Here is a 230,686-nt window from a genome sequence, read left to right as displayed (position 1 = left end):
GGCGCTGATTGATCTGCTCCTCCGACAGGTCGGACAGCAGGCCGGCCGCCATGACCATATCGTACAGGCGCTCCATCGGTTCGCGCGGATCGGCCTTTTTGGCTTTGGCATCATTCTTCAGCAGCGTCCAGGTATCCAGTACAAATGAACGGGACTCGATGCCTTCCTTGGCAAAGAAAGCACCCAGCTCTTCCACTTGCTGCGTGAAAGCTTGGCCGAAACGGCCTTCCACATCCCCGCGCAGAAGCGCAATCTCGATCTCGTACATCGGACGCTGGGTTTTTGGATCTTTACCGATCCACGGCGTTTCGAGAATGAACGGTCTGCCCTGGAGTTTTTCGTGATGAACCACTCTCTGAATGGCTTCATACCCGATCCATCCGGTTCCAATCGGCGTATGACGGTCTTTGCCCGCTCCGCGCGGGTTCTTGCTATCGTTCACGTGGACGACCGTTAAACGGTCGAGCCCGATCAGCTTGTCGAACTGCTCCAGCACGCCGTCCAGATCATTCACGATATCATATCCCGCGTCATGAATATGGCAGGTGTCCAGGCAAATGGCTAATCGGTCGTTGTACTTCACCTTATCAATAATGGAAGCAATTTCTTCAAAGCTGCGTCCCATTTCAGTACCTTTGCCGGCCATCGTCTCAAGCGCAATCTTCACTTCGGTCTCATCCGTACCGCCTAGCACTTCATTAAGACCTTCCGCAATTCGGTCGATGCCGTATTCCGCATCCTTGTCGGTATATGCGCCGGGATGGAGAACGATGTTCTTCACGCCGACCGCATGCGTGCGGCGAATCTCCTCCTGCAGAAAGCTCACCGCCAGCTCAAACGTATTCGGCTTGTACGATCCGAGGTTGATAATGTACGGCGCGTGGACCACGATTTCTTCAATCCCGCTTTCCTGCATGGCGGCTTTGCCTTCTTCGATAAACATGGAGTCGATCGGCTTGCGGCGCGTATTTTGCGGCGCACCGGTATATATCATGAACGAGCTTGAGCCGTAAGACGTGGCTTCAGCCGTCGCAGTCAGCAATCCCTTGTCCGAAAACGACACGTGGGAACCAATTTTCAACATGCTGCATCCCCCTTTTTTAACACACAATTACACCTATTTTAGCTTGTATATCGAAATAAATCTAGAAATGCGTTATAATTCTCATGAAAGTGTCATGTGACAATAATCATTGAGGTGATATACAGATGAAGAGCACAGGGGCCGTCATGGGCTATTTGTCGTCCAGTGCGCCGCCGTCATGGTTCATGAACTCCATTGCCTTCTGGGGATGGGTCATGCTCGGGCTGATGGGCATCGGCGGATTTTTCATGTTCCGCAAGTTTCTGAAAGTGCTTCCCAAGGCCGACGGCAAATCGAAGCTCGATTGGCAAAATTACTGGGTAGAGCGAAGCCGCCCGCTCTGGACGGATGAATCCAAAGCATTTCTGGACGAGCTGGTGCAGCCTGTTCCGGGACCGTTCCGGGATATCGCCAAACACTCCATTGCAGCCGAAATCGGCAAAATCGCCGTCGAATCCGGCGCAACCGAAGTCACCCGGGATCACTGCATCAAAGGTTACATCGTGGCTACGCCGAAGCGGGATTACAAATTCCTGATGAACTTCCTCCAGAAGAAGGAAATCGACTACAAGCCTTATCAGCATTTGATCAATAAGTAATGAACACCCTAATACGGAATGGCGGTACTCGTCTTAAATGAACGACCAAGCCGTTTGGTCATTTCCCCCAAGTCCTCTTATAGAGGATTAGGGGGATTCGTTTTTTAAGTCTGCTAAATTGAAGGGATACAAATCAACTTGGCCTGTTGTTTTGCTCTTATATAGGAACAAAAGCGTATTCTCCTCTTGTTTATTGAAGCGAATGATAAGCTCACGGTCCGGTTCATTATTTCTGTCCAAGGCAACTTCCTCGAGGAATTTTTTCTCTGATAGAGGAAGCGATAGCATCTCATGAACATAGGCGGTGATTTCACGCATTCGATGATAGAGTATCAGATGCTGCGTACCATATTCCCGCAAGATCATGTACGAATCCGTAACGTATTCGATCATATAGACCTCGTCTTTTTTTCCAGTAAGCTCCCTTAGATCGAATGAAGCCACCACTTCTCCTTCATGATTCAGAAACTCTGCATGCTTGCCATCCGTGAACAATACTTTTCCTTGCAGATCGTACAGGCTATACGTGTTGGTATCCGGATAATATCCCATGAATCCAAAGTGCGATTCCTTTATGATCTGTCCGTCCTTCACAAAAACCTGGCCGGATCTCTTACCTAATGCGGACATCCCTACTGCTTCATATAGTCGCACGTACGAACTGTTGTCGGACAGTCTTTCCACTTGGAGATGTCTCAGCTCCTCTACCAGGATATCCAATTTTCCAATGAGCGACGGCGTCCTGTTTCCGATGGCTTGATAGAATTCACCATTCTTCCGGTTAAGCCAAAATGTAATGCCCTTATCTGTCCCCATAGCGTAACTGCTGCCAACAGACAACGTCTTCGTATCGGATTTCCACCTCACTTCCTCACTCGCGGTCTCGGCAACAAACCGAAGAGGAATGTACAGCTTTCCGTTGATGATTTCCGCAGAAGTCTGGAGTTTTTTCTTTTCATTGTTCACGTAAGCAGCATCGGATCCTGGCTGCAGGGTCATTTCAAGATTTACGCCATACAGACTCGCCCTTTGCTGTCCTTGATTCCAATGTACCTTCAAACCCAATATATCGCCGACCTCCCGCAGAGGAAGCAATACTCTCCCCTCCTTCATCATTATCGGGTCTTCCAAAGAGAAGGGCGATTTGAATGGCCCATATTCCACGTTTGCTTTTACAAATAAAGTGGCGGCATGGGATGGGCTCGGAAGCAGTAACCATAACACCACAAACAAGGGTGACCATAATAAGGCTTTTTTTATCACATTGATCATTCTCCTTCATCTCCAGAAATTAAATCCTATGTAATAAACCTTTATCTATGGGGGATATATTCAAAAAGTTGAAAGACTCATTTCATTTTCATTTCTTCGACTTCAAATCCTTCATTAAGTGACCGCACCAAATACAATTCATCAAAACCCTCATCATAGTAAGGAGTTTGCAACATCTTCAGTGTACTTTTGATTCCAACCTCAGGAATCTTATCTTTTCCTTGTCTCTGTTCGTTACGTGCATAAGATAAATCATAATTCGGTTCAAAGTAATAACCCACGATCTTATACCTATGTTTTTTACCTAATTCGATATATTTTTTTCGTTCATCCATTGTTGGATTCGTATTATCAATTACAAACGGCAGACTAGTACTGATTGATGCTTCAAGAAAAACATTCTCACGATGCCTTGTCCGCAACATATCAAGGTTTATTCTCATATGAGTTTTGAAAAACTTTTCTTTATAAAATGTTGATTTTCCAGAAGCTTGAATCCCAATGAAAATGACACACTCCATTATTTTTCATCCTTTGATAAATAAACGTACTGATTTATGTACTCTCTATTCTGACTAAAAATCGGTGTATTAAAATCAACATCCCACTTGCTCCGAAGCGCCTCTCCTTTTTTATAGTACTGCTTTGTAATGCACGCTCCGCGTTTTTGCCAAATAGGCAGATCGTTCCAATTTACACCTTTTTCGAGAAATAACTTGTCCTGAAGTTTCTTTCCATCTAATCCCTGTAACTCCTTATGTGGAAAGCTTGCCTGAGCAACCATCGAAATGCTGTTTTTGGTTGCGTCCTGCTGTCTCCAAAGAAAATAGTTCGCTACCTCATCATGAGGCAGTACCCAAGCTCTGCTATCAAATGTGGCGAGCGGCTTGTCGGGAAAGGCTTTTTGTATAACCTCATTGAACTTTGCAGTAGCCATTGAAGCAGACACTGAAACCATTTTTTGTAGATTATTTTCAAACCAAGACTGCGTTGTTAACTTATCATAATTGGTCAGCAGAATAGATATTTCATCACTTTGATGGTAGATCAACTTACAACCCATAATATTTTGCGCTAAGTATTTACACGTCTCCCAAAAAGCCTGAATTAGTACCTCATCAAACGGTTTTATCATTCCACGAGTAAATGTATGGAAATGTGAACCATCTATACGAATAATCACTGGAAGTCTCTGAGGAAGCGTTTGTCTAAAAATGTTTTCGTAACCCTTCATTCGGTTGCCAAAGTCGTCCTTTTTCATGTTTGCTCCTTTTAATGATTGATAAAAGAATTGCAATACTGGATTTAATTTGAGTTATCGTTCACTTGATTTTTTTAATTCCATGCCTCTAGTAAAAAATACAACCCCAATCGCAGCAAAAGTCACGTAATTGCTTATTCTCGTTATGACTGCTTCATCGTCCTCATAATTAATCCAGTACAAGAGGGCAAATGGCGAAATTATCATGAAGGCTTTCATAACTAACGTAAAAACATACTGGATTCTTTGCTTGCGTGAATCCCCTTCTGTAGCAGCTATTTTTAGGCCAACCTTAGATGAGTCATAAATTGTTATAAATAATGCGATGATACTTGTATATGCTGTAATTTTTGCGTCAATCTGAATCCATGGAATAAATGCTACTATTGCAATACCTAGATATATTCCTGCAGCCAAGTAAAAAAAGTTGCTTTTAATTTTCCTATGCAAAATCCTCTTGTCCTCTCATTAAAGTATTATTATCTCGCCTTAAAATTATAGTTAATCGGTACATTTTACCATAATTATCATACCAGATGTTTTTTATAGATCTAGTAAAAATAAAAAACCAAAGGCCCCTCTAAAAATTAGGGTACACCTTTGGTTTTCTGCAATAATCCGAATTCCCTCTAAACTTCATAGAATAATGGCTTCGCAAATCTTACTTCTACTATAATAATCCCGTATTAATATCCCCCCCTGCGCAGGGTAAACGTCCATCCGGCAATAATAAAGGCATCCCCTTCCATCAAAGGGTATTCTTTATAAGGCACCATGGATTCTCCCTTCAACATTGTACCGTTTCTGGAACCCAGATCCTTCAGGACGTATCCACCGCTTTCGCGAGAGAGCTCGACATGTGCCCGTGAAGTTCCCACACCTTCAGCTACAAATTGGGCGACGTCGGGAGAGCGGCCGATGATGAAATGGGGCTGATGCAATTCAATTCGCTTCGGGACGGCTGCATTCGGTTCGGTAAGCTCAAGATAGTCCCTGGCCGAATGGTGTCCGGGCGGACGAACGGCGGTCTCTGGACTTAACAGCACGGTAGCTCCCCCACCACCAGAGGACGAAAGCACCTCCGTCCGTTGGGACAGCTGGGCATAATAATCCCCTTCTTCCCTATAAGAATCTCCTGCCCCGGCGTTAGGAGAACGCGAAAAAGCCTGGTCCCGAAAAGACTGTACGGAAGATCCCGCTGAAGGCTGATCCCGCTCAAGGTTAAATGGAGATTTAGGAACCTGCCATCTCCAATGCTCATTCCCCTCACCAAGCTCTGCTTCTGCCGCTTTCCCTGAGTCCGCTGCCTGTCTTCCCGTAAGAAGACCTGATAAGGGATCTGCCTCAAAACGCGGGACGGACTTCCACTTGGCATGCTCTTGCGGACTCAGCTCTGTGGATTCAAACACGGGCAATGAACCGGACCAATCCTCCGTTCTCCGTGGGAGCAGCCGGAGTTTGCCCGTGTAGCCGAGCCAAGCGATCACGGCAAGCAGAATCGTAATCCCTACCGATAGCCCCAACATCAGCGGACCCGGTTGATTCATGTACAACATTCTCCAAGCTCCCGCTGCGGCGAGCAAACATCCTAGCAAAATATAAGTCCGAACCGGCGAAGACCTGCCATGCTCCGCTTCATCAAGACTTGAATCATCTGTGCCAGATGACCACGCAGGAAGACCTGATGGGGTGCGACCGGCGTGAGAATTACCTTCTTCGTTTCGGCCGCTTTTCCCAAACATCTCGTTGGTACGTTCCGTCAGGCTTCGAATTAAACTCTGTTTATCCGTGTTGCCGTCATTCTCCGTCTGCAATGCCGCACTCCGGCTGTGAGCCGGCTCTGCAAATGAGAAGGCAGTCCTGGAGACGCTGCTGTTTGAGGGATTATCGGTATAGGGCAATCTTTCATTCACATGTGCAGGCACTGCCATCTTCGCTTGCGTTCCTGCTTGATCGCTTTCACCATCTTCTCCTGCAAGCAGTTCAATGACAAGCCGCTTAAGTCCCGGCAAACTGAAGCTCTGTTCACTGCAGAAGGTCATCAATGCTTGTATCCCTCCTCCTTTCAGCTCCGAGACCGATAAGAGAAGCCTTGTCATAAGTTCCTTAAGCGTTACAGGGAGACGGTTACTGCTTGTCTCATTAACGGCAAGGGGAACATAGGTTAAATATAATGTGCCAAGATGCAGGGAGCCTTCAACAAACAGAAAATCCTCATGAAGTATGTAATTCTCGGGTTGAAGCATATACAGCCTGCTGTCCTCCAATGCGGTAGCGATCTGCAGCAGCAGCCCATAGTACTCGGTCAACGTCATGCGCTCGCTCTTCAATGCCTGAGACAGCATCTTTTTGCCGGTGATATCATATTCCAAGGTTACTTTGTAATCGACTTCTTTCATATGCAGCTTCAAAAAGTGCGGGATTCTCGAAGAACGGATCATGCCCAGCTGCACATGATTCAGTTCTGTTGACTGGATCCCTTCATCCCGGTCCAGCACCATGATCGTTCCGCCGTTCTGCATAAAATCCGCCTTTAATCCGAACATAAGCGCCGCCTCCTACATGTGCAGTACTAGATACGTGCTGATCATGCCAGGAAGGACAGCCATCATAAAGGGAAATCGCAAGTGCTCCTCCTGGCTGTTGCACCACGGCAACCAGCTCTTCATGACAAAAACTCCGGCGATACTGCCAACGACATGGCGTATTCGCTTCATCGTCTCCCGCCGCCAGAGCAGAATGAGCAAACCGATGGCACCGGCAAAAAGGACAGAATACATAATGCCCTGCAAGGTAAACCACAAGCCGGTCCAGGCGCCGATCCCACCGAACAGCTTAACGTCGCCCGCTCCTACAGCCCCTATAAAATACATGATCAACAAGATGAGAAACCCTGCTCCAAGACCCTTCAAAGAAAAGAGCAGGCCTTCCCATCCGTCCAGAGCGCCATGAAAGATCGGACCGGACAGCATAGCCGATACGGTTAGAGCATTCGGTATCTTCATGGAACGAAGGTCTGTAATAAAGGCCGCAATCAGATAAACGGCACAAATACCAAAGGCAACGGCCACACCCATCAACCTCCCCTGCGCGACTATTCAAAGGAATAGTCTGAATAGAACTTTAACTATTGACGCACAACGAATTGCTTTTATTGGAAAGACTTTTATTGGATATTACTTTAGAACCCTATATTTCATAACCTTGCTCTTGAACCTCTCATGAGCCCGACCGCGCTACCACCGTAAACGGCACCTCGATCCGCTGCCCGTCGGCCGTCTCAACCACGAACAGCCAAGTCCCCGGCGTTGTATTAAATCCCACGTTCCATTCCCAATCGATATAGCCATTATCATCCGCGGTCTTCCAACCCAAATATTTAGCCGTGCTCTGGCCGCTCTTATAATAGACTGATAATTGAGCGCTGGCCCCTGGCTCTACTTTCACCTTTACCTTAGCCTGCTTGCTTGCGACGGCCGGATTCGGCTTCTCCAACAGCTCAATGGCTCCGTTCTCCGAGCCGTCCCCGTTCCCCGAATCGCCCCCGCCTTCTCCGGTGTCTCCAATCCACAGCCTCTCCTTGGCCTTCGCTTGCAGCACGATGCGTTTGTTCAAGAAAGGAACCCGGATTGGAAGGGCATAATTCACCTCAATGCCAAAATAAGGACTCGTGCCGCTCTTCAAATTGGGTATGTGAACATTCGACACATGGATTCGGTCATAATCCAGAAGGCGGTCAGGCATGAACGGCTTCATCATCGGCTTAACCACGGGGTCGAGTACGGCTTCCACGGTTTGGTTCTTAAGCTGCTGCAGAGGCTCCTCACCTGAAGCGACAGCTTCCGTGATCCACTCCTTAGCAGGAGAAGGAAGCGAGTCGCTATAATTCGAAACCCAATCGGACAGCGACAATTTGGGTATTTCCCAATGGGACGTGCTGGGCGTGCCTTCGCTTGTTCCGTTACCGCCTGCATTCGCCTGCACGGCTAGAGAAACAGGATACATATGGGCCGCTGCGGTTTTGACGGTATCGGAAACGGTGCTTTGGAGCGCCGTCGATATCAACGTCATCTGCACGATATATATGAGAAAAATGACAAAAAACATAAACATCGGCAGCACAAGCGCAGCTTCCACGACCATGCTTCCTTGCTCCGCCGACGCTCTGCTCTTACGCAAAGGCTTTCGTAATACCGATAAACATTTCATTCAAGTAACCCCTAATCCTAATAGGAAAAATCCGCCTTGCGCTTGACCAAGTACCGACTTCCTTGAACTTCATCCCCGTCGCTTCCGAATGCAACGCCGATCGACTTCGTCACTCCCGGAAGAAACCATAAACGCATGGCCGTCCTAACTTCCCCTGAAGCGTAAGTAAATCGCTCCGCAGGATTGATGCCGGTGTTTAATCGTATCAGCGCCAGCATGCGTGATAACTTCTTCTCGTTATTGCTGTGAATAAACAAAAATATTCGTAAATGATCCCTGTAGGTAAGCTCAACGGGTACATACTTGGAAAGCTGAACGCTTCCCTTCTGACACAGCTGGATCATATCCTCGATAGCCTTCTCGATCCCATACAGGATGGCTGCCGCCAAAACCGCCAACGGATTTCCTAATTTGCTGTTGACGACGAATCCTTCCATCGTCCGAATCGCGAGCCTGGAAGCGAAGATTTCTGCATAAGCCGCCGAAATATTCCCGGCGGGGTTGTGGAATCCGTACAGAATATATTCCACTTCCTGATTCCCGATAGCGAACTCCTGCACTATCTCCTCTCCCGTGCTGGACCCGTCAACGATTCCGGATAAGTTCCCGACATCGAAATGCTGATAATAATGAACGGCGTACTCATTCTGAAACAGTTCGTCCCTAACACCGCCAAGCACGTTCCCCATAAATCCAAACATGCCGTCCATGTTATCCATTGCTTGTTTGCCGGCATCATACGGATCGTCGTCCAGCGGCTTTCCCTTACTCATGCTGTCTGCTTCCGCATTAAATTGAAGGCTTTCGTCATAGTACTGCTGGAGTTCACGAAACTCATCCATAATGGCTTGATTCTGCCCATTCAGCCCGTTGATCGCCTCGATGGCTTTGGATGCCTGCTTCAGCTTCTGATTGGCCAGCTTCTCCATCGCCTTCCGTTCCTTATCCGATGTGCGAAACTGCTCCAATGCCGCCTGCTGCCGATCCATGATATTTCCGCTGCCTGATACCCCATAATTAGAAATGTAATTCTGCAATTCGCGGCTAGCTCCGATCACGGCTCCCTTCATCCCCTCCCCGCCCAATGAAGACTGTAGCGCGGCCACAGCTCGGACAACCTGTTGATAACGACGCTCCTGGTTGTCAATTTCTTGCCGAAAGCCGTTTAAGAAGACATCGCCATGAATTAACTTGTCCGCTTGCTTCCGAATGGATTGGATCATCTCCGCTTCCGACCCGGAGGAATCGGCTGACCCCGGCGTTATGTCATTCGTCACTTGGTCATACCCCGCATTAGATGAACGGTTCTCGGATTCCTTGATGACCTGCTTCATCTCCTCGTTCAAACTCCTGGCTTCCTCCCATAATTGCTGCGCGTCCGCTAGGAGCTTGTCATTCTCGCGCTGAAACCGTTCGGCCTCTCTCGATATCTGCGAGCCGATGGAAGACATTCCGCTCCGGTAAGCCATGAGCAGAAGCGTATACTGTTTCTCTTTTGGGGGCCTGTCCGCGTCCTCCTGTTGTTTATCTTTATAATCCTCATACTGCGATGCCCCGTCGGCAGCGGTTTGGATGCTGCCCCCGAGCGAAGTATCGTTGATCGGTTGTCCAGGCGGATCCATGACCAGCTTCGATAGCCGGATCGCATGCTCTCCTGCCTTGCGCTGCTTTGCCAGCATCTCATCCAGCGCCGCTTCCCGCTTGTCATACAGCCTGCGCAGCTTCTTAAGCACATCGACCGTATTGGAAGCTTCCTTCATGGACTGCGATAAAGGTTTGAACTTGCCCACTAATTCCAAAGTGAAATCGATCGGCGCTTTATACTTCATGTCCTCGATGATCTGCCGGTTGAAGATGTCATAAGTGCCCAATGGACGCTGCAATTCAAGCCCCGAGCTATCGAGTTCCATCGCCATTAACCGGAACGCATCGCTGCGGTCTCCCGGGTTCAAGCTGTCATTCAGCACGTTGCCCATAATGAGATCCCCGCTGGTGCCCCCATGGGCATACAGTCCGTATTCCTTCTGCAGCTGCGGATCGTAGGATGACATCACGGAGCGTACGGCTGCTCTTGTCAGCCTCTCGCTTTGCACCTTCATGGCCGCGATACGCGAGAAATCAATGAATATGGCTACAAACATAAATACGGCTGCCAGGGCGATAATCAAAAAAACAGATACAGATCCATCGGACGATCGGCCCACCTCTCTCCTTCTCCAACTAGACCGCGCTTTCCCATGCTTCGTCATGACTATCGCGAACCTCCGAACTTTTGTAGAACTTCCCCTGCGGCTGCCTTATCCGTTCCGTTTCTCCCGCCTTGAAACTTCGATCCGTAATATCGCATCAAATCCACCGTGCGGATAAATTCAACGGGATCAACCACAATCGATTGTGAGTTGACCTCGATCTGGCCGCCATCGTCCAGCATTCGGCTGATTGGCGTCAGAGAGACCTGCTCGTTTAACGACGTCGTTACTTTTCGTATGAGCAGCTGATTCGTATAACGAATCTCTCCAACCATGCTGGAAGGCACGGCCGTGCCGCCCTTGGACATCTTAAGCTCGGGCAATTTCCCTGCGCTCTCAGCCTCCCCTTGCGGCAGTGTAATCGACCTCGTACTGTCTCCCCCCGCCAAACCGAATAAGGTCCCGACAACGTTATCGTCGGTTAACCGCCAATATAACGCATCATGGCGTCCCTGTTCCACGGATCCCGAGGCAGCGATCTTATGGCTGTTGTCCCAGATATACGCGGTCCTTTCGGAAGCCGCCGCCGATGCCTGAACCAGCATGGACTGCTGATAGATATACAAGCATAGGAACAGAAGCAAAACCGTCACCATCAGCACGATGGGAAGAACCAGGGAGGCTTCAACCGTGAAGCTCCCCGTATCGTCCTTCCATCTTTTCTGGAGCCTATTATTCAAGGAACTCTTTGCTCTTGTTGTTCACGTTTTTAAACAAGTTGTTCACCAAGGCCGTAATCTGATCTTTAAATATAAGCGCGATAATCAAAATAACGACGAGGATCAGGATCATCTCAAGCGTTCCGATCCCTTTCTCATCCTTCCAAAAAGCTTTCATACCATTCTTCGCCATGTTTAACATCATATTTCGTACACCGGTCCCTTCTACATGTTCATCATCATAAATGCAGGCGCTCCGAGCAAAACAATCACGATCATGAAGATGACCACCATTGGCAGCACCAGCTTCGAGGAGGCCTGCTCGCCCCTTGTTCTTGCAATGGCCTTGCGCTTCTCCCACAGCACGCGGGACAAATCCCGCAGTGCCAGGACAAAGTCGTTCCCGCCGCGCCGAAAATTAAGCAGGACGGTTGTTGTAAATATCGATACTTCCTGAACGCCGCACCGTTTATTGAACTGCTCGAAGGCTTGCTGGAACGGATGGCCTCCCTCCCATTCAAGCACCATTCTCTTCAGCTCAGCATACAGGGGATGGCTCTCGTCCTTGTTCCGTTCCACGCAATGAATGATCGCCCGCTGCACCGTCTCGCCGGCGCCGACAAGCAGCACAATCTTGTTCAGAAGCTCCGGCAGCTCCATCACGATATCCTGCTCACGCAGCGTGACCTTTTTATGGAGATCCTTCACCAAAGCGACGGGCAGCAATGCCCCCAATCCGAATCCAGCCAGAAGTCCGATTACGCCCCCGGACAGCAACGACCACAAGCAGCCGCCGATCAAAATAAGCCATGTATACGCAAGGGCCTCGGCCATAAATAACAACGTCATTTCCGCGCTGTGCCGCAGACCATGGATCTTCTGAACGGAGCCCTGCATCCGGTAGAATACAATCGGGAAGCGCATCGGAACCTTCCCCCGCTCCAGCAGGAACAACACAGGCGGCGCTAACCGCTGCAGCCTGAGCCCATCCATGGACAATCTGCCAAGACGATGGTATCGTTCGCCGCACGTTCGATTCAGCACCACCCAACCACCCACAAGCAGAACCGTCAGCGCGCCGGACATCCATGTCAGCATCCCCCCCTCACCCTCCTTACACCTTGATATCCATCATTTTGGTGATCCATAAGAAACAGCCTCCTAAAGCCGCAAGTGCAAGAGTAGAGATCATGATCCCCGATCCGCTGTACATGGGCTCCATATAATCGGGGGATGTCATATTCATGAACAGCAGCAGGAGGAACGGGGCGGCAAGAAGCGCCTTGGATTCGAACCGCTTCTGTGCAATCATCACGGATATCTCCTGCTGGATATCCAGCTTCTCCCCGATGACGGAGGAGGTTCTGCGCACGACTTCGACCAAATCGCCGCCTGTGCGTTTGCAAGTCGAGAAGACATCCGCAAAATTCGTTAGATCCTCCATCCCCGCCCTTCTTGCAAAATCCTGCAGTGCCACTTCGATAGGCTCGCCGTACTCCAAACGGGACACAATGACCTTAAGTTCGAAGATCAGATCGCTGCTGCCTCCGGGATCCAGCAGCAGCAAGTCCTGAACGGCATCCCTGAACCCGTTCTCCACGGAGCGGCCGGCCGACAGGGACGAGGACAAGGAATAGAGAGCTTGCTTGAAGTGAAGATTCAGCGTCCTGCGTCTGCGATCCAGCATAAACCGCCGCCATAATTTAGGGATCATCAGCCCTCCCGCTCCCAGCAGCAGCGACAATATCAGATTGTGATAAAACAGATAACCGATGAAGCAAAACAAAAGGCCGCCAAGGATCACACATGCCGTTCTGTGACTCATCGAGAGATGATAGACACTGTAATCCGGAAGGGCGTGGGTTCGGGCCGCGGCTGCATGCTCGGGTTTACCGGCGATTTTGCTCCTCTTGATCACTCGGCCGCCTTGGCCCTCTTTGGACATCCAGGCAGAACTACCGGAGCGTTTCATTTATGTCACCTCCATCATCTTCTGCAGCGGCCAAGCCGTAATCCCGGCCATATGAAGCTTGTCCGCCGATTGAAGCGGATTGCCGCAAGGCTCCAGGCGCCCAATCACCCGGCCGCCCGATTCGCCCGTTTCACGGAACCGGTACAGCGGGTTCAGCACCACCTCGCCGTCGCTCATTCCAATCACTTCGCTAATCTCCGTTACGCGTCGCGATCGATCCCTTAACCGGGATAAATGCACAAATATATCAATCGCCGAGCTAATCTGCTGGCGGACCACGCTGATCGGAAGATCCGCACCGCTCAGTACCATCGTCTCCAAACGGCTGATCATGTCCTGCGTGCTGTTGGCGTGCCCCGTCGACAAACTTCCGTCATGCCCTGTATTCATGGCCTGCAGCATATCCAGCGCCTCGCTGCCCCGCACCTCGCCCACCACGATCCGATTGGGACGCATCCGCAGCGAGGAACGGATCAGATCGCGCATCGCGATCTCCCCCCGGCCTTCCGTGTTGGCATTCCGGGTCTCCAGCGACACGAGGTTCGGGACCGTCACGATTTTCAGCTCCGCCGAGTCCTCGATCGTAATGACACGTTCATCAGGCGGAATATATTGCGACAGCGCATTCAGGAAAGTCGTCTTCCCCGACCCCGTCCCGCCGCCTATAAAAATGTTATACTTGCCCTTGACCAATATCCGAAGCTGCTCTGCCGCCTCCTCCGTCAGCGCTCCCCTTCCAACCAAATCATCCATCGTCATCGGCGATTCCGGAAACTTGCGGATCGTCATGGTCGGCCCTTTCAGCGCGATGGGCGGGAGCACGATATTCACCCGGGAGCCGTCCTTCAATCTCGCGTCAACGATGGGCGTCGATTCATTCACCACCCGGTTTACCGTACCCACAATGCTCTGAATGATATCCTCCAGCCGGCTCTGGGACTCGAATTGGACCGGCAGCTTCTTGACCTCGCCGTCCTGCTCGATGAATATATCCTGGTGGCTGTTTATCATAATTTCCGTAATCCGTGGGTCGTCCACCAGAGGCTGAAGCACATCCAGCCCGCGAAAAGAATCGAATACCCTCCGCACCAGCCTCCGCTTCTCGGCTGCGGTCAGCTCCATGAGCTCGCGTCTTCTCCACACCATTTCCTCGATGCGGGCCATCAATTCCGAATTGTTAACGCTCGCACTCATATCAAGCTCGGACCGAACCTGATCCCGAACCGATTTAAACGGATCCTCCATCATCACTTCCCACCGCCCGCATGAACCGGCATGATACCCGAGCCCTCCAGCAGCTGCTGGCAGAGCTTCAATACCTCCCTTTGATAGATCGGCGAGGACAACAGCAGATCTTCCCGATGGAGCTGCTTCCATGAAGGTATATAAGGCAGCACGCCGTCTATGCTCATATCCTTGCGGGGAAGCCCGTTAACAAGCTGACCCGTGTACCGGTTGACGATGAAGCGGCTCCGTTTCCTCACGCTTCCGAACAGGGCGGGGCTCTTAAGCTCCAATTGATCCAGCCATACGCCGCTCTTATGCATGCTGATCAAATCATCCAACAGCACCCAGATCAGCAGTCCGGCCTGTTCGAGAACCGCCTGCAATCGTTCCCCCGAGTCCCCCTCGGTATCCACCACAATGGCATCGTAATGATGGCATGATATCAGGGAGGTCAACAGCAGGGATGTATCGTCCACGGTCATTTCCGATATTTCCTTAACGTTGAAGCTGGGCTCAAAGGAATCGCACTTCAAGCCATGATGCCTGATGATATAGGGAGCTATCGACAGCTCCGTCTCGGAAGCCGATTCTTGGGAGGCCTTAACGTCATACAGTAATCGCGAAAAGCTCCCCTCCATGCCGACGGATCCGGACGGAAACAACGCACTGCTGTTCACGCTCTCCAAATTGAGATAGAAAACTCTCAAACCGAGCACGCCAAGCTGCTTCGCCATGTTCATGGCGATCGTTGATTTCCCGCTCCCTCCCAGGGAAGAGACGATGCCGATCACCGGTGTTGATCCCGAATTCAATTTCTCCAGCGTTCCCCCGCTTCGCCTGCAACGGGTTACCATGATGTCCAGCAGCTGAGGCAGCGGCTGGTATTTGGGGGTGCTGTCGCAGCCCTCCATAAGAGAAAGCGCTGAATGGCCTTCGCTTAGGAGCATCCATGGAACCGATGCCTCCCTCTGGCTGAGCCAGTTCTCCAGCATATCCGCATCCCCCACGACCAAATTCGGCTTCTCCCCCGAGTCCATATAATGAAGGAATGATTCTACGCGGGTGAATGCGGTCACCTGCAGGGCCGATCCGTAGGAGCTTCCATGCACATAATTCAGCAGCGGTTCGACATACCGGGAATCCTGCACTGCCAGCACTAGTCGGGCCGGTATCATCATGCCAATCCCTCTCTTCTGTAACAACGCAAAAAAAGCACCGTCAAAGCCGCGAAAATCGCGGACAATGAACGGTGCTTCCGTTGTCTGTTATAATTTGACATTAGAATATCACAGTTGCAGGATAACGGCAAGATTTTATTTTTTATGTAGATATAGCCCTTAATCACTATTGTCAAAACAAGGATAAATGTCCTACTATATAGGCTTAGAACGAGTGTTCTCTATATAGAAACTTCTTATATAGAATTAACATATATAAACTCCTAAACCATCTAAACCAATACTTCCAAGCTTGGAGAGTGACACCCATGAACAAACGTATACTAGCCGCTTTTCTAACCGCCCTGCTGTTATTATCCGGCTGCAGCCAGCCGCTGATGTCCCCTGCGACGTCGAACGAAGAAACCGCAGCGTCCCGTACATCCGAAGCCGAGACAGACGCCGGCACAACGAATGCCAAGCAGACGACCTATCCCACCGATGATCTGAACCTGCCGCGGGTTGCCGTGGAATTGGTCAAAGCCGTTGACGGCGACACCATCAGCGTCATGTTCGAGGGCAAAAAAGAGAATGTTCGCATGCTGCTGGTCGACACGCCCGAGACAAGCCATCCGAAACTGGGCGTCCAGCCGTTCGGGCCCGAGGCCAAGGCTTTTACGAAGGAGCTCGTGGAACAAGCCGATCGGCTTGAATTGGAGTTCGATATCGGTCCGAACCGGGATAAATATTCCAGGCTGCTCGCTTACGTGTATGCCGACGGGAAAATGGTCCAGGAATCGCTGCTTGAAGAAGGACTGGCCCGCGTCGCCTACATCTATCCGCCCAACACGCGCTATGTGGACAAATTCGATGATTTGCAGCGGATCAGCCGGGACAAGGGGCTCGGCATATGGAGCGTAGAGAACTACGCCCAGGAAGACGGATTCCATCCCGAGGAACAGGACGATACGAATAAGAGCAACAACCATGACACCACAGCAACCCAAGCGCCTACCGAGAAACCCCAACCGTCCAAGCAAGCCTGCGACATTAAAGGCAACATCAACTCCAAGGGCGAGAAAATCTATCATACGCCCGAATCCCCGTACTATGAGCGCACGAAGCAGGAGCAGTGGTTCTGCAGCGAGGAAGAAGCCGAGCAAGCCGGTTTCCGGGCCCCGCTGAAGTAGCTATAAACCTGTTTGCATATATGAAATGAACGCATTGTTCATCTTATATAAATTTTAGCCGTATTTGAAAAGGAGCCACGAGCCATGGGGAAAAAGAAAACGCCGGCAGCCAAACCCAATGAAAATCAATCAGCAAATCCAAGCTCTGCCGCATTATACAAAACCGTCTGGAGATGGCATTTCTATGCCGGCATCATGTTCGCTCCTTTTCTGATCATCCTGGCTGTAACCGGCTCCGTTTACTTATTTAAGCCTCAGATTGAACAAGCGTTATATCGGGACTTCTACACGGTAACCCCACAATCCGAACGGGTAACGCCCAGCAAGCTGGTCGGACAAGTGAAAGAGCTCTACCCTGACGCTACCATCACGAAATACCGCCCCGGCGAGTCGGATTCCCGCTCCACGGAAATCAGTCTGACCTCGGGCAGCGAATCCATGACCGTCTTCATGGACCCCTATACGGGAGAAAAGATGGGCGAGCTGAAAGACAAAGACCGGATCATGGACAAAATCGAGGAGTTCCACGGCGAGCTGATGGTCGGGACGATCGGGGACCGGATCGTGGAGCTTGCCGCCTGCTGGGCGATCGTGCTCATCATCACCGGTTTGTTTTTATGGTTCCCGAAAAATAAAAACAAAAGCAAAAAGAAAAGAAGCCTCGCAGGGATCCTGTATCCGAGGCTCGGCAAGGGCAAGCAGATTCTTCGCCGGGACCTGCACGCCGTTCCCGCATTCTGGATCGCGGCTGGCATGCTGTTTCTCGTCATGACCGGATTACCCTGGTCAGGCCTGTGGGGCAGCAATTTCCAAACCATGGCAACCAATACCGGTGCCGGCTATCCTCCTTCCATCTGGTCGGGCAGTGCGCCGTCCTCCCATGTGGTACGGACGAAGGAAGTCGCAGAGGTCCCTTGGGCGGCCGAAAATCTGGAGGTTCCCAACTCCACCATCTCCGACTTTATGCCGCTTCCGATTGAAGACGTCATGTACGTAGCCCGAAGCGAGGGGATGCATCCGAGTTACACCATCAGCATCCCGCAGCAAGCGGGCGGCGTGTATACGTTGTCGGCCTATCCGCCGAAAGCGCAGGACGAAGCCACCCTGCATATCGACCAGTACAGCGGCGCGGTGTTGGCGGATTATCGCTATGATCATTACGGATTCGTCGGCAAAGCCGTTGCCCTGGGCATTACGCTGCACAAAGGAACCCAATTCGGCATCGTCAACCAGATTTTCAGTTTGCTGATATGCCTAGGCATCATTCTCATTGCGGTAAGCGGTTTGTACTTGTGGTGGAAACGAAAACCGGATCACGGACTGGGGGCTCCGAAAGCGCCCGAGACGGGCGCCAAGAGCATGAGGCTGTTCCTGCTGGTGCTTATCTCTTTGGGGATTCTGTTCCCGCTTGTGGGCTTGTCTCTCATCATCGTGTGGATCATCGATTCTGTCATCGTGCGGAAGATACTGGCGATCAAGGCTTTCCTGAACGCCTGATTCGCTTAGGACTTAATCAAAAATAAGGGGTGGCGGTTTCATGATCGTAAAAGGCCGTATTATTATAACCGTACTGCTATCGGTTCTGCTGCTGAGCGCTTGTTCGGCCAGTCCCGAGGCAGCCGACCGGTATGTAAAAGAAATTCCGCTGATGGCCGAGGTGAACATTCCGGATGTATTATCCGTCCAACAGCCGGAGACCATCGAGATTATCCTTACCCAAGACGGCAAAAGAGTGCCCGGTGCGGATTTTGTCCACTACGAGCTGTGGAGCCATAACGGTTCCCTGCGGGATCCCATGACGGATGCGGTCGAGGTGGGCGATGGCGTGTATACGGTGACCAAAACCTTCGTAAAAGAGGGGCTGTATTTCATCAAGCTGCACAGCGGCAACAACGGCTCCATCATCATTCCCCAGAAACCGTTCGCCGTCGGCAAACTGTCCGAGGCCGAGCTTGCCTACCTGGAGGCGGGAACTCCGACATTCCAAGAAGGCACGGCAGAGCATCATCATTAAAACAAGCGGAATCAGGATAAAAACCGGCGCCGAATGTCCGGCGTCGGCACCATGCACTCACTGGATTGCCCGAACCACCGGTAACGGTTCTTCGCCACCCAGCGGTACACCAGGTTCCGTAAGAAAGGGGGTATCAGGATCAGGACATACGACAGCGGCCAAGGAAAACGAAGACGCCGCGCAATCCGAAGAGCTCCCGTCGATCTGGTGTAATATCTCCCCTGTTCAATCAGCACCATCGTCTCCGGCGAATCTCCATCGAGCCCTCCCTGCCTCAACAGCTCCTGACCGATCTCGGATTGCAGCGAAGCGAACCGGAAAGCACCCGCGGGATCTCGCTTGATAATGAATTGGGTCAGCCCCTGGCACATATGGCACACGCCATCAATCAGCACAATTGCATATTCCTCATGATTTTCGGTTGCACGATCCTTCATATTTTCTTCGCTCCCTTCACGCCATAAAAAAAGAAAAAACGCAGGAGCCCTCTCCTACGCTTGATCAAGTACGCTTATTGGTTTATTACTCAGCAGCTTTGTTCAGCCACTCGCCGTCTCTCATCTGCTGGTCGAATTCGTTCGAGAATTTCTCCATGCATTTGCATATGAAATCCTTACGACAAACCGGGCAAGGTACTTTCCCAAGTCGGCTAAGCGCAGTCAGTTTCCATTCCGGGAAGCGGTTATAGAATACGCGAATATCCGTTCCGTCAGCCGTGTGGATAATGAATTCGTAAAGCCCTTCCTTTTCATTGCTTCCAGCTGTGGTCACATTTGCAATCTGCGGTCTGTATGGCATGTTCATCACCCGTTTATTTTATTTAAATTCCTTATGACTGGTTTGTACTTTCTGGTACTTAGTCATATTAAAGAATTTTAGGGGTGATGTCAACCGAAGAACACATCCAGGATCGAGCCCAGCTGCCCCCTCTTTTTACCTTCCAATATATCCGGGTTGAAGACTTCCACATATCCGCAGTTCGTGCAGGAAACAAATAGGAAATGATTGTGCTGAATATCAAACATTTTGCTCAAGCCTGCCCCCGACATCGAGACCTCTTTCGTCTGGCAGTGGTTCCCTCCGCATTTGCTGCATACAAACCGTTCCTCTATCATTTGTTCTATTCGCATTCCAAGCGCCCCTTTCAATGCATAGCTTTAACTGAAGTACGGCGTATCATGTAAAAAGTTTCATATCGAGCGTCTTTAGCCGACAAAAAAGGATGACCCCCATTTTAGAGAGCCATCCGAATCCTCTATCGTCAGCTTACGCTTAACTCCACGTCGATGTTGCCCCGGGTTGCTTTGGAATACGGGCAAAACGCGTGCGCTTTCTTCGCGAGATCCTCCGCCTGGCTTCGTTCGATGCCGGGCATTTCGATCTTCAGCTTCACTGCCAGCTTAAAGCCGTCAGCGCCTTCGTCTTTTCCGATCGACACCTGGGAGTGGATCACGACATCCTTCAGCTCGACGCCCTCCTTGCGGGCGATGTTGGCCAGGGCGCTTTCATAGCAGGCGCCATAACCGGCCGCGAACAGCTGCTCCGGATTGGTTCCGGCTCCGCCCGGACCTCCGAGCTCTTTCGGCATGCTTAATTTGTGATTGAGAACGCCATCGGTAGATTCAACGGAGCCTTCCCGCCCTCCGACGACTTTAACATCTGCTGTGTATAATGGTTTCATGCTCGTTCATCTCCTTCATGCCCTATTATGGTCTCTACATGTACTCTTTAAACTTTCAGGGCAATTTGAAACGATAAATAAGGCATTTCACCATAGATGAGCATTATCCCGGCACGCGAAGAACATAACAAAAAAAGCCGCTTATCAAAGGGAATTCCACTTGATAAACAGCTTCTTTATGAAGTATGCGGTAGAGAGGACTCGAACCTCCACGGGTATACACCCACTACCCCCTCAAGATAGCGTGTCTGCCATTCCACCACTACCGCATGTATAAGGGATGTTCTGCAGCGAACATTCCCTATTATACTGCCCTCTTGCTCAAAAGTAAAGCGCCAAAATCTGGGCCTTAGGATCAGGCTTTTGCATCAGTTAGCTCTTATCGCTGCGCTTGTCCTTCCGATAGGCCGAAAACTCGATGTATTCGCGGATAAATTCCTTCTCATGCTCTGCCAGACCGGACATTAAGGCAGGATCCAAAGATTCCGGATCTACTTCATATTCCCCGCGGGCTTCCTTGACACGGTTGGTCGGACTGCCTCTTCCTATAATCAGCCAATCCAGGCTGACGGAAAAAAATGCTGCAATCTCAATCAATTTATTCGTGCTCGGCGTTGTTTTTCCCCTCTTCCAGTCACCAAAATTTCCTGTGCTGATCCCGAGGGTTTCACAAAACGCCTTCTTGGTCATACCCCGGCTTTCTATGAGATGTTCGATTCGTTGGTAAATAGACTGCATCAAACAACCGCCTTCCTATTTCTCTTTAAAAGAAAAATATCTTATGTACGTATTTTTGTCTTGCATAATGACTTAATTACGTGTATAATCTAGATATATTGCCTAAATTATACCATAGTACTCATGGATCGTCGTATCTTTTACTCATGAGTCTATTCCGTACGAGGAGCGAGTAAATTGCCCTACGATACCATGACCACATCCTGGAATAATGCGGTGCACTCCTTGAATAAGGGGCTGATGGTCATTACCCCGGATGGCATCATAGACAAAATCAACGATCCGCTCATTGCCATGGCCGAAAAATACGGTGTCCCTCCTGACTTTAGGTGGCATGGAGCATCTTTTTTCGATATGACTTTCAGGCACTTTGGTTCTGTATTCGATCCATTTTCCCATGAGATGGATTTGCCCTCCGTAAAGGAAGTGATGCTGGGCAAGCTGCCTGATTATTCTTTTGAATATGCCGTGGAATGGAATGACCGGCAGAACTGGGTTCTGTGCGAGGTGCTGCCGCTGATGATGAACAAGGACGGCCGTGTTCACGGAGCCATGATATCGTTCACGGATATTACGAAGTTCAAGCACAAGGAACTGCTGCTGGAACAAGCGCTGGCTCACAGCTTCCCTCTTCCAGGACATATTCCTATCTGTGCCGTATGCAAATATGTTCGACAAGCGGATGAATGGGAGCCTGTGGAGAGCTATTTGGAGAGCCGCCTCCCCATTGAGTTTACCCATGATATTTGTCCGGATTGCATTCGCAGATTATACCCGAAATATTCCTCCATTCTCGATGATCCGGAATTGCCCGATTAACAACCCGTCTGCATACAACACAGAATAAGCAGCTTCGATATCCCGATGATCACTGGATTCGAAGCTGCTTATTTATGCTTGAGGCATTCTTTGGTGGATTACGCGTTCACAAAACGAAGCAGGGGGCTTATGAGGGTCGGCAGTACCGAAACATGCCCTTCACCCTCAATTTCGTCGAACGTCGTCTCCAGCACCTCTTCATGCCCTCTGAGAAAGGCATAGAGTTCCCTGGCATCCTTCACCATGGACGGCTTCTCCTCGGCCCCCACGTACAGGCGGAGCGACTTGCGCTCCCCGCTCTGTCGTAAGCGGTTCTTCCCCTCTTCCCATCGCTGGTACAGCGCGTAGTTCTTCCACCACACCGAGGGACATGCCGCAATATACCGCGAAAAGGCATCCGGTCTGGTGAATAAGGTATACAAGGTGAAAAATCCACCGAGCGAGTGTCCGAACAGCGCCTGCTTCGATCGGTTCACGGCATACCGCCGCTCCACGGCCGGCTTCAGCTGCTGCTCGATGAAGGTAAGGAACGCCTCCACGCCGCCCGTCTCCGGCCAATCCATGCCGTTTGGCCGGACTGGCAGTTCAGCGGGATCGGCATATTCCGTAAAGTTATAGAAGCGTTCGCTGCTTACGATGGGGCTGTCGCTGTCAAAGCCGATGCCGACAATGAGCGCAGAGGGAATGCCCCGAGGCGTACGGGATTGCAGGCGGATGGCTTCGGCCAGCGTGCCGAAGGTGGCATTGGCATCCAGCGAATATAACACGGGATAACCTCCCTCAGGAGGCGGTCCCATCGGCTCGGCGATGAAAATGCGGTATTCGCGGCCCGTCACGTCGGACTGCATGGACCAGGTCAGCGTTCCCGGTACGGAAAACAAAGTGGCCTTTACTTGGTTATCTTGGTTATCTTGGTTATCTTGGTTATCTTGGTTATCTTGGTTATCTTGGTTATCTTGGTTATCTTGGTTATCTTGGTTATTATGCATTTCTTGCTTTTCCTGATAATCCGGATCCTCATGTTGAGCCCGCCCCTTCGCCGATGCTTGCTCCTCTGCTTCCCCGACGAACAGCCACCGCAGCGCATCCGGAAATCTTCTGGACATAAAGATAGGATCATGGGTTCCGTCAGGATCTACCGCCAGCTGCAGCCGCTCAGGGCTCACCCCTTGCTCAAGCCAGAACCGATGGGCCTCCACGTTGTTCACAAACATGTTTTTCTGCGCATTTTGCTTATACGCCCCTTCAAGCTGCCCTACGGACATATACACCCGCTGCTCAGCCGGCCATTTTCCCTGCTGGCGGATGTAGTCCATCACCCCCTCGTACCATAACGAAGCCGACAGCATGCCGATCCGTCCGAAGGTATCGGGACGCCAATATCCCGCGAACATCGAGATCAAACCGCCAAAGGAGCCTCCCATGATGGCCGTATGCTCAGGCGCTGGAAGCGTTCGGTACCGATGGTCTATGTATGCTTTGATGACATCCGCTACCTCATCGACATAAGCTCTCCCCTCCCCGCCGAAAGGAGGGTTGCTCTCCAGCAAAGGCTCAGCCGGCCAAGGCGTATACTCACGATTCCGGTTCGTTGTCGAGATTCCGACCAGGATGACCTCTTCCAGCCGGCCTGTCGCAAACAAATGATTCAAATAGTTCAGGCAGTCCGTGAACATATCTCCTTCATCTTGAACATAGGCAACAGGATAGGAACGGTCATACTCCAGATAGGAAGGAGGCAGATACAGTGTAAGCTCTCTGCCTTCAACTGCCAGCTGCTTGTAACGATTCATGTGATCCTCCCGAAAGCTGCTTTTATTTTCTCATGCGAATTAATAAATAGATAAAATACGGAACCCCGATCACGGATACCACAATGCCTGCAGCCAGCTCGGCCGGAGCGAATATCGTTCTGCCGATGAAGTCGCCTATGACAACAATCGCCATGCCCGCTATGCCGCTGATCGGGATGATATGCCTGTGCCGCAGTCCGACAAGCTGCCTGGCCATATGCGGAGCAATCAGGCCGACAAACCCGATGCTGCCGGATACAGCTACGCTGGCACTTACCAGACCGATGCTGCAGAGAAGCAATCTATTTTTCTCGCGCTCGACGGATACCCCGACGCTCTTCACGCTTTCCTCGCTCAGCTGGAACAAGTCGAGCACTTGAGAGCGAAGCCAGATGACAGGCGGCAAAATAACGAGCCACGGCAGCATGGTCACCACAAACTTCCAGTTGGCGCTATGAAGGCTGCCGGCGAGCCAGGCAACCGCCATCTCATAATCTTTCGGGTTCATTTTTAGCGAAACATACATGGTAACGGCTCCAAAGCCGGATGCGATCGCAATGCCCACAAGTATGAGCCGCTGGGGATCCAGCTTTCCGTTTTCTCTCGCAAACATGTATATGGCCGTGGTCGCTGCCAAACCGCCCGCGATGCCGAACATGGGCATCATCATCACCCCGAGCCAGCCGGTCATCGTGATCTGCCCCTGCAGCAGGAACATAAACAGTACGACCGCCATGCCGGCGCCTGCATTGATGCCGAGGATGCCCGGATCCGCAAGCCCGTTGCGGGTAACCCCTTGGATGACGGCACCGGCCATACCGAGCGCAAACCCGACAAGGGCGCCAAGCACGATTCGTGGGAGCCTGAATTCAAACACGACAAGATCAAAGTCCGCATTGGGCTTCATCCGAAAGAGCGTCTGGATTACTTCCTTGATGGACATGTCAAACGTGCCGTTGGTCAGACTGAAATAAACGGCTGCCAATACGACCGCTATCCCGCCTGCCAGCACCATCGGGAACCGATAAGATGTGTTACGCACGCTGAGCCCCTCCCCTCGTCTTGATCAGATAGAGGAAGAACGGCACGCCGATCAGCGAAGTGATGACACCGACCGGCGTCTCGAAAGGGCTGTTCACGAACCTGGCGAGAATGTCGCACAGCGCCAGGAACATGCCGCCAAGCACGCCCGACACCGGTACGATCCATCGGTAATCGGAGCCCGATAAGTACCGGGCAATATGAGGGACAATCAAGCCTACAAAGGCAACCTTCCCTGCCAGCGCCACCGATACGCCCGTCAAGATCACGACCGCCAGCATCGCAAGGCCTTTCACCAGCCATGTTTTGACGCCAAGCCCCTTGGCCGTCTCGTCCCCGAGGGAGAGCAGCGTGATCGATTTGGACAAAACCACGGCGAGGCACAAACCGACGATCGCAAACGGAATGCTCAGCTTGATCAGCTCGGGATCCATGGCATGCAGCCGGGCATTGTACCAAAAACTGATGCTTTGGGAAATCTGAAAATAAGCTGCCAAAGCTTCGGCCGTTCCGCTAAGAAACGTCCCGATCACGGTTCCGAGTATAGCCAGCCGAACCGGACTGAGCCCCCCTGGAATTAGCCATGCTAATCCGAACACGACGGCTGCACCGATCGCGGAACCAACCAATGAACTGACAATGTACATATTGGAGCTGGCATTCGGAATGAATACCATGAACAAGGTCACCGCGAACACCGAACCGTCCGATACCCCCATAATGGAGGGGGAGGCTAGATAGTTTCTTGTCATCCCCTGCATAAGAGCGCCCGAAACCGCCAGAAAAGCACCGATCAGCATAGCCCCGACGACTCGGGGCAGCCGGGAACTCATAATGATCTGATGGTCGATGCTCTCCGGGTCAAAAGCGAAGATGGAGTCCCAGACGGTATCCATCGAAATATTCTTGGCTCCATACAGGATGGAGGCCGCTATGAGCAATAAGCAGACTGCCGGGGCCATCACAAGGATGACAGCCGGCAGCGATTTTTTGAACCCCATGAACAACACGCCTTATACGTTTATACTGGAATCAATGATATTATTTCGTAAGATTTTCGACGGCAGCTTTCAGAAACTCGATTTTACTGTACGCGGTACCGCCTTGAGCAAGCGGGTCAACCACGTTGACAAAAGCCGTTCCGTTCTTGAACGCGTTCAGGTTTTTCATGATAGGATCATTCTGCAGCTCTTCCAGTGCGTTCGGCGTATCCTTGTTCTCGTCCGGAGAGAACTGGACAAACACGTAATCCGGATTCATCTCAGCCATTTTCTCTTTGGAGACCAGCTCCTGCGCTTGCGCGGCTTCTACCTCAGCCGGTACGGCGATTCCCAGATCCTCGTACAATACCGGATTAAAGAATACCCCAGCCGGGTAAATGTACATCTCCCCCGCACGAACCCTTAGCGCCAAAACCTTCTTGTCCTTCAGGCTGTCTCCGATGGTTGCCTTTGCGGCTTCCAGATCCTCTTTATATTTAGCGATCTCTTGCTCAGCCTGTTCCTGCTTGCCGCTCAACTCGCCCAGCAATCTCAAATTGCTCTCCCAGTTGGTGGATACATGAGAATAAGGTATCGTCGGGGCAATTTTATTCAATTGTTCCACGACCTCCGGCTTGAACTTGGAAGATCCCAAAATCACGTCCGGTTTAAGCGAGAGGATCGTTTCGAAATTCGGCTCGGTTTTCTCGCCTACCGACTGGGCATCCTTCGTAATCGACTCAAACAATGGAGGGAAAGAGCCCGAGAAACTGATCGCTCCGACCGGATTCACTTCCAGCACAATAGAGTCCTCCATGGCTTCGACGGCACCCGTGATAACGATCCGCTCCGTTTTGGCAGGAAGCGTGTATTCCTGATCAAGATATTTCACAACTTTGGTTTCGCCCGCAGCGGGTGTTTCTTCGTTCGAAGCTTTATTCTCCTCAGCGGTGTTCGTGCTTCCTGCATTACTCGTGCTTGCTCCGTCTGTATCTTTAACCTCGTTACCTCCGCCACAAGCAGATAGTACCAAAGCAAATACCAGCAATAACCCCAAGACCATTTTCATCCGTTTCATCTCTCTCCAGTTACCCCTTCCATGATCCATGATCATTTAATAATTGATAATGATTATCATTATTGATCATACTATCGGATTTGCTCTTTTTGCACCATGGACAAATAACCGGATTCCTCATGGACATTTTCCGGAAAACAACCGGATGGCCTCCTCCGCCATCTGCTCCATTGCAATGGGCGAATACTCACGCCAAGGATAAGAGGATATTTGATGGAACGTTCCCTCTCTCACCGCGGAGATGGTCATCCACTCCGGCGTCGCCTGCAGTCTCCTCCAATAGGCAAGCGTTTCGGAATCTTGACGGATCAGAAGAAGCAGATGGTTTGCACGGCTCTCCCTGATCTGCTCCATCGTTAAACACCCCTCATTCAGCTGATCCATAGGCAGGGCCGGCTGAAAACCGAAATCATCGAATAGTATTTCCTTCATGCCCGGATGGCTGTATGCCCGAAGTTCATCCTGATGCAGGCGGGCGGTCAAAAGCGTGCGGGCTTCCCTATTGCTAGATGGGAGCTTCTCCCGGTAAGCCGATATTTTGTGATGAAACGCTTCAATCCACTGCTCTGCTTCAGGCAGCCTGTCCAGCATTTTGGCGAGACTAAGCAAGTTGAACCGCCATCCTTCCTGCTCTCCCGGCATTTCATAGAGAGGGGCGATCTGCCGAAGCTGCTCCTTCTCCCACTCCTCGACCCCCTGCGCGCACACGATGAGCTCCGGACGTGCCGTGGCCAGCTTTTCCAGATTCGCATATTTGTTATGGTTCTGGCGGTATGCATCCAGATGAACCGGAATATCGGGGCCGAGATGGTTATAGTAATGCTGTGACCACTTCGGATGAAGCGGAGCCGCATACGGCGTGAAATCCAGCGGCATGGCGTAACCCAATAGGCTCGTTGAGCCGTACATCGCCAGTTTGTTTTTCCTTGTCTTCATATAGGCGGAGGGCGAGATCCCGAAAGCTTTCTTAAATTTGCGGCTGAAATAAAATTCATCCTTATACCCCACCATATGGGCAACCTCACGCAGCAAGGAATCCGAACCCAGCATCAATTGTTTGGCCTTGTTCAAACGGACGCTCGCCAAATAATCCATCGCGCTGTGCCCATAGGTCTTCTTATATACCTCTACAAAATACTTGGGGCTCAGCTCGGAGAGATTCGCCAGCTGCTCGATCGTTAAATCTTCATCATAATGCTCTTCGATATACTCCTTCACCCGCTCCAGCGCTTGCCGTTTATCATTCTTGGCATATGGGCTGCATTCGGCCATCATCGTGTACAACAGCTCCTGAAAATCCAGCTGAGCCCTCCACTGCTTCATGGGCTCCATGCTGTGAAAATCCTTATACATCGCCCGGCAGACGAGATTCAAGCGGTCCGGGGAGCTGACGACAAAGATGCCGTCATAGGGCATGAATGCGGCGCCGTCCACTTCATGCAACCGACCGCAGCCCGACATCCCTTCATAGAAGCCAAAATGAAGAATCGCCACCGCTGTCTGTTCCTGTTCCTCGGAACTCCAGTACTCGCCGCTCGTAATACCAAAAGTAGATCCAGCCGCGCAAAAATAAACGCACCCCTTATTCATGCGTGTCACTTGCTCTGCCTGCTGCAAACAGGTCTCTCCGCTAAGCGGGACGATCAAGGCCGGCTGCACGGCCAACTGTTGTTCCAAGGACATCCCTTGCCCATGAACAATATCCATATTCCATAAACGGGCCATGAACCCGCTGTATTCTCTTGGCTCTCCCTTGCTGGTATTCATCGATAGGTTTAACATCATTGCAGACCCCAACCTTAAATGAGAATGGTTATCATTATCATATAATTATCATACACCGTATCAAATGTCCAGTACGTTCTTCGTCTTTTCCATAATGCGCCATGATAGTCAGGCTAAAAAAGAAAGCAGCCATGTCTCCCTAAAAGGAGTCATGGCTGCTGCTATTTACAAATGTGTCTGAAGGCGGATCTTTTGAATGAAAGAGTTTCAACCCCCTCCAACGGGAGTCTCTTCTTACATCCGCTGAATTTTCATTAATTTCCCCGTTGGCGCTGCCGGGCTCTAGCCTCGCCGCCTTTGCGGCCCGCTTCTTCACGGCTCATCTTGCCATCCCCGTTGCTGCCGCTGCCGTTTCTGGCTTCGCCGCCCTGCTGTCCAATTTCTTGGTAGAACTCGCGACCATGGGAATCCGAGGTAGCCTCGCCGCCTTTGCGGCCGATTTCCTCATAGAACTCCCTGCCATGGGAGTCGGAAGTCGCTTCGCCGCCCTTCTGGCCAATCTCTTGATAAAACTCCTTATCATGGGAGTTTGACGTGGAGTCTCCGCCTTTTTTGCCGATTTCCTGATAAAATTCTTTGTCATGGGAGCGGGACGTCGCTTCGCCGCCCTTCCGTCCGATCTCTTGGTAAAACTCTTTATCATGGTTGTTCGCTGTTGCTTCTCCACCTAAACGTCCTGCTTCTTCACGGCTCATCTTACCATTATTGTTATTAGCCATTCTGAATCACTCCTTATAGGTTTTTGGAAGTTGTTGCTCGTCCACGATATGATATTAACCTCTTGACCAGAGATGAAACACCGGTTTTGCATAAACGCGCAATGAAAAATATCTAAAATATGGATAATCTCTATGGAAATCCTGATATATAAATAAAAAAGCTCCACGCTATGCGTGAAGCTTCTTCTTCAACCTGGTATGCGGTAGAGAGGACTCGAACCTCCACGGGTATACACCCACTACCCCCTCAAGATAGCGTGTCTGCCATTCCACCACTACCGCATAATATAAGGGATACATCTTTTCGTGCTAAGTAAAAATGGTGAGCCATGAAGGACTCGAACCTTCGACACCCTGATTAAAAGTCAGGTGCTCTACCAACTGAGCTAATGGCTCTCGATGACAATCGTGCGGCTGCCATATAGAAAGTGGTGACCCGTAGGGGATACTCTCACTTCGTTCGAGACTGCGAAGTTTATCCTAACGATGGTTATGCTTCGACGAACCGACGGGGTTCTCATCCCGAAGTTATATAGAAAGTGGTGACCCGTAGGGGATACTCTCACTTCGTTCGAGACTGCGAAGTTTATCCTAACGATGGTTATGCTTCGACGAACCGACGGGGTTCTCATCCCGAAGTTATATAGAAAGTGGTGACCCGTAGGGGATTCGAACCCCTGTTACCTCCGTGAAAGGGAGGTGTCTTAACCCCTTGACCAACGGGCCACTTTAACCACGTCGCCGTGACGACAAGATTGAGTATAGCACAATTTCAAAAATGCTGGCAAGCTTTTTTTTCGCAAATTTTTAAATTTATTTACGGAGCTTATTCGGCCAATAAATCAGCCTAAAAAATCCGGTGTCAACTTCCCTTCTTGAACGCTATTTCCTTCACGCTTCACATGGTATGCATGTGCATTTTCCCTTGAGCTTACGATTCGATGCAACCGTCCGTCCATGAAATGCAATGCAACCCCATCATCAGCAGCATATCCTGCTTTTGCTTCACCTTGAAGCACGAGTTTGTGATAGGCGGGCCTTCTTTTGCTCTCAGCATCATAATGCGGGCAATGACTGCCTTGTAATATACCCAGACCATCAAGTTCGTACAAAGGCCCGTTCAACGGGTCCGTCACCCCTTGCTCAAACCAGCAAATGGAGCCAGCGCTTAACCCGGTTAAAATGACACCCTGTTCATATGCCTCTTTGAGTATCTGATCCAGGCCCCATTCCTTCCACAAGACCAGCATATTCCGGGTATTGCCCCCGCCAACATAAATGATATCCTTCTCGAGTACAAAAGACCGAAGATCGGCAAAGTTCGGCTGGAACAGTGACAGATGACTGGGAATACACGGCAGTGTCCGGAAAGCATGATAGAACCGTTCAACATAACCATCCGCATCTCCGCTTGCCGTCGGAACAAAACACACTTTAGGCAATTCTTTCGATACTTGTGCCAAAACATAGCGATCAAGCAGCAAATTATCAGGTTCCATCGAGAAACCGCCGCCACCCATTGCAATAATCTGTTTCATCGGGCTTTATTCCCCCATTCATGGGATACTCTCCCTTCGGTCGAGACTGCGAAGTATCCTTAACGCTGATTATGCTCCGACGAAACCTATCAGGGTTCTCATCCCTATGCAAAAAAAAGCTCCCGATCACTTGGTGATGGGAGCTTTCTTCGATGTCATGCTAAAGCGAAAGAGAGAGGGATACTCTCCCTTCGGTCGAGACTGCGAAGTATCCCTAACGCTGATTATGCTCCGACGAAACCTATCAGGGTTCTCATCCCTATGCAAAAAAAGCTCCCGATCACTTGGTGATGGGAGCTTTCTTCGATGTCATGCTAAAGCGAAAGAGAGAGGGATACTCTCCCTTCGGTCGAGACTGCGAAGTTTCCCTAACGCTGATTATGCTCCGACGAACCCTATCAGGGTTCTCATCCCTATGCAAAAAAAGCTCCCGATCACTTGGTGATGGGAGCTTTCTTCGATGTAATGCTCAACGGAGAGAGAGGGATTCGAACCCTCGCACCGCTTACGCAGTCTAACCCCTTAGCAGAGGGTCCCCTTATAGCCACTTGGGTATCTCTCCATATGGCTCCCCGAACAGGACTCGAACCTGTGACAACTCGATTAACAGTCGAGTGCTCTACCAACTGAGCTATCAGGGAACGTGAAGTTGAATACTAATAATTTATCATGACTTCTTAGGGGAGTCAAGCTTCAGAAGCGTTAGACGCCCGCCGCACTTTCCGCACCGATACCGGGCCGGATCCATCTTCCGTTTACGCAGGTATTCCGTCCCGCAGTCGCCGCAGCGAAGCATGTATCGGTACGGTTCCGGTTGACGTCGACCCGCCGTCTTGCCCTTCGGCAACGATTTGCAGAAACGGCTTCCTCCAACGGCCTGCAGCAGTTTCTTGAAATCGGCATCGCGATGGCGATATCCCCTGCCCGCAATGTGGAGATGATAATGGCACAGCTCATGCTTGATGATCTTCTCCACCTCTTCCCTGCCGTGCGTGGCCAGCTGATGCGGATTGATCTCGATATGATGGCTTTTCATGAAATAGCGGCCGCCGGTCGAGGACAATCGCCGGTTAAACGTAGCCTGATGCCTGAACGGAACCCGAAAGCTCTCCAGCGAGATTTTCTCGACCCAGACCTGCAGCTCCTCATTACTCATCTCGTTCGTTGTCACCATGTCTGATCCTTCCTTTGCCCTGATAAATGCTACTTGAATTTTAACTTCTCTCTGGGCTACACTGTCAAGTAGAAAGTATGGAGGGAGAACCTGCAATCATGCCGAACATGCGCTACGTTATTTTAAAGGGTCAGGACGAGCTGTTCTTTGTCGAAATGCCCAGTGACTATGCTTACCAGCTCAGTGCCCTGAATTTACGCCTGAACAAGGAAATCGATAAACTCACCGCAGCAGGCAAACCTCAGCTGCCTCTTGCCGTAGCCGAATGCGACCATTTGGATTTGCTGCAGGAATCGCTGAGCATTCAGGGTGGTCTTGAATACATAAATGAGCTTGAGCAGGCCTTTGCTTCCCTGAACGAAAAGGAATATCCGCTCATCTCGCTGCTTACCGAAATTCGGGCCCTTCAAGCTCAGCTCGAGCAATGGTACGAGGAAGAAGCGCAATAATCGAGGTAGACCTGCACGCTTTGGGCATTTTCCCCATATGCTATCCATACAGATGGAAATAGCAAGAGGAGGAGATACCCTTGCCGCAATGGCTCTGCAATCAGTTGACACGCGCTTTCCGCAAGAAGGACAGACGTCAGATCAAGCTGCTGAACGAATGCTGGTACTTTTACCGGAATTCCCCAGGTGAAGAAAATTCGAATGCCCGTTAGGGCCTGCAATCGATCCATAAGGTTGACAATAAGCCGGACGCTCTGTCCGGCTTATTTTTGCATTGTAATAGGTGGACTGCATTCGTCGAATCCGCTCCTATAATTCGCTTCGTCTAGCTGGCCAGGAGCCCTGAAGCTTCCGCATAAAAACGATTTGCCCCGTATGATAGGCGTCATGCATGATTAAGCTGAGTATCCGCTGCGGCGATTCTTCGATCTCGGCTTCCGTCATCGCCTCGAACTTCTGTCTTAACGTTGCATGAACCTCCTGAAGCTGATTCCGGGCCGTATTCCAGGCCTCCTCACTGGTGTCATGGATCAGAAACGTCTCGTCGTTTCCTATCCCTTCATTATGAAGCGGTCTCCCTTCCAATCTGCCGAGCAAACGCTGCTTATAATACAGCAAATGCTGCACGTTCTCCCAAATGGAATTCGCCGCCTCCCCTTCCGGCTTCCACAATGCCTGCTCGAGCGTAACCTCCTTCAGCGCCGGTAGAATCGGAGGATACCAATCCTCCTGATCCATCGCATAATCCCAGTTTTGCAGCAGCAATTCCTTCATGTTCATATCCATCGCCTCCGCTTTGAATGTAACTACCATAAATAAAATAGAGCGTTACATAAAAACTAACACACTTCAGATCCCAATACAAGTAACTAGCAACATATATATTTACTTGTTACAATGATGAGACAAGAAAGGATGAGCTTCATGTTATGGGATGATTTTATAAACAGCGAATGGCATGACTGGAGAGGCAGCGGCCGATCCGAGGACCGGCTCGCCCGGGAGGATTGGCTCACTGAATTTATTAGCGAGCATGAGCTCCACATCGCCGTTCCGCTGACTTCGGATGAACTGGAACTTCTCCGGCAGCTCCGATCCTTCCTGCGATTATGCGTTCAGCGCATCGTTGCAGGTACCCTCCCTTCCCGCCAGCAAGTAGAGGAATTGAACCGCTGGATGGCGACAGGGCCGGTCATTCGGCAGCTCAAGATCGAAGAGGATCAAAAAGGGGTACTTTCTTATATACCGCAAAATCCAGGCCTGCAAGCAGCCGCTGCCGAGATCGCCGGCTCCTTTGCGCAAGCCATCGAGCAAGGCGAGTTGACTCGATTTCGCATCTGCACCAATCCGGATTGTCTCTGGGTGTATTACGATGACACGCGGAACCGCTCCAAACGTTATTGCGATGATAAAATGTGCGGCAATCTGATGAAGGTCAGACGTTTTCGGGCGAAGAAAAAGCAGCAGTCAGAGCCTGAGAAATAGGCCGATCGTTTAAGCTGGCGCAGTATATCGCAACATACATGCTTACGATAAAAACGTCCTGCTTCTAAAGCTGAGTCATGACTAAACCTTCCTCCAGAATAAACTCTATTCGCAGTCGATCCAGCCCATGATGAAAAAAAGAACCCAAAAAAAGAGCCGTTTCTCCCAGAAGGAGAATACGGCTCTTTTTTAGCTTATTTTAGTTCTATCCTTGGTCTTTCGGCTTGCGCATCGTCAATCCGACGCGCCCCTTCTTCAAATCCACGTTCAGCACCCAAACGGTCACGTTATCCCCCACGGAGACGACATCCATCGGATGTTTAACAAATCCATCGCTCAGCTGGGAGATATGCACCAGGCCGTCGCTCTTGATGCCGATATCGACAAAGGCGCCGAAATCGATGACATTGCGTACCGTTCCCTGAAGCTCCATTCCCGGCACAAGATCCTCGATCTTCAGCACGTCCTGGCGGAAAATCGGCAGCGGCAGTTCCTCCCGCGGATCGCGTCCCGGACGCTGCAGGCTGTCCAGAATATCGCGAAGCGTCGGCACGCCCACCTCAAGCTTCACGGCCAGGCTCTCCGGCTGCTGGGCATCCAGCAGCTCAGCCAGCTCCTTGCTTCCCAGCTTGTCCAGGCCAACCTGGAGCTCCTGGAACAAACGGTCAACCACTGCATAGGATTCCGGGTGAATCGGAGTACGATCCAGGATGTTCTCGCCTTCCGAAATCCGCATGAAGCCCACGCACTGCTCATAGGTCTTGGCACCGAGACGCGGAACCTTCTGGAGCTGCTTCCGGCTGACAAACTTCCCGTTCTCTTCCCGGTACTTCACGATATTTTTCGCAATGGTGGCATTGATGCCGGCCACATAAGAGAGCAGCGATGGCGATGCCGTATTCACGTCCACCCCGACATGGTTCACCGCGGACTCCACGACGGCCTTCAAGCTTTCCTCCAGATGCTTCTGGGTAACGTCATGCTGATATTGGCCCACGCCGATCGACTTCGGATCGATCTTCACCAGTTCGGCCAGCGGATCCTGCACGCGGCGCGCAATCGAGGCTGCGCTGCGCTCGGCCACATCCAGATCCGGGAACTCTTCCTGCGCCAGCTTCGAAGCCGAATACACGCTTGCCCCGGCTTCGTTTACGATGAGGTAAGCAAGCTCTGGGTCGGCGAGCTCCGCAATGACTTCTTCCGCTACGAACTGCTCCGTTTCGCGGGATGCCGTACCGTTCCCGATGACAATGAGCTTGATTCCGTATTTCGCAATCAGCTCCTTGAACTTCGCGGCAGCCTCCCGCTTCTTGTTGGCCGGCGGCGTCGGATACGTGACGGCTACCTCGAGCAGCTTGCCCGTGTCATCGACTACAGCAAGCTTACATCCGGTACGGTAAGCCGGATCGACGCCCAGCACGCGGCGCCCCTTCACCGGCGGCTGCAGCAGCAAGCTGCGCAGATTCCCCGCAAAGATGGAGATCGCCTGGTTCTCCCCTTTTTCCGTCAACTCCCCGCGCACCTCGCGCTCTATCGATGGGGCTATGAGACGCTTGTAGGAGTCCTCGATCACCGCCGTCAGAATGTCCGAAACGGCCGACGGCCCTTTAAGCACCTGCTTTCCGATATACCCGTGTATGGATTCGGAAGGAACCTCCAGCCCCACCTTCAATATGTTCTCGCGCTCGCCCCGGTTAATGGCCAGTATCCGATGCGGCGGCATTTTCTTCGCCAATTCCCGGTAATTGTAATAGTTCTCGTACACGGATTCCGCTTCGGTATCCTTTGCCTCCGACGTCAAAATGCCATGATCCAGGCTGAACCGGCGTACCCAGGAACGAACGGCTGCATCATCGGCGATGTTCTCCGCCAATATATCCATCGCGCCTTGGAGGGCCTCTTCCGCCGAAGCCACGCCTTTCTCCTCATCGATATATTTCGCAGCCTCCACCATCGCATCGGCCTGCTTCGGCTGCGACCATATCCACTCCGACAGCGGCTCGAGTCCCTTTTCCTTGGCGACGCTCGCCCGCGTCTTGCGTTTTTGCTTATACGGACGGTAGAGATCTTCTACTTCCTGCAGCTTCACAGCCGCCGTAATCGATGCTTTCAGCTCTTCCGTCAGCTTGCCTTGCTCTTCTATGATGCGGATGACTTCCCGCTTACGGACCTCCAAATTGCGCAAATAGCCTGTCCGCTCTTCGATATCACGCAATTGGTTCTCATCCAGTTCGCCTGTCATTTCTTTACGGTAACGCGCAATAAACGGTATGGTATTGCCCTCATCCAGAAGTTCAACGGTCGTGCGCACCTGTTTCTCGGACAATTGAAGCTCCTTCGCGATCTGCTTCACGATCCGTTTCGATTCTTCCTTGCGAATCTGTTCTTCATTTACTTCCACAACAGCTTCTAATTCAGACAATGATATCCCTCTTTCTTCAATGAAACTATATTTGCTATTATCCCAAACTTAAGCGCTCATTTCCACTACATCGCTCACTTCGCAAGGCTTTAAGCTGCATTTAATGTCAATTTCATCTGATTTTAAGTTTCGGCTTATATTCTGTTACTACGAACATGCTGCTGCCGGATATCCACACTCCATAACGATCGGGAGGTCACCTTCGATGAATGACAAACATGCGATTGCCTGGTCTGTTGTCTGCCTACTGTTCATTGCAGCAGCGGTCACGACGGCATACGTGCTCATACCTACAAACGCGTAATCGATCGTCCCTAAGGGATAAACGCGCCTCGCCGCCACATAAAAACCCTCAAGGAATACTCCTTGAGGGTTTTTTGGCCGTAACCGTTCTATGTGGAACATGCAACGCTTGGATTGAATCAAAAATCAATCAAGCCCAGACTTATTTGCAGGGAATCATCCACCTTGCTCATCATTTCATCATCAAGATGGGTGATTTTGTCGGTTAGCCGCTGCTTATCAATCGTCCGGATCTGCTCTAGCAAAATGACGGAATCCCGGTCAAATCCATGCGACGCCGCGTCGATTTCGACGTGAGTCGGCAGCTTGGCTTTTTGAATCTGTGCCGTAATGGCTGCAACAATCACAGTCGGACTAAACCGGTTGCCGATATCGTTCTGAATGACAAGGACCGGTCTCACGCCGCCTTGCTCAGAACCGACAACAGGTGATAAATCCGCAAAAAATACGTCGCCCCGTTTAACGATCACTGTTTACACCCCGCTTACTAAGCGGTCTAGAGTGTTGTCTGCATCTTCCTCCGCGTGAAACGCCTCAGAAGCCATGGTCAGGTTAATTTTGGCCATTTCCATATAACCCCGCTGCATGGATTCACGAATGTAACGTTTCTTCCGTTCATTCAGGTACAACTTCATGGCCTGCCTAATAAGCTCACTGCGGTTGGAATTTTCCAGCTGAGCGATCCCGTCCACTTCCTGCAAAAGATGATCCGGTAAACTGATCATGATTCGTTTGGTGTTCTGCATATTGGCCACCTTCTATTACACCCCCACAACCTTCTCGCCCTGTGCACCAGTATTACATTATTCAAGGAAAATTATACAAAAGAATATATATGCCGAAGGTATATCAAGTATGCTGCATATCATTATAAACCACAATCGACACTTTCGTACAGACTTAAACGACATATTCCTAATTCGGGAAGATCTGTACGTATTCCTTCTTTCCTGAATAAATAACTTATGGCGACATGCTTTTTTTAAAGGTTGTTCCAGAGCGCGTTTACGGTCTTTACCGGTATATCATCGCGTATATAAAGACGCGGTACCCGGTGGGCAATCATGCAGACGACCTCATAGTGGATCGTCCCCAGCTTGGCTGCCAGCTCATCTGCCGTAATGCATTCGCCAGATTGCTGGCCGATGAGTACAACCTCTTCACCAGCTTTGATTTGTTCCGCCTCCTCGGCGAAAGATTTGAGCGATACCATACATTGGTCCATACAGATATTTCCGACTACAGGGACGCGGCGGCCGCGTATCAGCACTTCCGCTTTACCGCTCAGCATACGAGAGAAGCCATCGGCATAACCGATGGGAAGGGTTCCAATTCGTTCTTCCTGCTCCGTTACATACTTCGTCCCATAGCTGATGCCGGAATGCGGAGGTAAATTTTTGACGTAGACAAGCTTTGTCTTTAGCGTCATGACAGGGCGGAGGCTCACTGTCTTTCGATTCACCTCGTCCGAAGGATATAGTCCGTACAAGCCGATGCCGACACGAACCATATTATAGGATAGCTCAGGTGTATCGATCGCAGCAGCGCTGTTGCCCGTATGTATGATCGGGATATGGTAACCCTTATCCCGAAGAGCGTCCGCAACGCCCTGAAAACGGCGATACTGTCCCAACGTATAGTCTTTGTTCTCTTCATCCGCTCTTGCAAAATGGGTAAACATTCCTTCGACCACAACCTGCGGCAGCGATAACGCTTCTTCTATAAAAGAAATCGCATCTTCGCCGGGAAGCAGGCCCAAACGACCCATTCCGCTGTCAATCTTGATGTGTACCTTAAGCGGCTTCTCCGGCTTGACCGGCAGTGCCTTTATCGCTTGGAGCACTTCCGAACTGAACAGGGTTATGGTTACATCATACTCGTAAGCGATCTCTACAGCTTCCGGTGGGGTATAACCGAGCACCAGGATCGGGCCAGAGATGCCGCCTTGCCGAAGCTCAAGCGCTTCATCAAGGAAAGCCACGCTTAAGTATGCCGCACCCAGTTGCTGAAGTTCGCGTGCCACTTCTACGGCTCCGTGACCATAAGCGTTCGCCTTCACACAAGCAAGCAATTTCATGTGATCCGGCAGTGCCTCACGAAAAGCGTTATAGTTGGCGCGCAGATGGTCCAGGTTGATTTCCGCCAGGGTAGGTCGATATATCGCTTGCAATTCCAGTCACCTTCTTACCATTTTGAAAAAAGCATTATGCTTTACAATAGATTAATGGTAATGTTCCCGGGAGCAACTGTCAATTGAGACAAACTGCTTATTTATGGAGCTCGTGGTTCCATCCGGACGGCGAAACTTGGTGAAACGTCGGAATATCTGCAAAATATCGATGAAGTCCCCTGCCCAAATTCCTTTATTTGGAGAAAATAGGCGAATGGCCTCATTGTCGGAAGATTGCCCTCCTTCAATGCTTGGTATTCGCCTACTTCGTATTATTTACCCGATTCTCCCTGCATGGAAGCAGCGACTTTCTTCATTTCTTCGACTGGCAGATTAGCGCTCGTGATCCGGTATTCCACGCCTTCCGAACTCCAAGTCAGCGTTCTTTGCTGATCGCCGGTGAGCAGGCCGACCGTCGTGAAATCAATATACACCGCTTCGCCCGGAACGAGTGAAACCGCACGATCCGACGGTCTGGATTCCATGATCGTGTATTGGTATACGCCGTCGTACTTCAGAATAACCGCATGGTCCTTGCTCTCCGGAACTTCCATGGTGTCCTTGTTCGTAACCCCTGCAGGCACATATTCCGGATAGATGATGCCGAAGGATCCCATGTCGCCGCCGGCAGCCGTTTCCGTCAAGCCCTCGGTTCCCTGAGCGCCGTTCCCCTCCGTAGTGGAAGCCACCGGTACCCCGTTCTCGTCCACTTCCGCAATCGTCCCCTTCGCATCGTTCATGGCACTCAGATTCTTGTTGGTATCAAACGAATCCTTGGTTAGGTTCGTATCGAATGTAAAGGTATTGAACTTCACTTCAACGACGACATTGGCTTCCGAGTCCGATACTTGTACCTGTTTCGGCGTGTAGTTGTCCTTGGCGAGCCAGATCTTTTGACGAATCAAGGAATGACTGTGGTAGTTGGCGGCTACATCAAACACGTAGCTGTCCTTGTCCTCGGCAAACTGGCGCGTATTGTCGCTCAGAATGCTGCTAAGCAGCGTTTGATACAGATACACCTGCCCCTGATTATCCGGCCAGTCGCTCTTGAAGCGGAAGCTCTTATTTAAGCTTGGCGTCAGTACGAACACGCCGTCATCGTTGCGAAGCACGATTTGCGTAATATCCTTTTGCCCGTTGGTTAAGCTGATCCGATAGTAAGATGGAGATTGGTACCATACCTCAACCTGATACTCCTGCGGCGCCGAACCGGTATGTATGGTCATAACGCCCGCTCCCTGGTAAGCGCCCTTGGCACTTTCCAGCTTATCAGCCACCTTGCCCAGATCCTTCACAACGCTGTCTGCATTTTTCTTCCCGCATCCCGCCAGTATTGTTGTTAAGCATAATACTACCGCGAGCAGCACCCATGAAATCCGGCGCATGTCATCATCCCCTTCAACACTTGTTTTGACTTGATTGATACATGTCTATGAGGGACTTGGTCACATTATGCAGACTAGCCTGACAAGCATGATTACAGCGGACTGCGGCATGGGCTTAAGATCGCTCACGGCGTAAAAAACGAGCCAGGATGAATCCATTCGATCGCCGATTCATCCGGGGCTCGTTATTAAAATGGCGGCATGGGTTTCCCTATCCGAGACTTATTCTTCAACAAGCATCAACCTCATCCAAGTCAGCCATCTTAATGGGCAGCATGCAGCGAGACGGACTTCTCAGGCGTTGCGTTCGTGTAAGGCGCGAACCATTCCTCATCCACTTGGTCAGGTGACGGAAGGCTGCGGGTGGTCGAGTCGAAGACCCAGAAGATCCCTACGCAGAACACGGCGATTCCGCATCCCGCGATAACGGAGGAGCTGGCCGCAACCACGCCAAGGGCACCTCCAATCAGGCTGCCAAGCGGCATGGCAATTCCGCTGAGTCCGCTTGCTGCCGCGAACACCGTGCCCAATCTTTTCTCGGGTATCGCCTTCTGAATGACCGAATTGATGATCACGTTCGTAATGCCTCCCGGAAACCATGCCAGGCCGTACACCAGAACGACAAGCCAGGTCCAAGGGGTGAACACGCTGAGACACCAGGCAGCACCCGACAAACAAAACGCTCCGGCAAAAAGATATCCAAGCGGCAGGCGCTCCAGCTTCAAATACGGAGCCAGGATCGCTCCCAGCAAACTTCCGCAAGCCTGGGCCATGAGCAAGATCCCGTACACGCCGGCTCCGCCGAGGCTGTCGGCGAACGCAGGCATAACCGTGAAGGTAGCGCCGCCTGCGGCATTGATGACGATAATCCCCATCTGTACCCGAGCGAGCGGAGTTGCCAGGATGTAGCGGAGACCTTCTTTCATGTCGGTCCAATAATCGCTGAGAGCCTTTTGCATCGTTTTTGAAGTAACGGACGCTTTCGCCGTTGTTTTATTCTCGTTGTTATCGGAAGTCTTGATGGACTTCTTGATTTTCAATTGCGCAAACAACAAAGCTCCGACGAAAAATCCAATGGAATTCCATAAGTAAAGGGATACTGCGCCCAGCACGACAATCAATACGCCGGATATGGCATTGCAAGCGACATCGATGCCTTGGTAGGCCAGGGAGAACAGCGAGTTGCCTTGCGTCAGCTGCTTCTTTTCGAGAATTTTAGGAAGGGCCGACATTTGGGCCGGATATACCCACATATTCAACGTCGATAGAATCGGTGTAATCGCCAGTACAAGGCCGACCGTCAGAAAGTCGAAATAAAATGCAAGCGGAACGATCAACAGAAGAAGCGCTTGAATGAACTGGGTGTACACCAGAAGCCCCCGTATGGGAACGCGGTCGATCATCGGGCCGGATAACAATTGAATGATCCGGGGGAGAATCGAGAGGAGGCCGGCAAGCCCTGTATACAGCGTCGAACCTCCCAGATCGTATACCAGCCACATGGCCGCTACAGCATACAGGCTGTCACCGATATTCGTAAGGATTCGGCCAATAAACAATAGCAGAAAATTGCGATTCTTTAAAATCTCCACAGAGAAACACTCCCTTATTTTTCAATTTTATCGTTTAGGAGAAGAGGCTGTGAGGCCCCTTCCTATTTGGACGTTTCCGTCGAAACCACATTGATCCCAACGGCATACTCCTTGCTGTCTTCCCCTTTGGTCGCGATGGTCTTATTCACCCATTTTTCGAGCAGTTCCTTGAACTCCGTTGTCATCTCCTCATATTGGTCGGCGTTCAGCTGCAGCCTCAAGCTAATTCGGGTTCGGGTCGCCGCGTCGTAATCTTCGGCAAGAACCGGGTCCATCGTTTGCGTTCCCTTGGTGTTAAACCACTTCGCTTTGGATTTATAATATTTCTCAACGATGCCGCCGACCGTCCGGGTCTCCACCAAATCTATCAGCCCGCCGTCATATAACTTCTGGATATGATAGTGGATGCTTCCCGGCGAATCTCCCAATTCATCCGCGACTTGTTTGGAGGTTTTGGCCGTATCCAGCATGGTTCCGAGAATTTTCACCCTCTGGGCACTGCCTAGCAGCTTCGCTTGTTCCACCGATATTTCAATGCTTTGATTTTGATCTTGATCCATCATGCAGCTCTCCATTCTAATTGAATTATTCATTCTAAACTTGTTATTCATACGATTATTTTCGTTTGATCTAATTTAGTTTATCAATCTAATTTTTTAGATCGGTATGTCACAATAATAAACCACCTATTACCATTTGTAAATAGGCGGTTTATAAATTGTTTATTTTTTTCTACACGGGCTTGACCATATGATGATAAACATGCCCGTTAATTATGATGTCCTTATCCGTTTTATATCCTTTTCGGTCGTACAAGGAATGGGCACGATGATTGTCCGTCACCACGGCGAGGGCAATTTTATGGTACTTAAGCTCCTTCGCCCGGTTCTCCGCATGAAGTATGAGCGCCGAGCCGAGCCCCTTGCCTCCAAACTGCGGGGAAACGGATAACGTATCGATATAGTATTCATCTTCATCCGCTTCTTGATCCAGCGTTACGGTAGGGTCGTTCTTCAGCTTCCGCAGTCGATCCAAGATGGGACGGTCCAATTCGGCCGCTTGATCGCCGCCGTAAGCAACGATGATGCCGGCCACCTCGCCGTCGATCTCCTTCACGGCAGACTGACGGTAACTGAGCCTGCCCTCGTCCGCCCGAAAATATTGCTCCAGCACTTCAAGCGCTTTCTCTTCGCTGTCTTCCCCCGTTAACCGATGAGCTACATCGTGCAGTGCGTCATACAGCAGCCTGGCTGCCGCGCCCGCATCCTGTGGCCTTGCTGATCTGATGGTCATGCTGATTCAACCTCCAATTGCCAATCCATCTTTTAAACATCCCAGTCCTCAACCTCGTAAAACAGCTCCAAGTCGGACGTTGCCGTAAACGAACGCCGTTTCACTTTGGGATCCCCGATCTTCTCATGCAATCCAAACCCTCGCGATACCTTGAACGTAAAAGACAAACCATGCGGTACCATCGCGCTTCCCCTGTAAACGCCCTCTCCGCTGTACGGAATCTCAAATCCGGCATAGATCATGGGAGAAACGGGCGTTGCAGGAGGTACCTTCACCTCAATCGCGACTTTCACGAATTCCGGAAGTTCTTCAACGATCGTAATCTCTTTATCCGCGCTTAAGCTTCCCATTTGCAGCGTAATCCGGGTGCTGCCGGGAGTTCGAGGCTTCAGCGTTCCGTCCGGCAGTATCGTGAGCAATTCCGGAGACTCAACATGATATGTTCCATTCATCAACGTTTGAACAAATCCGCTGTCGTATGTAATGACCGGATTCAGTTGCTTGACGGGCCCGTTTACCCCTGCGACGCCGTCGCCATCCAGCTTGACCGAGACCGGTTCACCAATGTTTCCGAAAAAATACAGCAGCGGTGCGTGCGCTCTGCCTGCCCAGTCGCTTTGGCTGTGAGCTGCTCCCGGATCCAGGAACAGCATGAGATCATCCCCCGGCACAAAACCGTCCTCAACCAAGCGTTCCGCTTCCTCCCGGGCGTATTTTTCCATGAAAACACCTTCCGCACCGCCCATATCCAGCCAAACCCGAAGATTCGGGTGCGTACCGTATCTTTCATAAAAGGGATGTTCCTTCAGTTCGCCCCGTTCATCGAATTGGGCTCTGACAAAATAAGGCGACATGACCGCAATGCTGCCGAACACATCCGGCCTCCGGAAACCGATGTTGTAGGTGACGATTCCGCCCGCGGACGAGCCCATCATAGCCGTATGCTCCGGGCCCCTCAACGTTCGAAAATTCTGGTTGATATAAGGCATCACTTCTTCAATGATAAAGGTTTCGTACCGTTCGCCGGCAAACGGCGGATCGAACACCTGATGCATCCGTGGGTTGTCATGGAAATACTCATTCAGCCTTTGATGGGGAACCGTGGCGATGCCGACGATGATAATTTCCTCCATCCGCCCCTCGGAAACCAGCCGATCCGCGGTGACGTGCATATCCCATGAGCCGCCTCGCTCATCCGCTGAAAATACGTGCTGCCCGTCATGCATATAGAGTACGGCATAATGCTTCTCCGTATTCTCGTGATAACTGGGTGGAAGATATACATACAAACTCCGGGTATTGCTTAAGCTAACCGATGGAAAATCTGCGATCTCTACCATTCTTGAGGACATACTGACCATTCTAACCCCTCCTGATTATTTTTGCACCACATGTGCGGTTAACACGCGGTTTATTCGCTTAAGGCAGCGCCATATAACAAAAAAAGGCACAACCCGATAAAATCAGGTTGTACCTCTTAGGTAAGCATTGCCTTACTTCACATTATACTGGGGAATTTCCCCATATTCAAGATCAGGATTTGCCCTCAGGCGGCTCTTTCGGCACATAGTTGAAGATTTCGCCATCCACGAAAGTATCAATCAATCGTTCCAGCCATTTATAGTAAGCAACAGCCTCACGCATCTTCGCCTGATCCTCTTGCAGCACCGCTACCAGTTCTTCGTCATCCTCATGCGCTTTGCGGAGCTTCTCCGTTTCGTCAAGCGCTTTGCGCAGGACCAGAATGTTGCTCTCCACCGATTTACGCCATTTAATATCGAAAAAATCAAAGAAGGTCTGGTACCAATCGTATTCCACTTCATACAAATCCTTGCGGGAACCCTTCTCCCACACCTTGTTGACCATTTTATAATCGAGCAGCGTCCGCACGCCTGTACTCATGCTCGTTTTGCTCATCTTCATTTCCTGTCCCATTTCATCCAGGTTCATCGGTTTATCTGCAAAATAAAGTAATCCGTATAAATGTCCCGTTGAGTGTGGAATGCCGTACAAGTCCATATTCCGTCCAATATTTTCAATGACACGCTTACGAATCTTCTGCACGGCTGCCTGCCGTTCATCATCTAAATGGTACAAGCCCATGCTTGCAGCCTCCTCTATACTGTAGCCATCCAAGAAGTCATGTCAACATAACAAAACTAGGTGGACTCGAAGTGTAGTGTGAACGATCTCAATGAAATCTAAACAAGCCGAATCCACACACATTCTCTGATCTATTGTAGGGAAAGCTATTTTAAAAGTAAAGAAGATCGCTTTGGAGGATATCGGAGCATATGAGAGCATTTCAAAGGATAACTTTGTACAGTTTTTACTGTACGTACTTTATGTACGGATATAACGTTTGATACTTTACGTATCGGTTGTTACAATGGGTGACATGGGTTTACGAGACGACATCGGCAAAGACTCGGACAAATGGACGCGTCTCTATACAATAAAAGGAGGAGTACTTTTGGCTATTCTGCAAGTTAACAAAGTCAGCAAATTGTTCGGCGCGAACCCGGAACAAGGGCTTCAATTGCTTGAGCAAGGCTGGAGTAAAGCGCGAATTGCAAAAGAGAAAAATATAACGGTTGGCGTTAACCGTGTCAGCTTCGATATTCAGGAAGGCGAGATCTTCGTGATTATGGGGCTATCGGGCAGCGGGAAGTCTACGCTCGTCCGTTTGCTAAATCGGTTGATTGAACCGACATCGGGCGAAATCCTGATACACGGCAAGGACCTGCGAAAGATGAACAAGGAACAGCTGCGGGACGTACGCCGCAAAAAAATCAGCATGGTGTTCCAGAAGTTCGCCTTGTTCCCCCATCGCACGGTTGTGGACAATGTGGAATACGGTCTGGAGATTCAGAAGGTAGACAAGAGCAAACGCCGCGAAGCGGCCATGAAGTCGCTTGAGCTTGTAGGCTTGAAGGGCTGGGAGGAAAAAATGCCCGATCAGCTCAGCGGCGGCATGCAGCAGCGCGTCGGGCTGGCCCGTGCGCTTGCCAACGATCCGGAGATTCTGCTGATGGACGAAGCCTTCAGCGCACTGGATCCGCTCATTCGCAGAGACATGCAGGACGAATTGATCGAGCTTCAGGACAAAATGAAAAAAACCATCGTGTTCATTACCCACGACCTGGACGAAGCTCTTCGGATCGGCGACCGCATTGCCTTGATGAAGGATGGCTCGATCGTGCAGATCGGCACGCCGGAGGAAATCTTGACCCAGCCTGCCAACGACTACGTCGAACGGTTCGTGGAAGACGTGGATCTGTCCAAGGTGCTTACCGCTTCACGGGTTATGCGCCGTCCGGAAACCATCACGATGGATCGCGGGCCTCGGGTTGCGCTGGAGCTTATGCGTGAACGCGGCATCTCGAACCTGTTCGTGATCGACCGTTCGAAGAAGCTGCTCGGCGTCATTACGGCGGAAGATGCATCGGATGCCATGAAGAATAACCGCAAGCTTGCGGATATTCTCATCACGGACGGACCGAGCGTCGGACCCGACACGCTGCTAAATGAATTGTTTGAAATTACGAGCATGTCCAAAGTGCCATTGGCCGTTGTGGATGATACCGGCCGACTGATGGGCGTTATCGTCCGCGGTGCCGTCCTTGGTGCCTTGGCCGGAGAAACCAAGAGCGAGGAGGTGACGCAAGATGCCTAAGATCCCTCTTGCCAGCTGGGTTGATTCCTTGGTCGATTGGATGGGAGACGTGTTCTCCGGATTCTTTGACGCCATCTCTTTCATTATCGAGAACGTTGTGCAGTTGTTTACGGATTTGTTCATGCTGCCTCATCCGTATTTGTTCATCGTCATCCTGGCCGTCATTGCCTACCTGCTGGGCCGTCTGCCGTTAACCTTGTTCACGGCCATCGGTTTCCTGCTGATCGACAACTTGGGCTACTGGTCACAGACGATGAGTACGCTCAGTCTGGTCATCACGGCAGCATTGATCTCCGTCATTCTAGGTGTTCCGCTAGGGATATGGGCGGCCTATAGCAAGTCCGCATCCCGCGTGATCATACCGGTTCTGGACTTTATGCAGACCATGCCGGCATTTGTATACTTGCTGCCTGCCGTCACATTCTTCAGTCTGGGCGTGGTTCCGGGAGTTATCGCTTCGGTTATCTTCGCGATTCCGCCGACGATTCGCCTGACCCGCCTCGGCATTATGCAAGTATCCGGCGAATTGACTGAAGCTGCGGATGCATTCGGTTCGACTTCCGGGCAGAAATTGTTCAAGGTTCAGCTGCCGCTGGCCATGCCAACCTTGATGGCCGGCATTAACCAGACCATCATGCTGTCGTTGTCGATGGTGGTTATCGCTTCGATGATCGGCGCCCAAGGTATCGGTGCCGAGGTATATCGTGCAGTAACGCAGCTGCAAATCGGTAAAGGGTTTGAAGCCGGCTTGGCTGTCGTCATTTTGGCGATTGTCCTCGACCGCTTTACACAAAATATATTTAAATCGAAAAAAAGGGGTGCTTAATTTGAAGAAACAGAAGTTTTGGTTGCTGCTGAGCTTGGCCGCTATTCTGGTCCTGTCCGCTTGCGGTCAGGGCGGAAACGGCGGCGCGAATGGAACGACGGACAACGGGGCTGATGGCGGTTCCACCGCTTCCCTCGGCGATCAAGTCAAACATGAAATCATCGGTATTGATCCTGGCGCGGGTATTATGAAAGCAACGGCTGCTGCGATTGAGGAATATGGATTGACCGACTGGAAACTGATCGAAGGTTCCGGCGCGGCCATGACGGCAACTCTCGATAAAGCCATCAAGAACGAAGATCCGATCATTATTACCGGTTGGACTCCGCACTGGATGTTCGCCAAATACGATCTGAAGTATCTGGAAGATCCGAAGAAAGTCTACGGTGAAGCGGAAGAGATCCACACCGTTGCCCGCCTTGGACTTCAGGAAGATCATCCGGAAGCCTATAAGTTCCTGAGCAATTTCAAGTGGACGTCCGACGATATGGGTCAGATTATGACCGCGATCCAAGAAGGCCAAGACCCTGAGGCTGCTGCTAAAGAATGGGCGGACAGCAACGCTGAGAAAGTCGATGCTTGGCTCGAAGGCGTTCAACCGGTTGACGGCAAAAGCTTCAAATTCAGTTATGTGGCTTGGGATTCCGAAATTGCCAGCACCAACCTGCTGAAAGTGATCATGGAAGAAAAGCTGGGTTACAAAGTTGAGGCCCTTCAAGTAGAAGCAGGCCCTATGTGGACCGGCGTTGCCAACGGCGACGTGGACGCCACCGTGGCTGCTTGGCTGCCGCTGACGCATGCGGACTACTGGGATAAATTCAAGGACCAAGTTGAAGACCTTGGCGCCAACATGGAAGGCGTAAAAACCGGACTGGTGGTTCCGTCTTACGTGGAAGCCAATTCGATTGAGGATTTGAAATAACGATGAAAGCCATCCCATGGTTTGTGGGATGGCTTTCTTATTTGGATGTCAAGATTAGTCGGCCTGGTCTGGGGAGGATGTATCCGTTCCGGTCGCTGTTGAAACCAGGAAAACAGGATGATATTTTTGCGGTATTTTCCCGGTTTCAAAGGCGAACGCCAGGTCTCCTCCACGGATACATCCTCTTTCTTGGGCTCGGCCTCCAATCTTTCCCGCAAAGAGAGCCATCCCATTCTTCAGGGATGGCCTTTGGGGGCTGGGCGGGGAAGGGGCTAAGCTGATCAGTTCCACACGGTCAGCTTAGCCTGATTTATGGCCGGACATGCTGTGAATCCCCCTCGGGACTCACAGGCTTGTCGGCTCGGCTTGTGGCACTGCCACTGGCTCCCACCTAATCTTCCTACACCCGAATAGCCGGACATGCTGCGAATCCCCTCAGGACTCGCAGGCTTGTCGGCTCGGCTTGTGGCACTGCCACTGGCTCCCACCTAATCTTCCTACGCTCGAATGGCCGAACATGCTGTGAATCCCCTCGGGACTCACAGGCTTGCCGGCTCGGCTTGTGGCACTGCCACTGGCTCCCACCTAATCTTCCTACACCCAGATGGGGCCGGACATGCTGCGAATCCCCTTGGGACTCACAGGCTTGCCGGCTCGGCTTCTTCGGCCTTTCGGGGGCTTACAGCCTCCCCGATTCGGCCTCAGACAAAAAAGAGATCATGCCCACAGACATGAGCATGATCTCTTTTTCTACTATATAAGTCTACTCTTTTATCGTAACCGTCACGGGAGAGTATTCCGCAATGACGGTTTGTCCGTGCACGGATACGCTGCCCTCCGGCGTCAGATCTTTTTCGGTCATGATGCCAAGCGCGATGGTGAATTTGTTGAACTTGATCGGGATGTTTTTCTCCCGGCGGATCTCTTCGCCGTTCACGTAGAAGATAGCCTCGTCCTTGGCACGGTTATACGTGATTTTGTACGTGTTGAATTCCCGCGGCGTAAAGTGCGTATCTTCCTCTTTGAAAATGCAGAAGTAACGGGTCTTGTCCGATTCCGGCACCTGCACGCCCGGGAACGGCAGGACCGCATACACGCTGGCGTATTTGTCGTTCGAAGCAAAAAAGTCCAGTGCCGCGCCGGTGCTGAAATCAAGCAGATTCAAAGATACGTAGCCGTCATACAAGTCGCCGGGAACCGTTCCTTGGGTGCGGGCCCGAATTTGCAGCTCGAAGGTCACCTCGCCGGATTCCGGCACGTCCACTTCTTCGTTGGAATAATACATATGCTTGGCGTTATCGAGAATTTGGATCTGATTATTCTGGCGGCTCAGCGGTGCGCGTACGTACAGAATTCCATTGCGGACGATAACGACCGCATTCGGCTCGCGATATTCCCAGAATGAACCGTCCGGCAGCGGGAACCCGCCGATCTTCCAAGTCCCGCTCTCGGACAGGATGGAGTGAAAATCACCAAAAACGCGTTGTTGTTCCATCTATTTCCCCTTCTTCCTTACAAAGTCTGAATGATTCCCTGAATGATCAATGACAGGATCAGCACGCCGCCGCAGCGCATGGTAGTCATCGTTGACGCGCCCATCAGCGGTAAATATGCCTCCGAACGGTTGCTGTCCTTCAGCCTTCCATAGACAAGATACAACGGAATGATCGTAAGCAGCGCAATCAGTGCGTAAGGCGGGAGCGCTCCGGCCAATACGCAGGCTATCAAGGAGAGGCATGCCAGCAGCAGCAGAACTCGTGAGAAGTTCAGCGCTCTCTTTTCGCCCCATACCACGACCAGGGTCTTCTTCCCGGCCTGACGGTCTGCCTGCCAATGCAAAAAGTGATGGTTGAACAAAATCAACGTTGTCAGCAGCCCGATGGGCAGTGACAGCAGCAAGGCCCGAACATCCATATGTGAGGTTTGAACGTAGTATGCGCCCATCACCGGCAAAATACCAAAGGACAGCAAAATCGCAATTTCACTGTAGCCCTTGCCGCGATAACCGAATCGAATCGGCGGTGCGACGTAAAAGTAAGCGATCAACCCGCCGAGTCCGCCAAAGACGAAAGCCCACCAGCCGCTGATCAAGCTGAGGATGATGCCGCTCAGCGCCGCGATCCCGAACAGCGTCCAGGTGACGATCTCGAACTTACGGAGCGACCAGACCCCTTTGGTCAAAAACCCGGAGTTGGTGGAGATTGCATCTACATGCTCCTGCGCTTCTGTGTCCGTTCCGTTCTTATAGTCCCATAAATCGTTCACCATATTGGAGAACAAATGGGCAGCGCCGCTCCCGATCAAGGTCAATAAAAAAAGGCCTATATGAAATGTACCCGTCCATACGTAAGCCCCGAGCGCTCCCAAAGCGACCGGAATCAGCATGACGGGAATCACTTTGATTCGGGAAGCTTTTTTAAACTGTGTAAGGGCATCCACGTTTGATATGCTCCTTTCCCTTCTATGATACAGAATAGAACGCCTGCAAATCGCTTGCAGACGTTTAGCGTTGTGAAACAAAGCACTTGCATAGATAAGAATATCACAATTGTCGAACTTTGTAATCCGTTTGTTATAACTTGGTTTTGCAGCCATTAGACCGACGAACGTTCAATCAGCTCGAAAGCAAGCTCCTTCCGAATCGGCTCCTTCTGCTCCCCTTGAATATGTGCATAGAGTATCCTGAACGCCTCCGTACCCATATCAAACAGGCGGTTATCGATCGTAGTAAGGCCCAGCATTTTGCCGATCGGCTGGTTGTCGAATCCGATGACGGCCAGCTCTTGCGGGATGGACAGCCCCCTTTTCTCCGCTTCATAGATTAACCCGGCGGCCACATGGTCACCCGTCACCAATATGGCGCTGGGACGTTCCTCCATGCCCGACAGCCGATCCATAATCGCTGCACCGTCCTCGAGATCAATACAACCGTCCAGGATCCATTCCTCGCGGTAAGGCTCTCCGATTTCTTGAAGCACTTCTTCATAGGCCGCTTGGCGCGCTCTCGTGCTCGGACTGTCCAGTCTTCCTACGGTGAAGCCGATGCGGCGATGTCCCCGCCTTATCAAATAACGCATGGCACTGCGAAATGCCTCAGCATGGTTTATATATATAGAAGAAAATAAGCGTTCCCCTGCATCCTGACAGCATACAATCGGTCCGTAAGCGCAATAGGCTTCGATCTGTTTCGGCGTCACGGTCGACGATAGAATAATGATGCCGTCAATCTCGCGGTTGCGCAGCATCTCCAGCACTTCCACTTCCTTATCCGGCGCATACCCGGTTTGGCACAGGATGAGGCGATAGCTAGCGGCAAGCGCTTCTTGGCCTGCTCCTTCCATCAGCAAGGAGAAGTAGGCATGATTAATAAACGGAAGCATAATGGCAATATTCATCGTTTTCCCTGTAATCAGATGGACCGCATTCATATTCCTGGCGTATTTCAGCTTCTTCATCGTTTCCAGCACGCGTGCCCGCTTCTCTTCTCTGACATAAGGGTGGTTATTCAGCACCCGGGATACAGTAGATACCGACACGCCTGCAAGCTTGGCTATCTCTTTAATATTGGCCACAATCGATATGCCCCCTTCATCCACTGGTTCATTCCTGATACTATCATGATTGCTTCCTCTATTCAAAATTAAGCCTCCAGCAGTTGAGGTTTCTGCGTTCGTATTGCGCCATATCCATGACTTACTTTTTTTGATACGATTGATGATATCATCCTATGGAGGTATCGGCATGTCGAAACTGTTCAAGACGCTTGGCGCTGTATGGTTCATCGGCGGTTTTATCGGAGGAGTCATCATTCATATCATCATGGAGGGCAATTGGCTGACAGGCATCGCTTGGCTTATTGGCGGCGCAATCTTGGGCGCCTTATTCTATACGGTGGGCGAAATTCATGAAATCGTGTGGGAGAATCATGCCCTGCTTCGGGAAGTGCTTCACCGTCTGCCTCCGGAACCAGGCGACAAAAAGCCGCCGCTTGGAAATTCCCGGGCCAATCTTAGCGCTTTGAAGGATTATAAAATGAACGCTAAAGATGAACAGCGATAAAAAATTTGATCTTGATCTGGTATGCTTTTCATACTTTACACTGTGATTGGGTGGAAACCTTCATTCATTGTCAGCGTGACCGGAAAGGGCGTGATGGCAAGGGCAAGGCTTCTGCCTTTTTGCCATGTTTTGCGAAACCTGCGACTTGTCCATTACGTTATCCTTCTCAAAAGGAGATGATGGATGATGGAGACGTTCGGCAGAGGCTGCCTGTACTTGATCATTGGCACGGTGGTATTGCTGCTGCTTGCCCTGCTATTGGGGACCACGATTACGATCCCATGGTTTATCTTCATTCCGCTTGTCGTTATTGCCTTTGCCGTGGCTGCATCCAAGAGCAAACGCAAGGATGATGATTGATCCGGGCAACAGGCATGCCGCCTGGCGCGAAGAGAATGTCCATTTTATGCGCCGTTTTCGGATTCGCTTGCAGGCCTTGCCGGTTCAGTCCAACGGACAATAGAACACCAAGAAGACTCCCTGACGGGAGTCTTCTGCGTTCCTTAGGATCATAACCATGCTTTTTCCAGCTTACGACTTCATTTCGAAATATTCTTGAATGCCTCTGTCTGCTGCTTGATGCCAACCTCGGTGGCAAAACGCTCGATGCTGGATGCTCCGAAGAATCCTTCCACCCCATGGGTTCTGGACAATACGTACGCCGCGTCCTTAGGCTCCGCAATCGGACCGCCATGGCACAGAATCATAACGTCCGGGTTGACGGCCTTTCCGGCATCGCAGATCGCTTGAATCTTGTCCACGCAGTCGTCGAGCGTCAGCGCCGTTTTTGCGCCTATGGTGCCTTTCGTGGTAAGACCCATATGAGCAACCAGGACATCGGCTCCGGCTTCGGCCATCTTCTTCGCCTGATCGACGTCAAACACATACGGCGTGGTTACCAAATCCAGCTCATGCGCCTTCCGGATCATCTCGACCTCAAGATCATAGCCCATGCCCGTCTCTTCCAGATTCGCCCGGAATACGCCGTCAATCAAGCCCACCGTCGGAAAGTTCTGCACGCCCGCAAACCCTTGCTCCTTCAGCTGCTTCAGAAAAATATCCATGATCCGGAACGGGTCCGTGCCGCAAACTCCCGCCAACACCGGCGTATGCTTCACGACCGGCAGCACCTCATTCCCCATGTCCACCACGATCTGATTGGCATCCCCGTACGCCATCAGTCCAGCGAGAGATCCCCGCCCGGCCATCCGGTAACGGCCCGAGTTATAAATAATGATTAAGTCTACGCCGCCCGCTTCGGCGCTCTTGGCAGAAATCCCTGTTCCTGCTCCAGCTCCCAACAACACCTTACCCGCTGCAACCTCTGATTTTAGTTTCGCTAATACTTCTGCTCTTGTTTGCATGGCCATGATATGTTCCTCCTTCAGTTTGAATGCTTGGCCCTGTGGCTTCCCCTTCTCATTGCCGCTTCATCAATTCCATCAGCTTATCGGCCGCGGCCACCGCAAAAGCTGGATCGTTAATATCGGTATTCATCTCGATCAGCTCAACGGTCTCACGGTCTATCCGTTGTCTTAACGTGTCGAACAGCATCTTATCCTCTTCCGTTCCATGGAATGCTTCGCCTTCCACATCGAGCATCGATACGCCTTTCAGCGGCAGCATCAACACCGTAGGACCTTGCGACGAATTCAGTTTATCCGCAAGGATCCCGCCAAGCTGCCGGTTCTCCTCCACCGTGGTCCGCATCAGCGTAACCGAAGGGTTATGCTTGTACAGGTTTCGTCCCCGGAATGCCTCCGGCACGGTATCATACGGACCGAAGTTGACCATATCGAGCGCCCCGGTCGATACGACCTGCGGCACCTTACAGCGTCCGGCTGCTTCCAGCCGATTCGGCCCTGCCGCCAAAACGCCGCCAACCAGCTCATCGCACCATTCCGTTGTCGTCAAATCCAATACACCGTCAATGAATCCGGCCTCAATGAGGCTTTCCATCGTTCGCCCGCCCGTGCCGGTTGCATGGAACACCAGCACTTCGTACCCATGCGATTCCAGATGCTCTCTGGCATAATCGATGCAGGGGGTCGTTACCCCGAACATCGTCGCTGCAATCAGCGGCTTTTTATCCATCGGCGCAGCCGATTCGAACTTAACCATGCCGGCTATCGCGTGTGCCGCGTTCGTGAATATTTTGGTGGAAAACGAGTTCAGGCCGGATACATCCACGATGGACGGAAACATGATAATGTCGCTTGTCCCTACATAAGGCGCCGTATTGCCGGAAGCGACGGTGGAGACCATCAATTTTGGTACGCCGATCGGCAATGCTCGCATGCCGGCGGTGACGATGGAAGTTCCCCCCGTACCGCCGAATGACAGTATGGCGTCGAATTTGCCCTCTGCATACAGCTTCGGCACGATTTGTTCCATCCCTTGAGCCAATACTGCAGTCCCTGCCGACCGGTCCTTCCGGGCCGCGATTTCGCGCAGATCCGCATCTGCCGCCCCTGCAACCTCGATATTGGTTACATCCGGCGCGAACATCGGCTCAAACACGCCGCTATGAATCGTAAACGTTTGTAACCCCAAGCTCTCGATCACCGATTTAACGTATAAAAACTCAGCACCCTTCGTATCAAACGTCCCCGCAATGGCTATGGTTTTCACCGTGAAGACCTCCCCATGTCTCTTCTCAGGATCGCTTGCCCCGTTCTGACTGACAGGTCCGGCATGTGATCCCTGTAAGACCATAATACAGCGCTTTCAAATAAAAAGGATCGTATCCATGTACGATCTTTATGTATATTTGTCTTTCATATGCTGACGATAGGCTTGGGGAGACATGCCTGCGTATTTTTTGAAGGTCTTGCTGAAATGAACATAGTCCGGGTAACCGACCAGCTCCGCTATTCTACCCAGGGACAGCTTGCTGTGCTTCATGATATCCTGCGCCTTGTGAATACGGTATTTGGCTATATATTCGGGAAAGCTGCACCCCACTTCCCTGTTAAAAAGCGCGCTAAGATGCGTTCTTGAAACGTGGATCCGTTCGGCCAGCTCCGTCATTGAAATCGGGTTTGCATAATGCTCGGCTACGTATTCTTTCACAAAGGCAACATAATCCATCGGTTCATCCAGCTGCGTCAGCTTGTCCATCAGCTGCCGGTCCTGCTCCAGATGGCCCGTTGCCTTAAAACGATGCGTCGCCTCCACGATGGCTTCTTCCGTCGGCGTTCGCTCAAAGCTCGAGCCGCCCACGTACCCCATGGCGGACGTGTTGTCGTACATGTACTGGACATCGATGGGCGTATGGACCGGACCGCCATATACGAGCTTGATCGGCTGCTTGCCCGAGTCGTCACAGACGGCAAAAATTTCTCTGGCGATTTCGGCGCCCTTCTCCAGCGACCATGCTTTCGAGGTCCCCATCATCCCGCCTGCCGTAACGCCCAGATGGGCGCAGATGATATCCGCTCCCGCATCCAGCATCCATGTCGTCTGCTCCGGATTGAATACGAAGGCCATCGTAAACATATCGCGCTCATGAGCAATCCGGATGGCTTCCACCTCCTGCAGATACGTGATGCCTTCTTCCTCCAAGGCTTCGCGGAACAGTCCGTCAATCATTCCCACCGTCGGGTAGTTGATGATGCCGGCAAAACCGCTTCCGCGAATGGCATCCAAGTATCCCGGCAGCTGAACGGTTGGATCCGTTCCGCATAAACCGAATATCACCGGTGCGTCGCGGACCACGGAAAGAATTTCGCGCGAGCCGAAATCCATCACCATTTCATTGCAGTTCGCATAGGGCATGAAGCCAGCCAAGGAGCCCAGCCCCATCTGCCGAAAACGGCCCGAATTCAAGGCCAGTATCAGATCGGCGCCGCCTTTGACCGCATATTTTGCCGATATTCCTGCTCCTGCCGCTACCCCGATCAATCGCTCCTGGGTCTGTAACCCCCTATGTAATCGATCCAATACCTGTTCTCTGGTCGTTATCAAAGTTATTGGTCCCCTTATCTTCAATCTGACCGTCATATCTCATCGTTTCCTTATATCGCTATACCTATTATAAATGAAAATCAATAGAGGCGATTCGTGTAACTGTCCTGCATTCCCCGGGCAACGGATTCCTCCGTCACGTGAGCTTGATTCACATGATCCGCGATGATCTTGGACGGATTCGGCATCTGTTCGCTGGGTATCCAGGAATCGGGATCCCATGCTTGCGAACGCATGAAAGCTTTTGCACAGTGCATATAGCATTCCTCGACCGAGACCGCAATGCCAAGCCATGGGCGTTTGCCTTGTACGCTAAGCCGATCCAGGATTTCTTCGTCCCTTACCAAGACGGCGCTGCCGTTGATTCGCAAGGTCTCCTTCAAACCCGGTATGACAAACACGATCCCGACTCTCGGGTTGGACAGGATATTCCGCAGCGAATCAAACCGTCGATTGCCCGGACGCTCCGGAATGACCAAGCAGGACTCCTCGATCACATGCACGAATCCCGCCGCATCTCCTCGGGGCGAAACGTCGCAGGCTCCGGATGCGTCGGAAGTAGCCATAAACAACAAGGGGCTCTTCGAAATAAAGTCTTTGCAATGTTGGTCCAATCGATGAATGGTTTTATGTTTGACCACGTGATTGGAATCGCCGAACAAGTTTCGAAGCTCCTCCTCCGATGAAACGACCGATTGAAACGGAATTTTTGACATCACAACCACCCTCCTATTAACTTCATCTTATACCTTTCTTATATCCGATACTACGCAATGATCGCCTTTCTTCCTTTCCACAGTATGAAAAAAAGCTCCTCACAAGTTCAAGGAACCTTATGAGAAGCCTTCCCTCATTCTTATAAGAAGACAAACAGCAAAATGCCGACAACAAAGCAATAATAAGCGAAATATTTCAGATTCCCGCGCGCCATGATATTCATGAACCATTTCATCGCAAAATAGGTGCAGATGAGCGTCGCGATAAATGCGATCAAATAGGGAATGAACAGCGGAGCAAAATCGGAATCCGATGCCATATCCGACACGCCTAGCACCATGCCGCCGAGGCTTATCGGAATGTACAGCATAAAGGAAAACCGCAGGGCCGTCTCCTGCTTCATCCCCACGGCGATCGACGTAATGACGGTCGAGCCGGACCGGCTGATCCCCGGAATCAGCGCCACCGCCTGTGCCAAGCCTACGATAAGCGCGTCCTTGAACGACAAGTCATTATCCAGCTTGCGGCCGCGAAGGTTCCGAATCAGCCAGAGGGCCACTCCCGTAAATAGCAGCGCGATGCCTACCGTGCGAACCGAAGCGAATATTTCCTCAATCTGGTCTTTGAACAACAGTCCGATGATGACAGCCGGAATCGTACCCACAATAATATACAGAATGAACATGAAGTCGGATTTAAACTCCGGTCGTCGTGTCCGAACATAACTTAGGCCGTTCACAATCAATCTCTGCAAATCCTTGCGAAAGATGAACACGATCGCAATCAATGAGGCCGTATTGGTCAGTATTTCGAACGACAGCCCGTTCTGCTCCATGCCCATCAGCCTTTGGGCGACAATCAAATGACCGCTGGAGGATACCGGAATCGGCTCCGTAACCCCCTGCACAATTCCCAGCAGCAGATACTTCAACCACAAGATGAAATCTTCCATTACTCTCCTACTTTCTTTGCAACATGGGTATAGCTTATAAAAATACTAGTCTATCATATCTCATAAAAACAGGAAGAATCAAACCACGAGCAGAGTCATCGTTGGTGCATGGAGCTGCCGAAAAGACGATAACCTCCCGTTGTTCCATTGCGCAAAAAAGATATGTAAACAAGAGAAGCCCCTCTAACCACGGAATTAGAGGGGCTCCTAATCTATTGTTAAGAGGTGATTCCATCATAAGATGCGTAGCTTAATGGAACCTTAAAGCTTCATTAGGGGGACATAAAAAGTGATGTACCTAACTTTTTGTCCTTGGGCTGTCTGGACGGCACGGCAATGTTATATGCAAAGTAGTCTTACCTTTTGAGATTCTTAATAAGCAAGATCAAAAGAAAAAGCACCTTTAAGGTGCTTTTTCTCTATTCTTTATATATGACCAAAATATCGTATGTTCCGTCTGCCGATGAAAGCTTAATATCCTTCACATCGTCAGGATGAATGTTATACAGGAATTCATTCACCTGATCCTGCAAATCGTCCAGATTGGAATCGCTAAAGAGCTCGACCTTCAATGTTTTTAGCATATAAGCACCCCCTAATTTCAAACTTCGACATAAAACGGGAGTTCCCTGCTGGAATCGAGTAAACGACACGTTTCATCTATACCTTACACTGGCCTTTTATCTGTTTTCCACACGCACTGCTAAATAACACCCCAAATTATGGTATATTGGTGGAGTTGTTGTTCGATTTTCAGAAATGATTATTAAAAATGTTATGGTGGTGGACGCATTATGCCAGTTAAACATAAACGAATCATCAGGCTTGCTGCCAAACTGATATTACTTTCGGCCGTTCTCTTCTACGCCTTCATCTATGTGATGGAACGCCCTGGCGGATTAACGGATCGGCGCATGTCGCGAGCGCTGGGGCAGGACAATATCCTTCATATCCCGCTCGGGAAGACTCCGGATACCGCGGTTGAACAGTTTAGAGGCCCATCCTCCATGCATGTCATTCACCGTGAACCCGTGAGCGGAGGCACTCTTTTATTTATGAAACGACCTTACCAAGCGGGTAGCCATAATTTGCAAGTAGAATATGTACGAAAAACTCGGATCGGTTGGAAATGGGCTTGGGGCGGCGGATATGGAATCGGCGAATCTTCACAATCCATAGCAGCGTTAAATTACATGGGCATGCCTGAATTAGACCATCTCTCTACCCCATTTCCCATGGTGTTCGGGGATATTCTGGATCCCTCGATAAAAAAAGTAAGCGTCAAAATCAAGGGCAAAGGTAGTTATAACGCTAAGCTGACTGCTGCGGAAGCCGGAAGAATGATCTGGTTCGTATTTCTGCCGTCGCCCGCTTCCACACCTTTTGATATCGAAGGTATGGATGGTGAGGGGAATCTCATCGCCCGCAAAACAATAACCGATCCGCGCGACAGCGGCTCGGTCCATTTCGAAATGGATCGACATTAATCCGGTGAAATAGCGGATAAAAGGAAAATTAGCACAGTCTCACTACTCGGAAGGCAGAAGTACACTCGTTTGGTAAAGAATCGTTAAAGATTATTTGGGGCAAGATAATTTTGGTACCTGCCCATGCATTTCAGACGAACAGAGAAAGGAGGTCCTTAACATGAAGAAAATCTGCATGTCTTTTCTAGCGGCTATGAGCATTGCTTGCATGTTGGTTGTCCCTGTTTCCGCTGAAAACAACAACAGGAATGCAAATGACATGAACACAAACAACGTTAACGCTAGAAGTTATAACACCAACGCAGCCACCAATGATAACGATACAGACTGGGGTTGGCTTGGATTAATTGGTCTTGCCGGTCTTGCTGGGTTAAGACGCCGTACCCCGGAGCGCCATTAATTTTTGCGATAAGCTTAGGGAACAGAAGTAAAATCCTGCTCACATAAGAGCAGGATTTTTTCTTTTCAGGTACCTTTAATTTGTAACTTTAGATCTCCATTCTTCATGTCTTACTTCACTTTACCGGAACTTCCATTTTGTTACTCCGTATGAATCCTCAAGGGGTTGATTTCAATGTTATGGATGTTATTTGGCGTCGTTATCATTCTAAATTGCCGTTATACCTTCATGAATCCGGATTCGGATTGGATACGATGGAACAAAAGGTTGCCGGAAGACTACGAGCAGGACGATCATGATTTGTTAAAAACCCAGGTCGGTGCGGCAATAGGCGGATTTATTGGCGGCGTATTGGTCTTAATCGGGTTAGCGACGCTTGTTCGACCTTGCGGTACCCCTATGTCATGGGGGGCACTTTTCGGGTTTGCTGTGATCCTCATAGGTATAGGGCTCCTTGCCAGAAGGTATCCGACATTCGGCTGGAGCAGGGATGAAGGCTGGCAAGTCAAAGGAGATTCGGAACGAAGCGATACTTACATGGATTTAGTAAAATTCGGCGGATTGGTTTCCATATGCCTCGGATCCGCTTTTTTTGTACTTGGCCTAATCATCTTATTGGTTTGACATGTGGACTGAGGAGAAATCATGTGGTCACTAACAAGAAGGCTCCCACTCGGCAGCCCTCTTATAAAGCTGTATTCATAATTTATATAAACAAAAAGGTACAGTGGGCGAAACTATTATTTACCCTTGTTCATCACCTGTGTTCCCGCTATAACGATGAGCATGTGGGATCCTGCCATCTACGGTGGTATAACCTTCAAAATAATGGTAGTGCCCACCGCCTGCCAATGGAATGGCGGGCCCGGTTGTTCCTCTAATCAAGTGCTTGTGCTGGTCATTAAATGATGTTTGGGCATGGTAATTATGGACGTGCGGCACGCCGCTTGGAGCTGGTTCAGTTATACCCACGTAATGATGGAAATGTCCAACGTCAAAAGAGGTATCTCCTTGAAAGGGATGGACATGAACATTAACCGGTCTTCCATCCCAAGATGTTAGAAAGAGTTGGTGGGAATGACTGGAGTCAGGGTTATCGGAATGAACAACAAAGCCCGTTATTTGTATTTCCATCCAATAGTGCCTCCCTTATATTAATGCATGATTTCTTTCTTGTTCACCTTCACGCCAGATAATGACCGATCGAACATGTCTAGGATAAATAAGAATCGCTCAGCTTCACGGAAAACATGATCTGCTAATAAAGGATGAATGATGCTTTTGATTCGGCACTCTTCAATTAAGTCGCGCGCAGTTTTCTTAAAATCGCGCAATGATTTGACTGAAACTCGGTTTTCATCAACAAATTGACTTAGTAATGGATGGGTTTGCGATTCTGGACGCATGGAACTTAGGTCAATGGCTTGAAACATCAACGTATCAAAGTCTTGGCTAAACTCCCTTGCTTGTTCCACTAATTTTCGCTCCGATGGATCAAGCAGATGACCTATAAATTTTGCATGGTCAGCCATGATTTTTAGGAAAAAGACATTTTCATCGATAATCGCATCGGGTAATGGCTCAAGTCTCCCGTTATTGAGTTCCTCTAACCGATTTCTAAAGTAATTTGCTTCTCGGCTAACATGATCTACAAGCAACGGGAAATTTGTCCCCCCAGGGAGCTGGCACCTAAGTATAAGTCCAAGTACCTTCCTCTTAAATGCCCAAATGTGTGCAGCGGCATTGTGAACTTCTGAATTAAACTGTCGAATTGTTTGTGGATCGGTATCTGCTTGATATGCATGTGATCTTCTTTCAATATCCTCAAAGATGGCATGAAATTGATTAGCCTCATTGATTAACTGCGTATCTTCACATCTAAATCCTAATCGAAGAAAAAAGGAATGTTCTTTCATAATGCGTGACCAAAAACGTATTTCGTCTAATGACCTGACTACAAAAGGATCCGACAACCCTACCCCACCTTTCGGCACACGAAATAAGACAACCATTTATTGTAGCTCGATACAATGTATATGGGGATAGCATGTTTCAATATGCTATGTTAGAAAATTATGTAGAAAAAACAATTAGGCTTTAAAACGTATAGGATATTCCTAGTTGGCTTAATAGTATGGGCTGTTAGTCTTGCAGCTACATTTCTAGGCGTAATGGAAATTGCAACTGCCGCGTGTTCAATGTATTGTAGTAAATTTTACCTACCTCTGATATACTGACATTATTACTATTGTCATGGGTGCGTGATCAATCAGATGTGGAATAAAGAACTAAAAATAGCCATTCGAGAGAAGCAAAGCGTAACCGTATACCTTACCAATGGCGAAGTATTACAAGGCATACCGGATTCTTGTACAGATCGCTTAAAGATGCGGAGTGTTTATGGGCCAGTCTGGGTGCCATTAGATGAAGTAAAGCATGTGAGTCGATTAATACGGCTAAACATAAAAAAAGAACCTACTGGCATTAGCTAGTAGGCTTTTTTGCTATCTAAAAATGAAATGTACCTGGGTACCGTCCGGGTATCCCTCCAAATAGTTACCTACCCAGCTGCCTGCTCCTCGATTGTCAGATGGATCTATGTATTCGACACTTGCACCGTCTCCTCCTTCGGCACACATGGCCATCGGCCACTCATCCCGATCATACCCTTTTTTCGTAGGGATTCCCTTTAGGGAAGAACTCCTGTTATCCTCTGCACCTGTTCGATCAATGGTACAAACATCGGAATGGCCGGATTCAATGGCCTTTTTTATGTGATCCGCCGTCTCAGGATATTTATCCGCTGGAAACTCTAATTCGACAACGGTACCCCGTATTGGTGGGTATACATCACCGTCATCTAACTCCGGAAAATAATTAAGGACCAACCAAACCAATAACAAAGATAAGACCACTGTTCCAAATTTCAAGAATAACTTTTTCATACAAATTGCTCCCCCATTCAAACAAAAAAATCCCTGCGAGCATAGGTCAGCAGGAATTTTCTTACCGATGCCTTCAGTTTACTTTTTTAGTATAGGCAAGTTGGCATATATTTGTAAATCACGAAGAGGAGAGCCTCAGAGCCTGTCAAGAGTGGAGTGATATATACATATGAAGCAAAGATGTTCTTGGATTGAGGCAGATCCCCCTAACCTAACCTTTGAGAGATAATATTTGATCAGTTCGTTTTTATGTACAATGGACTTAATTGAAAACGGGGACGGGAGTTCCGCCCCTTTTTACCGAAAGGTGCTAATCGAATCAAGTTAGAAAAAGTGAGTGGTGAAGCTCTGTTAATTGCTCATTATTTTAATACTTATATGGATCGCCCAATTTATTTAGGTCAAGTGTCACTATTCATTCGTACACATAATATGCACTATCTCATGATGAAAGGGAGAAGACCAAAATGAATCAACAAAGCCATAGCATTCAAGGTAATCAACAAAGGGAACCACAGCCTTATCATTACGGCCATGAGCATGACCATCACCCACATTTTCATCCATATAGCCACCCGTCAGGGCATCATATGATCCATCATCACCACCATCATCATCACCACTTTCACCACCACTACCAAATGAGGAGAGACGAAGATTAATCATAGAATAAGATAACAATAAGGCGAGAAGAGTTACGCCCTCATGCTGCCGAGCGTGTCATTCTCGCCTTTATCTAGGGGGGTAGCCCCACACATATTTAGGTTCGCGTGATTTTATAATAAAAGGCTCCCTCTCGGGATCCTTTTAAATAGCGGTATTAAGGTTTTTAAAGCCTGACTTACATCATGCCGCCCATGCTTTTGGGCGGTTTCCTATTTCCCACATTGTTAAAAAGTCCGGTGTATCAAGGTTTTTGGTCTGTTGATTCCATGGAATATTATCGAGTAAAAATGACTATGTGGGGAAATGTGTGGGGGATGTGGGGTGAGGCTACTGGCATTTAATTATCTCAACCATCGGAATCATCTCCTATAGGGAGATTGTATAAGCTGCCTTTGTTAAAATGCCCGTTAGATGAACAAAAAACAGCCGTTTCGGATATCCTCCAAACTCAAAAGGAAAGTCAGGGCAAACTTCCCTGACGGTTTTCATGACCTACGCAGTTCAAGTCAGTAACTGGTCATTAGTTTTCAGTCCGTCAGCATCACGCCATGTTGCCGAAAGACGGTTTTCCCGCAAGCTCGTAGTTGTTTTCCTGATCAATCTTATCTTGCCGGAAGATAAGTCAGAACAACGACACCTGAACCGAATGTCTTTGTTTCCGCCAGTTTCAGCACTTTCTTATCGATCCCTTCTCCAAAGAGACGTTTTCCGTTTCCAAGCACAACTGGGAAAACCATGAGCCGATATTCGTCGATGAGGTCAAGCTGCATCAGCGTTTGAACGAGCGCGCAGCTGCCAAATACCAAGATATCCTTACCAGGCTGCTGCTTCAGCTTGGATATTTCCTCCGTGATATTGCCCTTGATCAGCGAAGAATTGTTCCATTCCACTTTTTCCAGGGTTGTTGAAATCACGTGCTTGGGGTAACCGTTCATCATCCGGCCATATTCCCCTTCCTGCTCGATCAAATTAGGCCAAGCCGCTGCAAAATTAACATACGTTTCGCGTCCAAGCAGAAGAGCGTCGCTTGCTTTCAGTTCATCGAACTTGAATTGCTTTGTTTCCTCACTACGGAATTGGATCGTCCACTGCGGATTCTCCATGACGCCATCCAGCGATACAAACTCAGATACAACTACTTTTCTCATTTTCATTCTCCTTTTTTTTCAATGCTATCCGTCTGTCTGATTGTACGATAGCAAGAGTAATACAGGCATGTACCAGGTATTGTCGACGGACGCAATAAACAAGCCCAGCATCAGTCCCGCGAAGATAAGTCCCAAATTATTTTTCTTTATTTCCACGACTTGGTTAATCCTTCCGCACTTGCGTTTTTCGTTGTTCACGAACTATATTTTAGCTTGAGACATGTGAACAGATTTCTCATGGATTGCTATTCCCAAATATTTGGATACGTTATGGAACGTCTTGGACATAAGGACGATGACACCACTCGTAATGTCTATACACACGTAACAAAGACCATGAAAAAAGAAGCTTCCCACAAGTTCAGTGAACTCATGAGAAGCCTCTAATCATGTTACCTTATGTGGGGAATATGTGGGGAAATGGCCTTCCCCACACTCACAAGCCCTTATAAATCAAGGGATCAGAGCCCGTTTTACATCATGCCGCCCATTCCACCCATGCCGCCCATGTCAGGCATAGCTGGTTTTTCTGGTTCTGGCTTGTCAGCGATAACCGCTTCGGTTGTCAGGAACATGGCCGCAACGGATGCAGCGTTTTGAAGAGCGGAACGCGTTACTTTGGCAGGGTCAACGATACCTGCTTCGAACATGTTCACCCAAGTATCGGTAGCCGCGTTGTAGCCGATGCCGATCTCTTCTTTTTTCAGACGCTCTACGATGACGGAACCTTCTTGGCCAGCGTTAGCTGCAATCGTGCGGATCGGCTCTTCCAGAGCGCGCAGAACGATGTTCACGCCTGTTTTCTCGTCGCCTTCAACTTGAACTGCAGCAACAGCGTTGTATACGTTAACGAGCGCTGTACCACCACCGGATACCATACCTTCTTCAACCGCAGCGCGAGTTGCGTTCAGGGCATCTTCGATGCGCAGTTTGCGTTCTTTCAATTCCGTCTCAGTAGCCGCACCGACTTTGATAACCGCTACGCCGCCAGCCAATTTAGCCAGACGCTCTTGCAGTTTCTCTTTGTCGAAATCGGAAGTCGTTTCTTCCAATTGGTTGCGGATTTGCTTCACGCGAGCATCGATATCTTCTTTGTTGCCAGCGCCATCCACGATGATCGTGTTCTCTTTGGTTACGCGCACTTGACGAGCGGTACCCAATTGATCGATGGAAGCCGTTTTCAGGTCGAGGCCGAGCTCTTCCGTAATCACTTGGCCGCCAGTCAATGCAGCGATATCTTGCAGCATGGCTTTGCGACGGTCGCCGAAGCCAGGAGCTTTAACAGCAACAGCGTTGAACGTTCCGCGCAGTTTGTTCACGATCAGCATCGCTTGCGCTTCGCCTTCGATGTCTTCTGCGATCAGTACGAGCGGTTTGCCTTGCTGTACGATTTTTTCAAGGATCGGCAGGATCTCTTGCGTGTTGGTTACTTTTTTATCGGTGATCAGGATGTATGGATTCTCAAGAACGGCTTCCATTTTATCCGTATCGGTGATCATGTATGGAGAGATGTAGCCGCGGTCGAATTGCATACCTTCTACTACTTCAAGCTCCGTCAAGAAGCCGCGGGATTCTTCAACGGTGATAACGCCGTCTTTACCCACTTTGTCCATTGCTTCTGCAATCAGTTGACCTACTTCTTCGTCAGCTGCGGATACGGAAGCGACTTGAGCGATCTCCTGATGGTTTTTCACTTCTTTCGCGATATTCGCAAGCTCGGTTACGGCTGCTTTAACCGCTTTGTCGATACCCTTGCGGATGATCATTGGGTTTGCGCCAGCTGTAACGTTCTTCAGACCTTCACGGATCATGGCTTGTGCCAGAACCGTTGCCGTTGTTGTACCGTCACCGGCAACATCGTTGGTTTTGGTAGCTACTTCTTTAACGAGCTGAGCACCCATGTTCTCGAATGCATCTTCCAGCTCGATTTCTTTAGCGATGGTTACGCCGTCATTCGTGATGAGCGGGCTTCCGAATTTTTTCTCAAGAACCACGTTACGGCCTTTCGGTCCGAGCGTTACTTTAACTGCATTTGCCAAAGCATCTACACCGCGAAGCATGGAGCGACGGGCGTCTTCACTGAACTTAATGTCTTTTGCCATGGTATTACATACCTCCCTAGTGGATTATGGAATGGTAAAACAGGATATATTCAGGCTTTCATTAGCCTAAGATCGCGTGGATGTCGCTTTCTTTCATAATCAAATATTCTTTACCTTCGTATTTGATTTCTGTTCCAGCGTATTTGGAGAAAATAACGCGGTCGCCTTCTTTAACTTCCAAAGGTACACGTGCGCCGTCTTTCAGGGAGCCGCTGCCTACAGCAATAACTTTACCTTCTTGCGGCTTTTCTTTAGCAGAGTCAGGAAGTACAATCCCGAATGCCGTAGTTTCTTCTTGTTCGATCGGTTCTACCAATACGCGTTCACCTAAAGGTCTGATCATGAAAAAATAGCCTCCTTTAAATATGTTGTGATGCTTTTTTCAAAGCTTTATGTATTAGCACTCGACAACCCTCAGTGCTAACAACCAATTTTATGATACTCAAGTTGTCTTAAAATTTCAAGTCCTTTGCATGAATTTTTGATCATTTTTTTGCAATCCGGACTTAGGGAGAGGTTGTCCCTAAACCCCCTTCACCATTGTATCCATGACCAGCCAAAATATGCCTGAGGCTTTAGGAACACTACACGAATGGAACCATAGATCTAGTCATCATTCAGCAGAACAAAACAGCCCGAAGCATGCCCTTCCGCAGAAAGGTTTCATCTTTCATAAAACTGCGGATTCGTTGATGTGAGCTGAATAATTGCCAAATTGGCCTATAACTGCCGTCCGCCGGTTCCCCATGCTTCAACCAGCGCGTTCCGAAACAAATCATCCAGCATTTGATCCAGATCCATGTCTTGATGTTTCTGATTCTTGGCCAGCTGCTCATAATCGTTCAATTTCTCTTCAATGAATGCGTTAATGATAGGAAGCTTCGGTTCAATATTCATCTCTTCACCCGAACGTTTGCGAAGAAGCAATTGATCAATCTCCTGTTTCAACGCACTTCCCTGATCTAATAGGCGATCCGTCAGCAGCTCGAATTCCATGGGAGGCATCTCGTTGTAGGTTTGAATCCAGTCGCATGCCAGGATCGGACGCAGTACATAGAAATATTTTTTGATCTTAACGTCTCCCCCTTGCAAATACATCCGGTAATTGCCTTTGGCCATGTTCAGGTAGTGGTGCATGCAAGATTTAGGCGAGAAGGCAAGCGGAGATATGCTTCGGATTTGCTGGGCGATGCCGAGCGTCTCCTTATACTTGATGGGGGACTCCAGCCATTCAAGCAGGGGCGGATTCGACTTGCGAAAAAGCCCCAATGCTTTTTTCAAATCCCAACCGCTCATATCCAGCCTGTCGTTGATTGGCCGTTCAATCACATCCCGCTTGTCGAAGATCGATAAATACCACTCCACGGGTCTGATATAGATAAACCTTACGTCGTAATCGCTGTCCGTCGACGGGAAACCCCAGGCCCTGCTGCCTGATTCGCAGGCATACAGGATTAGGACCCCTTCCTCCCGCTCAATCCGCTCAAGTTCTTGTTGAATCGTCGATTTCATTTCCTGCGTTATATTCATATCCGGAATCTCTCCTTCTGTAGTTGCCGTGTAAATTTCCGATATCCTTATTGTCTTCCATGCGTTCCTATTTCAACAGGGCAAAAGTATGGCGATAACAAATTGATATTACAATATCCTTCCTTTATGCGGTTCCCTATCCTTGCTACAATAGTTACAGACTGGATCGCGTACAATCTAATATATGATTTGAAGGAGGGCGCCATGGCTCGGGAAAGCTTCGATAAAGAAATCCAATTTCTTCGTATTCTGGCGCTGGCCGGCGGCGCATACAACCGGCAACAACTGGCTGATCGCCTTGGCATTTCAGTACATACCTATGACAAAACGCTCCGAAATTTAAAAAATAAAATTGAATCGCTTCAGCCGCAGCTCGCCGAAGAACAAAGTCTTACCCTCTCCGAAGGTCTGCGCTATTCATACTATGAAACCGCTGATCCGCTCCTGCTGCTGCTGTTCCGCGGCAAATCGCTCAAAGCATCGGAAAGCTTGAGGCTATCCATGATCCTCACCCAGCTGCAGCATCAGCAGTTAACCGCGAAGGAACTCATCGAACGCTGCGGCGATCAATTCCCGGACGGAGAAACACTGCCCGATGAGAAGACGATACGCGGGGATCTCAAATACCTGGAAGAAGTCGGAGTCATCGTGAGGACAGGCGCAGAACGGCCGTACCGTTACAGGGGCGCCCGTGACCTCATCGATTCGTTGTCGGATGACGAGCTTCTTGATCTCTACGATTATGTGGACGTCATGTCGAACACGCAGCTCCCCTCTGTTCAGGGGTATATGCTTCGAGACAATTTAAAGAGGGCCCTGCGTAATCGTGACATCGCCGCACACTCGGACCCGGCCTATATTTATAAGTATCATTACCATTCACGCATATTGGATGAGGCACATCTGCACACCATTTTTCAGGCGATCACCAAAAGGGCGAGGCTTTGTTTCCTGTATTTATCGCCAAAAAGCTCTTCACGCTATGCTTCCCGAAACACGAATCCGCTGTTCCATAGGGAATCCAAAGGGCTTCGGGAAACGGTGCTTCCGCTGCGCGTGATCTATGACCATCAATACGGCCGTTGGTACCTGATCGGTCATAACGGCAGACAGGGCCTCATGAAGTTTCGCATGGAAGGATTGACTCAAATCGAAGAAGGCGAAGTGGTTGAAGAAGAAATATTCCAACAGCGACTCATGGAAACGCTGGCCGAATTCGAGCACAGCTGGGTTACCGATACCCGTAATCCCACCAAGGTCGTGGCCAGATTCTTTAACCCGGAGGGCGGCAAAGTGAATTTCGTGCTGAACCGGGTCAAGGCGCAAGGGCAATGGGGGACCGTTACCATGGAATCCGAGAGCTCGTTCTTATACGAAATTGAAGTGAACGGCACCAGCGAAATTAAGCCTTGGCTCCGCAGCTTCGGCTCCAGCTGCGAGGTGCTCCAGCCACGCTCCCTTCGGCAGGAGTTCATTAAGGAATGGAAGGAGATTGCCGCTTATTATGAGCCAGAATCCATTCGAGAAGATATTTAACTACCAGATCATAACAAGGCTTGAGGAAACCGACTCGATTGCCATTACCGCTCAGGAACGGGGATGGCTGAAAATGATGCTGGTGCACCCCGAGGCGGCAAACGCCTTTACGCCCGGCACCTTGGACCGGCTCAAGGAGCTCCTCCACATGGAGCATAGCGGTGCCGAGATGAAAGGGATCATTCTGGAGAAAGCCAAGGGACAGGAACGAAGCGTTTACCATCCGCATCTTCGAACCTTGCGCAGAATGATCATGCAGGATCAGGGCTTTCGCCTAAGCTACCGCACGAAGCATGGAGAAGCGCGCAGCAATCAGTCCGGTTTCCCTTACAAACTGGAGTACTCCATGATCAAACGGGAATGGATGCTGATCTGGTACAGCAAAAGCCGAAGAGGACTCATGTACACGAAACTCGATCATATTTTATATATACAAGGGACTTCGCTCCCCTCCTTCCGGATCGATCGCATAAAGGAACGGCTGCAAAAGCTGATGGAAAAACAGAAAAAGCAAGCGATCATTGAAATCCACCGGCGGTACAACGGGGAATTGTCGCGGATCCTTTACGCCTTTTCCTGCTTTGACAAAACGGTGCATTATGATGAAGCTTCCGATACCTACCGCATTCAGGTCTGCTATTTGGAGGATGAGTGCGAATTTCTGCTCTCGCGCATTCGCTTTCTCGGCCTGAGGGTGAAAGTCGTGGAAGGAAGCACGCTGCAGGCCCGAATGCAAGAAACCGCAGCGCTGGCTCTGGCGAGATATGCGCAAGATGAAGGTTAGGACGCCGCCATGACATGATTCCCATAAAGAAGACTGAGGCAATGATGAACACTAATTTCTAATCCATCATTCATTGGACAAAAAACAACCCGCAAACCATACTCCCGAGGAGTGAAGTTTGCGGGTTGTTTTTATTCTTAAAGGATCTCTTGTTTTGCAAAAAACAATACGGTCAGTCCTCTTCGTCTGCCCTTACGTAGCGGCTGTCCCGTTCCATGTCCGCCTCTAATTGCTTGCGATAGATCACGGAAGACAGAAACACGCTGAATTCATATAGAAGCAGCAGCGGAATCGTGACCAGGAAATCCGATATAAAGTCCGGCGGCGTGATGACGACCGCGATAAAGACCAGCGCGAAATACGCGACCTTGCGCATCTTGCGAAGCCGCAGCGGATTCAGAATGCGAATTCTCGTCAAGAACATCACCACAAGCGGAAGCTCAAACAGCAAGGCCAGCGGCAATACGAGATTGAACATAAAATTCAAGTAATTGGTAATGCCGTAGGTTTCCTGAAGCCCCATGCCCTGCGTGATCGCCGTGGTAAACGACAGCGTCATCGGAAATACGATGTAATAACCAAACGTGATCCCGACGATGAACAGAACAAACGCATACGGCACGTAACGTATGGCCGCTTTCTGTTCTTCTTTGCGCAGCCCCGGCTTAACGAACGCCCAGAGCTGATAGAAGATCAGCGGAACGGAAATGACGAGCGAGAAAATGGCGGCGATTTTCATGTAGATTCCGATGCCATCCCAAAAAGAGAAGGCATGCAGCTCAAAGTTCTTGGCTTCTTCGGCCGCCGTCAAATAATGATAGATCGGGTCCGCAACGAAAAGCCCCCCGACCAGTCCTGCTACGAATACCACGAGCACGATTATAATTCGTTTGCGAAGCTCGCCCAAATGCTCCACAAGCGCCATATCTTTCACTTGCTCCGACAAGTTAACCACCACCCTGTATGTGACCCTGACAAAACAAAATCCCTCCCGAAGGAAGGGACTTCAAGCCTTGCTTTAATTCTATTCCGGAAGACGCTTGTCTTCAATCTTGGCTGGCTCAGCGGCAACGGCTTGCTGGGGAGCCTCTTCTTTCTTCTTCGCCGGTGCATCGTCAGCGATAATCTCCCGCGCACCGTCCTTAAACTCACGGAATGTTCTTCCGACCGCACGTCCCAGTTCAGGAAGTTTGTTCGGTCCGAACAAGAGCAGCGCCAAAATAACGAGCAAAATAATGCCCGGCACTCCAATTGTACTCATATCTGTTCTCCTCCTCGTCCTGCTTAATGCCTTCAAAAGGACTTCAGGATGACATTAATCCATCATGCCTTGCAGCTGCAACAGGTTTTTAACTAAAGAAAATCATCCGACTCCAGCAGTGAAACAAGCTCATATACCGCCATCATACCATAATGTAAATCACATATACAGTCCAGAAACGTGACAGTTTATTTACATAATTATCTAATAAGGTACTCGTTAGAGCTGCTCGCGATACTGCCCCGTTACCATCAACAGTGCCTCCGGAAGCTGATCCATGACCGCGGCCAGATTCTCGTGCACGCCTTTGGGAGAGCCCGGGAGATTGACAATCAAGGTACGGCCGCGGACGCCGCATACGCCACGAAACAGCATCGCGCTCCGATTCTTCTGCATAACGGTAGCACGCATCGCTTCCGCAATGCCGGGCACTTCGCGTTCGATGACCCGCTTGGTCGCCTCGGGCGTAACATCCCGCACCGCCAGCTCCGTACCGCCTGTCGTGAGGACAAGGTCCACTTGATAATAATCCGTAAGCTCGATCAATGCCGCGATAATTTCGTCCTGCTCGTCCGGTACGATCCGGTATTCGATGATTTCACCGCTCAGCTCTTCCTCCACCAATTCCCGGATCACTTGAGCGCTCGTATCCTCGCGTTCCCCCCGCGAGCCTTTATCGCTCGCCGTCAGGATCGCCGTTTTCCACACCATCTGCCCTCTCTCCTTCCCACTCGTCCGAATCTCCTGTATCTATGCTATGTCGTTTCTTGTATGTAATCCCCGCTCTTGCCGCCGGTTTTGCTTACAAGCAGGGTAGGGCCGATGATCATGTCTTTCTGCAGGGCCTTGCACATGTCATAGACCGTAAGCGCAGCGGCTGAAGCAGCTGTCAAAGCTTCCATTTCAACACCGGTTTTGCCTGTGGTTTTCACGGTCGTTTCTATATATAACTCGTCTTTGGCGTTATCGCTGAACGCCACGTTCACGCCGGTCAACGGCAGCGGATGACACATCGGAATCCAGTTCGACGTGTTCTTGGCCGCCATAATGGCCGCAACCTGTGCCACGGCAAGCACATCTCCCTTGCCGATCTTCCCCTCCTGGATGCGGGCCAGCGTATCCGGATGCATACGGACCGTTGTCTTCGCTACCGCTGTCCGGGCGGTTACATCCTTATCACTGACATCCACCATTCGTGCTCTGCCTTGGTCATTAAAATGACTCAGTTCCATCTCTTATCCCTCCGCTGCAGGTCTGGTCTTCACGTTATACCCCTGTTCCGTAACCAAACCGTCCAATACCCTATCATGTTCTTCCATAGGAACTTGTTCCAAGACCTGAACCTCGTAACCGATCCCCACCCACAAGGGCTTCTTGATCCGACGAGCGTTGGCTTGTGCTCCCTGGTTAAGCCTGTCCGACAGCCGGTCATAATAACCGCTTCCGTATCCAAGCCTTCCGCCCATTCTGTCAAACGCAAGCCCGGGGACCCAGACGATATCCGGTCCCGGATGATTCCATTTTTGCGACCGCAACGGATCAGGCTCCGAAATGCCGTAAGCGCCGGAAACCAGCTCGTCCCATGCCTGAAGCTTATACAATTCCATCGAACGGTCTTGGGTCAAGCTCCGTGGAACGATAACCTGGATCCCCTGTTTCCATGCCCATTCGATAAGAGGCCGGGAATCCAGCTCGGAGCGAAAGGGAACATAAATCATCATGCTCTGAAGATGGAGACGGTCCATGACCTCCGCAGCAAACGCGCAGGCTTGCTTCGACCGCTTGGCCCGCTCTTCCTCTGATAACTCGTCCCTTCGCAATGCCATCGTTTTGCGCAGGGCGGCTTTTGCGGATGCCCGCTTCAAATCTTCCTCAGGGTTCACACGTGATCTTTCCTCTCACGCTTATAATTAAGTTTAGTTTACCACTGTTCCTTCCTTTAGCCAAGAATGACGGAAGTCGCCAATCATGGTCGATTGTTCGGTCATTTTCATGTACACTTAATTTAAGATAGAAGAAACGCATAAACTCCAAAGCACACGATCATTCAGATTGCCATAAAACAGCGTCTACGCGCGTTCTGTCGGAGCATGTACGTCGGAAGTCGTTTTTTCTTATAATGAAGAATTAATGGAAGAATCATATAGAAAGATGGAGGTTTCACATAACATGCTGCTGCAAGCCAATGGCATTACGAAATTATATGGCGTTACGCCCGTCCTGGACGGGATCAATCTGCAAGTCCTTGAACGCGAAAGAATCGGCCTCGTCGGAGTCAATGGAGCCGGGAAATCGACGCTGCTTAAAATTTTGGCCGGCGAGATGTCCTATGATGGCGGACAAATCTTCAAAGCCAAGGAAACCACCGTCGGTTATCTTGCCCAGAACAGCGGGCTTCAGTCCGATTCCTCCATATGGAACGAGATGCTGGATGTCTTTACTCCCCTGCTGGAGATGGAGCGTGAGCTTCGTCAGATGGAGGAGCAAATCGCCGACCCGAAGTCGAGCGAAGATCCGAAGAAATACCAGGAGCTTCTGGATCGTTATGCGGTCCGCTCGGACTGGTTCAAGGATCAAGGCGGATATGAGATCGAAACACGCATACGCAGCGTGCTGCACGGCATGGGATTCGGCAGCTTTTCACCGGATACGTCCATTGCCACGTTAAGCGGCGGGCAGAAGACAAGGCTGGCCCTTGCAAAAATACTGCTGCAGGCACCCGACCTGCTGATGCTGGACGAACCGACCAACCATCTGGATATCGCAACCCTCACCTGGCTGGAGGATTATTTGCGCGGTTATTCCGGCTCGCTGCTCGTCGTATCCCATGACCGGTATTTCCTGGATCGGCTCGTGACCACCATCGTGGAGATCGAACGCCGCCATTCCAAAAAATATACCGGCAACTACAGCCGGTATATTGAGCTGAAAGCAGCCGAATACGAATCCCAGCTGAAGCAATACGAGAAGCAGCAGGACGAGATCTCCCGCATGGAGAACTTCATTCAGCGAAACCTGGTACGGGCCTCTACGACCAAGCGTGCGCAGAGCCGCCGCAAAGCGCTGGATAAAATGGAGCGGCTCGACAAACCGCTGGGCGATCTCAAGAAAGCTCATTTTTCTTTTGAAGCCGAGTATATGTCAGGGAAAGACGTCCTTCACGTACGTGATCTGTCGCTTGCGTTCGAGCAGGACAAACCGCTGTTTCGGCAAGTTTCCTTTGATCTCAGCCGCGGGGAAACCGTAGCTTTGATCGGACCCAACGGGGTGGGCAAATCGACGCTCCTGAAATGCTTGATCGGTACCATGAAGCCTACGGCGGGGTCGCTGCAATGGGGTACAAAAGTGAAGATCGGCTATTACGATCAGGAGCAATCCGAGCTGAACCCAAGCAACACCGTCCTGGAAGAGCTGTGGGGCACCTATCCGCATATGGAGGAAGCCCGCATTCGTACCGTTCTGGGCAATTTCCTCTTCAGCGGCGAAGATGTCCTCAAGAAGATCAGCTCCTTAAGCGGCGGGGAAAAAGCACGCGTCTCGCTTGCCAAGCTCATGCTTCTGGAAGCCAACATGCTCATCTTGGACGAACCGACGAACCATCTTGACTTGTTTGCGAAAGAGGTGCTGGAATCGGCACTCATGGATTACGAGGGCACTTTATTGTTCATATCCCATGACCGTTACTTCCTTAATAAAATGGCGGAACGCATCATCGAGCTTCATCCGGACGGCATTCAACATTTCCTGGGTAATTATGACGACTATACGGAGAAAAAGCAGGAAATTCTTGATATGGACAACGAGCCATCCGAGCCGTTTGCCCGCCACACCCTGAAACAGGAAGGGAAAGCCGAGGCTCTGCCTGAGAAGCAAGGGGCCGTTTCCTTCGAAGCCGAGAAGCAGGCGAAACGGGAGGAACGAAACCGTCAGCGCAGGCTTGCCAGCTTGGAGGAGCAAATTCATGTCCTGGAATCGGACATTACCCAATTGGAAACCGAAATGACCTTGCCGGAGATCTATCAGGATTATATGGCGCTCCAAGAACGGCAGCAGTCGTTAGAGGAGAAAAAGAGTCAGCTTGAGCAAATATTTGCCGAATGGGAGTCATTGCTGGAAGCCTAAAAAATTCACAAAAGTGTTTCAAATGAAGATTTACGTTTATACACAAACTTATCCCCAGGAATGGTGCATAAGTTTATCATGAAAATGGCCGAAATGGCCATTTTTTTGTTGTTATACGCGGATCCCCGGTCCTATATCCAGCTTTATCCACTAAGTTATTCACATTATCCACAGTTTCCACCGGGAAATTTGAAAATCCTGTCCCCTCTTTTCAGCGTCTTGCAAAAGACCGATTTATCGACATTTTTCTCGGTTATGCACATTTTTTGGCGAATATGTGGATAACGTTGTTCACAACTTGACAGAGTTTGATGTTCTATATATTTAGCTCCTATATAGGGCCTACCTTTTATTATTTTGGAAAAAAGCGACCTTCCCCGTTCGGGTTGAAGGTCGCTTGTGCCAATCTAAGTAAATGTAAGCAGCTGAGGTCCCTTAATCGCTTCGATGCCTAAACCGACATTAACGCCGAGTTGCATGCCGCAACGTATGCCAAGCCTGCGGCCATGACGATATCCTGGTGCACGGCCGTGCCGCGGAAGATCTTGCCGGCCTTCTCCACCGTTACCGCCGCTTCGGCATGCGCGTCCTCGCCGCTGCTTAAAGAATGCAGCTCCAGATCGCCAAACCGGATGTCGCTGCTGATTCCTTGGCTGATCGCCGATATGACGGCTTGCACGGGACCGTCCGCCACGCTGGAGTAGGTGGCTTCCGTCTGCTCGCTCAATTGGCGCAGCGTAACCGCGGCAACCCTGCTGCTTCCCGTGCCGGAAATGACCTGCGCCTCGGACAGTTCGTACACCTGTGCCGGCTTGCCCAATGTGCGGCTGACCATCTGCAGCAGCTGATCATCGCTGACCACCTTTTGACGGTCAGCCGTTTCCTTGAAGGTATCGTACAGGGATTCCATCTCGGCTCCCTCGAGCCGGACACCGTAACGGGCCAAGCGGTCCTTCAGGGCATGGCGGCCGGAGTGCTTGCCCAGTACGATCATGCTTCGCGGAATGCCCAGCTTCTCCGGATCCATAATCTCGTAGGTGCTACGATCCTTCAGAAGACCGTCCTGGTGAATGCCGGATTCATGCTGGAAGGCGTTCCGGCCGACCACGGGCTTATTGAAGGCGATCGGAAAATGCATCGCACCGCTGACGAGGCGGGATACCTCGTACAGCTTCTCGGCCGTAATGCCCGTCTCTGCCCGCAGCATGTCACCCCGGGTAGATAGAGCCATGACAAGCTCTTCCAGCGCGCAGTTGCCTGTACGTTCGCCCACCCCGTTCACGGTGACCTCAATTTGACTCGCGCCGTTCTCGATCGCGGCCAGGCTGTTGGCCACGGCTAGACCGAGATCGTTATGGCAGTGGGCACTGTAGGCGACCCTCTTCCCGCCTCGGGCGCCTTCCCGCACGCGCCGGAACATCTCGCCGTATTCGTTCGGAAGCGCATATCCGACCGTATCCGGCAGATTGATGATCGTGGCTCCCTCTTCGATAACGGCCTCCACCATCTCGATCAGGTCGTCGATGCCCGTTCGGGAAGCATCCATCGCCGTGAATTCCACCACATCGCTGAATTGCCTCGCATAAGCCGTCATTTCACGCGCCCTTGCCACGACTTCCGGACGGCTCATGCGCAGCTGGTGGCGAAGATGGATGTCGGAAGAGGAAATAAACAGGTGAATCCGCCTTCTCGCCGCATCCTGGGTTGCCTTGACGGCCGCATCAATATCCCCTTTCACCGCTCGCGCGAACCCGCAAATCTCCACCTGCTGCAGCTGCCTTGAAATGGCCTGCACAGCGGCGAACTCTCCGGGACTGGACACCGGAAACCCGGGCTCCATCACGTCAACGCCCAATTCCGCCAGCTTTCCGGCCAGCACCATCTTCTGCTCGGGCTGGAGACTTGCCCCTGGTGCCTGTTCTCCGTCCCGCAATGTCGTATCGAAAATTCGGATCGTTCTCTTGGATTCATTCATCTTCCGATATTCCTCCTTCGTTAGGGTACAACCCTGATTTTCATTCGATTGGATTCCGTTGTTCTATCCAACTGGTTATGTTCAATGCACGTCCGCACGTCGACTTGCGTCCGCTTCCCACCCTGCTGCTGCCGGCAGCAAAATAGCCCGCCATCTCTTATATCATAAGAGACGACGGGCTAAAGACCCTCCGTGGTACCACTCTAATTGACACGCCATGCTGTTCAGCGATGCTGACGCACGCACGTGTCCACTCACCGTCCATGATCTCCTCATGCCGGCCGGGTCATGAAGAGAATGGACTTCCCGATGACGGAGGAACGCCGTAAGAGAGTCCTATCTGCATTCTTGGCATTCGATCCGGATCGATCAAATCATCCGACCTGCAGACGTTCCCTCTTCCGCTCCCGGGCGAGATTCGAAGCTTGCTGCCGCTGCGTTGCACCAAAACCGCAGCTCTCTGTAGACAGCTCCCTTCTACTGCTCCCGTTCATCGCGTTTATACGATATGCTGTTATGCAAAAGCTTCCTGATATCCGGCTCCCTTTACCGGGTATCTTTAACTCTTTAAGCACTTCTTCGTTGTTATACGCCTTCTGCCTGATCCGAGTTCCCGCTGCCTCACCATGCAAAAAAGCCTGCCATCTCTTATGCAAGAGACGACAGGCTATCCTATCGCGGTACCACTCTTGTTGACTTTAAATCCTAGGTCATTGCAAACCCGGACCTTAAAGCCCCCTCCAGCGCCAAATCACAAAGGATTTGTGCGCAGCCGTTCTCACGGAGGCCATCCCGTAGCAAGGTCAAGCTCCGCAATGTCATCTCTGCCTTAGAGGCATTTCATTGCGCGAGGTTCCCCTGCTCCGCTCCCAGGTGAGTTCAGGCTCCTGTCGTCTGCGTTGCACCGTCCCGCAGCTCTCTTCATCCAAGGTTCACCTTACTGGTCCTGTTCTTTGCGTTTCAACATTCTGGAATTTGATCATGATTATACGTTCTGGACAGAGACGTGTCAAGAAGCTTTAGCTTAATGTTCAGCCCAAAATTCCAGCGACATTTGCGGATCAGCCTTCATATCCAGCGGCGTAAAGCTCTCCCGCTTCCATTTCAAATGCGCCGCGGCCGCAATCATCGCTCCGTTATCGGTGCAATATTGAAATGGCGGGATCGTCAGCGGGATTCCTTCCTGCCCGCACCGCTCGGACAATGCTTGACGAAGTCCGCGATTGGCGGCTACGCCCCCGCACAGCAGCAGCTGTTTGGCATCGTATGCTTTGACCGCGCGAACCGCCTTCTCCACAAGCACCTCCACGACGGATTCCTGAAAGCCCCGGGCTATCGCTTCCGTCCGAACGTCCTCTCCACGCATTTTGCTCTGATTGACGACATTTAATACAGCCGATTTCAAACCGCTGAAGCTAAAGTCATAAGAATCCGGCTCCAGCCATACGCGGGGAAGATCCACGACTTCCTCGGCTTCCAAGGCCATTCGGTCGACATGTGGGCCTCCGGGATACGGGAATCCAAGCGCCCTTGCCACCTTGTCGTACGCTTCGCCAACCGCATCATCCCGCGTCCTGCCGATTAACTCAAAGCTGCCCTCGTCTTTCATGTAGACCAGCTCGGTATGGCCGCCGGAAACAACCAGCGCCATGCAAGGATAGGCGATGTCGCCCACAAAGCGGTTTGCGTAAATATGACCCGCAATATGATGCGTGCCGATCAGCGGCTTGCCCAGCGCAAAGGCCAGGCTTTTGGCCGCCATGACGCCCACGAGAAGCGCTCCGACCAAACCGGGACCCTGCGTGACGGCGATCGCCGACAAATCCTTCATTTCGATCCCGGCCTCGGCTACGGCCTGCTCAATAATTAACGTAATGCTCTCCACATGCTTACGGGAGGCCACCTCGGGCACCACCCCGCCGAATGCTTTATGCGTTTCAATCTGGCTGGCAATGACGCTGGACAATACCTCGCAGCCATCCTTTACGACGGCAACCGAGGTTTCATCGCAGCTCGTTTCTATCGCCAAAATGCAGCTGTGCTGCCGGTCTATTTTTTCATCCTTCATGATAGCCTTTGACTTCCTTCCTCGCCATCGTCCTCCCGATAAGGGGGCAGATCTGCCCACATGATGAGTGCGTCTTCCTGGTTATCGGAATAATACCCCTTCCGGACACCGGCTGGTTTAAACCCTTTTTTGATATATAAACGCTGGGCAACGTGATTGGACACCCGAACCTCGAGCGTCATTTTCTCCATCCCCATATAGGCAGCTGTCTTCATCAGTTCGGTCAGCAGCCGATCGCCCCACTTGCGTCCGCGATACTGCTCCAGCAGGGCAATATTCGTGACGTGCGCTTCATCCACGATCGTCCACATGCCGGCATACCCTACGGTTCGGCCTTCGTATTCCATAATCATATAACGCGCAAAATGATTCAGTTTCAGTTCATTATGAAAGGCTTCCTCGGTCCAGGGCACGGTAAACGCTTCGCGCTCCACCTTGAGAACCTCCGGTATATCCTCCAGGGTCATCAGCCGGAAGGACAAACCTTCTTCACCGTCCGCCGGCTTCTTCTGCTCGTCCATTACGAATCCTACGCTCCCTTCACCGCTTGCGCAGCAGGTTCGCTTCCGCTTCGGAAAGCTGTGTATAATTGGGCACCAAGGTATGCACATCATCCGCTTCCCCGGCGAGTAATCTGGCTGCTCCCAGATACCCCATCCAGCGGCCCTCCAGCGAGTACGGATGAATCCGGAGCCTGTCTCCAAACCACGGCTCCAGACCTCGAGCGGCCTCCGCATGAAGCTCCACTTCCCCGATAAACCATATGCAGACCGGGCGCTCCCCTTCAGGCAGCTTGCCGATTCGTTCCTCTATGGCTTCCACCCAGGACTGCATCAGGCGGATGCCGTCCGTCTCCATACGTACCGGCGCTTCCGCTTGGCGTTTTGAATCGGCAGCGAATAATGCCGTATACACTTGTCCCCGTCTGGCATCCAGCAGCGGAACGACCCAGTGGACTCCCTTTTCTCCCGCCGTCTCGCTCCATCCGGATTTCAAGCCCCCCCATGCCAAAGCATGCAGGCTGGATACCCCGACGACCGGAAGCTGATTGGCCCATGCCAATGTTTTGGCTGCGGTCACCGCTATGCGGATGCCCGTATAGGAACCTGGCCCCACTCCTACGGCAATGCCGTCTACCTGGTCCATGCCAAGGCCGGCTTCCGCAAGCGCCTGATCCATCACGGGATGCAGGTGCACCGAGTGGTTGCGGTCCGCATTCGTGTTAACCTCCGACAGCAGCTTGTCCTGCTCCATCACGGATACCGCCAGCGAAGCCGTCGACGTATCCAGCGCCAAAAACCGCTGCTGCGGCTTTTTGTCATTGTTGTTCATTCATGCTACCCCATTTTTCATTCAAATCCCGGCACCACTCGCCATAAGGCCCGCCCTGGCTTGAAAGCGTGATGATCCGGTTCGTTTCGCCCGTCGTTTCTAGCTGGATATGGAGATACTGCTCCGGCATGAGCTCGGTGATCAGGCTGCTCCACTCCACGAGACAAACCCCGTCACCATAAAAATATTCGTCCAGCCCAAGCTCATCCGCCTCATCGACCGACAAACGGTATACATCCATATGGTAGAGCGGCAGACGCCCCTCATATTCTTTAATAATGGTAAACGTCGGACTATTCACAACCCCGTTCACCCCAAGGTGCCGTGCAAATTGTTGGGAGAATGCCGTTTTTCCTGCTCCAAGATCCCCGTCCAGACCGATGACGGTCCCCGGCTCCGCCCTCGCGGCCAGCCAAGCAGCAAGCTGCTCCGTCTCCTCCAGACTGCTTGAAGTCATTCGAAACCGGCCCTCCGTACGGCCATTATTCACTGATAACCCACCCTTTATTTAGTTTGCCCATATCTCAAAATACTTGATCTTCATTATATCGGTCCTCCCAATCCGCTGCAAGAACATGCGTTTTTCTGGATTGGCAGAGATGAAAAAAGAAAGGGTTACACGAATTTCAAACACTGACACGATGCAGTCAAAGTTCAAGCACTATAGTGAAACCAATACCCGGAGGAACCATGATAAAAAACCATAGGAGGATGACAATGAACGGAACAAATCAACCGAACGTTATCTCTTTTTCTGAAACGACCATAACTCCCTTTCGCATTCAAATTCCGGAGGCGGACCTGATGGATCTAAAGGAACGTTTGGGCCGTACCCGCTGGCCTGATGATCTGGAGGATAACCACTGGGATTATGGCATGCCGCTTCCTTACTTGAAGAAGCTGTCCGCCTATTGGAAGGATTCGTACGATTGGCGTAAATATGAAACCATGTTGAATCAATTCCCACAATTTACGACCACGATCGATGGACAAAACATTCACTTCCTGCATGTTCGCTCACCTGAACCCGATGCGCTGCCTCTAATCGTTACCCATGGCTGGCCGGGATCGGTCGTGGAGTTTATGCATATGATTGAACCGCTCACCAACCCAAGCAAGTACGGCGGAAATCCGTCCGACGCTTTCCATCTCGTTATTCCCTCCCTCCCGGGTTTCGGCTTCTCCGGGCACACAAAGGAACGGGGATGGAATATCGAGCGCGTGGCAAAAGCATGGGATGAACTTATGCTTCGACTAGGGTATGAACGTTATGGAGCTCAAGGAGGGGATACGGGGTGTATGGTTTCGGCTGAGCTTGGCCGGATTGCCGCAGAGCGTATCGTTGGCGTTCATTGCAATGGTTTGTCGGTGTTTCCGAGCGGCGATCCGGCTGAAACCGAGAACCTCACCGCTGCAGAGCAGCTGCGCTATGATGAATTAGCCGGAGGCGGCTTTGACGGGTCCGGCTACGCCATTTTGCAAGCGACCAGACCCCAGACATTATCCTACAGCTTAACGGATTCCCCGGTTGGGCAGCTAGCATGGATTGTAGAGAAGTTTAAGGAGTGGACCGATCCAACCGCAGGCCTTCCTGAAGAGGCGGTAGACCTTGATCTCCTTCTTACGAATGTCTCGATCTACTGGCTGATGGCAACAGCAGGCTCATCTGCAAGAATCTATAAAGAAAGCGCCGGCAATTGGGGAGCGCCGGCACCGTATTCCTCGGTACCTACCGGCGTCGCGGTTTTCCCTAAGGACCTCTCGATCCGCAGTATGGTCAAGCGCCAATACAACATCGTGCACTGGTCGGAGTTCGACCGGGGCGGCCATTTCGCCGCATTGGAAGCTCCTGATCTGCTGATGGACGATATCCAATTATTTTTCAGAGGACTGCGTTAACGGCAAATTATACGCAAACCAAACACACCTTATCCGGTTTCCGACAGTACGGAAACCCGAACAAGGTGTGTTTTCATGCCATTTCAAGCTTCTGCAAGGAAGCTAAGCCCCTTTAATCAGGCTATTCGCCTTCCTTCAGCCGGTCCACATTCACCGTCAGCGTGTTGGTCGGACGGGAACCAACCTGAACGGTAGCCATCCCGTTCTGCGGATCGATCTGCTCGATCCAGACTGGCTCCCCTTCCAGGTTCACCTTGTAAGTATCCTTGGAGTTAAAAATCTCCACGGCGCGCTGCATCTCCATACGTTATGATCCTCCTTCTTCCGGTTCTCTTGGCGATTCGTCCACGACCTCCATCGTGTCGGTGGTGGATGGGCCGATCAGTCCGTTATCCATCGTGACATTGCCACCGCCAAGGCCTTCGTTAATCATCCGGTCAATATCGAACATGGTAGATTCCCGAGAGATCTCGCTCTCCTCCGAGGTCAGGCTGTTCCAATCCACCATGTCGCCGTTCACCGGTTCGGATGCAGAATGGTCCGAGGCTCTGTCCTTCTGTATCTCTTCCGACGTTTCGGTTTCTCTAGACTCCATCATGAGAAGATTACCTCCTTTTACAGGCAGCGTTCATCGTCAATATGCCACAAACAGGTTCTAATTATGCAATCCTGAGCTATAACTCATACTAGAGTCTTTTTTTGGGCACACTACTAGAGGTAGTTCAAAAATTTATAGTCGTCGTTTATTGCGTTTACTACACGGTCATACCCAAAACATATTAGAACTTGATAGGAGGTTTCATAGAATGCATACGGTTTGGAAGGGCGCGATCAGCTTTGGTCTGGTGCACGTGCCGGTGAAGATGTTCTCGGCTACGGAAGACAAGGATATTTCGATGCGGTACATTCACAAGGAGTGCGGCAGCCCGCTCTCCTACATCCGCAAATGTCCGGTATGTGAAGAGGAGGTTGCCTGGGAGGAGATTACGAAGGGCTATGAGTACGAGAAGGGGAAATTCGTGTTGTTCGAAAAAGAAGAGCTGGAGCAGCTCGCCGAAGCGAACAGCAAAAACATCACCATTCTGGACTTTGTCGATCTGACCGAGATCGATCCGATCTACTTCCAGAAGACCTACTATCTCTCGCCTGATCAAGCAGGTGCCAATGCATACCGGCTGCTGCTGGAAGCGATGAAGCAGTCCGGCAAAATCGGCATCGCCAAAATTGCCATTCGCTCCAAGAGCAGTTTGGCTGCGATTCGCGTGCTGGATGAATGCCTGTCGATCGAGACGATTTTCTACCCGGATGAAATCCGGCCGATTTCGCAGGTCCCGAATTTGCCTGAGCGAACCGAGGTCAACGCCAAGGAACTGGATATGGCCAAACTGCTGATTGACCAGTTGTCGACTCCCTTTGACCCTGAAAAATATACGGATGATTATCGCGAACGCCTGCTGGACCTGATCAACAGCAAAGTGTCCGGCGAAGAGATCAAGATTGCCCCTGCTCGTCAGGAGACCAACGTTGTGGATCTGATGGCGGCCCTTCAGGCCAGCATCGAGGCCGTCAAGCCGATCGGAACGGACCCGGGCACCAAGCCGAAGCCGCGTAAAACGACCCGGAAGACCGCTGCCAAAGAGCCTGCAGCCAAGGTCAGCGGCGGGGAAGCTGACGCGGATGCACCAAAGCCGAAACGCCGGACGGCCAAATCCAAGAAATCCGATTCCCCATCCTAAAGCCGCATGGGACAGTTGCAAAATTTGCTGCCGAAAGAGCCGATGGCTCCGATCTCGACGGATCAGATTACGACCGGCGAAGATTGGGGTTATCAGCTGAAATGGGATGGCGTACGCATTCTGGCCGGGCTTGACCAGAACCGCGTATCCCTGTATTCCCGCAAGCTGCTCGACAAAACATCCCTGTACCCCGAAGTCGTTCAGGCATTATCCGTCCTGCAGGATCGGCGTCTTCTCCTGGATGGCGAGGTCGTGTATTTTCATCCGGAGCTTGGCCGCCCCGTCTTTCAGAAGGTTCTTCAGCGGGAGCGTTCGCGTACGGTCAGTACGAGCGCTCCTCTGTTTACTTATGTGCTGTTCGATATCTTGGTGGATGGCGACGAGGACTTGCGCAAGCTGCCTTATCTGGAACGTCATCATCGTCTCAAGGAGACGGTTTCCGACATTCCGGGCCTGCTGACCGCCGATCTGTTTCTTGAAGGCGAACCGTTATGGGACTGGGCGGAACAGCGCGGTTGGGAGGGCATTGTCATGAAGCGCCTCTCCTCGCCATACCGTGAGGGCAAAAAGCATCGGGATTGGTACAAAAAGAAAATTGCCGTGAACATGGCTGCTTCCGCCGTCGCCATGATCATCAGGGAAGGTCGCGTAGCCAGCCTCGTCATCGCAGACGACGATGGGAACTACATCGGCCGGGCTTCCCTGGGGCTCAATGAGCAAACGAAGAAGAAACTGCTGCAATATGCCGAAAGCCATCGTGCTGACGCGGTATGGAGAACGCTCCATACCGACCTGAAGAAAGAACAGCTGGCCTGGCTTAGCCAGCCTTTATCAGTCCAGGTCACATTTCTCGAGTGGAGCCAGGATGGCATGATGCGCCATCCCAAACTCGTATCGATTGAGGGGGTGTAAACCATATGGCTCGTACCGTTAAAGGCACCCTGACGATCGAGGGGCAAGAGATTCAAATTACAAATCCCGACAAACCGCTGTGGCCGGAGGTCGGCATTACCAAGGCAATGTATTTGCAAAAGCTTGCGGCCATCTCGCCTTTCTTGCTCCGGTACTGCCGGGGCAGGCTGCTCACGACCATCCGGTATCCGCACGGAGCCCAAGGCGAATCCTTCTACCAGAAAAACGCACCCGAGCCGCTGCCGCCCTTTGTTCAGACTTATGTGCACGAAAATATTAACTACGTGCTGCTCAACGGGCTGCCGGAGCTGCTCTGGCTGGGGAATCTGGCTGCGCTTGAGTTTCACCCTTCCCTGCATCTGGCAGGCAGCCATCTGCCCTGCGAATGGATGATCGATTTGGATCCCACGCTCCCGGAGGAGCCCCGGATTATGGAGGCGACGGCCATTGTAGGGGACGTGCTGAGCTCCCTGGGCCTGTCCTCCGTCCCAAAAACCTCGGGAGCGACCGGAGTGCAGATCATCGTTCCGATTCCGGAAGGCGTAACGTTCGATGAACTTCGAACGGTTGGCCAATTCGTGGGCCAATACGTGACGGAGAAGTTCCCGAAGCTGTTCACCATCGAGCGGCTGAAGAAGAACCGCGGCGATAAAATCTACTTCGATTATCTTCAGCACTACAGCGGGAGGACGCTCGCCGCTCCTTATACCCCGCGGGCCCGGCGGCTCGGGACCGTCTCCACGCCGCTCACGTGGGACGAAGTCCGCCAGGACGTTTCTCCCACGGAGTTTCACCTGCTGAACATCGAAGAACGGCTGAGGGAAAAGGGCGACCTGCTGCAGACCCTGCCGCCCCAACCGATCGAGAATGTCATCCGGCATCTGAAGCCAAAGGGTAAGGCAGCGTCAAAAAGGAAAGGATAGCTGCTCAACAGCGGGAGTAAGCTCCTCTCCGGAAACCGGGGCCGCCGGTTGAGGAAGCTTCCTTGGACGTACAGGAGCAGCCCATTCCCTCGCAGGGTGATCGTTGGCCCCTTCATCCGATGTATCGTTCTCCGAGGCTGCAACCGGTCCGGACCGGTTGACGGCAGCAGGTGCCCTCATGGTTAATCCGCTCAGCCCATATTCGTTCAACAGCCTGGACGCCATCGACTTGAAGGAACGAACGTAATGCTCTTCCGCATAAGCGCCTTGCCCATATAACTCGCGGTAGGATTGAACCACCTCGGGGAAGTGGTGTTTCAGCGTTTCGAGGTACCATTTCTTCACGTCGCGCGACAGTCTCAGCAAGGAGATCATCGCAAAGGAAACGCCTCTTTCCTTTGCCTGGGACAAGAGCTCCTTCAGTTCCGGCTCCTCGTCCGTCAAAAAGGGCAGCACAGGCGCCACAAACAAGCCTGTTCTAATGCCAGCAGCCGATAATCTGTGAATCGCATCAAGCCTGGCCTCCGGATGAGGCGATGCCGGCTCCAGCTTCCGGATGACGTCCCCGCTCAGCGTGTTGAGACTCATGTTGACGGACACGTTCTCCATCCGGGTCAAGATATCCAAATCCCTCAATACGAGCGGAGAACGCGTCGTAATGCTGGTAGAAATGCGGTATTTAGCGAGCAGCTTCAGACATTCCCGCGTAAGGGTCTCCTTGCCCTCGATCGGCTGGTACGGGTCGGTTGCCGTTCCGATCGTCACCTGTCCGATCGATCTCCGCATCGCTTCAATGTCATAGTTAAACTTCCTCGCCGCGCTCGACAACTGCTTCTCCAACGCTTCCGCCGCATTCGACTTCATAAAAATATGGTGCTGGAACTCGTCTTCCGCTCCCATCCCGATAAACGATTGAAATGCGCGGGCGTAGCAAAAGCTGCAGCCATGTCCGCAACCTCGATACGGATTGATGGACCAATCGAAGGGCATCCGCTCTTCCTTCACTCGGTTTAATGTTTGCTTGGTGGTTATGCGTTCATATTGCGTACGAGCCATTTCGCTTCCTCCTCCCTGGACCTGCCATGCTCTATGTCATTATTCTTTATTTTAACAAACATATGTTCTTATTATAAGTGGGTTTTACTGGATTTACAAATCATGATTCCATGAACGCTTCATGAGAATCGGATTGAAATCGGTCCAATTACTCATTATAATCAATATATATCAAGTGATATATATTGATCGTTCTACATATGAATAACCTAAGGAGCTGTAGACATCATGGCACCAAAAACGAAGTTTACCAAACAAGATATCGTGCTAGCCGCATTCGACATTGCCAAAACGGATGGCATCGAGTCCATTACGATCCGAAAAGTAGCCGAACGTCTCGGCAGCTCCATCGCGCCGATCTATGTCAATTTCAACGACGTCCAGGAACTGCTTCAGCAGGTCGTCGAAAGAGCCTTCCATGTGGCCAGAGGAATGATCATGGAGCAGCAATCCGGACAGCCGTTCCGGGATATCGGCATGGCAAGTCTCCGCTTTGCCAAGGAATATCCCGTGCTTTATCGGGACCTCATGATGAAGGACAATCCCCATATGAAGAATACGCCGGAACAACTGGACGAGGTTATCGGATTGATGAGGCAGGATCCGGAGCTCGGCGGATTTTCGGATCAGGAGCTGCAATCTATTTTATTGAACATGCAGGTGTTTCAGACAGGTCTCTGCGTCATGGTGGCAAACGATCTGTTCACGAAGAACGTGGATGACGAGCAGATGATGAATATGATGGACGAAGCCGCTGAAGCGTTCATACGTGCTGCGCGTGCCCGGAAACATGAGGGAAACGGAATCTAAACTGAAGGAAAGAAAAATTACGATTCATGGGAGGTAGAACGGCAATGGGAACAATCCTGAAGCAAGCGGTTCTGGATGCATGTGTGACTCAAATCGCCAATAAAAGAAATGTGTTTAGCACAGTGATGTGCGTCGAGGACCAGGAGCGGTCATTGTCCATAGTCGGCAGCGGAGGTGATATGCAGCCTGACGACCGCTATTTCATTGCCAGCGTGACCAAGTTGTACGTGACTGCCGTACTCTTGAAATTACGCGCCGAGCGGCGGCTGGAGCTCCATGATCCCATTGGCAAGCACCTGCCCGAAGAGATTATGACCGGGCTCCACAGGTTTAAGAACCGGGATTACGGCGAAGAAATCACCGTTCAGCATTTGATGTCCAATACGTCCGGCATCCCGGACTATTTCTCGGGAACCGTCTTCTCGAATCTGATCGCCGGGAAGGATCGAGCTTGGAGCCTGGACCAAGTCCTGGCCGCGGCCAAAAGGAACACGCCTAAATTCAAACCGGGACAGCAGAAAAAAGCCCAATATTCCGACACCAACTATCGGCTGCTTGGCCAAATCATCGAGAATATCAAGGGCGAATCCATTCAGGCCGTATTCCAGGAATACATCTTCGACAAGCTCAAGCTGACGCAAACCTATTTTTATCATGACCCGGAGGATGCGTCCCCCGTTCCGTTCCATTACAAGCAGAAGCGACTGGACCTTCCCTTGTATATGGCATCAGTCGGTGCGGAGGGCGGGATCGTCTCCACGGCAAGGGAAACGATGACGTTTTTGCGATCCTTTTTTAACGGGGATTTGTTTCCGCTGGGTGATTTGGGGGAGCTCCAGAGGCAGTGGAACTTCCTGTTTGCTCCCGGCCCCTTCTTCTATGGCATCGGCATTTCAAGACAGCCGCTATCTCCTTTCAGTCTGGGACGCGGACTCATCGGCCACTGGGGCCAATCCGGGGCATTTGCCTTCCATCACCCGGAGTCGGGCCTCTATTTCACCGGAACCGTGAACCAGGCCGTCGGTCAAACCGCCGCCGTGCAGGCCATGTCGCGAATCATCCGCCATTATGTGCGCGAGAAGAAGGCGCTGCGCCTGCACGCCGATACACTTTAAACAAAAAATGGCTCCGCCCGCGCTAACTCTCGCACCGGGTGGAGCCTGAAATGATTGTATTAATGGATTGCCTTTTTCTTAAAGCGGCCGCCCTTCACATCATGGATGTTGCCGACGGCTACGAAGGCCTGGGAGTCCCAGTCTTCCACAATGGATTTGAGCTTTGCTTCTTCCAGACGAGTGATAACCACAAAGATAACCTTCTTGCTGTCTCCGGAATAAGCGCCCTCGCCTTCGAGGTAGGTTACGCCGCGTCCCAAACGCTGGGTCAGCGCATCACCGATCTCCTTATGCTTATCACTGATAATCCAAACCGATTTGGATTGATCAATGCCTTCAATGGTAATATCGATCAATTTAAACGCAAGGTAATACGCAATCAGCGAGTACATGGCATGGTCCCAGCCGAAAATGAAACCTGCGCTGCCTAGAATGAATACGTTGATGAACATCACGATTTCGCCGACGGAGAACGGCGTTCTCTTGTTGATCAGAATGGCCACGATTTCCGTGCCGTCCAAGGAACCGCCGGACCGGATAACAAGGCCGACCCCGATTCCGAGAAGCACGCCGCCGAACACGGCCGCAAGCAGCGGATCGATCGTGATCGGATCGACGGGATGCAGGAAATAAGTGCCGACGGACATGACCAATACGGCGAACAGCGTGGATAATGCGAAGGTTTTTCCGATCTGTTTATATCCCATAAACAAAAACGGAAGGTTGAACAAAGTCAGGAATACACCCAGCGGAATATCGGTGATATGGGAAACCATAATCGAGATTCCGGTAATCCCTCCGTCAATAATCTTGTTCGGCACCAGAAAGATTTCCAGCCCTACTGCCATCAAAATCGCGCCGAAAGTTAAGAACACCAGACGGCGGAGAAGCTTCAAGGTCGCTGAGCCTGCCTTGGGATTCTCCGGCTTCTGCTGCTCCGCTTTCACTTGCGCCAGAATCTTCACATCACTTGACATAAATCTCCCCCGTTCAACTTTATGAAACCAAGCTAATATATATTTATAAGTGGATCCTATATAAATATTCTATCATATAAATAAAAGCGGGACATAGATTTTTCGCAGTTTATCCTGCTTTTTACTCGGATTTCCGTCATTCTCACATCTCATGTAAAATATTACTTTTACAGCAATGGCGACAGCATCCTGCACATAATTTCGGCCGCTTTCTGCCATCTTCCGCGCTGACGGAACGCCTCCGCATCAATAAGCCTGCTATGTTGCAGATCTTCCTTAAAATCCGAAACCAACCGCTCAATAGGCAGCCGATCAAACAGCACGGCCGTCAGCTCGAAGTTACAGAAGAAACTCCGCATATCCATATTCGCCGTACCGACCGAACCGAGAAGCTCGTCCACAATGAGCACCTTGGCATGGATGAACCCTTTTTCATACTCGTAGAACTTGACTCCCGCTGCCAGCAGCTCTTCCACGTAAGACAAGCTTGCCATCTTGACGAGGCGGGAATCGGCGTGATCCGGAATAATGATCCGTACGTCCACACCGCTCACCGCAGCCGTCTTCAGGGCTTCATAAATTCCTTCATCGGGAATGAAATACGGCGTGGTGATCCATATCCGTTCTTTGGCCACGGAAATCGCCCCGAAGCACATTTCCTGAATGGCATTCCAGTTCAGATCCGGTCCGCTGCTCAATATCTGCACTTGCTCCTCCCCGGTGCATTGATGCTCCGGAAACAGCCCGAAATCCGCAATGCGCTCTCCGGACGCAAGCTTCCAATCGTGCAGAAACACATTTTGCAGAAAATAGACCGCATCCCCCTTTACTTCCAGATGCGTGTCGCGCCAGTAGCCCATATTCGGATATTCGCCAAGATAGTCGTCCCCGACGTTAATGCCGCCCAGAAAACCGATCGTGCCGTCCACGACGACGATTTTGCGGTGGTTCCGGTAATTGATTCTGCGGCTGAACATCGAGACCATTGCGGGCAGGAAGAAATAGAACTCCACTCCCGATTCTTTGAAGCGTTGAATGAATGTTTTCTTGAGTTTATAACTGCCCAGCCCGTCACAAACCAGGCGCACCTTGACGCCTTCCTGCGCTTTTCGAATCATGACGTCCTGAAACTTCGTGCCGATCCGGTCATGGCGAAAGATGTAAAACTCCACGTGAATGTGATCCTTGGCCTCCTCCATGGCGTTCAGCATGGCCTCATACGTCTCTTCCCCATCGGTCAACACCCGGCTTTGATTACAGCCCGTGATGGGACTCTCCGACAAGTGATTGAGCAGATTGAACAAACGGTCATTATGATGAAAGCCGGGATTGTTCATATCTCCTTTTCTTCGGACGACCGCCGCCCGATCCCACAAATGCGCCCTGATTTCCTGAAACAAACGGGAACCCCGCTTGCGAATCTTCAATCGCTTCTGGTAATCCTGCGCCACAAAGAAATAGAGTACAAACCCGATAAAGGGGAGGCAAAATAAAATAAACAGCCATGCCACGGCCTTGGACGGATTTCGAAACTCAAGCAGCAGCACCGCAACCATCTGCAAAATAAAAGTAATAAGTGCAACCAGAAGCCACACCATATCGGCAGCCTCCTCACGATGAATAATATATTGAGCAGCCCTTTGTCAAAACGTTTGAAATGAAAGACAAGCAATTAACTACACTACATCATTGACCAATTCCATATGTATTTATTCAATTACCCAATGCGGCGCCATACTGAATAAGTTCTCTTATCTAATAATTTTTGACATGTTCTTCGAAAGAATAGAATACATACTAGATAAGGAGTTGGCCAAGTCTAGCGGGTGCCCTTGTAAACCATAAATAATGCATGGAAGGGAGATGCCATGAAAACCGCACACCGTAAACAACGCTTAACCTTGCTGGTGCTTCGGGATGCCCAGCATTCAGTCAAACAGGTCCATCTGTCCAAACCTTTGATGATAGCGGTGCCCGCGGCCGCTATTTTGTCCATCGCCGGACTGATCGTTTCCCTCCAGATCCAGTCGGCTCAGACCATCTCGGGGCTGGAGCAGCAGCTGACGCTGAAAAGCCTGGAAGCCTTAAAGATGGAAGTGACGGTCACCGATAAGAATGAAGCCATCGAACGCCTAAATAAAGCGATCATTCAGCTATCGGGTGAAGCAGAGCAAACGAAGGTCCAGATGGAGCGCGTTCAGCAGCTGGAGCAGGAGCTTCAGCAGTTTATTGAGAAGCACGGCAGCCTGTCCGGCCAGACCTCCTCCATCGCTGACGAGGATAAGCAGCATGTCGGCGGTGAATTCATTGCCGTTCATGAGAATGAAATGTTAAACCTCGCCAGGGAGACCCAGGATGATTTCGAGAACATGCAGCAGCTGATTTCACGCATGGAGCAGCATATTCCGCGTACGCTGGATCAGGCCCAGGAAACCCAGGAAAGGCGTGAGGGCACGCCTTCATTATGGCCGACCACCTCCAAGCGGCTCACCTCGAATTTTGGTTATCGTAGCGATCCTTTTACCGGCCGCTCGGCCTATCATGCCGGCATCGATATTGCCGGGAAAACCGGCGATCCTATCTATGCCGCAGGTGCCGGCGAGGTGACGGCAGCGGAACGCAGCGGGGCGCGGGGGCTGTATATCGTCATCAGGCATCCGAATGGTCTGGAGACGTGGTACATGCATCTGGACAGCCTGGACGTGTCGGCAGGCGATCATGTCGAGCAGGGCGAAACGATTGGCAAGCTGGGCTCCTCCGGGCGAAGCACGGGCCCCCACCTTCATTTCCAGGTCGTCAAAAACAATCAGACGATTGACCCTTTGCCTTATCTGCAATAAGCACACCATCCATTTTCGAATAGGAGGAATGACAGATGAAGAAGAAAAACAAGAAGAAACGGGCGTCGGAGCGGACCGATACGCTGATCGGGCCAGGAAGCGAAGTGGAGGGCGTCCTGCAATGCGAGGATGACCTGAGGATCGACGGCCGCTTTAACGGCTCCATCGAAAGCCAAGGCTGCGTCACCATAGGCGAAGCCGCGATTGCCCGCTCCAATATTTCCGCTCGGGAAGTCATCGTGGCCGGCAAGGTCTATGGGGATGTGACGGCGGAAAATAAACTGACGATTACGACAACGGGGCAAATGTACGGGGATGTTCACGCAGCTTCCCTTATCGTTATGGAGGGCGGGCTTCTTCACGGGGCAAGCCGGATGGACCAGCAGACCTCTTCTCAGGAAGCCTCGGAATCCATTGACGCCGCACTGCCCCTTAAGCGTCCGGAAGCAGGTTAACCCGGCGTATGGACGACCACCCGAATTCGAACACGATATCCGCTTCGGCCGGATCCTACAGCCGACACAATCAAAGAGCCCCTTCTCATCCATGTGACCCACACGGCGGAAGGAGCTCTTTTCTCATCGTTATGAATTATGCTGCTACGTCTCTCCTGGTGAAGGCCAGCCACGAGACCAGCATGAACAGTAAGCAATAGACGGCCAAAATCGCTACGGAAAAGCCCATCCCAACGCCTCCCGGCCCGACGGGCGAGGTGATGTACCCGCTCAGATCGGTGTGAAGAAAGAGCAAATACTTCGCCCATACGAACCGCTCCGGGTTAAAGATAAAACCGAAGATATCCTTGGTGAACAGGACCAGCAGCGATAATCCAATCGCAAGGCCGCCTGAACGGAATACCGTGGAGAGCATAAATGCAATCAGCGAAATGACAAACACCTGGATCGTATCCGTCAGCAGGAGCAAGAGGGAATTGCTCATGGGCGATCCATCAAATCCGTCCGAGAATCCGGCATTGCCGGAGAACAGCAGCATCGAGACAGCGATGCCCACCACCATGGTGACTCCCGCACAGAGCAGCCCGAACAGACACAAGGCGGCGAATTTGGATAACAGAATCTTCCCCCGGCTCCACGGCCGGATCAGCAGCAATTTGATGGTGCCCCCGCTAAATTCCCCGGCCACGATATCCGCGGCGATGACAACCGTGAAGATCGCGCTGAGGTATATGGTAAAACTCTCCGTCCAACTGAACACGGTCCAGACATCCATCGGCGCATCCGTCAAGTACAGCATGACAGGCATGGCTGCATTAAATAAGACAAGTATGCCCAGCATGACCCATGTCCGCACGCGGTAGTAAATTTTCATATTCTCATTGGCAACAAGACGGGTAAAGTTATTCAACAAGAGATCTCCCTCCCGTCATTTCCAAAAATTGATCCTCCAGCGACCGGGTTACCGGCTGTATGGCATATACGCGTATGCCCGCTTCGACCAATGCCGCATTGATGTCCGCAATCATATCCCGGTTACCGCGAACAAGGACGCGATGCTCCCGGGCTGTCGCCTGGTAGTCCTGGAGGAGCGCTGCGGCGGTATCCGCGTCGCTGACGGTAAATGCCGTCTCTTCAAACATCCGCTCTCCCCCGTCCGTGCGAAGCTGCCGGATATCGACCAGCTTGCCGTGACGGATGATGCCGACGGTATCGCACATCAGCTCCATTTCCGACAGCAGATGGCTGGATACGAATACGGTGGTCCCTTCCTCCTGCGTCAATCGCCGCAAATAATCACGCAGCTCCCGAATGCCCTGCGGGTCCAAGCCGTTCGTAGGCTCGTCCAGGATCAGAAGTTTGGGCCGGTGCAGCAGCGCCTGTGCCACTCCGAGCCGTTGGCGCATCCCCAGCGAATAGGTCTGCACCTTCTCATGGATCCGGTTCCCGAGCCCGACGAGTTCCACCACTTCGTCGATACGCTCCTTCGTAATCCCCTGCATCATGCGTGCAAAATGCTTCAAATTATTGTAACCGGATAGAAACTTGTACATTTCCGGATTCTCGACGATCGCCCCGATCTGGGCAGCAGCCTGCTCATAATTTTTCCGAATGCTGTATCCCCCGATGGTTATATCCCCTTGGGTAATGGACATCAGCCCGACCATCATGCGGATGGTTGTCGTCTTGCCTGCCCCGTTCGGCCCAAGGAATCCGAAGATTTGTCCAGGTGCGATATCAAAGGTCACATCATCTACCAGAACCTTCGACGATATTTTTTTCGTAACCCCGAGCAGTCTTACCAGCGGTTCCTGCTTCATGTGAATTCTCCTTTGCCCCTAACGAAACAAGTTCAATATTCCCCATTATACACAATACCAGGCATGAGTCTAATAGACTCCGCTCCAAGCCGTCTGAATCAGCCAATCATTCAAAGGTCCTGCGCCATGTAAAATAGCTCATTGGATGCAGCCGTTTTGCACTTTCCACATATGCCCATAGGCATATCGTATCGATAGAAACCGGTTTTAAACACGCTGACTCCCTCGATCATCGACACGATCCGACGACAACATATACAGTACATTTTCAGTTCATTTTCCATGAATGTTCCACTCCCAATGAGAAATGGCTTGATATAATGGTTGTTGATACAGAATGTATCCTAATAAATTTGCACTCTTTTGTCAAACGAAAACATAAATATTTCTTGGCTATTTAAGGACAATTAGGTGAATTGACATCACTCCGGCCGATGCTTGATCATATTTTGTATGAGGATAACATTCCGACAGATGGGAGGGTACGAAAATGCCTGTACTGAACAGTCAAGCCAATGTGAAAAATTTCGGTGCAAAAGGTGATGGCGTTTCAGATGATACGTTAGCCTTCCAACAAGCGATCCAAGCGTGTGCCTCCGGTGCATATTCCGTCATCTATATGCCTAAAGGCCGATATCGCATAACGCAAACCTTGGTATTACCGAAACAGGAAAGGCCCAACACCAACGCCACGCAAGGAATTGGACTTACCATCTACGGGGACGGAATGTATGACAGCGGTATTATTTATACGGGAACAGATTTTGCCCTATACAGCGATAAAGACATGGCCGAGACTATCTTATTTAGGGATTTTTATATTAACCACGCTGCGGGTGGTGGCATCTATCTGCCGCAGGGCGCACACCAAATGTTTGAGCGTTTCTTCTCAAGCGCATGCGGTGAAGGAAAATTCGGAGTTTATATTCAGGGGATGCGAAGCGGGACGAATCCCACATCGGGCTATGGAGGCTATATGATCTCGTTTCGCGATTGCCGTTTCTGGCAGGAGACGGGTTACTTGGGTACGGGCTTAAAGTTAGAGGATATTGTGTTGTGCACAACGATTGATAGCTGTTTCTTCTCCAGGTCTGTGCGAAATTACCCCCATCTGGAAATTGTGAATTCGGACAGCATTCATATTACCTCAACGGCCTTTGAGAGGAGCGAACAAACCGTCCCCCCTGCTTCTCCTGCAGAGGGACGCACCGAGGAAGATGTCATGAGGGATGCGATTGCGGCGAATCAAGTGATGACCGCCCCACTCATCAAGCTGGATAATGCCCGTGCCGTTTCGATCGAAGAATGCCATGCGGAAGCGACCTATGAGAGCTTTGTGGGAATTTACGGACATACGTCAGGCGTGTGGATTGACGGATGCCGTCTGGATCACTACGCGATCACGGATTACAATCACAATAAAGGATACATCGTCACCGTAGATCCGGGTTCTACGGCATCGCAGGATATCATCCTCGGACCGCGTAACTACCGGATTCAAGCCAATCATCCCAATACGACACACGGTACGCTTATCAAGGACCCTGTCGGCTGCGTAGTTGTCGAGAATATCGCGGACCGGACATCATTTCGGGATGCATTCTATTTAACGGAACGACGTACCGTACCTTATATCGGCTCCTCTGGCCATAACCTGCTTCGAAACCCGTCTCTCAGCGCCATGTTTACGAATGATGTCCCATACTCCATCGAACCTGACCCGGGCTTTGCCTTTAAACAAGCGGCTCCATCCGGCTGTATCGTCACCCAAAGTTCAACCGGCTCAAAGACCAAGCTCCGTATGAGAACCGTTGAACGTCTGCATAAGCATGAATATTACACCTTCGTGCTGTCTGGCACGAACCTGTCGGGGAAATCAACACCGCTATTTATTGATATCGGCGGGGACACCAACGATCTGACTCTTATTCTTCCTTCCGGCTCCGAACGCTTTACCATTACGAAAACGTTCAAGAAATACTACACGGACATCGTCGACCTCGTGGTATACGAGCCGCTTAATCTCCAAGTCCATTCGATATTCGTGCTGCCGAACCTGGTAAATAACATTCCTTACGGGGAGGAAACGATCGCGAGTTCGGCTGTCTTTACCGAATTGATTCGCTCCAGCAGCATGATCCTCAGTCCGTTGCCTGCGATACCGGCTGCTTCTGCTGCCCACCGCGGCCGAATCATCATGGTTGAGGACAGTAACGGGGTAGATTCGCTGTATATTTGCAAACAGCGTTCAAAAGGCGTCCATTCCTGGATCAAGTTAGGATAATCGATGCGATGATCATGATGCAATACAACACGGAGAGGGTGAAGACTTAACGTCTTCCCCCTCTTTTCATGCCAACTGTTTCATTGTCAGAGCCATTAAGCATCCATGCACTCATCGTCTCATTCGTTTCGATCCATATGCTCTTTAAGCAGTTGATGGATACGCTGACGTTCCTTCTCGCTCACTTGATAATACCAGACACCGCCGATCTTCTGCCCGCCTCCCTGAATTTCGATCTGTTTGATGGTTTTCATATCCTGGCGATAGTCGGTTACAAACGTCTTCATTTCATCAAATCGGACGTCTGTCTTTACGCTTGACCCGACCTCCTTAAGCAAAGCTTCAAGCTTGAAGACCGTTGATACGTCAAGCGCGCTGTTCAACACTTCTTTCACGATTTGACGCTGCCTGGAATTCCTGCCTAAATCGCCGCGGGGATCCTCATAACGCATCCGGGAAAAAGCCAATGCTTCCCGGCCGTTCAAATGCAGCCGTCCCTTGGCAAAATGATGGCCCTCATAATCAAATGCCAACGCGTTATCAATATCGACTCCGCCAAGCGCGTCTATGATGTTCGCAAAACCCTCCATGTTGACTTTAACGTAATAATTCACCGGAAATCGGAGCCATTCCTCAACGGTCCGTACGGACATTTGGATGCCTCCGAACGCGTAGGCATGATTGATTTTATCCTCCGTGCCGCGGTCCGCGATGACTGTACGAGTGTCTCGAGGAATGTTAAACATCAGGATCGACTGTTTCGACGGATTGACGGACAGCATAATCATCGCGTCCGACCTTCCCCGGTCATTCGGGCGTTCGTCTACTCCCAGCACAAGCACCGTAAAGGGCTCGCGCCGATCAATATCCGCCGTCTGGATTTCCTGCAGGATGGGATCGGCTGTTATAAAAGCGGGAGGCGATGAGGGTTCCCGCTGCTCATAAATTTGTTCAGCCGTCGCTTTGACGGACTGGTACACATACACACCATAACCGCCTGCCAACACGGTCAGACTCACGAGCGCTCCCGCCGTAATCTTCAGCCATTTTTTCATGCCTCGTCATCCTTTCCGATCTAACACTTCCCTCGGCCTCGATTTCATAGACCTCCAATATGTATATGCACTGACCAGCGTTATTCCGACCAATGCGGCAATCGAATCCAGGACAACATCCTGTGCCTTAAAGATGCGGTACCCCGATGTGCTTTGATGCAGCTCGTCGCTAACGGCATACAACGCGCACAAGCACCATGACACAGGTATGACTATGCTAGCCCTGATCCGCAGCAAATTCGTCAACAGCAGCAGCAACAAGCCACCAAGGACGAAGTATTCCCCGATGTGGGCTGCCTTTCGGATAAAAAATTCAACGAAACCGGGCACACCCTTGGCATCGATGCTAACGATCTCTCCGGCATAAGTAAACGAAACCCATGAAAACCAGTGTTCAATCGCCGCCTCTGGCAAGTGCTCCTGAAGCCACGGCCTTAGATCCTGCTGCTGGTACGACTGGGAGGAGAAGAAAAAAATGATGCTCATCCAAACGAAAACGATGACGATGATAAACAGGAGCCTCCTGCTCCTGTAGCTGCTTCTGTTTCTGCCCACGGCATTCTCCCCCGTCATGAAATTACCTTTGTCCTTAGACGAACTGGGTCATCTCTTCCCATTGAAAGGTTAACCGGATCGTATCCTCCTCTGATACTTCGGTACCGGATTGAACCTCAATGAATTCAAGATCTTCAAGCGCGCGAATTCCATGCAAGGTGCCTGCGGGTATTTTGAGCACATCCCCAGCCTGAACGGACTTTACCTGGTCTTGAATGCAGACTTCACCTGTACCGCTGGTGATCGTCCAGTATTCTTCGCGATGCAGATGATAATGATAGCTGGAGTTCTTTCCTGCATCAATCCGAATCCGCTTGGTAAGAACCTCATGTCCGTTCTTATGCTTTTGCAGATCGAGTACACGGTACCATCCCCAGCGGCGTTCCTCATACATGGGCCGTTGTTCGATATGAGAAATAAATTCCTTCAACCGCGGGCTGGATGATTTCTCCGTAACCAGGATGCCGTCTGCGCCAGTGGCTACCACGACATTGGAGAGTCCCAGCACCGCTACCGGAATATCCAGTTCATTAATCAAATGGGTGTTGTAGCAATCGTCGCTGATGGTCCCTTTCCCGTTGATCGGCGATGGAATCTCCTCTGTAAGCGTGTTCCAAGTGCCCAGATCCTTCCAGCTCCCTTCATAAGGAACCACCACGACGCGCCGAGCCTTCTCGATCACCTCATAATCGAAGCTAATCTTCGAGAGCCTTGCATACTGTTTGGACATTTCCTCATATTGAATCGGCAGTCCCTTATCGATCAGAAGCTGGATCAGATAGTCCAGCTTAAAAGAGAACACGCCGCAGTTCCAATAAGCGGATTGTGCGATGTATTGCGAAGCCTGCTCTTCGCTTGGTTTTTCTTTAAAGCTTTTTACGTTGCGGTAACCACACGAGGCATCCTCCGTCTGTTCAGGGAGAATATAACCGTACTTCTCCGAAGGATAGGTTGGCTTGACCCCCATAAGCGCTATATCCGCTCCGGACTCTTCCAAAACGCGATCCAAAGAAGACATTGTATGAAAGAACGGCTCCTCCACAAAAGGATCTACCGGCAGTACGGTAACTGTTTCCTGTAAATTGACGTTGGCTATGGAATACAGATACACGGCGGCTAGCGCGATCGCAGGGAACGTATCTCTGCGCTGCGGCTCTACGATGATCGGCACCCTGCCGGGAAGCTGATTTCGAATAATTTCAATCTGCGAAATGCCTGCGGCTATAAAGGATGAATCCGACAAGTTGCTCCTCTGCAATTGCTTCCAAACGCGCTGCACCATGGACTCGGATTCTCCTTCTTCTCCAGGGAGCACCTTAAGGAACTGTTTGGAGCGAAGCTCGTTGGAGAGAGGCCACAGACGCTTACCCGAACCGCCGGACAATAAAATAATCTTCATCTTACTACTTCCCTCCATCCTTTTATCACAGCATCTATATGGACTGCAGGAGCGTCCGGTATTTGTCGATTGACTGAGCCTTGGCAAGATACCGTTCCAAATACAATCTTCCGCCACGTCCGGTCAATTCCAACGTTTCCGTACCGCATGCATACATATTCGCTATGTGCTGGGAGATTTCGCGGTATTGTTGCGGTTCCACAACGACTCCGCATCCGCTTTCCTTAATAAGGACGGCGGCTTCGCTTCCTTGCTCAAGAACGCCGAGTATCGGCTTTCCGGCGGCCATGACGCCGTAGATTTTGCTTGGAACCGAGACGCCCTTGATCCCTTTCTGATTGACGACCAAATGGACATCCGCAGCGCATAGAGAGTATTTGATGTTTTCTTTAGGCTGAAACGGAAGGAACCGAACATTCCCCAGTCCCTTCTCTTCCACATATCGCTGCATCTCAGGCTTCATGGCGCCATCGCCGATAAAAACGAACAGGATATCCGGATGATCCTTAAAATCCGAAGCGACCCGTATAATGTTCTCCAGATCGTAATAAAGACCGAGATTCCCCGAGTACATCACGATAAATTTTCCCTGCAGATCATGATCTTTCAAAAACTTCGACACGTTAGCATCGCTGCGGGGCAGCGGCGTGATATCCTGCTCGTCAGTCCAGTTATTAATTACGCTGTTGCTCGGTACCTTGCGTCCACGAAAGCGGCTGTTCAGCGTCTCTTGCATGTCCTGTCCAACCGTGATGATATGGTCGGCTATGCGGCAGCTCAAATTATCCATTCTCTTGGCCAGACGAAACAGCCATTTTCGATTCGTGTAACTGATAGCTTCGGCTTGCTCCGGATTAAAATCCATGATGTTATAGACGAGTTTTCCGCGTTTTAACACCTTGCCGATGGCGCCAATCAATCCGCCGATAATCGGAGGAGAAGATATCGTATAGATGACATCCACTTTCTTAATGCGAAGCAATGCGATAACAGCCAATAGAAAATAGGAGAGAATAAACAGGATGCGGCTGAATTTGCTTCGCTTATTCACTTGAGGAGTACGAAGACGGATAATCCGTATACGTTCCAGTTGATCGTATTCAAACATTCTTTTCTTCTGGACGTGGTTTGCGTTTTCCGGCTGAACGGCGATAACTGTCACATCAAAATCATGCTGGAGCTCCAAACAAAGTTCAGTTAGCAGCTGCCCGGACGAAGCATAATCCGGATGAAAATAATTGGCCACAAACACGATTTCTTTTTTCATTTCATGTCCCCTTACTGTCTTGGAATGTTCTTTTCGCCGCCTGAATGAACGCTACCGGGATCCTTATGTATCAAACAGATCATGGTAAGGATCATTCCGTACGACAAGGTTTTATAGCTGACCTGAAACAACAAGCCGATAATGACAGGTACAAAGGCTGCCAGCATGTAGGGGAGCATGGTGATCGTAAACCGCTGAAGAGCCCTATACAGGATCCAGATCAGATAAGTCATCAACACTGCAATCCCGATCAGCCCTCCCTTGAGCAGGAAAAAGCTAACCGCCGAATGAGTGTAGGAAACAAGAATGTTGTTTACCGCCGGATCGTGAAACAGGCCTCCCCACCCTACTCCCAGCAGCATGGAATACGGAGAGGCGGACGTTTCAGCCAGTACGGCGGCGAGCTCATCCGTTTTTCCGTTTGCGCCGAAATCCTCCTGTTTGGATACCAACAATTCAAATGAGTTGGATATTTGCTCCTGGGCAAGCATCCCTGCGGCGACAAGAATGATCAGACCGATGATCAGCTTATTCATCGATTTGCGCGAGCTCACGATGAAGTAAACGGCAAAGCACAGCATAGCAAGCGCAAGCGGCGCGCGCTGCGCAACGGCCATGAGAGACCCGAGGGCCAGGAAACCGCCAGTCAGCATCACGAGGCTCCCCAGCCAGCGAAACGGGCTGGAGCTTTTCCACGTATGAACCGCCATGATGGGAAGAAATACGCCGGCAAACGAAACGCTGGGATCATACGGAAGATACAGAAAATTATCAAAGTAATACATTCTGCCTACTTCCAGAGGGGAAATCTGTACAACCACGTAGAATCTGATGGATAAAATAACGCCCATTACGGAGATGATCCAAGGCAATATCGCAAGCCAGTTGAGCGTTGAGCGTTTCATTGCCGGCAAGAGCAGGAGCGGAACGAACAGATACACGCACGGAATCAAATCGCGAATAATATCCGTCATATCCCACCCATAAACGACACCGCCGTTCAGAAGCCCAATCCACAGCAAAAAGAAGAAGCCGGCATGAATAACGACAGGCACGGTACCGTAATGGCGATATAACGAGAAACCGCCGCCCATAACAATGATTCCGGTCGGGATCGATACAAACAAGATCAGAAGAACAGCAATCAAAGCTTCCGCGATCCCGGGCTCTGCTGGAAAAGGGGAACTGAACAAGGCATATAACAGCAACGCTGCTATAAATCCGAATCCCCCCAAGTTGGCCACTGAGCTTCTGCCCCGATTATGCAATGTATCCGCAGGGAAACTCAGATTGTGATTCATGGGATTGACTCCTTATCTTTTAAGATCAGAACGGTGAGGAGCATTCCGTAGGAGAGCGTCTTGAAACTGGGCTGGAACAACAATCCGATCATGATCGGAACCCCGGCCCCAAGCATGTACGGGAGATTCTGCATGTTTACGCGCTTTAAGCACTTCCATATAATCCAGCTCAGATAAGCCAAAAAGACAGTAATGCCGATAACCCCTCCCTTTAACAGGAAGAAGGTAAACGCCGAATGAGTAAACGAGACCTCGGACATGTAGGTCGGATCAAAAAACAGTCCCCCCCAGCCTATACCAAGCAGCAGCGTATACACCGACTTGGACGTTTCCTGAAGCACGGCCGCCAATTCATCCGTCTTCCCGTTCGCTCCGTAGTTCACCTGCTTGGATAACAGCAAATCAAACGAGCTCGTGATCTGCTCCTGGGCCAGAATCCCGGCTCCTATCAAGATCACGATAATGACGATCAACTTCCGTACAGACCTTCCGGAACTTACGCCGAAATACACCGCAAAGCATAGGGCAGCCAACCCCAGAGGAGCCCGCTGCGCTACGGCCATGAGCGAACCTAACGCCAAAAAACCGCCGATCAGCATGGCCAGGCTGCTTAGCCAGCGGAGCGGATTCGTGCTTTTCCACGTATGCACGGCCATAATCGTCAGGAAGACGCCGGCAAACGAAACGCTCGGGTCATAAGGCAAATACAGAAAATTATCAAAATAATACATTTTTCCGATATCCAGCGGCGAAATGCGAACTTCCATATAGAATCTGATGGATAAAATAACGCCCATTACCGCGATGAGCCACGGAAGAATAGACAGCCATTTGAATTTGGAACGATTCATTGCGGGAAGCAGCAATAAAGGGACAAACAAATATACGCATGGAATAAGATCACGCAGTATATCCGTTGAATCCCAACGATATATGACGCCTCCATTCAGCAGCCCCAGCCACAGCAGCACAAAAAAGCCCAAATGCAGCGGCATGGGGACGGTGTCATATCTGCGATACAGCGTAAAACCGCCGCTCATGACCAGAATTCCTGTCGGAAGCGAAACAAACAATACCAGCAACGCCGCGATCAACACTTCCGTCATGCCGGGATTGGCTGGAAAGGGCGCGCTGAAGATAGCGTAAATCAAGAGGGCCAGAATAAAGGCAAGCCCCCCCATAATTCCTCCTCCAGTCGGGACCGGGGACAACTGATTACCGATAGCAGTACGGCTGTTCATGTCCCCTGGCTTACTTTCCGGAGCTCCGACATCTTGATTCCGATCTGCCAGTAATAAACCGAACGTGCGAAAGCATAGTGGAAGCCGGCGGAACCATCGAGAAACCCAAGCTTAATGATATAAGAGTGTATAAATGCAACCGCCCACTTCAAAGGCATCCGGTCGAACAGCTTCTTCTGGAGGCTTCGGATGAAAATTTGGGATTCGTTCAGGTTTCGAAAACCGCCATTGGTGCGCACAACCGCCTCCCAATCCGAATAACGGTTATGCTTCGCGAAATAATCAAACAGGGAATCATGATCATAGTGAACCATACAGCTGCTGAGCACCCCGGTACTTCCATCAATCTGAGGCTGATAATGCCCTTCCACTTCCCACATGTTCGACGCCGACAGATCGTCATGGTCCAGAAATCTGCCTAACCGGCGGTGGAACAATACCAGCTTATACATCCTGTGACCGTGCTTCAGCACCTTGTTCATGAATACATAGTCATACGCCACGAAATAGCCTGCCGCCAAATCCCGCTTTTCTTGAAACAACCCCTCCATCTCGGCGACCAGCCGGGGTGTGGCTTCTTCATCCGCATCCACGTAAAACACGTAGTCATTGCGGAACGGCAGCTCCTCAAGGCACCATTGCTTTTTCTTCGGATATTGGCCATTCCATGTAAAATTGATGACATGTGCACCCATTTCCCGTGCAATGGCACATGTTCGATCCGTGCTGTTGGAATCCACGACGAACACCTCGTCAAAAGCGGATACCGAAGCCAAGCACTTGGCTATGTTTTTTTCCTCGTTCTTCGTCATGATAATGACGGACACCGGGATTTTATTTTTCATAGGAAAAGCGCACCCTCTTATAGATTTTAGGAAAGCTATGTTTAACCAAACGAACGCCCCATTGCAGCAGCGCGATCGAAGCGCGGAGGACGATTGGCATCCCGAGAATGGTTTTACGGATAAACCACTGGTCCCGTTGGCCTTGTTTATGCTGGGTTTGGGAGATACCGCCCTGCTCAAAAATGCATATGGGTTTACGGAGGTACGCTGCGGTCCCGCCCTGCAACAAGAGTTCCGCTGTCAGGGCATAATCCGCTCCGATCGGGTATTCCAGACGATATCTGATGCTGCTCAAACTCTCCCGCCTGAAAGCCATGGATTGGTGATGCGTAAACATGCCGTACCACATGCGCTTATGACTGCGTGCCGTCTTATACAACAGTTCACCCGACCGCGCTTCTTCAAGCGCATCGCCGTACAGCAAATCCGGGAGATGATGCTGGATAGCTTGCATACGAAGCCGTTCGCCTATCGTATCATCATAAAATCGATCGCCGGAATTCATGAAGACCACATACTGACCATTGCAACATTCCAGCCCTTTATTCATCGCATCATATATCCCTTGATCCGGTTCACTGACAAAGGACACTCGTTCATCTTCAATATTCTGAAGAAAAGCCAGCGTGCCGTCATCCGAGTTGCCGTCAACGACGATCCATTCGAGCGAGCAGGATTGCGACTTCACGCTTTGCCACGTTTTGATCAGACCCTGTAGATTATTTCTGCAGACCGTGACTACGGAGAGAAAAACTTCAGATCTGTCTTCTACCCATTGAGTCCGTATCATTTGTAACTGGCTCCCTTTAATCGAACTTGCTGTTCCATGTTTTTGTTCCTGCCTGCCAGACGCATCAACTGACGTATCAGATCAACGGGGTGGAAATGCACCGAAATGCCGAGTCTTCGCCGCACCTCTACCCACATCCAACCGTTCTGCGCAAGCAAACCGCATACCATCACGACGGCAAGCGCAAACGGTCCCCATGCATGAACGACCGTCACGGCCGCAATTACCGTCACGACACTGGTAATCAGCGTGATTCTCAACATGGCCCGCTCATGGCCGGTTAAGGTCAGAAGGAGTCCTGAAGGGCCTGCGAATAAATTGATGAGCTGACCCAGCGACAAGACGGCCAGAATGGCATGACCTGAGCCATAGGCAGATCCAAATGCCAATTGAAGCACTTGCTCGCCCATCAACATAAAAACCATTCCAATGACGATTGCGGGCAGCGTAGATATGCCAACAATGATCCGGCCGGCATTTTGAATGCTCGGGAACTGGCCGCTGCCGAAATACTTGGAAATGATGCTTGTCATCAGCGTATTCATCAACACGACGAAGAAATTAAGCACGGCCATTAAGCGTACGGCTGCACCATAAATCGCCACTTCGCTCTCATCGTAAAAAACGCCCAGAATCCAGATATCGCTAGAGGTGAGCATAAACAGCGCGACGTTCGAAGCCATCATCGGGAGAGAGACGGCAAGCAGCCGCCGGGCGTTTGGCCCATGATCTGCGGCCGGCTCATTCGTTGGGTTCCGGAACCCTCCCTGGAGAAGCTTCAGCAATCTCCAACCGGCGACGAAGCAGCTAATCCCCATGCAGACCGTAACCAAGATGAGCGCGTGCTCCAACGATAATGATGAACGCCCCAGCCACATCAACAACCCTAAACCTGCCAGCATGAGAAAGTTGGACAAAACGCCGCTAAACAATGTAGCCTGCCTCACATCACCGTGTCCCCGAAAGGTTTCGGCCATTACATTTTGCAAAACCGTTAACATGATCCACAGCCCGGTCCATAACGCAGCCGATGCCATAATTTCCGAGCCCAAAACCCCTCGAAGCAGCGTCAGCTGCAGGAATGTATACAGTATGCCTGTACCGGCTGCTCCGAGCATCGCAATCTTCAGAGACAGCAGCGCGGTTTTACGGGCCCATGCCTGCTTTCCTTTCTCCCTCTGCTCGGCCAAAAAACGTATGATGCTCTGGTTCAAACCCAGCGTGCCAACCACGCCGCCAAAAAAGGCGATATTGAAAGCCATCAAATAGGCGCCGAAGGCTGCCGTATTCAGTACCCTGGACAGTAAGATATTAATGAGCAGCGCGGACCCCGCGAAGAATGCCCGCCCTGCAAATATCCACAAACCGCCGTTGACCGTTCGATTACGGGTGAGTTTGCGAAGATCGTGAAACCTTTCTAACTTATGCCGCGTGCTGGACGATCGTTTGCTTCTCACACGTATGCCGCCGACAGCGCTTCTTGGTATTTGATCTCTGCGCGCACCCGCTTCATGTCCTCGTCTACCATCATCTTAATCAGCTGTTCAAAGCTGACCTCAAGCTCCCACCCGAGCTGCTCTTTAGCTTTTGTGCAATCGCCAAGGAGCAGGTCTACCTCCGCAGGACGCACGAATTCGGGGTCAATGACGACGTAATCCTCGTAATGCAAGCCCACGTAAGAGAAGGCTACCTCAAGGAGTTCCCTTACGGTGTGCATTTCGCCCGTTGATATTACGAAATCGTCGGGCTGCTCTTGCTGGAGCATGAGCCACATGGCTTTGATATAATCCCCTGCAAACCCCCAATCCCTCAATGCATCCAGATTCCCCATTCGCAGCTCCTGCTGCAAACCATGCTTGATCCGGGCAACGGCATCCGTGACCTTCCTGGTAACGAACTCCAATCCCCTTCTGGGCGACTCATGATTAAATAAAATGCCGGAGCATGCGAACATCCCGAAGCTTTCGCGATAATTCACCGTGATCCAATGGCCGTATACCTTGGCTACCCCATAAGGGCTCCGGGGATAGAAAGGCGTTGTCTCTTTCTGAGGCGTTTCCACGACCTTGCCAAACATTTCGCTGCTGGACGCCTGATAGAAACGCGCCTCCGGCTTCACCAGCCGGACCGCCTCCAGCATATTGGTTACGCTGATCGCCGTCATTTGGCCCGTTGCCAGCGGCTGCGGCCAAGAAGCGGCTACATAGGACTGGGCTGCCAGGTTATATACTTCGTGCGGATCGGCGATGCGGACCGCTTCGATTAACGAGGCGAGATCGGTCAGATCCCCGGATATCCAGTGAATCTTATCTTTAATATGGGTCACGTTCTCGTAATTAGGTGTGCTGGTCCGGCGGCGCAATCCAAAAACCTCGTACCCTTTGCTTAGAAGAAACTCAGCCAAATACGAACCGTCTTGACCGGTAACGCCAGTGATTAATGCTCTTTTCATATTGATCCTCCAACGGATTTACTGTAGATCTGTTGCGATTCTAAATAGTGCTCATAGGTTCGGGCCAATCCTTGCTCAAGGCTGATCGACGGCTTCCAGCCGAGGGCTGTCAGCTTGCTGACATCCACCAGCTTTCTGGGCGTACCGTCGGGCTTAGAGGCGTTATAGACAAAACTTCCGTCATAACCGACAGTGGAGGCTATGCTCTCTGCAAGTTCCCGGATGGACACATCCTCTCCGCAACCGATATTGACGATTGTATTGTCCTCGTAATGCTTCATCAGGAACAAACAGGCATCGGCAAGATCGTCAGCGTAAAGGAATTCGCGCTTCGGCTGACCGGTACCCCAAATTTCCACCTCGCGTTGACCTGTCTCCTTAGCTTCATGTATCTTTCGCAGCAGCGCGGGAAGAACATGGGAGGTTTCCAGATCGTAGTTATCGTTCGGGCCGTATAAGTTCGTAGGCATGGCCGAAATGAACCGGGTACCATACTGTCGATTGTACGATTGGCACATCGTGATTCCCGCGATTTTGGCAACGGCATAGGGCTCATTGGTAGGCTCCAGGGCGCCGGTCATCAAATATTCTTCCTTCATTGGCTGCGGAGCCAGTTTGGGGTAGATGCAGGTAGATCCGAGAAAGAGCAGTTTTTTTACCCCGTACCGATAGGAAAGATCAATGATATTATTCTGGATTAGAAGATTGTCCCGTATGAAATCCGCTGGGTGATCCCGGTTCGCAATGATACCGCCGACTTTGGCGGCAGCTAGAAACACATACTCTATCCCTTCACTGCTGAAGAAGCGTTCCACGCGATCACGTTCACGCAAGTCCAGCTCCTGGCTGGTACGGGTAACCAGGTTGCGATATCCTTGCAACTCCAATGCCCTAACAATGGCAGATCCCACGAGACCGCGATGACCAGCCACATATATTCGGGAATCCAAATTCATTACCGCCATCTCCTTTTAAGAGGTTGTTCAAAAAGCATCTTTGGACCCCATGAACACCCGGACCGTCTTGAACAGGATCCGAATGTCCTGGGTCGTGGATTGTTCACGGATATACCTTAAATCCAGCTCCACCATTTCGCGGAACCCCAGGGCGTTTCTGCCGCTTACCTGCCACAAGCCGGTACAGCCCGGAACCACGCTCAGCCGCTGCATGTCGTAAGGGGTGTAGGCTTCTACTTCCGCAGGCAGTGGGGGCCGCGGTCCGACCAGGCTCATCTCGCCTCTCAGTACGTTCCACAGCTGCGGGAGTTCATCCAGGCTCGTTTTTCGAAGAATGCGTCCCACCTTCGTGATCCGTGGGTCGTTCTTCATTTTAAACATGGCACCTTCAACCTCATTTAGGTGAACCAGCTTCTGTTGAAGCTGTTCCGCATTAACGACCATGGAGCGAATTTTATACATTTTGAACGTTTTTCCGTTCTTGCCTACCCGAATCTGCGAGAACAGCATCGGTCCTCGGGGGCTTTCCACCTTCATGCACACGAAGATGATCATAAACAAAGGCAGAAGAAGAATAAGGCCAACAGCGGATAGCACGGCATCCGTCGCCCGTTTCAACCGGAAGTACCCTGAACGGGGCTTCACCGGATAAGAGCTCGCACCTGTCATCACGGGAAATTCTTCGGCTGCAGCGGTTTCCAACGTTCTTGTTTCAATCGTTTCGATATTCATGGCTTGATTCAATCTCCTATCTAGCCAACGTTCGGTTCTTATGTATCATTTGCTCAAGTCCGTGCAAAAGGGGGAGCCGCAGCTCCTCTTTCATCAACGCGAATTCAACCGATGTAAGAATGAACCCGAGCTTTTCCCCGACATCATAGCGCGTACCTTCATATTGGTAGGCATACACTTCCTCGATTTCAGTCATTCGCTGAATGGCATCCGTTAGTTGGATCTCCCCGCCGATTCCTTCCTCCATCTGCTCCAGGTAAGAGAAAATCGCGGGGGTCAGAATATAACGTCCCATGATCGCCAGATTGGAAGGTGCGTCCTCGGCTTTCGGTTTTTCTACCATTCCTTGCACTCTGGACAGCCCTCCGATGGTGGGCACCGGATACGGATCAATGATTCCATATCGGTGTACTTCCTCAGGAGATACGTACTTAACGCCAATCACGGAACTCCGGGTCTGTTCATACTGTTCGATTAACTGCTTGATGCACGGTTTCTCCGCACGAACAATATCATCCCCGAGCAGGACGGCAAACGGTTCGTTGCCTATGAATTTTCGTGCGCACCATACGGCATGCCCCAGCCCTTTGGGTTCTTTCTGGCGAATATAATGAATGTCCGCCATGCGAGAGGGCCGCTGCACCTCATGAAGCAATTCAAGCTTCTTGGTCTGCCTAAGCTTATGCTCCAGTTCAAATGCATGGTCGAAATGGTCCTCAATCGCCCGCTTGCCTTTGCCTGTAACGATAATGATGTCCTCGATACCGGACTCAATCGCTTCTTCCACAATGTACTGGATCGTAGGCTTATCCACGATCGGAAGCATCTCTTTGGGCATTGCTTTTGTAGCTGGCAAGAATCGAGTACCCAGTCCGGCAGCAGGAATGATAGCCTTTTTAATGGTTGCCATTGTCTGTTCCTCCTCTATCCTAATTCGTTCGTTTTACCGGAAAATTGGGTATTCCATGTGAAGCTCTATGTAAACAAGAGAGGGCATCTAACCCTTCCTCACTTTACGCCATCGACGATGAACGTCTAAGCCATCCTGTTTGACGGATGCCCACAGCATAATCGAGTGCCTACGGTGGTAGAGGTTCAGTAGGCATTACCTGATGTATGCTTTAAGTAACAACGTTTATTCGGACGCGTTAACGATGGCCTTTCCGGAACCGGGCGGTTCAACCGGACTGCGTCTTGACACGGAGCTGCCTCTCGCTTTGAAGTCACTTGACTTGAAGTGCTGTATGACGGCAAGTGTCGGAAGTCCGAGAACCAGTTCAACCTCTTTGTCGGTGCGGATGGAATCATCCAAATATTCGAGCAAGAAACAGAAACCTATCGACAGCATCAGCGACACAACGAAAGCAATCACGACATACAGCAAAGGACTTGGAGTGACCGGTCTGGGATCGGCGTTATTCTCGTAGAGGATGGTGATGTTCCCGCCGGGAATGATAGAGGATATTTCGGATTTGAATACGTCGGCAACGGCCGTCGCTACTTTGAGCGCGCCATCGTAACTATAATCCCTGACGGATATCGTCATGACAGGTGTATCCTGTACGGTATCGACCACCATCATATCCATCAGGTCTTTCACGGTCAGCTTCAATTCCGGGTGCTGTTCCACCACTTTTTCCAGAATCACGCTAGTTCCGATAATTTCTTTGTATGTATAAACCAGACGCATCCCCATATCCATATCATCTGAACTAAGGACAGACTTTTTTTCTTCGGTCTTATTGGTCACGATCATCTTGTTGCTTGCTTCGTACTGGGGTTCAACCATTCGATAACTGTAAAATCCAACGAGTACGCAGACTACGGCAACCACGAGGAGAATTAACCACAGCCTTTTCTTCAACACGGTTGCATACTCTTTAATTTCAAGTTCCACTGAATTTCCTCCGTCCATAAGCAAATGTGCTTCCGTAGATACATTTTGTATCATTTAGCATCTTCAATTTACGATACAATTCGTATCGTGTCAATACTGATTTGGTCTTATTTACCTACAAACGATACATTTTGTTACACAATCAGAAAGCTAATTCAGATCTTTCAACATGATTTCTAGGCATGTAAGCGTACACAAATATAAATGCATAGCTGAAACAAAAAAGAAAAACGCCCCCATTCGGCAGACGTTTACATTTTTTGGTACTCTATTCTCTCATTTGTGAGTCGTTATAACTAATTGATCTTATTCCAATAGAGCTTGCTCTGTTTGTCGAGACGTGTAATATCGCGGAGGGCGTATCGTCTGCCCTCCGTATCCTTGATTGTATAATCATTCTCCGAGAGGAAATCGATGCTCTCTTGCGGCTGGTCTATGCGAAATGAGATCCTGCCATATGTCGTCTCCACTTCCCATAGCCAATTCCTGCCCCGGCGCTTGATTCCCATAATTTTCAATATCTCGGGTATCAAATAGCTTCGCTGCAGTTCTTCCCTGGCAGCCGACTGGCTTTTCTTATCCAGTTCATCCAGCGAAAGAATAAAATGAACCTCTTGATCCAATGCAGAGCGCACAGAAATGTACCCCTCCGGCTTCGTGACCGGAAATGTCAGAACAAGGCGCACTTTACCGATTGTCTCTCGGTTTTTTTCCGCCTCTAGTTCACCTATCCCGTTACGATAGAGTCGAAGACTTTGGTCCTGAGCCCATACTTCCCTTCTCGCTACCATCATGTAGCAACCTCCTGCATCGGTATCCATTCGTCTTTCGGGGCTTTCGCCTGCGCTGCATGAAGCAAACGATGATATACCCCTTGGCGTCTCAGAAGCTCTTCATGGCTTCCACTCTCGACCAGCCTCCCTCCTTCAAGAACCAGAAGCCGATCCGCTCGCCGAAGAGTCGACAGCCGATGAGCAATGACAAGGGTCGTTCTGCCTTGAACCACCGTATCCAGCGCCTCCTGAATGACAGCTTCGGTCTCCACATCGACCGAGGAGGTCGCCTCATCCAAGATCAGAATCGGGGGATCGAGCAGCACGGCTCTGGCAATCGCTATACGCTGCCTCTCTCCTCCGGACAACCGATGCCCTCTTTCTCCTACCTTTGTTTCATAGCCGTCAGGGAGGCGGCATATAAAGTCATGCGCATTTGCGGTCCTTGCCGCTTGAATAATGTCCTCTGTACTGGCTTCGGGGCATCCATAAGCGATATTCTGCGCTATGGTCCCATCGAAGAGGAAGGTTTCCTGAAACACTACCCCAATGTTTCTCCTTAATTCCTCTTGCTTAATGCTGGTAAGCCTTCGTCCGTCCACATAGATGTCCCCCTCGTCCGGATCATAAAATCGGCACAACAGATGGATCAAGGTCGACTTCCCCGCTCCTGACGGACCGATGATGCCTATCATCTCGCCAGGTGCTATTCGTAGGTTGATCCCTTGGAGAATTCGTCGATCTTGCGTATAGCCGAAAGCCACCTGATCATAGACGATTTCGCCTTGAACGTTGTTAAAGCTCGGAGCTTTCTCGTCATCCTTCACTTCAGCAGGCGTTTGAATCACCTCAAAGATTCGTTCGGCCGATCCCAGCACCTCATTGATCCAGCTGGCGGATTGCGCCAGCCATTTGACAGGACCGAAGAACATGATCAAATACGATGCATATGCGCTTAATGTTCCGACAGTCATGCTGCCTTCCAGCACGCTCCGTCCTCCGGCAAACCATACGAGGGCTGCAAACAGTGAAATGAATAACGTGAGTACCGGCGTCATGAACATCCATAAGTTCTGAATTGAAATCATGCGATGAACATATTTTTGATTGACCTGATCAAAACGTGCTTTCTCGGCATGTTCCTTGGAGAAGGCTTTTATGATTCGTATTCCCTGAAGAGCCTCCCCAACCATATTTTGAACGTGAATGGACGACTGCCACTGGGCATACCACATGTCCCGGACTTTCGGCCACAGACGCATCACAAGGATTCCAAGCGGCGGCAGCGGCAGAAGGATCATCAGGGTCAAGCGCCAATCCAAATAGAACAGCATTCCCATAATAAAAATAGCGGATAAAAATTGAGAGGTCAGGTGAACAATCCCTTGCGACATAAAATTTTTGAGCGCATCCGTATCCTGATTAATGCGTCCGATATATTGAGATACCTGCCGATTATCAAAAAAACGCATCGATTGTTTCATCAGGGCATGAAACATATCTCTGCGAATCTCCCCAAGGAAGCGTCCACTGATCCTAATGGCCGTATAACCTTCGATCATCTGAAGCAATGCCTGCAGAATATACAAACCGGCGAGCATTGCGGCCAACCATATCAATGACGCGGAATCCCCGTCTGAGCGAGTAGGCGATGATATTTCATCAATGATCCATTTGATTACGTAGGGTGGTGCCAGGGATACAAGAACGGTAACGGTTACGATGATCCCCATCATCATGATAGAAGATCTATAGGCTCTGCTCCGCTGAAGAAGATGGGACACCGTACTCCATTTCGGATTGCAGCGCATGCAGAAAGCGGAAGCTGTCCGTTTTGCGCGGCCGCAGCGGTCACATTTCCCCTTCTTTTCATCCAAATCGCCGCGTTGGTCCATACGATGCGGCGATGAATCCGTTATCCACTGTTCGACTTGCGGCAGAGCCTTGCGACAGGACTCAAGGTACGGTTCCGTGAATCGTAAAATTTCAACCGGGCCGTCCGAAGTGCCAGCGACAAGACAACCACCGCCGATGACCTCAACCAGGTCGATGTTCATCATTTTACGCTTGGGAATATCCAGCAATTCCCTTCCTTCCCGATCCAGCGCCTGCAGCCTGGAAGCTGTAAACACAAGCTGCAACGGTTCAAAACGCACATCACGATTCAAGTCTCCGTGCAATATTAGCCAGGGCGTCTCTTTGCCATGCTCTTCCGATCGTTCCGAAATCCTCGATCCTCGTTTTCGTAATATCCTCATATCATCACATCTTTCTATTTAAAGCCTTCTTAACGACAAATACCGCCTTACCATCTTTGGCCACAGCGGTATGTTGAGCGTTATCCAGGTTAGAATCGACAATTTCCAATGATCGGCAGGAATCCAACCCTTCCTTTTATAAGTTCCGGTAAACCGTCCCAAGATTTGTTCTTTCCGTACCGGCTCATCCGGGACAATGTTGGTGTCCCCTTTAAATATGTATCGTTTCAGGCTGCCTTCGCCATGAATGTCATGAAGCCGATGACAGACGAGGCTTCCCGCTCCTGTAACAAAGAGATAGACTTCACCGATTCTGGCTTCCTCATGATTGAGCTTTTCAAAAGAACTTAGCTCCCCCTCCACCATGAAGGGGTACATGCTGCGCCCCAAGGAGGGAAGTTGGATCCCCCCGCGTCTTTCCATCCATTCGTTGGCGATTCTGGCCTCATCCAGCATACGTCAGAAGGCCGCTGCCCAACAGTTCTTCAATAAATGGTTTTACGTCCTGCTCAGCAGTATGACGGTCAATGTCATACTCCTCCGCAATTTTTTCAATGATTCCTTCCATGTGCCCATATTCCGGGATGATGCTCCAGATATACCCCCCGAGTTCATTCAGCTTGGTTGCCACATGCTCCTTCATGTTCAGCAGTATCCATTCGTTTCCGATCATTTCGCTTTCAACGTGCTCGTTTCTTATCAGCAGCCTCGTTTGTGTTTGGCTCATGAAATCCTCTCCCAAAACGTATCATTTTTCTGAAAATAGAGCTGATAGGAAGGTACTTGCTGCACTACCTTCTTGCATAAAGCAATCATATTTCTTGTTTCCTCAGGATCATGACGCCAATAAAACACCTTATCCAGCATTAGCGCGAATCCGTCTAACGGCGTTATGGACACACGCTCCACTTCAGGGGATTGAATAATGTAATGGATGCCGGATAATTCGGCTTCCTCAAGTTCACAGGGATTCTCCATCTCGCTGCGAAATGGAGAATCGAACACGGTTACACGTCCGTTTTCTTCTATGTACAGAAACGTAGCTTCATCAGATAAAATCGGACGGGGACGCGACAGCTCAGCGACAGTCGACTTACCTGCACCGGATTGGCCTGCGAACATCCACGCTTTGCCGTCTTGAACCACACAAGAGGAATGGATCAGCAGTCCGCGCTCTCCATGGATTAGCCATGAGCTGTACAAATTAATTAATGCATGCTTCAGGGCAAACTCGTCATAGACATGGATTTCCGCCGAACTGTAATCCCGGGATGAAATCATATGATAATCACAGCGTTTGAAGTTAATTAGATGTTCGGATACAGAAATCTGGACAGGTCCATCATCAAATGGCTCTCCGTACCCACCTCGAATACGAACATACAAATCAGCCTGAGGATCCTGACCGGAAATGGCGGATACCCTAAATCGCTTGGCGACAAATTCGGCTATCCGTTTCGATTCGGTTTTAAAGGACACCCGGGACTTTCCGACTATTGCCGTTGCTACATACATATGATCAACCTCGACTTCCACCTATAATAATTCAATTCCAGCGAAGCGCTTTATGGAACGATGAACAAAGGAATGTATAAATACTACCAAATAGGGTTTCCGCCGCCGCCCGGGTTGCTGGGACGAGTCGTGCCAAACTCCACTTTGCCCTGTGCCAAAATTTTTGGAGCCTCGTAGGTCTTTTTCATACTTAACACCTCCTTCTTGAGCATTAGTTTATGATACAATTTGTATCATGTCAACTAGATAATGCTACATATCGCAACCAATAAATAGTAAAAATATCCTATCTGAAAATTTCACGTTTTCTTATCCATAGCAGCGGCAAATTCCAGATAAGGAATCCTACCTGGGACCAGCGCTGCCTCCAAGTATCATGGACCGTGAAGGCGGTCATCATCCTAAACCATGAGTAACTAAAGCCCTTGCGACCCTGCATAACTTTACGCGCCTTTTCAAGGTTCCATCCTGGATATTTAAACTTGTATGAAAGCAGCGGCAGCGGCCATCGTGCCTGAAGATGCGGGAACATGCTGTAAACCAGATTCAAAGCGATCCATACCTTCGAGAGATTTCGATCCGCAGCGGCCATATCCAACAGTTTCGCGTAATCCAGCCTTGTATCAAGGGAATGTATAAGCGTTGCAATGTCAACAAAGTATTTCATCGACATCATGTGATGGTTCATGCCGTGCAGACAAATATGGTAAAAGGTGTGCAACGGGCTTAGCTCGTAAATGTAATTAAAATCGCTCATCACGCAAGCTTCGTCCCACAAACGTGACACATCCGTAGCCGTAAAATCCTCTCTGCTGATATTCCAATGCAATTCAATGGTTAGCGAGGGAAAATTATCGTTATCCAATGATTTGACGTACTCTTCATGAAAATGTGTAGCATCGCCCGCAGCTTTAACAAATCCAGCATTCGTCAACAGCGTGGCGGCTCGATGCAAGTCCTCCTTGCCCACAAGCAGGTCGATATCTGTCGTGCCGCGCGCTGCGAGACCGCCAAAATAGCGTTCTGCAAGCAGCGTTCCCTTGAGAGGGATCGCTTCTATACAGGACGCTTCGAAGGTCTGCAGGATCTTTTTGAGCTCGATTTTTATAAAAAGGTTCTGTAAGAGTACGGTATTTGCATCAGAGCTTAATTTGCGCCGGAATTTTTCCGGGATTTGAAGAAGAAGGTGTTTTCGCTGAAGCTCTGAGAAAACCTGGGGCCCGATATCAAACAATTCGACATCTTCCATCAGTTTGTCATATTGAGATTCACTCAGGGAAGGAAGCCTCCCCTGGTACAACTCATCCAGAAACATAACCAGAATGTCGCGGTTCTTCATTTCAACCACTTACTACCGTAATAAAGCTGCTCTGCTTCATTTTCTCTGATCGTTATATTGTTAAGCACTACCCCAAGAAGATGGGCCTTAACATGCTCAAGTTGAGTTTTGGCTTTTCTCACTTGGGATTTCTTCACCTTCCCACCCAGTACAACCAAAACGACGCCATCGCATAAAGCACTGACAATGAGCGCATCGCTCACTGCCAATATGGGAGGGGTATCAAACAAAATCATGTCGTAGCGTTGCTTAAGATCGTGAACTAACATTTGCATGTTGTGGGAACCTAGCATTTCGGAAGGGTTGTATGGAATGGAGCCGGAAGTTATGACGGAGAGATTCGTAACCGCCGTCGGCCGAATGACGTCTTCAACGTCTACCTGCTGGGCCAAGACATTGGTCAATCCGGTATCGTTCGAAACGCCGAATACGTGATGCAGTGAGGGTTTGCGCAAATCCGCTTCAATCAACAGCACATTTTTGCCTTCATGCGCATAGGCGACGGCCAAGTTGCTAACTGTGGTTGTTTTGCCTTCGTTCATTTGAGCCGAGCCAACCATGATCACCCTAACCTGTTTGTCATGAACGGAAAATTGAATGTTCGTCCTTAGCCCCCGATACGATTCCGCTGCCGGAGATTTCGGGTTAATGACGGTAACCAGAGGATTTTTGTATTTTCTCGCCATTTAACTCACCTGCCTATTAAAATAGTCCGATCCCTGTGAAAAGAGTGAGCGGATTTAAGGTAAAAGAACTAATGACCAAGCATCTTAAATATAGTAAAATGTCTGTATCTAGTTTGTTACTGTATGATTAGCTTTTTATTATATTGGCCTGGCGAACGATATATGTAATTTTGATAAACGGCATGGCTAAACGCCACATGACTGCTTATCATCCGGTTAAGCATGCCCGTTATCCGTGCTTTTTGATCACGATCCGTACATATTTGAACCTGATACAACCGATAATCATGCAATGGCTCTTGAGTCTGTATCCTCCCATAAACCTGAATATGATCAAACATGTCATCGATTTCATAACGCAGCTTTATCTTGGGACTCATGGGGATATCCCAGGGACACAGGAAAACAAGCTTCTCCGGACCCAGCTCGATCGGCGTCACATCGTGGCTTCTGCCGTGCAGGCTCAGGGGACCAATCTCCATGACTCTAATCCCTACCTTAATAAGATGCTTCGTTTCGCTTGACATCAGGATTTTAATTCTCCTTTATTTCTATAAATTCTGGTATGGGACATTTTATCGATGGATAAAATGATACTAAGTGTCACTCAAAAAATGATAACAGATACAAATTGTATCGTTTTATTTTCCAATTTTACGATACATATCGTATCGAGTCAATAGAAAAATCGTCATTTTCTACCTTCCGTGTGTAAATTTAGGATGTTACGTATTTTTACGACCCTCTCATCACCAAACCGTGACTTTACGTACATTAAGCTGCTTTATATAAAATCGACGCATTTTTCTAATCACACCATCAGGTATGCCAAGCAATTGAAAGGGGGATCAAAGCATGAACTACGGAGAACGAATTGCAGAACTACGTGAACAGCGCGGGTGGACTCAAGAAGAACTCGCAACCTCTGTCGGCATTACTCGTGCTGCACTATCCCATTACGAAAAAAACCGGCGCAAGCCGGATTTTGAAACATTGACCCGCCTGGCAGACCTCTTTGACGTATCCATAGACTATCTGATCGGGAGAACAACATTGGAGAAATCGGTGCTTGATCCGGAGGTTCGCTCATTTGTGGACGGACTTGAGCTTTCGGACCAGGATTTGCTGGAGCGGTTCAATCTCACAGTGGATGGCCGCAAGTTAACCGAAGAGGAAGCCAAAAGATTTATTGCTTTTGTTCGCATGGAACGCTCCATGAAATAATGCAGATCATGAAGATGGAAATCCCCGTTACTCACTATGTCCAACATAGCGGTATCGGGGATTTTCACTAGAGTCATGTTTAGCAATGACAAATGTATTAATCGTTATGAGCTTCCTCCATTTGCAGCCATTTATCAGGATGGATTCCCAATTGAGTCATGAGCTTATTGATGTCGATGTTCGTCTTCTGCTGGTCAAGCCGCTGCTCGGTGCTTCCGGAGCCTCTCTCCTTGTCCACACTCATTTCTTCAACTACCTCGCTTATCTATAGTTTCATCTCCATCCCTGCTGCATGAACACGATGACAACGCATATCTTCCCAACAACTTACTTACCAATATTATAACGAATGAAATCACATGATGCTGTCGTCTTGTGGAGCCTTTGTCCTATGCTTCCGGTTCTAATTTTGTCGAATTTTCTTTTGGTGAATCCTGTCATCATCATAGAAGATTCTTAAACCCTTGTAATTTATTTATATATGAAGAAAAACCACATTGCATTCATTAAAGAATACAATGTGGTTTCCCGTCATACGTTTTGGATTCTAGTTCCCTGTACGTGCCAGCTCTTTCATATTCGCCTCGAAGGCGGCGAGGAGCGCTGCTTCCCCCGTCAGGCCTTGATCCTGTACCTTCTCGATATGCAGCAGCATGCGTTTGTAATCCTTCGGAATGATACGGACAAAGCGGCTTAGCGATTGATCCCAGTCTCCCAGAATTTGCTGTGCCGGCACACTGCCGGTATACTGCTCATGCTGCCGGACAAGACGGTGGAGGGCTTCCGCTTCCGTTCCATCCTCGACGCGTTCCAGAAGCACCATCTCCAGATTGCAGCGATCCACGAAGGTTCCCTCAGGATCATAGACGTAGGCTATGCCGCCGGACATCCCGGCCGCGAAGTTACGTCCGGTTTCCCCGAGAACGACCACCCGGCCGCCGGTCATGTATTCGCAACCATGATCGCCGACGCCTTCGACGACGATGTTCGCGCCCGAATTACGTACGGCAAAACGCTCACCGGCAATGCCTCTTACATAGGCTTCTCCGCCTGTAGCCCCATAGAATGCGGTATTCCCCGCAATAATGTTCTCCTCGGCTTTGAAGGTTGCTTTAGGTGAAGGTTTCACGATCAGCTTGCCGCCGGAAAGGCCTTTACCGATATAGTCGTTGGCATCCCCTTCAACCGTCAGCGTCATCCCTTTCGGCACAAATGCGCCGAAGCTCTGCCCTGCGGAACCCACGAAGTCGAATTGAATGGTGTCTTCCGGCAATCCGGCAGCACCATACTTGCGCGTGACTTCGCTTCCCAGGATGGTTCCCACGGCACGGTCCACGTTCGTGATCGGGAAGGTGCCCTTCACCGCAGCTCCCGATTCCAATGCCGGCGCCGCGGTGCCCAGCAGCGAACGCATATCCAGCGTCTGTTCCAGACCATGATTCTGTCTTTGGGTACGGTAGCGCGTGCTGCCCTCCGGCAGCTCCGGCGTATACAGCAATGCCGAAATATCCACGCCTTTCTTCTTCCAATGATGTTCCGCTTTGACGGCATCCAGGCAATCCGTACGACCAATCATCTCGTTAATGGTACGGAAGCCAAGCTCAGCCATCAGCTCGCGCATGTCTTGAGCGACAAAGCGCATAAAGTTGGCGACATGCTCCGGATCTCCCGTAAAGTTCTTGCGCAGCTCCGGATTCTGCGTGGCCACGCCGACCGGACAGGTGTCCATTTGGCAGACGCGCATCATAATGCATCCGACGGCAATCAATGGTGCCGTTGAGAATCCATACTCTTCGGCTCCGAGCAGAGCCGCCACCACCAAATCGCGCCCGTTCAGCATTTTGCCGTCGGTCTCCAGCACCACGCGGTCACGCAGATTGTTCATGATGAGGGTTTGATGGGTCTCGGCAAGCCCAAGCTCCCAAGGCATGCCGGCATGACGGATGGAGCCTTGCGGCGAAGCACCCGTGCCGCCATCGTAACCGCTGATCAGGATGATGTCCGCGCGGCCCTTCGCAACGCCTGCGGCAATCGTGCCTACGCCCACTTCGGATACGAGCTTCACGTTGATATCCGCACGTGGATTGGAATTTTTCAGGTCATAGATCAGCTCCGCCAAATCCTCGATGGAGTAAATATCATGATGCGGCGGCGGCGAGATCAGCCCTACGCCCGGCGTCGAACCGCGGACCTCGGCCACCCAAGGGTATACCTTGCGGCCCGGCAGCTGTCCGCCTTCACCCGGCTTCGCTCCCTGCGCCATCTTGATCTGGATTTCGTCCGCGTTCACCAGGTAATTGGAAGTGACGCCGAAACGTCCCGACGCCACCTGCTTGATGGCACTTCGGCGGGAATCGCCGTTGGCATCCGGAATGAAGCGGGCCGGATCCTCTCCGCCTTCACCCGTATTGCTCTTGCCGCCGATGCGGTTCATCCCGATCGCGAGGCTTTCATGCGCTTCCTTGCTGATGGAGCCGAAGGACATCGCGCCCGTTTTGAATCGGCGCATGATGGACTCCGCGGATTCAACCTCATCGAGCGGCACCGGTTTGCCGGCCGGCTTGATTTTGAGCAGTGCGCGAAGCGTCAGATGCTGCTCATTCTCACCCTGCACGAGCTCGGCGTATTTCTTGTAAGTTGCGTAGTCATTGGTCCGGACGGCCTGCTGCAGCAAATGGATGGTTCTCGGATTGAACAAATGCTCTTCCCCGTCCGCTCTCCATTGGTATTCGCCGGCTGAATCCAGCGCTTTATCGTTGCCGTCCTTGTCGGTAAAAGCACGCTCGTGATGGGCCAGCGTTTCCCTGGCCACTTCCTCCAGGCCGATGCCGCCGATGCGGGACGGCGTCCGCGTGAAGTAGCTCTCCACGAAATCTTCCTTCAGGCCGACGGCTTCAAAGATTTGTGCGCCGCGATAGGACTGAATCGTAGAGATCCCCATCTTCGACAGCACTTTCACGACGCTTTTGCTTGCCGCTTTAATGTAATTTTTCACAGCCTTCTCATGCGAGATGCCGCGAAGCATGCCTTCCTGAATCATGTCGTCCAGCGTTTCGAACGCAAGATACGGGTTGACCGCGCTCACGCCGTAACCGAGCAGCAGGGCGTAATGATGCACTTCGCGAGGCTCGCCGGATTCCAGCAGGATCGCCACCTTGGTCCGGGTTCCCTGACGAATCAGGTGATGATGGAGCGACGAAACGGCTAGCAGCGAAGGAATCGCCGCATTGTCCTTATCCACGCCGCGGTCGGACAGGATCAAGATGTTATGCCCCTTGGCGATGACTCGGTCCGCGGCTTCGCAGAGGGTGTCGATCGCCTTGCGAAGCCCTTCGGCACCTTCGGCCGCCGGGAAGAAAATCGGAATCGTCATGGACTTGAAGCCCGGACGGCGGACATGGCGCAGCTTCGCAAACTCTTCGTTGGACAGCACCGGCGAATCCAGGCGGATGTGGCGGCAGCTTTCCGGTTCAGGCTTCAGCAGATTGCGCTCCGGGCCGATCGTCGTCGCCGTCGAAGTGACCAGCTCCTCGCGGATCGCATCGATCGGCGGATTCGTCACTTGGGCGAACATCTGCTTGAAGTAGTTGAACAACCGCTGCGGGCGGTCGGACAGCACCGCAAGCGGTGCGTCATATCCCATGGAAGCGATCGCTTCCGCGCCCGTGATCGCCATCGGCTCGATCACTTTGCGCAGTTCCTCGTACGTGTAGCCGAACGCTTGTTGGAGCTGACGCACATTCTCATGCTTCGGATCCGGGAGTTCCGGCGCATCGGGAAGATCATGCAGCTCTACCAGATGCTCATCCAGCCATTCGGAATATGGAAGCTCCGCCGCGATGCTGGCTTTGACTTCCTCGTCGGAAATGATGCGGCCTTCCTTCGTGTCGACAAGCAGCATGCGTCCAGGACGCAAGCGATCCTTGTACAGCACATTTTCCGGCGCAACGTCCAGAACGCCCGCTTCGGAGGACAGGATGATCAGATCATCCTTCGTCACGTAATAACGGGATGGGCGCAGCCCGTTCCGGTCCAGGGTGGCGCCGATCTGAACGCCGTCCGTGAATGCCATCGCCGCTGGTCCGTCCCATGGCTCCATCAGCGTGCTGTGGTATTCGTAGAATGCTTTTTTGGTCTTATCCATGCTCTCATGGTTGCTCCACGGCTCGGGAACCATCATCATGGCCACGTGCGGCAGGGAACGACCGCTGAGGTACAGGAATTCAAATGTATTATCGAACATCCCGGTATCGGATCCGTCCGGGTTGATGACAGGTTTCACCTTCTCCAAATCGCTTCCGAACAGCTCATGCTCGAACATGGACTGGCGCGCGTGCATCCAGTTCACATTTCCGCGCAGCGTATTGATTTCGCCGTTGTGAATCATGAAACGGTACGGATGCGCACGTTCCCAGCTCGGGAACGTATTCGTGCTGAAACGGGAGTGAATGAGCGCTATCGCCGATTCCAAGCCCTCATCCTGCAGGTCCAGGTAAAATTCCCCCACCTGCTCCGTCGTCAACATGCCTTTATATACGATTTTTCGGCAGGAGAGGCTGGATACGTAGAAGCTGTCGCCTTCGGGCTTGCCGCTGTAACGGATCGCCAGCTCGGCGCGGCGGCGGATGACATACAGCTTGCGCTCGAACGAGAGATCATCCTGAATGTCGGCGCTGCGGCCGATGAACACTTGGCGGACATACGGCTTTGCCGCTTTTGCGGACTTGCCCAGCATTTCATCATGGGTAGGCACATCGCGGAAGCCAAGCAGGGTCTGGCCTTCTTCGGCAATAATCGAAGCCAATTGCTCCTCATGCGCCGAACGGACGGCAGGATCATGGGAAAGGAACAGCATGCCTGCACCGTAATGCCCGGCTTCGGGAAGCTCAAAGCCCAGTTTCGCCGCTTCGGCAGCAAAGAAGGAATGAGGAATCTGCAACATGATCCCCGCACCGTCGCCGGAGTTCGGCTCGCTGCCCTGACCGCCGCGATGCTCCATATTCGCAAGCATGGTCAGCGCGCTGCTGACGATTTCATGGGATGGCTTACCCTTGATATGAGCAACGAAACCCATACCGCAAGCATCTTTTTCGAACTGCGGATCATAGAGGCCCTGTTTCTGGGGAAAATCAGTATGTTTCATAAGATGCAACCTTTCTTTTTATAGAATAAAATGCTGCTGATCAATAACAGAAAAACGTAAAGGTTGGACATCAATCCTCTCCTGCAGTGGACACACTGTCTTGAGGCGATGCAGTATTGTGCAAAAGCGACAAGGGTTAACATTTACCTAACACGTAAGATTAATTAGTTCTATATATTTTATCACCGTCATACAATGCAGGCAATTCAAAGTTTTTATGAATTTGATAAGAATTGTTTTTGTGAGAGTAATCACAAAAGTTAGTTAAATATTATGTAGAATAGTGCAAAAAAACATGCAAATAGAACATTCCGAACAAGCGGTTTTCATCACTTTTTTCGTAATTCGTTATCATATCGCTCCGCTTTGGCCGCTCACTCCTCTCTCCAGCAGTGAAGCCGTGATCATCCTGACCATCCATCCTATATAAAATGAAGCCCCTTCATGATCGGTTCTCGGGAGTATTTCCAGCAGCAGGTTGAGGGGGGCCGATGAACCTTGACGCAACCATACCCGGTATCGCGTCGATGATCGCCACGTTATATCGGCTCATCAAAAAAAAGGACCTCCCCTGGATCTGTTCGATCCCCCGGGGAAGTCCTTTTCCTTACATATTATATAGAAGCTCTTCTTATGCAGTCACCGCTGTATCGGCGTCTGCTGCTTGCTTGTTGTTTCGGATTGCCAGGAAGTACACCGCGGTCAACACTAGGAACACCAGACCGAATCCGGCCAGTACGCCCACGTTGGCCCACATGCCGTCGAAGCTTCCCGTGGAAATGACGTCTTTGTAGCCTTTTACGCTGTAGGTCATCGGCAGCAGCGGATTCAAAGCCTTCATCCAGTTCGGAATCAGCTCTACCGGGAACGTGCCCGCGCTCGTTGTCAATTGAAGGATCAGGATTACGATGACGACGAAGCGTCCAGGCTGATCCAGCCATGTGACGAACATTTGCACCAGGAACATGAACGACAAGCTGGTAATGATGGAGAAGAGATAGAAGAGCGGAACGCTCTGAACCTCTAGCTTCAATCCGTACAGCATGACAACCGAAGCCAGCAGCGCTTGAATCAATCCCATGCCGGCAAAGGACAGCGTACGGCTGACAAACCGGTTCCAGCCCGATGCGTTCGGTACCGATGCCTCGCGGATCGGCAGAATAATCGTGCAGAGCAAGGCTCCGACAAACAAGCCGAGCGACAGGAAGTATGGCGCGAATCCGGTACCGTAGTTCGGTACTTCGTTCACTTTATGCTCATCTACCTGAACCGGTCCGGCAAACATCGTGACCGTTTCGTCGGTGGTTTGGATACCGCCAGTCTTGTCGGCAGCCTCGTTCAGCTTGCCTGCAAGCTCCCCGCTGCCTTCCTTCAATTCGTTCATTCCGTTGACCAGCTCGCCAGCCCCGGAATCCAGCTGTTTCGAGCCGTCGGCGAGGGTCGTTACGCCGCTTCCCAGCTTGCCGGCTCCGCCTGCCAGCTGCTGCGTGCCCTGCGACAGGGCGGCCGCGCCGCTGGCAAGCTCCTTGCCGCCGGCTGCCGCTTCGCTCAGCTTCGTGCCGAACAGCTTCATGCCGTCGGCCAATTGGTTTTGGCCGGCGTTCAGCTGTTTGGCGCCGGCCAGCAGCTCTTGGCCGCCCGCGGCGAGCTGTTTGCCGCCGTCAGCGAGCTGGTTCGCGCCGGCGCTCAGCTTGCCTGCGCCTTCCTGCAGCTGCTGCGTGCCTTGATTCAGCTCCGCTGCGCCTTGCGCCAGCTGCTTCTGACCGGCATTCAGCTCACTCGTGCCGGAGGCGACGGACTGGCTCGCGGCCAGCAGCTGCTGCACCTCCGGACTTTGCGCCAGCTCCGGATTGCCTTCAGCCAGCTGCTTCAGGCCGTCCGCAACGGCCTTTGCGCCTTGCTCCAGCGCAGCCGTGGCTTCCAGCGATTGATTCAGGCCGGCCTTCAGGCTGCCGCTGCCATCATGAGCGCTCTTCGCTCCCGCGGCAAGCTGGGCTGCCCCTGCCTGGTTGGCTTGCAGGCCTTCATTCAAGGCCGTGCTGCCGACTGCGGCCGATTCAATGCCCGCCTGCAGCTTGGCACCGCCCTTGCCGGCCTCTTCTGCCCCTGCTTGCAGCTGGCTGTGAGCCGCCTTAAGCTGATCCAGGCCGGAGGCGAGGGAGCCCGCTCCCGTATTCAGCTTGCCGGCACCGTTATTCAGCTCCTGCACGCCCTGCGTCAATGGCGCGATGCCGTCTTGCAGCTCCTGCGTGCCGCTGACGAGTTTAGCCAAGTTCTCTTTGAGCTTCACCGCGCCGTCGTCCAGCTTCACGGCACCTTCGGACAGCTTCGTGGCGCCGTCCCCCGCTTCGCTTAGGCCGTCAGATACTTTGGCCACTTGGTCGAACAGGGTTTCCGTGTAGGCTTCAGTCACTTTCGCCGACACCTTGGACTGAATCTGCTTCACGGCAGATCCGCCGATCTGTGCCGCAAGAAAGTTGTAGCCTTCGTTCGGCTCGAAGACGATTTGCGCAGGCTGCGGATGTTCATCCATTAACGTTGTCGCCTGCTGCGAGAAATTTTCCGGAATGCTGATGGTCATGTAGTATTTGTTATCCTGCATGCCCTGTTCAGCTTCGCTCCGGTTAACGAACTGCCAATTAAAATCTTTTCCCTTCTTCAGCTCGGCCACCAAATCCTCGCCGGCGTGAAGCGTCTTTCCTTCAAAAACAGCGCCCTGGTCGTTATTGACGACCGCTACGGGCAAATCCTCCATCTTTCCGTACGGGTCCCAGAAGGCCCCGAGGAACATACCGCTGTACATGACCGGTATGAACAGCACCGCGATGATCGGAATCAATATTTTTTTATTCCGAACGGCGGCACCAAGATCTTTGGCAAACACAGATAATGACTTCATCCAGTCTCTCTCCTTTTTTTTCTATAGATACAGCAGTTTACCAGCCGACATGAATCTGCTCTTACGGCAAATCACATCTTCATTCCAGTACACAATGACCAATATGCTCATTCGGTCAGTTTAGACCAAAAAAAAACGATCCCTGGCAAGGAAGGCGATCCCTCAAGCCAAGAGAGTCCGCCTTCCTCATCACGAAGGAGATTGCATCTTCCTCTTACGAGGAGGCTTTGAGCCCGTCAGCCAAGAACACCATCATATATTCCTTGATCTGTTCCTTGCTGAGCGGCTTGTGAAGCTGATTGAAGTCGGTCGTGAGCGCAACGTACAGCTTCAGCATCACAAAGGATACCACCTGAGCATCCAGCGGCTTGATCTCACCGATCGAAATGGCATTCTCCACGATTCCCTTGAGATACCCGACGATTCCGTTCTCCACTTTCGTCAATCCCTCATGCGCCTTAGGCGTGCCGATGTCCCGAACTTCCTGCGACAGCTTGATGAACAGCTCATGCTCGCTTCGGAATTCAAGCAGCGCATCCAGCACCCGGTAGAGATTGTCAAAGAAATCCCTGTCCTTCCGTATCTCCCGTTCGGCCAGACGTTTCATCTCCATGATGGCCGATAGCAGGATCTCGTCGAACAGCTCATCCTTATTCGTGAAAAACGTGTAGATCGTGCCTTTCCCAACATTTGCAATCTTCGCCACCTGTTCCATCGTCGTCGCTTTGTATCCGAACAAAGCAAACGACTTGGAGGCAGCATCTAGCACCTGCTTCCGTCGGTCCACAGCTGGCATGCTTACCCCTCCTTCTACGATCTTCTTTTGATTGGCCTTTTCTTTCGAAACTGACCAAAATACAATTCTGGTCATTCGGTCAAAAATCACTTTACCAGATTATCGGATGCGTTGCAATATCTTTCGTTAAATTTTTTTGAAAATGCGGATGCAGGGTTCAAATCTTATCATAACGTCTAATGAAAGAAAAAGTCCGCCGGTAAAATAAATTGAAATGCTTTTCCCTTTTGCGCGTATACTTAGGATGCATACTCTTTTTTTTCGCGCCGCTCTTCAAAAAATGATTCCTGTTTTGTAAGATAGAGGGAGAAAGAAGTAGGTGAAACCATGCGATATACAAGAGTGCTCCTCTTCTCAGAGGGTTTCGGCACAGGACATACGCAAGCGGCGTATGCGCTGGCTGAAGGTATACAGCGGATGAATCCCCGCATCCACTGCCGCGTCATTGAACTTGGCAATTTTTTGAATCCCACCGTGGGGCCGTTGATTTTGTCCGCTTATCGAAAAACCGTCAGCACCCGGCCGCGCCTTGTCGGCATGCTGTACCGTTCGCAATATAAGAAATCGTTAAACCGTCTGACGCGGCTCGCGCTGCATCGGATTTTCTATGCGCAGGCCCAGCGCGTCATCGAGGAGCTGAAACCGGATCTGATCATATGCACCCACCCGTTTCCCAACGCCGTGGTCTCCCGCCTGAAGCGCCAGGGGCTTGATGTTCCGCTCTATACGCTGATTACCGACTATGATGCGCACGGCACCTGGGTCAATCCGGAGGTTGATGAATATCTCGTATCGACGCCTCATGTGAAAAAGATGCTCATGCTGCGGGAGATTGAGCCGGAATTCATCCATGTGACCGGCATTCCGGTGCATCCGAAGTTCTGGGAAAGAGGCAGCCGGGTTGCGCTGCAGGCCGAGCTTGAATTAAAGAACATGCCCACCGTGCTGATCATGGGGGGCGGATGGGGCCTCGTATTCAACAAGGAGCTGCTCAGCAAGCTGGCCGGCAGGGCCGATGATATCCAGCTGGTCTTCTGTATGGGACAGAACGATAAGCTGGTTGCCAGCATGCGCGAAGATCCGATCTTCCAGCATCCCAACATTCATGTTCTCGGTTATCGGGACGATATACATAAATTGATGGACGTGTCCGATCTTCTCATTACGAAGCCCGGCGGGATGACATGCACGGAAGGAGCAGCCAAGGGAATTCCGATGCTGTTCTATGAGCCTATCCCGGGACAGGAAGAAGTGAATTCCCACTTCTTTGTCAGCGAAGGCTACGGGGAAATTCTCGACTCCCCTGCCGTGATCGACAAGTGGCTGAACCTGCTGTCCGATCATTATGACCAGGTGGAGAAGAAGCGTAACGGAGCGGTCCGGCAGCGCACGCCTCATCTGGAGCCCGACCACTGCGCCGGCCAGGTGATGGGATTGCTGACCGAAGGACGCATACCCGTTTATCCCGAAGATGCCGTCAAAATATTGGCGGACCAGCCCTAATATGCATCCTGTTCCCAGAACGCGCTTATGCACTTATCCTCTACCAAAAAGCTTCCCTGTCCTATGTGACAGGGAAGCTTTTTTAAGTATAAATCGATCTATATTTCCAGCGTTTCTCCCGCTTTCAACGGATGACCCTGAATGCCCGTTTGGGCCAGTTCGTCGCAGAAGGCCCTTGCATCCTGTTTAATGCCCGGGAACGTGTCATAGTGCACCGGGATGACATGCTTCGCACGAATCCACTGTGCGGCCAGCAGGGCGTCCTGCGGGCCCATCGTCAACATATCCCCGATCGGCAGCGCGGCTGCATCGATGTTGTTCATCTCTCCGATCAGGCGCATATCGCCAAACAAACTTGTGTCGCCAGCATGATAGAACGTTTTTCCGCCCATGGTCAGAATGACGCCTCCAGGCTGCCCCGCATAGATCCAGGTATCCCCCACCGAGATGGAGGAAGAATGGAAGGCCGGGGTAAACTTCACCTTAAAACCGTCGAACTGCGCGCTTCCGCCGATATTCATTCCATGGGATTTGGCTCCCTGCTGGCCGCAATACACGGCGAGTTCATACACGGCGATAATCGGACAATCATTCTGTTTCGCGATTTCGATGCAGTCGCCAAAGTGGTCGGAGTGCCCATGCGTCAGAACCACTGCATCCACTTTCACGTCACTGGGTTCGATGCCGGAACCGGGATTACCGGACAGCAACGGGTCGATGATGACACGAACGCCGCCTTCCTCCACCAATATGCTGGAATGGCCATAATACGTAATATTCATGGTTAAACACACCTCCTACATCCTAGTTTACCCTTATGGGCACTACTTGTAAAAAGAGTGATTTCCTATTTTTTTAACAAAAGTCCTGGAATGATGCACCGTGAGATCCTGAGCCAGCTTCAAAGACAGGAAGAAGTACGTATCGTCCTTCACCTCTTTTTGGCCATGAAGCGCCGCATTCACGGACTTAATCGTCTCTTCGTTCGGCTGGACACGTTTAAGACGCCCGTTCGCTACAGGACTAAATTGATGCTTTTGATAGATGACATCGGTAATCGTATCGGGAAAATTGGCTGACCGCAGCCGGTTTAAGACAACGTTGGCAACTGCCACCTTGCCTTCGTACGGTTCGCCTTCCGCCTCTGCCATGACAATCTTCTGGAGCAGAAGCAGTTCTTCAGCTGACAAATCATAGGTCCAGGTCGCTTTGTCTTTTTGGTCCTGGGTTAACGTATTTGTTCTTGTGAAGAATAAAGTTGTGGGGGGTGATAGGCTTTCCGCCTTGGATTTGACGACATGAGTCCCCTTTTGTTTTGCCGGTTTCCCGTCCGCAGCCTGAGATTTGGTTGCTTTCTTCTTCTCATCTGCAGTCTTCAATGATGCTTTCGAGTCGATCTTCCCGGAGGCTAAACCAATGCCTTTTGCGTTTGAAAAAGCATGAACCTTGCTCCCCGGCTTATTCCACTCTTGGAAAACAATTGAAGACAAAATGTTGACAGGTTCCCTATCCTGCTGCCTACTCTCAGCTTTAACGTAGTGATCAGGGTCGCCTTCCGGAACCGGAGCAGCCGTTACAAATTTGGGCATGTCCTGCTGTGGCTCTTTCCCTTCCGTCGTTTTCGATTGCATTCCAAGCAAACTTATAAGAGACAAACTCACAAAGAGCGCTCCGATGAGCAGCGCAACCCAGCGATTTTGCCGTAGCACTTTCATAACCATATTTTTCCTCCTATGATGTCGGCACATTTCTACACTATGTAACCACATTTTTAGGCGTTGAAAACATGGTAATTTTATGAACATTCTATTTTCAATTTCAAAAAATGGTCGAAAGCCGCGCCACACCTACGGTTTCGTACATCGGGCTCGCCTGTAAATTTGTTCGAAAAAGAACCATTTCTAGCACGTCCCACTGGATAGGTTCGGGTCCTTTTCCGATAACATCCAAAGAAAATGTTTGATTTCCTTGAAATTTCCGGCCAACCGTAATATGCGGTCGAAAGGGACGCTCCTCCGGTACGAATCCGAAAGATTCCATCCGCGACACGACCGATTGCTGCAGCTCAGCGAGCGCATTCAGATCCCCGCCGACCCCAGCCCATAGAATCCTTGGGGAGCCGCTTGCCCCGAACACGCCGGCATCATAAAGACTGAGCTTGAAGGGCTTGCGTTCCTTGGCTACCTCCTGGAGCGCTTCGGTGAGCTCCGCTATGCGATGAGAGGGCGTATCGCCCAGAAACTGTAAGGTAATGTGATAATCCTGCGGATGAACCCATTTTTTGAAATTGGCTTGCTTCCTCAATGTTTCCGTCCAATCCTGTATCCGGGAGGAGACCTCCGAAGGCAGACGCACGGCAACAAACAAACGATCCATAGCTCCCTCAGCCGAATGGCTCAACTACGACACTTCCTTCCAATCATCTTTTATCGCTAGCAGTCTAAGCACTGCCACCATGTTTTCCTGGTTCGTTTATAGTTTGAGCAAGAATATCTGAAAATAGTATGAGGGGTACATCAAATTCGCCTAAAAATATGATGAAGCTTCAATTTACCATAAATCGGACAATAATTCATGTACAAATTTACCAATCGCGTCCGTTCGTTCATGCGCAAAGCGATGATTTCTGATAATATGTTCCCTAAGAGATTTTCGCTATGATTCTGGTTGAACATCATATTCCTTAGGAGGTAGTACCATGCCGAACATCGTGGCCATACACGACTTAACCGCCGAGCAGCAGCAAAAAATCAAGGAGATTGCCCCCGACTATGACCTGTTGGTCACAAAAGCGAAAGAGCTGACGGGAAGCATCGTTCGGAATGCCGAGATCATGATCGGCTGGTCACGCTCCATGCAGGACGAGGTATTGTCCGCCGACAGTAAGCTCAAATGGATTCAAGCCTGGTCGGCCGGGGTGGATAAAATGCCGCTCCGGGAACTAGAGGAAAAAGGCATTCAGTTGACCAACGCCAGCGGCGTACATAGCGTTCCGATCACGGAGCATATTTTTGCGATGATCCTGGCCTTCAACCGCAACCTTCATCTCGCGATCCGTCAGCAGTCGAACAACAAGTGGGATACATCCGGCACGTTCACGGAATTGGCCGGCAAAACCATCGTCATCGTCGGCGTCGGCCAAATCGGCAGCCATACGGCACGGATGGCCCAGGCGTTCGGCATGCGGACCGTCGGGGTCCGCAACTCCGGCAAGTCCGATCCTAACGTGGAATCGATGTATAAGGTCGATCAGCTCGATGAAGCACTGGCGCAAGGCGATTACATCGTCAATATCCTGCCGCTGACCGATGAAACCCGCGGATTGTTCAATACGGCAAGATTCTCGGCGATGAAGGACTCCGCCTTCTTCGTGAACGTAGGCCGCGGCCAGACCGTGGTCACGGACGACATGGTCCAAGCGCTGCAATCCGGAGCTTTGGCAGGCGCGGGTCTGGATGTCTTCGAGGAAGAGCCTCTTCCTGCGGACCATCCGCTGTGGAACCTGGACAACGTCATCATGACGCCTCACATGGCAGGCGATACGGATCGATACGGCGAGCGTGCCGTGGATATTTTCCTGGAGAATTTAAAGCACTACGTAAACGGAGAGCCGTTATCCCGCAATGTGATCGATTACAGCAAGTCGTACTAAGACCAGGCAACAAGTCGTGAAGCACCGTTTCGTATCTAGATCCACGCCTTGGTTTAAGGAGCTTGTCAAAAAAAGGAACGTCCCGAGGTTTTCCATGCCTGTCGGGACGCCCTTTTTATTTATATGGAAAATGGAGTGAGCACACATAAATGCAGCCGTTTACAAAACGCGTCATTGAAGTGATTCAGAGCATTCCGGAAGGATACGTGATGACTTATGGACAGGTGGCCAGACTGGCCGGCAGCCCCAGGGGCGCCCGGCAGGTCGTCAGAATACTTCACACCCTCAGTCATATTCACAAGCTGCCGTGGCATCGGGTCATCAACGCCAAAGGAGAAATCGCGATCCAAGACGATGAGTCCAGGCTCATGCAGGAGCTGTATCTGCAGGACGAAGGTGTTGCCGTCAATCACAAAGGCATCATTGATTTGGAGAAGTATCGATATGATCCTGCCGAATAAATCGGGGAGCCGTTTATTCGCACAGCCAAATATCCCTTACAAAGCTCCCCTTGCGGGTCGTGCAATGAGAAAGCACCTTCCACCCCGTGTCCGTCAGCTGCTCTCTTAGCGGCTCCGTACTTACGATGACAGCACGATCTGACAAGCAGCGTAAGCTTTTCAGCATCCGCAACTGCTCATCCTCTGGAAAGACGGAGCACAGATTATACGGCAAATCCAGTACAGCGGCATCATAATGTCCATGCAGCGTGTTCATGTCCTGGACGGCAACTTTATTGTCATCATAACCGTAGTGCCGGAGATTCACCCTCGCTCCCCGAACCGCGAGCGGATTGATGTCACGGCCCTCGGCCGGGATTCCCATCGAGAATGCCTCGATCAATACATTTCCCATTCCGCAGCAGGGATCCATGAGCGTGGCACCGTTTATCCGAGGCACGGCCAGATTGACCAGCGCCCTGGCTACCCTCGAGCTGAGCCCTGTCGAATAATTTTGCGGCTTCCGCTTATGCTCCAGCCAGGCACGTTCAGGCTCGTGCAATACCCCCAATCGCCAGATTCCGTTTAGGGATATCAGGCCGAGCGTGACATCCGGAGATTTCATCTGCGCCGTTCCTTCGATTCGGCCACCTACCATCCGTTCGAAACCGCGCAATTGATCATAGCTGAAACGATCGCCCGCCTTAAGGCAGACGACTTTGAAGGTCGTTTGGTTAAGTCGAATGCGGCCTGCTTGCTCGGCGATGCTTTCGATGGAATCTCCAGTCATCTTGACGTCAAGGCTGGCCGATAGGAACGGGCTGCGATCCGGATCGACCCGCCGCTCGCTTTCCAGCCAGTCCGCACCGTCAGGCCCCTGACCGAACAGCTCCGTCAGCTCCATCAAGCATAGCGCCCGCTCGGTTTCATGACAGGCATACGTATACAGATAAGATGATTTATCGCTCATGGAGGACGGACCGAAGGTCATGTCATAGTCGTTCGTATTCTTCATGTATTTCGTCTCTCTTCTATTATATATGTGCAGCAGTGTGCAGCAGTCGCTACTGCCCCATTAACAGCCGATACGATTCCAGCCGCGCATCGTAATCGCTCACGGGGGTAACGACCAGGAACTCGTCGCACCGGTATTTTTCCGCCATCATCTGCAGCTTATCTCGCACGCTTGCAGGCGCGCCGATGATTAGCCTCCGGGATGGACCGGAAGAATCGGAATCCGTCGGTTCCGAAGGAAGGTCGCTCTCCCCAGGCCGTGGAATTAACGCGGCCAGCTTTCTTGCTTGCTCCTCCGTCTCCGCGCAAATCACGCTCACCGCCACCATCGCACGCGGTTCTCTCAGATCAGCGCTTGGCTGAAAGCCTTCCCTGTAAGAACGGAGAATCTCCGCCCCGTCCGTATCGCTCATAAACTGTCCGAATACATAGCCCGTCCCGAATTCGGCTGCATACCCGGCACCTTTCGTATTCGTGCCCAGCATCCACATCACCGGCTGCGCCGCAGGTACCGGTTTGGCTGCCACCGGCACATCGTCGTAGCGATACCGGTCCTCCAGCAGTTCGGTCAAAGCCCGAATTCGCTGCGGCAAATCCGCCACATGCCCCAGGAAATTCCCGCTAAGCGCCATGCTCGTATGGGCCGAACCTCCCGGCGCCCGCCCGATCCCGAGATCGATGCGACCGGGATACAGCGCCGCCAGCATGCGAAAATTCTCCGCCACCTTCAGCGGGCTGTAATGGGGCAGCAGCACGGCCCCGGAACCAAGCCGGATGCGCGTTGTTCGGGCGCCGATATGGGACAGCAGGATCTCGGGCGACGCACAGGACAGGTGCTCCAGATCATGATGCTCCGCTGCCCAGTATCGCCCGTAGCCCCATTGTTCCGCAGACTGCGCCAGTATCACCGCTTGCTGCAAGGCTTCTTCGAACGAGCTCTCTCCCCATCGCGGAACCAGATCAAGCACGCTCAGTTTCAATTGGCTATTCATGCAATCCCCCTTGTATCGCCGTTACTAATCCAAATCATAGATCGAACCTACCTTGAGTCCGTACAACTCGTTATAGATTTTCTCGGCAAAAGCGTCCGTCATCCCTGCGATATAATCAATCACCATATGCTCCCACGTCCAGATCGGATTCGCCCGCTTCTGGTCCGCTTCGTATCGCTGGAGCCAGTCGGATGGAATGATCGCCGTTGAAGCGACAGGATCCAGAAAGGCATCCCACAAGCGCTTGATGATCCATTCGCTGCGCTTCTGCAGGCGCTGAACCCGCAGGTCGCGAATCATGGTCACCCAGGCGAAACTTTTCAGGACGCTGACCGTTCGCAGCATATCCTCGTCTTCCACGCCGTCTTTGACAAACGTGACCTTTTTCCAATCCCCGTTCGCGATCACGCCAAGGCTGCCCACAAACAGGCTGACCCAGTAGGCCTTGACCTCGCGCCGGGTGCGTGAATAATCATTCTCGCAGGTCGGCATTTTTTCGTTCCATATTTTCAAAAACTCGTCCAGCACCAAATCCACCTTCGGCTGGATCTGCTCCTTGGTCCATCCCTTCCACACCTCGTCTTCCAGCGTCATGATCTTCTGCACGATCAACTTGTTGAGATGGCTGTCCCGCAAAAAGTGCTCGTGCACCTCAATCTTCCCGGCTTTGATGCCATCCTCCAGATCGTGCGCGGAATACGCGATGTCATCGCACAGATCCATAAGCTGCGCTTCCAGCGTTCTGTGCGTTCCGGGTATTTGCCACTCATTCCGGATATGGGAGATGTATTCCCATTCATGCCGGTACATCCCCTTGGGATTATCCAGGCCGGAGAACGGATATTTGTTGATGCCAAGCAGCACCGCATCCGACAGGTTGAGGCCGTTTACGTTCTCTCTTTTCTCCAAAAACATGATCAGCCGGAAATTGTGCGCGTTCCCTTCAAAATGCTCATATTTGCGCCGCATGGCCTGCTGCACCTCGGCCGCCTGCTCCGGTGTCGGCGTACCGGGCTGGCGCGTCAGCTCCTTCTCGGTCCTGCGGTCAATGAGCTTCTCCAGAATGCCCTGCAGCACCTCTTCGCCCTTATGGCCGAACGGAGGATGCCCGAAATCATGGGCGATCGCCGCGCATTCCACCACCTCGGGATCAATCATCAGCCCTGCGTTCTCGGCCTGCTCCGGCAGCACTTCGGGATAAAGACGCGTCAGGCTCCGTGCCGCTTCTCTCGCAATCTGCGCCACCTCAAGCGAATGCGTTAAGCGCGTCCGGTAGTAATCGCCGGTGCCGGCGCCGAATACCTGCGATTTTCCTTGCAGCCTGCGGAACGTCGGCGAATGGATCAGGCGCGAATAATCCCGCTCGTATACCGCGCGCGAAGCATCCGACTTCGTTTGCTCCGGATATTGGCGATGCTCTCTAAGCTCCTTCAGTGTCATTTGTCCCACTCCTGTTTTTTTTATCTATTTAAGGTCGATTCGGAATCGTTCGTTCTTTAGATTATATGCCATACGGCATCCGAAGAAAAATGTTATTCCCTTTCCGCCTGTTCCCTCATTGTATACCCGGCTCATCCTATCCGTTATCGCGAAACAAGATATTTCCTGTCCGAGTCAGGTGTGACGATATCCAAATACACGATGCTTCATCATCCAGGAAAGCTGCGGGAGGGCAGAAGGCGCAATAAATCCTCCCATTATGCAAAAATACCAAGTACTTATAGGATTAACACAAGACCTGTGCGCACATTCTTGCTACGTTTTAGGTAAGCGCTGTCATGCCAGTCTGAAGCGCACCGCAGAAAGGAGGGAAATGATATTTATTAACGATTACATCAACCTACGGGAGGGATCGCCGTGAAACGAAGGTTTGCTTTATCCAAAAAAATGACTTTCTGCCTGATCAGTGCAGCCATGCTGCTTGCTGGTCTATTTGAAGGACAGAGTGTCGCAGCTAATGAGAGCAAGTACCCGGCTTCCGCATCGGCCAGCAGCTACGACACCCGCTGTGCTTGCGATGCATCGAAAGCGGTGGACGGCAGTCTTAGCACACGCTGGTCCGGCGAAGGCGACGGCACTTGGCTGAGGCTGGATCTTGGGTCCGCCCAACCGGTTTCACTGGTCAAGATCGCGTTTTACAACGGAGACACGCGCACATTCACCTTCGATATTCAAACCTCATCGGATGGCTCCAACTGGCTTCAAGCACGGAACGCTGTCACTAGCGCTCAAAACAACCAGCTGCAATCCTTCTCCATCCCCGTCGCTGAAGCCCGGTATGTACGCATTGTGGGCTACGGCAACACCTCAAATGACTGGAACAGTTACACAGAGGTCGAAATTTGGGGAGGTACTACGGATGGAGGAAGCGGAAACCTTGACCCGGCTAAACCCCCTTCGGGCAATTTTGACCTAACCAAGTGGAAAATCACCCTGCCTGACGCGTCCGAGATTCCAGCTAGCGCACTCGCCGGCGGCTATGAGCATCCGGATTGGTTCTATACCGATCCCGTCACCGGCGGCATGGTATTCACATCCCCTAATATCGGCGAGACCACCACGAACAGTACCTACACCCGCTCCGAGCTTCGGGAAATGCTGAATCCGTCGACGAACAGCGCCTCCTCATGGGCCAATAATTGGGTAACCTCTACCTCCTCCCCATCCATAAAGTCGCAGGCCGGCGGCGTGGATGGAACGATGAAGGCTACCTTACGCGTGGATCGTGTATCCGTCAGCGGTAACGAAGCCGATAAAATCGGCCGCGTCGTGGTCGGGCAAATCCATGGCCCCAGCACCGAGCCGATACGGCTTTATTACCACAAGCGTCCTTCGGACAGCAGAGGTGCGGTTTATTTTGGGACCGATGATCTGGACAACAACAACACCTGGGTGAACATACTCGGCGGACCGAACCAGCTTAACCCTGTAAACGGCATTGCCCTCGGCCAGACATGGAGCTATGAAATCAAGGTGACCGGACTGCTCATGACGGTAAAAGTAATCCCGGAGGGCGGATCGGCCACCACCGTGAACCATACCCTCCCAAGCGGTTACAACGATAAATATCTTTACTTCAAAGCAGGCGTCTATAACCAGAACAAATCCGATACCACCTCCGATCAATCCGACCATGTCAAAGCCACCTTCTTCTCACTAACGCACATGCATCCGTAGCTTCCACTTGTCCATCCGATGCCCGGGACAGTCCAGCGCCTGCTTCCGGGCGTTCTTAAACACGCTTCAACTACCAATCGAAAAGCGAGGGATGAAACGTTGAAGAAGAAACTTTACCGGTTCTCATGCCTAGTCCTCTGCCTGCTCATAACCATGAGCGTCATGGCATCCCCAGGGCAGCTTCCTGTTATATCTGCACAATCTGTTGCAGAATTCGATCTTGCGGCAGAATCTGTTGCCTCAGCTTCCGATCCCCTACCGGAGCCAGAAGGTCCGGATGTTCTATTCTTCTCCGATAACTTCGATTCCGAGCGATACGGCACCACCGGAGGAGTCGTTGTTCCCCTGCCCTGGGTTCAAACCGGGGAAGGCGGAAGCAGAGCCAAGACCTCCGTATCCGGCAGCGCGCCGTCCATGCCGAACCTCATGAAAATCGACGTGACCGATTCCGTCTATCTGCCCGTCAATACGACGGGTTACGGCAACATCAAGCTGAGTTATTATACGAGAGCCTCTTCTTATGTCAGCGGAAGCATCGTGGCAGAGTGGTCCGGCGACGAAGGCGCGACCTGGAGCCTGCTGGAGGATTTCAAGCTGGCCCCGGGAACTCCTGAAGCGCCGCGCAGCGAATCCAACACGTTAAAAACCTGGACGCTGCCGCCGGAAGCGAACAGCAATCCGAACGTGCGAATCCAGTTCCGGGTAGGTGATCCGATGAACGCCAATATGTATATCGACAGCGTCTCGCTGTCCGGTCAGGCCATCCCGGGCATTCCGCCTGCGATCGATCCCGTGCCTGAACCCCCGCCGGCCGAAACCGGCCCATACCCTGCTCCGGAAGGCGTAACCCTCTATGAGGACGTTTTGATCGGCAAAGCCGGCGACCGGGACCTCTATACGTCCATCGCCGTTCCGAGCACTCCCCCGGCCGAGCCCATGCCGGTCATGATCTACATTCACGGCGGAGGCTGGAACAAGGGCGACCGCAAAAACGCATTGGGCAGCATCTGCAACTATGTCCTTAAACGCGGGTATATCGGCGTTTCCTTAAGCTACCGTCTAACTCCCGAAGCGCCTTACCCGGCCCAAATTCAAGACGTGAAGCTGGCCATCCGTTATTTGCGGGCCCACGCCGAGCAATACCACATCGATCCGAGCCGAATCGGCGTCTGGGGCACTTCGGCGGGAGGGCATCTCGCTTCCCTGCTCGGAACGACGGGAGACCTGACCCTGGAGGACACGGTCACGCTGGATACCGGGGATACGGTACATCTGCCTGATATCGAAGGGACCGGAGGCTGGCCGGAATACTCCACCAAGGTGCAGGCCGTGGTGGACTGGTACGGACCTGCCGATTTCACGACCGATTTTGCCGACCGGTACAGTTCGGTCACGAAGCTGCTCGGCGGGCATAACGCCCTGTCCGTCCCGATTGAAGCACGGCTTGCCATGCCCGGAACGTACGCCACTCCCGATGATCCGCCGTTCTGGATTCGGCATGGAGACGCGGACGCCACCATCCCTTATACCGACAGCGTCACCTTCGCCAATCAATTGACGGCAGCCGGCGTTCCTGTGGTCGATTTCGAAATCGTTCCCGGCCAAGGCCACGGCTTTACCGGAGAAGCCAAAACAACCGCGGATGCGGAGGCTTGGGCCTTCATGGAGCAGCACGTGAAGAATCTGGAGGTCACGACGCCGATTCTCTACAAAGACGGCTACACGCCTCCTGATCCGACGGATCCGACCGATCCCACCGACCCGACTGATCCTTCAACGGGCATCCCCGTTGAGGTTGGCCGTTTGGAGCCCTCGGACGATGCGTTGATCGACAGCTCCAAACCGGACGCCAATATCAATTCCGCTACAGGCACAAGCGTCGGTTTGTTTAGCGTTTCATCCGGTACAACCAACAAAAGGTATGTCTATTTCAAATTCGATGCTTCCACCCTGAGCGATCCCGATTACCGGTACGAATTCCAGGTCGCCGCGAAAAAAGGCACCAGCAACACGGATCTTGAGCTCTCCCTCTACGGGATCGAGGATATAGCCTGGAGCGAAAGCCAACTGACTTGGAACAATGCACCCGTGAACGTTCTCGATCCAAATGCTTATATCGGATCGTTTACCGTACAGGCCGAGAATGGCGGCCGGCCGGAGGTGTACAGCGTCGATGTGACGGACTATGTCCGCAGTCACCTAACAGATGGCAGCGTATCGTTTCTTCTGGCGGATGCGACCCATACCGGTGTCAGCGTCAATATCTATACCAAGGAAGCCAACGGCTCCAGCAATCCGAGACCTGCCATGGTCGTAAGCGAATGGGTGGATTCCAGTCAGGATACAACGCCGCCGTCCTGGCCGGACGGAAGCCGCCTGTCCATCGGCAGCATTGGCGAAGATTATGTGCATTTGTCATGGCCGACGGCGGAAGACAACAAGATCGTCGCGAAGTACAACGTTTATCAAAACGGCGTCAAAGTCATGGAGCTGGGCTCCGACATCACCCGCCATGAAGCGGAGGGACTATCACCGCACACGGAGTACAGCTATAAGGTCGAGGCCGTGGATGCGGCCGAAAACGTCAGTCCGGTTCCGCTGACGCTCCAGGTTACGACGCTTAGCGCTCCCTTAGCCCCTTGGCCTGTGGCCTCGGTCACGGCAAGCGGCAGCGACGGCAATATCGAGGATAATACCCTGGACCAGAATCTATATACTCGCTGGTCTGCAGCCGGCGACGGTCCGTGGATCATGTACGATCTCGGCGAGGCCCGGGACATCGGTTATCTGGGTATCGCCTTCTATAAAGGGGACGTTCGCGCGACGAAGATCGATATCGAAGCCTCCGATGACGGCGTGACCTGGTCTTCCCTCTTCAACGGTTCGAGCAGCGGAACCACCACCGCAATGCAGGCTTTTGACGTTCCGGATACGAACGCCCGCTACGTGAGGCTGACCGGGCGCGGAAATTCGGACGGCAGTGCCTATACGAGCCTAACGGAAGTTCATATCTATCCGCCCTTCGCTAGCGGGGATACGCCCGTGGCGATCATTCCGGATTTTGTGCCGCAGCCGCCGGAGGGTACCGTTCCTTTTACCGTCCCAGGCATGAAGAATGCGGACGGCAGCGACCATCCGGTGCATCAGGCTTTTGCCGCTACCGGAAGGACGCTGAACGTGGTCGATTACGGGGCTGATCCTGCAGACAATGCAACGGACGATCGACCGGCGATCCAACGAGCGATGGATGAAGCGCTCCCGGGCGACGAGGTGTTTTTCCCGAATGGGGTTTACAACTTAAACAGCACGCCCGATGGACTGACCAATCTGATGCTGAAATCCGAGGTCAATTTACGCGGGGAAAGCCAGAACGGCGCGATTCTAAAGACCTCGCTGAACAAGGTCCGCAACAGCACGATGCTGAGATCCGCCAAACAGCATGATCTGACCATCTCCAACCTGACGCTGACATCTGCCTGGGATGGCCAGTACACGACGGATCACAGAATCAACAACCCGGATGCCGGCGGCCCCGACATGATGGTCATTGCCGCCAATTATGGCGAGGCGCCATCGTACAACATCACGATCGACGGCGTGACGATCGAGAAATTCAGCCGCATGGGCGTCCGCATCGAGAACAGCCATGACATCGTCGTCCGCAACACGACGTTCCGAAATGCCACGGACCTTGGTCCGGGCGGTGCCGGGTACGGCGTATCCATTCAGGGCGTGCCGAAGGTCGACCGCAACGGGTTTTCCAACGATACCAGGTGGAATCTGGTCGAAGACTCCTCCTTCGAGGGGCCTTACCTGCGACACGGCGCACTCATTCAATATGTGGCCCATAACAATGTGATCCGGCACAGCGAATTCCACCAGGTCCGGCTGGATGCGATTGATCTGCATGGGGAGCTGGAGTATTTTAACGAGATCCACGATAACCTGATCACCGACATGCCGTATGGCGGCGGCATCGGCATCGGGAATACCGGGGGGACCGCCCCGACCAATCACAGCAAATCCGGCCCGCAAAACTATATCCACGACAACACGATCCGCAATGCCCGGGAAGGCATCGTCGTATCGATGGGCTCGCCGGATACCATCATCGAGAACAACCGGATCGAGAATACCGTCGATATTCCTAACGCGGCAGGCATCAATATTTTGAACGGGCCGGGCACGATCATCAAAGGCAACACAATCCGTCAGAACACCGCCGAGCATTATTGGGGCATCCTGCTCGAGCACGACAACGGGGACACCAACGCGGGCGGCATCGGAGCCGGAGACCCGGAGAACGTGCAGATTCTGGACAACGTCATCACCGGCAACAGCAACGGAATTCAGCTCCAGGCAGGCAAGAATATCAAGCTAAGCGGGAATACGCTGGATAATATCGGGGAGAACTTCACGGCGGCACCTGACGTCACGTATACCGATCTCACCGTGGGCCTGGAGTACAGCACGACGGCCCCAACGAATGGGGACGTTGTAGCAGCCTTGGTCTCGGAGAGTCCGATTACCGTTACGAATAACGGCGGATCTCCAACTTACAGGTTTACGGAGAACGGTTCGTTTACCTTCGAATATGCGGATGAGGACGGCAACGAAGGCACCTTAACGGCAACCGTGTCGAACATCGATAAAATCGCCCCGGTTCTTAAGGTTACGCTCTCGCCTTCCGTACTGAAGGCGCCGAATCGCAAAATGGTCGATATTCGCGCTAGCCTCGAATCCAGCGATGAAGGCTCGGGCGTTGCGTCCATCGTGCTAACCTCCATCACCATTGAGAGTGCAGGCGGCAAGGGGGATAGCCGGGATATCCAGGGGATTTCCATTGAGAAAGATAAGGACGCGAGTAACAGCGAAAGCAAAGGCAAGGGAGGTGATCAAGGACCGGATGTTCAGGATGCCGAATTCGGTACCCATGACACTCATTTCCGGCTGCGAGCGGAGAAATCGGCACGCGGTCAAAGCCGAATCTACACGGTGACCTATACCGTTACGGATCATGCGGGGAATCAAGCAGATGCGGTGAGGACGGTGAGGGTGAAGTGAGGTAAGGTATAATACGTGAAAAACGTAATGGGGAGGCACGTTAATCTGCCTTTCATGTCGAGAAATTAGTTGGTTTCCCAGTTGGTTAAACATATTGACTGATAAATATTACATTATGGCAACCCGGAGTAGAAAAATCATCGAAAACTGCATCGCTGCTTTATTTTAGTCGCCGCTAGGCGACTTTTCTTTTTTCAGGCTATTCATGCTTGGTTAAACATATAGTCCGATAAATATTATATATAAGCGGTAATTTATACCGCGCCTACCACCAATGCGCCAGCTCCTTCTACAACGGGGCAATAATCCAGCGAATATGCCGGGCGGGGATCGTATTCTGCACAAAAGTCAGCAGTCCCAGCGTGACGGAATCACCGAAGCGGTCCTTCTGACCGTCGGCGTAGACATAATTTCCGTTCACACCGCTAGTCAAGGGAATGGTACGGATATACAATGCCTTTGATTCCATGTAAGCATGAATATCCCCATCGAATTCCTCCACACCCGGATAAGCCTTTTCCCCTTCTACATGCGTTAACAGATACTTTGCCATCATGATTGTTCTCCTTCTGGTTTATATAATCAGGGATTTTCCCTGTAAAACCCGTGCCAAATAAAAAGGCCGCCTATTGGCGACCAAGCGGTTTCTTATTTTGTTTTCCTTATACTTCAAGTTCAAGTTGTATCCAAAGTCATTCAAAAGAATAAACCCCTGCCATGTTAATTAGATGAACCGTCTCTTACAGAAAACTCAAATTTCACTTACTCTCTTTATGGATAATCCCCAGACGATAAAGCACGGTCATGATCCGGTAAAAATCGAAGCTTCCCTCAGGGTCATGAAGTACTCCTGCCTGTTTTGCAGCTTGTACCGCCGGTTCCGCCCAAGACGGAACCTTCGCAGGCTTCTCCGTCTCCGCCGCCTTAAGCCTGGCATTCATCTGCTTGATGGCATGGTCCTGCTCGGTTAGCAGTTTCATTGCCGAAGCATACTGCTCGTTAAGCTGCCGAACTTGGTCCTGCGTTTTTTGCAGTTCTGCCGTTAATTGTTCGATTTTCATGCGTTCCTCCTCCTCCGGACTAGGCACATCATATTGATGGAGCGAATGCTGCTCTATGATGGAAATAAGCTTTTTGGGATAGTTGGGGTCTGTGGCATAGCCACCTCTCCAAATCTCCGTTGCCGCCGTTTTATAATTCGCCCATAACACGCCATGGTAGCGCTGCGGCTTGTCACGCGTACCGTTCAGGATCAGCCGGGTATGATCGGCAACCGATTCATGCCAATGGTTGTATTTTCGAAATGAAGCTTGGGTCGTATAGGGTGTCAGTCCCCGGTATTCCGTTGTCTGCATGGTCACGCTGCCCGCTGGGCCGGTTCCTTTAATGCCGAACAGATTGTTCGCCTTTTGCGTCAGGCCGCTCGTTCCCCAGTTGGATTCCAGGATTGCCTGGGCAAGCGTAAGCGAAGCGGGTACCCCGTACTGACGCATGTCCTGAGCAGCTATGGGTGCCAGCTTGGCTATAAATTCAGAGGGCTTCATCCTTTTTCTCCTCCTCTCGTGCGGTTGGCTTATCCCCTTCTTCGGATTTGATCTGGAATACCTGTACCACATTACGCAGGGACTGGGGGATCGGTACCCCCATTCTTCCCACGTTCTCAATAATAGACAGCAGCTCATTCGCGAGATAGAAGAAAATCACCGTATTCTGAAAATAATTCATCTCCCCCAGTACCCGGTCCACCAGATGCATCAGGGCGATGATGAGAAAAATGGTCATTTTGCGTGCAATTCCAGTATAACCCATACGGCTGCGCAGCTGGCCGTTCATCCAGGCCGCGCCCCACCCGGTCAACCAATCGATCACCACGAACCACAACAGCAGATGCAGCGGCAGCGACCATCCGCCCCAGACGTAACCTGTCACGGCCCCCGTCCCCGCCACCAGCATCTTAAAAAACTGACCGATGTGCTCATACATAATTCTTCCTCCTTTTATATGGTTTTGAAGGTGTGAAAAAGCCCTCGGGGGAGCCGAGGGCTTAGATTGAAGTTATTCATAGTTGCTTTAACAGAAATACACGGATACACCTTTTAAGCAGTACATCACTTCGCATGCGGATCATGCTTCCGATCGCTGTTGCCCCCAGATTTTCTATAACTTTATGGATAGGGTTAAAATCCGTGGACAAAGGCGACCGCTCCGCTTCTCCAGCATGATTCCGCCTTCTCCGTTGAAGCCCTTCATGCTAGGCCTTTCAAAGCAGCGTTTAATATGCCTCGCCAGTGATGACTTCATATTCATCCGAGGTGATCACGCCAAACGCAACATACTGTCTCAATTGAGACTTCTGCGCCCACTTTTTTTCATAGTAATACTTCAAGCGTTCAAAATCGTTCTCGAACATCGTCTCCCGCTCCTTTCGATCAGCTATTTTCAAGTGACAGCAACCGCAATTCAAGTCCCACGATTTGAGCGCCCTGTGCCTCGTTCTGCTGACGCAGCTCCAAGGCCTCCAGTTCCCGCGTTACCATCTCGCTACCTAAGCGATCCATTTCATTAGGCTCTACTGGTTGAGGTCTAGTTAGCTCCTCGATTTCCTCTGGGGTTAACCCTTCTACCCAAAGTATCGGCTGAGTCGGAGACTCCAGAACCGGTATGTCGTCGCGCTGCTCTTCCGGGAGTGCGTGCCACTTAGACAAGGCTTGTTGGAATGAATCTTGTGCTGCGCTTACGGCAGACTCGTATGCATTCCATGCTTCGAGGTCAATGCGCGGGCGGAACAAGCCGGGGGTTACCGGGATGCCGATGATGTAGCCGGAGATATTGGTTTCTGGTTCGTTGGGTGGCTCATTTTTTGGTTCTGTTGTTTCGTTTAGAATATTTGGTATTGGTTCCATGTCGGAATAAAAAGGGACGACACCAGAAAAGGTATCGTCCACTAAGGTGTCCTCTAAATAGAGACCGTTTGTATTTACTTTAGGTACGGCTTTCATGTGGTGCCTCCTTTATTGTTCGGCTAGGAATGAGACATTGTTAAACCATGCAATAGTAGCCATATTCATGTCGTTTTGCCCTCTCAAAGTCACTAAACCTTCAGGGGTAATTAAAAGTCTTAAAGTACCGTATCCTGTTAAAACTGAATACCCATTCCGTCCACCAATAGGAAAATATAGTACCTCCTTAGGTCTATACCCATCGGGGAGCAACATAATAGGAGCGGAGTCAGTGCTAGAAAGTATGCCATCTTTCAAACTCCCTCGAAAAAGGATTATTCCATTACTAAGTCTTACATATCCAAAGTCATCCTGTTTAGTCCAACTATTCATTATTGTCGGCGAAATCCATCCCGGTTGATCCTTGTCCACTTTCTTGTTCATCAATACGGATACAGCGGTCGTATTCTGCCGCACGGAATCGGTCAGCTCTCGAAGCATTGCCTTTTCATAAGCAGCGTACGATCCGGTGAATGGGACGTTAGGGGACGTATCCAACCTCAAATATGAGACAGAATAGGCAGCGGAAGTATTAAACAAGTCTCTCGGCACGTTGATCGCGGCTCCATTGTGAGTTGTTCTTAGCACCTTTGTGTAGCCACTTATCGGGCGACCGGACTCATATACGCCAAGGAAGTCCTTTACTTTGTATTTCGCTTGTCCGGCTCCCGGAACAGCAGCATTGTATGAGTACCCGCTAGTTGGCGTCTCAGCAGCGAAAACTGCTCTCTCCCGAACCACAATCCCTGTTCCAACCTCGATCTGATTATCTCCCTCGTTAAGCGTCAACATACCTTCGGAAACGATAGGTTCGATAGATTCTTTAGCTAGACGGTACAAGAGTTGGTAAGGCGTCCAATTAGGAGCTTGAGTTGTTGGAAGTTTATCTGTCCAGCCTAACCACGATCTAGTCACACCGTCCGCCCGATAAGCCCACGCCTTTACCCCTGTTCCGTTGTAAAAGTTATTAACCGGATTATCAGGCGTTGCGTTACTTCCTGATCCGTCGTACATCATCCATCCCATAAAATACGCCTTAATCTCGTCAGCTGTAGGTGAATAGTTGTCGCCCCAGCCGCTGTCTGTATTGGCTATTGAAATATAACAACGCTTTGCGTTTCCTGAATCAATTGCACTAATGTCTGGGCTACTGGTTATCTGATTCGATTGGAGTTTTTTGCCGTCATATTTTATGACAGTTTCAGAATACGGTCCAGATGTGTTACTAGGTAAATCAAAGAAAGTCTGTTTCCATCCGGCTCCCTTCCCACCAATACCAACATAGTTAAATTTGTCGGTTAAAGTAGCTTTCACCCACTTCGCCAACCTGAAATACTGTCCGTCTTTTTCAAACACTTCGTCAGCATTCGCACCTGATACTGGATCAGCGTATAAGTCTGTTTGCAATGCGAGCATGGAGGCTTCTTTTGGCTTGAACCGTTTAGATTCTGTCCCTATCCTAAGCATAGGATTTTTAAAGGTATAGGTCCCAGCACCTTTTGGACCGGAAGACATTAAGATATGCAAATATGCTGCGTTATTTGCGGTTATAATTGAAGCCCGCTGAGCATTCAGAAATCCGCCATTATTGTTAATGAGGACTTTATCTTTGTCCATATCCTGCAAAGCTATAACACCGTCATTTTCTACCGCAAAGGTATACTCAGTATTCGGTACACACGGAATCCAGTATTGAAATCCAACATTCACACCAGAAGCGTTAACTATACCTTCATAAGGAGAGACAATATACGGAGAACCAGCCAGCGAACCCGCAAAAAACGCTTCATAAAACGGCGGCAACAAATTCTCTCCATACTGAATCGCATAAGGATTTCGTACAGGTTGAACACTATCGACGTAAGGATACTTGGCGGCGACTTGTTCAGGTGTCATATCGTCTAGGGCAGCGTATTCGGCCTCGCTAATTTCGTATAGTCGAATTGCATCAGCATACCCATATTGACCTAGAGCGCCATAAACTAAAACCGCAATAGTATCATCACCACTGAAATAAGCTGGTTGTATTTTTACCGCTACTGTTGAAAACTTTGTATTATCCGTTACTTCCATAAATGGAGCTGATCCACCAATACCTACATTCTGTTTCTGTAATACGATTCTGGTTGCATTACCGTTCTTAAGGTCTGCTAGCAAAACATAGTGCTTCGTTTTATCGATATTGTTGATCCTACGAAAAATATTACCAGTGTTACCACTGCTCGCTGTAATGGTGATTTTGAATCCATTGTTTCCAGTTGTTTTATTCACATTATCCAGAGCATGAGTGCTCCCGCTATCACTCCATGGGCTAACATCCTCACAATTACCCACTCGCCCCAACAAATTCACCAATGTCCGCCCCTTAATCCCACTCAACTTAAAAGGCGCGCTTCGCTCCGCATTCACGATCTGAAGCCCTGGCTGCAGTACGACTTCCCTATGCTCTTCCGTGTCCAGTCGCTTTTCTAAAGCGCCGATGGCCTCACCGCTTTCACCCGCGAACCGATCTACGGCATCCGCATTTTGATCAATATACTTCTCCAAATCAAAATACGTCGTGGACGGCGAGGTTCGATCGATTTTGTTCAACCCGATATTCGGCGTAACCGGATTCGTCATTTAGGCTCCTCCTCCCAACAATCTGTCTTGTGTCGTTGCTGATATTTCCTCAAACGTCATGCCCTCCACCTCGGCGATAGTGAGATAACGCAGGGCGTAATCGACCGCCATATGGGCGGGTTTGATCTCCTCAATGGCCGATTTCAAGTCACTTAAATTGGGCGGAATGCCCAGCGTATCTCGAAAATGAATCGTCACTTTATACTCCGCCGGCTGGACGGATACCTCGATGCTGCCCCGCTCATAGGCTTGTGCCACATTTTTGAGCATGCTGGCAGACACCTTCCCGCTCCCACGCATCTTCGAGATAATCACCGACCGCCGCTGTTCAATCGGCTTGGATAAGTTGACCGGGATGTTCAGGTCCTGCTCATACCTGGATAGCGCCCAGGTGGCGGTTTCGGGATAATACTGGTCCAACTGATCCTCCAGTTCTTGCGCCAGCTTGTCCAACTCAGCCCCTTCGGCTCCGGCAATGGCTTTCATTTCCCGGACATCATGGTAAAAGGACGGCAAGTAACCCAGCCAGGCTTCGGCTTTACTCATCGGACCGTCACCGTCCCCAGGACAGCTACCGCCTCCGGTTCGATCGGAATGCTGTCTGTTCCTCCGTTCACGGTCAATACCTCGTAGTCGATGACAGACGGAATATCCAAAATCACGTTGGCAATCCGGTTATACCGGACCAACGGGTCGGACATGGCGAGGTCTTTCAGATACTGGCGTACGCCTTGTTCAATCGCTTCCTGCACACCATCCAAGCCGGCCCCATCGAGCAGCGTAACCTGCACTTCAATATGAATTGGCACTTCAGTCGCCCCCACAACGGTGACCACCGAACCGACGGGAGCCGCCCCTTCTCCCATGCCACCCATGGTCGGATCGATATGCTGCTGCACCGATTCCACAACGGAAGACGTAGGCGATCGCATCTCGTTATCCAGCAGCACCACCTTGACGGTGCCGGGTCCATCCCATAACGGAAAAGCCTTGGCCTTCCCGACTCCTGCTTTCTCCCTCGCCCATAACTCATATTGATTCCGGTTCGCACTGGTCACGGGGCGGGAGATTTTTTCGCGGTATCGGTCATATAACGCTTCATCCGATTCGGTATCCTCGCCAGGTACCCAGAGCTCCACCAGTTCGGCCTTAACCAAGCCTTCTACGTATTCCAGCGGAAGCAGCGAACCGAATCGGCGGTTGCCTTCCTTCCCGCTTGTCTCGCATTCCAGCACGTACTGCCCCGCACCCAGCCGGGTCATGACTTTGTAATTCAGCGGATCCAATGAAAAACGGCTCCCTATAGGCACATCCACCGGGACGCCGTTACTGCCCGAAAATTGCCCCAGCAGTTGTGCTTTTGTAGCCTGCTTTCGGGTCAGTCCCGACCAGGCAATGCTCCGATCCAAAAATTCGCCCGATGCCGTAGCAGCAAATTTCAGGTTCATGGAATACTCCAATTCCACGTACATCTGGGCAAGCTCAGCCGCGGAAGGCGCCAACGCATCGTAGATGATGCTGCCTTCCCTTTTATCCATACCCTCCGGGATGCGATCCAGCATCCGCTCCAGAATGGCTTCATACGTCTGTTCCTCAACCATCCTCCCTCACCTCCTTGGTCATACTGTAAGTGCCATACACACTTCGGACCGTAAACTCTGCCATGGCCAACTCGCCAGTAAACGTAATATTCATGTCATCCACCGACAACACGCGATCATCCTGCAGCAGCGCTTCCTTGATGTGCCGTTCGATTTCAGCATAGGCCCACAGCGGGTCACGGCCAATGACGGAGTCCAACTCCTGCCCATAATTGCTGCTGTAGATCAAATGTTCAAAACGGCGCGTCTGAAGGATTTTGACGACTGCCTGTTTCACGGCCTCAAGACCGTCAATGTGACCAGATATCGTACCTTCCTCCAGGTTCAAGTTATACGTTAGGCTGGGCTGCTCCAGTGTTTCCATGATCTCGCTACCCGGTTGCAGCGTTCCTCCCTGCGGAATCATGACGGCTTCACCAACCGATCCAGCACGAGATACGTTTGCCCGCCCTGGTAACGAATGAGCAGCACCGTGTCTCCCGTTTCCAGCCCTTTTCGAATCACATATTCCGCGCCGCCAATGTTCAGCTTGTACTCGGTCATCGACTCTCCGATAACTAAAAAATCCTCCGTCAGGCTGAAACGCTGATCCACGTTCACCTCCAGAGGATGGATTGATGTGACTGTGCCATACAGCACCGCCATCGGGTTTGTGCTACCCACGGCGCTAAGACTGGCTTTTTTGATAATATCCAGCATCCCTGCTTACACCACCTTCATATTCAGCGACATCGTGTGCGTACCGTCCGAGAATTTATGCGTACACTCATCGATGAGATACGGCTTCAAGCCTTCTTCCGGCAGATTCACATAGATCGTGTTTCCGGCACGGACCCGTAAATCCCCGATAGCCTCGATGGACAGCGTCTGCTGCTCCCTGTTCTTCAGCTCCAGCAAATTTTGCGCTAACTGCTTCAACTGAGCGGGATTCATGTTCTCGTCAGCAACCTCGTATAACTGGAGCAGGCCCCACTGGGCAATGTTTTGTCCATGCTGATATAGGTAAACGTCCCGCTTGCCCGTCTGCTTGTTGTCCCGCACGACTTTGATGCGGTTGTACGTCTCGTTGTCGATGCTTTTTTTATATGAAAAATCCGTCATGAGGCTGTCTTCTCCCACTGCAAGCATGAGCAGCATGTCGTTGATGTTGGTCAACGTCAGTTCGCCATACCGGTCGTAAAACATATAGTACTGCTTGGTCGCGATCAACGTGGAATCCAGGGCCTTACAGATGATATCGATCAATTTCTTGTCCGCTTCCAGCATGGCAGGGATCGTATGGCCCGTATCGGCCAGCGTTCCTGTCTTCAGATTGAAATCCTTGGCGATCTTCCGGATGATATCCTCCACCTTGGCATTCGTGAACCGGTAGGTGTCGTTGCTGGACAGGTAGCGCAGCTGATCGTAAGCCATCACCTTGACCTGGGCGTCCATGCCCCACTCTTTGGAAAAAACATACCCATAAAACAGATCCTTGTTATCCTTGCGGAAGCGCACAATGTCGCCGTTCTCCACTTCGAATGCCTTGCTCTGCGCCAGGCCATCGTTCACATAGTTGATATCCAGACTTGCCGGCTTCGCCTGACGGCTTGTTTTCCATGTGATGTCGGTTACGATCTGTCCCAAATCCCACACGCTTCCGTTCTTGCGGTCAATCATCAGTTCGATCACGATGCCACCTCTTTAGGGAATCTTCAGAACCCGGCCGACGGCCAGCTTCCGGACCTCATGGTCCTTGATTCCGTTCAGATTTTGGATGTCCGCATGACGGGAACCGCTGCCAAGCAGCTTTTGGGCAATGCTCCACAGGGTGTCGCCTTTGGCAACCGTATAGGAGGTTGGTTTTTTGCGGTCATCCGGCCTGTCTTTGGTTTTCACCGCAGCGGCCTTTTTGTCCTTAACCGGCATAACCTTGCGTGCCCCATAGAACACATAACGCTTAAGCGTGATCGAGAACTCGATATCTTCCGGCGATCCGGACATCGTATTCCAGTTGAAACTTTCGATGGAGGCCGCCATGTTGATGCCAAAAGACTTCATCGCCCGCACCACATTCTTGCCATCCGTACCGCTCAGCGGATCGGGAACAAGCCCAGTCATAACAAAGCGAACAGGTCGGCGTGACTCCATCCAGCCTTTAATGGTATTTACGTATTCAATCGGAAGCTTCAGCTTCTGGTCAGACCCTAGATGGACAAAGGGATATGCCCTCCCCGGAAAAAAGCTTTCAAACGAGATCTCCGTCAGCTTCGGGTACAGAATCGCATTCACTTCGCCAAGTCCCGCGACCGTATAGGATTTGCCTTCACCGCTATCCTTGACGTCAATCCGCTCAGGATTCACCGGAAATCGAAAAACCTCCTCCTGGTTATTGAAGCTCAGAAAAAATCCGTAATCGCTCATGCTACAAGTACACCCCCTCGGCACTGGACACAAACTGCTCCTCCAGCGTCCGGTTAATTCTCGACATGATCGTATCCAGATCGGCCCCGGAATTAATATCTCCCGTCGTCATCTGCACGGTCGGCGTCAAGGTAATCATATTGCTGATCGCATTCACTTCGGCCAGATCGCGCATCACTTTTAGATCCTCGCTTGCCACGTCAACCGAGTTATCCACTTTACCAATGGAATCGATGCTGCCGCCCGCAGGGGCTACCGGGATTGGCGCCGTTGGCATGGCGGGCATGGACGGGGTTGGGGTGGTTTTCGGAACGGTAACATCGTATCCGGTTTTGCCGGTGTTGTATTGTTTTAAAAGATCCTCGTTGTTCTTGCCCAAGCTCTTATCCGGCATGAATTTATCCTTGAAGGTATCCATTGAAAAATCTTCTATCGCTTTCTGTCCCGTATCCTTAAAATTCGTAAAGTCTGCTTTATACTCGATCTCTGCAATCTGCTTAGTGTCCACGCCAAGGACTTTGCCAAAAAATCCCGCTACCGCGTTCACACCTTTAATGATCCCGTTAATGACGGAAATGACGGTGTTGACCGTGTTTTGCGCCAGATCGACGATGAAGCCGAATACGTTGCTAAAGACCTTTTTTAGTCCTTGTGTAACTACACTCCAAACACCGAATGCTGAAATCACGGCGATAATTAAGGCAATTAAGAACATAAGTGGATTCGCGTTAATAATCATATTAAGAATTCTCATCGCTCCGGCTTGGATGCTGGTTGCTGCCGTTAATAGATTTGTCTTCATAGCTGCAACTAGTTGAGCGGCTCCATAGCCTAAAGCAACGATTCTGCTAGTAATTAGTCCAATATTGAGAATTCCTAGTAATACAGCTGCAAACGTAATGATAGGCAATAACCCCATAAATATGCTGATAACATTCCAGATTGCCACTCCAACGCCAGAGATCGCACCTTTAATAAATTCCCATGCCGGTGGTACCAGCTCAGCAATCCACATAAACACTTGGACCAATACAGATAACCCAATGGTTAAAGCATCAATGAATGGCTGAAAAGCTCCCGACTCCAATGCTACACTTATCATTTCCATTAACGGAATAATGGCTGCCAAAGCTCCAGTTCCAATCTGAACAAACGAGTTATCCACTAGTCCTAGCAGCTTCTGCCACTTGTTAACGGGAGAATCCATCATTGAGGCTAATGATTCTTGCGTCATGCCGGATTTTTGAAGCAGCTTATCCATGGATGAGAGAAACGCAGTAAAATTGCCCTTAGATGAGATAATTTCCGCATTGAAGCTTTTGATTTGGGCATCAGGAATATTAAAATTTTTCGCTAAAGAACTAGTATCTCCGCGCATTGCACTCATAATTGCCTCTGTTGCATCTTTAGAACTCTTGTTTCCTGACGACATCATGCTCATTCGATCGGCAAAGCCAGTAAGCTGCGTGAGTTGATCCGAATTTTTGGTTATAGACATAAACGAGAGTGCGTTTTCTAGAGATTGATTTACATCCGTTCCCGTTTTCAGCGCATTATTCTTGAATGTCTGAAACATCGCAGTGCCCACTTCCGCATTACCTGCTTTTACTTTAAATAGATCTTCAAGTTTCTGTTCCTGAGCAGCAGGAGCGATAGTCGTCTTGACGACAATTTCTCCCGCTTTATATGCCGATTTGGCAAATTTGAAGGCTTTGCTGAGGGCACTCGCTTTCTTTTCGCCTTCCCCCATTTTTTGATTCATTTGTTCGATGCCATCCACGACTTTTTCGGTCATTTGAAGCATTTTTTCTTTATACGAGACAGATTTTGCCGTTGTACGCGTTAATTTTTCTTGCTCTTCCTTCGCCTTAGTGATCTGTTTGACAACCTGTTCGTATCCCTTTTCAAACTGCAGCCATTGACCAACCAACACATCATTGGCCATGTTGTTAAAGTACGACAACGCATCCTTTACACTCGCCATTCCTTCACCCCCTTCTTCTACAACCTATCTCCGCTTCCGGACTCGCTCGAGCTTCTCTTTCTCCACCCGCATCGAGATCATGGCATAGATGGCGGCCCGTTCCCGGACCGACATCGCCATGAGCTGGTGAGGAAGGATGTGCAATTCGTGGAGGGCGTAGTACGCATAGTTCGCGTCACCGTCGCCCTCTTTGATTAGTTTTTTACGTCATCCACCAGATCGTTCATATCGCGGTCAAAACCATTCAGGGCTTGCACCCGCTCGCCAAGCGCAGCGAACTCGCCGGGCAGCAGCATTTTGCGGAGCAGGGATTCTGCACCGAGCACGCCGTAGGATTTTTGCAGCTCGCTGTTTTTCAAATCCGGGTAAATGACACTCGATACCATCAGCTTCGCCATATAGTCATTCGGGTCGATTTCCGGCGTGAAGACGCCGTTCTTGCCCTTGACCTTACGCGTAGCCGCTTTGCGGCACTCCTGGTTCTCTTCCTCCGTGATGCTGCGCAGCTTCCAAGGCACGGGGCTCCCTTCCGCGTTCTTAAAACGAACAGAGACCACGAAATCCTCCGTGATCTCCGCAGACGACTGCCCAGCAAAAAACATGCTAAAATCGCTCATATTCCTTCCTCCTCAATTATGTTAAATATTAGGCCAATGGGTTAAACGGCGTCTCAATCCGCACATTCTCAAACGTGAAGGCCACTTCTTCCTCCAGCGCCTCCGCTTCAGTGTCGAGCGATGCCATAATCACGCTGTCCAGGTTGACCCCTTCCAAAATCACCGTCTGACGTCCCGTGGTCGATCCCGGATCCTCATTGCGCACTTCGATCATTAAGTAGGCGTCTTTGCCGGTTTGGATGTATTCCATCATCAGCTCGCGGAACAGCGTGGTCACATAATAAATGGTCATCGTGCCGCTGCCCTTCCAGCCAATGGCTTTATGCTGTACGGCACGTTGGCCCATCGTTTTCAGCTCGGCTTTTTCCTTCTCCACCGTAGCTTCCAGTGTTTTAATGTAGAACATTTCCTCCATACGATCGCCAATTTTGACGAATGCCTTACCCTCTTGCCCCGAAATCGTGTCGCTTGCCCGCAAAAATGCCATCTTAGACCACCTTCACTTTCATGTATACTTTTTCAATCGCATCCACCGGCTGTACCTTGATATCCACAAACAACACATCGCCTTCCGTGCCCGGCGTCACCACAATATCTTCGTTCGCATCGAAATTCTGGATAGCCCCGATATTCTGCAAAGACGCAAAATACGCCGCGCATTCCGCCCAAAACAGCGTCCGGCCATCCACATTGTTGTCTACCTTCCCGATATAGGACTTCTCAAAAATCAGCTTCAAATCATTCGCAATGCCATCCAGCACACGGACCACACGGTTTTTGGAAAAATGGCGCGCTTTGGCCGGCTCAATCGATGTAAAGCTGTTAATATCCTGCTCGACCACGGCCTTGCCGCCGCTGTAGCTGAACAGGAACTCGCCCTTCGTCAGCGCTTCTTCAATCTCCGTATGGCTCAAGCGAACATCGGTATCCACCGCTTCATCGTAAGCCGCATACGTCAAGGATTCGTTAACCGCTGCCGCAGCAGTGGCTCCTGTGACCCAAGCCACCGCCTTCACCTTGTCTACTATGGTGCCGTCGGTGAGAACAACGCCATTTTTCACGGAGATGATTCCTTCATAATCCGCAGTTGGATAGTCGGACAATACAGCTTGGACCTTCTTGCCTTCCTGCTCGCGAAGCCGCTTGACGAAAGCGGTATACAAGGACTTGAGCGTGGGGTCCGCAGACAACAGGCCAACGGTCTGGAAGTCTTGGACCTCAAGCGCGGCAAGGAAGTCCACATGCTCCTGGTTCGTCACGGTGCCGTTAGCGCCGCCAGTCAGAGCAAATCCTGCTGTAGCCGCCAAATCGCCGGTATCCGGTGCGAAGGTTACGTACAGGTTCGGCTGCAGTTCTGCCGCACTCGCTACTAGCTGCTTGTCCACAACTTTGCCGCTCAGCAGCGTGCTGACCACAAACTTGCCGGGATCATCCACCGCGTTCTCAACAACGATTTGGATGTCATTCCCACGCTCTCCGCCGTAAAGAGCGGTTGCTTTCAGTCCGGCCACAGATCCGGCCGCCTGTACGCCACTGTTCAAGCGGTACAACAGAAGTGTGCCAGCACGCTTGAGGGTTTCTTTTACCGAAAGCAGCTGCGGTGCCGTGATATCATAACCCAGCACCTCAACCAGATTGGTACCTGGTTTGATTGTCAGAATCTTTTGCGGTTCTCCCCATGGAAGGGACAAGCCCAGTGCGGCAATCCCCCTTTCACCTACGCGCCCGATCGGCTGCTCCTGCGATGAGATTTGGGTGTAAACGCCTGGTCTTACTTTGTTGGGTGTTGTCCATGTTCCTCCGGCCATTTAGATGACCTCCTTTTTCAAAAATGTAGTAAGTTGCTCTTTCGCTTGCTGAACGGTGTACGTTTTGCCCTCTTCGAGAATGGCGCTCAGCACATCCTTCTCGCGATTAGTGAATTGATTGGATCGTGCCAGCTGGTGTTTGTTGAATGTCGGCGCTGTGTCTTTTTTACTCATTTCAATCCGCCTCCCTGTTTCAATGTTTGCATCTTGCTTTCCGTTTCGACCTGATCGGTCGTGAGCTGAATGACATACTCTGCGCGAAAAAATCCTTCCCCTGATGTCCCATCATTCCCCGTTGGTCGCTCCCACGCCACTGATGAGGCGCGGCAAGGACGGCCTTCGACATCAAGGGATGTCAGGCATTCCAGCATCTCGTCCATGATCGTTGCCACCGACTTCCCTTCCACTGGTACGTAAGAGATGCGGAAACGAAAACGAGCCGCATATCGACTTGTCGATATCGGCTCGAACTCGGCTAGGGTTAGCTCGGTTTGGAAGTATGGAGCTGGAGGTAATAGGTCGGCATCCTCTTTGGTGATGAGGGGGATGTCGGGGAAGGAGCTGGATAGTTGGGATGCTAGGGCGTTACGTATGTGTTGGGTGAGCATGATGGTGCTCCTTTCGTAAGCAAACTGGTTGATTAAGTGTAAATTTATTAGTTTCATTTTTTACATATAATGAAACATACCACTAACGTAAAACTCAGCACTTCGTTCTACATGATAGTTCCCCTGACTGCATACCATACGGATCCGAAGTGTTAAAGGCTCATTTTTTGCAATCCTATGGGTCCGCCATTCCGTAAAATTTCTATTATAACTCAAATGCTCAATAACTCCGTTATCATTTGAACTAGAGTTCGGTATATTGCTATAGGTTGATAGCCCCATAAAATTGTTCTTTAAATCAATAAAAAAACCAGAAGAACGAAAATTATAATAGTTACTATAACCGAACGATAAAGTAATAAATGGATATGTGATACCAGTTGAATCCAGTACTTCTAAATAACACACAATTGGGATTGGAGGACTATAAGTTTCAGAGCAAGATGTTCTTGAACTACGGAAAGAAATAAATGAGAGCGAGTCTAAACTAGGAAGTGTAAAAAGGTTTTTAGTCATAATAATTGGATTATTGTTATTATAATAAGTTAACGACTCGTTGACTTCAAATAGACTTGGCAATGTTTTGAAATTCCCAATAACTCCAAAAACTGATGCACCTTGCTTTATATTTTCTGAAACTAGAGCAGGCTCAGCTTGCCTTAGTTGCGTCTGTGTTACCTTAATCTCGCCATCTCCTGCCCCTCCCTTTTGATAACCTCTTTCAGGATATACAGCTAAGTCACCATTAGCCCATTTAGATGCCCCGGTAGCAGTTCGAATTCCAGTAAGGTGCTGCATTGTTCCGCGTTTTAAAATACCATCATCATAACCTGAATATCCTGTTAATAAATACTGTGAATCTAAATGCGCATCTGATGTATTTACAACTGCAGGACTTCCAGCAACTCCAAAAATATCGGCACCATAACGAATATTCTCTGTTTTGAGATCTGGGTCGTACGCTTGAATTGTTATCTTTGTGTTAGGTGGGTAATACCCACTATCTACATCCACATAGGTATCAACATATGCATCACCATCTGGATTCGACCATAGACCAGCTTTAAACTGGTTCCCTTTCGTTGGCATTGTTCCTTCAATTAACCCTTCCTCGCCAGAAAACGTCTTACCAGACAGCACGTCTCCAGCTGTAGCAGTCCCTACCTCACCCCCTTCACCCTGTAAGATAAAAGCCTGACCATCATAAACCAATGAGTACACACCATCCTGTTTAAAACTTGCTGAACTACCGCTTGTTTTAAGCACTGGTTTTGCCCCCAAACTATTAATATTGAGCATTGGCGCTCCAGTGCTTGCAACATTGACCTTTACGGTAGCCCGTATCCCAGCTGTAAGGCTTGCTGGCGCAGGCCAGAGATTAACCTCATATACGTTCGCTGTAGGTTGAGTAGTCACTCCATATCCTCCAGTTCTCCCCACAGCCTCATCAACCTTATCCCAATTTTCATTCAGCATCGTCTCGATGTTAAAGGTTTCATTGCCATCCACCATAGGGTCTTTCTTTAACAGTCCTAAATTCGGTGTGTTACTGGACAACTCAAACACCTCCTGCAAATTTGTTTAACGGCGTCTGGCCCAGCTCGCCCAAAGTCATCACGTCATGAATATCGCGTATGAGCAAGTAGTTGAACGCATACGCCACCGCCAGATGCGCTGGCTTGATCTCCTCGATCGCTGCCTTCAGATCCTCCAGATTCGGCGGGATGCCGAGCGTATCCACGAATTTAACCGTGAAGCCCCATTCCTCGGGCTGAAAAGATACCTCGACCGTGCCGCCGTCATAAGCCTCCGCCACGTTTTTCACGAGCGCTCCGGAGAAGGTTCCCGCTCCGCGCATCTTGGACTCCAGTACCGCCCGCCGCTGCTCGATCGGCTTGTTCCGGTCGGTGGGAATACCGAGCTCCATCTCCCAGCGCTCCAGGCCCCAGGTTGCTGTACGGACAAAAAACTGGTCTGCGGCTGAGTTCAGCGCCTGATAAAGCGCGTCCAGCTCGCTGCCCTTGGCATCCATATCGGATTGCATGACGCGGGAAGTCTCGTAATAGGCCGGTAGATAAGAAAACAGCTCGCGACCGCGCAAGCTGTTCATTCGGGTATTATTCACTTACGCTCACCGTCCCGAGCACCGCGACCTGACCGGAGCCAATTTCAATGTTTTGCTGCTCGGTATGGCCGTTAATCGTCAAATCCGAGTAGTCGACGATAATCGGAATATCCAGCAGTACGGCGGCAATACGAGTGTATCTTACCAACGGATCTTTCCTGTTAAAAGCAATCTGCTGTAAATACGTCCGAACGCCATCCTCGATCAGCTTCCGAATTTCGTCCATCGTCGAAGGCTGCTCCTGCGTACGCTGCACTTTGACGGAGATATCAATCGGAACTTCCGCCGCTGGCATCACGGTAATAACGGGACCCGCCGGGGCTACGCCTTCTCCCTGTCCATCCTGCGACGGGTCAATGTGCTGCTGAACGGCATCCACGATATCCGGGCTTGCCGCACGCTTGTCCGTATCCAGTAGATACAGCCCAACGGTGCCGGGCCCTTTCCACAACGGCGCCACTTCCACGCCGCCAACGCCGGCAATCTCATTGGCCCACTGCATGTACTGCGCTTTGTTGCCGCTCGTTCCCTGACTTCGGACTTTCGCGTAAAAACGCTCCAGAAGCGACTGATCGCTTTCGGTATCCGTCCCGCTACGCGTCGGTTCCGGGTTCGTAACCGATGTTACGCCGCTGACCGACGTCATCATAAGCTGAATGACGCCTGCAGGAACATTGCCGCTGCTGCCCGGCATGACAGCTCGGATTGGCGCCGAACCGGTACCCAAATCACTCAGCATAACGCCTGATGTTGTCACATACTCCACGGAGGATTCCCCGGAGCCCTCATCGGCTGGCGTAGCGACATAGGTTCCGGCAGGCACGGTCGTCCCCGGCTTCCCCGTAAACACAACGCTGCCGGACGATGCGACCGCTTCCCGCCGGGTAATCCCATGCTCTGCCGTCCTCAGATCGAGTTCGGCGGAACGGATATCTGGATGATCACTTGCCACGGTGCTTGCAAAGCCTCGACGCAGCAGCTCCTGTGCCCACAAGGCTGCTTCGGACAGCATAAACGCGACCGGCGCCTGCGCATCCCAAATAAAAGAGCCCTCCGACTTGTCGATGTCCGAAGGCACTTTGTTCAGCATGCGGTTCATAATGTTCTCTTCCGTCTGATCCAACAAATACAACGGCAAATCTACCATCAGATCACCACGCTTTCTATGATTTCCGTCTCATCCCGGACGCTCGTAATGCGGCAGCTGAAACGGCAGGCTTCTCCTTCCCAGGTAAAAAGAAATTGATCCACGCTCTCCGTCCGCGCGTCCGCCAGCAGCGCCTCGGTTACCATGCGCTGAATTTCGCTCTCTTGTAGAGATCGGTCGTAGCCTTTGCCCACCAGCTCCTCCAGCTCGCTGCCGTAATCGGGCGTATAGATCAAATGGCGGTAACGCGGCGTACGGATCGCTTTTTCGCACCAGATGACCCAGGCTTCCTTCTCATCCGCAACCGGAATCTTCCGGGTGGGAGTCATCACGAACTCGCCGGCTTCAAAATCATACCGCCAGCTCCGTCCAAAAAAGGCTCCTTCACCCTCCAGTACCTCCGGATCCGTGGCATCCGTCCAAACCATATCCTCGTTTTCGGGAAACAAATTAGCCACCGCTGCTCACCACCTTGCATACAACCACCACGTCATTGCCGCTGTTGACCCGAACGGCCAGCACGCGGTCCCCCGGTTTCAAGCCTTTTCCTAGCTCAAAAAGGGTATCTTCGACTTCATTTTCTTCCACATCAAATGTCATTTCCTGCGGCTGTCCTCCCAAAGTGGCGGTACCAGCAGCCGTATAACGGGGCAAGGACAGCATTCCTGGCAGCTCCGCCACCATATAGTCCTGCAGCTCATGCTTGAAATCATCCAGCTTAAGTCCCGTCGAGGTTATCGTGCCGAGCACGGCCCCTACGCCGCCCATGGCTTGACGGGTTTGCTTGTTCAATGAGGCATATAGGGAGGATGCCAATTGTCCATAGGGGTCTTTATTCAAGGTAAAACCTCCTTTTTACATCGTCATAACTCCCCAGCTCCAGCATCATGCTCCCGGGGTTTCCCAGCTCCCGGCTGACGGAAATCACGAGCAGCTTCATCGAGCCCAGCATGACCGCATCTCCGGCACGGATCGTATTGACATCAGGTGCATTCAGGGAGATCGTCTCCCGAATCCCCCTCAGTTTGCTTCGGGCCAGCTGGCGGGCAGCCGCAGGCGACTTCACTTCATCATCCTGAATGATCGCTTGGAGTTGGCCGTATTTGGCGATATCCTTCTCCTCGATGGCCATTATCTTGGAAGGAACCTCTTGCCCGGTCTCGCTGGCGGCTGTCGCCAGCACCTTGACCTTGGTCGCCGCGCCCTCCAAAGTCCGCGATTGCGTGGTATCCGTGATAGCCTCCAAAATGTAGACTTCTTTGTTCGTTCCCAACTCATACAGCTCAAGACCTGAAGAGATCATCCGCGGATGATACAGCTTGCCGCCGGCTTTGGCCGTCTCCCGCAAATCAGCGAACATGCTGGCATAAATCGACTGCGTCCGATAAACGGAACGCCCCAGCTGCTTCTCGGTATCGGGCAAAACGGCTATTTTCAGGTTCCAGTCCGCCGCATACTTTTTGAACCGCTGGGTGGCGGTCTGCTTCGCCGGAAACAGATATTCATCCTCCGACTTGTCGAGGTATACCGTCCGATCGTACAGCGTGAGGGTCATTCGCTTCACCCCATTGTTGGAGGTTTCCACTTCCCACACGACAGCCGGGTGCAGCAGGGGGACATAATCTTTTTTACCGTATGGAATTCCGCTGATCCGGATCGCCATTCCCGGCGAAATCGGCGGCATATCCGGCGTGACAACCAGATTGACGGTTCCCTGGTAAGCGACTTGTTCAAGCGAATCCCGCAGGTTGATAGCTTCCACCAACGGAGACAGATCGTATTGATCCTGCAAAATCACTTTGTAACTCATGACAGCACCAGCTTCCGGCCGGGTTTGATGGCGTTCGGATCTTTGCCGATCGTCTTCTGATTCAGCTTGTAGATCTGGTTCCATTTCGAGCTGTCCCCGAGCTCTAGTTTGGCGATTTTGGAGAGTGAGTCCCCTGACTTAACGGTGTACGTCTTGTTCTTTTCCTTCATGTCGGCCCGGGGCTTTTTATTTGTTCCAGATGCTCCGCTGCTGCCTGCGGTTTTGGCCACCTTCATGTCGCTCCATGTCCGGAGCGTGATGTCAAAATATACGTCTCCAACTTCCCCGCCCCGGAACGTGGACTGATGGGAGGCGACATACACCGGCACGTTCACCGCCGTCTTGGTAATGACAAATTGCAGCGGCGTTTTATATGCCAGAAACTCGTTAAGTTTATTCATCGCGGTTTGCGGTTTAATATGATCTCTCTCATGGCCTTTACAAAAAGCTGCATCATACTCTTGCGGGAAAAAGGAAGAGAACGATATCTCTTTAATCCGATTCCCTTGCGGAAAATCAAACTCTCCATAGTTGAGAATCGTGGCCGTTTCCAGTCCCTTTTGCCTTGAAATGGTTACCTCTTCCGGATTAACCGGGAATCGGAATGTCATGCCTTTGCCGTTCTTCAAAATAAACTCCACCTTGGGCCCCTCCTTTCTGTATGGATGCCTTCGGACCGACTTCATAATTGCCGTTAACCATTATCTTCAATAGGCCATCGGAGTCGGCTTCCGGTTCTGGGCTGCTTTGCTGAATTCGGCTCTCAGCCGCTGCCCGATCAGAAGAATCAATCCTTCTACATCGATCGGGTGCTCCTCATGCACCGTTACCTGCACCGCGCCTGAAGGTAGATTGTAATTCACGGTTGTCTCCGTTTTGAAATCCATCAGCAGGCCGGATATCGTGCTCATCTGCTCCGGGCTGATCTGAACGGATTGCGGGGACGTCGGCTTCCCTGCTAAAGCTTGGTTTTGCGCTGCACTCACGGGTGGACCTAAAGTACTCTGGGTAGGCGGCATATACGGGCCGTATGTCGGGCTCAATGTTGGATTCGGCAGCAGCGGCTTGCTGAAATCAGTCGGCGCTGGTTTCGGGATGATGGGAGCCGGAAGGGCAGCTGCACTCGAAGGGGGTTCCTTCGGTTGAGCAGCTTCCTTGTCTTTTTTCCCGAAGGAAAACGTTTTGGAGAACCATTTCGACACCGTCTCCTTTCCCTCGTTGAATTTATCACCGATACCGGTAATGGCGCCGCCGACCTTCTCGCCAATAAAGCTACCTACGGTGCCGCCGAGCGTTGAGCCGATCATCGTGCCTGCAACCGGGATCACGGAGCCGACGAGGCCGCCGATCGTGCTTCCGATACCGCCGCCGACGGTAGAGCCTATCGCTTGGTTTCGTTCTTTTCCCGGTTTAGCGGTAGCGATTGCGGTCGCATCGGCTATAAAACTTAATGGGCCAAGTGCGCGTTTACCAAGCCCCTTCATCAAGCCGGAGCCTAGGCCGCTTTTGCCGGCATTTTTCACTGCATTTGCTCCAGTGCTACCGTCAGCTGCCTGTTTTACTGCATCTGATCCTGCACCGGCCTTAACAGCGCTCGCCGCGCCGCCGGAAACGATGCCGCTGGCACCGCCGCCGCCAAATATATTTTTGGCTCCATCCCAAACATGTTTAAGCCCCTTCACTGCCCCTTGTCCGAACGTACCGACAGTTTCTACAAAGTCACCTATTTTTTCTGCTTTATTGCGAGCATTTCCTAACATAGTTGAAGACTTACTTACCTGTTTAGTTTCAGGAGCAGCAGCTTTCTTTGGGAATGGAATTACATTGTTTTTTCCACCCTTTTTATCTTTATAGGATATAGCAGTTTTTTTCTCAGGGGGTTTATTACCAATGGATTTAGTTTCTGCGGGCTTGTTTTCAGGAACTTTATTTCCCCAAGCTCCCTTCATGTCTTTGTACTTACCTTTCATCTGGGTTCCACTTCGAACGGTGGCGCCTACGGTGATAACACCGCCTAAAATGCCTAGAGCAGTATCCCATCCCGATTTTTTACCGCTCCCGCCGCCTCCAAGCTGAAGCGATCCAAGCGCATCCGTAAGCTTATCCACCGCAGTCGTATTCGCGTTCAGCGCAGCGATCATCGGAGAGAAATCAAGCCCTGCCGCTCGCAAATCCACCTGAACACTCGCCTCGATCTGCTTCTGCACGCTCAGATTTAGATTCGTATCAATCTGCTTCTGCACATTCAGCTTCACATTCGCTGAAGCTTGGATGACTTGCGACTTCACCCGCTGCATTTTGGCCAGCAGGTTGTCCAGCCCCTTCGAGGCGCTGTCCTTCAGCACGATTTCAGGTGCCATGCGGGTTCGTCCGATTCGCATGACGCGTCCCTGGATCCGCTCAAAATAACGTTCCATCGCCCGCAGCTCGCGGTTGGCCTTGATCACGTTTTTCGGATCGATGACCAGATTCATGCGGTAGTTCATGGCTTCAGCCATTTCGTTTCACCTCCTGTTCACTTCAAACTCTGACCGGCCATGCCCTCGATCTCCTCCTGGGAGAAAGCGAGCAGCAGCAGGCGCTCGCCTCGCGGGAGCCGCCAAAAATCTCCGGGACGAAGGTGATGCCGGACCCACAGATGATACAGCATCGTCGTCATTCCCCCGGAGCCGATCAGTTTTTTAGGTCAGCAATCTCAACTCCGAAGCCGGACAGCTCCAGCACTTTATCGCCTACGGCATCCAGCTCTCCGGCCAGCAGCATGCGGCGGACCGCCTGCTCACCGCCCGACAGCTTCAAGCGGCTCGTAATCCGGGGATCGCCCCAGCCGCTAAGCGTCAAGCCCTTCACCGACAGACTGCTCGTCGCTTCGGAGATGAGCAGCGCATTAAAGGTTTCGGTATCCACCTTTTCATCCACCGCGCCCTTTACCGTACGGCGAACCGTGCAGCGCTCGCGGATGCTGTCCACCTTGCTTGAAGTCAAGCCCTGCAGCACCATCTGCATATCCAGCCGCTTAATGCGCACCGTCTCCTCCGGCAATCTTTCCGCCGCCTCAAACAGACTGTCCAATATTTGCTCTTCGCTCATGTTCTCGTGCAAGCTCATGCGTATATCTCCTTTACTCATAAAATAGTAACCCACAGCTCAGCGGGCGACGTTCGCCCGAATCAGGCACACCATGCCGGGCGAAGCCCCGCTTATTGACCGCTCTCAAGACGTGCTTAAGGCAAACAGCCTTAAGCCCCCTGAATCGGATCCAACAGCTCGTATCCCTCAAAGGTAAATGAAGTTTCCTCCTGCACTTCTTCACCGGCTGTCCAGTTGGCCAGCTGGATTTTGTCCGGCATGCAGCGGATCAGGCGAACGCGCTCATGGCCGTAGGATTCGGGATCGTCCAGCTTGGAGATGATATCGAATTTGGTGAAGCCGCGGGAGATCATATCGGAAGTAACCTTGTAACCAGTCATCGTGCCGGTTCCTTTTTTGCTGCCGTTTTTGTGCACCGTCCAGTCGTTGCCGACCAGCTTCAGCTCGCGCTTCTCCAATTCCACGCTGGCTTCCAGCTTATTAATGTGCGTCTGCCAGACCCCGTCAATATATGCCTGGCCGTATGTCCCCATAATGACTCTTGAAGCATCCAACATATTAAGTTCCTCCTCGATTTCGATAAGTTTATAAGAAAAACGTTTATGGACATGCATCCACAGAAGACAGTCCGGTTCTCATCTTAAATGTACTGATCGCTCTTCTCGTTATTGCACGTAAAACGTGCCGAACAGCTGCTCCATCACGTCGGTCAGTTTCACGTTCCACTGCAGGAAGACCTGGTCCGGCTCCGGCGCGTTCACGGCGGAATCGCCGTAGTAGGCCGGATCGAGAATGACGTCATAACCGTCCGGCTCGATGACATTGCTCAGCGACAACGAAGCGAGATATTCCTTCACGGCGCCGATCAGCGCGAGTCGGCCTTCCTCGGTGTTGTTCACCTTGCCGATGTAGGTCTGTTCCGCGGCCAGCTGCAAATCGGCATGGATCGCATCCATTACGCGGATGGAACGGATTTTTTTCCAGGCATTGTTTTGGCCTTCCGCCGGATTCACCAGCGTGTTGATGCCGCGCAGCGCCTTCACCTGACGACCGTCGTAGAACAGGACGAATACGCCATTGCGTACGGCCTGCTCCTGCTCGGAGCGCGTCCAGCGGCGTGTCACATCCTCGAATGGCGTTACCGCGTATGTAGCGGATTGGTTCAAGCGCTGACCGGCAATAAGCCCGGCCACGTAAGCAGCCGTCTGCGCGGAACTGTAGTTCACGCCGGACAGACGCACGCCCGTACCCACATTGATGATCCCTTCATGGTTCAATGCAAGCGACCGGTCTGCGGCCAGCTTGGCTGCATCCTTGGAGATGTCGTCCGCCGCGCTTCCGCCGAATACGGCCATCACGCCGCGTCCTTCTTGACGGAGACGCTTTACCCAGGCCGCAAAGCTCTGCAGCAGAGCCATATCCGCAGCATAATCCAGGGCCAGTACGTTAAATTCCTGGCCTTCGACCGCATCCAACATCTCGATATAATCCGCATTCGTTAGGCCGCCGTTGCCGCTCTTGCCTCCAGACAGCGCGGCTCCGTTCACGTCAGCGGGAACGCCGGACGCTTCCAATGCGGTTGCCGTCACCCAGAGGTTCTCGGCATCTTCATTGATCTGAGCCGCCATCGATGCAGCGGATCCGTCCTGGCTGGAAAAGGTGCCAAGCAGCTTGGCGCCTTCATAGAGGCGAAGCTCGCGTGCGGCCGGGTCGATCAGCGACGGCTGCACCGTTACGGAGAAGCCGTTGCCACGGCTGCCCGGGTATTTGGCCTCAAGCTTCAGCACGTCCGAAGGCGTAGCTTCCGCATTTTGAAGCGTCACGCTAGCCGCTGCCGCCGTATTGTCCGCCAAACGATAAGCCAGCAGCTTTTTCGGACCGCCGAGCAAGGCCAGATAAAGCGTCTCGTAAGCGGTAGCGCCATTCTGGCTATCCGCGGAATACAGTTCGGAAATCGCGAACTCGCTTCCGATCTCCACGAACTCCCGCACCGGTCCCCAATTGGCTTTGACCGGCACGACGACCGTACCGCGACTGCCGCCCTGAACAGCCGACGCGGCTGCTGCCTTGAAATTCATATACAAACCCGGCAGTACCGGTTTATTTGTGCTTTCCCATGTTCCACCTGCCATGATTAGACCACCTTCGCTTTCATGAATTGTTGGATTCTTTCTTTGACCTCGGTTACCGTGAACTGCTCTCCATCTGCCCCATACATGGCACCCGCAAGCACTTCCGCCCGAACCTGGAACAGTTCATGGGCGTGTGCTTCAAGTTCCGCCAAGGCATATCGGGGAGCGCTGCTCCCGGGAGCTTCGGATTTGAGTGTTTTTTTCACAGCCATATTGGCCACCTCACTTTAAGATAGGATGAATGTTAACGCGCCTGATCAAGGCGGCTTCCTCCGGCGAACGGTTCTTCCGCTGGGCCAGGGTCAGCTTAATCTGACCGTCCAGAATGGGATCGGCCTGCATATCGGAGGAAATTTCCGCAACGGATACATAACGGCGTTCCTGTAAGTCCAGAACCAGCTGGACCTGGGTGCCAAGCTCCTCCACCAGCCTTGCAGCCGTGAGCTGCTCGTCCGCGGAATCCAGGGAGGCGATATGCCCGATAAAGGTTTTGCGGACCTCGAACATCGAAGCTCCCGCCATTCGGGTCTCGCAGCCGGTCATCCGCCATAATACGGCGTGATCCTCCCGCCCCGCAGGCCATGCCGTATGGTAGATGCGCCAAGGACCACCCAGCATATCTCCTGTCCAGGCTGTCAGCGTATCCAGCCATTCATCCGGCTGTCCGACGGAGCCTGCCCCGGATGCCTGCGGCATATAGATCCCGAATCGCAAGATACGGATCATGCTGCCTGAAACAGGATCAAGCTTGTCGGCCTCCGGAACACCCAAATAATGAAGCTTGAATGCACTTCCGTCGGCTCCGGCAACCCGCTTGCGGTGAAGTCCCTGAATGAGTAGATCCGCCCATCGATCCAATTGCGGCAGATCGGTACGATCCCCATGCAGCTTCAATCGCACCACCTGCCGGTACCCGGCCCATGAGGATTTCCAGACGTCCTCGCCGAGCGTGATCACGGCATATAGCGGTTCGCTTACCCCGTCCGGCGGATGCACGTCATATACATGGCCGTCAAGCTCCGGAATGAGGAATGCAACGGCCTGTTTGACCGCCCCTCTCATTCCGCGGTTTGCCGGACGCTCTCCGGTCGGCCATAGGACAGCCAGCTGCTCATGACGATCACATGCTTGTGCAATATGACCCCCTCCTTTCTTGTCATATAAAGAATCGGAAATGAGACGCTCCAGGCATCAACCGCAGCAAAAAACCGGTCCTTCTCAAGGCCGGCTCGCATCGACTGTGTGCGTGTTCGGTACGCTCTGTTTTGCTTCATTTCCGATAATACAATCTTACACCCCTAAATCGGATGCGCTGACGCCTTATGGGACGTTTCATGCTGAACTTTAAGCGGAATGTCGGCGGGAAATAGTACGAACTCATGTTCGTATTTATAGTTGATTTCCCAGTCTTAACTTGTTTTTCCCGTGAAATGCTGCCTTCTATATTAGAAATAAAAAAAACCAGAGGACGTCCATAATGGAGGTCCTCCGGTTTTGCTCGATGTGATGATCCATGCTCGCGCTTGTCAGCTCATTTTGCTCTTGGCGGCTTTCTCTAATTCCTGCAGCTTCAGCAGTCCTCTGTCCGCCAAAGCCAAGGCCAATTTATAAAAAGCACGGGTGCGGATCTTCGTATACGTGTCCTTGCTGACCGGCGGCTCGAGGATATGGTTGTACACTTTGTAATCGAATACGTCGTCCTGTTTCATGTACCGTTCCCGAATCAGGGTCTGCTCCCGCTCGCCAAGCCGTTCCACGATCGATTCGATCGTTTCGCAATACTGCTTCCTGGCCGCCGGCATATCTACATTATATATGGCAACCGCTGCCGTTTGGTCCGAGGTGACGTTGGTCGGTCCGTGGAACCTCTCCGTGTAGGATGCGGTCACGCTCATCTCCCTGACTTCGAATGTAATGGTTTTATAGATGCGATATTTTTCGAATATCGCTTCAACGGCGCTTTGGGTCTTTCTGCGATCCAATTCCGGTAACAATGGATTCATTCGGAAACACTCCCCTTTTATTGTCATGGTCAAGCTTACAATTTGCCATTTGGCAGAAGTCGGTTCTTCATCTCATGTTCGCATATTGTTCGTATTTTTCATTAATATACCACTATTTGGAGACCGGCGTAAACCTTCAAATGGACGAACTATATAGAGGAATATGGGACATCCCTCTCATTTTCTTGCCTTTTGGCAATAATCCTCTCTTTTATTTTACCTGTTGGCAAAGGATGGTAATGCGTTTATACTATATGTAGATGTTTCAGATGGACTATGGTGAGGAGTGGCCGGAACGTGGAACGCATATTTGGATCGTACTTGAAAGAGATGAGGGAGAACAAAGGCTGGAGCATCAATCAGTTGGCCCAGGCCGCCGACATCAGCGGATCGCAGATCTCGCGGATCGAGAATGGGCTGCGGGGCATACCCAAGCCGCAAACACTGCGCAAAATGGCGGAAGCGCTCGAGGTTCCCTATGAAGAGCTAATGAACAAAGCAGGTTATCTGCAGCAGGATGCCGCCAAGCACGAAGAGATACCGGCTCCCGCTTGGGCAACTTCCAGGGATAAACGGGATTTCAAGAAAATGCTCGAGGATGACGGCGAGCTCATGTTTGACGGGGTCCCTCTGAGCGGGGAGGACAAGCAGCGCATCAAGGACGTCTTGACCGGACTGTTCTGGGAAGCCAAGCAGATGAACAAACGCAAGAAATAAATCCACATGCATAAGGAGATACATAACGATTCTTACGATTCAACCAAAACCAATATTGCAGGTGAACTGCCATGGATGATCATTTACAACCTTTAATCCGTCAGCTGATCAAAAAACATCACACCAACTGCCCCTTTGAAATAGCGGCTTCCTTGGGCATACATATTCGGTTCGCGGATTTAGGCCAGACGACCAAAGGACTGTATTTCCGTAAACTAAGACGGAGATTCATCGTCATCCACAATCAGCTGCCGCCGCCGTGGCAGCGCTTCGTATGCGCGCATGAGCTGGGGCATGACCGTCTTCATAAGGGAATCAGCCGTTTTTTTCTGGAGGAGCATTCCTATTTCAGCCCGGGCAAACTGGAGCGGCAAGCGAACCGCTTTGCCATTGCCCTGTTGACCGCAGGTCTCGCGCCCGGACCCGGAGAGTCCCTGCACGAATTCTATCTGAGAGCCGGCATTCCGCAAGAAATGCTATATTTTTTTAGATTTTAAACGAACATACGTTCCTGATCAGCATCCATTCTTTACTTTCATTCAACCACCGATGGGCAAAAAAGAACCCGCCTTTGGCTTGTCGCCAAAAGCGGGCTGCTGGGGAAGCCAATGCTTCCATTGGATAAGAAATTATCCGTGAGGAAGGCAGAGAGACTTCATCTATTATTGGGTCCGTTTAACTGCGCTCATAACGGTTCAAAGATAGCAACCTGCCGCTTGCCAATCTTCAGATGTTGAATTCTTTTAAACCGGTCATGCTTTAATTTCTGGCCTTTGTCGGATATGACGGCAACCACCGAACGGGCGGGATCCAGGATCGCGTGTATGCCGTTAAAAAAATCCTCCACCGGCGCCTGGCTTCCGCCGCTCCAGCTAACCATGTCCCCGTAAGGGAGATCGGTCATGACGATCTGGGTCCCCTTGCAGGAGGCCAGGCTTTCCTCCGGTTGGGGCTGGGTAATATCGGCTTGAAAACAAACCGTTTCTTCCAAACGGGACATTCTTATCAGCTCCCGCAGTCGGTCAGCGCTTTCCAGCGCATCCTGATGGGATGGCTTATGATAGAGCGCCAACAGCTCTTTCAGCTGTTCGGTGCGTTGTTCCAGCCCCTCTTCACGGAGCAGCGACAGGTTCTTCCCGGCGATGCCGAGCACCTCCGCGTTAATATCAGAGCCGATGACGCGGCGAATGCGCCGCCCATGCAGCAGGCCCACCACCGTCAACAGATACGCCCCTCCGCAGCAGGGATCGTATAAGGTATAAGGCCCCTGTACGCCTTTTTCCTCTAATATATGAAAGCACCGCTGGGCAATCTCGCTGGCCAGCCTGACGGGAAACGACGTCGTTCCCTGCGCATTATACAGCACCCGGCCGCTCGCGAAATCCTCGTAGCTGCGCTGGGCTGATTCATAGATATATTCCATTCGAACGATTCCTTCCATCCGGCTAAAGCCTGAGTAGTTTCCAATGATTCCTCATACAGATTAACATCCCTTGGCCATATCTCAAAATCCGGTTGCGGCTCCCTGCTCACAGTTTCAACGAACGGCTTACCTTTCCCTTCGATAAGGCAGAAATGACGGTTCGGCATGCGTAAAACCGCAATAATGTCGCGGTGGAAGCATGATCACAGCTAACAGAAGCTTCAGCCTGCCGCCTCTACTTATCCAGATGGGACATATAATCAAACGCCGTCGTGCCGTACACGTTCTTGAAATGCCGGTTCAAATGGGCAAGATCCGTGAAGCCGCATTGGGTCACAGCTTGATAAACATCCCGGCTGTCCTCGATCAGATGCTTGGCGCGCTCCACTTTGCAGTTCAAATAATACTGATAGGGCGACAGCCCCGTATTCGCTTTGAAGGTTCGGATGAACTGATACTTCGACATCCCGAACTCCCCGCTCAATTCGTCCAGACGGAGGACATGCTCCAGATGATCGTGCATCATGTCTTTCGCCTTCCGCGTAAATACGCTGTCCTTCCTGCCGTCCGGGTTCAGAATATCCTCGTTAAAATGCCCCGCCAAGCCCAGCAGCAGCTCGCTGCTCTTAGCCTCCGGCTGACCCGTGAAGATCGACCTCGTCACATCCAGAATGCTCTGCCGCAGTCCCGCATGATATACGATCGGAGATTGGAACCGCACGATATCCTTTTTCTGAGTCAATTCCAGAAAGAGCTCCGGATGAATATAGATCATCACATAGTCGATGCCCGTTCGTTCCTGGGACCAGCCATCATGATTCTGCTCCGGATGGAACAGCATGACCCCGCTTTGGTAAGAAGCCTGCTGGCTGCCGTCAAGGACGTATTTCTGTATGCCGCGCAGCGTAACGCCGAGGGCATACTCCTCGTGGTAATGCTTCTTGTATTTGAAATCCGTCAGGCTTGCGGACAGCGCCGTAATGCCCACCGCTTTTTTATAAATAAACTGCTCCATCTTCCTTCACCCCTTTATGAGCTCCGGTATGCCGGATACGACAATCGCCGAATACAGCAGAAACAAAGCCAGGATCGTGTTGGTCGTCCTCCGATATTTTTGCATAATTCCTTGAAAAAGGCTACCGCACACGGCCCAGGTCATATACGCGGACAGCCCGATTAACGATACAGCGACCACAAACGCCGAAACGACAGGGCCTGCCGTATAATACGGCATCACATAGCTGGGAATGACCGTCAGCGTGAACATTACCACCTTCGGATTGATAAACTGCATCAGAAATCCGGACGTAAAAGAAGCCGTTTGGTTAACGCCGGACTTGGATACGTCCATATTATACACTTGATACGCAAGATACAGCATGAACAGGCAGCCGGCTACCCGCATGATCGGCAGAATGATCGGCATGCCGGAGGACAGCAGCTGGCCTAATACGACCGAAGCGGCGATTAATAAGAAAAAAGCGATGGAGGCACCGGCGATGTAGCGCAAGGTCTTCTTCATGCCGGAGTTCTGGACCGAAGACAGAATGACGATATTGGACGGTCCCGGCGAGAAAGCCACGATAAAACAGTAAATAAAAAACGAAGACAGGTTCATGATGATAGCTCCTAACAAAGGAATTTCCTTTGTCATTATAGAGCCGGACGCGAAGCGGGGCATAGTACATTATTGCAGCAGAACAAGAGCCGTAACGAGTACGGCCCTTAAGCGAAAATCATTTCATGATACCGTCCTTAATGACCGGACTCGTACGTCTTCGGTTGCTCCTGCGCATGCGCGCTGCCGGATAAATTGAGCAGCACGACCCCTGCGATGATCAGCAGGATCGAGAAAACTGTCTTTCTTTCATTACTGATTGGTATTTTGATTCTCAGTTGGGTAAACAAAAGATCTCCGATGAAAAATCCCAACGAGTTCCATAAATAGAGCGAAACAGCGCCGAGTACAATAATCAAAGCGCCGGAAAACGCATTGCAGGCCACTTCGATGCTTGATAGCAATGGAGAACAAGGAGTTTCCTTGCGTAAGCAGCTTCTTATCAAGGATTTTGGGAAGCGCCGACATTTGAGTCGGATAAAAACACATGTTCTGCGTCGTTAGTATCGGCGTAATGGCAAGCACTAAACCGACCGTCAAAAAGCGAAAATAATGCGCCACAGGCACGATGAGCAGCAGCAGGGCCTAAAGAGATCCGGGTATATACCAGCAGCCCCCGCAGCGGAACACGGTCGATCATGGGACCGGAAAACAATTGAATGATCATTCTTTGTTAATATTACACGCATCATCCAACCCGGAAGCCTTTTGAAAGGTCGCTGCGCGAATCATGCGGCTTATGCAGCAGTTCATCGGCGCGGACGCATTCATACCCTTGGATATGGACCGTGTCAATCACTTCCTCAAGGCTTGCGATCATTCTGCTTGGGGCATCAGGCTCCGCCCCCCAAGTATCTCCGCTGTCATGCAGCAAAATAATCGAGCCAGGCTCAAGCTGATCCAAGATCCGTTCTTTGAGCGGTATGTTCTTGCTCCCCTTGCCCCAATCCCACCCCATGATCGACCACAGCACGATCCGGTATTTTCGCAAAGCAAATAAATCGCCTAAATTCAAAATCCCCCATGGAGGACGATAAAATGCCGGGCGCTCGCCCGTGATTCGTTCGATGATATCGGCAGACCGGTGGACATGCTTATTCCGTATATGGCGCGGACTCATTAGCCAATTGGGAAGATGGGAATAGTTGTGAATCCCGATTTGATGCCCTTCCATGTGGATGCGTTTCATAAGCTCCGGGTATCGCTCCGCTTTGCTGCCCAGTACAAAAAAGGTCACTTTGATCCTTTTTTTCTTAAGAAGGTCCAGCAGTTTAGGAGTATGCAGCGGGTCTGGGCCATCATCAAAGGTAAAAGCGATCTGCCGGCCACGCCGGCCGCGCAGGGATACCCCAAATCCCCAGATCCGTGTGATAACATATGGAATGATCATATAGATAAAGACAAACATCAGCAGCAGATTCAGCATCACCATACTCATGCCGTTTCCTTAGAATAACGCAAAAGCAATGATTTTCTGGTCAGCATCAGCATTTTGGGCACAAGCTTGGGAGCATTTTTCTTCGTGCGTTCCCGGCCCACCGGATGCAGCACCTTGAGTAAAAGCCGCAAATAATAAGTAGAGAACACGCGAAACCCCTTGGATTCCAGCGGATGCAGCTCAAAACCGAGCCCGTGAATAATACCGCGGTGCAGCAGCGTTATTCCAGTCAAAGCTTTGACCTGCGCAAGCTCCGGTTCCGTCTCCATCGCCTCGCTAATTTGCGTGATCGATCTCCGCAGCATTCTTGCGGTCAAAAGTGCGGCCCGGTCAGCCCCCAGCTCTTTGGAAAGCTCCAATACCTGCCGGTTGTCCAAATGGAGTTCACCGACCCAATCCCCCGAATAAATCCACTCTCCGTCCTGGCACTTCAGGTTTTTTCCATGATGCCGGCGGATGACCAGCTTGCAAATCCCGTATCTTTTTAGTCCGGCGCTGCGCAGTTTCGTGATTTGATCAAAAACCGCTTCCCAAGCCATCCATACCGACTGAGCGCTTGCCTTCGTAATAGTAGCTAACATGTTCATTATCGGTCACATCTTTCCTTTTCATTTTTGAATCGGTCTTCTGTAGTTAGACCTCGCCTTTATTCCCTAGTTAGATGGCGGAAAACCAAAAACCCATGCCATTATATTAAAAAATGATTCTATCTTTTCCCTTTCTTGTTTCTTAATGTTTTCTTAAGTTTTAATACTGGGGATATGTACTGAAGTCTGGCGGAAAATACGCGCACCAACAAAGGCATCATGCCCAGCCTGATCGCTTTTTTATCCGAGATGGATATGCACTGCAAAATGCCGAAGCTAAGCTAGGCCGAATTCCCCGGAGTTGAACACCAAATTCATGTAGGTATCTCCGTAAAAAAGCACCCTTCTTGCAAGCGAAGCTGCCGATAAGAAGAGTGCTTTTTTAGTTAAGCTACGTCCGTCTTATCTACGTTACGGAACGAGAGATAAGCAATCAGGAGACCGATAACTCCCAAGATCAACGGTATCGTTATATTTGTGCTAAGCGAAAGACCCTGGGTGTTGTTGCTGACTAAGACCACGATAATGATCGAGGATACGATCGTTGTCGGTACGGATTTTTTTCGCATCCCGAAGAATAAAGGAATGAGGCTGAGGCACGCTGCTGACAATGTTTGGATCAACAATTGGATCCCCGTATGCAGTAGTACGCCGGCCTCCAGTTTTCCCGGAATAAACTGAAAATGGCTGTTCAGAGCCAGAATGGATATACAGATAATAAGAGTCGAGATGAGCATCGCTCCAAACGTAAGAGCCAGAGCCAGCAGCATTTTCGCCATGATCAGTTTTTTACGCTCGACCGGGTACGTAAACAATAAGCTGATCGTTTTATTTTTGTATTCCTCAATAATAAATCTGCTTAGCAAGACTGAAGCAAACACGATAAATACCGCACGGCAAAGTAGCCCCGCTATCGATAACGCATCGGCGAAACTCGCGAAAGCAGGACCTCCGCCCCTCTCCGTGTAGGCTATATCGGCGACACTCCCGAATGCAGGATCTCCGCCCCCCTCCGTGTAGGCTACAAGAAGCATGAAACCGGCGCATAGGATCGTTGCAATAACCGCCCCTCTATAAAACCAGGCTAACTTCTGCTTTTTCATCTCCATACGGACCAGCTTAAGCATACTGCTCACCTCCGCTAATCTGATGCATAAAATACTCCTCGAGCGAAGTATGCTTATGGTTTATCGATTCAATCGCCACATCATTCAGTACCAGCGCCTTGGTCAATTCCTGCTGCGTAAATTTGGACTCGTAAATGCGTATGGCTGAATCACCGACGATTTTGAAATTGCTGACTTTCAGCTGATTTTCCAGTACAAATACAGCTTGTTTGCATTGTGGGGTCACAATTTCGATATAATCTGTGTTTTCGCTGCGCATCTCATCCATAGACACTTCGCGGATAAATTTGCCGCCCTGAAGAATGCCGATCGTATCTGCAACTTGTTCGATCTCACCCAGCAAATGGCTGGAGACTAGCAGCGTCATCCGGTACTCCTTGCTCAACATGCTCAGCAAACTTCTAAAATCCTTAATTCCGACCGGATCAAGTCCATTGATTGGTTCATCCAGAATGAGCAGCTCGGGTTTGGTTATAATGGCGCGGGCCATGCCCAGGCGCTGCTTCATGCCAAGCGAAAATTCGGATACCGATTTGCCTTGGATGGAAGTTAGATTAACCATCTCAAGCGCTTCTTTAATTGCATGTTTGTTATAATAACCCATATATTCCGCATGCATCTCCAGATTTTCAATCGCTGTCATTTTATCGTAAAAAATCGGATACTCGATGATGCTGCCAATGCGTTTAAACATTTCAACCGATGAAGGCGTAAGCTTCTCTCCGAATATTTCAATTTCACCGCTGGTTGGTTTGACCAGATTCAGCATCATTTTCATTAGCGTTGTTTTACCGGCTCCGTTTGGACCGAGCAGTCCGTAAATCTGCCCCTGCTTGATATTCATACTGACGTCAGAGACAACATCTTTGCCTTTATAGGTTTTGCTGACATGGCGGGTACTGATGACATAACTCATTTATATTTGCCCCTCTCACTTATCTCTTGATCATAGTATAACCGCCAACATTTTCATATTTCTTGCGCAATTCTTACGAATCTCTTAAGTGTAGAAAGCGACTCGAAACAATCATATCACATGGAATAAAAAAAGACCGATTCACTCACAACCCGTCAGATTAATGTGCCGACACGTTCGTTTAAGAGATTTCTCATGGTCTCCCAATACGGTGGGATCGTTCCCAAGAACGAGAATCAAACAGAAAACCCTCTGACGCCAGCCATTGTAGCGTGACATCAGAGGGTTATTTCAGCTTCGTAAGAATCGATCCCGTCTCCTACGCTACTTTCGCTTTTTGTCTAGCACTAATATGATGTTAAGAAGCCGCGCTACGATAGCTTCTTTAACGAGATCGTGAAAACGGTCCGTTCATACGGCTTGCTTGTGACGCGAATTTCCCCGCCCATCAGCTCGATCAGTCTTTTCGTAATCGTCAGACCCAAACCGCTGCCCTGGAATCTTTTATTCCTTGAATCCTCCAGCGTATACATCCGCTCGAAAATAAGCTCTTGATCCCGTTCATGAATACCTTTGCCTTTGTCCCAAATGTCGATAAGCACCCGGCCCTGCTCATCCCGCAGCTTCATGCCGATCACCTTGCCCTGTGAACCATAACGGATCGCATTGCTCAGCACATTGTTAAATGCGCGGGTTAGTCCTTCTTCATTGCCCCATGCATAAAGCGGCGTTTCCGGAATATCGATGTCAGCCTGCAACCCTTCGGATTCGATTAGATCATAAAACATCAGCATGCTGTTTCTGGAAATTTCATTGATATGTATGCGGGTCAGGGGCATCTCCTTATCCCCCGATTCCAGCTTGGCCAGGTCAAAAAAACGGTTGATCAACTCTACGATCTCTACAGTCTTCGTATGCACCTTATCCAGTAGCCGCTCCCTTTCCTCCATTGGCAAGTCGGCCTTCTGGTTCAACGTTTCGATATAACCGAGCACCACAGTAAGCGGCGTCTTCAAATCATGCGATATGTTTGCCAACATCCGGCGCATCGCGATTTCTGTACGCATAAATCCTGTCTCGGACTGCCTGGTTTGCAAAAGCAAGTGATTGATGGCAATCAACAGTCTACGATATCCTGGATCCTCCGTAAAAAGCAGCAGTTGCTCCTGCGAGGACGAATCCTCAATCGTATTCAGTTTATCGATGATGTAGCCGAGCTGCTTAGCTCTTTTTTTCCGACCCATCCACTGCATCACATTCAGCAACGCCAACATGATCACAACAATCAGCAGAACGGCAACCACTAAAATTCCCCCAAACGGTAGCCGATGCCCCACAGCGTTTTGATGTACTGCGGATCGGAGGGCTGATCTTCAATTTTGTCGCGCAAACGGCTCATATGCACATTAATGACATTTTCATCGCCGAAATAGTCGTCATTCCAGACGGATGTGAAAATGTGCTGCTTGGTGAATACCTTTTTCGGATTCGTCATAAACAGCTTTAAGATTTGCAGTTCTTTGGCCGTCAGCTTGATCTCCTGGCCGTTTTTGGTCACGGTCAAATGATCCAGATCCATCTCTAGTTCATGGACCCGGATGATTTTATTTTGCTCAGTTGGGGGTGCTATTACATAAGCCGTCACGCGGCGGATAGCGGCCTTCACTCTCGCCGTCAGCTCAATCATCGAAAAAGGTTTCGTAATATAGTCATCCGCGCCAAAACCAAGGCCGAGCGCCTTGTCCACTTCCCCATCCTTTGCGGATACGATCAGTACCGGCACATGGCTTTTCTCCCTGATTTTTTTAAGAAAATCCATGCCGCTGATCTTGGGCAGCATCATATCCAGCAGTACGAGGTCATAATCTCGCTTCGCAAACCGCTCGAGCGCCTCCTCTCCGTCTTTGGCAAGCACCACCTGAAAACCTTCCATCGTCAAATAGCTCTCTACCATCTCGCCAATCGAGCTGTCATCCTCTACAAGAAGTATGTTCGAAGCCACGTCATTCACGCCTTTCTTTTTACGTCCATAACTCTAATATACTGGAAACAACGGCCCCAAGGTATATTCAGATTCATCTTCAAATAACCGCTCAAACTAAAATAACCCCACAAACTGATCTGTTGCAGCCTTGCGTACCGCCGAGTGTCGCATGAAGCACGTGTACAAAAATACAAATCGAAGGCTGCATGACCCGCATCTTTTAAATGTGAGGGATGCACAATGGACGCTATTTTAGAACGTTGTTGCGGTCTGGACGTTCATCAAGCTAGGTTGTTGCTTGTGTTTTAACCGGCCCCTTTGAATCAAAAGTCGAATCAAGCAGTTAAAACGTTTGGAACGACTACAAACGAACTGTATCAGCTGCGGGATTGGCTTCAGTCTCACCAGGTTTCCCATGTTGCCCTGGAAAGCACCGGGGTACTTTGGATTCCCGTGTGGAACATTCTGAAGGGGAGTTTCCAGCTTGTTCGCCCTCAATGACCGGACTGGTGCATCTTCGGTTGATCCTGCGCATGCGCGCTGCCGGATAAATTGAGCAGCACAACGCCCGCGATGATCAGCAGAATCGAGAATACCTTGAGCCCGTTGATCTGCTCCGCAAAGAACATGTAACCGATCAGCGTAATGATCATGATCCCGAGTCCCGACCAGATCGCGTAAGCCACGGATATTTCAATCTGCTTCAGGCTCAATGTCAGGAAGCTCAAGCTGCAAATATAGAACACGACCAGCAGCACGCTTGGCAGCGGTTTGCTGAATCCTTCCGACAGCTTCATGTTCAGCGTGCCCGCCACCTCGAACAGAATAGCCAAACTTAGATAGACCCAATGCATAATCTCAAGACCCCTTCCGTTTCTCAGCGGCAATGCCGAACAATAAAATATCCATGACGGACTGCAGCAGCTCCCCCAGCGGCAGTTGATGCTTCACCGTCGCCCTCGAATCGTAAATCTGATGGAGCGACCCAAGGTACAGGTCGATGAACAGCGGCATATGAATCCGTTTGATGCTGCCCTCGGCCATGCCCTGCTCCATGAGCTCGGTGACAATGCCCCATTCTTCCCGGAAAAAGGTGTCCAGCTTCTCCCACTGCGGATAATGCGACCGCTTCAGATCCGGCAGCATCCCCAAATCCATCTTCTCCATCTCCTGAGGCAGGCAGATCAGGATCTGATGGATTTTCTCCAGAACGGTAAGCGTCTCGTCCGCCGCAATTTCGCGTTCGCGCTGCTGGATGTGACGAATCATCCCGTCAATGATATGCTCAACGATTTCTTCCTTGGATGAAAAATGCTCATAAATCGTCCGTTTGCTAATCGCAAGGCCGCGGGCCAGATCACTGACCGTAAACGTAAACCCCTGCCGCTGAATCAAACGGATCGTTTCATTTAATATTCGCTCGCGCAAGTGACCAAACCCTCTTTCTGGTACTGAAAATACTTTATTGGTACCATTAGTATTATAACGCCTCAATCAGCATAAAATCCAGACCCTCTGGAGTTATCAACAAAAAAAGAGCCTGCTTACAAGCCGTAAGCAGGCCCTTGTCCGGAGAACAACGGTTTAATCAAACCGCACGTCGCCAATGCCGAACCAAGGAAAATATCCGGCCGCAATATAGGCGCAGCAGGCGGCGGCTGCCAGTAAACCGACGACCAGAAGATCGTAGCGGGAATATCGTGACGGGTAATAATACGTTCGGGCCTTCGCCCGGTCCCCGTCAAATTGCTTCGCCTCCATCGCAGCAGCCACCCGGTGTGCCCGGCGGATGCTTTGCGCCAGCAGCGGCACCACATACATGCCTGCACGGTTCACCATGCCGCGAACTCCCCGAATCGGGCGGACTCCCCGTACCTTCAAAGCCTGGCGGCGGATCACATATTCCTCCCAGACCATCGGCAGCAGCCGGATCGAGGCCATGAAGCTGTACGCATACTTCGGCGCCAGCCTCAGCTTCTGCATCAGGCTGTAGAACAAATCCACCGAGGACGTTGTCGTCACGAGCAGCAGCCCTTCTGACGCAAAGGCAATCCCCTTAAAGCCCAGATGCAGTCCCCGATAGAAGCTTTCTTCCGATACCCGGAACAATCCCCATTCCCACCAGATCGTCTCCCCCTTACCGAACAGCATCATGGAAGAGGCGGACGATATGAAGGCAAGCAGGAACGGAATGAAAAACAGCAGCATCTTCCACGGCTTCACCCCGCTGAGCACCACGAGGCAAATCATAAAGATAAAGGCCTGATACATGACGAAATCAAGATCATGGGTCAGCACCGTCATAAAAAACAGCGCACAGATCAGTCCCAGCTTCACCACCGGATTCGCCCGGTGCAGCCAAGTGATCCGCACAGGATTCCATATATTCATGCATTCACCCCCGTATGGAGATGACCGGATGCAGCCAGCGTATCCCGCGACGCATCGGCGTGATTCGCATTGCCCGTCTCCCGTCCGGATTCCGTCCCGCTACACCAGCGCGGGGAAGGCAAACTTGACGTCAACCGCCCTTCCCGAATCTCCCAGATGTGCGTGGCCGCCCGCTGCGCGATCTCCATTTCATGGGTCACCATGAGAATGGCGGTTCCGGAGCGGCGCAGCCGTTCGCACATCTCCAGAATCGCGAACGTGTTCCGCGCATCCTGTCCGAAGGTCGGTTCATCCAGGAGCAGGACGGCCGGCTGCCTTGCCATGGCCGTGGCAACGCTCAGCCGGCGCTTCTGGCCTGTCGACAGCTGGTACGGGTGCCTGTTATCCATGCCGTCCAGCCCAAAGCGTTCCAGGCAGCGGTCGGCCCGTGCCTTCGCTTCTTCCGGCGGCATATGGTCCACCAGCAGCGAGTACATCACCTCATCGCCGATACGTTCCGTCAGAAACTGAAGCTCCGGATTCTGAAACACGAATCCGATTTGGCGCAGCTGCCGCTCTCTCTTCTTCCGCACTGTCCTGCGCTTGCCCTGGATGACCTCCTCCCCGCAGAGCACATAGGTCCCTTCGGCGCGCAGGAGCCCCATCAAACTGAGCAGCAACGAGCTTTTGCCTGCGCCGTTGGGCCCGATCACCGCAATGAAATCTCCGGGATATACCTCAGCCGAAGAAAGAGAGACGACCGGTTTCTCCCATCGCAGTCCCCGGAAATCATCTAACCGAATGACAGGCTCCCCAAGGTGGGCATACGATGAGTCTGCCTCAGGCATGAGACTTCCCAGCTCATCGCCTGGCGCGTCTACCGGAGCAAACAGCTCCCTTCCTGCCCGAGACTCCGCATAATCCTCCCATACGCCGGGATACCAGATGCCATACGCCTGAAGCTCGCTCGCATATTCGGCGAATATCGCTGCCGGCGGACCATCGCCCAGAATGGCGCCATCCGGGGTGAACAGCACCACGCGGTCCACGTATTGGGCCATTTCTTCAATCCGGTGCTCCACGATAATCAGCGTACGCCCTTCCGATACGGCCTTCACCGCTGACCAGATTTGCTCCCTGCCTTCCGGGTCGAGCAGGGCGGACGGCTCATCGAGGAACAGCACCTCCGGCTCCAGCAGAAGGGCCGAAGCCAGCGCAAGCCTCTGCTTCATCCCCTGCGACAGATGACCGATCGGCATATGCAGCTCCTGAAGGTCAAGCCCAACCTCATGCAGGACGGCTTGCATTCGCTCCTTCATCTCGTCGCGGGGAACGCTGAGGTTCTCCAGCACGAAGGCCAGCTCTTCATCCACGTACGGCATGCAGAACTGGGTATCCGGATCTTGGAATACATATCCCCAAGAGCGAGGCACCAGCTGGGCTTCGCATTTCATCGGCACCTCCGTGGCGCGGGGAATCATCCCGCTAAGCACCTGAAGCAGCGTGGATTTGCCGCAGCCGCTCGGACCGAGCAGCAGCACCTTTTCCCCGCGGGCAGCCGAGAAGGACAAGTCCTTAAACATCAAACGCTCCTCGCCCGGATACTTCAGGCGCAATCCCTCCACATGCACGGCCTGCTCCGTAACCGCCTCCGCGGTTGAAGACGAAACCAAGCGGGCGGCGGTTTTAGACATGACGCGGATCATCCAGTGCTTCATAATCCTTCTTGGACGCAGGGCGCAGCAGGGATGTGACGCCCGTACGGTCCAACGCTTTGGCCAGCAGCAGCATGAGCAAGCCGGCAATGACGGCGCCGCTGAGAATCCGCATGCCATACTTGGCGAGGAACATCCAGGTCTGAAGATCATCGGTATAACTGTAATAGAAGTCCATCACCATCGAGCCGACCGCCGCGCCGGCCCCGGCAATCGCCACCGTCCACGCCGAGGTGCTCCGGTAACGGAACGCCGCGAATACCAATTCCGCGCCCAGCCCTTGAATGAGACCGTACAGCAGCAGCGTCAGTCCCCAGCCGCTCCCGAACAGCACTTCCACGTGGGCCGCCGCCACCTCCGCGATGATGGCCACTCCCGGCTTGCGGATCAGCAGGTAAGCGAGCGTGGCCGCTGCGAACCACATGCCGTATAACAGTTCATCCGCTTCGAAGAACAGCGGTTTCAGCAGATTGTAAACCGATCCCCAGAAATGATAAATGACGCCAAGCACCAGCGATACCAGCACCGTCACCAAAATATCGCTTAAACGCAGCCCTTTTCTAGGCTGTACCCCCAATTTTTCCTGCACTGACGTTCCCATAACAACACATTCCCCTCTCCACCGCTATTTTTGTATAAACACAACAAAAAACCGTCTGGAAAAACGCGCAGACGGAAAAATAGGCCCTATGTAGGCAGGGTCGGATATTCTCTACGCTGGCATTACCCAGTTCAGATTAACGGTCAACAGCGGATAGCAGCTGCAATCTCAGCCTGATTCACTCAAGCCCCCGTATTCCCTATTCGGTTTCATGTTAATCTTAAAATACACATTCGTTCCCCAATTAGCAAGAACCTTTTTTCAAAAATGGCTATTTATTGATTTCCGGCTCATTCTATGTCAATATCAGAGTGATTGGCTTTTCCACCAACGTTTTATTGCCGACACCTATGCACAAAGGAGAATGACATGGCTAAACAATTGCTGCGTCTGATGACCGAGCTGTCCTCCCGCAAGTGGCTGTCCCGCATCATGGGGCATTGTTCCCACAGCCGGCTGAGCCGTCATCTAATACCTGCATTTATACGAATCTACCAAATCCCGGCGCATGAAGCGGAGAAGGAGATCCACGAATACCGTTCGTTGAACGAATTCTTTTCCCGCCGGTTAAAAATAGGCCTGCGCGCCATAGACGACACCGCCGATGCCATGGTAAGCCCCGTCGATGCCACGATTTCGGCGATGTGCGCCGTCAACGCCGGCACCATCCTCAGCGTCAAGGGACAGGATTATACCCTGAGCGAGCTGCTCGCCAAGTCACCGAGAATGGAGAATTATATCAACGGTTATGCATTCGTATTGTATTTAAGCCCGACCGACTATCATCGCATACATTCCCCGGTAACCGGCATTCAAGCGGAAAGCGAGCATTTGAAGGGCCGGGTATACCCCGTGAACGATTTTGCGATGACCCATATCCGAAACGTGCTCAGCCGCAACGAGCGCCTCATTACCTATATTGCCCATGAATTCGGCGAAGTTGCGGTCGTGAAGGTCGGAGCCATGAACGTAAGCAGCATCCGTTATGCCGACGAGAGCGTGAAGAAATACGACATTGGCGACGAACTTGCGTACTTTGAATTCGGCTCTACCGTCGTGCTCTTGACGGAGAACGGCACATTTACACCCCGCGGTGACTTGGAACCGGGCTCCAAGGTGAAGATGGGAGAACTGCTCGGTTTGCTGCACCCTTCCACAGCCCGAAAAGGGTAATTCCTTTCGCCTTCCAAGCATGCGCTATAAGCTAAGTCCATGAAACATTCGACGGATGAAGGATTACCGCCTGTTCAGCAGCCGGTAAATGATCCGCTGAAACAGCCGATCCGGCAGCAGTCCCTTGATCCGCGCGGTCAGCCGCGTGCCTCGGGGCAGCGTATAGCGGAACCTCGGTTTGGTCATGGACGATATGCTTGCCACAAGACGGGCTACCTCCTGCGGATCTCCGCTTTCCCTGGCCGTCCGCTCGGAATAGTCCAGCACGCCCTTCAGCAGACCGCTGTAGGGTGATCCTTCCTTGACCGCCAGCTCCCCAAAACTCTTATTCCAGATCGGCGTGCCGTAGGCACCGGGCTGGACCAGCACGACATCGATGCCAAAGGGCATCAACTCCATGGACAGGCTCTCGCCGAACCCCTCCAACGCAAATTTGGACGCCGCATAGGGACCATAACCCGGAAAGCCGACCCTGCCGCTAATGCTGCTCATGAGAACGATTTTGGACCGTCCGGTCTTGCGCAGCAGCGGGAGCATATGCTGCGTCACCGATACGGTCCCGAAGAAATTCGTCTCCATCTGCTTTCGCCAGCCCCCCAGCGGCACTTCCTCCACCATGCCGCCCACCGCCTCGCCGGCGTTGTTCACCAGCACGTCCAAGCGGCCGAACTTCTGCTCCAGCGCCGAAGCAGCAGCCTTGACCTGCTCCTCGGCACATATATCCAATCGGAAGATGTGAATACGCCCGGTAACATCTGCTTGTTCAGCCTGAGCCAACAGCTCTGCTGCCGCCTCAGGTCTGCGAAGACCCGCGGCCACGTCATAACCTGCTTTTGCCAGCTCCAGACTGATCAGCAGTCCGAACCCGCTCGACGCGCCCGTGACCAGCGCAACCTTCCCTGCTCCCGCCGTTACCACCGGATCACCGCCGGCTCCGTCGATGCCACTTTCTCCTTCACACCCGTCACCCTTCCTATATCCATAATGCCTAATCTGTTTCGAGCTTTGCTCTTAAGCGCTTTATGTATATTCCCAATATATCAAATGTTTGCAATGCAGTCCGAGTCCTGACCTATAAAATTAATCCCAATAAAAAAGGGAGCTTGTCAGCTCCCTTTTGCGTGTTTCCAGCGAAATGCGTATATGATAACGGGATTCAACGTCACCCGTATGTAGGCCAAGGTCCTTTAAAACCAAACGTCCTGATGATCCGGATTCGTTGTCTTCATGCGGCGCAAGCGATTTCTGAAAATACCGCAGCCGCCACGACTGAAGAAACGTCCACGCACCCGTCTTCTTGGGCTCATTCCCCTCTCCCCCCTTCATAAGAAAAACGTCTATCGACGTACTTGCATAGAAGACAGACCGCATTTAACGGAAGTTTTTCTTGCGATATCAGGAAGGCTCTTGCTTCGAATTTATACTTTCTGATATCTTAAAATGAAACTGTACGTCGTTTTTACCCTAAATCGCTTGCTATGAAACCCATAGTCCCCTTCCACCAAGCAGGTAAGTTATGGAAGGGCGGGGAATCACCGAATTTCGGATGGGCTCTTGCCCGTATACTGCTTAAATTGTCGGCTGAAGAAGAAAATATCCCGATAACCCAGCGCGTCGGCCACTTCCGTTACGTTCATCCCTTGATGCAGCAGCAGATGCTGCGCCCGCTCGATCCGCATCTGAATGATATAGGATTGCACCGGCGTGCCGATCAGCTCCTTGAACTTGATCGAGAAGTAGCGGGGAGACAACCCCGCTCTGGCCGCCAAATCCTCGACCCGATGGGGAACCCCCGGGTGCTGGCGGACGTAATTCGCGATTTCATGGATCGCCTCGGACAGCTGATTGCTTGCTTTTTTGACCACCGGCGCATCCAGATCCGAGCGCAGCAGATGAATCATCAGCTGCTTCAGAATGAGCTGGCCCTCTTCCAGTGAACCATAGGGCTTGTCCAGATACAAACGCACATAGCGTGCAAGCAAATATTCGAAATCCATCGTTTCCGTCAGCTTGCGATAAGATGCCGGAATCTCTTCGACCGGGTCGGTCACGTCAAAATGGATATATGTCAATACGAGCGGCTTCTGCGGATTGTGCGTCGCGCTCGTATGATCTCCGGGTCGGAACAGGAAGCAGCTTCCCTTTCCCACGGTAAAGGGCTCGTCATTTAGCTCGACCGTGCCTTCGCCGCTCCATACATAGAACAAATCGTAGTTCTGCATGGGCCTTTCGCGTTTTTGCCATTTCCAGCCCGGCTCGCAAACGATTTTGGCAAGCGCAGGCATGATTATAAACGAAGACGGCGATGCATTCAGCATCTCGTCATAACCCCCTCATCTCATTCAAAAATTGACCTCTTTCCCATCATACCCGTTTTTTATGTTTTTTGCATGTCCCGCCATGCCAGCGCCATCCGGGCAACCCCTTCTTCGATGCTGGATATGCCGAGATGCGAGAAGCCGAAGCAGGCGGCAGGCGGCCCGGGCGTACGATGATAGGCCGCCGCATCCCGAAACATGACGCCGCGCTTGCGGGCAGCCTCCTGGAACAGGGCATACTCTTCCGCGGAGCGCAGCCAGTTCGCGTAAACGTGAAGGCCGGCATCGCCGGGGTGAAGGCGAAACAAGCCCGAGGCATGGGTTTCCATCCCATGGCGAAGCGCCTCATACCGCGCGCCGTACAGCCGGGTCATTCTTCTGAGATGCCTCCCGTAACCTCCCCTTACAATAAAGCGGGCCAAGGCGCGCTGCTCCAATACGGCTGGCGAGATCGGCTCGTACAGGGCCTTGGCCTGAACGACCGCCTCAACCAGGCTCGGGGGAAGCACGGCATAACCGATGCGGAGGCCGGTGAACATCGTTTTGGAGAATGAGCCGACAAAGATGACGCGTCCCTCGTCGTCCAGCATTTTCAGAGGTTCGATCGGCTTGCCGCCCCAGCGGAATTCGCTGTCGTAATCATCCTCGATAATAAAGGCCTGACGGCTTCGCGCCCAATTCAGCAGCGCCCTTCTTCGCTCCAGCGGCAGCACCGCGCCCGTCGGGTATTGACGGCTGGGGCTTACGACAAGCAGGCCGGCATCCCATTCGCACGGAATCAATCCGGCATCGTCGACAGGGGACGGCAGCGGAATTCCTCCGCTCAAGCTTATGCCCCGGTGGATTCCCTGATAACCCGGATCCTCCATCACCACGTGATCGCCGGGATCAACCAGCAGTTGGAATATCAGGACAAGCCCCTGCATGGAACCGCTGAAAACCACGATATGCTCGGGATCCGCCTGTATGCCCCGCGTGAACCGAAGGTGTCCGGCTATCGCCCGGCGCAGTTCGATATCCCCTTCCGGCGGCGCTCCGTTCTGCAGCTCGGCTCCCCCGCTTCCGCCTGCATAGGATAACGCGCTCCGCCACTCCGAATAAGGGAAATCCTCCATGGGCATCCTCGCATTCGCGAAAGAGATCGTACCCGGGGGAGGCTCCTTCAGCAGCAGCTGTGCCGAGACATATTCCCCGCTTTGGCTCATCAGTCGCTGCCCCCAAGCGGAGAGCGCCGGCGCCCGCTCGGCCAATGGTGGCTGGCCTGCCGTGGCAGCGATTCCCTCGGCCACGTATGTTCCGCTGCCCTGCCGGGATACGACGTAGCCCTCGGCCATGAGCATGTCATAACACTGCGCGGCCGATCCCCTGGACACCCCGTAGAGCCTGGCCAGCTCGCGGGTTGCGGGAAGCCTCGTGCCTTCCGGCAGCTTGCCGCTATGAATCGCGGCGCGAATCGCGTGGTACAGAGCCAAATATTTATATCGATATTGTTCCACATAGGTCTCGAACGGCAATCCAAGCTCCATGGCGATGTCTCCTCTATTTTGGGATTACGATCAAATTGGACTATACAAATTACTCTAAATTGGCGCTTTTTCCTTGTCAATGAACATCGTATGCTGTTATTCAAAATGATAGGGGGAGCATGTAACCATGAGAAGAGACGAATTTGCGATGGAGGATCCCCAAGAGATCGAGGACTTCCTTCGCGGGATGAGTTTTGGTTTCCTTGGAACAGCCGATGAAGAGGGAATCCCGCGTGTAACGCCTTTGAATTTTGCCTATGTCAACGGAGCGTTCTATTTTCACGGCAGCCGGATGGGGGAGAAAATGGACCATCTCCGCCGGACGCCCGCCGTATGCTTCACCATTGCGGATGAGTATGCCCTCATCCCTTCCTATTTCTCCGACCCCGAGATGGCATGCCCGGCCACGGCCTATTTCAAAAGCGTAACCGCTATCGGCGAGGCCGTGATCGTGGACGATCTGGAGGAAAAGGCGCTTGCGATGGAGGCGCTGATGCAAAAGCTGCAGCCTGAAGGCGGATACCGCGCCATCGACGCGAATGACCGGGCTTACACCTCCAGGCTGAAAGGGGTAGCCGTCATCCGGCTGACTCCGCAGCGAATGAGCGCCAAGTTCAAGTTCGGCCAGAACCTGAAGCCCGATCGGCTCCAAGCCGTCGTCGAAGGCCTGGAATGCCGCGGCAAGAATCGGGACGAGGAGACGGCAGGACTGATTTGCAAGTATCACCCTGGACCGCGTTAAAGCATTACATTTATCCGTGACGGTTCCTGGGGTAGGTGGTATAATGTTAGGCAATGAAAACGTAAAGGCAACTTGTCACCTGCTCTTACCTTAACCAAAAGTATTCGGAAGGAAGGAATCAGTTCATGAACCCATTGGTTGGTCAATTGAATGGAAAAATGCAAGCTGGCAATCCGCATGTGTACGACATGCTCTCCACACTCGGCAGGGAAATCTACTTCCCGAAGGAAGGCATCCTGAGCCAATCCGCGGAAGCGACGAGCCATGCGAAAAAATATAACGCTACGATCGGCATTGCAACCGAGGGCGGAATCCCGATGCATCTGGGCGTCATCCAAGACAAACTTTCGGCATACCAGCCGAAGGATCTGTACCCGTATGCCCCTCCGGCCGGCAAGCCGGAGCTTCGCTCCGTATGGCGGAACAAGATGATTCAGGAGAATCCTTCGCTTGAAGGCAAGAGCTTCAGCAATCCGATCGTCACGAATGCGCTGACGCATGGACTTAGCATCGTAGCCGATTTGTTCGTGGATGAAGGGGATGCCGTCATTTATCCCGACAAAAACTGGGAAAATTACGAGCTGACCTTCGGCATTCGCCGCCATGGCATTCATGTAACCTATCCTCTCTTCACGGACGATATGAAATTTAACGCCGACGGACTTCGTCAGGCTCTGCTGAGCCAGAAGGATAAAGGCAAGGCCGTCGTTCTGCTGAACTTCCCGAACAACCCGACGGGTTACACGCCCGGCGCGGAGGAAGGTGCGGCCATCGTGTCCGCGATTCAGGAAGCTGCCGAGGCCGGCATGAACGTTGTCGTCGTAACGGATGATGCGTATTTCGGCTTGTTCTTTGAAGATTCGCTGAAGGAATCGCTCTTCGGACGCCTGGCGGGCCTTCATCCTCGCGTGCTTCCCGTGAAAGTCGACGGTGCTACGAAGGAAGAATTCGTATGGGGATTCCGGGTCGGCTTCATTACGTATGCGGCTGAAGACAAAGACGTGCTGGACGCTCTGGAGCAGAAAACGCTCGGCATTATCCGCGCAACGATATCCAGTGCCTCCCACCCTTCGCAGACCTTTGTTCTGGAGGCGCTGAAATCGCCGGAATTCCACGAGCAGAAGGAAGAGAAATTCGTCATCATGAAGGGCCGAGCCAACAAAGTGAAGTCCATCCTCGACAGCGGCAAATACGGCGATGTTTGGGAGTACTATCCGTTCAACTCCGGCTACTTCATGTGCCTTAAGCTGAACACGGTAAACGCCGAGGAGCTCCGCTCCCATCTCATTCATGAGTATGGCGTAGGAACCATCGCCCTTGGCGAGCATGATCTCCGGATCGCCTTCTCCTGTATTGACGAGGAGTATTTGGAGGATCTGTTCGACCTGGTCTACAAAGGGATTCAGGATCTGCAGAAGGCTTGATGATCCATGCATCCGAATATATAAACGTTTAGGTAAAATAAAGACCGGGAATTCTCCCCGGTCTTTATTTTTTCTTCTGCCATATCTAAACGCTCGCCCATACACATAGACCAATAGCTACATACAATACCGTGTACTATAAATCAACGAACCGAAAGGGGAATGAACATGGGTGCAGTTGAAGAAGTAAGACACGGTGGATACGGCGGATACGGCGGTGGATATGGAGTCGGAGCAATCCTGGTTCTCTTTATCCTGCTCGTTATCATCACTCGTTCTTTCTGGGTGTAATGACAACCAGATAACAGCTATACTAGAAATCGCAGGTCGCCACACGACGCACTGCGATTTCTGCAGCCAACCCTAACCCATACGATAATTACCGATAGAAGGCCGGGACGCTAACGTCCCGGCCTCTTCCCTTTTTATTCTATTCGTCGTCATCGTCTTCGCGCCGGCTCTTTCGGGCAGCGGCGCTTCGGAACAGGAACACAATCGCGATGCCTGCAGCCATCGTACCGAGTATCCGCCCTGGCGCGCTAAGGATGCCCGGAACGAGCGGAAGCCACAGCAGTACGGCCCAGAACAGCTGTACCTGGAAGATCAGCTTGCCTTCATTGTCGCGGCGAGTTCCTTCCGGAAGCGGATAGACGTGCAGCCAGAACGATTCCGGATGCAGCTTGCGCAGCGCAGACAATTGGAGCCCGACAATCATCAGGCTGATCAGATATACAAGCGCCGATACCAGGCTGTCCCGGGTGGCCCATACGATAAAGGCTCCAAGCAGTCCGACACGGATCAGAATGCCCAGAATATCGCTGCGTGTCAGGCTCTTGATAAGAAGAAAGCGATAGGCGCTCTCCTTCTTCCACGCCAATCCTTTCCCCCATCCGGACAGCCATTTCCGCGCATGGACGCGCTGCTCCCGCTGAGGCACATTCACGAACCAGCTCAGCACCATCATAACCCGGCTTGCCTGCCGCTGCTCGACGGCGATTAATCGCTCCCAGGCGACCAAGTGTTTGACGGGAACGGATAACGCGGCAACATACGTGAGGCCGAGCAGCGCCATGAACAGGAGGGCACGGCCCGTTGGATGCCATAGCCAGGCAGCCAGGCTCAGTGCCGGAACGATCCAGCGGAGTGCCCGATAGGCCGCTGCCGCGTTCCGTGATACCATAAGCTGCTCCTTCCAGCTGCCATAGCTGGACAGCAGCTTGAACACGGTCAGGACGGCAAACGTAGCCAGCAGCGTCTTTGGCGAAGCATCGCTGCGTATGTATAGAGGCCATAGAATGAGCAGGACCAATCCCATGCCGATTATTTTATATATGACTCCGCTAAACCATGCTTTGCGGAAATAATCCTTCATTCGGGATTCCTGCGGAATGAGGAACACCGTATCCGCCGTGCGCAGATACGTGCGAATGCTGCTGTTGATCATGAGGGGCGCAAGGAAAATCAGCATGATCCAGCGTATCGGCAGATCTGGCGGAACTTGCTGCAGAAGTGCGGTATACCATGCCGCGAATGCAATCAGCAGGAACAGGAATACGACGGCGACGCCGCTCTGTATGACATAACCCAGATAGGGAAGGATTTCACCCCAGAACTGCCCGCGTCGTTTGACATACAGCTCACGCAGATTCATTCGCCCTTACCGTCCTGAATCAGCACATTGAACAGCTCTTCCAGGGACATGCCCGGTCTTCCCGCTTGATCCTGTATTTCCTTCAGCGTCCCCTGAGCAATGATGCTGCCGCGGTGCAGCACGATGAACCGGTCGCAATAATTCTCGATCGTCGAGAGAATATGGGAGCTTAGCAATACGGATGCGCCGGATGCTTTCAATTCCAGCATAAAGTCAAGCAGCGAGCGGATCCCGAGCGGATCAAGCCCAAGGAAGGGCTCGTCGATGATGTACAGCGACGGTCTCGCGACGAACGCGCACATGATCATCACTTTTTGGCGCATGCCCTTGGACAAATGCGTGGACAGGCTGTCCATCTTTTCTTCCATTCGGAACATCTTCGACAGCTGCGCCGAGCGCGTCTCATAATCCTCGCGGGACACGCCGTAGGAACGAGCCGTAAATTCCAAATGCTCGCGCACCGTCATCTCCTCATACAGCAGCGGGGATTCGGGAACGAAAGCCAAGGCGCTGTGATACGCTTCCGAATGCTCCGAGCGGCTCTTCCCCTGGACCTGGATGATCCCCTTTTGCGGATTCATCAGACCGAGGATATGCTTCATCGTCGTACTCTTGCCCGCGCCGTTCAGGCCGATCAAACCTACCATTTCCCCCGGTTCCACCTGAAAGGTTACGTCATGCAGAACCGGTCGGTTTATGCTATATCCGCCGCTTAATCCTTGAACAGACAATACCGGCTGTTCGCTCATTATCGATCACCTCTTATTCTGAAAAGAGTCCAATCCACACGGATGATGACCTTACCGAATCCGCATAAATCGGACCCAAAAAACAACATCATTGCTGCAAGCCCCTACGCTCGCGGTGGCCGCAGCTTTAGCCCCGTGGAGGCTTGTTCTTCAACCATTTCGGAGCGCCCTTGTTCTTGCGGTCGCGCTCCCGTTCACTTTGACGCTCGCCCGATGCCTTGCCGTTTCCGGACTTGCCATTGACGCTGATGGACGCGGGCTTTCGGGCAGGCTTGTCTTTTCGGGCAGCCCCCGCAGCCGACCCGCGGGGACCTTGACCCCGATCGGTCGGAGCGGAACGCGGGGTTCTTACCTTGCCGCCATACAGGGCGCGTTCTTCGATCGATATGCCCAGCTCGCGATTGAACTTGCGCATGATGAACGTTTGACGGTCCGTGACAAGCGTAATCGCCATGCCGCTCCGCCCCATGCGTCCCGTGCGGCCTGCGCGGTGCGTGTAATGCTCGGCATCAATCGGCGGATCGTAATTGATCACCATGCCGAGCCCTTCGATATCGAGCCCCCGGGCGGCGACATCGCTAGCCACCAGAAGCTTGGTGCGCCCTTCTCTAAACGCGTTCAAAACCCGGCTCCGGGTCATCTTGTCGGCGTCCCCGTAAAGGGCAGCTGCGTTTAATCCAAGGTAATTAAGCTTCGCCTCCACCTCTGCCAAATCCTCGGTGGCATTGACGAACACGATCGCACGGTCGGGATTGTAATGCCGAACCACGCGGCGCAGCATGTCCAGCTTGTCGCGCTCTTCCGAGACGAAATAATAATGCTCCAGCGCGGACGGCGTCCGACGCTCCGGATCGATCCCGATTTCAACGGGCTGATCCATCTCCTTCTTCACGAGCTCGGCCGTCTCCGGACTCACCGTTGCGGATAAGAAGACCAGTTGACGGTCGCGCAAGGCACTGCGCAGGATGCGATCCACATCGCCGGCGCCGCCCAGATTAAACACCTGGTCCACCTCGTCCACCACGATCGTGGTCACTTGGTGCATTTTCAGCTTCCGGATTTCGATCAGTTCCCGCACGCGTCCCGGCGTTCCCACGATCAGCTGCGGATGCAGCCGCAGCTTCTCAATCTGACGCTTGGCCGCGGCACCGCCGATCAGGCCGAGCACGCCGATTCCGCGGGCTTCCCCGTAGCGCTCGCTCTCTCTCACAATCTGAACGGCGAGCTCCTGCGTTGGAGCGAGAATCAGTTTCTGGGCTCCCTTGATCTCCGGATCGATGCCCTGAAGAACGGGCAGCAAATAAGCAAGCGTCTTTCCCGTGCCCGTCTGGGAAGTCGCCAGCACGTCCTTGCCTTCGAGTATGGGAGGAATCGCCTCAGCCTGAACGGGAGAAGGCGTGACAATGCCGAACTCCGCCAATCGGGAGGACAAATCCTCCGCTATTCCTAATGTATGAAATGTAGTTCCAGTCATATGTTAGTCCATCCTTTTTTTAGATATCAGAAGTCTATGGTTCCAAAGCGCGTGCTGCCTGATATCGCTGGAGAAACTTCCGTTACGTGCAGTTTGTTTGCTTTATTGAAAGTACAGCAGGCGTTTTTTCGAACGAGTCTTGTTCACTCTTTCTCATTATATGCCAAAACAGGAGTTGCCACCAAATCAAACATGAGAAACGGCCATGCTCTGCGTTTCATGCAGGTTATTTCATCTATGCTTGATGGTCATGCCTAGGGCAGTAGAGCGAGAAACGACTTGGCCGCCGCAGATAGCGGAATGCCTCGAAGCGTTGCAATTCCAATGCTGCGCTCGGGAATCGGCGGATCGAGCGGCACCTCGATCAGCTGGCCTGTTTGCAATTCGTCGTTGGCATAGTCGCGAATGACAAAAGCCAGTCCGAAGCCGCTTCGGGCAAACTGTACCAGCAGCTCGATGCTGCCAAGCTCGAACTCCGGTTTTAACTTCACGCCTTGGCGTTCGGCGAATTGATCCACGTACCTCCTCGTGCTTCCGCCGGTCTCCAGCATAAGCAGCGGGTAGTTCCCGATATCGTGAAGGGACAACGGGTGCGGTAATCCGGCCCGCTCCGCATACGATTTGCCGGCCACTAAACAATCATGGATCGGCGAGCTTGGGCGAAAGTCGATTTGTTTATCGGAAGCCGGTAAATGAACGATGCCGAAATCAATCTTCCCTTCCTTAAGAAGCGACAGCGTTTCCGGGGTGGTTCGGTTGGTGATGCGGATGCGAATATCCGGATAAGCGGCGTGGAAATACTCCAAATGCGGCAGCAGGTAATACTTGCATAGCGTATCGCTTGCCCCGATATTGATTTCGCCGCTGTGCAAATTATGCATGTCCGCGATCGCCTTCTCGCCGATTTCGATCAAACCGAAGGCTTGCTCGATATAGCGAAACAGCACATCGCCCTCGGACGTGAGTTTCACTCCCTTGGTGGTCCGAAAGAACAGCGGACCTCCGATCGTTTCCTCCAAATGCTTAACGGTATGGCTGACGGCTGGCTGGGTGATATGCAGATGATCCGCTGCCCTCGATAAACTGCCGAGCCGCGCAGTCCAATAAAAGACGCGATACCACTCCATATTGATTTCCATCATGATGACCTCGATTTTATCAAATGATAACAGGAACCTTGGATCGAAATTCGAGAGTTCATCTTCGAATTCCACCATTCCCCGTATTCTTCTCTAAAGAATCGTATAACATAAGCCAAACTAATGTCCACTATTACTAATATCAATTTTATTTATAATCAAGCGGCTCATATAATGAGCCATGTACAAGAAAATGATCGTAGGAGGCGAACAGGTTTTGACAGTCACAGCCATTGTAGGAGCCAATTGGGGAGATGAAGGCAAAGGTAAAATGACGGATGTTCTTGCGGCGCAATCGTCGTATGTCGTTCGATTTCAGGGAGGGAGTAACGCGGGGCATACCATTATCAACGATTACGGGAAATTTTCGCTGCATATGCTGCCATCGGGTGTATTCTATCCAAACGTAACGAATATCATCGGTCCGGGAACGGCTTTGGATATGGAGGTTTTGATCGGGGAGCTTCAGGAACTGGAAGCCAGAAACGTTCCCGCTCCGAAGCTGTTTATATCCGAGCGCGCCCAGGTCGTGCTTCCCATTCATCGGCTGCTGGATGAACTCGAGGAAGAACGGCTCGGCGCCCGGGGATTCGGTTCCACGAAACGCGGAATCGCGCCCTTCTACGCGGATAAATATGCCAAGCTGGGCATTCAGGTCGCTGATCTGTTACACCCCGAACGACTTCGTGAACGGCTCGAGCAGATGCTTGACATCAAGAATGTGCAGCTGCAGCATCTTTACGGAAGGGACCCGCTGAGCGTTGATGAGATGGTCAAGCAGCTATTGGAGCCCTTCCAGTTCCTGTCCCCGTATATTCAGGATACGACCACGCTGCTGCAGCAAGCTTATATGAAAGGCGATCCGATTCTTGTGGAGGGCCAGTTAGGAGCCCTGCGCGACCCGGATCACGGGATATACCCGTTTTCCACCTCCTCCTCCACGCTGGCAGGCTATGCACCGGTCGGAGCAGGACTTCCGCCGTACGCTATCAGCCAAGTCATTGCCGTTGTTAAAGCATACTCAAGCTGCGTCGGCGCAGGCCCCTTCGTGACCGAACTGCATGGAGATGAAGCGGATGAACTCAGACGCCTTGGCGGCGATGCAGGCGAATACGGAGTTACGACCGGCCGGCCAAGACGAATGGGATGGTTTGATACGGTAGCCACCCGTTACGGCTGCATGATTCAGGGAGCTACCGAAGCCGTTCTCACCAACCTTGACGTACTGGGGTATCTGGATGACATTCCGGTATGCGTCGGCTATGAATTAGAGAATGGAAGCATCATTGACCATTTTCCGGTAACGGCCGATCTGCGGTCCGCAAAGCCTGTCCTGCGAACGCTGAAGGGCTGGAAATGCGACCTGTCGCATATCCGTTCCTTCGACGAGCTCCCGGAAGCGGCGCAGCAATACGTGCAGTTTATTGAATCGTCCATTGGCGTACCCGTCAAGACGATCTCCGTCGGCCCGAGACGGGATCAGATTATGATGAGATAGCTGATATATGGCTTGTTTTCACTTGGCCAACGAAGCCTTCCAGAATGCGCCGGACACCAAGGGGATCGCTCAGCATCGGCAGATGACCGGTGCTGAGGCTCTCCACCCTGTCCGCCGACAAATTGGCTGCCATACGCTCTTGCAAGGATTCTCCGAACTCCTTGTCTTGGGTGAGCTTCACGTAAAGCTTAGGCACTTGGGGTGCGGATGCTTGAACGCGGTCCGTATAGACCCTACGGGATTCCGGGATGAACTCTGCTGCGATGCGGGAGGCCTGCTCCTCCGGCAAATCGCTGCACAGCCCCTTGCGGATCACGGATTCAGGCGGCTTCGTTCCGGCCATTTTTAATAAAACCGGCATGATGATCCTCTGGGGAAACGGAAGCGCCGAAATAAACGAACCGCCGCTCTTAGGTATGGCGGCACCGATGGCAACGAATCCGGCTACCCGTTCGGCTAACCTGGCAGCCAGCTCCATGGCCAACACCCCGCCCAGGGAATGCGCCACAAGGACGAACTTGTCCGTATCCCATCTTCTCACCTGCTCCGCCATATGGGTTACATAATCCTCCAGCGTCAAATGATGCCCGGGCATCCCTGCAGCCTCTTCCCGCGACGGGTAATCAACCTTCAAACACGGATAGCCCAGTCCTTCCGCAACGATATCCCACACGCCTCCGTTCATTCCGGCTCCATGTAAAAAAACAAACCCCAGTTCTTCCTGCATCATTTTTTGTTGTTTAGTCATGCATATTCCCCTTCCATAATGTACCTTTGTTCCAAGGATTCAATGGAACCCTTGCTGCTTGAGAACATCATATCCGTTAAATAAGACAAATGTTGTCTTATTTAGAGAATAAGATAAAATAAATAATCAAGAGACTGGGGGTTCATAATGCAGAAATCGCAGCGCCTGATTCAATTAATGATGATGATCAATGCAAAAAAGTCGTTTACCGTAAGAGAGCTGGCCGACGAATTCGGACTCTCCGTTCGAACGATATCAAGAGATCTGGATGAGCTGAGCGGGCTCGGCGTCCCCATTTACTCTGTGCAAGGACGAGGCGGCGGCTACAGATTGCTGCAGGAACGGATGCTGCCACCGATCAGTTTCACGGAAAGCGAAGCGATTGCCATCTTTTTTGCCTGCCAATCCCTGAGCTACTTCAGTACGCTGCCCTTCGGTGAGGGAGCCGCCACGGCGCTCCATAAGTTCTATCATTACTTGCCGGCAGATATTAAGGAGCAGATCGACCGTCTTAAGGATCGCGTCATGATTCACAGCCCGTTCCGTCCGATGTCGGCCGATATTTTACAAACGTTAATGCAAGCCGTCATGGTCCGGCAAGCGGTCACGATCTCCTATCGTTCTTCCGCCGGAAGCAGCCAGCGGCATATCCAGCCGATCGGGCTGTATGCAAGCTCGGGGTACTGGTATTGTCCCGCCTACTGTTTTACGCAAGAGGACATCAGGCAATTCAGGGTAGACCGGATGACGGCGGCCAGCCCCAATGAATCCTTACCGATCCGTGAAGATATCGCGAGCCAAACGCTGCAGGACATGCCCGAGATCGGGGATGTCGAGATGAAGCTTTTTGAGGTAGAATTAACTTCCAAAGGGGTCTGGCTGCTTGAGACGGATACACGGCTCGGTCCCCATATCCATCGGAACACGGACGGCAGCGGCGTCGTTCGGCTTGAAATACCGGCAACCGACGTCAACTTTTATGCGGACTATGTGTGGCGTCTCGGAGAGGAGGCAGTCATCACCTCGCCAGCCGAAGCGGTTCAATGGACCCGGGAGAAAATTGAATCCATGAGATTAAGGTATACATAAGGACAACTCAATCCCAGTTGGGAGAAATGAAGGAGAGAATATGCATGACTTCACAAGTGGATCGCTTAATTGAGCGGATAACGGAAGAGCTTCGCGGGGTACCCGGCGTTACAGGAGTCGTTCTCGGGGGATCCAGGGCCAAAGGAACCGCCAGACCGGATTCCGATATCGATATCGGCATTTACTATGATGAAGCCCAAGGTTTCAAGGTGGAGGACATCGCCAAAATCGCGAAGAAATTAGATGACGAGCATCGGGACGGGATTATCACTTCATTGGGCGAATGGGGAGCCTGGGTTAACGGGGGCGGATGGTTAGTGATCGAGGGGTATCATGTGGATTTCTTATTCCGGGATGTGCACCGCGTGTCCGGCATCATCGACGACTGTTCGGCAGGAAAGGTGTCCGCGCATTACCAAACCGGACATCCGCATGCCTATCTGAATGTAATGTACATGGGGGAAATTGCGATCTGCCGCATATTATGGGACTCGGATAACCGCATACAGACTCTGAAAGCCAAAACGTCTCCCTATCCGAAGCCTCTGCAGGATGCAATGATCGGCTATTTCACTTTCGAGGCATCCTTCTCTTTGATGTTGGCGAATAAAACGGCTTCCAGCGATGACGTCACTTATGTTACAGGTCACTGCTTCCGCTCCATTTCGTGCTTGAACCAAGTGCTCTTTGCCAAAAATGAAATGTACTGTATCAATGAGAAGCGTGCGGTGGCCATGATCGAGACCTTCTCCCGCAAACCGGCGAATTACAAGGAACGCCTGGACCAAGTGATCACGCTGCTCTCATCGGATACAGAAAAAACAAAACAAGCCACTGCGCTGCTTCAGGACCTTATAGCCGAAACGGAAGCTTTGTAGGCGCGCATAGCCCTCATTTCTTATTCATCCATTTGTAAGACACACGGTCTGCAAACCGCGGAAACAGCTGATACAGCCTTATGCCAAAGGAGGCCAGTCTCGGAAGATTCAGTTCTTCATTGCGTTTATGAACCAGCTTTACTACCTGATCCGCAACATAATCCGCCTTCATCATGAACCAGCTTACATTCTTGACATACCCGCCGGTCGGATCGGCCAAGGAAAAGAACGGAGTATCGATCGGCCCGGGGTTTACGGTCGATACGGTTATGCCCGTGTTCCGCAGCTCCTGGCGGAGTGAATTGCTGAACCCTAGAACGGCATGCTTGGTAGCCGAATAAGCCGTGGATTTGGCCGTTCCGATCTTCCCCGCCATGGATGCGATGTTGACGATTTGACCGTCCCCTTGCTTCAGCATGCCCGGCAGCACCGCTTGCGTACAGCGTACAATGCCCATATAGTTGACGTCCATCATATCCTGAAACTCTTCCTGTGGCATGTCCATAATACTTTCAAACTTGCCGTATCCGGCGTTGTTAATCAGCACATCGATTCTGCCGTGCCGCTGAAATACGGCCTCCATGACAGACGACACCTGCTCAGAGTTCTGAACATCCATGGTTGCCAGCTCGTGGGGACCGGATAAACGCGTACCCACCTCCTGCAGACGATCGGCCGAACGGGCGCACAGAACAACGTAAGCCCCCTGAGCGGAGAGCTTCTCCGCGATCAAGGCACCGATTCCGCTGGATGCTCCCGTAACAACTACAACTTTATGATTCAGCATGATTTCATTATCCCTTTCCTCACCGGCGCAGCGCTCCATTCTAAATATCCACAGAGCAGCTTCACGCACGGACTTGGGTTCATTACTCCTATTTTATGAAATCATGACTTGAATATCCAGCTCTCCGATTCCTTCCATTCGAAGCGGAATACATAGCGCCTTCTTCTGAATAAGACTGGAGGTGCTATCCGACTTCATTACCTTGGGAGGCGTGATATCCACGCTGACGCCCTGGTTCGATAAAATGGTGCTGGCATTGCCGCTGATCATGTTGCCGAGCTCTGAAATCGCGCTTTGCCCCATCTCATCCATTTCGGTAATGACATAGCCGCCCATCATCACCGATACCATCTGCAGCGCTACCTGCTCCTGAATTCCAAATACGATGTCACCGTTCATTTGGCCTGTCATGCCGATTTGGATCCAGATATGATTCTCCATATATCCGATCTCTTTGACCCCAAGATTCCCCGTGGAGGGTGAAACCTGTATGACTTGTTCGATAACGTGTCGTGCGGACTCTAAAAAAGGATTGATGACTTCCGCTTTCATTCCTCATTACGCCCCTTTCACTGGGTTGTTGGTCAGGGTCCCAAAGTCCCACCTATATATTTAAACATTATAATGGATACCTTGTAATAAATCATCACAAAATAGCGACAGCCCTCATTCCGACCACTGTCTTGCGATGTCAGCTATCGCTTGAAACGCTTTAGTACGAAGATATTCCTTTCGCTTAAACGGGCCTTAGGTCTCACCTTTTTTCTATGTCTACTTTACTATTATCGGATGGTTTCCCCATCTTTTAATAATAATTAAAATGAAAATAAAAATGTTTTTCATCTTTTTCGGCCGAAAACCATCCGGTTTGCTCCCTTCGTTGCTCCACCGGGGAGAATAACCTATAATTTATAACATACAGGTTGCACGCGATAGATGAGCGGAAGAATATATCAAGAAGGAGGAAGGCTATGAACATCAGCCAATTGGAAACGCTTATTACCATCTCCAAAACGATGAGCTTTCGCAAAGCGGGAGAGCTTCTTAATCTGACACAACCGGCGGTATCCGCCCAGATCAAGAGCCTGGAAGAAGAATTTAAGACGGTGCTGGTGGACCGGAGCCAACCCGTGACGTTAACGGACCGGGGCCAGGTCTTCGTGGATCATGCCGAGCAGATCCTCGGCATCGTGGATGAGTTGAAGCAGCGGCTGTCCGACCTTGATCAAACCCCCCAGGGTCATATCCAGCTGGGCACAACCACTTCCATAGCCATTCAGATCCTGCCGCGGGTACTTTCCTACTTCCAGGATCAATTCCCTCACATAAAAACAACCATTCAATCCATGGCCTCTTCCCAAATCTACCACAGCGTGGAGAACGGGCTCATCGACATCGGGATCGGCTATCTGATCGAGCGCAATCCCAACTTAAGCACATCCGTTCTGTATTACGATACCTTTGAGCTGGTCGTATCACCCCAGCATCCGCTGGCCAAACTTTCCACGGCCAACATGGATGTGCTGGCCGGAACCCCCCTTATTCTGCTAACGCGCGACACCGTCGGCCGCCGCTTCGCCGATGAAGTCATGAAGAAGCACGGCGTCGATCCTCAGGTGGTCATGGAACTGTCCAGCAGCGAAGAAATCAAGCGGATGGTCGAGATCAATCTGGGCGCAGCGATTATTTCGAAGCAGTCCGTCGCGACGGAGCTGCGCAACGGCACCCTGCAGATCGTTCCCCTAAGCGAGCTTGAAGTCAGCCACCCTGTCGGCGTAATCTATAAGAGCGGGCGTTATGTCAGCTCGGCCATGCGCCAATTCCTTAGTGATCTAAAGGGCATGCCCGAGACCCAATTCATCAGCAGTGAATAATGCCGACCGTCCCATAGAACCATAACCAATCAAGCGACATGAAGGAGGTCAATATGAAATTCGATCTGCATACCCATCACTTTCGCTGCGGCCACGCCGACGGCAATATCCGGGATTACATCGAGGCTGCGATCGCAGCAGATTTAAAGGTCATCGGGATCTCCGACCATACGCCATATTTCGGAAGCCCGGAAGAACAGCCCTTCCCGGCCATCTCCATGGCGAAAGCGGACTTTGCGGCCTACGTGCAAGAGGTTCTGGACTTAAAGCGGGAATATGAGGGGAAAATCAAGGTCCTGCTGGGCATCGAATCCGATTATTTCCCGAACCATGCCCAGATTTACCAGCAGGCGTTATCGGCCTATCCTTTTGACTACATCATCGGCTCCATCCACCACGTCAGGGATGTCAGCATCTTCAACAAGAACCGCTGGAAGAAGCTGACGCCTCAGCAGCAGGTTGCGGATAAAGAGGAATACTTCAATCTGATCCGCCAATCCGCCCGAAGCGGAATGTTCCAGATCATTGCCCATATGGATGCGATGAAGGGCAATTATCCGCTGTTCTCCGAGATCAAAGCCGATGAAGCGATTGAGGAAACGCTGAAAGTCATTGCGGAATCGGGCCTTGCCATCGAAATCAATACGTCCGGCAAAACCAAGCTGTGCGGCGGCTGGTATCCGTCGAACGCCATATTGGAAGTAGCGCACCATCACGGCGTCGAGGTCACCTTCGGCTCCGATGCCCACAAACCGTCCCGGGTCGGAGATGAATTTGACGAAGTGGCCAAGGTGCTTAAGGAAATCGGATACACGGAATGGGTCTATTTCGAACAAAAACAGAAGGTGCCCGTACCTCTTTAACGGGGTACTCCTTCTGTTTTTTGCATTTACATGGGTATTGGCGGCAAAATGGGCAAAAAAAGTGGACCCGTTACCGGGTCCGAAACATAATATATATTCTCAAAAGGGGGTCATGTGATAAGTTTAACCCGCGGCTGTTAGAGTTTGATAACAGGTATATTTCAATTGTGTAACAAATTCCAAGTGATCCTTTCAACTTGAAATTTTCAGATTACATATCAGATTACATATCCCGCTTTCGCTTAAACCATGGACCGCAGCGTAAGCACGGTAAGCTCCGGCTTGCATAGGAAACGAAAAGGCAGATGCGTCGTGCCGATTCCCCTGTTTACATAGAGCTGCATGCCTTGGGAACCCACGGTGTACAGGCCCTGCACGTAACGTTTGGCTCCAGGCGGCGTGATCACCTCGCCCATCCAAGGCAGGCGGATCTGTCCTCCGTGGCTGTGTCCGGATAGCTGAAGATGAAAGGGATAGACTGCCGCAGTATCTGCATAATCCGGCTCGTGCATCAGCAGCAGCTTGAACATGCCTTCAGGCAGATCCCGAATGGCAGCTTCCGGATCCGGCGTTCCCCAGATGCCATCGTCCAAGCCCGCAACGGCGAAGACGGCACCCTCCCGCCTAATCTTCACGGCGTCGTTGCGCAGCACCTGAAACCCGGCCTCCTCCTCCAGAGCAATCAGCTTCTTCACGTCCCCGTAATCATGGTTGCCTAATATAGAGAATAAGCCTAACGGGGCTTTTAGCTGAGCGAGCGGTTGAATGGCAGCCCTCATATCTTCCGCATTACCGTCCACCATATCTCCCGTAAAACAGATCATATCCGGTTTTTCATGATGAATGGCTTGCACCACGCGGGCCGCGTTGTCCGCCCCTGCATGAAAGCCCAGGTGCAAATCGCTAAACTGGACGATCTTCATGCCATCAAAAGCCTTGGGCAGCGAAGGAAACGTTAGCGTGTGTCTCGCAATATCCAATTGACGAGGCTCCCATAACGACGCATAAGCACCGCCAGCAAGGCCAGCTCCGGCCAAGACGGAAACGCCGATCTTCAGAAATCGGCGGCGCGACATCCTCTTCTGTTTAAGTTCTCGCTTCGCCTCGCCGCCGGCTGTACCCTGGGGCATCTCCGAGGATAGATTTCTCATAGGGGGACATCCTCCTATATAATAATGAAAGAATTCAAGTATTAACGCTCTTATGTTTATTCATATACATGAAATAACAAGAGAAAGGGGTTTATGTATGACTGTTAACGATTCGATCGCAGCCATAGTTTCGGCACAGCGGCATTTTTTTCATAAAGACATCACCAAGGAAGTGGATTTCCGTCTCCAGCAGCTGACCAAGCTGCGCCAAATCCTGATTGCCAGAGAGAACGATATCATGGAGGCGCTGCGCAGGGACCTGAACAAGAGTGAACAGGAAGCCTTCACGACCGAGATCGGAATCGTCTACAAAGAACTCTCCTTTATCATAAAGAATTTGAAGCGCTGGGCCAAGCCGCAGCGCGTCAAAACCGCGCTGACGCATGTGGGCAGCAAGGGAATGGTCTATCCTGAGCCCTATGGGACGGTTCTGATTATCGCTCCCTGGAATTATCCTTGGCAGCTGGCCATCTCTCCGCTGATCGGAGCCTTGGCCGCCGGAAACACGGCCATTGTGAAGCCATCGGAACTGACGCCTAACGTATCCGCACTTATTACGGCCATCATGAAAGAGACGTTTGAGCCGGAATACGTGGTTTCTGTAGAGGGAGGCCCCGAGGTTAGCACGAGCCTGCTGGAGCAGCCTTTGGATTATGTCTTTTTTACCGGCAGCACCCACGTCGGCAAAATCGTCATGGAAGCCGCCGCCAAGCAGCTGACACCGGTAACGCTGGAGCTCGGGGGCAAGAGCCCTTGCATCGTCCACGAGGATGCGCCCCTTGCCCTGGCGGCTTCGCGTATAGCATTCGGCAAGTTTACGAATGCAGGCCAAACGTGCGTCGCTCCCGATTATGTGCTCGTGCACAGCAAGGTGAAAGAGAAGTTCATCGCGCATCTGAAAGACGCCATCACTTCATTCTACGGCGAGACCCCGCTAACCAATCCCGATTATGGGCGCATCGTTTCGGAGAAGCATTTTGACCGGCTTTCCAACTTTCTGGACAACGGAACCCTCCGCCACGGCGGGGGCACGTCGCGGGATAAATTGCTCATCGAGCCCGCCGTGCTGGACGATATCACCTGGGATATGCCGATCATGGAGGAAGAAATCTTCGGCCCGCTGTTTCCGATCCTGACCTATGAGGATCTGCACGAGGCGGTCCAAGCGATTCAAGCCCGTCCCAAGCCGCTCGCGCTTTACCTGTTTACCGAGAATGAAGATGTACAGGATTACGTGCTCTCCTCGGTTTCTTTTGGCGGGGGATGCGTCAACGACACGCTGATGCACCTGGCAACCCCCTTTCTTCCGTTCGGAGGCGTCGGCGAGAGCGGGATCGGCTCGTATCACGGGGAATACAGCTTCCACACGTTCTCCCATAGAAAAAGCGTACTTAAGCAAACCAACCGGTTTGATTTTAAATTCCGTTATCCTTCCAAGAACGGGCTGGGCATTTTAAAAAAGCTGATGAAGCCTTAGCTTTCATCCAGCTTTCGCTTTCCTGCCCCGTTAACTATAACTAATAAAGGCGCACCGTTATCGGCGCGCCTGTTTTACTTGGATGAATGTTTTCTGCGATGCGGCATATCGCCCTTTGTCTTCACTTCGCCGCCTTCCGTCTCCAGTCCGTCGTCGCCGGGCTTAAAGATCCGGCGCAGCGTCCCCAGCATGGACAGCGCATAAGCAACGGTAACGAAGCTGAAGGCAATCTCCAGCACCACGACAAGCCGGGACGTATTATCGACAGGGGCTACATCGCCATACCCGACCGTGACAAACGTCGCCATGCTGAAATACAGGAAGGTAATGAACTGGCTCAGCAAATCCTGACCGAGGTTCTCGCCTTCGAAGGAAACGCCTCCGAACAGCTTATAAATCGACATATACACCACCGTGAAAAATAGAATGCACATCCCCGCCGCCATGCTGATCCGAACCAGGGTCGTTTTCATATCGACATGCTGATGGACAGAGTCTGCAATCTTATCGAAGATATACAGCACATAGAAAATAACGGAACATAATGAAAACAGCAGGATCAAGGCCCGCATGCCGCCTTCGCCGGGTACGACATGCATGAGATCAATCCAGCCGAGCAAATCCTCGACCGATATCAGGACATAAATAAGCAGCGGCGCCAGCAGCAAAGGCCTGCTGGACCACTTCTTGTCCATGCTGTAAAACAGATAGATCAACGACAGCAAGCCCGCCAAATTGAGCAGCCACATCCACCAAGACATCTCTAGTCCCTCCTTGAGGCCCGCAACCCGCAGGCCGTGCCATTACGTCCTATTACCCTCGAAACGGCACCTCTGCACCTGGAGGTCATTGGCAGCTTGGCAGCTGGCAAGAGCTGACTTTAGTCCTGGTCGAAGTCTGGATATCTTGTGCTGCGTCGCTCAACACTCGCCTGCGGTAATTCCGAAAGCTTGTGCGATCCGCTAACATTTAACGGTTCTTCTCCATCCACGACACGGCATAATCCACCATGGCCCGCTGTTCAGCCAATATGCAGTCGGCCTTTCCTACGCGTCCATGGATATACGCATCGGGGCACTGCGCTTCGAACGAAGCGCCTAATGCCTCGAAGTCGTCCGAATGATAGTTGATATCCTGAAACGCCTCCCACACTGTCACTCCCTGCACCCTGCGGACTGGCGCGTGGGCGGTGACCGCCTCCTTGCCCTTCCAATTCGCGCGGTATTCGCTGAGGTGGAACGACGTATTGTTGCCATAACCACTACCCAGCATAAGCACGTACGCGCCCGCCTCATACAAGCGTGCCAGCGGAGAAGCTTCGCCTAAGCTATGGTCCAGATGATGGGATTGCATTAGGTCCCTGGCCTCCCTGCCGCGTGCCGCAAACGACACATGCGGATGAGCGCTTCGGATAACCCCTTCTTGTTTACGGAACACTTCCGGAATGATCCCCATCCCCGAAGTGACCGTCAGATCCGGATCATAGGGCGGCATGCCCTCGCGAATCAGATTCCACCATTTTGGATCGGCCGGCGGATTTCCCCATGTCTTTGGATCGGTTAAGTTCGCGGATTGGGTCGGCATCACCAGCGTCCCTTCTTCCCCCAGCACGTCTTCGAGTGCCAGTATGACGGCCTCCGGACCGCCGACGATCCACCCGCCCACACTCTTGAGCGAAGAATGGACGAGCAAGGTCATGCCCTTACGGACGCCCAAAGCGGCCAAATCATCGCTAATATCCTTTATCGTAATCGGTCTTTCTATGATCAAGTGACTCACCTCAGATTCAATTCGAAGATTTCCTATCCTATGAAAAAACACATAAATTATAGCACACAACAAAAAGCGCCTGTACCGAAGCCCATGCCCCGGTCAGACGCCTTGGTATTGAAGTTAACCGATTAAACGCCAAGCCAGCGCTTAAACAGGTGTTTGGTCGTATCCTTGTTCATTTCCGCAATGGACGTTGTCAGCGGAATGCCCTTCGGACAAGAACGCACGCAGTTCTGCGAGTTGCCGCAGCCCTCGATGCCTCCGTCCTGCATCAGCGCTTCCAAACGCTCCTCCTTGTTCATCTCGCCTGTCGGGTGAGCATTGAACAAGCGAACCTGGGAGATCGCGGCCGGTCCGATAAAGTCCGTTTTTTCGTTGACGTTCGGACAAGCCTCCAGGCAAACGCCGCAGGTCATGCACTTGGACAGCTCGTAAGCCCACTGACGCTTCTTCTCCGCCATTTTGGGGCCGGGACCAAGGTCATAGGTGCCGTCGATCGGAATCCACGCTTTCACGCGCTTGAGGGCCGTGAACATGCGGCTGCGGTCGATCACCAAGTCTCTCACGACCGGGAACGTCTTCATCGGCTGAATCCGAATCGGCTGCTCCAGCTTATCGATCAAGGCCGCGCATGCTTGGCGCGGCTTCCCGTTGATGACCATGGAGCAAGCTCCGCACACTTCTTCCAGGCAGTTGGAGTCCCAGCATACGGGTGCGGTGGTTTGGCCCTGCGCATTTTTGGGATTGCGCTGAATTTCCATCAGCGCACTAATGACGTTCATGCCGGGACGGTACGGAATTTCGAATTCCTCGGTATAGGACTTCGTCTCCGGATTGTCCTGACGTGTAATGATAAATTTAACGCTCTTTGAGGCAGCTGCCGTTTGAGACATCGTAAATCCCCCTTCCTTCTTACTTGTCTTTCGAATAGTCGCGAATCCGCGGCGGGATTAAGGAAACATCCACTTCTTCATATGAAATCTGTGGTCCATCCGGCGTCCAGGTTGCTTTGGTTGTCTTGAGGAAGTCTTCATCGTTACGATCCGGGAATTCCGGCTTGTAGTGAGCGCCCCGGCTTTCGTTCCGGAGAAGCGCACCCAGCGTCATGGCCTCGGACAGCTCCAGCATGTTCCACAGCTGACGCGTGAACGCCACGCCCTGGTTGTTCCAGCGGGAGGTATCCGTCATATTGATATTGCGGTAACGCTGCTTCAATTCCTTGATTTTGCCGATGGTTGCTTCGAGCTTGTCATTGTAACGAACAACCGTCATGTTGTTGGTCATCCATTCACCGAGCTCTTTATGGATCACGTAAGCATTCTCGGTTCCTTCCATCTTGAGCAGGCCTTCGTACTTGGTGGTTTGCTCTTTCGCTGCGCGGTCAAATACCGTGGAGGAAACATCCTCTGCGGATTTCTTCAGGCCTTTGACGTATTCGATCGCTTTCGGTCCGGCCACCATGCCGCCGTAAATGGCGGATACCAGGGAGTTGGCTCCCAAACGGTTCGCGCCGTGATATTGATACTCGCATTCGCCGGCTGCGAACAGCCCTGGAATGTTGGTCATTTGGTTGTAATCGACCCACATGCCGCCCATGGAGTAATGGACTGCCGGGAAGATTTTCATCGGGATTTTGCGCGGATCGTCGCCCATGAATTTCTCATAGATTTCAATGATGCCGCCGAGCTTGACGTCCAGCTCTTTCGGATCCTTATGGGAGAGGTCCAGGTAAACCATGTTCTCGCCGTTGATGCCGAGTCCCATATCAACGCAGACGGAGAAGATTTCGCGCGTAGCGATATCGCGCGGCACCAGATTTCCGTAAGCAGGGTATTTCTCTTCGAGGAAATACCAAGGCTTGCCGTCTTTATAGGTCCAAATCCGTCCGCCTTCGCCGCGTGCCGACTCGGACATCAAGCGGAGCTTGTCGTCGCCCGGAATGGCCGTCGGGTGGATCTGGATGAACTCGCCGTTCGCATAATGAACGCCTTGCTGATACACCGCACTGGCCGCTGTTCCCGTATTGATAACCGAGTTGGTTGTTTTTCCGAAAATAATGCCGGGACCGCCGCTGGCGAGAATGACGGCTTCGGCCTTGAACGACTTGATCTCCATCGAGCGCAGATCCTGGGCGGCAATACCGCGGCATACGCCTTCGTCGTCGATGACCGCATTCAGGAACTCCCAGTTCTCGTATTTGGTCACAAGCCCCGCGGTTTCCCAGCGGCGAACCTGCTCGTCAAGCGCGTACAGCAGCTGCTGGCCGGTGGTCGCGCCGGCAAACGCGGTACGATGGCGCTTCGTTCCGCCGAAGCGGCGGAAATCGAGCAGGCCTTCCGGCGTGCGGTTAAACATAACGCCCATGCGGTCCATCAAGTGGATAATGCCCGGCGCCGCCTCGCACATCGCTTTGACCGGAGGCTGATTCGCAAGGAAGTCGCCGCCGTAAACGGTATCGTCAAAATGCTCCCAAGGAGAGTCACCTTCACCTTTCGTATTTACGGCTCCATTGATGCCGCCTTGCGCACACACGGAGTGAGAGCGTTTAACGGGTACAAGCGAGAATAGATGAACGTGAGCGCCTGCTTCCGCCGCTTTGATGGTTGCCATCAGCCCGGCGAGGCCGCCGCCCACTACGATAATATTAGATGCCATTTTTCGTTCACTCCCCTTTAACTTAAGACTGTCTTAACTACGTCGATCGCTGCCGTCGCCGCCTGGAATTCGGAACCGCGGAATGCTGTCATGGCAAGAACGAACAGCACGCTCATCAATACGAACAAGCCCATGCAGATGTAAGTGGATACCTTCTGCGCGCGCGGACCGACGGTGATGCCCCAGCTGACGAGAAACGCCCACAGGCCGTTAGCGAAGTGGAAGGTAGCGGAAACAACGCCGATGACGTACAGAATAAACAGAACCGGATTGTTCATGATGCCGTGCATCGTCGCGCCCAAATCGTCATGCGTGATTTTGCCGATCATGATTTGGAAGCGCGTATCGTACATATGCCAGATGACAAAAACGAACGTAATAACGCCGGTGATCCGTTGGATGGTGAAGCGGATGTTCCGTTCATAGTTGTAGTTGCCCACGTTGTTATTCGCCTGGTAAGCGATGTATAACCCGTAGACGCCGTGATATAGCAATGGCAGCCAGATCAGGAACAGCTCGAGGAAAAAAATCAGCGGCATGCTGTTCAAAAAATGCACCGCGCTCGCGAAGCCTTCCTTTCCACCCTCGAAAGCCTTAAAGTTGGAAATCATATGGCTGAGCAAAAATGCCCCAAGCGGTATGACACCGAGCAAAGAATGCAGCTTTCTGGAATAATACCCTTTCATCAGTTGACGTTCCCCTTTCCAATGTACAGCGTTTTCATTTTCAATCTTTCCTATTTTCAGAACAATTACACTTCCCCTGCCCTAAAAGAGGTTGTTCAAAAAGCCTTGCAACGACAAAAAGTTGCCTATTTCAGCAATCGTGTGAACAACTTGTGTCATGTTTCATGTTACTCCTTTTTTTCTTATAATGGAATTGCAATATAATTATTAATCGTTATAATCTATACGCATAAGCAACGTTTTGCACGCATGTCTATTTTAATAGGAGGATTTCCATGTTCGAAGAACTGGACGTGTTCGCCGTCGTCGTGGAGCAATCCAGCATCAATCAAGCCTCCAAGCTGCTCAACCTGTCACAGCCGGCCCTGTCCCGAAAAATAGCCAAACTGGAGGACCAGCTCGGACTGCAGCTGTTCAACCGCCGCGGCAAAAGGCTGGAGCTTACCTCAATTGGGCAGATTGTGTATACCTTCGCCCTGGAGCAGCGCCAGCAGCAGATCAAATTCTTGCAGACCTTGGCCCATTACCGGGAAGGGGACCAAATCTCGATTAACCTGGGCGCCAGTCTGACCACGCTGCAGACCACCCTGCCCCCGCTGGTCAATGCCTTCATGGAGCGTCATCCGTCAGCCGAAATCAAGCTCATCACCGGCAAGACCCATGAAATCGTGTCTTATGTAAGGGATAAACGGGTCGATGTCGGCATTGTTGCTTCATCCATCAACCAGCCGGGCTTGAACTGCATCCCGCTGTTCGATGACCATCTGGAGCTTGTCATCCCGTCTTCACATCCGCTGGCGGAAATCGAGGATGTGGGCATCGAACAGCTTCAAGGCTTGCCAATGATCATATTTTCGACCGGAACCTGGTACCGCAAGCTGACGGACGATCTGTTTCACCGCTGGGGCATCATGCCCGATATCCGGATGGAGATCGACTCCTTCGAAGCGATCGTCAGGCTGATCCCGACCTGCAAGGCGGCCGCGCTGCTGCCCAAATCCTATCTGAGGCCGCAGCTGCTGTCTGATAACGGGCTCGTCGACATTCATATTCCGGCACTCATCGAAACCCGGCGAACGACTTCGCTGATCTACGGTCAAGCCTCGGAGCTGAGCAAGGCGGCCAGCCGCTGGATCGAAGAAACGGAGATCCTGTTCCGCAAGCTGGAGGAAGATAAATCGAAAAAAAACTGACGATATTTCGCAATCGTCAGTTTTTTTCTACTATATTTATTTTTCGAGCATATTCACGACTTCGGACTCAAAGCGGTCCACGTTGTCATTGGAGCCGATGACGACCATAATGTCGCCGGAATTCACGACGTCCATGGCCGTCGGAGCAACGATAATGCCGGACTGTTTATTCAGCGCCACCACGCTGACGCCGTACCGGACCCTCGTATTAAGCTCGCTCAGCGTTTTTCCGTCCATGCAGTCCGTGACCGTCATCTCCACAATCAGATAATCCTTGGATAATTCGATATAATCAAGCAGGTTTGGCGTCACGAGCTGGTGCGCTACCCGGATCCCCATATCCCGTTCGGGAAAGATGACCCGGTCCACGCCAAGCTTCTCCAGCGCCCGGCCGTGCAGCACCGATATCGCCTTGGCAACGACCATCGCGACACCCAGCTCTTTCAACAGGATGGCGGAGAGGATGCTCATCTGAATGTCGTTCCCGATCGCAACGATCCCGCAGTCGAAGTTGCGGATGCCAAGCGATTTAAGCACTTCCTCATCCGTCGCGTCCGCCACCACCGTATGCGTCAGCAGCTCGCTCATGTCCTCGACGACCTCTTCGTTCCGGTCGATGCCGAGCACCTCATATCCCTGTTCCATCAGCTCCAGCGCCAGACTGGCGCCAAATCGCCCCAAACCGATGATTGCAAATTGCTTTGGTTTCATGTCTCTCCTATACCCCTTATCCAATTATCATTTTGCCTTCCGGATGACGATATAATTCTTTACCCTTTTTCGGCCCCAGTGCATAAGCAAGCGTCAACGGCCCCAATCGACCCGCAAACATCGTAAGGCTGATCAGGATCTTGCCGAACACGGTCAAATCGGGCGTTAAGCCCATGGAGAGACCTACCGTACCGAAGGCGGATGTCGTTTCGAATAGAATCTCCAGGAAGTCCCCTTCCTCTGTCGTCGACAGAATCATCGAGACGGTTAGAACGAGCAGCAGGGCCAGCAAGGCAATGGTCAGTGCCTTCAGCACCCGCTCCTGGGCCAGGCGATAACGGAACATGACGATGTCTTCCCGCCCGCGCATCATCGCGATGACCGCCCCTACCATAATGGTAAAGGTCGTGGTTTTGATGCCGCCGCCGGTTGACCCTGGAGATGCTCCGATAAACATCAGGATGACGATAAAAAATTGCGTTGCCTGTCTGAGCCCCGTAATATCTATAGTATTCGCGCCCGCCGTACGCGGCGTTACGGATTGGAATAACGCGCCGAAGAATTTTCCGCCCCAGTTCAGGGAACCCAGCGTTCTCGGATTGGTAAATTCAAATATGAGAATGACGATAAATCCGACCGCAAGCAAGGCAGCCGTCATCGTGAGCACCACCTTGGAGTGCAGGGAGAGCCTCCGCTGTTTTCGATAATCGATCAGATCGGACAGCACAATAAATCCAATGCCCCCGGAAACAATCAAGAACATCACGACGAAGTTGACTACCGGATCGTATACATACCCGGTCAAACTCCGAAAATCGCCAAACAAATCGAAGCCGGCGTTGTTAAACATCGTCACCGCATGAAAAACACCGTAATAGATCGCCCGGCCCAGCGGCATATCAAACGCCCAACGAATCGATAAAATGACTGCGCCGCAGGCCTCGATGACGAGGGAGTACAGCAATACTCTGCGTATCAGCCTTACGATGCCTTCCATCGAGGACTGATTCATCGCTTCCTGTAAGATTAGACGGTCTTTGAGCGATATGCGTCTTTTCAGAACCAAGGCGAATAAAGTAGCCATCGTCATGAATCCGAGCCCGCCGATTTGAATCAGCAGCATGATCACGACTTCTCCGAAGGAACTGAATGTCGTTCCCGTATCCACCACGACCAGGCCCGTTACGCACGTTGCCGAGGTCGAAGTGAACAAGGCGTCAGTAAATCCAAGCGGTTCGCCCGTCGTCGTCGAGATTGGCAGCATTAACAGCCCGGTCCCGATGAAGATGATGGCCGCAAAACCAAGCACGAGAATTTGAGGCGGAGACAATGTAAGCCAGTTTAATTTAGCGTTCAATCGGACACCTTCTTTAAAAAAATCAACGAAAAAAGACACTGGAAAACGCAGTGCCTTTCGGTCTGGTTCCTGTGCAACAGCCTACGAGGTTAGCTGACGGATTCGGGCATTTCCACAGGTCGCCCTATTCATTATTCCGGGAATAATGAAATTCACCCCAATTACATGGTTCCCCCATTTTCATTACGAAATTCGGCTGGAATATTCGGTTCCTTCAAGCATGATGTGATTATAACTCAATCCGTTACGTAACCCAATGCCGTTTTTCGCCCGAAATATCTTTAAAAGAGCGCGAATTGGGCATATTCAAGAATACAAGCGTAGGGTTCTCTAACGTTTTCGAAACCTTTCATTCATTTTCATCGATTTATTTCAATATTCCGATAATTGGGATAAGCTGCTTATGGCTTTCATACTATGTTATATTGACTCTATGCGTTCTTAATCAGGCATATCGAATACCAGTGGGAGTATCAACTTTCTTAGAGGAGGAATTTCATGAATCGTGCAAGAGAGCCCTTGAAGCTGAAGCCCAATCTGAAGCAGCTCATCGCGCCTGCCGCAGTCGGCCTGATTCTGTTCCTATTATTTCAGGTATTTCCGTGGGCGAATCCGGACGATGCCGAGATGGCCTCACCGGATATCATTTCCAAGGAGCAGGCTCGGCAGGCAGCTTCAAGGTTTGCTCAGGAGCATCTGCAGTTTGCGGCTGCGGACACGGACGAAGCCTTGGTTACATATCAATCCAAATCGGAACTTTACGGATATCTGGCGAAGGAGAAGAGGCTTTCGGAATATAACAAAACCTATGAAGCCAAATATCCCTATGACGTATACCGCGTTCGCTTCAGCGAGCCTGGAGGCGATGCCCTCAATGTGGACGTGCACATGCAGAATTCCGGCATCGTCGGATTCTCGTATGATTATGCCCGTTCCAGCTTTGACCGGATCGAGCTGAACAAGGGCGAGATTCAGAGGCAGATGCTGCTCGTCGTTGAGGACGGCATGACATTGGCCGAGAAGCAGGCGCTGGCGGAGCCATGGCTTCAGCGGGCGGGTTATGACCTGTCGAATCTGGAGCTGGTTACGAAGGAAGGGGAGCCCCGTCTCAAATATGTGGACCCTGAATCCAGGATCGGGGACTCCAGGCTGGAGCACCGCTTCACCTTCGAGCAGGGGAAATTGCGCTCTTATGAGCCCTCCTTCTCGGTGCCAGCCGCCCACTCTGCTTATGTCAACAAGCAGACGCAGGATGCCACCCTGCTGACGCTCGCAGGGTACGGCCTGTTCACCCTAATCCTGGGCATTCTTGCGATTGTGTACAGCGTGAAGACCAGGGCCTACACCTCATTTAAGCGCGGCCTGTTCTTATCCGCGCTGCTGTTCGTCATTCAAATGCTGAATACGTATAATCTGATTCCCGTTTTCAAATCCGAAGGCATGTCGCAAACCGGCGTGCTCGGGATGATGATTTTCTATGCCGTCTATTCGCTCGTCTTCTCCGCCCTGCTCTATTTTTCCCTTGTCGGCGGCAGCGGGCTGTGGCATAAAGAAGACGGACTCAATCCATGGCCGCGTGCCAAAGAACCCGGATACGGGCATTACGTGCTGGACAGCATGAAGCTGGGGTATATGTGGGCCTTCATCCTGCTTGGCGTCCAATCCGTCATCTTTATCGGTCTTGGTCTGACCCTGAATACATGGTCCACCACGGATGCGACGCAATCGCCTTACAACATGCTGTATCCTTGGCTGTTTCCGTTGATGGCCTGGCTGGCCGGCATATCCGAGGAGGCCGTGTACCGGCTGTTCGGCATCAAGATGGTGAAAAAGATCGTCCGCAACACCTTTGTTGCAAGCTTGATCACCTCGCTTATCTGGGCACTGGGACATACGCTCTATCCGATATACCCCGTGATCTCCCGGCCGATTGAGCTGGTCATCATCGGTTTGCTGTTCAGCTACATCTTCTTGAAATACGGGTATTTGGCGGCGATGTTCTCCCATGTCATCTTCAACAGCATCCTGATGGGCATCAGCCTGATCATGCTCAAGGATGCAGCCAACTTGCTGACCGGCGCTTTTTACATGGTGCTTCCGGCGATTGTCGCCTATGCGATTTACCGTTTCAACCCGACAAAAAAAGAGAAGCCGTATGTCACGACTCCTCCTCACGAAGTGCATTAAGAATATCCGTTGCTAATTTTTCACCGATGGAAAGGGGCTTGAAGTCTTCGACTGAAGCCTCTTTTATTTTTTTGACCGAGCCAAAATGCTTCAGCAGCATTTTGCGGCGCTTCTCCCCGATGCCTGGGATCGAATCCAGCTTGGACGTCACCATCGATTTCCCGCGCTGCTCGCGGTGGAAGGAAATCGCGAAACGGTGAACCTCATCCTGAATGCGCTGGAGCAAATAGAACTCCTGGCTGTCCCGAGGCAGCGACACCGGCTCCGGCGGGTCTCCGACCATCAGCTGCGCCGTTTTATGCTTGGCATCCTTCACAAGCCCGCAGACCGGGACGAACAGCCCCAGTTCATTCTCCAGCACGTCGATGGCTGCTGAGATCTGTCCCTTCCCCCCATCGACGACAATGAGGTCCGGAAGCGGCAGATTCTCCTTCAATACACGCTCGTACCGCCGCCGGATCACTTCACGCATCGTATCGTAATCGTCCGGCCCCTGCACGGTACGAATCTTATATTTGCGATATTCCTTCTTATCCGGTTTCCCGTTGGTGAATACGACCATGGCCGATACCGGATTTGCGCCCTGGATGTTCGAGTTATCAAACGCCTCGATCCGGTTCAGCGACTGGAGGCCGATCACCTCGCCCAGATTGGCCGCTGCAACCGAGGTCCGTTCTTCATCGCGCTCAATCAAGCGGAATTTCTCGTCCAGCGACACCTTCGCGTTATCCGACGCCATGCCGACCATCTGTTTCTTCAAGCCCCGCTGCGGCACGTGAACCTTCACGCCCAGCCATTCCTGCAAGGCGGCAGCGCCCCCGGCAGCATCCACGAGGCCAGCGGCCTCCGCCTGCTCAGCTTGGGCTTGGACAAGGACTTCCTGCTGTTCTTCGGATGTATCCGCGGTCAGCTTCTTCTCCGTTTCCGCGGCTTCGTCTGCGTTCCGGGCACCCTGATCCCCGGCGCTATCAGTGGCCGTCTCGGAGCCGGTCTCCTCTGCCAACAGCGGCCCAGGCAGCAGAATTTCCTGCGGCAATGCAGGATTATCGCTGTAATACTGGGCTATGAACGACATGAAATCACTGTGCGCATCCCCGTAGAACGGAAAAACGGACTTGTTGCGCTGCACCATTTTGCCTTGGCGCATGTACAGAATCTGCACGCACATCCAGCCTTTGTCCACGGCATAACCGAACACGTCGCGATCCCGGGTATCCGTTGTCGTGATCTTCTGCTTCTCCATCAAGGTATCGATATGGATGATTTGGTCCCGCAGCTCCTTGGCACGCTCGAAATACAAATCCTCCGCGGCCTCCTGCATCTTTCGCTGCAGTTCCTTCTTGATCTCTTCGTGCCCGCCGCTCAGGAAGGAAGTAATCTCTCCCGTAATCTGTTCATAGGCGGATTTCGGCACTTCCTTCACGCATGGAGCCAAGCATTGTCCCATATGGTAATACAAGCAGACCTCTTTCGGCATCACGCCGCATTTGCGCAGTGGATACATCCGGTCCAGCAGCTTTTTGGTCTGCTGCGCCGCATACGCGTTCGGATAAGGACCGAAGTATTTGGCTTTATCTTTAAGCACCCTCCTGGTCACTTCCAGGCGAGGATGCTCTTCATTCGTTATTTTAAGGTAGGGATAGGTTTTATCGTCCTTCAGCAGCACATTGAATCTCGGCTGATGGGTTTTGATCAGATTGCACTCCAGAATTAACGCTTCCATGTTGCTGCCCGTCACGATGTATTCGAAATCGCGGATTTCCGAAACGAGCATCTGGGTCTTCCCGTTATGGCTCCCGGTAAAATACGAACGCACCCGGTTCTTCAGCACTTTGGCCTTGCCCACGTATATAATCGTGCCTTCATGGTTCTTCATCAGGTAGCAGCCCGGCTGATCCGGCAGCAATGCCAGCTTGTGGCGAATATTCTCCTGCGCCTTCTCCTGCTCCTGAAGCCGTTTGGCAGAATCGTCCATGCTATTCCTCCTCTCCAAGGAGATTGTATGATATTAACAATATTAATATAAACCATGATAATGAACCACACAAAGCGCCTCCGGGTTACACCGAAGGCGCTGTATGAAAGCGGATTGCAGTCTATGGCAAATCCTGCTTATTGATGTTTTGCAATAATGCCCTTCAAGGCTTCTTTGGAGTTCAGACCTACGACTTTATCGACAGGCTGGCCGTCTTTAAAGAAGATCATGGTCGGAATGCTCATGACGCCGAAGCGTGCAGCGGATTCCGGATTCTCATCCACGTTCACCTTTGCAATTTTTACATCATCGCCGAGTTCTGAAGACAATTCGTCCAGAATCGGAGCAAGCATTTTACAAGGGCCGCACCATGGCGCCCAGAAATCAACTACAACCGTGCCTTGTCCTTCTACTTCATTGACGAAGGTTTGGTCGGTAACATTGACGATAGCCATTGTATTCTCCTCCTCACAGGATAAGATCGGGTAAAGTGCGAATCATAATTGTCGAATGGGTCGACGAATTTAGTATACCACAATCGGCCGGAAAAAGTGAAATATACTCACCTAAAGAAAGAGGTTTTCACGGGATTTTTATGCAATCTTTACAAATGATTTGCGCATTGGGTATACTACTAGTAACAAGTCGGGTGACGGTCAAGTTTTTCGTGTTCGCACGGCATGTTCACCTTTTGAGGAGGCAAGCACCATGGATGTAAACGTACGCGTTAACGATCCACGGGAGCACATCAATGAAGAACCACGCAATGACTTTGGCGATTTGATGATGGGCTTCGTGGGGATGTTCGGTTTCATGACCATCATCTTTTTCGGATTCGTCATTATCAAGTTCTTGGTCGGTTAATATTTGATGATTCCTTGTGCACAGATAAAAAGTCTGATCCTGCCGCGCTCCATGCGCAAGCGGGATCAGACTTTTTACGCTTCAAGAGACGTTTGTCCACTCTTTTCATGTGCTCGTTGCAAACGTCTAGAACTTCCCTCTCTGGTTCTCTCCGAACAAATGAACGACATCCACGAAAGGCGCGATCCGGTTCATCAACCGCTGCCCTTTGTGAAGCTCCTCGCCGTCCTTGCTCGTGAAGCTGAGATGCTGCTCCAGCCCGTCGAGCGGATAGTTCGACGTATAGAAAGTCGGCAGCCGGTTCATCCGGAAATTCAGGATGGAACCGAGGACATGATCTCGTACCCACGGATTCAAATTCTCCGCTCCAATGTCGTCAAAGATCAGCAGGTCGCAATGCTTCATCGTCTCGACCATGTCCTTCAGCTTCTGGCCGTCCTGCATCATGGTTTTCAGATCTTCCACGAAATCGGGCATATAGACGATCACGCCGGAGTGGCCCGCTTTCGCAAGCTCATGCATTAAGTAACCCATCAGGTACGTTTTCCCGGTACCGAACGAACCGGTCAGATACAAGCCGCGCGGGGACAGGCCGTTCTCCTTCGTATCCCGGATATATTTGAAGACCTGGTGCACCGCAGGTGCCCGCAAGCGGTCCTTCGCCATAATCTCCATATTGTCGTACCCTTCGCTCAAGGCATGCTCGTCAACATAAAAGCTGCGAATCCGCTTTTTGATCTGATCCTCATTGGTTTTTGCAATCTGCAGGGAGCACGGCGCCTTCCGTTCATAGATCTCCACCGTGCCGTTCATCCGCTGGATATCCAGCTTGCTGAAATGTCCCTGGAAATCATTCGGACACCGGTCCAGACCCGGGCATGCCTGGCAGTGGGCCTGGTCTCCCGCATATTGATACAGCTTGCTTAAATTCAATCGTATGACCCGGTCATCGATCTCCGGATATTCGCTTCGCAGTGCTTGAATCAGAGGATTCCTGAGCAAATCCTCCGTAATCTGCTCGGTTCTGCGCAGGAGCGCAGTACTTTTCATGCTTTCCAGCAGTTCACCAAGGGACTCCATCACCTGTTCCCTCCTCTCTTAAGCGGGATATTCCTTATCCGCCCTTCTTGTTGCCAGCCTGCATTTCTGCCGCAAACCGCATCATTTCTTCGAACTCCTCATCCGATACGGCCTCCGCCTGATCGGTCTCCAAAGCCACTGGAATTTCCGGCTTCGCCTTTCCGCCTTTAGCGTATGTACGCGTGCGCTGCGAGGCTGCCTTCTGCTTGCCTTTCATCTTGGCTTGATCCCGTATATACTGAACGGCTTTCTCATAGCTGTTTACTTGCTTCAGCAGCATGTTGGAAGCGATGGCCTCCACAAAGTTGCGGTTGATCCGCTGCTCGCCGCCTGCGGCAATGAGCGACATCAAATAATGAATGAGCACGTTGATGACTTCGCCCGGCAGCTTGTAGCTCAGGTCGATCTTTTCGAAGATGTCCAGAAACTGCGCGGGAACCGAGCCCGGGAAGAACGTCTGCAGGAGCCGTGTATAAGGCTCGTTGCGAAGCATCATATTATATTGGTGAATATCGCATTTGGACTGGAACTGGGCCGGAACCTCGACGTAATATTCCATCTGTACGGCATGCTCCTGCGCAGGCTCGTCCGGATCGGCCGTCATCTCCTGATGCAGGGCTACCACCTTGCCCGCCGTAATCTGCCGCTTCTCCTGCATCTTCATTCCCTGCCTAAAGTGAAGGCTGGCTTTGTGCTGCAAATCGTCCAGGACTACCTCGCCGTGCTCGGTAAAGATGCCGTCCTCGTCAAGCAGGCGGCACAAATCCTGCGTGCTGAGATCGTACTTGCGTACGACGTAATTCACGATGCCCATCTGCTCATGGTCGTAGCGAAGACGCTCCACAAAGACGCGATTGCGGGATTCGCGCGGGAATCGCAGAATAATGTCCGCGTAGTTCAGGCCTTCTCCCTGCGGATTCGGCGGCAGCACCGGCTTCCTTGATACCGCGACCTCTTCCAGCGCCTGCTCCAGTTCATAATCAATGACATGCGTGTTCAACTCGAAAATATCGTAAAAGGGAACCGAGATGTTCTCCTTGTTCAGGGAAATGCCGGACCATTCCAAGGGTTCCTTGCTCCAAAGCTCTTCCCTCAGCGACAGGACGGCGAATTTCCCCACCTTGTCGCGAAGCAGCAGCGTCAGATGCTGGGTATTGAAGAACTCCGCCGGACTGAGCGGCGCCTGCAGCTCATATTCATAAACATGGTCGTCCGTTTCCGGGACGAACATCCGGCTGGTCTGCAGCAATCCTACCGCTTCCAGCTTGGAGGTTTGCTCAATGAGATAGCGGCGTCCTTTTTCACTGGGCTCAAGCCCTAATGTCAAGAATAATCTTCGCTGCTGTTCAATGGCCGAATAACCCACCTTCTCCAGCGGCACATGCGATACGAGAAGACGGTACAGGCTGACCGCAAACGCGCCGACCATCGGTTGATATATCGAACCAAGCATTTTGTCGTCCAGGCCGCTTAAGCAGAAGTCACGGTATACGCAGTAACGGTGATTCTCTGTAAAATGTAAAAAATTAGTCATGCGCATCGTTTATGCTCCCCCTGTCGCCCAAAAATAGACTTCCTCTATTCTATCATAAATCCGATGCTCAGAAGTCGGTTCTTTCGCATCAAAAATTATGGAATTCTCGCGTCTGCCTTTTGGCAGAGCTTCCATAAATATAAATGACGGCCCCCAGGTATCGAAGAGCCGCCATTAACATTCCATTCAATTTGCGCCAAGCGCGATTAAAACATTCTAAACCCTTTAATACGCAATGTCTTAATGGTCCATCCGCTCATGTAAGCCCCGATCAGACCCGCAACTCCCGTTAAGTAATCCACCAACTGGAACGATCCGACGTGAGTCCAGAACGACATTTGGCCCCGATCCCACAAGCTGTATACAACGACCGGCAGAATGACAATCACGAACAGAAAGCACGGAAACCAGGTCGTCTTCATCAACATATTTAGGATAAAACCGATACCGAACATCATGACAAAAAACAAAATCATCAGCACGAGCACAGGAATAAATTGAAGCATGATCGCTGTTTTCACCTCTTCTTTATCACCTACGCATAGCAGCTATCCTACTTTATTGCAGCAAGAAACAGCACACCAAGCTTTAGCTAATAGCTAGTTTACTAAAAATCATATCACAGATCAACGAACAATCGTGAATACATTGTGTCGGGGTTTGCCCTTCCGACTGCGCTTACAGTACAATATAGGAAGTTAATGCAAGCGGCCATCCGCTTCAATTATAACGAACATAATGTTTAGGAGTGATCACATGAACGAAGCTGCAATGACGCTCGAGGGCTGGTATGCGCTGCATGATTTCCGCACCATCAATTGGCCGGCCTGGAAAGCTGCAGACGAAGAAGTACGCGCTTTTGCGCTGGACGAGCTGAATGCGTTCCTTGCGGAATGGGATGCCGTCGAGACCGCCAAGCAAGGCAGCACCGCCGTATATACCATCGTCGGCCAGAAAGCCGATTTTGTTTTCATGCATTTGCGCGAGACGCTGGAAGAGCTGAACGCGATCGAGAACGCTTTTAACAAAACGACGTTCGCCCAGTTCACCACCAAGGCTTATTCCTATGTCAGCATCGTCGAGCTGAGCAATTACTTGGCCGGCTCCTCCGATGAGGATCCGATGCAGAACCCGCATGTCATTGCCCGTCTGAAGCCGGTCCTGCCAAAATCGAAGCATATCTGCTTCTACCCGATGAACAAAAAGCGGGATTTGGCGGACAACTGGTACATGCTGAGCATGGATGACCGCAAATCCATGATGAAGAGCCACGGGATGATCGGCCGCGGTTATGCCGGCAAGGTCAAGCAGATCATCACCGGTTCCGTCGGCTTCGACGATTGGGAATGGGGCGTTACCTTGTTCAGCGACGATGCGCTTCAATTCAAAAAGCTCGTGTACGAAATGAGATTTGACGAAGTGAGCGCGCGCTTCGGCGAATTCGGTCCTTTCTATGTCGGCAACCTGCTCGACCAAGCTTCTTTCACCGACTTGATGAAGGTATAATTCCTTCTGCACATAAATGGCATATCAAAAAAAGGGATGCTCTTCCGAATGAGAGCATCCCTTCTTCTGTTATTCGCCGTCTTCCTCATCTTGCTCTTGCTTGCGCAAGGTTTCAAGATATTCAGCGGTGGCCCGGTCCCGGGCCCGCCCTTTATCCTTGAGGCGCTCAATGGCAGGAAGAATGAGAATGTCGACTTCCTGCTGAACGGTATAAGCCAGATCGTACCGCTCTTGCGACTCCAGGTAGGAGCCGACCTCCATCAGGGCGTTGTAGCGATCCAGTTCATCTCTTGTGAGCAGCCCCCGCACTTGAACGCTGCAATGTCTCATTTATAGGAACCTGCCTTTTTTCAGGACGAGCGGAATGCCTCCGATAATGAAGAGGTAGCGCAGATCAACCAATTTTTTCAGCTGGGCCGCTTTCCATCCCTGATATTTCTTATCCCCGACAACCGCAATGCCTTCGCCCCGGCCGAGGGAAGCGACCGTGCCTTTATTATGGAACTCGAATTTGCGCATGGACTTGTCCCGGATCGCCGCAACGATATTCTGGGCACAGCATACGCCCTGCTGCATCGCCATTTGGGCGGTCGGCGGATAAGGTCTGCCTTCTTCGTTAAAAATGAGGGAGTTATCGCCGATAATATAAATGTTCTCGTATCCCGGAGCGCGTAAATATTCATCAACCTTCACGCGGCCCCTCATCGTTTCGAAGCCGGCCGATTCAACCAGGCGGTTCCCGCGGATGCCGCCGGTCCATACGACCGTTGCCGCCCGGATCTCTTCGCCGTTGTTCAGCACGACCCCGCCCGGCAGGCATTCCTTAATTGCAATGCCCATCTTGAAGGTAACGCCCTTCTTCTCGAGAACGTTCATGGCGTACTCCACCAGCTCGGGAGCAAACCCCGGCAGCGCCGACGGCGCAGCTTCCACGTTATAAATGTTCACCAATGTCGGATCGACGTCATACTCCTTGCACAGTCTCGGAATGCGGTCCGCCAGCTCGGCTACAAACTCTATGCCGCTGAACCCGGCTCCGCCAACCACGAAGTTGATGCGCTCTTGCGGTCTGCGTTCATTCTTATATAAAGCAAATTGATATTCAATATGCTCTCGAATCAATCGTACCGAGTTGATGCTTCGGATCGTCATCGCATGCTCTGCGAGTCCCGGGATCCCGAAGGTCTCCGGCTCGCCGCCGAGTCCAATGACAAGATAGTCATAGGATAACGTTCCATCTTCAAGGATAACCTTCTTATCGTGAAGGCGGATTTCCTGAACCGAGGATTTGACCAAATCGATTTTGAACTCGTCTATCAACTTGGATATGGATACCCGGGTATTCTCAATGCTGTCGGTTCCTGCTGCCGGCATATGCAAATGCGTTGTAATATAATGATAATCATGGCGATTCACCAATGTAACATCGGCCTCATTATAATTCAGCTCTTTTTGCAGCCGCTGCGCTGTCAATATGCCCCCGTAACCCGCGCCAAGGATTACGATCTTCGGTATGCTGCTCATTCTACTGCTCCTTCCAGCTTACTCTTTATATATACAGTATGGTACACATGTTAACATTCTGTGAAATTGCATCCAAAAAAAGAGAAGAGCCCTTATCAGAGCCCGTTTCATCATTTGACCTGATGGTTCATTACGGTTCAAAAACAGCTGTAATCCTGCGGTTTCCTTATGATTGCTGCCGTAACCAATCGATATGAGAACCCTGCAATGAACACAAGTTATCACGTTAATCATATGCATAAACCATGCAAATATCAAGAATTTTTTTGCCATTAAATATGCAAATCATTCCGCCATTTCCCCCCTTACTTGCTAAGTAAGCGCAACCATTCCAATGTTAGGTATTTTAACTCAATTCTCGTCTTTTCATGCCGGTTCGGGACGATTATAATAGGTAAGGAATTCATGAATCAGCTTTATCCGGACAAGAACGTCTGTCTGATTCGAATATAAACTCACTTTATGGAGGTGCTTACCGCATGACAACGATGCCACAAGACAACAATATGACGGATCTTTTGATTATCGGTGGCGGACCTGCAGGCATGTTTGCCGCTTTTTACGGCGGAATGCGCCAAGCCTCGGTTAAACTTATCGAGAGCATGCCCCAGCTCGGAGGCCAATTGGCTGCGCTGTATCCCGAAAAATATATCTATGACGTAGCAGGCTTCCCGAAGGTTACCGCTCAGGAGCTTGTGAACAATCTGTCCGCGCAAATGGAGCTCTTTAAAACGGACATCCGTCTTGAAGAGAAAGTCCAAGCTGTGGAAAAGCTTGAAGAACGTCATTTTGTCGTGAGAACGAATCTGGGCGAACACCATGCCAAAGCCGTCATCATTACGGCCGGCGTCGGGGCGTTCCAACCCCGCCGACTGGAGATTGAAGGTGCCGAGAAGTACGAGAAGGCGAACCTTCATTATTTCGTCAACGATCTCAGCCGCTTTAAAGGCAAGAAGGTGCTCATCAGCGGCGGCGGCGATTCCGCGGTAGACTGGGCGCTCATGATCGAACCGATCGCCGAGCAGGTTACGCTGGTTCACCGCCGCGACAAGTTCCGTGCCCATGAGCATAGCGTGGAGCAGCTGATGGCCTCGAAGGTGAACATCGTAACACCAACCGAAATCACGGAACTGCATGGTGAAGATGCCATTACGAAGGTGACGCTGTCGCATATTAAGACCAAAGAGACGCAAGAGATTGAAGTTGACGATGTCATTGTCAATTTCGGTTTCGTTTCCTCCCTTGGTCCGATCTCCGAGTGGGGCATCGCCATCGAAAGCAACTCCATCGTCGTGGACTCCCGCATGGAAACCAGCATCCCGGGTATTTTTGCGGCGGGCGATATCACGACCTATCCTGGCAAGGTCAAGCTCATTGCCGTCGGATTCGGCGAAGCGCCAACCGCCGTCAACAATGCCAAAGTATACTTTGATCCTGAAGCCAGATTGGCTCCGGGACACAGCAGCAACATGAAATTGTAGAGGTACGGAATTTCCTAACACTTCGACATACAGAAAAAAAGGTATCTAACGTTCCAGAGGGCGATGCGCCGCTCAGAACGGAAGATACCTTTTCTAATTCTTCTTCAAACCATATGTAGAACTTGGTTGAAAGCTCCCACATTATATGCGTATCATGTCGTAAGTTATCTATTCTATATACGAAAATCTGATTAATGCAGGATGCTGCCGGAATCGGTGTCCAAGTTCCGTTTATGAATTTCGGCCAGCAGTAGAGTGATGAACTCTCGTTCCAACTTCAATTCAACAGCCATATGATAGGAATCGAGAAGCATCTCATCCGTCAACATAGCCATCCCCTCACACCCCTTCCTCATATTTCCTGAATCTATCATATCAGACATGCGAAAACGGAACAACTGTTCGCTTATCCACAACCTCTTGTGGAAATCCTGTGTATAATTTGTTGGTAAGTGTAAGAAACAAGGTCATATCAAAGTGGATTATGGGGATAAATGTTATACACAGGATATGGGGTAAATCTACCATAAAAAAAATTGATCAATTATTA

Annotated in this window: 231 protein-coding genes, 6 tRNA genes, 2 riboswitches and 1 other annotated feature (1 of these 240 cut by a window edge); of the genes, 51 read left to right on the top strand and 186 right to left on the bottom strand. The window is 51.5% G+C overall.

Going from position 1 to position 230,686, the window contains the following annotated elements; all coding sequences use genetic code 11:
- A protein-coding gene (locus JNUCC32_RS30885; protein WP_192570709.1) for a deoxyribonuclease IV crosses the window boundary here: on the bottom strand, positions 1–1,084 show its 5' portion. 38 nt of this gene lie to the left of the window's left edge; only the first 1,084 of its 1,122 coding nucleotides appear in the window; its start codon is at positions 1,082–1,084; its stop codon lies off the left edge, out of view.
- A 125-nt stretch (positions 1,085–1,209) separates the two neighbouring features.
- Between JNUCC32_RS30885 and JNUCC32_RS30880 the strand changes: the two genes are divergently transcribed.
- Positions 1,210–1,683 (top strand): DUF2621 domain-containing protein, encoded by a 474-nt coding sequence (locus tag JNUCC32_RS30880; protein WP_009594427.1) that lies wholly within the window; start codon positions 1,210–1,212, stop codon positions 1,681–1,683.
- A gap of 87 nt (positions 1,684–1,770) precedes the next feature.
- On the opposite strand, the gene JNUCC32_RS30875 is transcribed toward JNUCC32_RS30880, so the two are convergent.
- From JNUCC32_RS30875 to JNUCC32_RS30810, 14 genes are all read right to left on the bottom strand, one after another.
- Positions 1,771–2,778 carry a copper amine oxidase N-terminal domain-containing protein gene (locus tag JNUCC32_RS30875; RefSeq protein WP_192570708.1) on the bottom strand — a complete coding sequence of 336 codons (1,008 nt, stop codon included), beginning with the start codon at positions 2,776–2,778 and terminating at the stop codon, positions 1,771–1,773.
- Between the two features lie 254 nt (positions 2,779–3,032).
- Positions 3,033–3,476 carry an AAA family ATPase gene (locus tag JNUCC32_RS30870; protein WP_192570707.1) on the bottom strand — a complete coding sequence of 148 codons (444 nt, stop codon included), beginning with the start codon at positions 3,474–3,476 and terminating at the stop codon, positions 3,033–3,035.
- Positions 3,476–4,216 carry a tRNA(His) guanylyltransferase Thg1 family protein gene (locus tag JNUCC32_RS30865; RefSeq protein WP_192570706.1) on the bottom strand — a complete coding sequence of 247 codons (741 nt, stop codon included), beginning with the start codon at positions 4,214–4,216 and terminating at the stop codon, positions 3,476–3,478. The genes JNUCC32_RS30870 and JNUCC32_RS30865 overlap by 1 nt, the downstream gene beginning before the upstream one ends.
- Before the next feature lie 54 nt (positions 4,217–4,270).
- Positions 4,271–4,666, bottom strand: coding sequence for a hypothetical protein (locus JNUCC32_RS30860; RefSeq protein ID WP_192570705.1), 396 nt, complete (start codon positions 4,664–4,666; stop codon positions 4,271–4,273).
- Between the two features lie 236 nt (positions 4,667–4,902).
- The gene (locus JNUCC32_RS30855; RefSeq protein ID WP_192570704.1) at positions 4,903–6,762 is read right to left on the bottom strand and encodes a DUF6382 domain-containing protein; all 1,860 of its coding nucleotides are present in this window, start codon (positions 6,760–6,762) and stop codon (positions 4,903–4,905) included.
- A 12-nt stretch (positions 6,763–6,774) separates the two neighbouring features.
- Positions 6,775–7,287 carry an A24 family peptidase gene (locus tag JNUCC32_RS30850; protein ID WP_192570703.1) on the bottom strand — a complete coding sequence of 171 codons (513 nt, stop codon included), beginning with the start codon at positions 7,285–7,287 and terminating at the stop codon, positions 6,775–6,777.
- Between the two features lie 148 nt (positions 7,288–7,435).
- On the bottom strand, positions 7,436–8,359 hold the full coding sequence (locus JNUCC32_RS30845; protein WP_192572760.1) for a TadE/TadG family type IV pilus assembly protein: 924 nt from the start codon (positions 8,357–8,359) through the stop codon (positions 7,436–7,438).
- Positions 8,360–8,442: 83 nt separating this feature from the next.
- Positions 8,443–10,629, bottom strand: a complete 2,187-nt coding sequence (locus JNUCC32_RS30840; RefSeq protein ID WP_228468851.1) for an SNF7 family protein — start codon at positions 10,627–10,629, stop codon at positions 8,443–8,445.
- Between the two features lie 47 nt (positions 10,630–10,676).
- Entirely contained in the window at positions 10,677–11,354 is a 678-nt protein-coding gene (locus tag JNUCC32_RS30835; RefSeq protein ID WP_096776494.1) for a TadE family protein, read from the bottom strand.
- Positions 11,347–11,538 carry a Flp1 family type IVb pilin gene (locus JNUCC32_RS30830; protein WP_015737227.1) on the bottom strand — a complete coding sequence of 64 codons (192 nt, stop codon included), beginning with the start codon at positions 11,536–11,538 and terminating at the stop codon, positions 11,347–11,349. The genes JNUCC32_RS30835 and JNUCC32_RS30830 overlap by 8 nt, the downstream gene beginning before the upstream one ends.
- A gap of 20 nt (positions 11,539–11,558) precedes the next feature.
- On the bottom strand, positions 11,559–12,431 hold the full coding sequence (locus tag JNUCC32_RS30825) for a type II secretion system F family protein (protein WP_192570701.1): 873 nt from the start codon (positions 12,429–12,431) through the stop codon (positions 11,559–11,561).
- Positions 12,432–12,447: 16 nt separating this feature from the next.
- Entirely contained in the window at positions 12,448–13,305 is an 858-nt protein-coding gene (locus tag JNUCC32_RS30820; RefSeq protein ID WP_096776497.1) for a type II secretion system F family protein, read from the bottom strand.
- Positions 13,306–14,553, bottom strand: a complete 1,248-nt coding sequence (locus JNUCC32_RS30815) for a TadA family conjugal transfer-associated ATPase (protein WP_192570700.1) — start codon at positions 14,551–14,553, stop codon at positions 13,306–13,308.
- Complete coding sequence (locus JNUCC32_RS30810) at positions 14,553–15,710, bottom strand: P-loop NTPase family protein (RefSeq protein WP_192570699.1); 1,158 nt, start codon at positions 15,708–15,710, stop codon at positions 14,553–14,555. Before JNUCC32_RS30810 ends, JNUCC32_RS30815 begins: the two co-directional genes overlap by 1 nt.
- A 308-nt stretch (positions 15,711–16,018) precedes the next feature.
- On the opposite strand from JNUCC32_RS30810, the gene JNUCC32_RS30805 reads away from it, so the two are divergent.
- The 3 genes from JNUCC32_RS30805 (at position 16,019) to JNUCC32_RS30795 (ending at position 18,893) form a co-directional block, all read left to right on the top strand.
- Complete coding sequence (locus JNUCC32_RS30805) at positions 16,019–16,879, top strand: thermonuclease family protein (protein WP_096776500.1); 861 nt, start codon at positions 16,019–16,021, stop codon at positions 16,877–16,879.
- An 84-nt stretch (positions 16,880–16,963) separates the two neighbouring features.
- Positions 16,964–18,376 (top strand): PepSY-associated TM helix domain-containing protein, encoded by a 1,413-nt coding sequence (locus JNUCC32_RS30800; protein WP_192570698.1) that lies wholly within the window; start codon positions 16,964–16,966, stop codon positions 18,374–18,376.
- 40 nt (positions 18,377–18,416) lie between these two features.
- Positions 18,417–18,893: a FixH family protein gene (locus tag JNUCC32_RS30795; protein ID WP_192570697.1), complete on the top strand. Its 477-nt coding sequence runs from the start codon at positions 18,417–18,419 to the stop codon at positions 18,891–18,893.
- 11 nt (positions 18,894–18,904) lie between these two features.
- Here JNUCC32_RS30795 and JNUCC32_RS30790 read toward each other — a convergent pair whose 3' ends face one another.
- The 6 genes from JNUCC32_RS30790 to JNUCC32_RS30765 all read right to left on the bottom strand — a co-directional run bounded on the left by JNUCC32_RS30790 (position 18,905) and on the right by JNUCC32_RS30765 (position 21,312).
- Positions 18,905–19,330, bottom strand: a complete 426-nt coding sequence (locus tag JNUCC32_RS30790) for a thiol-disulfide oxidoreductase DCC family protein (RefSeq protein WP_096776503.1) — start codon at positions 19,328–19,330, stop codon at positions 18,905–18,907.
- Positions 19,331–19,415: 85 nt separating this feature from the next.
- Positions 19,416–19,691, bottom strand: a complete 276-nt coding sequence (locus JNUCC32_RS30785) for a hypothetical protein (RefSeq protein WP_009594434.1) — start codon at positions 19,689–19,691, stop codon at positions 19,416–19,418.
- Between the two features lie 89 nt (positions 19,692–19,780).
- The gene (locus JNUCC32_RS30780) at positions 19,781–20,023 is read right to left on the bottom strand and encodes a zinc ribbon domain-containing protein (protein ID WP_006212369.1); all 243 of its coding nucleotides are present in this window, start codon (positions 20,021–20,023) and stop codon (positions 19,781–19,783) included.
- 131 nt (positions 20,024–20,154) lie between these two features.
- Positions 20,155–20,574 carry an organic hydroperoxide resistance protein gene (locus tag JNUCC32_RS30775; RefSeq protein ID WP_015737236.1) on the bottom strand — a complete coding sequence of 140 codons (420 nt, stop codon included), beginning with the start codon at positions 20,572–20,574 and terminating at the stop codon, positions 20,155–20,157.
- 186 nt (positions 20,575–20,760) lie between these two features.
- Positions 20,761–20,843: transfer RNA gene (locus tag JNUCC32_RS30770), tRNA-Leu, on the bottom strand.
- A gap of 103 nt (positions 20,844–20,946) precedes the next feature.
- Positions 20,947–21,312: a helix-turn-helix domain-containing protein gene (locus tag JNUCC32_RS30765; protein ID WP_192570696.1), complete on the bottom strand. Its 366-nt coding sequence runs from the start codon at positions 21,310–21,312 to the stop codon at positions 20,947–20,949.
- Positions 21,313–21,489: 177 nt separating this feature from the next.
- On the opposite strand from JNUCC32_RS30765, the gene JNUCC32_RS30760 reads away from it, so the two are divergent.
- The gene (locus JNUCC32_RS30760; RefSeq protein WP_096776505.1) at positions 21,490–22,131 is read left to right on the top strand and encodes a PAS domain-containing protein; all 642 of its coding nucleotides are present in this window, start codon (positions 21,490–21,492) and stop codon (positions 22,129–22,131) included.
- Positions 22,132–22,229: 98 nt separating this feature from the next.
- Here JNUCC32_RS30760 and JNUCC32_RS30755 read toward each other — a convergent pair whose 3' ends face one another.
- The 13 genes from JNUCC32_RS30755 to JNUCC32_RS30695 all read right to left on the bottom strand — a co-directional run bounded on the left by JNUCC32_RS30755 (position 22,230) and on the right by JNUCC32_RS30695 (position 32,239).
- Positions 22,230–23,924: an alpha/beta hydrolase gene (locus JNUCC32_RS30755; protein ID WP_192570695.1), complete on the bottom strand. Its 1,695-nt coding sequence runs from the start codon at positions 23,922–23,924 to the stop codon at positions 22,230–22,232.
- A gap of 22 nt (positions 23,925–23,946) precedes the next feature.
- Positions 23,947–24,939: a FecCD family ABC transporter permease gene (locus tag JNUCC32_RS30750; RefSeq protein ID WP_192572759.1), complete on the bottom strand. Its 993-nt coding sequence runs from the start codon at positions 24,937–24,939 to the stop codon at positions 23,947–23,949.
- 19 nt (positions 24,940–24,958) lie between these two features.
- Positions 24,959–25,966: a FecCD family ABC transporter permease gene (locus JNUCC32_RS30745; RefSeq protein ID WP_009594414.1), complete on the bottom strand. Its 1,008-nt coding sequence runs from the start codon at positions 25,964–25,966 to the stop codon at positions 24,959–24,961.
- A gap of 40 nt (positions 25,967–26,006) precedes the next feature.
- Positions 26,007–27,023, bottom strand: a complete 1,017-nt coding sequence (locus JNUCC32_RS30740) for an ABC transporter substrate-binding protein (protein WP_192570694.1) — start codon at positions 27,021–27,023, stop codon at positions 26,007–26,009.
- Between the two features lie 117 nt (positions 27,024–27,140).
- Entirely contained in the window at positions 27,141–28,808 is a 1,668-nt protein-coding gene (locus JNUCC32_RS30735) for an AraC family transcriptional regulator (RefSeq protein WP_192570693.1), read from the bottom strand.
- A 254-nt stretch (positions 28,809–29,062) separates the two neighbouring features.
- Positions 29,063–29,527, bottom strand: coding sequence for a KGG domain-containing protein (locus JNUCC32_RS30730; protein ID WP_015737244.1), 465 nt, complete (start codon positions 29,525–29,527; stop codon positions 29,063–29,065).
- A 199-nt stretch (positions 29,528–29,726) separates the two neighbouring features.
- A tRNA-Leu gene (locus JNUCC32_RS30725) sits at positions 29,727–29,809 on the bottom strand.
- 38 nt (positions 29,810–29,847) lie between these two features.
- Positions 29,848–29,923 (bottom strand) — tRNA-Lys (locus tag JNUCC32_RS30720).
- Between the two features lie 255 nt (positions 29,924–30,178).
- Positions 30,179–30,253, bottom strand: a tRNA-Glu gene (locus tag JNUCC32_RS30715).
- A 116-nt stretch (positions 30,254–30,369) separates the two neighbouring features.
- Positions 30,370–31,065, bottom strand: a complete 696-nt coding sequence (locus JNUCC32_RS30710) for a Type 1 glutamine amidotransferase-like domain-containing protein (RefSeq protein ID WP_192570692.1) — start codon at positions 31,063–31,065, stop codon at positions 30,370–30,372.
- A gap of 473 nt (positions 31,066–31,538) precedes the next feature.
- Positions 31,539–31,627 (bottom strand) — tRNA-Ser (locus tag JNUCC32_RS30705).
- Between the two features lie 3 nt (positions 31,628–31,630).
- Positions 31,631–31,706, bottom strand: a tRNA-Asn gene (locus tag JNUCC32_RS30700).
- A 26-nt stretch (positions 31,707–31,732) separates the two neighbouring features.
- Entirely contained in the window at positions 31,733–32,239 is a 507-nt protein-coding gene (locus JNUCC32_RS30695) for a SprT family protein (RefSeq protein WP_228468850.1), read from the bottom strand.
- Positions 32,240–32,337: 98 nt separating this feature from the next.
- On the opposite strand from JNUCC32_RS30695, the gene JNUCC32_RS30690 reads away from it, so the two are divergent.
- Entirely contained in the window at positions 32,338–32,688 is a 351-nt protein-coding gene (locus JNUCC32_RS30690; RefSeq protein ID WP_009594449.1) for a hypothetical protein, read from the top strand.
- A gap of 80 nt (positions 32,689–32,768) precedes the next feature.
- Positions 32,769–32,900 (top strand): cortex morphogenetic protein CmpA, encoded by a 132-nt coding sequence (cmpA, locus tag JNUCC32_RS30685; protein WP_015737250.1) that lies wholly within the window; start codon positions 32,769–32,771, stop codon positions 32,898–32,900.
- A gap of 97 nt (positions 32,901–32,997) precedes the next feature.
- Here cmpA and JNUCC32_RS30680 read toward each other — a convergent pair whose 3' ends face one another.
- The gene (locus tag JNUCC32_RS30680) at positions 32,998–33,468 is read right to left on the bottom strand and encodes a DinB family protein (protein WP_192570691.1); all 471 of its coding nucleotides are present in this window, start codon (positions 33,466–33,468) and stop codon (positions 32,998–33,000) included.
- A gap of 144 nt (positions 33,469–33,612) precedes the next feature.
- Here JNUCC32_RS30680 and JNUCC32_RS30675 point away from each other — a divergent pair, with 144 nt between their 5' ends.
- Positions 33,613–34,173: a CGNR zinc finger domain-containing protein gene (locus tag JNUCC32_RS30675; RefSeq protein ID WP_192570690.1), complete on the top strand. Its 561-nt coding sequence runs from the start codon at positions 33,613–33,615 to the stop codon at positions 34,171–34,173.
- A 205-nt stretch (positions 34,174–34,378) separates the two neighbouring features.
- Here the strand turns inward: JNUCC32_RS30675 and JNUCC32_RS30670 are convergent, their stop codons facing one another.
- From JNUCC32_RS30670 to JNUCC32_RS30625, 10 genes are all read right to left on the bottom strand, one after another.
- The gene (locus tag JNUCC32_RS30670; protein ID WP_277746902.1) at positions 34,379–36,595 is read right to left on the bottom strand and encodes a Tex family protein; all 2,217 of its coding nucleotides are present in this window, start codon (positions 36,593–36,595) and stop codon (positions 34,379–34,381) included.
- 422 nt (positions 36,596–37,017) lie between these two features.
- On the bottom strand, positions 37,018–37,368 hold the full coding sequence (locus JNUCC32_RS30665) for a type II toxin-antitoxin system PemK/MazF family toxin (protein WP_006212388.1): 351 nt from the start codon (positions 37,366–37,368) through the stop codon (positions 37,018–37,020).
- Positions 37,369–37,371: 3 nt separating this feature from the next.
- Positions 37,372–37,653, bottom strand: coding sequence for a CopG family ribbon-helix-helix protein (locus JNUCC32_RS30660; protein WP_028406492.1), 282 nt, complete (start codon positions 37,651–37,653; stop codon positions 37,372–37,374).
- 227 nt (positions 37,654–37,880) lie between these two features.
- The gene (gene alr, locus JNUCC32_RS30655) at positions 37,881–39,068 is read right to left on the bottom strand and encodes an alanine racemase (protein WP_192570689.1); all 1,188 of its coding nucleotides are present in this window, start codon (positions 39,066–39,068) and stop codon (positions 37,881–37,883) included.
- A gap of 272 nt (positions 39,069–39,340) precedes the next feature.
- A complete protein-coding gene (locus JNUCC32_RS30650; protein ID WP_096776514.1) occupies positions 39,341–40,453 on the bottom strand; it encodes an outer membrane lipoprotein-sorting protein in 1,113 nt (370 codons plus the stop codon).
- Positions 40,454–40,716: 263 nt separating this feature from the next.
- Positions 40,717–42,045: an MFS transporter gene (locus JNUCC32_RS30645; protein WP_192570688.1), complete on the bottom strand. Its 1,329-nt coding sequence runs from the start codon at positions 42,043–42,045 to the stop codon at positions 40,717–40,719.
- A gap of 62 nt (positions 42,046–42,107) precedes the next feature.
- Positions 42,108–42,608 (bottom strand): winged helix-turn-helix domain-containing protein, encoded by a 501-nt coding sequence (locus tag JNUCC32_RS30640; protein WP_192570687.1) that lies wholly within the window; start codon positions 42,606–42,608, stop codon positions 42,108–42,110.
- 169 nt (positions 42,609–42,777) lie between these two features.
- Positions 42,778–43,338: a GNAT family N-acetyltransferase gene (locus JNUCC32_RS30635; RefSeq protein ID WP_192570686.1), complete on the bottom strand. Its 561-nt coding sequence runs from the start codon at positions 43,336–43,338 to the stop codon at positions 42,778–42,780.
- Positions 43,339–43,370: 32 nt separating this feature from the next.
- A complete protein-coding gene (locus tag JNUCC32_RS30630) occupies positions 43,371–44,699 on the bottom strand; it encodes an alpha/beta hydrolase (protein ID WP_192570685.1) in 1,329 nt (442 codons plus the stop codon).
- A gap of 172 nt (positions 44,700–44,871) precedes the next feature.
- A complete protein-coding gene (locus JNUCC32_RS30625; protein ID WP_015737261.1) occupies positions 44,872–45,441 on the bottom strand; it encodes a GbsR/MarR family transcriptional regulator in 570 nt (189 codons plus the stop codon).
- A gap of 370 nt (positions 45,442–45,811) precedes the next feature.
- On the opposite strand from JNUCC32_RS30625, the gene JNUCC32_RS30620 reads away from it, so the two are divergent.
- The 3 genes from JNUCC32_RS30620 to JNUCC32_RS30610 are packed head-to-tail and all read left to right on the top strand — an operon-like array spanning position 45,812 to position 48,762.
- The gene (locus JNUCC32_RS30620; protein WP_096776518.1) at positions 45,812–47,014 is read left to right on the top strand and encodes a quaternary amine ABC transporter ATP-binding protein; all 1,203 of its coding nucleotides are present in this window, start codon (positions 45,812–45,814) and stop codon (positions 47,012–47,014) included.
- A complete protein-coding gene (locus JNUCC32_RS30615; protein WP_015737263.1) occupies positions 47,007–47,840 on the top strand; it encodes an ABC transporter permease in 834 nt (277 codons plus the stop codon). The genes JNUCC32_RS30620 and JNUCC32_RS30615 overlap by 8 nt, the downstream gene beginning before the upstream one ends.
- A gap of 1 nt (position 47,841) precedes the next feature.
- Positions 47,842–48,762 (top strand): glycine betaine ABC transporter substrate-binding protein, encoded by a 921-nt coding sequence (locus JNUCC32_RS30610; RefSeq protein WP_009594437.1) that lies wholly within the window; start codon positions 47,842–47,844, stop codon positions 48,760–48,762.
- 763 nt (positions 48,763–49,525) lie between these two features.
- Here JNUCC32_RS30610 and JNUCC32_RS30605 read toward each other — a convergent pair.
- The 3 genes from JNUCC32_RS30605 to JNUCC32_RS30595 all read right to left on the bottom strand — a co-directional run bounded on the left by JNUCC32_RS30605 (position 49,526) and on the right by JNUCC32_RS30595 (position 52,334).
- Positions 49,526–50,257: a DUF6081 family protein gene (locus JNUCC32_RS30605; protein ID WP_192570684.1), complete on the bottom strand. Its 732-nt coding sequence runs from the start codon at positions 50,255–50,257 to the stop codon at positions 49,526–49,528.
- Positions 50,258–50,274: 17 nt separating this feature from the next.
- Complete coding sequence (locus JNUCC32_RS30600) at positions 50,275–51,201, bottom strand: prenyltransferase (RefSeq protein ID WP_119846568.1); 927 nt, start codon at positions 51,199–51,201, stop codon at positions 50,275–50,277.
- A 155-nt stretch (positions 51,202–51,356) separates the two neighbouring features.
- Positions 51,357–52,334, bottom strand: coding sequence for a LacI family DNA-binding transcriptional regulator (locus JNUCC32_RS30595; RefSeq protein ID WP_192570683.1), 978 nt, complete (start codon positions 52,332–52,334; stop codon positions 51,357–51,359).
- A 169-nt stretch (positions 52,335–52,503) separates the two neighbouring features.
- Between JNUCC32_RS30595 and JNUCC32_RS30590 the strand changes: the two genes are divergently transcribed.
- A complete protein-coding gene (locus JNUCC32_RS30590) occupies positions 52,504–52,821 on the top strand; it encodes a hypothetical protein (protein WP_009593992.1) in 318 nt (105 codons plus the stop codon).
- A gap of 183 nt (positions 52,822–53,004) precedes the next feature.
- On the top strand, positions 53,005–53,181 hold the full coding sequence (locus tag JNUCC32_RS30585) for a hypothetical protein (protein WP_192572761.1): 177 nt from the start codon (positions 53,005–53,007) through the stop codon (positions 53,179–53,181).
- Positions 53,182–53,360: 179 nt separating this feature from the next.
- On the opposite strand, the gene JNUCC32_RS30580 is transcribed toward JNUCC32_RS30585, so the two are convergent.
- The 6 genes from JNUCC32_RS30580 to JNUCC32_RS30555 all read right to left on the bottom strand — a co-directional run bounded on the left by JNUCC32_RS30580 (position 53,361) and on the right by JNUCC32_RS30555 (position 59,040).
- On the bottom strand, positions 53,361–54,191 hold the full coding sequence (locus JNUCC32_RS30580; protein WP_192570682.1) for a phosphoenolpyruvate hydrolase family protein: 831 nt from the start codon (positions 54,189–54,191) through the stop codon (positions 53,361–53,363).
- A 49-nt stretch (positions 54,192–54,240) separates the two neighbouring features.
- The gene (locus tag JNUCC32_RS30575; protein ID WP_192570681.1) at positions 54,241–55,452 is read right to left on the bottom strand and encodes a Tm-1-like ATP-binding domain-containing protein; all 1,212 of its coding nucleotides are present in this window, start codon (positions 55,450–55,452) and stop codon (positions 54,241–54,243) included.
- Between the two features lie 129 nt (positions 55,453–55,581).
- The gene (locus JNUCC32_RS30570; RefSeq protein ID WP_228468849.1) at positions 55,582–56,787 is read right to left on the bottom strand and encodes a phosphoenolpyruvate hydrolase family protein; all 1,206 of its coding nucleotides are present in this window, start codon (positions 56,785–56,787) and stop codon (positions 55,582–55,584) included.
- A gap of 80 nt (positions 56,788–56,867) precedes the next feature.
- Positions 56,868–57,503, bottom strand: coding sequence for a pyridoxamine 5'-phosphate oxidase family protein (locus JNUCC32_RS30565; protein WP_192570679.1), 636 nt, complete (start codon positions 57,501–57,503; stop codon positions 56,868–56,870).
- Positions 57,504–57,643: 140 nt separating this feature from the next.
- Entirely contained in the window at positions 57,644–58,456 is an 813-nt protein-coding gene (locus tag JNUCC32_RS30560; RefSeq protein WP_192570678.1) for an undecaprenyl-diphosphate phosphatase, read from the bottom strand.
- 419 nt (positions 58,457–58,875) lie between these two features.
- The gene (locus JNUCC32_RS30555) at positions 58,876–59,040 is read right to left on the bottom strand and encodes a sporulation protein Cse60 (protein WP_009593971.1); all 165 of its coding nucleotides are present in this window, start codon (positions 59,038–59,040) and stop codon (positions 58,876–58,878) included.
- 210 nt (positions 59,041–59,250) lie between these two features.
- On the opposite strand from JNUCC32_RS30555, the gene JNUCC32_RS30550 reads away from it, so the two are divergent.
- From JNUCC32_RS30550 to JNUCC32_RS30540, 3 genes are all read left to right on the top strand, one after another.
- Positions 59,251–59,943 (top strand): hypothetical protein, encoded by a 693-nt coding sequence (locus tag JNUCC32_RS30550; RefSeq protein WP_192570677.1) that lies wholly within the window; start codon positions 59,251–59,253, stop codon positions 59,941–59,943.
- A 160-nt stretch (positions 59,944–60,103) separates the two neighbouring features.
- Complete coding sequence (locus JNUCC32_RS30545; RefSeq protein WP_015737275.1) at positions 60,104–60,343, top strand: WGxxGxxG family protein; 240 nt, start codon at positions 60,104–60,106, stop codon at positions 60,341–60,343.
- A gap of 174 nt (positions 60,344–60,517) precedes the next feature.
- A complete protein-coding gene (locus tag JNUCC32_RS30540; protein WP_192570676.1) occupies positions 60,518–60,967 on the top strand; it encodes a DUF6199 family natural product biosynthesis protein in 450 nt (149 codons plus the stop codon).
- A 120-nt stretch (positions 60,968–61,087) separates the two neighbouring features.
- Here the strand turns inward: JNUCC32_RS30540 and JNUCC32_RS30535 are convergent, their stop codons facing one another.
- The 9 genes from JNUCC32_RS30535 to JNUCC32_RS30500 all read right to left on the bottom strand — a co-directional run bounded on the left by JNUCC32_RS30535 (position 61,088) and on the right by JNUCC32_RS30500 (position 68,734).
- Complete coding sequence (locus tag JNUCC32_RS30535) at positions 61,088–61,477, bottom strand: YmaF family protein (RefSeq protein WP_192570675.1); 390 nt, start codon at positions 61,475–61,477, stop codon at positions 61,088–61,090.
- Between the two features lie 20 nt (positions 61,478–61,497).
- Positions 61,498–62,355 (bottom strand): DUF2935 domain-containing protein, encoded by an 858-nt coding sequence (locus JNUCC32_RS30530; RefSeq protein ID WP_192570674.1) that lies wholly within the window; start codon positions 62,353–62,355, stop codon positions 61,498–61,500.
- Positions 62,356–62,847: 492 nt separating this feature from the next.
- Complete coding sequence (locus JNUCC32_RS30525; RefSeq protein ID WP_192570673.1) at positions 62,848–63,288, bottom strand: NucA/NucB deoxyribonuclease domain-containing protein; 441 nt, start codon at positions 63,286–63,288, stop codon at positions 62,848–62,850.
- Between the two features lie 411 nt (positions 63,289–63,699).
- A complete protein-coding gene (locus tag JNUCC32_RS30520) occupies positions 63,700–63,954 on the bottom strand; it encodes a hypothetical protein (RefSeq protein ID WP_192570672.1) in 255 nt (84 codons plus the stop codon).
- Positions 63,955–64,556: 602 nt separating this feature from the next.
- On the bottom strand, positions 64,557–65,102 hold the full coding sequence (locus tag JNUCC32_RS30515; protein ID WP_127589995.1) for a dihydrofolate reductase family protein: 546 nt from the start codon (positions 65,100–65,102) through the stop codon (positions 64,557–64,559).
- A gap of 24 nt (positions 65,103–65,126) precedes the next feature.
- The gene (locus JNUCC32_RS31750; RefSeq protein WP_267132934.1) at positions 65,127–65,258 is read right to left on the bottom strand and encodes a hypothetical protein; all 132 of its coding nucleotides are present in this window, start codon (positions 65,256–65,258) and stop codon (positions 65,127–65,129) included.
- A gap of 317 nt (positions 65,259–65,575) precedes the next feature.
- Entirely contained in the window at positions 65,576–67,204 is a 1,629-nt protein-coding gene (gene groL / locus JNUCC32_RS30510) for a chaperonin GroEL (protein ID WP_009593977.1), read from the bottom strand.
- Positions 67,205–67,265: 61 nt separating this feature from the next.
- The gene (groES, locus tag JNUCC32_RS30505; protein WP_006212454.1) at positions 67,266–67,547 is read right to left on the bottom strand and encodes a co-chaperone GroES; all 282 of its coding nucleotides are present in this window, start codon (positions 67,545–67,547) and stop codon (positions 67,266–67,268) included.
- 377 nt (positions 67,548–67,924) lie between these two features.
- Complete coding sequence (locus JNUCC32_RS30500; protein ID WP_192570671.1) at positions 67,925–68,734, bottom strand: nucleotidyltransferase domain-containing protein; 810 nt, start codon at positions 68,732–68,734, stop codon at positions 67,925–67,927.
- A gap of 204 nt (positions 68,735–68,938) precedes the next feature.
- On the opposite strand from JNUCC32_RS30500, the gene JNUCC32_RS30495 reads away from it, so the two are divergent.
- Both JNUCC32_RS30495 and JNUCC32_RS30490 read left to right on the top strand, forming a co-directional pair.
- Positions 68,939–70,270 (top strand): helix-turn-helix transcriptional regulator, encoded by a 1,332-nt coding sequence (locus JNUCC32_RS30495; RefSeq protein WP_192570670.1) that lies wholly within the window; start codon positions 68,939–68,941, stop codon positions 70,268–70,270.
- Positions 70,239–71,054, top strand: coding sequence for a WYL domain-containing protein (locus JNUCC32_RS30490; protein ID WP_192570669.1), 816 nt, complete (start codon positions 70,239–70,241; stop codon positions 71,052–71,054). The genes JNUCC32_RS30495 and JNUCC32_RS30490 overlap by 32 nt, the downstream gene beginning before the upstream one ends.
- A 172-nt stretch (positions 71,055–71,226) precedes the next feature.
- On the opposite strand, the gene tatC is transcribed toward JNUCC32_RS30490, so the two are convergent.
- From tatC to JNUCC32_RS30465, 5 genes are all read right to left on the bottom strand, one after another.
- Positions 71,227–72,000: a twin-arginine translocase subunit TatC gene (gene tatC, locus JNUCC32_RS30485; protein WP_015737287.1), complete on the bottom strand. Its 774-nt coding sequence runs from the start codon at positions 71,998–72,000 to the stop codon at positions 71,227–71,229.
- Positions 72,001–72,078: 78 nt separating this feature from the next.
- Entirely contained in the window at positions 72,079–72,315 is a 237-nt protein-coding gene (locus JNUCC32_RS30480) for a twin-arginine translocase TatA/TatE family subunit (protein WP_009593973.1), read from the bottom strand.
- A gap of 219 nt (positions 72,316–72,534) precedes the next feature.
- Complete coding sequence (locus JNUCC32_RS30475; protein ID WP_009593970.1) at positions 72,535–73,026, bottom strand: MogA/MoaB family molybdenum cofactor biosynthesis protein; 492 nt, start codon at positions 73,024–73,026, stop codon at positions 72,535–72,537.
- Between the two features lie 44 nt (positions 73,027–73,070).
- Complete coding sequence (moaC, locus tag JNUCC32_RS30470) at positions 73,071–73,547, bottom strand: cyclic pyranopterin monophosphate synthase MoaC (protein WP_009593966.1); 477 nt, start codon at positions 73,545–73,547, stop codon at positions 73,071–73,073.
- A 3-nt stretch (positions 73,548–73,550) separates the two neighbouring features.
- Positions 73,551–74,198, bottom strand: a complete 648-nt coding sequence (locus JNUCC32_RS30465; RefSeq protein ID WP_192570668.1) for a 5-formyltetrahydrofolate cyclo-ligase — start codon at positions 74,196–74,198, stop codon at positions 73,551–73,553.
- A gap of 286 nt (positions 74,199–74,484) precedes the next feature.
- On the opposite strand from JNUCC32_RS30465, the gene JNUCC32_RS30460 reads away from it, so the two are divergent.
- Positions 74,485–76,437: an ABC-F family ATP-binding cassette domain-containing protein gene (locus JNUCC32_RS30460; protein WP_096776538.1), complete on the top strand. Its 1,953-nt coding sequence runs from the start codon at positions 74,485–74,487 to the stop codon at positions 76,435–76,437.
- A gap of 451 nt (positions 76,438–76,888) precedes the next feature.
- Here JNUCC32_RS30460 and JNUCC32_RS30455 read toward each other — a convergent pair whose 3' ends face one another.
- From JNUCC32_RS30455 to tsaE, 5 genes are all read right to left on the bottom strand, one after another.
- Positions 76,889–78,412: a 2-isopropylmalate synthase gene (locus tag JNUCC32_RS30455; protein ID WP_096776539.1), complete on the bottom strand. Its 1,524-nt coding sequence runs from the start codon at positions 78,410–78,412 to the stop codon at positions 76,889–76,891.
- A 164-nt stretch (positions 78,413–78,576) separates the two neighbouring features.
- Positions 78,577–78,915 (bottom strand) — a binding site (T-box leader).
- A gap of 521 nt (positions 78,916–79,436) precedes the next feature.
- Positions 79,437–80,480 carry a tRNA (adenosine(37)-N6)-threonylcarbamoyltransferase complex transferase subunit TsaD gene (gene tsaD / locus JNUCC32_RS30450; RefSeq protein ID WP_096776541.1) on the bottom strand — a complete coding sequence of 348 codons (1,044 nt, stop codon included), beginning with the start codon at positions 80,478–80,480 and terminating at the stop codon, positions 79,437–79,439.
- Complete coding sequence (gene rimI / locus JNUCC32_RS30445) at positions 80,477–81,001, bottom strand: ribosomal protein S18-alanine N-acetyltransferase (protein WP_096776542.1); 525 nt, start codon at positions 80,999–81,001, stop codon at positions 80,477–80,479. Before rimI ends, tsaD begins: the two co-directional genes overlap by 4 nt.
- Before the next feature lie 19 nt (positions 81,002–81,020).
- Positions 81,021–81,812, bottom strand: coding sequence for a tRNA (adenosine(37)-N6)-threonylcarbamoyltransferase complex dimerization subunit type 1 TsaB (gene tsaB / locus JNUCC32_RS30440; protein WP_192570667.1), 792 nt, complete (start codon positions 81,810–81,812; stop codon positions 81,021–81,023).
- Positions 81,799–82,269 (bottom strand): tRNA (adenosine(37)-N6)-threonylcarbamoyltransferase complex ATPase subunit type 1 TsaE, encoded by a 471-nt coding sequence (tsaE, locus tag JNUCC32_RS30435; RefSeq protein ID WP_015737295.1) that lies wholly within the window; start codon positions 82,267–82,269, stop codon positions 81,799–81,801. Before tsaE ends, tsaB begins: the two co-directional genes overlap by 14 nt.
- A 260-nt stretch (positions 82,270–82,529) precedes the next feature.
- Here tsaE and JNUCC32_RS30430 point away from each other — a divergent pair, with 260 nt between their 5' ends.
- Positions 82,530–83,711: an epoxide hydrolase family protein gene (locus tag JNUCC32_RS30430; RefSeq protein ID WP_192570666.1), complete on the top strand. Its 1,182-nt coding sequence runs from the start codon at positions 82,530–82,532 to the stop codon at positions 83,709–83,711.
- Positions 83,712–83,832: 121 nt separating this feature from the next.
- Here the strand turns inward: JNUCC32_RS30430 and JNUCC32_RS30425 are convergent, their stop codons facing one another.
- A complete protein-coding gene (locus tag JNUCC32_RS30425; protein WP_015737296.1) occupies positions 83,833–84,015 on the bottom strand; it encodes an H-type small acid-soluble spore protein in 183 nt (60 codons plus the stop codon).
- A 3-nt stretch (positions 84,016–84,018) separates the two neighbouring features.
- On the bottom strand, positions 84,019–84,309 hold the full coding sequence (locus tag JNUCC32_RS30420; RefSeq protein ID WP_036665182.1) for a hypothetical protein: 291 nt from the start codon (positions 84,307–84,309) through the stop codon (positions 84,019–84,021).
- A gap of 208 nt (positions 84,310–84,517) precedes the next feature.
- Between JNUCC32_RS30420 and JNUCC32_RS30415 the strand changes: the two genes are divergently transcribed.
- The 3 genes from JNUCC32_RS30415 to ligD are packed head-to-tail and all read left to right on the top strand — an operon-like array spanning position 84,518 to position 87,282.
- A complete protein-coding gene (locus tag JNUCC32_RS30415) occupies positions 84,518–85,447 on the top strand; it encodes a non-homologous end joining protein Ku (RefSeq protein WP_096776546.1) in 930 nt (309 codons plus the stop codon).
- 6 nt (positions 85,448–85,453) lie between these two features.
- A complete protein-coding gene (locus JNUCC32_RS30410; protein ID WP_192570665.1) occupies positions 85,454–86,359 on the top strand; it encodes an ATP-dependent DNA ligase in 906 nt (301 codons plus the stop codon).
- Between the two features lie 5 nt (positions 86,360–86,364).
- Positions 86,365–87,282, top strand: coding sequence for a non-homologous end-joining DNA ligase (gene ligD, locus JNUCC32_RS30405; protein ID WP_015737300.1), 918 nt, complete (start codon positions 86,365–86,367; stop codon positions 87,280–87,282).
- Here ligD and JNUCC32_RS30400 read toward each other — a convergent pair.
- Positions 87,265–88,338: an SPL family radical SAM protein gene (locus JNUCC32_RS30400; protein ID WP_192570664.1), complete on the bottom strand. Its 1,074-nt coding sequence runs from the start codon at positions 88,336–88,338 to the stop codon at positions 87,265–87,267. The two genes, ligD and JNUCC32_RS30400, sit on opposite strands and share 18 nt — an antisense overlap.
- Positions 88,339–88,566: 228 nt before the next feature.
- Between JNUCC32_RS30400 and JNUCC32_RS30395 the strand changes: the two genes are divergently transcribed.
- Both JNUCC32_RS30395 and JNUCC32_RS30390 read left to right on the top strand, forming a co-directional pair.
- Entirely contained in the window at positions 88,567–89,148 is a 582-nt protein-coding gene (locus JNUCC32_RS30395; RefSeq protein WP_192570663.1) for a TetR/AcrR family transcriptional regulator, read from the top strand.
- Between the two features lie 44 nt (positions 89,149–89,192).
- Positions 89,193–90,263: a serine hydrolase domain-containing protein gene (locus JNUCC32_RS30390; RefSeq protein ID WP_192570662.1), complete on the top strand. Its 1,071-nt coding sequence runs from the start codon at positions 89,193–89,195 to the stop codon at positions 90,261–90,263.
- 59 nt (positions 90,264–90,322) lie between these two features.
- Here the strand turns inward: JNUCC32_RS30390 and JNUCC32_RS30385 are convergent, their stop codons facing one another.
- Both JNUCC32_RS30385 and cls read right to left on the bottom strand, forming a co-directional pair.
- Positions 90,323–91,240, bottom strand: coding sequence for a YitT family protein (locus JNUCC32_RS30385; RefSeq protein WP_015737304.1), 918 nt, complete (start codon positions 91,238–91,240; stop codon positions 90,323–90,325).
- A gap of 167 nt (positions 91,241–91,407) precedes the next feature.
- Positions 91,408–92,838, bottom strand: a complete 1,431-nt coding sequence (cls, locus tag JNUCC32_RS30380) for a cardiolipin synthase (RefSeq protein ID WP_192570661.1) — start codon at positions 92,836–92,838, stop codon at positions 91,408–91,410.
- A gap of 270 nt (positions 92,839–93,108) precedes the next feature.
- Between cls and JNUCC32_RS30375 the strand changes: the two genes are divergently transcribed.
- Together JNUCC32_RS30375 and JNUCC32_RS30370 are read left to right on the top strand one after the other, a co-directional pair.
- The gene (locus JNUCC32_RS30375) at positions 93,109–94,080 is read left to right on the top strand and encodes a M23 family metallopeptidase (RefSeq protein ID WP_015737306.1); all 972 of its coding nucleotides are present in this window, start codon (positions 93,109–93,111) and stop codon (positions 94,078–94,080) included.
- A 35-nt stretch (positions 94,081–94,115) separates the two neighbouring features.
- A complete protein-coding gene (locus JNUCC32_RS30370; protein ID WP_192570660.1) occupies positions 94,116–94,535 on the top strand; it encodes a bactofilin family protein in 420 nt (139 codons plus the stop codon).
- 136 nt (positions 94,536–94,671) lie between these two features.
- Here JNUCC32_RS30370 and JNUCC32_RS30365 read toward each other — a convergent pair whose 3' ends face one another.
- Together JNUCC32_RS30365 and JNUCC32_RS30360 are read right to left on the bottom strand one after the other, a co-directional pair.
- Entirely contained in the window at positions 94,672–95,448 is a 777-nt protein-coding gene (locus JNUCC32_RS30365) for an ABC transporter permease (RefSeq protein WP_192570659.1), read from the bottom strand.
- Positions 95,438–96,355 carry an ABC transporter ATP-binding protein gene (locus tag JNUCC32_RS30360; protein WP_192570658.1) on the bottom strand — a complete coding sequence of 306 codons (918 nt, stop codon included), beginning with the start codon at positions 96,353–96,355 and terminating at the stop codon, positions 95,438–95,440. The genes JNUCC32_RS30365 and JNUCC32_RS30360 overlap by 11 nt, the downstream gene beginning before the upstream one ends.
- Before the next feature lie 490 nt (positions 96,356–96,845).
- Here JNUCC32_RS30360 and JNUCC32_RS30355 point away from each other — a divergent pair, with 490 nt between their 5' ends.
- Positions 96,846–98,639: a glycosyl hydrolase family 28-related protein gene (locus tag JNUCC32_RS30355; protein ID WP_192570657.1), complete on the top strand. Its 1,794-nt coding sequence runs from the start codon at positions 96,846–96,848 to the stop codon at positions 98,637–98,639.
- Between the two features lie 119 nt (positions 98,640–98,758).
- Here the strand turns inward: JNUCC32_RS30355 and JNUCC32_RS30350 are convergent, their stop codons facing one another.
- From JNUCC32_RS30350 to JNUCC32_RS30245, 22 genes are all read right to left on the bottom strand, one after another.
- Complete coding sequence (locus tag JNUCC32_RS30350; RefSeq protein ID WP_096776554.1) at positions 98,759–99,694, bottom strand: LCP family glycopolymer transferase; 936 nt, start codon at positions 99,692–99,694, stop codon at positions 98,759–98,761.
- A 6-nt stretch (positions 99,695–99,700) separates the two neighbouring features.
- A complete protein-coding gene (locus JNUCC32_RS30345) occupies positions 99,701–100,249 on the bottom strand; it encodes a VanZ family protein (RefSeq protein WP_015737312.1) in 549 nt (182 codons plus the stop codon).
- 34 nt (positions 100,250–100,283) lie between these two features.
- A complete protein-coding gene (locus tag JNUCC32_RS30340) occupies positions 100,284–101,648 on the bottom strand; it encodes a sugar phosphate nucleotidyltransferase (RefSeq protein ID WP_192570656.1) in 1,365 nt (454 codons plus the stop codon).
- Between the two features lie 34 nt (positions 101,649–101,682).
- Positions 101,683–102,915: a glycosyltransferase family 4 protein gene (locus JNUCC32_RS30335; RefSeq protein WP_192570655.1), complete on the bottom strand. Its 1,233-nt coding sequence runs from the start codon at positions 102,913–102,915 to the stop codon at positions 101,683–101,685.
- Between the two features lie 11 nt (positions 102,916–102,926).
- Positions 102,927–104,216, bottom strand: a complete 1,290-nt coding sequence (locus JNUCC32_RS30330) for a hypothetical protein (protein ID WP_036665164.1) — start codon at positions 104,214–104,216, stop codon at positions 102,927–102,929.
- Positions 104,213–105,397 carry a hypothetical protein gene (locus JNUCC32_RS30325; protein WP_096776556.1) on the bottom strand — a complete coding sequence of 395 codons (1,185 nt, stop codon included), beginning with the start codon at positions 105,395–105,397 and terminating at the stop codon, positions 104,213–104,215. The genes JNUCC32_RS30330 and JNUCC32_RS30325 overlap by 4 nt, the downstream gene beginning before the upstream one ends.
- Before the next feature lie 56 nt (positions 105,398–105,453).
- Positions 105,454–106,302, bottom strand: coding sequence for a glycosyltransferase family 2 protein (locus tag JNUCC32_RS30320; RefSeq protein ID WP_015737317.1), 849 nt, complete (start codon positions 106,300–106,302; stop codon positions 105,454–105,456).
- Positions 106,292–107,092: a glycosyltransferase family 2 protein gene (locus JNUCC32_RS30315; protein ID WP_192570654.1), complete on the bottom strand. Its 801-nt coding sequence runs from the start codon at positions 107,090–107,092 to the stop codon at positions 106,292–106,294. Before JNUCC32_RS30315 ends, JNUCC32_RS30320 begins: the two co-directional genes overlap by 11 nt.
- Entirely contained in the window at positions 107,089–108,549 is a 1,461-nt protein-coding gene (locus JNUCC32_RS30310) for an oligosaccharide flippase family protein (RefSeq protein WP_228468848.1), read from the bottom strand. The genes JNUCC32_RS30315 and JNUCC32_RS30310 overlap by 4 nt, the downstream gene beginning before the upstream one ends.
- Positions 108,546–109,544 (bottom strand): GDP-mannose 4,6-dehydratase, encoded by a 999-nt coding sequence (gmd, locus tag JNUCC32_RS30305; protein ID WP_009590886.1) that lies wholly within the window; start codon positions 109,542–109,544, stop codon positions 108,546–108,548. The genes JNUCC32_RS30310 and gmd overlap by 4 nt, the downstream gene beginning before the upstream one ends.
- Complete coding sequence (locus JNUCC32_RS30300; protein ID WP_096776558.1) at positions 109,541–110,500, bottom strand: GDP-L-fucose synthase family protein; 960 nt, start codon at positions 110,498–110,500, stop codon at positions 109,541–109,543. The genes gmd and JNUCC32_RS30300 overlap by 4 nt, the downstream gene beginning before the upstream one ends.
- A 27-nt stretch (positions 110,501–110,527) precedes the next feature.
- Complete coding sequence (locus JNUCC32_RS30295; RefSeq protein ID WP_192570653.1) at positions 110,528–111,232, bottom strand: sugar transferase; 705 nt, start codon at positions 111,230–111,232, stop codon at positions 110,528–110,530.
- Positions 111,233–111,248: 16 nt separating this feature from the next.
- The gene (galU, locus tag JNUCC32_RS30290) at positions 111,249–112,142 is read right to left on the bottom strand and encodes a UTP--glucose-1-phosphate uridylyltransferase GalU (protein WP_015737322.1); all 894 of its coding nucleotides are present in this window, start codon (positions 112,140–112,142) and stop codon (positions 111,249–111,251) included.
- A 225-nt stretch (positions 112,143–112,367) separates the two neighbouring features.
- Positions 112,368–113,129: a YveK family protein gene (locus tag JNUCC32_RS30285; protein ID WP_009590440.1), complete on the bottom strand. Its 762-nt coding sequence runs from the start codon at positions 113,127–113,129 to the stop codon at positions 112,368–112,370.
- A 296-nt stretch (positions 113,130–113,425) separates the two neighbouring features.
- Positions 113,426–113,923 (bottom strand): DUF1854 domain-containing protein, encoded by a 498-nt coding sequence (locus tag JNUCC32_RS30280; RefSeq protein WP_192570652.1) that lies wholly within the window; start codon positions 113,921–113,923, stop codon positions 113,426–113,428.
- Positions 113,920–116,058, bottom strand: coding sequence for an ABC transporter ATP-binding protein (locus JNUCC32_RS30275; RefSeq protein WP_192570651.1), 2,139 nt, complete (start codon positions 116,056–116,058; stop codon positions 113,920–113,922). The genes JNUCC32_RS30280 and JNUCC32_RS30275 overlap by 4 nt, the downstream gene beginning before the upstream one ends.
- Positions 116,059–116,178: 120 nt before the next feature.
- Positions 116,179–116,616 (bottom strand): signal peptidase I, encoded by a 438-nt coding sequence (locus JNUCC32_RS30270; RefSeq protein WP_015737325.1) that lies wholly within the window; start codon positions 116,614–116,616, stop codon positions 116,179–116,181.
- Entirely contained in the window at positions 116,606–116,887 is a 282-nt protein-coding gene (locus JNUCC32_RS30265) for a PqqD family protein (protein WP_009590425.1), read from the bottom strand. Before JNUCC32_RS30265 ends, JNUCC32_RS30270 begins: the two co-directional genes overlap by 11 nt.
- Positions 116,884–117,675 (bottom strand): hypothetical protein, encoded by a 792-nt coding sequence (locus JNUCC32_RS30260; RefSeq protein WP_015737326.1) that lies wholly within the window; start codon positions 117,673–117,675, stop codon positions 116,884–116,886. The genes JNUCC32_RS30265 and JNUCC32_RS30260 overlap by 4 nt, the downstream gene beginning before the upstream one ends.
- 286 nt (positions 117,676–117,961) lie before the next feature.
- Complete coding sequence (locus JNUCC32_RS30255) at positions 117,962–119,014, bottom strand: nucleotidyltransferase family protein (RefSeq protein WP_192570650.1); 1,053 nt, start codon at positions 119,012–119,014, stop codon at positions 117,962–117,964.
- On the bottom strand, positions 119,011–119,700 hold the full coding sequence (locus JNUCC32_RS30250; RefSeq protein WP_009590428.1) for a CpsD/CapB family tyrosine-protein kinase: 690 nt from the start codon (positions 119,698–119,700) through the stop codon (positions 119,011–119,013). Before JNUCC32_RS30250 ends, JNUCC32_RS30255 begins: the two co-directional genes overlap by 4 nt.
- Before the next feature lie 116 nt (positions 119,701–119,816).
- The gene (locus JNUCC32_RS30245; RefSeq protein WP_015737328.1) at positions 119,817–120,227 is read right to left on the bottom strand and encodes a hypothetical protein; all 411 of its coding nucleotides are present in this window, start codon (positions 120,225–120,227) and stop codon (positions 119,817–119,819) included.
- 328 nt (positions 120,228–120,555) lie between these two features.
- On the opposite strand from JNUCC32_RS30245, the gene JNUCC32_RS30240 reads away from it, so the two are divergent.
- Positions 120,556–120,924: a helix-turn-helix domain-containing protein gene (locus JNUCC32_RS30240; RefSeq protein ID WP_009590422.1), complete on the top strand. Its 369-nt coding sequence runs from the start codon at positions 120,556–120,558 to the stop codon at positions 120,922–120,924.
- 97 nt (positions 120,925–121,021) lie between these two features.
- Here the strand turns inward: JNUCC32_RS30240 and JNUCC32_RS30235 are convergent, their stop codons facing one another.
- The 4 genes from JNUCC32_RS30235 to JNUCC32_RS30220 form a co-directional block, all read right to left on the bottom strand.
- Positions 121,022–121,168 carry a hypothetical protein gene (locus JNUCC32_RS30235; protein ID WP_009590439.1) on the bottom strand — a complete coding sequence of 49 codons (147 nt, stop codon included), beginning with the start codon at positions 121,166–121,168 and terminating at the stop codon, positions 121,022–121,024.
- A 303-nt stretch (positions 121,169–121,471) separates the two neighbouring features.
- A complete protein-coding gene (gene gltB, locus JNUCC32_RS30230) occupies positions 121,472–126,067 on the bottom strand; it encodes a glutamate synthase large subunit (protein WP_192570649.1) in 4,596 nt (1,531 codons plus the stop codon).
- A gap of 631 nt (positions 126,068–126,698) precedes the next feature.
- Entirely contained in the window at positions 126,699–128,966 is a 2,268-nt protein-coding gene (locus JNUCC32_RS30225; RefSeq protein ID WP_192570648.1) for a YhgE/Pip domain-containing protein, read from the bottom strand.
- Positions 128,967–129,180: 214 nt separating this feature from the next.
- Positions 129,181–129,762 (bottom strand): TetR/AcrR family transcriptional regulator, encoded by a 582-nt coding sequence (locus JNUCC32_RS30220; RefSeq protein WP_015737333.1) that lies wholly within the window; start codon positions 129,760–129,762, stop codon positions 129,181–129,183.
- 327 nt (positions 129,763–130,089) lie between these two features.
- Here JNUCC32_RS30220 and JNUCC32_RS30215 point away from each other — a divergent pair, with 327 nt between their 5' ends.
- A complete protein-coding gene (locus tag JNUCC32_RS30215) occupies positions 130,090–131,265 on the top strand; it encodes an MGDG synthase family glycosyltransferase (RefSeq protein ID WP_192570647.1) in 1,176 nt (391 codons plus the stop codon).
- A gap of 98 nt (positions 131,266–131,363) precedes the next feature.
- Here the strand turns inward: JNUCC32_RS30215 and JNUCC32_RS30210 are convergent, their stop codons facing one another.
- From JNUCC32_RS30210 to thpR, 3 genes are all read right to left on the bottom strand, one after another.
- The gene (locus JNUCC32_RS30210) at positions 131,364–132,047 is read right to left on the bottom strand and encodes a metal-dependent hydrolase (protein ID WP_015737335.1); all 684 of its coding nucleotides are present in this window, start codon (positions 132,045–132,047) and stop codon (positions 131,364–131,366) included.
- 42 nt (positions 132,048–132,089) lie between these two features.
- On the bottom strand, positions 132,090–132,986 hold the full coding sequence (locus JNUCC32_RS30205) for a cell wall hydrolase (RefSeq protein ID WP_192570646.1): 897 nt from the start codon (positions 132,984–132,986) through the stop codon (positions 132,090–132,092).
- A gap of 97 nt (positions 132,987–133,083) precedes the next feature.
- Entirely contained in the window at positions 133,084–133,665 is a 582-nt protein-coding gene (thpR, locus tag JNUCC32_RS30200) for an RNA 2',3'-cyclic phosphodiesterase (RefSeq protein WP_192570645.1), read from the bottom strand.
- A gap of 298 nt (positions 133,666–133,963) precedes the next feature.
- Here thpR and JNUCC32_RS30195 point away from each other — a divergent pair, with 298 nt between their 5' ends.
- Together JNUCC32_RS30195 and JNUCC32_RS30190 are read left to right on the top strand one after the other, a co-directional pair.
- Positions 133,964–134,917 carry a D-2-hydroxyacid dehydrogenase gene (locus JNUCC32_RS30195; RefSeq protein ID WP_192570644.1) on the top strand — a complete coding sequence of 318 codons (954 nt, stop codon included), beginning with the start codon at positions 133,964–133,966 and terminating at the stop codon, positions 134,915–134,917.
- Between the two features lie 149 nt (positions 134,918–135,066).
- Positions 135,067–135,378: an MGMT family protein gene (locus tag JNUCC32_RS30190; RefSeq protein WP_015737339.1), complete on the top strand. Its 312-nt coding sequence runs from the start codon at positions 135,067–135,069 to the stop codon at positions 135,376–135,378.
- A 13-nt stretch (positions 135,379–135,391) separates the two neighbouring features.
- Here the strand turns inward: JNUCC32_RS30190 and JNUCC32_RS30185 are convergent, their stop codons facing one another.
- From JNUCC32_RS30185 to JNUCC32_RS30175, 3 genes are read right to left on the bottom strand one after another with little or no spacing between them, the layout of a single operon-like run.
- Complete coding sequence (locus tag JNUCC32_RS30185; protein WP_192570643.1) at positions 135,392–136,372, bottom strand: TRM11 family SAM-dependent methyltransferase; 981 nt, start codon at positions 136,370–136,372, stop codon at positions 135,392–135,394.
- A gap of 49 nt (positions 136,373–136,421) precedes the next feature.
- Entirely contained in the window at positions 136,422–137,363 is a 942-nt protein-coding gene (locus tag JNUCC32_RS30180; protein WP_192570642.1) for an LLM class flavin-dependent oxidoreductase, read from the bottom strand.
- Positions 137,364–137,387: 24 nt separating this feature from the next.
- Positions 137,388–138,803, bottom strand: coding sequence for a deoxyguanosinetriphosphate triphosphohydrolase family protein (locus tag JNUCC32_RS30175; protein ID WP_096776573.1), 1,416 nt, complete (start codon positions 138,801–138,803; stop codon positions 137,388–137,390).
- 417 nt (positions 138,804–139,220) lie between these two features.
- Between JNUCC32_RS30175 and JNUCC32_RS30170 the strand changes: the two genes are divergently transcribed.
- A complete protein-coding gene (locus JNUCC32_RS30170; RefSeq protein ID WP_192570641.1) occupies positions 139,221–140,540 on the top strand; it encodes a polysaccharide lyase family 7 protein in 1,320 nt (439 codons plus the stop codon).
- A gap of 99 nt (positions 140,541–140,639) precedes the next feature.
- On the top strand, positions 140,640–145,604 hold the full coding sequence (locus tag JNUCC32_RS30165) for an alpha/beta hydrolase fold domain-containing protein (RefSeq protein WP_192570640.1): 4,965 nt from the start codon (positions 140,640–140,642) through the stop codon (positions 145,602–145,604).
- Between the two features lie 289 nt (positions 145,605–145,893).
- On the opposite strand, the gene JNUCC32_RS30160 is transcribed toward JNUCC32_RS30165, so the two are convergent.
- The 33 genes from JNUCC32_RS30160 to JNUCC32_RS30005 all read right to left on the bottom strand — a co-directional run bounded on the left by JNUCC32_RS30160 (position 145,894) and on the right by JNUCC32_RS30005 (position 172,553).
- Complete coding sequence (locus JNUCC32_RS30160; protein ID WP_015737345.1) at positions 145,894–146,160, bottom strand: hypothetical protein; 267 nt, start codon at positions 146,158–146,160, stop codon at positions 145,894–145,896.
- Positions 146,161–146,362: 202 nt separating this feature from the next.
- Positions 146,363–147,148, bottom strand: a complete 786-nt coding sequence (locus JNUCC32_RS30155) for a glycoside hydrolase family 73 protein (protein WP_192570639.1) — start codon at positions 147,146–147,148, stop codon at positions 146,363–146,365.
- The gene (locus tag JNUCC32_RS30150) at positions 147,135–147,587 is read right to left on the bottom strand and encodes a phage holin family protein (protein WP_192570638.1); all 453 of its coding nucleotides are present in this window, start codon (positions 147,585–147,587) and stop codon (positions 147,135–147,137) included. Before JNUCC32_RS30150 ends, JNUCC32_RS30155 begins: the two co-directional genes overlap by 14 nt.
- A gap of 289 nt (positions 147,588–147,876) precedes the next feature.
- Entirely contained in the window at positions 147,877–148,014 is a 138-nt protein-coding gene (locus tag JNUCC32_RS30145; RefSeq protein ID WP_082834244.1) for an XkdX family protein, read from the bottom strand.
- Between the two features lie 19 nt (positions 148,015–148,033).
- Positions 148,034–148,603, bottom strand: a complete 570-nt coding sequence (locus JNUCC32_RS30140) for a hypothetical protein (RefSeq protein WP_192570637.1) — start codon at positions 148,601–148,603, stop codon at positions 148,034–148,036.
- Between the two features lie 12 nt (positions 148,604–148,615).
- The gene (locus JNUCC32_RS30135; protein WP_192570636.1) at positions 148,616–151,225 is read right to left on the bottom strand and encodes a hypothetical protein; all 2,610 of its coding nucleotides are present in this window, start codon (positions 151,223–151,225) and stop codon (positions 148,616–148,618) included.
- Positions 151,226–151,771, bottom strand: coding sequence for a YmfQ family protein (locus JNUCC32_RS30130; RefSeq protein ID WP_096776582.1), 546 nt, complete (start codon positions 151,769–151,771; stop codon positions 151,226–151,228).
- The gene (locus JNUCC32_RS30125; RefSeq protein WP_192570635.1) at positions 151,768–152,826 is read right to left on the bottom strand and encodes a baseplate J/gp47 family protein; all 1,059 of its coding nucleotides are present in this window, start codon (positions 152,824–152,826) and stop codon (positions 151,768–151,770) included. Before JNUCC32_RS30125 ends, JNUCC32_RS30130 begins: the two co-directional genes overlap by 4 nt.
- Complete coding sequence (locus tag JNUCC32_RS30120) at positions 152,819–153,232, bottom strand: DUF2634 domain-containing protein (RefSeq protein WP_096776584.1); 414 nt, start codon at positions 153,230–153,232, stop codon at positions 152,819–152,821. Before JNUCC32_RS30120 ends, JNUCC32_RS30125 begins: the two co-directional genes overlap by 8 nt.
- Entirely contained in the window at positions 153,229–153,525 is a 297-nt protein-coding gene (locus JNUCC32_RS30115) for a DUF2577 domain-containing protein (protein WP_009594605.1), read from the bottom strand. The genes JNUCC32_RS30120 and JNUCC32_RS30115 overlap by 4 nt, the downstream gene beginning before the upstream one ends.
- Positions 153,526–153,531: 6 nt before the next feature.
- The gene (locus tag JNUCC32_RS30110; RefSeq protein WP_192570634.1) at positions 153,532–154,497 is read right to left on the bottom strand and encodes an XkdQ/YqbQ family protein; all 966 of its coding nucleotides are present in this window, start codon (positions 154,495–154,497) and stop codon (positions 153,532–153,534) included.
- A 12-nt stretch (positions 154,498–154,509) separates the two neighbouring features.
- Positions 154,510–155,229: a LysM peptidoglycan-binding domain-containing protein gene (locus JNUCC32_RS30105; protein WP_192570633.1), complete on the bottom strand. Its 720-nt coding sequence runs from the start codon at positions 155,227–155,229 to the stop codon at positions 154,510–154,512.
- Between the two features lies 1 nt (position 155,230).
- The gene (locus JNUCC32_RS30100; RefSeq protein ID WP_192570632.1) at positions 155,231–157,213 is read right to left on the bottom strand and encodes a phage tail tape measure protein; all 1,983 of its coding nucleotides are present in this window, start codon (positions 157,211–157,213) and stop codon (positions 155,231–155,233) included.
- Positions 157,214–157,407: 194 nt separating this feature from the next.
- The gene (locus tag JNUCC32_RS30095) at positions 157,408–157,830 is read right to left on the bottom strand and encodes a phage tail assembly chaperone (RefSeq protein WP_192570631.1); all 423 of its coding nucleotides are present in this window, start codon (positions 157,828–157,830) and stop codon (positions 157,408–157,410) included.
- Positions 157,831–157,858: 28 nt separating this feature from the next.
- Positions 157,859–158,317: a phage tail tube protein gene (locus JNUCC32_RS30090; protein ID WP_192570630.1), complete on the bottom strand. Its 459-nt coding sequence runs from the start codon at positions 158,315–158,317 to the stop codon at positions 157,859–157,861.
- A 1-nt stretch (position 158,318) separates the two neighbouring features.
- Complete coding sequence (locus tag JNUCC32_RS30085; RefSeq protein ID WP_192570629.1) at positions 158,319–159,638, bottom strand: phage tail sheath family protein; 1,320 nt, start codon at positions 159,636–159,638, stop codon at positions 158,319–158,321.
- Positions 159,639–159,812, bottom strand: a complete 174-nt coding sequence (locus JNUCC32_RS30080) for a hypothetical protein (RefSeq protein WP_192570628.1) — start codon at positions 159,810–159,812, stop codon at positions 159,639–159,641.
- Positions 159,809–160,246, bottom strand: a complete 438-nt coding sequence (locus JNUCC32_RS30075; RefSeq protein WP_192570627.1) for a phage tail terminator family protein — start codon at positions 160,244–160,246, stop codon at positions 159,809–159,811. Before JNUCC32_RS30075 ends, JNUCC32_RS30080 begins: the two co-directional genes overlap by 4 nt.
- A gap of 60 nt (positions 160,247–160,306) precedes the next feature.
- Entirely contained in the window at positions 160,307–161,803 is a 1,497-nt protein-coding gene (locus JNUCC32_RS30070) for a hypothetical protein (RefSeq protein ID WP_192570626.1), read from the bottom strand.
- A gap of 1 nt (position 161,804) precedes the next feature.
- Positions 161,805–162,371, bottom strand: coding sequence for a YmfQ family protein (locus JNUCC32_RS30065; protein ID WP_192570625.1), 567 nt, complete (start codon positions 162,369–162,371; stop codon positions 161,805–161,807).
- The gene (locus JNUCC32_RS30060) at positions 162,364–163,518 is read right to left on the bottom strand and encodes a baseplate J/gp47 family protein (RefSeq protein WP_192570624.1); all 1,155 of its coding nucleotides are present in this window, start codon (positions 163,516–163,518) and stop codon (positions 162,364–162,366) included. The genes JNUCC32_RS30065 and JNUCC32_RS30060 overlap by 8 nt, the downstream gene beginning before the upstream one ends.
- Positions 163,518–163,976, bottom strand: a complete 459-nt coding sequence (locus JNUCC32_RS30055; protein ID WP_192570623.1) for a DUF2634 domain-containing protein — start codon at positions 163,974–163,976, stop codon at positions 163,518–163,520. Before JNUCC32_RS30055 ends, JNUCC32_RS30060 begins: the two co-directional genes overlap by 1 nt.
- The gene (locus tag JNUCC32_RS30050) at positions 163,969–164,358 is read right to left on the bottom strand and encodes a hypothetical protein (protein WP_090908881.1); all 390 of its coding nucleotides are present in this window, start codon (positions 164,356–164,358) and stop codon (positions 163,969–163,971) included. Before JNUCC32_RS30050 ends, JNUCC32_RS30055 begins: the two co-directional genes overlap by 8 nt.
- The gene (locus JNUCC32_RS30045) at positions 164,351–165,328 is read right to left on the bottom strand and encodes an XkdQ/YqbQ family protein (RefSeq protein ID WP_192570622.1); all 978 of its coding nucleotides are present in this window, start codon (positions 165,326–165,328) and stop codon (positions 164,351–164,353) included. Before JNUCC32_RS30045 ends, JNUCC32_RS30050 begins: the two co-directional genes overlap by 8 nt.
- Entirely contained in the window at positions 165,325–165,969 is a 645-nt protein-coding gene (locus JNUCC32_RS30040; RefSeq protein ID WP_192570621.1) for a LysM peptidoglycan-binding domain-containing protein, read from the bottom strand. The genes JNUCC32_RS30045 and JNUCC32_RS30040 overlap by 4 nt, the downstream gene beginning before the upstream one ends.
- A 66-nt stretch (positions 165,970–166,035) precedes the next feature.
- The gene (locus JNUCC32_RS30035; RefSeq protein WP_192570620.1) at positions 166,036–167,826 is read right to left on the bottom strand and encodes a hypothetical protein; all 1,791 of its coding nucleotides are present in this window, start codon (positions 167,824–167,826) and stop codon (positions 166,036–166,038) included.
- A gap of 17 nt (positions 167,827–167,843) precedes the next feature.
- Positions 167,844–167,978, bottom strand: coding sequence for a hypothetical protein (locus JNUCC32_RS31745; RefSeq protein WP_015737373.1), 135 nt, complete (start codon positions 167,976–167,978; stop codon positions 167,844–167,846).
- Between the two features lie 23 nt (positions 167,979–168,001).
- Positions 168,002–168,436, bottom strand: coding sequence for a phage tail assembly chaperone (locus JNUCC32_RS30030; RefSeq protein ID WP_192570619.1), 435 nt, complete (start codon positions 168,434–168,436; stop codon positions 168,002–168,004).
- A 131-nt stretch (positions 168,437–168,567) separates the two neighbouring features.
- Positions 168,568–168,975: a phage tail tube protein gene (locus JNUCC32_RS30025; RefSeq protein ID WP_192570618.1), complete on the bottom strand. Its 408-nt coding sequence runs from the start codon at positions 168,973–168,975 to the stop codon at positions 168,568–168,570.
- A 108-nt stretch (positions 168,976–169,083) separates the two neighbouring features.
- Positions 169,084–170,550 carry a phage tail sheath family protein gene (locus JNUCC32_RS30020; protein ID WP_192570617.1) on the bottom strand — a complete coding sequence of 489 codons (1,467 nt, stop codon included), beginning with the start codon at positions 170,548–170,550 and terminating at the stop codon, positions 169,084–169,086.
- A 2-nt stretch (positions 170,551–170,552) separates the two neighbouring features.
- Positions 170,553–170,762 (bottom strand): YqzN/YkzM domain-containing protein, encoded by a 210-nt coding sequence (locus JNUCC32_RS30015; RefSeq protein ID WP_192570616.1) that lies wholly within the window; start codon positions 170,760–170,762, stop codon positions 170,553–170,555.
- Positions 170,763–170,772: 10 nt separating this feature from the next.
- Entirely contained in the window at positions 170,773–171,612 is an 840-nt protein-coding gene (locus tag JNUCC32_RS30010; protein ID WP_192570615.1) for a hypothetical protein, read from the bottom strand.
- Positions 171,613–172,076: 464 nt separating this feature from the next.
- Positions 172,077–172,553, bottom strand: a complete 477-nt coding sequence (locus JNUCC32_RS30005) for an ArpU family phage packaging/lysis transcriptional regulator (protein WP_015737378.1) — start codon at positions 172,551–172,553, stop codon at positions 172,077–172,079.
- Between the two features lie 297 nt (positions 172,554–172,850).
- On the opposite strand from JNUCC32_RS30005, the gene JNUCC32_RS30000 reads away from it, so the two are divergent.
- Both JNUCC32_RS30000 and JNUCC32_RS29995 read left to right on the top strand, forming a co-directional pair.
- A complete protein-coding gene (locus JNUCC32_RS30000) occupies positions 172,851–173,270 on the top strand; it encodes a helix-turn-helix domain-containing protein (RefSeq protein ID WP_009594555.1) in 420 nt (139 codons plus the stop codon).
- A gap of 71 nt (positions 173,271–173,341) precedes the next feature.
- A complete protein-coding gene (locus JNUCC32_RS29995) occupies positions 173,342–173,767 on the top strand; it encodes an ImmA/IrrE family metallo-endopeptidase (RefSeq protein WP_096776604.1) in 426 nt (141 codons plus the stop codon).
- A gap of 188 nt (positions 173,768–173,955) precedes the next feature.
- Here JNUCC32_RS29995 and JNUCC32_RS29990 read toward each other — a convergent pair whose 3' ends face one another.
- From JNUCC32_RS29990 to JNUCC32_RS29915, 15 genes are all read right to left on the bottom strand, one after another.
- Positions 173,956–174,693, bottom strand: a complete 738-nt coding sequence (locus tag JNUCC32_RS29990) for a hypothetical protein (protein WP_192570614.1) — start codon at positions 174,691–174,693, stop codon at positions 173,956–173,958.
- A 235-nt stretch (positions 174,694–174,928) separates the two neighbouring features.
- Positions 174,929–175,708, bottom strand: a complete 780-nt coding sequence (locus tag JNUCC32_RS29985) for an AraC family transcriptional regulator (protein ID WP_096776606.1) — start codon at positions 175,706–175,708, stop codon at positions 174,929–174,931.
- Positions 175,709–175,714: 6 nt separating this feature from the next.
- Entirely contained in the window at positions 175,715–176,311 is a 597-nt protein-coding gene (locus JNUCC32_RS29980; RefSeq protein WP_145040708.1) for a LysE family translocator, read from the bottom strand.
- A gap of 137 nt (positions 176,312–176,448) precedes the next feature.
- Positions 176,449–176,715, bottom strand: a complete 267-nt coding sequence (locus JNUCC32_RS31670; RefSeq protein ID WP_228468847.1) for a hypothetical protein — start codon at positions 176,713–176,715, stop codon at positions 176,449–176,451.
- Between the two features lie 284 nt (positions 176,716–176,999).
- On the bottom strand, positions 177,000–177,749 hold the full coding sequence (locus tag JNUCC32_RS29965) for a polysaccharide deacetylase family protein (RefSeq protein ID WP_192570613.1): 750 nt from the start codon (positions 177,747–177,749) through the stop codon (positions 177,000–177,002).
- Positions 177,746–178,336: a YkoP family protein gene (locus JNUCC32_RS29960; RefSeq protein ID WP_096776609.1), complete on the bottom strand. Its 591-nt coding sequence runs from the start codon at positions 178,334–178,336 to the stop codon at positions 177,746–177,748. Before JNUCC32_RS29960 ends, JNUCC32_RS29965 begins: the two co-directional genes overlap by 4 nt.
- 386 nt (positions 178,337–178,722) lie before the next feature.
- Positions 178,723–179,463, bottom strand: a complete 741-nt coding sequence (locus JNUCC32_RS29955) for an ABC transporter permease (RefSeq protein WP_192570612.1) — start codon at positions 179,461–179,463, stop codon at positions 178,723–178,725.
- On the bottom strand, positions 179,456–180,379 hold the full coding sequence (locus JNUCC32_RS29950; protein WP_096776611.1) for an ABC transporter ATP-binding protein: 924 nt from the start codon (positions 180,377–180,379) through the stop codon (positions 179,456–179,458). Before JNUCC32_RS29950 ends, JNUCC32_RS29955 begins: the two co-directional genes overlap by 8 nt.
- Before the next feature lie 371 nt (positions 180,380–180,750).
- Positions 180,751–181,683: a sensor histidine kinase gene (locus tag JNUCC32_RS29945; protein WP_323373489.1), complete on the bottom strand. Its 933-nt coding sequence runs from the start codon at positions 181,681–181,683 to the stop codon at positions 180,751–180,753.
- Entirely contained in the window at positions 181,683–182,333 is a 651-nt protein-coding gene (locus JNUCC32_RS29940) for a response regulator transcription factor (protein WP_249732825.1), read from the bottom strand. Before JNUCC32_RS29940 ends, JNUCC32_RS29945 begins: the two co-directional genes overlap by 1 nt.
- A 524-nt stretch (positions 182,334–182,857) precedes the next feature.
- Positions 182,858–183,217, bottom strand: a complete 360-nt coding sequence (locus tag JNUCC32_RS29935; protein WP_192570611.1) for a DMT family transporter — start codon at positions 183,215–183,217, stop codon at positions 182,858–182,860.
- A 4-nt stretch (positions 183,218–183,221) separates the two neighbouring features.
- Positions 183,222–183,791, bottom strand: coding sequence for a TetR/AcrR family transcriptional regulator (locus tag JNUCC32_RS29930; protein ID WP_009594579.1), 570 nt, complete (start codon positions 183,789–183,791; stop codon positions 183,222–183,224).
- A 156-nt stretch (positions 183,792–183,947) separates the two neighbouring features.
- The gene (locus tag JNUCC32_RS29925; RefSeq protein WP_192570610.1) at positions 183,948–184,754 is read right to left on the bottom strand and encodes an energy-coupling factor transporter transmembrane component T family protein; all 807 of its coding nucleotides are present in this window, start codon (positions 184,752–184,754) and stop codon (positions 183,948–183,950) included.
- Entirely contained in the window at positions 184,751–186,427 is a 1,677-nt protein-coding gene (locus JNUCC32_RS29920) for an ABC transporter ATP-binding protein (protein WP_228468846.1), read from the bottom strand. Before JNUCC32_RS29920 ends, JNUCC32_RS29925 begins: the two co-directional genes overlap by 4 nt.
- Positions 186,420–187,049 carry an ECF transporter S component gene (locus tag JNUCC32_RS29915; RefSeq protein WP_015737384.1) on the bottom strand — a complete coding sequence of 210 codons (630 nt, stop codon included), beginning with the start codon at positions 187,047–187,049 and terminating at the stop codon, positions 186,420–186,422. The genes JNUCC32_RS29920 and JNUCC32_RS29915 overlap by 8 nt, the downstream gene beginning before the upstream one ends.
- A 91-nt stretch (positions 187,050–187,140) precedes the next feature.
- A riboswitch (TPP riboswitch) is annotated at positions 187,141–187,253 on the bottom strand.
- Positions 187,254–187,418: 165 nt separating this feature from the next.
- Between JNUCC32_RS29915 and asd the strand changes: the two genes are divergently transcribed.
- Positions 187,419–188,222 carry an archaetidylserine decarboxylase gene (gene asd, locus JNUCC32_RS29910; protein ID WP_015737385.1) on the top strand — a complete coding sequence of 268 codons (804 nt, stop codon included), beginning with the start codon at positions 187,419–187,421 and terminating at the stop codon, positions 188,220–188,222.
- Between the two features lie 63 nt (positions 188,223–188,285).
- On the opposite strand, the gene JNUCC32_RS29905 is transcribed toward asd, so the two are convergent.
- From JNUCC32_RS29905 to JNUCC32_RS29895, 3 genes are all read right to left on the bottom strand, one after another.
- Positions 188,286–189,140 carry an SDR family oxidoreductase gene (locus JNUCC32_RS29905; protein ID WP_192570609.1) on the bottom strand — a complete coding sequence of 285 codons (855 nt, stop codon included), beginning with the start codon at positions 189,138–189,140 and terminating at the stop codon, positions 188,286–188,288.
- A gap of 614 nt (positions 189,141–189,754) precedes the next feature.
- Positions 189,755–190,540 carry a helix-turn-helix domain-containing protein gene (locus tag JNUCC32_RS29900; protein WP_009594561.1) on the bottom strand — a complete coding sequence of 262 codons (786 nt, stop codon included), beginning with the start codon at positions 190,538–190,540 and terminating at the stop codon, positions 189,755–189,757.
- A gap of 59 nt (positions 190,541–190,599) precedes the next feature.
- Entirely contained in the window at positions 190,600–192,066 is a 1,467-nt protein-coding gene (locus tag JNUCC32_RS29895) for a MocR-like pyridoxine biosynthesis transcription factor PdxR (RefSeq protein WP_192570608.1), read from the bottom strand.
- 127 nt (positions 192,067–192,193) lie between these two features.
- Here JNUCC32_RS29895 and JNUCC32_RS29890 point away from each other — a divergent pair, with 127 nt between their 5' ends.
- The 3 genes from JNUCC32_RS29890 (at position 192,194) to JNUCC32_RS29880 (ending at position 194,523) form a co-directional block, all read left to right on the top strand.
- Positions 192,194–192,808 carry a pyridoxamine 5'-phosphate oxidase family protein gene (locus tag JNUCC32_RS29890; protein WP_096776619.1) on the top strand — a complete coding sequence of 205 codons (615 nt, stop codon included), beginning with the start codon at positions 192,194–192,196 and terminating at the stop codon, positions 192,806–192,808.
- A 125-nt stretch (positions 192,809–192,933) separates the two neighbouring features.
- Positions 192,934–194,232, top strand: coding sequence for an aminotransferase class I/II-fold pyridoxal phosphate-dependent enzyme (locus JNUCC32_RS29885; protein WP_009592117.1), 1,299 nt, complete (start codon positions 192,934–192,936; stop codon positions 194,230–194,232).
- A gap of 168 nt (positions 194,233–194,400) precedes the next feature.
- The gene (locus JNUCC32_RS29880) at positions 194,401–194,523 is read left to right on the top strand and encodes a hypothetical protein (RefSeq protein ID WP_009592125.1); all 123 of its coding nucleotides are present in this window, start codon (positions 194,401–194,403) and stop codon (positions 194,521–194,523) included.
- A gap of 139 nt (positions 194,524–194,662) precedes the next feature.
- Here the strand turns inward: JNUCC32_RS29880 and JNUCC32_RS29875 are convergent, their stop codons facing one another.
- From JNUCC32_RS29875 to JNUCC32_RS29860, 4 genes are all read right to left on the bottom strand, one after another.
- Complete coding sequence (locus JNUCC32_RS29875) at positions 194,663–195,883, bottom strand: ABC transporter permease (RefSeq protein ID WP_192570607.1); 1,221 nt, start codon at positions 195,881–195,883, stop codon at positions 194,663–194,665.
- Positions 195,880–196,632: an ABC transporter ATP-binding protein gene (locus tag JNUCC32_RS29870; RefSeq protein ID WP_015737390.1), complete on the bottom strand. Its 753-nt coding sequence runs from the start codon at positions 196,630–196,632 to the stop codon at positions 195,880–195,882. The genes JNUCC32_RS29875 and JNUCC32_RS29870 overlap by 4 nt, the downstream gene beginning before the upstream one ends.
- 127 nt (positions 196,633–196,759) lie before the next feature.
- A complete protein-coding gene (locus JNUCC32_RS29865) occupies positions 196,760–198,106 on the bottom strand; it encodes a DEAD/DEAH box helicase (protein ID WP_009592124.1) in 1,347 nt (448 codons plus the stop codon).
- 254 nt (positions 198,107–198,360) lie between these two features.
- Positions 198,361–199,245: a LysR family transcriptional regulator gene (locus JNUCC32_RS29860; RefSeq protein WP_192572753.1), complete on the bottom strand. Its 885-nt coding sequence runs from the start codon at positions 199,243–199,245 to the stop codon at positions 198,361–198,363.
- A 217-nt stretch (positions 199,246–199,462) separates the two neighbouring features.
- On the opposite strand from JNUCC32_RS29860, the gene JNUCC32_RS29855 reads away from it, so the two are divergent.
- A complete protein-coding gene (locus JNUCC32_RS29855) occupies positions 199,463–200,743 on the top strand; it encodes an adenylosuccinate synthase (protein WP_096776623.1) in 1,281 nt (426 codons plus the stop codon).
- Here the strand turns inward: JNUCC32_RS29855 and JNUCC32_RS29850 are convergent.
- Positions 200,730–201,491 carry an alpha/beta fold hydrolase gene (locus JNUCC32_RS29850; protein ID WP_192570606.1) on the bottom strand — a complete coding sequence of 254 codons (762 nt, stop codon included), beginning with the start codon at positions 201,489–201,491 and terminating at the stop codon, positions 200,730–200,732. The two genes, JNUCC32_RS29855 and JNUCC32_RS29850, sit on opposite strands and share 14 nt — an antisense overlap.
- 147 nt (positions 201,492–201,638) lie before the next feature.
- On the opposite strand from JNUCC32_RS29850, the gene JNUCC32_RS29845 reads away from it, so the two are divergent.
- Together JNUCC32_RS29845 and JNUCC32_RS29840 are read left to right on the top strand one after the other, a co-directional pair.
- On the top strand, positions 201,639–202,580 hold the full coding sequence (locus JNUCC32_RS29845) for a helix-turn-helix transcriptional regulator (protein WP_192570605.1): 942 nt from the start codon (positions 201,639–201,641) through the stop codon (positions 202,578–202,580).
- A gap of 44 nt (positions 202,581–202,624) precedes the next feature.
- Entirely contained in the window at positions 202,625–203,458 is an 834-nt protein-coding gene (locus JNUCC32_RS29840; RefSeq protein WP_192570604.1) for a nucleotidyltransferase domain-containing protein, read from the top strand.
- A gap of 13 nt (positions 203,459–203,471) precedes the next feature.
- Here the strand turns inward: JNUCC32_RS29840 and JNUCC32_RS29835 are convergent, their stop codons facing one another.
- Both JNUCC32_RS29835 and JNUCC32_RS29830 read right to left on the bottom strand, forming a co-directional pair.
- The gene (locus tag JNUCC32_RS29835) at positions 203,472–204,245 is read right to left on the bottom strand and encodes an SDR family NAD(P)-dependent oxidoreductase (RefSeq protein WP_323373488.1); all 774 of its coding nucleotides are present in this window, start codon (positions 204,243–204,245) and stop codon (positions 203,472–203,474) included.
- 93 nt (positions 204,246–204,338) lie between these two features.
- Positions 204,339–204,797 (bottom strand): chemotaxis protein CheX, encoded by a 459-nt coding sequence (locus JNUCC32_RS29830; RefSeq protein ID WP_009593072.1) that lies wholly within the window; start codon positions 204,795–204,797, stop codon positions 204,339–204,341.
- A 419-nt stretch (positions 204,798–205,216) separates the two neighbouring features.
- Here JNUCC32_RS29830 and JNUCC32_RS29825 point away from each other — a divergent pair, with 419 nt between their 5' ends.
- Both JNUCC32_RS29825 and JNUCC32_RS29820 read left to right on the top strand, forming a co-directional pair.
- On the top strand, positions 205,217–206,119 hold the full coding sequence (locus JNUCC32_RS29825) for a LysR family transcriptional regulator (RefSeq protein ID WP_009593067.1): 903 nt from the start codon (positions 205,217–205,219) through the stop codon (positions 206,117–206,119).
- Between the two features lie 53 nt (positions 206,120–206,172).
- Positions 206,173–206,982, top strand: a complete 810-nt coding sequence (locus JNUCC32_RS29820; protein WP_009593069.1) for a histidinol-phosphatase — start codon at positions 206,173–206,175, stop codon at positions 206,980–206,982.
- 242 nt (positions 206,983–207,224) lie between these two features.
- Here the strand turns inward: JNUCC32_RS29820 and JNUCC32_RS29815 are convergent, their stop codons facing one another.
- Entirely contained in the window at positions 207,225–208,133 is a 909-nt protein-coding gene (locus JNUCC32_RS29815) for a metallophosphoesterase (protein WP_192570603.1), read from the bottom strand.
- Between the two features lie 97 nt (positions 208,134–208,230).
- On the opposite strand from JNUCC32_RS29815, the gene JNUCC32_RS29810 reads away from it, so the two are divergent.
- A complete protein-coding gene (locus tag JNUCC32_RS29810) occupies positions 208,231–209,610 on the top strand; it encodes an aldehyde dehydrogenase (protein ID WP_192570602.1) in 1,380 nt (459 codons plus the stop codon).
- A gap of 74 nt (positions 209,611–209,684) precedes the next feature.
- Here the strand turns inward: JNUCC32_RS29810 and JNUCC32_RS29805 are convergent, their stop codons facing one another.
- The 5 genes from JNUCC32_RS29805 to JNUCC32_RS29785 form a co-directional block, all read right to left on the bottom strand.
- Positions 209,685–210,371, bottom strand: a complete 687-nt coding sequence (locus JNUCC32_RS29805; RefSeq protein ID WP_096776630.1) for a potassium channel family protein — start codon at positions 210,369–210,371, stop codon at positions 209,685–209,687.
- 208 nt (positions 210,372–210,579) lie between these two features.
- Positions 210,580–211,380: an AAC(3) family N-acetyltransferase gene (locus tag JNUCC32_RS29800; RefSeq protein ID WP_192570601.1), complete on the bottom strand. Its 801-nt coding sequence runs from the start codon at positions 211,378–211,380 to the stop codon at positions 210,580–210,582.
- Between the two features lie 131 nt (positions 211,381–211,511).
- Positions 211,512–212,276 carry a succinate dehydrogenase iron-sulfur subunit gene (gene sdhB, locus JNUCC32_RS29795; RefSeq protein ID WP_076324823.1) on the bottom strand — a complete coding sequence of 255 codons (765 nt, stop codon included), beginning with the start codon at positions 212,274–212,276 and terminating at the stop codon, positions 211,512–211,514.
- Positions 212,277–212,295: 19 nt separating this feature from the next.
- Complete coding sequence (gene sdhA / locus JNUCC32_RS29790) at positions 212,296–214,038, bottom strand: succinate dehydrogenase flavoprotein subunit (protein WP_015737404.1); 1,743 nt, start codon at positions 214,036–214,038, stop codon at positions 212,296–212,298.
- A gap of 17 nt (positions 214,039–214,055) precedes the next feature.
- Positions 214,056–214,724 carry a succinate dehydrogenase cytochrome b558 subunit gene (locus JNUCC32_RS29785; RefSeq protein WP_015737405.1) on the bottom strand — a complete coding sequence of 223 codons (669 nt, stop codon included), beginning with the start codon at positions 214,722–214,724 and terminating at the stop codon, positions 214,056–214,058.
- A gap of 275 nt (positions 214,725–214,999) precedes the next feature.
- Here JNUCC32_RS29785 and JNUCC32_RS29780 point away from each other — a divergent pair, with 275 nt between their 5' ends.
- Complete coding sequence (locus tag JNUCC32_RS29780; RefSeq protein ID WP_015737406.1) at positions 215,000–215,917, top strand: LysR family transcriptional regulator; 918 nt, start codon at positions 215,000–215,002, stop codon at positions 215,915–215,917.
- Positions 215,918–215,953: 36 nt separating this feature from the next.
- On the opposite strand, the gene JNUCC32_RS29775 is transcribed toward JNUCC32_RS29780, so the two are convergent.
- Together JNUCC32_RS29775 and JNUCC32_RS29770 are read right to left on the bottom strand one after the other, a co-directional pair.
- Positions 215,954–216,628 (bottom strand): potassium channel family protein, encoded by a 675-nt coding sequence (locus JNUCC32_RS29775; RefSeq protein ID WP_009592874.1) that lies wholly within the window; start codon positions 216,626–216,628, stop codon positions 215,954–215,956.
- Between the two features lie 16 nt (positions 216,629–216,644).
- Positions 216,645–217,985 (bottom strand): TrkH family potassium uptake protein, encoded by a 1,341-nt coding sequence (locus JNUCC32_RS29770; RefSeq protein WP_192570600.1) that lies wholly within the window; start codon positions 217,983–217,985, stop codon positions 216,645–216,647.
- A gap of 63 nt (positions 217,986–218,048) precedes the next feature.
- Positions 218,049–218,193, bottom strand: a riboswitch (cyclic di-AMP (ydaO/yuaA leader).
- Positions 218,194–218,483: 290 nt separating this feature from the next.
- Between JNUCC32_RS29770 and JNUCC32_RS29765 the strand changes: the two genes are divergently transcribed.
- The gene (locus JNUCC32_RS29765; protein WP_096776634.1) at positions 218,484–220,172 is read left to right on the top strand and encodes a CPBP family intramembrane glutamic endopeptidase; all 1,689 of its coding nucleotides are present in this window, start codon (positions 218,484–218,486) and stop codon (positions 220,170–220,172) included.
- On the opposite strand, the gene uvrC is transcribed toward JNUCC32_RS29765, so the two are convergent.
- Positions 220,144–222,147 (bottom strand): excinuclease ABC subunit UvrC, encoded by a 2,004-nt coding sequence (uvrC, locus tag JNUCC32_RS29760; protein ID WP_192570599.1) that lies wholly within the window; start codon positions 222,145–222,147, stop codon positions 220,144–220,146. The genes JNUCC32_RS29765 and uvrC overlap by 29 nt on opposite strands.
- 137 nt (positions 222,148–222,284) lie before the next feature.
- A complete protein-coding gene (trxA, locus tag JNUCC32_RS29755; protein ID WP_009592891.1) occupies positions 222,285–222,602 on the bottom strand; it encodes a thioredoxin in 318 nt (105 codons plus the stop codon).
- A 253-nt stretch (positions 222,603–222,855) separates the two neighbouring features.
- Between trxA and JNUCC32_RS29750 the strand changes: the two genes are divergently transcribed.
- Complete coding sequence (locus JNUCC32_RS29750; RefSeq protein ID WP_006212594.1) at positions 222,856–223,011, top strand: hypothetical protein; 156 nt, start codon at positions 222,856–222,858, stop codon at positions 223,009–223,011.
- A 126-nt stretch (positions 223,012–223,137) separates the two neighbouring features.
- Here the strand turns inward: JNUCC32_RS29750 and dnaI are convergent, their stop codons facing one another.
- The 3 genes from dnaI to JNUCC32_RS29735 all read right to left on the bottom strand — a co-directional run bounded on the left by dnaI (position 223,138) and on the right by JNUCC32_RS29735 (position 226,131).
- On the bottom strand, positions 223,138–224,091 hold the full coding sequence (dnaI, locus tag JNUCC32_RS29745; protein ID WP_009592849.1) for a primosomal protein DnaI: 954 nt from the start codon (positions 224,089–224,091) through the stop codon (positions 223,138–223,140).
- Positions 224,092–224,125: 34 nt separating this feature from the next.
- A complete protein-coding gene (locus JNUCC32_RS29740; protein ID WP_192570598.1) occupies positions 224,126–225,631 on the bottom strand; it encodes a replication initiation and membrane attachment family protein in 1,506 nt (501 codons plus the stop codon).
- Positions 225,632–225,831: 200 nt separating this feature from the next.
- Positions 225,832–226,131 carry a YuiB family protein gene (locus JNUCC32_RS29735; protein ID WP_015737411.1) on the bottom strand — a complete coding sequence of 100 codons (300 nt, stop codon included), beginning with the start codon at positions 226,129–226,131 and terminating at the stop codon, positions 225,832–225,834.
- 250 nt (positions 226,132–226,381) lie between these two features.
- Here JNUCC32_RS29735 and hemQ point away from each other — a divergent pair, with 250 nt between their 5' ends.
- Positions 226,382–227,131: a hydrogen peroxide-dependent heme synthase gene (gene hemQ, locus JNUCC32_RS29730; protein ID WP_015737412.1), complete on the top strand. Its 750-nt coding sequence runs from the start codon at positions 226,382–226,384 to the stop codon at positions 227,129–227,131.
- A 69-nt stretch (positions 227,132–227,200) separates the two neighbouring features.
- On the opposite strand, the gene JNUCC32_RS29725 is transcribed toward hemQ, so the two are convergent.
- A complete protein-coding gene (locus JNUCC32_RS29725; protein ID WP_009592851.1) occupies positions 227,201–227,461 on the bottom strand; it encodes a hypothetical protein in 261 nt (86 codons plus the stop codon).
- Positions 227,462–228,655 carry an NAD(P)/FAD-dependent oxidoreductase gene (locus JNUCC32_RS29720; RefSeq protein WP_009592911.1) on the bottom strand — a complete coding sequence of 398 codons (1,194 nt, stop codon included), beginning with the start codon at positions 228,653–228,655 and terminating at the stop codon, positions 227,462–227,464.
- Positions 228,656–229,134: 479 nt separating this feature from the next.
- Between JNUCC32_RS29720 and JNUCC32_RS29715 the strand changes: the two genes are divergently transcribed.
- Positions 229,135–230,136, top strand: a complete 1,002-nt coding sequence (locus JNUCC32_RS29715; protein WP_009592883.1) for an NAD(P)/FAD-dependent oxidoreductase — start codon at positions 229,135–229,137, stop codon at positions 230,134–230,136.
- Positions 230,137–230,327: 191 nt separating this feature from the next.
- Here the strand turns inward: JNUCC32_RS29715 and JNUCC32_RS29710 are convergent, their stop codons facing one another.
- Positions 230,328–230,471 (bottom strand): sporulation histidine kinase inhibitor Sda, encoded by a 144-nt coding sequence (locus JNUCC32_RS29710; RefSeq protein ID WP_006212600.1) that lies wholly within the window; start codon positions 230,469–230,471, stop codon positions 230,328–230,330.
- Between the last annotated feature and the right edge of the window lie 215 nt (positions 230,472–230,686).

This window comes from Paenibacillus sp. JNUCC32 (assembly GCF_014863545.1).
GTDB classification, from domain to species: Bacteria; Bacillota; Bacilli; order Paenibacillales; family Paenibacillaceae; genus Paenibacillus_AQ; species Paenibacillus_AQ lautus_A.
The sequence above is the reverse complement of the archived record's forward strand: the minus strand, read 5'-3'. Positions and strand labels throughout refer to the sequence as shown.

Excerpts from the sequence above, each read along its gene's own strand:
- JNUCC32_RS30880 (WP_009594427.1), top strand. The coding sequence starts at position 1,210 with ATGAAGAGCACAGGGGCCGTCATGGGCTATTTGTCGTCCAGTGCGCCG.
- JNUCC32_RS30870 (WP_192570707.1), bottom strand. The coding sequence starts at position 3,476 with ATGGAGTGTGTCATTTTCATTGGGATTCAAGCTTCTGGAAAATCAACA.
- JNUCC32_RS30865 (WP_192570706.1), bottom strand. The coding sequence starts at position 4,216 with ATGAAAAAGGACGACTTTGGCAACCGAATGAAGGGTTACGAAAACATT.
- JNUCC32_RS30855 (WP_192570704.1), bottom strand. The coding sequence starts at position 6,762 with ATGTTCGGATTAAAGGCGGATTTTATGCAGAACGGCGGAACGATCATG.
- JNUCC32_RS30845 (WP_192572760.1), bottom strand. The coding sequence starts at position 8,359 with ATGGTCGTGGAAGCTGCGCTTGTGCTGCCGATGTTTATGTTTTTTGTC.
- JNUCC32_RS30830 (WP_015737227.1), bottom strand. The coding sequence starts at position 11,538 with ATGATGTTAAACATGGCGAAGAATGGTATGAAAGCTTTTTGGAAGGAT.
- JNUCC32_RS30825 (WP_192570701.1), bottom strand. The coding sequence starts at position 12,431 with ATGCTGACATGGATGTCCGGCGCGCTGACGGTTCTGCTTGTGGGTGGT.
- JNUCC32_RS30820 (WP_096776497.1), bottom strand. The coding sequence starts at position 13,305 with ATGAAACGCTCCGGTAGTTCTGCCTGGATGTCCAAAGAGGGCCAAGGC.
- JNUCC32_RS30815 (WP_192570700.1), bottom strand. The coding sequence starts at position 14,553 with ATGATGGAGGATCCGTTTAAATCGGTTCGGGATCAGGTTCGGTCCGAG.
- JNUCC32_RS30810 (WP_192570699.1), bottom strand. The coding sequence starts at position 15,710 with ATGATGATACCGGCCCGACTAGTGCTGGCAGTGCAGGATTCCCGGTAT.
- JNUCC32_RS30805 (WP_096776500.1), top strand. The coding sequence starts at position 16,019 with ATGAACAAACGTATACTAGCCGCTTTTCTAACCGCCCTGCTGTTATTA.
- JNUCC32_RS30800 (WP_192570698.1), top strand. The coding sequence starts at position 16,964 with ATGGGGAAAAAGAAAACGCCGGCAGCCAAACCCAATGAAAATCAATCA.
- JNUCC32_RS30795 (WP_192570697.1), top strand. The coding sequence starts at position 18,417 with ATGATCGTAAAAGGCCGTATTATTATAACCGTACTGCTATCGGTTCTG.
- JNUCC32_RS30790 (WP_096776503.1), bottom strand. The coding sequence starts at position 19,330 with ATGAAGGATCGTGCAACCGAAAATCATGAGGAATATGCAATTGTGCTG.
- JNUCC32_RS30785 (WP_009594434.1), bottom strand. The coding sequence starts at position 19,691 with ATGCCATACAGACCGCAGATTGCAAATGTGACCACAGCTGGAAGCAAT.
- JNUCC32_RS30780 (WP_006212369.1), bottom strand. The coding sequence starts at position 20,023 with ATGCGAATAGAACAAATGATAGAGGAACGGTTTGTATGCAGCAAATGC.
- JNUCC32_RS30775 (WP_015737236.1), bottom strand. The coding sequence starts at position 20,574 with ATGAAACCATTATACACAGCAGATGTTAAAGTCGTCGGAGGGCGGGAA.
- JNUCC32_RS30765 (WP_192570696.1), bottom strand. The coding sequence starts at position 21,312 with ATGCAGTCTATTTACCAACGAATCGAACATCTCATAGAAAGCCGGGGT.
- JNUCC32_RS30755 (WP_192570695.1), bottom strand. The coding sequence starts at position 23,924 with ATGAATCGTTACAAGCAGCTGGCAGTTGAAGGCAGAGAGCTTACACTG.
- JNUCC32_RS30750 (WP_192572759.1), bottom strand. The coding sequence starts at position 24,939 with ATGGTGCTGGCAGGCGGGATAGCGGTCGTATTGGCAGCCGTTTATTTC.
- JNUCC32_RS30745 (WP_009594414.1), bottom strand. The coding sequence starts at position 25,966 with ATGGGGTTCAAAAAATCGCTGCCGGCTGTCATCCTTGTGATGGCCCCG.
- JNUCC32_RS30740 (WP_192570694.1), bottom strand. The coding sequence starts at position 27,023 with ATGAAACGGATGAAAATGGTCTTGGGGTTATTGCTGGTATTTGCTTTG.
- JNUCC32_RS30735 (WP_192570693.1), bottom strand. The coding sequence starts at position 28,808 with ATGATGTTAAACCTATCGATGAATACCAGCAAGGGAGAGCCAAGAGAA.
- JNUCC32_RS30730 (WP_015737244.1), bottom strand. The coding sequence starts at position 29,527 with ATGGCTAATAACAATAATGGTAAGATGAGCCGTGAAGAAGCAGGACGT.
- JNUCC32_RS30710 (WP_192570692.1), bottom strand. The coding sequence starts at position 31,065 with ATGAAACAGATTATTGCAATGGGTGGCGGCGGTTTCTCGATGGAACCT.
- JNUCC32_RS30695 (WP_228468850.1), bottom strand. The coding sequence starts at position 32,239 with ATGGTGACAACGAACGAGATGAGTAATGAGGAGCTGCAGGTCTGGGTC.
- JNUCC32_RS30690 (WP_009594449.1), top strand. The coding sequence starts at position 32,338 with ATGCCGAACATGCGCTACGTTATTTTAAAGGGTCAGGACGAGCTGTTC.
- JNUCC32_RS30680 (WP_192570691.1), bottom strand. The coding sequence starts at position 33,468 with ATGAACATGAAGGAATTGCTGCTGCAAAACTGGGATTATGCGATGGAT.
- JNUCC32_RS30675 (WP_192570690.1), top strand. The coding sequence starts at position 33,613 with ATGTTATGGGATGATTTTATAAACAGCGAATGGCATGACTGGAGAGGC.
- JNUCC32_RS30650 (WP_096776514.1), bottom strand. The coding sequence starts at position 40,453 with ATGCGCCGGATTTCATGGGTGCTGCTCGCGGTAGTATTATGCTTAACA.
- JNUCC32_RS30640 (WP_192570687.1), bottom strand. The coding sequence starts at position 42,608 with ATGATGGATCAAGATCAAAATCAAAGCATTGAAATATCGGTGGAACAA.
- JNUCC32_RS30635 (WP_192570686.1), bottom strand. The coding sequence starts at position 43,338 with ATGACCATCAGATCAGCAAGGCCACAGGATGCGGGCGCGGCAGCCAGG.
- JNUCC32_RS30630 (WP_192570685.1), bottom strand. The coding sequence starts at position 44,699 with ATGGTCAGTATGTCCTCAAGAATGGTAGAGATCGCAGATTTTCCATCG.
- JNUCC32_RS30625 (WP_015737261.1), bottom strand. The coding sequence starts at position 45,441 with ATGGGCTTGTACCATTTAGATGATGAACGGCAGGCAGCCGTGCAGAAG.
- JNUCC32_RS30615 (WP_015737263.1), top strand. The coding sequence starts at position 47,007 with ATGCCTAAGATCCCTCTTGCCAGCTGGGTTGATTCCTTGGTCGATTGG.
- JNUCC32_RS30605 (WP_192570684.1), bottom strand. The coding sequence starts at position 50,257 with ATGGAACAACAACGCGTTTTTGGTGATTTTCACTCCATCCTGTCCGAG.
- JNUCC32_RS30590 (WP_009593992.1), top strand. The coding sequence starts at position 52,504 with ATGTCGAAACTGTTCAAGACGCTTGGCGCTGTATGGTTCATCGGCGGT.
- JNUCC32_RS30585 (WP_192572761.1), top strand. The coding sequence starts at position 53,005 with ATGATGGAGACGTTCGGCAGAGGCTGCCTGTACTTGATCATTGGCACG.
- JNUCC32_RS30580 (WP_192570682.1), bottom strand. The coding sequence starts at position 54,191 with ATGGCCATGCAAACAAGAGCAGAAGTATTAGCGAAACTAAAATCAGAG.
- JNUCC32_RS30565 (WP_192570679.1), bottom strand. The coding sequence starts at position 57,503 with ATGTCAAAAATTCCGTTTCAATCGGTCGTTTCATCGGAGGAGGAGCTT.
- JNUCC32_RS30560 (WP_192570678.1), bottom strand. The coding sequence starts at position 58,456 with ATGGAAGATTTCATCTTGTGGTTGAAGTATCTGCTGCTGGGAATTGTG.
- JNUCC32_RS30555 (WP_009593971.1), bottom strand. The coding sequence starts at position 59,040 with ATGCTAAAAACATTGAAGGTCGAGCTCTTTAGCGATTCCAATCTGGAC.
- JNUCC32_RS30550 (WP_192570677.1), top strand. The coding sequence starts at position 59,251 with ATGCCAGTTAAACATAAACGAATCATCAGGCTTGCTGCCAAACTGATA.
- JNUCC32_RS30545 (WP_015737275.1), top strand. The coding sequence starts at position 60,104 with ATGAAGAAAATCTGCATGTCTTTTCTAGCGGCTATGAGCATTGCTTGC.
- JNUCC32_RS30540 (WP_192570676.1), top strand. The coding sequence starts at position 60,518 with ATGTTATGGATGTTATTTGGCGTCGTTATCATTCTAAATTGCCGTTAT.
- JNUCC32_RS30535 (WP_192570675.1), bottom strand. The coding sequence starts at position 61,477 with ATGGAAATACAAATAACGGGCTTTGTTGTTCATTCCGATAACCCTGAC.
- JNUCC32_RS30530 (WP_192570674.1), bottom strand. The coding sequence starts at position 62,355 with ATGGTTGTCTTATTTCGTGTGCCGAAAGGTGGGGTAGGGTTGTCGGAT.
- JNUCC32_RS30525 (WP_192570673.1), bottom strand. The coding sequence starts at position 63,288 with ATGAAAAAGTTATTCTTGAAATTTGGAACAGTGGTCTTATCTTTGTTA.
- JNUCC32_RS30520 (WP_192570672.1), bottom strand. The coding sequence starts at position 63,954 with ATGATTAATCTTCGTCTCTCCTCATTTGGTAGTGGTGGTGAAAGTGGT.
- JNUCC32_RS30515 (WP_127589995.1), bottom strand. The coding sequence starts at position 65,102 with ATGAGAAAAGTAGTTGTATCTGAGTTTGTATCGCTGGATGGCGTCATG.
- groL (WP_009593977.1), bottom strand. The coding sequence starts at position 67,204 with ATGGCAAAAGACATTAAGTTCAGTGAAGACGCCCGTCGCTCCATGCTT.
- groES (WP_006212454.1), bottom strand. The coding sequence starts at position 67,547 with ATGATCAGACCTTTAGGTGAACGCGTATTGGTAGAACCGATCGAACAA.
- JNUCC32_RS30500 (WP_192570671.1), bottom strand. The coding sequence starts at position 68,734 with ATGAATATAACGCAGGAAATGAAATCGACGATTCAACAAGAACTTGAG.
- JNUCC32_RS30495 (WP_192570670.1), top strand. The coding sequence starts at position 68,939 with ATGGCTCGGGAAAGCTTCGATAAAGAAATCCAATTTCTTCGTATTCTG.
- JNUCC32_RS30490 (WP_192570669.1), top strand. The coding sequence starts at position 70,239 with ATGAGCCAGAATCCATTCGAGAAGATATTTAACTACCAGATCATAACA.
- JNUCC32_RS30480 (WP_009593973.1), bottom strand. The coding sequence starts at position 72,315 with ATGAGTACAATTGGAGTGCCGGGCATTATTTTGCTCGTTATTTTGGCG.
- JNUCC32_RS30475 (WP_009593970.1), bottom strand. The coding sequence starts at position 73,026 with ATGGTGTGGAAAACGGCGATCCTGACGGCGAGCGATAAAGGCTCGCGG.
- moaC (WP_009593966.1), bottom strand. The coding sequence starts at position 73,547 with ATGGAACTGAGTCATTTTAATGACCAAGGCAGAGCACGAATGGTGGAT.
- JNUCC32_RS30460 (WP_096776538.1), top strand. The coding sequence starts at position 74,485 with ATGCTGCTGCAAGCCAATGGCATTACGAAATTATATGGCGTTACGCCC.
- JNUCC32_RS30455 (WP_096776539.1), bottom strand. The coding sequence starts at position 78,412 with ATGAATGAATCCAAGAGAACGATCCGAATTTTCGATACGACATTGCGG.
- tsaD (WP_096776541.1), bottom strand. The coding sequence starts at position 80,480 with ATGAAGGATGAAAAAATAGACCGGCAGCACAGCTGCATTTTGGCGATA.
- rimI (WP_096776542.1), bottom strand. The coding sequence starts at position 81,001 with ATGGACGAGCAGAAGAAGCCGGCGGACGGTGAAGAAGGTTTGTCCTTC.
- tsaB (WP_192570667.1), bottom strand. The coding sequence starts at position 81,812 with ATGAACAACAATGACAAAAAGCCGCAGCAGCGGTTTTTGGCGCTGGAT.
- tsaE (WP_015737295.1), bottom strand. The coding sequence starts at position 82,269 with ATGACTTCAAGCAGTCTGGAGGAGACGGAGCAGCTTGCTGCTTGGCTG.
- JNUCC32_RS30430 (WP_192570666.1), top strand. The coding sequence starts at position 82,530 with ATGAACGGAACAAATCAACCGAACGTTATCTCTTTTTCTGAAACGACC.
- JNUCC32_RS30425 (WP_015737296.1), bottom strand. The coding sequence starts at position 84,015 with ATGGAGATGCAGCGCGCCGTGGAGATTTTTAACTCCAAGGATACTTAC.
- JNUCC32_RS30420 (WP_036665182.1), bottom strand. The coding sequence starts at position 84,309 with ATGATGGAGTCTAGAGAAACCGAAACGTCGGAAGAGATACAGAAGGAC.
- JNUCC32_RS30415 (WP_096776546.1), top strand. The coding sequence starts at position 84,518 with ATGCATACGGTTTGGAAGGGCGCGATCAGCTTTGGTCTGGTGCACGTG.
- JNUCC32_RS30410 (WP_192570665.1), top strand. The coding sequence starts at position 85,454 with ATGGGACAGTTGCAAAATTTGCTGCCGAAAGAGCCGATGGCTCCGATC.
- ligD (WP_015737300.1), top strand. The coding sequence starts at position 86,365 with ATGGCTCGTACCGTTAAAGGCACCCTGACGATCGAGGGGCAAGAGATT.
- JNUCC32_RS30400 (WP_192570664.1), bottom strand. The coding sequence starts at position 88,338 with ATGGCTCGTACGCAATATGAACGCATAACCACCAAGCAAACATTAAAC.
- JNUCC32_RS30395 (WP_192570663.1), top strand. The coding sequence starts at position 88,567 with ATGGCACCAAAAACGAAGTTTACCAAACAAGATATCGTGCTAGCCGCA.
- JNUCC32_RS30390 (WP_192570662.1), top strand. The coding sequence starts at position 89,193 with ATGGGAACAATCCTGAAGCAAGCGGTTCTGGATGCATGTGTGACTCAA.
- JNUCC32_RS30385 (WP_015737304.1), bottom strand. The coding sequence starts at position 91,240 with ATGTCAAGTGATGTGAAGATTCTGGCGCAAGTGAAAGCGGAGCAGCAG.
- cls (WP_192570661.1), bottom strand. The coding sequence starts at position 92,838 with ATGGTGTGGCTTCTGGTTGCACTTATTACTTTTATTTTGCAGATGGTT.
- JNUCC32_RS30375 (WP_015737306.1), top strand. The coding sequence starts at position 93,109 with ATGAAAACCGCACACCGTAAACAACGCTTAACCTTGCTGGTGCTTCGG.
- JNUCC32_RS30370 (WP_192570660.1), top strand. The coding sequence starts at position 94,116 with ATGAAGAAGAAAAACAAGAAGAAACGGGCGTCGGAGCGGACCGATACG.
- JNUCC32_RS30360 (WP_192570658.1), bottom strand. The coding sequence starts at position 96,355 with ATGAAGCAGGAACCGCTGGTAAGACTGCTCGGGGTTACGAAAAAAATA.
- JNUCC32_RS30355 (WP_192570657.1), top strand. The coding sequence starts at position 96,846 with ATGCCTGTACTGAACAGTCAAGCCAATGTGAAAAATTTCGGTGCAAAA.
- JNUCC32_RS30350 (WP_096776554.1), bottom strand. The coding sequence starts at position 99,694 with ATGAAAAAATGGCTGAAGATTACGGCGGGAGCGCTCGTGAGTCTGACC.
- JNUCC32_RS30340 (WP_192570656.1), bottom strand. The coding sequence starts at position 101,648 with ATGAAGATTATTTTATTGTCCGGCGGTTCGGGTAAGCGTCTGTGGCCT.
- JNUCC32_RS30335 (WP_192570655.1), bottom strand. The coding sequence starts at position 102,915 with ATGAAAAAAGAAATCGTGTTTGTGGCCAATTATTTTCATCCGGATTAT.
- JNUCC32_RS30330 (WP_036665164.1), bottom strand. The coding sequence starts at position 104,216 with ATGAATCACAATCTGAGTTTCCCTGCGGATACATTGCATAATCGGGGC.
- JNUCC32_RS30325 (WP_096776556.1), bottom strand. The coding sequence starts at position 105,397 with ATGGGGGGGCTTGCCTTTATTCTGGCCCTCTTGATTTACGCTATCTTC.
- JNUCC32_RS30320 (WP_015737317.1), bottom strand. The coding sequence starts at position 106,302 with ATGAAAAATAAAATCCCGGTGTCCGTCATTATCATGACGAAGAACGAG.
- JNUCC32_RS30315 (WP_192570654.1), bottom strand. The coding sequence starts at position 107,092 with ATGATACGGACTCAATGGGTAGAAGACAGATCTGAAGTTTTTCTCTCC.
- gmd (WP_009590886.1), bottom strand. The coding sequence starts at position 109,544 with ATGAAAAGAGCATTAATCACTGGCGTTACCGGTCAAGACGGTTCGTAT.
- JNUCC32_RS30300 (WP_096776558.1), bottom strand. The coding sequence starts at position 110,500 with ATGAATTTGGATTCCCGAATATATGTGGCTGGTCATCGCGGTCTCGTG.
- JNUCC32_RS30295 (WP_192570653.1), bottom strand. The coding sequence starts at position 111,232 with ATGAATATCGAAACGATTGAAACAAGAACGTTGGAAACCGCTGCAGCC.
- galU (WP_015737322.1), bottom strand. The coding sequence starts at position 112,142 with ATGGCAACCATTAAAAAGGCTATCATTCCTGCTGCCGGACTGGGTACT.
- JNUCC32_RS30280 (WP_192570652.1), bottom strand. The coding sequence starts at position 113,923 with ATGATGGTAGCGAGAAGGGAAGTATGGGCTCAGGACCAAAGTCTTCGA.
- JNUCC32_RS30270 (WP_015737325.1), bottom strand. The coding sequence starts at position 116,616 with ATGCTGGATGAGGCCAGAATCGCCAACGAATGGATGGAAAGACGCGGG.
- JNUCC32_RS30265 (WP_009590425.1), bottom strand. The coding sequence starts at position 116,887 with ATGAGCCAAACACAAACGAGGCTGCTGATAAGAAACGAGCACGTTGAA.
- JNUCC32_RS30260 (WP_015737326.1), bottom strand. The coding sequence starts at position 117,675 with ATGTATGTAGCAACGGCAATAGTCGGAAAGTCCCGGGTGTCCTTTAAA.
- JNUCC32_RS30255 (WP_192570650.1), bottom strand. The coding sequence starts at position 119,014 with ATGAAGAACCGCGACATTCTGGTTATGTTTCTGGATGAGTTGTACCAG.
- JNUCC32_RS30250 (WP_009590428.1), bottom strand. The coding sequence starts at position 119,700 with ATGGCGAGAAAATACAAAAATCCTCTGGTTACCGTCATTAACCCGAAA.
- JNUCC32_RS30245 (WP_015737328.1), bottom strand. The coding sequence starts at position 120,227 with ATGTCAAGCGAAACGAAGCATCTTATTAAGGTAGGGATTAGAGTCATG.
- JNUCC32_RS30240 (WP_009590422.1), top strand. The coding sequence starts at position 120,556 with ATGAACTACGGAGAACGAATTGCAGAACTACGTGAACAGCGCGGGTGG.
- JNUCC32_RS30235 (WP_009590439.1), bottom strand. The coding sequence starts at position 121,168 with ATGAGTGTGGACAAGGAGAGAGGCTCCGGAAGCACCGAGCAGCGGCTT.
- gltB (WP_192570649.1), bottom strand. The coding sequence starts at position 126,067 with ATGAAACATACTGATTTTCCCCAGAAACAGGGCCTCTATGATCCGCAG.
- JNUCC32_RS30225 (WP_192570648.1), bottom strand. The coding sequence starts at position 128,966 with ATGAAGTCATTATCTGTGTTTGCCAAAGATCTTGGTGCCGCCGTTCGG.
- JNUCC32_RS30220 (WP_015737333.1), bottom strand. The coding sequence starts at position 129,762 with ATGCCAGCTGTGGACCGACGGAAGCAGGTGCTAGATGCTGCCTCCAAG.
- JNUCC32_RS30215 (WP_192570647.1), top strand. The coding sequence starts at position 130,090 with ATGCGATATACAAGAGTGCTCCTCTTCTCAGAGGGTTTCGGCACAGGA.
- JNUCC32_RS30210 (WP_015737335.1), bottom strand. The coding sequence starts at position 132,047 with ATGAATATTACGTATTATGGCCATTCCAGCATATTGGTGGAGGAAGGC.
- JNUCC32_RS30205 (WP_192570646.1), bottom strand. The coding sequence starts at position 132,986 with ATGGTTATGAAAGTGCTACGGCAAAATCGCTGGGTTGCGCTGCTCATC.
- JNUCC32_RS30195 (WP_192570644.1), top strand. The coding sequence starts at position 133,964 with ATGCCGAACATCGTGGCCATACACGACTTAACCGCCGAGCAGCAGCAA.
- JNUCC32_RS30190 (WP_015737339.1), top strand. The coding sequence starts at position 135,067 with ATGCAGCCGTTTACAAAACGCGTCATTGAAGTGATTCAGAGCATTCCG.
- JNUCC32_RS30185 (WP_192570643.1), bottom strand. The coding sequence starts at position 136,372 with ATGAAGAATACGAACGACTATGACATGACCTTCGGTCCGTCCTCCATG.
- JNUCC32_RS30180 (WP_192570642.1), bottom strand. The coding sequence starts at position 137,363 with ATGAATAGCCAATTGAAACTGAGCGTGCTTGATCTGGTTCCGCGATGG.
- JNUCC32_RS30175 (WP_096776573.1), bottom strand. The coding sequence starts at position 138,803 with ATGACACTGAAGGAGCTTAGAGAGCATCGCCAATATCCGGAGCAAACG.
- JNUCC32_RS30160 (WP_015737345.1), bottom strand. The coding sequence starts at position 146,160 with ATGATGGCAAAGTATCTGTTAACGCATGTAGAAGGGGAAAAGGCTTAT.
- JNUCC32_RS30155 (WP_192570639.1), bottom strand. The coding sequence starts at position 147,148 with ATGAAGCCCTCTGAATTTATAGCCAAGCTGGCACCCATAGCTGCTCAG.
- JNUCC32_RS30150 (WP_192570638.1), bottom strand. The coding sequence starts at position 147,587 with ATGTATGAGCACATCGGTCAGTTTTTTAAGATGCTGGTGGCGGGGACG.
- JNUCC32_RS30145 (WP_082834244.1), bottom strand. The coding sequence starts at position 148,014 with ATGTTCGAGAACGATTTTGAACGCTTGAAGTATTACTATGAAAAAAAG.
- JNUCC32_RS30140 (WP_192570637.1), bottom strand. The coding sequence starts at position 148,603 with ATGAAAGCCGTACCTAAAGTAAATACAAACGGTCTCTATTTAGAGGAC.
- JNUCC32_RS30135 (WP_192570636.1), bottom strand. The coding sequence starts at position 151,225 with ATGACGAATCCGGTTACGCCGAATATCGGGTTGAACAAAATCGATCGA.
- JNUCC32_RS30130 (WP_096776582.1), bottom strand. The coding sequence starts at position 151,771 with ATGAGTAAAGCCGAAGCCTGGCTGGGTTACTTGCCGTCCTTTTACCAT.
- JNUCC32_RS30125 (WP_192570635.1), bottom strand. The coding sequence starts at position 152,826 with ATGGTTGAGGAACAGACGTATGAAGCCATTCTGGAGCGGATGCTGGAT.
- JNUCC32_RS30120 (WP_096776584.1), bottom strand. The coding sequence starts at position 153,232 with ATGATTCCGCAGGGAGGAACGCTGCAACCGGGTAGCGAGATCATGGAA.
- JNUCC32_RS30115 (WP_009594605.1), bottom strand. The coding sequence starts at position 153,525 with ATGCTGGATATTATCAAAAAAGCCAGTCTTAGCGCCGTGGGTAGCACA.
- JNUCC32_RS30105 (WP_192570633.1), bottom strand. The coding sequence starts at position 155,229 with ATGAGCGATTACGGATTTTTTCTGAGCTTCAATAACCAGGAGGAGGTT.
- JNUCC32_RS30100 (WP_192570632.1), bottom strand. The coding sequence starts at position 157,213 with ATGGCGAGTGTAAAGGATGCGTTGTCGTACTTTAACAACATGGCCAAT.
- JNUCC32_RS30095 (WP_192570631.1), bottom strand. The coding sequence starts at position 157,830 with ATGAGCGATTTTAGCATGTTTTTTGCTGGGCAGTCGTCTGCGGAGATC.
- JNUCC32_RS30090 (WP_192570630.1), bottom strand. The coding sequence starts at position 158,317 with ATGGCATTTTTGCGGGCAAGCGACACGATTTCGGGGCAAGAGGGTAAG.
- JNUCC32_RS30085 (WP_192570629.1), bottom strand. The coding sequence starts at position 159,638 with ATGGCCGGAGGAACATGGACAACACCCAACAAAGTAAGACCAGGCGTT.
- JNUCC32_RS30080 (WP_192570628.1), bottom strand. The coding sequence starts at position 159,812 with ATGAGTAAAAAAGACACAGCGCCGACATTCAACAAACACCAGCTGGCA.
- JNUCC32_RS30075 (WP_192570627.1), bottom strand. The coding sequence starts at position 160,246 with ATGCTCACCCAACACATACGTAACGCCCTAGCATCCCAACTATCCAGC.
- JNUCC32_RS30060 (WP_192570624.1), bottom strand. The coding sequence starts at position 163,518 with ATGGTAGATTTGCCGTTGTATTTGTTGGATCAGACGGAAGAGAACATT.
- JNUCC32_RS30045 (WP_192570622.1), bottom strand. The coding sequence starts at position 165,328 with ATGAGTTACAAAGTGATTTTGCAGGATCAATACGATCTGTCTCCGTTG.
- JNUCC32_RS30035 (WP_192570620.1), bottom strand. The coding sequence starts at position 167,826 with ATGGCTGAAGCCATGAACTACCGCATGAATCTGGTCATCGATCCGAAA.
- JNUCC32_RS31745 (WP_015737373.1), bottom strand. The coding sequence starts at position 167,978 with ATGCTGTATCATCTGTGGGTCCGGCATCACCTTCGTCCCGGAGATTTT.
- JNUCC32_RS30030 (WP_192570619.1), bottom strand. The coding sequence starts at position 168,436 with ATGAGCTTGCACGAGAACATGAGCGAAGAGCAAATATTGGACAGTCTG.
- JNUCC32_RS30025 (WP_192570618.1), bottom strand. The coding sequence starts at position 168,975 with ATGTTGGATGCTTCAAGAGTCATTATGGGGACATACGGCCAGGCATAT.
- JNUCC32_RS30020 (WP_192570617.1), bottom strand. The coding sequence starts at position 170,550 with ATGGCAGGTGGAACATGGGAAAGCACAAATAAACCGGTACTGCCGGGT.
- JNUCC32_RS30015 (WP_192570616.1), bottom strand. The coding sequence starts at position 170,762 with ATGGCTGTGAAAAAAACACTCAAATCCGAAGCTCCCGGGAGCAGCGCT.
- JNUCC32_RS30010 (WP_192570615.1), bottom strand. The coding sequence starts at position 171,612 with ATGAGAGGGGCGGTCAAACAGGCCGTTGCATTCCTCATTCCGGAGCTT.
- JNUCC32_RS30005 (WP_015737378.1), bottom strand. The coding sequence starts at position 172,553 with ATGAATCCATTGTTACCGGAATTGGATCGCAGAAAGACCCAAAGCGCC.
- JNUCC32_RS29995 (WP_096776604.1), top strand. The coding sequence starts at position 173,342 with ATGGATGATCATTTACAACCTTTAATCCGTCAGCTGATCAAAAAACAT.
- JNUCC32_RS29990 (WP_192570614.1), bottom strand. The coding sequence starts at position 174,693 with ATGGAATATATCTATGAATCAGCCCAGCGCAGCTACGAGGATTTCGCG.
- JNUCC32_RS29985 (WP_096776606.1), bottom strand. The coding sequence starts at position 175,708 with ATGGAGCAGTTTATTTATAAAAAAGCGGTGGGCATTACGGCGCTGTCC.
- JNUCC32_RS29980 (WP_145040708.1), bottom strand. The coding sequence starts at position 176,311 with ATGAACCTGTCTTCGTTTTTTATTTACTGTTTTATCGTGGCTTTCTCG.
- JNUCC32_RS29965 (WP_192570613.1), bottom strand. The coding sequence starts at position 177,749 with ATGAGTATGGTGATGCTGAATCTGCTGCTGATGTTTGTCTTTATCTAT.
- JNUCC32_RS29960 (WP_096776609.1), bottom strand. The coding sequence starts at position 178,336 with ATGAACATGTTAGCTACTATTACGAAGGCAAGCGCTCAGTCGGTATGG.
- JNUCC32_RS29955 (WP_192570612.1), bottom strand. The coding sequence starts at position 179,463 with ATGCTTAAGCTGGTCCGTATGGAGATGAAAAAGCAGAAGTTAGCCTGG.
- JNUCC32_RS29950 (WP_096776611.1), bottom strand. The coding sequence starts at position 180,379 with ATGAGTTATGTCATCAGTACCCGCCATGTCAGCAAAACCTATAAAGGC.
- JNUCC32_RS29940 (WP_249732825.1), bottom strand. The coding sequence starts at position 182,333 with ATGGTAGAGAGCTATTTGACGATGGAAGGTTTTCAGGTGGTGCTTGCC.
- JNUCC32_RS29935 (WP_192570611.1), bottom strand. The coding sequence starts at position 183,217 with ATGCATTGGGTCTATCTAAGTTTGGCTATTCTGTTCGAGGTGGCGGGC.
- JNUCC32_RS29925 (WP_192570610.1), bottom strand. The coding sequence starts at position 184,754 with ATGAATATATGGAATCCTGTGCGGATCACTTGGCTGCACCGGGCGAAT.
- JNUCC32_RS29920 (WP_228468846.1), bottom strand. The coding sequence starts at position 186,427 with ATGTCTAAAACCGCCGCCCGCTTGGTTTCGTCTTCAACCGCGGAGGCG.
- JNUCC32_RS29915 (WP_015737384.1), bottom strand. The coding sequence starts at position 187,049 with ATGGGAACGTCAGTGCAGGAAAAATTGGGGGTACAGCCTAGAAAAGGG.
- asd (WP_015737385.1), top strand. The coding sequence starts at position 187,419 with ATGGCTAAACAATTGCTGCGTCTGATGACCGAGCTGTCCTCCCGCAAG.
- JNUCC32_RS29900 (WP_009594561.1), bottom strand. The coding sequence starts at position 190,540 with ATGCTGAATGCATCGCCGTCTTCGTTTATAATCATGCCTGCGCTTGCC.
- JNUCC32_RS29895 (WP_192570608.1), bottom strand. The coding sequence starts at position 192,066 with ATGGAGCTTGGATTGCCGTTCGAGACCTATGTGGAACAATATCGATAT.
- JNUCC32_RS29890 (WP_096776619.1), top strand. The coding sequence starts at position 192,194 with ATGAGAAGAGACGAATTTGCGATGGAGGATCCCCAAGAGATCGAGGAC.
- JNUCC32_RS29885 (WP_009592117.1), top strand. The coding sequence starts at position 192,934 with ATGAACCCATTGGTTGGTCAATTGAATGGAAAAATGCAAGCTGGCAAT.
- JNUCC32_RS29880 (WP_009592125.1), top strand. The coding sequence starts at position 194,401 with ATGGGTGCAGTTGAAGAAGTAAGACACGGTGGATACGGCGGATACGGC.
- JNUCC32_RS29875 (WP_192570607.1), bottom strand. The coding sequence starts at position 195,883 with ATGAATCTGCGTGAGCTGTATGTCAAACGACGCGGGCAGTTCTGGGGT.
- JNUCC32_RS29870 (WP_015737390.1), bottom strand. The coding sequence starts at position 196,632 with ATGAGCGAACAGCCGGTATTGTCTGTTCAAGGATTAAGCGGCGGATAT.
- JNUCC32_RS29865 (WP_009592124.1), bottom strand. The coding sequence starts at position 198,106 with ATGACTGGAACTACATTTCATACATTAGGAATAGCGGAGGATTTGTCC.
- JNUCC32_RS29860 (WP_192572753.1), bottom strand. The coding sequence starts at position 199,245 with ATGGAAATCAATATGGAGTGGTATCGCGTCTTTTATTGGACTGCGCGG.
- JNUCC32_RS29850 (WP_192570606.1), bottom strand. The coding sequence starts at position 201,491 with ATGACTAAACAACAAAAAATGATGCAGGAAGAACTGGGGTTTGTTTTT.
- JNUCC32_RS29845 (WP_192570605.1), top strand. The coding sequence starts at position 201,639 with ATGCAGAAATCGCAGCGCCTGATTCAATTAATGATGATGATCAATGCA.
- JNUCC32_RS29840 (WP_192570604.1), top strand. The coding sequence starts at position 202,625 with ATGACTTCACAAGTGGATCGCTTAATTGAGCGGATAACGGAAGAGCTT.
- JNUCC32_RS29835 (WP_323373488.1), bottom strand. The coding sequence starts at position 204,245 with ATGCTGAATCATAAAGTTGTAGTTGTTACGGGAGCATCCAGCGGAATC.
- JNUCC32_RS29830 (WP_009593072.1), bottom strand. The coding sequence starts at position 204,797 with ATGAAAGCGGAAGTCATCAATCCTTTTTTAGAGTCCGCACGACACGTT.
- JNUCC32_RS29825 (WP_009593067.1), top strand. The coding sequence starts at position 205,217 with ATGAACATCAGCCAATTGGAAACGCTTATTACCATCTCCAAAACGATG.
- JNUCC32_RS29820 (WP_009593069.1), top strand. The coding sequence starts at position 206,173 with ATGAAATTCGATCTGCATACCCATCACTTTCGCTGCGGCCACGCCGAC.
- JNUCC32_RS29815 (WP_192570603.1), bottom strand. The coding sequence starts at position 208,133 with ATGAGAAATCTATCCTCGGAGATGCCCCAGGGTACAGCCGGCGGCGAG.
- JNUCC32_RS29810 (WP_192570602.1), top strand. The coding sequence starts at position 208,231 with ATGACTGTTAACGATTCGATCGCAGCCATAGTTTCGGCACAGCGGCAT.
- JNUCC32_RS29805 (WP_096776630.1), bottom strand. The coding sequence starts at position 210,371 with ATGTCTTGGTGGATGTGGCTGCTCAATTTGGCGGGCTTGCTGTCGTTG.
- sdhB (WP_076324823.1), bottom strand. The coding sequence starts at position 212,276 with ATGTCTCAAACGGCAGCTGCCTCAAAGAGCGTTAAATTTATCATTACA.
- sdhA (WP_015737404.1), bottom strand. The coding sequence starts at position 214,038 with ATGGCATCTAATATTATCGTAGTGGGCGGCGGCCTCGCCGGGCTGATG.
- JNUCC32_RS29785 (WP_015737405.1), bottom strand. The coding sequence starts at position 214,724 with ATGAAAGGGTATTATTCCAGAAAGCTGCATTCTTTGCTCGGTGTCATA.
- JNUCC32_RS29780 (WP_015737406.1), top strand. The coding sequence starts at position 215,000 with ATGTTCGAAGAACTGGACGTGTTCGCCGTCGTCGTGGAGCAATCCAGC.
- JNUCC32_RS29775 (WP_009592874.1), bottom strand. The coding sequence starts at position 216,628 with ATGAAACCAAAGCAATTTGCAATCATCGGTTTGGGGCGATTTGGCGCC.
- JNUCC32_RS29765 (WP_096776634.1), top strand. The coding sequence starts at position 218,484 with ATGAATCGTGCAAGAGAGCCCTTGAAGCTGAAGCCCAATCTGAAGCAG.
- uvrC (WP_192570599.1), bottom strand. The coding sequence starts at position 222,147 with ATGGACGATTCTGCCAAACGGCTTCAGGAGCAGGAGAAGGCGCAGGAG.
- trxA (WP_009592891.1), bottom strand. The coding sequence starts at position 222,602 with ATGGCTATCGTCAATGTTACCGACCAAACCTTCGTCAATGAAGTAGAA.
- JNUCC32_RS29750 (WP_006212594.1), top strand. The coding sequence starts at position 222,856 with ATGGATGTAAACGTACGCGTTAACGATCCACGGGAGCACATCAATGAA.
- dnaI (WP_009592849.1), bottom strand. The coding sequence starts at position 224,091 with ATGGAGTCCCTTGGTGAACTGCTGGAAAGCATGAAAAGTACTGCGCTC.
- JNUCC32_RS29740 (WP_192570598.1), bottom strand. The coding sequence starts at position 225,631 with ATGCGCATGACTAATTTTTTACATTTTACAGAGAATCACCGTTACTGC.
- JNUCC32_RS29735 (WP_015737411.1), bottom strand. The coding sequence starts at position 226,131 with ATGCTTCAATTTATTCCTGTGCTCGTGCTGATGATTTTGTTTTTTGTC.
- hemQ (WP_015737412.1), top strand. The coding sequence starts at position 226,382 with ATGAACGAAGCTGCAATGACGCTCGAGGGCTGGTATGCGCTGCATGAT.
- JNUCC32_RS29725 (WP_009592851.1), bottom strand. The coding sequence starts at position 227,461 with ATGAGACATTGCAGCGTTCAAGTGCGGGGGCTGCTCACAAGAGATGAA.
- JNUCC32_RS29720 (WP_009592911.1), bottom strand. The coding sequence starts at position 228,655 with ATGAGCAGCATACCGAAGATCGTAATCCTTGGCGCGGGTTACGGGGGC.
- JNUCC32_RS29715 (WP_009592883.1), top strand. The coding sequence starts at position 229,135 with ATGACAACGATGCCACAAGACAACAATATGACGGATCTTTTGATTATC.
- JNUCC32_RS29710 (WP_006212600.1), bottom strand. The coding sequence starts at position 230,471 with ATGGCTATGTTGACGGATGAGATGCTTCTCGATTCCTATCATATGGCT.